The following is a 226,290-nucleotide window of genomic DNA, read 5'->3' on the forward strand; positions in this document are numbered from 1 at the left end:
ATTGCAACGCACAATCCCTTTCAAGGGGTTTTGCTGCACTGCACCAAAATTCTCCTGCTGTGACCTTTCGTCACCCGCGTCCGTTTGCGCCGCCGGCGGTAAAAATGCGAGCAAGGTGAACGCAATGCGAATGATATAAACCGATTGGTAAGCGAAGCCGGCCTACGCTCTCGTCATCAAAAGGGCCCAACCAGGGGTTAGCCCTCCGCTTCATGGCCGAACGAATGCGGAGGGCCCGAAACCTCGCCGTGCCAGCAACACGATCGAAGAGTTTTTGCGTGCCACTCGAACCGACGCATCTGAAAAAAGTCGCCCGGAATTTCGCGAAGCTGGCCGTCGCCGCCGTCGTCGGCACCGGGCTGGCGCTGTCGGCAGTTTCGGCGGCTTCGGCCGCCAATCCGAAATATGCCGGCTTCGTCATCGACGCCAACAACGGCAAGGTCCTTTATCAGGACCGTGCCGACGAATATCGCTTTCCGGCCTCGCTCACCAAGATGATGACGCTCTACCTCACCTTCGAGGCGCTGAAGAGCGGCAAGCTCCACAAGGACGACAAGATGCCGGTGTCGGCCTATGCCGCCGCCCGGCCGCCCTCGAAGCTCGGCCTTCGCCCCGGCACGACGCTGACCGTGGACGAGGCGATCAGCTCGCTCGTCACCCGCTCGGCCAATGATGCCGCCGTGGTGCTCGCCGAATACCAGGCCGGCTCCGAGGCCGCCTTCGCCCGCCGGATGACGGACAAGGCCCATCGTCTCGGCATGAGCCGTACCGAATTTCGCAACGCCAACGGCCTGCCGAATTCCGACCAGCACACCACCGCCCGCGACATGGCGACGCTCGGCATCGCGCTGCGCGAGCATTTCCCGCAATATTACGACTACTTCTCGATCCGTTCGTATAATTTCCGCGGCCACCGGATCGGCAATCACAACCGGGTGCTGAACCGCTACAAGGGCGTCGACGGCATCAAGACCGGCTACATCAACGCCTCCGGCTTCAACCTCGTCACCTCGGTGAAGACCGACGGCAAGAGCGTCGTCGCGGTGGTCTTCGGCGGCACCTCCGGGCGCTCGCGCGACGACCACATGGTCGACCTCCTGAAGCGCTACATGCCGAGCGCCAGCCGCCGCGACACCGGCCCGCTGATCGCCGCGCAGCCCAATCCCAACGTCCAGATCGCCTCGGCCGAGGTGGAGCTGCCGAAGCGTGGGCCGATCCCCGACTTCCGGCCGGGAGAGGGCGGCATCTCGATCAACGACCGGATCGCCATGGCCTATGGCAGCGATTCCGGCGATGCGATCGCGGCGCGCATGCCGACGCCGACGGCGCGTCCGCTGATGGGCCGCGATGCGATTCGCGCCGCCCTGGTCGAGGAGCGTCCCGCCGTCTCCAGCGCCGCTGCGGCGATCCTGCCGCTCGCCCGTCCGGCTGCCGATCGCGGCACGCCCCGTCCGGCCGCCTCGCTGATGCGCGAGGCCAGCATCGACGGCTCGGCCACCGGTTCGATCGATCGCGACACCGCCGCCGAGGTCGTCCAGGCGCCGACGCCGAGGTCGCCCTGGGTGGTGCAGATCGCCGCGACCGAAACGGTCTCCCAGGCGATGACCATGCTGAAGAAGGCCAAGGGTGCCGCCGGCTCGCAGCTGGCCGAGGCAGAGCCCTTCACCGAAAGCGTCGCCACCGGCGGCAGCACGCTCTACCGGGCCCGGTTCGCCGGTTTCGGCAGCAAGGACGAGGCGTGGAAAGCCTGCGCCGCGCTGAAGCGCAGCTCCTACAACTGCTACGCCGTCGCCAACTGATGACGGCGCCGCCGGTCGGCGGATGATGCAAGACCTTTGATGAATGGCGCGGGGCATGACGCCCCGCCTGGAGCAGCGCGCATGTCGGCAGGGATGACCTGCCGGCTGAACAAGCGGACTCCGTCGACCGGTCGCACGGCATGACGCCGCAAATCCGGAAAATGCGCGATCTTCACCGGCCGCCGGAACGGCGGACGCCCATGGGGGTGGGCTCAATCGGTAAAGAGGCGTTTGGGTGGCCGATTGCGCCCGACTGTTCCGGCGGCGGTACCGTCACTTGACGGCCGCCACCCTGTATCGAGTTCCGAGGGGAAGTCATGTCGATCGAGAACCAGCATCTCAACGCTGCGACCCGCAACGGCCAGTGGCCGGAGGCGATCCCAGCCGGCGTCCATCCCCTGCAGCAGGCGGCCCTGCGCCTCGGCGAGGCCCGCGACGGCCGTTCGCGGATGAAGGCCAAGGAGCTGGTCGGCCTGCTCCTGTCCTACGGCGCCCGGGCCTGGCGCGCCTCCCAGCCGGTGAGCCATACGCGGCTGCGCACCGTCGCGCCCAATGGCCGGGTCGCCGTGCGCATGCGGTTCAACTGAGGACGGCCTGCCCGATCCGGGCCAGGGCCGGGCTCAGATGACGCCGAGTTCCTGAAGGGCGATCGAGAGTTCCGGCGGCAGACCGTCGCCGGCCTCGCCGAAGGCGCCGAGATCGGCCGGCGCGTCTTCCTGCTTGAGGTAGCGCCAGCCCTGGAACGGCCGTTTCGGCTGCTGCCGGGTGAGAACGAGTTGCCGATCGAGCATGATGCGGCAGCGGCCGATGCCGCCCTCGTCGGTAAACGGCTCGATCCCGGTGATTGCCTGGCGGGCCTGGACGCTGCCGCGAATCACCCAGTAGAGCGAACCGCCGCGCATCAACTCGTCGACGCGCTTCGGCACCATGCGGGTGACGTGCCAGTAGTCCGTCGCGCCGGACATCGCCAGGCGATGGTCGATATGCGCGGCGAGATCCGGCGCGCTCTCGGCACCGACGCAGAGCTTGAGCAGATGAAGAGCCATCGCGGAACTCTGGCGAAGTCCGTCGCTGGAGCCAAGGGGCGATCGCCACGATGCCCCGATGATCCCCATCAACGATCGCGGCGCTGCCCGCGGGACGATCGTCCGCGGGCAACAGCCGACGAGAAGACGGCCCACCGCGAAGAGCACGCCGCTACCATTCGATCGTCAATGAGAAGAAATCGCCCGGGGCAGTGCCGCGGGTCTTTGGTCTTTCCCGTGCCCTCGCCAGGTCAGTTCGCGGCGATCGCGACCTTGTCGGCGTTGGTGCAGAGGAAACCGAGCATCATGCAGGCTGTGAAGATCGCAACCGTCCACACGGTCACGCCCCAGCACGACTTTCGTACGCTGTCATCCATGATCAGAAGATGTCCTGAACCCCGAAATTCCGCCCCCGCGTCCACTCCCCCGGACCACGAGAACGCGCGTTAATTATCGCTTAACACGGACCGCTACAAGCGGGTGCCGCATTAATTTTCCAAAGGTGTCGCATGGCTGCCTTGCATCGAGCTTAACCGTCTCGAAGCCAACGCCGTCCAGCCTCCCTCCCCTGCTGCCAACGCCCGCAGACCGCCGTCGTGCCCGCGCGTCTCGCCGCCGGGCGAAGGATGCGGACCGGCCGGATTTCCACGGCAGCCGCTTCGATGCCACACTGCCCGAGACCCCGATCCGCCTCGACGCAGAAAGGGCCGAAGCCGCAACCGGACGATCAGTCATGACCCTTGCCGCCGCAGACATCATCGCCGTCATCGTCTTCGTCTCGGCCTGGGTCGTCTACAATTTCTTCGTCGAACGCCATGCGCGCGGCGGGACCGGCCTTTCCGGCGCCATGAACCTGCAGCGCGCCGCCTGGATGCGGACCATGCTCAGCCGCGACTTCCGGATGATCGACACGGCGATTCTCGCCGGGCTGCAGCAGGGAACGGCCTTCTTCGCCTCCGGCTGCATCTTTGCCATCGGCGGCTGCTTCGCCCTTCTCGGCGCGGCCGAGCGGATCTCGGCGATCGCCGCCGACCTGCCGCTGTCGGGCGGGCTCGACAAGCCGCTGGTCGAACTGAAGCTGCTCGGGCTGGTGGTGATCTTCTCCTACGCCTTCTTCAAGTTCGGCTGGGCCTACCGGCTGTTCAACTATTGCTCGATCGTCATCGGCGCCGTCCCGATGCCGAAGGAGGCGGCGAAGGATCCAGCAGGTGCCGAGCAGGCCATCGAGCGGGCGATCGGGCTCAACCAGATCGCCGGCCACCACTTCAATGCCGGTCTGCGGGCGGTGTTCTTCTCCCTCGCCTATCTCGGCTGGCTGCTCGGGCCCCTCGTCCTGATCGCCTCGACCGCCCTCGTCGTCGCCATTCTCCTGAACCGGCAGTTCCGCTCTCCGGCCCAGCAGATCGTCTCGAACTGACGGGACTGGACCTATGGAGCCGGAAACAGCGCGTCGGTGCGGCCCTGCAGCCGGTAGGCGAGAAGGCCGAGATATTCCCGGATCGCAAAATGCACCTTCTCGACATTGCGGATGCTCGCCGAGGAGGGCTGCCAGACCGTCGCGCCGCCGGGCGTGCGGTAATCGACGGGATAGGGCAGCACGGAAAAGCCGGCCTTGCGGAAGCAGCCGACCGCCCTCGGCAAGTGAAAGGCCGACGTGACGAGCAGCCATGTCTCGCCCGGTCTGGGATCGGCGAGTTCCTTCGAATAGACGGCGTTCTCGAAGGTGTCGCGGGCCCGCGCGTCGAGGATCAGCCGGTCGCGTGGCAGGCCAGCGCCGACGAAGAACGCCTCGGCCGATTCGGTTTCCGGCACGTCCTCGGCGAAAATCGACGCATCGCCGCCGGAGAAGATCACCTTCGCCTGCGGATAGCGCCGCGCGAGGAGCAGCGCCTCGGTCGCGCGGTCAGCCGCCTCGTTGAACTCCGCGCCGCCGCGTGTGCGGGCGATACGCGTGTCGAAGGCGCCGCCGAGAACGACGATGCCGGCGACATTCTCAGGCAGTTCCGTCCGCGGAAAGCGATTTTCCAGCGACGCCATCATCAACAGGCCGAGGGGGCTGAGGCTGACGACGGCAAGCGCGACGATGGCAAGCGCGACGAGGCCCGCGCCGAGCCGCCGCCAGGCGAGCCATCTGAGAGCGAGGCCGAGCAGTATGAGGAGGAGAATGGCGACGAGGGGCTGGACCAGGAGCCAGCCGATCTTGGCGACGTAGAAGAACAGGAAATTCACTCCGGATAGACAGACGCCGCGCCGGCGCGGGTTGAGCGAGCATAGCTTTCCGGCCGCTCGGCCACGAGAGGCACAGGGACATGCCGCCCTTGCCGGCCGATCCGCCTCGCCGCTGTCAGTTCGTCTTTGCAGGAGACTTCATCGGCGCCGGTCCTTCGACGGCAGGCTCGGCCGCCTGGCGGCGCGCCTTTCTCGTCTCGACGCTTTCGGTGCCACCGCCCGGTGCCGTCTCGGCCGCCGGCTCGGCCAGCGTCACTGGCGTCTTCATCAGGATCTCACGATGCGGGAACGGAATGCCGATGCCGTTCGCCTTGAAGGCATCCCACAGCGCCAGGAACACCTCACCCTTGACGTTGGTGAGGCCCGCCGGCGGGTCCTTGATCCAGAAGCGGACGACGAAGTCGAGCGAGGAATCGCCGAAGCCGGTCAGCCAGCAGACCACCGGCTTGTCGGAAACCACCCTTCCGACCGAGGTGGTGGCCTCCTTCGCGATGCGGATCACCTCGTGGGGGTTGGAATCGTAGGAGACGCCGAAGGTGACGTCGATTCTGACGAGGTCGTTGGAGAACGACCAGTTGATCACCTGGTTGGTGATGAAGTCCTCGTTGGGGATCAGATATTCCCGGCCGTCGCGGGTGATAACCGAGACGAATCGCGCCCGCAGCTCGCGGATCCAGCCGAAGGTCTCGCCGAGCGAGATCGTGTCGCCCGGCTTGATCGAGCGGTCTGTGAGAATGATGATCCCCGAGATGAAGTTCGAGACAACCTTCTGCAGGCCGAAGCCGAGGCCGACGCCGAGCGCACCGGACAACACCGTCAGCGCCGTGAGGTCGACGCCGACCGCGGCGAGCCCGACGACGCAGGCGACGAAGACCAGCCCGACCTTGAGGAGCTTGCCGATCAGTACGCGCAGCGCCGGCGTCAGCTCCTCGCTGCGCTTGATCCGCGTGTCGAGAAAATTGCCGGCGATCGAGGCGAGCCAGAGGGTGAGGACGAGAACGACGACGGCCTTGATGACGAGCAGCGCCGAAATCCGCGAGCTGCCGATGTCGATGGCGGTGGCGTCGAGGGCCTTCGAGACGGGCGCCGTGAGATCGAGGATCGACAGGGCCGCGACGATCCAGGCGCAGGCGGCGATGATCCGCGCCGCGAGCTTGTTGCGGACGATCCGCGAGGCGACCGAGATCACCAGATAGGCGAGCGCCAGGTTGAAGACGACGGAGATGATCGAGGAACGCGGCCCGCCGGCGGCGCTGTCGAAGAGGGTGAGCAGCCAGAGGCAGAACACGAAATAGACGAGCTTCATCCGCCGGCGGATCGCGACGATGATGCGCAAGAGGCTGGGCGCCGCGCGGATCCTGCGGGCCTGGGCCTCGATGGCGCCGCGGGTCAGGCGGTCGAGGACGATGGCGAGGAGGGCCGCGACGGCGATCGCCGCAACCTGCGCCAGCGACGAGGGCTGATAGAAGAAGGCGAGCGCCGAGGCCGCCCAATCGGAGGCTTCGCCGCCGATCCGCCGCAGCGTCGCCTCGTCCATCAGGCGCGATCCCAGTTCGGTGCGAAGGAGGGGTCGACGAGCCGCTCGTTGCGGCGGGTGAGAGCGGAGATCGCCGCCTGTTCGTCCTTGGACAGCTCGAAGTCGAAGATCGCCAGATTCTCCTTCAGACGTTCCGGCTTCGACGTGCGGGGGATCGCCCCGACGCCGTCCTGCTCGATCTCCCATCGAAGGACGATCTGCGCCGGCGACTTGCCGTGACGCTCGGCGGCACTGCGGATCACCGGGTGGTTCAGCACCTCGCCGCCGCGGCCGATCGGCGAATAGGCGACGAGACCCATCTCATGGCGCCGGCAGGCCGAAAGCACCTCCGCCTGTGACAGGAAGGGATGATATTCGACCTGATTGCAGACCAGCGGGTGTGAGGCCATCGCCGAGGCCTCGTCGAGGAGCGTAGAGGTGAAATTGGCGACGCCGACATGTCTCGTCAGGCCGTCGTCGACGGTCAGGCGGAGGGCGTCGATCGATTCCTCGAGGGCGATGTCGGGATTGGGCCAGTGGATCAGGATGAGATCGACTGGGCCGATGCCAATCCTCTCCACCGACTGGCGCGCGGCGGCCGCAAGGTCCGCCTCGGCGAGGTCCGTCCACCAGACCTTGGTGGTGACGAAAAGCTCGTCCCTGGCGATGCCGCTCTTGCGGATGCCTTCGCCGACTTCGGTCTCGTTGCCGTACATCCGGGCAGTATCGATATGGCGATAGCCGGCGTCGATGGCCCGCGCCACCATGTCGACGCAGGCGCCGCCCTCCAGCGTGTAGGTGCCGAGACCGATGGCCGGAATGCGCGCCGTGCCGGCTTCGATGAATTTCATGGGTCTGTCTCTCCTGTCCTCGCCGGAGGCCTTTCCGACGCAGCGTGACAAGGAGAAATAGGCACGCGCCGATGCGTTCCATCGGGACGGCGCGGCGAAGGTCGCCGCAGGTCCGCTTCGCGGCCCTCACTCGATCGGCAACGCAGCGTCGCTTTCTTCGGGCGGCGGGACGCTGTAGAGGCTCGCGCACCTTGAAGGGAGTTCGCGTGTCCGAAAGCGTCAACCCGACGGCCCGGGGCCGGGTCGCCATCATCGACATCGCGCGGGCGCTCGCCATCGTCGCGATGGCGATCTACCACTTCACCTGGGATCTGGAACATTTCTCCTATGTCGAGGAGGGGCTGACGGGCCATGGCGGCTGGCGGATCTTCGCCCGCTGCATCGCCTCGAGCTTCCTGTTCCTCGTCGGCTTCTCGCTGGTGCTCGCCCATGGCAGGGAGATCCGCTGGCGAAAATTCCTGGTCCGGCTCGGCCAGATCTGCGCCGGCGCCCTGGCGGTGACCGTCGCGACCCTCTTTGCGACGCCGAACAGCTTCGTCTTCTTCGGCATCCTCCACCATATCGCCCTCGCCAGCCTGCTCGGGCTCGCCTTCCTGCGTCTGCCGGCTCTGCTCACGGCCGCTTGCGGCATCGTCGTCGTCGCCGCACCGAGCTTCGTCACGCTGCCCGGCTTCGACAGCCGCTGGCTCGCCTGGATCGGCTGGTTCAGCGACAAGATGCCGCTGTCCAACGACCTCGTGCCGATCTTTCCCTTCTTCGGTGCCGTGCTGATCGGGATTGCCGCAGGCCGCATCGCCGTCGATCGCGGTTTGATCGCAATAATGCGCGGCTGGAACGACAGGCTGGCGCGGCTGCGGCCGCTGGAATTCGCCGGCCGGCACGCGCTGATCATCTATCTCCTGCACCAGCCGCTGCTCTACGGCCTCGTCGCCTCCTTCGCGCTCATCGCGCCGCCGGACCGCGATGCGATCTTCGCCGGCGACTGCAACAAGGCCTGCCTCGCGAGCCAGGACGCCGCCTTCTGCGCGAAATACTGCGGCTGCGCGGAAAAGCGGCTGAAGGAGGACGGCCTGTTCGACGCGCTGATGAAGAACGACGCAGGGGAGGGCGAGATGACCCGCATCCGGCAGATCACCACGGCCTGCAGCTTCGAGGCGGGGCAGTAACGCCCCGCAAGGGGCCGGCGGTCGCCGCTGCCGTCAGCCGGAGCGCGAGGTCTGGCCGACGCCGAGTTCGGCCATGCGGGTGAGGCAGGCCTCTTCGGCGGCGTCGAGCTCGCCCAGCATGTCCTCGATGTCGCGCCGCTTCTGTTCGAGCTCGGCGCGCCGCTCGGCGACCCTGCGCAGGATCGCCCTCAGCTGTCCCGCCTCGCCGGGAGGCTCGCGATACATCTGGACGATCTCGCGGATCTCCGAGATCGCGAAGCCGAGCCGCTTGCCGCGCAGGATGTTCCTCAGCAGCTGGCGGTCGGAGGGACGGAACAGCCGCGTGCGGCCGCGCCGGATCGGATGGATGAGGCCTTCGTCCTCGTAGAAACGGATGGTCCTCGTCGAGATGCCGAATTCGCGCGTCAGCTCGGTGATGGTGTAGTGTTCCCGCATGGTTCCCCGGCTGCAGTCGTGCCCAACTGCATGCATGGCTCACGCCTTACGTAAAAGTCAATTCGCTGGAGCAATATGAGGCATGCGGTTGCAGCGTGGTGAACAAGGCGCCATCAGATCGAAAACCACCATGACGCCAGGCCGAGAAAGGCGAAGAAGCCGACAACGTCGGTGACCGTGGTGACGAAGGTGCCGGAGGCGATCGCCGGGTCGGCGCCGAAATGGTCGAGCACCAGCGGAATCAGGATGCCCGCCAGCGCCGCCGCCAGCATGTTGAAGATCATCGCGATGGCGATCACCTCGCCGAGCGAGACGCTGGAGAACCATACGGCGGCGACGATGCCGATGACGATGGCAAACAGCGCCCCGTTCAAGAGCCCGATCATCACCTCCCTGCGGACGATCCGGCCGGCATTGTAGATGTCGAGATCGCGGGAGGCGAGCGCCCGCACGGTCACCGTCATCGTCTGGGTGCCGGCATTGCCGCCCATCGACGCAACGATCGGCATCAGCACCGCCAGTGCCACCATCTGCTGGATCGAGGCATCGAACAGGCCGATCACCAGCGAGGCGAGGATCGCCGTCGCGAGATTGACCAGCAGCCAGAGGAAGCGCGAGCGCGCCGCCGTGACGACGGTATCCGAGATCTCCTCGTCGCCGACGCCGCCCATCCGGCGGATGTCCTCTTCGGCCTCCTGCTGGACGATGTCGATGACGTCGTCGATGGTCAGAACGCCGACCAGCCGCTCGGTCTCGTCGACCACCGCCGCCGAGAGAAGGTCGTACTGCTCGATGATCTGCGCCGCTTCTTCCTGGTCGGTCTCGGCCGGGATGGCGTGGCGCGTCTCGTGCATGATCTCTTCGATCTTGGCAGGACGGCGGGTGCGCAGGATGCGGTCGAGATCGACCGCACCGAGCAGCTTGAAGGTCGGATCGACGACGAAGATCTGGGCGAAGGATTCCGGCAGGTCCTCCTCGTCGCGCATGTAGTCGATGGTCTGGCCGACGGTCCAATAGGGCGGCACGGCGACGAATTCCGTCTGCATGCGCCGGCCGGCCGATTCCTCGGGATATTCCAGCGAGCGGCGCAGCCGCAGCCTCTCGCGGAACGGCAGCTTGGCGAGGATCTCCTTGCGGTCCTCCTCCTCCATGTCTTCGAGGATGTAGACGGCATCGTCGGAATCGAGCTCGCGCAGCGCTTCGGCCACCTGCTCGTTCGGCATGGCGTCGACGATCGACAGGCGGATCGCCTCGTCGACCTCGGTCAGCGCGGTGTAGTCGAACTCCTCGCCCATGAGCCGGACGAGGGCCTGGCGCTCGTCATGGCCGAGATTGCGCAGGACGTCGCCGAGCTCGGATTCGTGCAGCGGGCCGATCGTCTCGCGCAGGAAGGCGGCATCCTCGGCGGCGATCGCTTCCTTGACGCGGTCGAGAAAGTCTTCGGCGAGATAGCCGTCCTCGTCATAGATGCCGACCCTCGGTTCGGGAGGCGCGTCCAAGACATGCTGCGTGTCAGCCATGGTGCCCTCCCTTCGAAAGCTGGAATCGGATCCGCGCCTGGCGCGGCATCCCGCGTCTAACGCAAGCGCAGGCAAACAAAAATGGGTCGGGCGGCGAATTCGCCAGCGCCGGGGCGAAGCTTCGCATTCAATGTTACAAAAGGTAAAAGGCCGGCGCCCCGAAGCCCCTCGCCTTCCTTCAGTCGCAATGGCCGCAAATAAGCATTTCTGACGATCGCGCCCGATGGCGGGATCGCGAGCGGGCGACGGCGATCGCCCGGCCATCGGCCGCGACCGAGACCCTGCGCCATGATCAACCGTTCCGCCGCCTTCGCAGCATCGCGCTTCGGGCTTGGCCTGCGCCCGCAGGACGCCGCGTCTTTTGCCGGCGATCCCGCCGGAGCGCTCCTCGAAGAGGCGGTCCGCCAGTCGAAGCGCCCGCTCGATGGCGACGGCCTTCGCCCGACGCCCGAAATCCTGCTCACGTTCAAGACCTACCAGGTTCGCCAGAAGCAGCTCGAAACCGCCATGCAGACCCGGGCTACGGCCGATGGCGCGTCGATGGCGATGGACGAGGCCGGGAAGAACTCCGCCATGATGGCGGAGGCCAAGCCGCAGATCGTGGCCTATGAGGCGGAGCTCGCCGCCAAGGTCGCCCGCCAGCTCGCCGCGCCGATCGGCGTCTGCGAACGGCTGGTCGATTTCTGGTCGAACCACTTCGCCGTCGAGGTCACCAAGTCCTTCATCACCCGCGCCGATGTCGGCGCCTATGAGCGCGAGGCGATCCGCCCGCATGTCCTCGGCCGCTTCGAGGACATGTTGCTCGCCGTCGCCCGCCACCCGGCGATGCTCGCCTATCTCGACAACTGGCAGTCGGTGGGCGTCAACAGCCTTGCCGCAAAACGGCAGCAGGGGCGCGGGCTGAACGAGAATTTCGGCCGCGAGCTGATGGAGCTGCATACGCTCGGGGTCGACGGCGGCTACCGGCAGGCGGATGTCAGGGCGCTTGCCAATGCGCTTTCCGGCTGGAGCTTCGGGATGAATCTCGATCGGCGGAACGAGGTGGGGCGCTTCGTCTTCAGGCCGGGCATGCACGAACCCGGCCCGATCACCATTCTCGGCAAGACCTACCGGCAGAAGGGCGAAAGACAGGGCGCCGCGATCATCGCCGATCTCGCCCGCCATCCGGCGACGGCTCGCCACCTGTCCCGCAAGCTTGTCCAGTCCTTCGTCGCCGACGATCCCCCCGAGGCTCTGGTCGCCCGGCTCGCGGACGTCTTCACAAAGTCCGACGGAAATCTCCTCGAAGTCACCAGGGCGCTTCTCACGGCGCCCGCGAGCTGGGAAGCGCCGCGCAACAAGCTGCGCAGCCCGCAGGAATTCGTCGTCGCCTCCGCCCGCGCTCTCGATGTCAGGCTGCAGCCGAAGGAGGCGCGGCGAGGCCTGACGACCCTCGGCCACATGTACTGGCAGCCGGTCTCGCCGGCCGGCTATCCCGGCGATTCCCGCAACTGGCTGGCGGCCGATGCGATGACCAACCGGCTCGATCTTGCCGAATACATCGCCGCGCGCGCCAGGCCCGTCGATCCGCAGGCGCTGGCGAAGACAGTCCTCGGCGACCTTCTTTCGGCCCCGACGCTGGAGGCGATCAGGCGCGCCGAGAGCCCGCGCCAGGCCTATGCCCTGATGCTGATGAGCCCGGAATTTCAGCGGAGATAGCGTGATGGAAAGCTGCAACTACACCGCTCTCACACGGCGCAAGCTGCTCATCGGCGCGGGGACCGTCGCCGCCTGGTCGATGATGCCGAAGGCGGGGTTTGCCGGCACCCGAGATCCGCGCTTCGTCGTCGTCCTGTTGCGCGGCGCGCTGGACGGCCTCGCCGCCGTCGCGCCGGTCGGCGATCCGAACTACCGCCCGCTGCGCGGCGCCCTGGCGCTCGGCGAGGGCGGCAAGGACGTCCTGCCTCTGGCCGGCAGCTTCTTTGCCCTCAACGACGCCATGCCGAAGCTGCACGGACGCTTTGCCAAGGGCGAGGCGCTGGTCGTCCATGCCGCGGCGACGCCCTATCGCAGCCGCTCGCATTTCGACGGCCAGAACGTCCTCGAAAGCGGCCTCGAAGGCCCGTCGGGCACCCAGGACGGCTGGCTGAACCGGGTCGCCGTGGCTCTGCCCGCCGGCGAGCGGGTCGGGACGCAGCCGGGCCTTGCCATCGGCCCGACGATCCCGCTCATCCTCGCCGGCCCTGCGGGGACCCTCACCTGGTCGCCGCAGACCTTCCAGCCGGCCGTCGAGGACACCGCGCTGCGGCTCGCCTCGCTCTATGGCGAGAGCGACCAGGAACTCGCCAAGCTTCTGACCGAGGGTCTCGAGACCGACCGGATGATGGCGAATTCCGCCTTCGACATCGAGAAGGGGCCGGCCAGAGCCTTCCGCATCCTCGCCAACGGCGCCGCCAAGCTGCTCGCCGAGGAGGACGGCCCGCGCCTTGCGGCGATCAGCTACGAGGGCTGGGACACCCATGTCCAGGAGGGCGCCGACAACGGCCGCCTCGCCAAGAACCTTTCCGCCCTCGACCTTGCCCTCGACGATCTCGCCGAAACCCTCGGCCCGGCCTGGAAGGACACGGTGGTGGCGGTGGTCACCGAATTCGGCCGCACCGCCTGGGGCAATGGCGGCGGCGGCACCGACCACGGCACGGCGACGACGGCCTTCCTGGTGGGCGGCCCGGTGAAGGGCGGGCGGGTGATCGCCGACTGGCCGGGACTGCGCGAGGCCGACCTCTTCGAAGGCCGCGACCTGAAGCCGACGACGGATCTTCGCGCTGTGCTGAAGGGCGTTTTGAAGGACCATCTCGGCCTGTCAGACCGCACCCTTGCCACCGACATCTTCCCCGGCAGCCTCGGCGTCAGACCGATGGCCGGCCTCGTCGCCTGACTGTCGAAACCCTGAAGAGACCTTTCAAAACGAAGTTCTTTCCACCCAAACGCGGCTGCGATATTGATGATTTCGTGGCAGGCATGCCGCTCACCGGCCGGGGCCGGGCGGGCCGAGAGGGGTGGGTGAAAATGAGCGACACGTCGAAGGGTCTCGAAGGGGCGATCGATTCGATCGGCGACCGCGTCAGCGAGATCTGCGAGTTCCTGCACGAGCTGGAAAGCGGCGAGCCTGTCGACCCCGAGGCGCTCGCCGAAGCCCAGCACGATTGCCGAAACGTCACCCAGTCGATGACCTCGCTGAAGCGGGTGGTCAATCGCATGGAGACCGCCAAGCGCTGACGCGCTTCCAAGGCTCGGGTCTGTGGCGGCCCTGGTGGGTGCAATTCCGACCATCCCCTGCCGGCGAACGGCAAAAGCGCCTGGCCCCCAGGCCGGATCTTTTGCCGTTGCTTGACGCGGCCCCATCTCCCCTTCCATGAACGGATTTCGGCAGCCGGGCCGTTCATCCGGCGGGCTGCCACGCGTCGCATCGATCGAGCGGGATAAACCGATGAACGGAATGGTCGCCACGGACATCGCCACGAGGGTCTGGAACCACACCTTCAAGCTCGACCCGATCGTCCGCAGCCTGCTCGACACGGACTTCTACAAGCTTTTGATGCTGCAGATGGTCCGCGGGCTGCACCCGGACGTCTCGGTGACCTTCTCGCTGATCAACCGGTCGAAAGGCGTGCGCCTCGCCGACATCGTCGACGAGGCCGAATTGCGCGAGCAGCTCGACCATGCCCGCTCGCTGACCTTCTCCAAGCGCGAGATGATCTGGCTTGCCGGCAACAGCTTCTACGGCACCAAGCAGATCTTCCGGCCGGACTTCCTCGAATGGCTCGCCGGCTTCCAGCTGCCGGAATACGAGCTGAGGCGCGTCGACGGTCAGTTCGAGCTCGATTTTCACGGCCCCTGGACCCACACGATGATGTGGGAGATCCCGGCGCTGGCGATCATCAACGAGCTGCGCTCGCGGGCCGTGCTCAAGCAGTTCAAGCGCTTCGAGCTCGATGTCCTTTACGCGAGGGCGAAGGCGAAGATGTGGGAGAAGGTCGAGCGGCTGCAGGCCCTGCCCAATCTCAAGCTCACCGATTTCGGCACGCGGCGGCGGCATTCCTTCCTCTGGCAGCGCTGGTGCGTCGAGGCACTGAAGGAGGGCCTCGGCGACCGCTTCATCGGCTCGTCCAACGTCCTCCTCGCCATGGAGACCGATCTCGAGGCGATCGGCACCAACGCCCACGAGCTGCCGATGGTCCTCGCGGCGCTCGCCGACAGCGACGAGGAACTGCGGGGCGCACCTTACCGGGTGCTCGAACAGTGGCAGAGCTATTATGGCGGCAACCTGCTGATCGTCCTGCCCGACACCTTCGGCACCGGCTCCTTCCTCGCCAACGCCCCTGCCTGGCTCGCCGGCTGGACCGGCTTCAGGCCGGATTCCGCCCCGGCGATCCAAGGCGGCGAGGAGATCATCGCCTGGTGGCGGATGATGGGCGAAAATCCCCGCGAGAAGCTGCTGGTCTTCTCCGACGGGATGGACGCCGACACCATCGAGAAGACCTATCGCCATTTCGACGGCCGGGTGCGGATGAGCTTTGGCTGGGGCACCAACCTCACCAACGACTTCCGCGGCGTCTCGCCGGAGCCGATGGGCGGGCTCGACCCAATCTCGCTGGTCTGCAAGGTGGCGAAGGTCAACGGCCGCCCGGCGGTCAAGCTCTCCGACAATCCCGCCAAGGCGACCGGTGAGCCCGAAGCGGTGGAACGCTACAAGCGGATTTTCGGCGAAACGCCCTACGAGGCCCGCGCCCTCGCCGTCTGACCGGCGGCGACGGCACCCGGCCTGTCCGGAGCGCGTCGGGTTGGGATCGCGGCCTGTCCGCCCGTCTACCCGGGCCCGGAAAGCCCCTCGCCGGCGGCATATGCAGACAATCCGTCGGCAGAAACCAGCCGACGCTTAACCGTCTCGCGCATCGCGCCATCACCCAGCGCATAATCTACTTGTCTATCATAACCCTGATTACTATAATCGCGGAATGAAGGACGATCCCCACCCCATTTCCAGCCTCGGCTTCCTCCTCGCCGATGCGTCGCGGCTGATGCGCCGGCGCTTCGACCAGAAGAGCCGCGACATCGAGATGACCTCGGCGCAGATGCGCATCATCGCGAGGCTCTGCCGCAACGAAGGGACCAGCCAGGCAGCGCTGGCCGCCCTCGTCGAGGTCGAACCGATGACCCTGTGCCGGCACATCGACCGCATGGAGAGCGCCGGCCTGGTGGTGCGCGAGCAGGACCCCCACGACCGCCGCGCCCGCATGCTGTTCACCACGGCGAAGGCTCGCCAGCTGATCGAGCCGTTGCGGCAACGCGCCGACGCAATCTTCGAGGAAGCCCAGGCAGGACTGTCGCCGGAGGCCCGGCGTCAGCTGCTGGAATCCCTCGCCCACATCGTCAGGAATCTCTCCGAATCCGAAGCGAGCGATCCGGAATCCGCGGCAGAGGCGACGAGCCCCCGCAGCAGGCATGAGACCGAGGAGGCATCCGCATGAACGCCCAGGCCAGGAAGCAGGATTTGGCCGAGGCGCAGCCGATCTCCCGCAAGAAGTCCCCTTCCGTCCCCAAGCCCGGCGAAGGCGAGCCGACGCCAGCCAACGACAGCGCCGTCACGGCGGAGCCTCAGCCGTTGCGCAAGCGGCGGCGTCCGCTCCGCAAGCTCTTGATGATCGCAGTGCCGCTGCTGCTCGTCATCGGCGGCGGCTACTTCTGGGTGACCGGCGGGCGCTTCGTCGAGACCGACGACGCCTATGTCCACCAGGACCGCGTCACCGTAATGCCGCAGGTCTCCGGCCAGATCGCCAAGGTCGATGTCGCCGAAAACCAGACGGTCGATGCCGGGGCGGTGCTCTTCATCATCGACGACAGCTCCTATCGCGCCGCCGTCGAGCAGGCGAAGGCCAATCTCGAAAGCGCCCGGCTGACGGTGGAAAAGCTCAAGGCCGCCTATCAGCAGGCCGTCGTCGACGCCGCCACGAACAAGGATTCGGTCGCAACCGCCAAGGCGACCTTCGACCGCCAGCAGGCGCTGGTGAAACACGGCTTTGCCTCCCAGAGCACCTACGACGACGCGCAGCTCGCTCTGCAGAAGGCGCGCGGCGACGAAGCCAGCGCCGAACAGGCGGTGCTTTCGGCAAAAGCCGCACTCGCAGGCGATCCGGAGATCGCCACCGACGACCATCCGACGGTGCTGCAGGCGCTCGCCGCCCTGCACTCCGCCCAGCTCGACCTCGACCACACGGTGGTTCGCGCCAGCGAGCCGGGCGTCGTCAGCCAGACGACGCTGCTGCAGGTCGGCCAGTATGTCACGCCGTCGACGTCGGTGATGGCGATCGTCGAAGCCGGCGAGAGCTGGGTCGATGCGAACTACAAGGAAACCGATCTCACCCACATGCTGCCCGGCCAGCCGGTCACCGTCAGCTTCGACGCCTATCCGGACGTCTCGATCGACGGCACCGTCGGCTCGATCGGCGCAGGCACCGGCTCGGAATTCGCCCTTCTGCCGGCGCAGAACGCCACCGGCAACTGGGTGAAGGTCGTCCAGCGCGTCCCCGTGCGCATCCACATCGACCGGCGGGACGACCTGCCGCCGCTGCGCGCCGGCATGAGCGCCGACGTCACCGTCGACACCGGCAAGGTCCGAGGCTTTCCCGATTTCCTCAGCCCGGTGACGGCGGCGCTCGGCCTCGACGACTGGATCCGCAGCGAAAATGCCGTCGCCGCGACCCCGGGCGCAGGCGCTTCGACGGTCTCGCACACGGCCGAGGCCGGCGTGGCAGAGGGAGGGGCCGCCGGCGCGACCCTTTCGCGGTGAGCGCGGCGACATCGGGCGGGGCGATCGACCCGGCCCGCGTCCCCAACAAGGGCCTAATCACCATCTCGATCATGCTCGCGACGATCATGCAGGTGCTCGACACGACGATCGCCAACGTCGCGCTGCCGAACATGCAGGGCTCGCTGCAGGCCTCGCAGGACCAGATCAACTGGGTTCTGACCTCCTATATCGTGGCGGCGGCGATCATGACGCCGGTGACCGGCTGGCTCTCCGACAAGTTCGGCCTGAGGCAGGTGTTCATCGCCTCGGCCGCCGGCTTCGTCGCCACCTCGATGGCCTGCGGGCTTGCCACCAGCCTCGAGGAGATGATCTTCTTCCGGCTGCTGCAGGGCCTTTGTGGCGCGGCGCTGGTGCCTCTGTCGCAGACCGTGCTCCTGACCATCAACACCAAGGAGCAGCACGGCAGCGCCATGGCGATCTGGGGCGCCGGCATCATGGTCGGCCCGATCATCGGCCCGACCCTCGGCGGCTGGCTGACCGAGACCTTCAACTGGCGCTACGTCTTCTTCGTCAACCTGCCGATCGGCGCCCTGGCGCTCGCCGGCATGATCTTCTTCCTGCCGAACACCCCGAAGCGCCAGCGCGGCTTCGACTTCTTCGGCTTCGCCATGCTGTCGCTGTTCATCGGCGCGCTGCAGCTGTTTCTCGATCGCGGCGAGCAAGCGGACTGGTTCGCCTCGCCGGAGATCTGGATCGAGCTGGGGCTGGCGATCACCGGCCTGTGGGTGTTCGTCCTCCATGTCACCGGCCGCGAACATGCCTTCATCGACCCAAAGATCTTCACCGACCGCAATCTGGTGGTCGCGCTCGTCATGATCTTCGTCGTCGGTATGATCCTGCTTGCAGGCCTGGCGCTGCTACCGCCGATGCTGCAGAACATCCTTGGCTATCCGGTGGTGACCACCGGCATCGTGCTCGCGCCGCGCGGCGTCGGGACGATGATCTCGATGCTGGTGGTCGGCCGCCTCGTCGGCAAGGTCGACACTCGCATCCTGATCTTCACCGGCCTCGTGCTGACGGCCATCTCGCTGTGGCAGATGTCGGGATTTTCGGTGACCATGAATGACATGCCGATCATCGTCTCCGGCGTCGTCCAAGGGCTCGGCCTGGGGCTCGTCTTCGTGCCGCTCTCGACGCTGGCCTTCGCAACGCTCGAGCCGCGCTTTCGGGCCGACGCCGCCTCGCTGTTCAGCCTGATGCGCAATATCGGCTCGTCGGTCGGCATCTCGATCGTCTCGGTCGAGCTCGCCCAGAACATGGTGATCTCGAAGGCCGGCCTCGTCTCCCACATCACCGCATTCAATCCCAACTTCACCGGCGTCGCCAGCCGGATCCCCCTCGACCACACGACGATGATGGCCCTCCTCAACCAGCAGGCCTCGGCCCAGGCGGCGATGATCGCCTATGTCGACGACTTCAAGCTGATGATGATCATCACGCTTCTTGCGATTCCGCTTCTGGCGCTGATGAGCCCGCCGAAGAAGCAGGCGGCGAGCGGCGGCGACAGCCATGCGGCGGTGATGGAGTGAGACTGCGCGGCCGATGAACCAAGCGATTGGGGGATCGTTCGAGAGCAGGGAGAGCGGCCGGCTCCAAGAGAAAGATCCAGCCGACTTTGGCCGGGTTGAGCCTCGGCTGCAGGCCGGCGCGGCGCCCCTCGCCCGAACCATGCATCCCGCGCCGTGATTGGCTCAAACGCTCGACAGCATGACCGACCGCCGCAGCCCGCAAGCGATCGGACCTCGCCGTCAGCGCGCGCGCATCATGAAGGGCGTGTCGATGCCGAGCGACTTCATGATCGAGTGCGGCGGACGACGCATGCCCTCGCCATTGGCGGTGGCCCGGCCGGTAAGCCGCGAGGTCACGACATGGTCCATGGCAAGGGCCGTGAGGCGCGAGCGGTGCATCTTCCAGAACTCCAGACGATTTTCTTCTTTTGATGCACCGCACATAAAGCGGAAATCCGCCGCGAAACAGCGCCAGATGATCAGGACAGCCATGCACTTTCCGCATGCCGTCATGCAGGTGTCATGCAAGCTTGAGCGCGGCGTGCAGTGTGGCTCATGCGCCCGCACAGGTGCCTGTTGCGACGGGCGCATTGCAAAGCCTCGTTCGGCCCGATCGATACCGGCTTCTTGCTGAGCCAGGGAGAACAGGACGGACCGGCTCGTCAGCCTGGCGCAGCACGGCGCGGGTCGATACTTTGCCTCGGCCAGCTTTTACCAGGCGCAGATCTTGGTGTTGGTCTCGGGGTTCGACCAGCAGGCCGGCTGGTCGCGCTCGCGCAGATAGACTCCTGGCATCGGCACGCAGCGGCCAGTACCGAAATCACCGCATGCTCCGGCGAGACCTGGCTCGCGGATAACAAGCGAGAAGGTCGGCTTGCCGGGTGCGGATATCTCGAAGCTGCCGCTGCCGTCGGTGCCGCGGAAGTCGCACGGATAAGAGCCGTCGTCGGTGGTGAAGCAGCGCGCGGACTTCGCCGAGGCGGATCCGGCCCAAACGAAAAGCGTTGACAGGGCCACGGCGGCGATCCCGGCCGCCGCGGCGAATTTCATCCGATCGATGCGCATCCGATCCTCCTCACCACCCCGGCGGGGAGCTTACCCCGTCGCTGCCGGCAAGTGGAGCGGAAAACGGCGCGCCGTGCCTAGCGCGTCAGGCGCTTGTAGGTCGGGCGCTTGGGATTGACCGATTCCGGGCCGAGCCGGCGGATCTTGTCCTGCTCGTAATCCTCGAAGTTGCCCTCGAACCACTCGACATGGCTGTCGCCTTCGAAGGCGAGGATATGCGTCGCCAACCGGTCGAGGAACATGCGGTCATGGCTGATCACCACGGCGCAGCCGGCATATTCCTCCAGCGCGTCCTCGAGCGCGGTCAGCGTCTCGGTGTCGAGATCGTTGGTCGGCTCGTCGAGCAGGATGACGTTGGCGCCGGACTTCAGCATCTTGGCGAGGTGCACGCGGTTGCGCTGGCCGCCGGAGAGCGTGCCGACCTTCTGCTGCTGGTTCGGGCCTTTGAAGTTGAAGTTGCCGACATAGGCTCGACTGTTCATCTCGTATTTGCCGAGCTTCATGATGTCGACGCCGCCGGAGATCTCCTCCCAGACGTTGTGGTTCGGGTCGAGATCGTCGCGGCTCTGGTCGACATAGCCGAGATCGACCGTCTCGCCGACGGTGATCTCGCCGGAATCCGGCTTCTCCTGGCCGGTGATCATCTTGAACAGCGTCGACTTGCCGGCGCCGTTCGGCCCGATGATGCCGACGATGCCGCCGGCCGGCAGCTTGAAGGAGAGGTTCTCGATCAGCACCCGGTCGCCGAAGCTCTTCGTCAGGTTTTCGACCTCGATCACCCGATTGCCGAGCCGCTCGCCGGTCGGGATGACGATCTTGCCATCGGCGGGCTTGCGGTTCTCGGCCGCCTCGACCAGCTCGTGATAAGCCTTGATGCGGGCCTTCGACTTGGTCTGGCGGGCCTTGGCGCCCTGGCTGATCCACTCGCGCTCGCGGTTGATCGCCCGCATGCGGGCGTCGTCCTCGCGGCCCTCCTGGGCCATGCGCTTGGCCTTCTTCTCCAGATAGATCGAGTAGTTGCCCTCATAGGGCACGCCATGGCCGCGATCGAGCTCGAGGATCCAGCCGGTGACGTTGTCGAGGAAGTAGCGGTCGTGGGTGACCATCAGCACCGAGCCCTCATACTCGCGCAGGTGCTTTTCGAGCCACAGGATGGTCTCGGCGTCGAGATGGTTGGTCGGCTCGTCGAGGAGCAGGATGTCGGGCTTCGACAGGAGCAGCTTGCAGAGCGCCACGCGGCGCTTCTCGCCGCCGGACAGCGGCTCGATGTCGGCATCGGCCGGCGGACAGCGCAGGGCGTCCATCGCCATCTCGACCTGGTTTTCCAGGTCCCAGAGATTCTGCGCGTCGATGATGTCCTGGAGCTTCGCCCCCTCCTCCGCGGTCTCGTCGGAGTAGTTCATCATCAGTTCGTTGTAGCGGTCGAGGATCGCCTGCTTGTCCGCGACGCCCTCCATGACGTTCTCGAACACCGTCTTGTTCGGATCGAGCTTCGGCTCCTGCGGCAGATAGCCGACGGTGGCGCCCTCGGCCGCCCAGGCCTCGCCGGTGAATTCGGTGTCCTCGCCGGCCATGATCTTCAGAAGCGTCGACTTGCCGGCGCCGTTCGGTCCGAGAATGCCGATCTTGGCGTCCGGGTAGAAGGAGAGGTGGATGTTGTCGAGAACCTTCTTGTTCCCATAGGCCTTCGAGAGGCCGGACATGTGATAGATGAACTGGCGAGCCATGGCGCGCGGCGTCTCCATAGAATGGCGGATGTGAGAAGTTGTGCCGTGTCTAAGCCATTGCGCCTGTCGGGGCAACGGCGCGAGGCAGGGTTTCGGGCCGGGTGGGTTTCCATATGGGAAACTGCGATGCTGCTTTCGAGACGGCAGCCACACTTCCCCCGCCGGCAACGCGGAGCGGCAGGCGACAGCGCTTCCTTAACCACGACGGCACCCGAAAACGGCGAAAAACCCTCCAATACCGCCGCAAATCCCGCCGAAATTAACCATGCAAGGGACCGGGAGGGACACGGGGCTTGCCGGACAGGCCCGGATTTTGGGGCCGAGCCGGGCGAAGGACCGCCGTTCACCGCCTGACACGCCGGATCCGGCGGAAGCGACACGACGGCTCGCTTCAGTCGCCTTATCTCCATGAAACAAAATCGTTTTTTTGAATCGGCCGAGACCTTGTCGGCGGCCAGCCGGCGCCTCTGCGGGATCGCCGCCGGCGACGTGGTTGCCGATCGATGAACGTCCACGCAGCAATTTTCCGGACGGCGTCCATCTCTCCGCAAGTATATCTCCGGGTCAAAACCTTCCAATTTGAATAGAATTGCGCTTCTGCATTTTCGGCTGAAGTAAAATCCGCCTGTCAATCTCCTCCCAACGACGGGGAGAATGACAATGAAGAACATCAAGAAGCATTTCGGACTGGCCCTGGCGGCGATCGGGCTGATCGCATCGGCCTCGATGGCCGAGGCCGCGGCTTCCTCGCCGATGCCGACGACGGGCTATACGTCGCAGCCGATCGGCCATTACGAATTCTGCAAGCGCTATCCCTCGACCTGCCAGGCCAACCCGACCAGCGCCGCGCTGAAGCTGACGCCGCAGGTGTGGAAGCGCATCGTCGCCGTCAACTCCGCCGTCAACAGCAATATCTTCCCGCGGACCGACGAAGAGATCTACGGCGTTCCGGAATACTGGGCCTATCCGACGACGCAGGGCGACTGCGAGGATTTCGCGCTTCTGAAGCAGTACATGCTGGAGCGCGAGGGCGTGCCGGCTTCGGCGCTGCTGGTCACCGTGGTCAAGCAGACCAATGGCGACGGCCACGCCGTTCTGACTCTTCGCACCGACCAGGGTGACTTCGTCCTCGACAATCTCGACAACAAGATCCTCGCCTGGCAGGCGACCGACTACACCTATCTGAAGCGCCAGGCCGCCGACAATTCCGGCAAGTGGGTGGGCATCGTCGACGACCGCAACCTCCTGGTCGGCAGCGTCCGCTGATCTGAAACGGCGCCGGCCAGGCCGGCGTCCTTCCACCGATGCAGATCCCGATCGCCCGGGGCGTCCCGTCCCGCTCCGGGCCTTCCGGGGGCTGGCCCGCCTCATGAGGTTGGCCGGTCCCCGGTTTTTTCGTGCCTCGAGCGCCGTGCCTCCATTCGGATACGCAAGCGACGCTCTGACTGACGGATCACCGCATCGCGCCTTTGGCAAATCGATGCCGATTCTCTGGCCGATTCTGCAGCCTATTCGAGGTCGATGTCGAGGATCGTCATGGTGAGGTGGTAGGACAGTTCGCCCTCGTCGGTGTCCTTGGCGATCAGCCCGACGAACTCGTCATTGATGTAGACCTCGGCAGAATCCGTCTTTCTGGGCAAACCGCGCACAGCCAGATCGACGCCCTTGAACGTGTTCTTCAGATAGGCTTCGAGTTTTCTGATTTCGGCAGGGCTCACGGGTTTCTCCTGGCTGTTTCGGGTGTTCGTTAGCTAGAGCGCGTTCCGGAAAATGCGATGGATCGCTGCGCGAGCAGGGAGCAGAACCGAAGGCGGCCGATCTCGGCCGGAGAAACCGGCGAGGCATCGGTCGCGGACGCACTCAGGGGTTTGTGTGACCGTATTGTGCCGGCGCGGTAATGCTTCGAACGAGGGCACGCCGGGGCTATGGCGCCCGACGCTCCCCGGTCAGCCGCTGGTTCGATCGCCGGACGGCGTCGATGCGCGGGGTCAGCGTGTCACGCGCCGCGGTCGAGGCTCTGGTCCATCTCCCGGGCGGGCTGGTCGCAATGGGTCTCGCCGATGATCTTGGCGGGCACCCCGGCCACGGTGGTCTTCGGCGGCACCTCCTTCAGCACCACCGAACCGGCCGCGATCTTCGCGCAATTGCCGATCTTGATGTTGCCGAGGATCTTGGCGCCGGCGCCGATCAGGACGCCCGATCCGATCTTCGGGTGACGGTCGCCGAACTCCTTGCCGGTGCCGCCGAGGGTGACGCCCTGCAGGATCGAGACATTGTCGCCGATCACCGAGGTGAAGCCGACGATGATGCCGGTGGCGTGATCGAAGAAGATGCCGCGCCCCATCGCCGCATTGGGATGGATGTCGGTCTGGAACACCGCCGAGGACCGCGACTGCAGATAGAGCGCGAAGTTCTTGCGGCCGGTCTTCCAGAGCCAGTGGGCGAGACGGTGGGTCTGGATCGCGTGGAAGCCCTTGAAGTAGAGCAACGGCTCCAGATAGCGCTCGCAAGCCGGGTCACGGTCGTAGACCGCCTGGATGTCGATGCGCACCGTCTCGGCAAATTCCGGATCGGCGGCGATCATCTCGTGGAACGCCTGGGAAATCAGCACGGCCGGGACGTCCGGATGGTCGAGCCGCTGGGAGATCCGGTGGACCAGCGCCGCCTCGAAGCTCGGCTGGTTGAGAATGGTGGCGTGGATGAAGCTGGCGAGAACCGGCTCGTCCGCTGCGGCCGTTTCGGCTTCGGCACGGATTTCGGCGAAGATCGGATCGACGGCCTGGATCCTGTCCTGGCTTCTGCTTGCAACGCTCATGGCGCTCTCCCGCGGCGTCGTTGTGTCGCCGGGTTGCCGGAGCGGCAGATCACCGGCGGATCGTTGCGGTGATACTTAAACCCTCCGGTCGCCGGCGTGAAGGGTCGGGCCCTTCAACTCTCGATGCCGCGCCCGTGCCGCGCCTGCGGGAACCACCGCGCCCGAGCCTGCCAGACGCGGCAAGAACGGTCAGCCCTTGAGGAATTCGAGGACTTTCTGCTTGAACCGCCGGTCGCCGACGGAGAGCATGTGGTCGCGGCCCTCGATCGCGAAGACCTCGGCATTCGGCAGCATTGCCGCCAGCGGCTCCGGCGCGCCGGCGATGTCGTCCTCGGTGCCGACGCCGATCAGGACCGGCTGGGCGATCCGGCCGACTTCGGCCTCCGTCAGCTCGTCGCGCGAAGTCTCGATGCAGGCGGCGAGCGCCAGCCGGTCGCTCCTGGTGCGGTCGGCAAAGGCCCGGAACATCCGCCCCCGCGGATGGCTGACGTCCTCCAGCGACGGCGCCCGCAGGGCATCGGCGATCGGGTCCCAGTCGCCGACGCCCTCGACGAGGCCGATGCCGAGGCCGCCGATGATGAGCCGCTCGACACGCTCCGGCGCGGCGAGCGCTGCGAAGGCCGAGACCCGCGCTCCCATCGAATAGCCGAAGAAGACGGCCGAGCCGATCGCCAGGTGATCGAGCAGCGCGAAGCAGTCCGAGACCATTTTCTGCGGCGTATAGGCCTCCGGATCCTGCGGCTTGTCGCTGTCGCCATGGCCGCGATGATCAAAGGCGACGACCCGGAACCCCGCCCCTGTCAGCGTCTGCACCCAGCCCGGCTCGATCCAGTTGACCCGCATAGACGAGGCAAATCCGTGCACGAGCAGCACCGCCGGCACGCCCTTTTCGCCCTCGTCGATATAGGCAAGGGTCAGCCCGTCATGGGTAAAGGTCGGCATGGTGGCGTTTTCCTGTCGATCGGTCGCAGATTGTCTGGCCTGAGTGGATAGCGCGCGACGCCGGCTCTGACACCCCTGTTCAATTGAAACACGGGACACTATGGTCCGGCCCAATCGAGGCAGACAGTTTCCCAAGGTTCTCACATCATGGCCGGTCATCCGATCCCGCATTTTACGAACGACGCCGGACACCCCACCATTTCGGTCGGAGTCAAGGAGTTCATGTGCTGCGGCGCCAATCCGCCCCATGACCATCCGCATGTGTTTCTCGACATGGGCGACGAGCCGGAGATCGTCTGCAGCTACTGCTCGACGCTCTATCGCTACGACGCTTCGCTGAGGGCGGGCGAAACCCGGCCCGAAGGCTGCCTCTACGAAGCCGCCGCCTGACGAAGCCTTCGATGCCGCGGCGCCTTGCCGCCGGTCCGTCATGACGCCAAAAGACAGCCCCCGCATCGCCATCGTCGGCGCCGGCATCGCCGGGCTGACCGCCGCGCTCTGCCTTGCGCGGCTCGGCCTTGGCACAACGATTTTCGAGCGGGCCGAGCGGCTGGAAGAAGTGGGCGCCGGGCTGCAGCTCTCGCCGAACGCCCTGTCGGTGATGGAGCGGCTTGGCCTCCTGCCGGCCCTGCGCAAGGTCGGCGTCGAGGCCGACCGCATCGAGCTCCTCAACTATCGCAGCGGCCGGCGGATCGCCGAAGTGCCGGTCCATTCCGCCGACGGCACGCCCTATCTTTCGATCCACCGCGCCGACCTCCAAGCGGTGCTTGTCGATGCCGTGAAGGCCGAGCCGTCGATCGGCCTCAAACTCGGCGCCGAGCTCAAAGCCGTCTCGGCCGACGAAGGGGGCGTCGACCTCAGCTTCTCAAGCTGCGAGGCGCTCCGGGCGGAGCTGGTGGTCGCCGCCGACGGCGTCAACTCTACCATCGTGCGGCAATTCGGCCTGGAAGGCCCTGTTGCGACCGGCACCACCGCCTGGCGCTCCACCATCGAGACCGGCGGGGCGGGCCAGGGCGCCCCGCTCGGCCTCGCGGAAGAGAGGGCTTGCCGGGTGAGCGCCTGGCTCGGTCCGCGCCGCCACGCCGTCGCCTATCCGATCCGCGGCGGGCAGGCCGTCAATCTGGTGCTGATCGCGAGAAGCGACGACGCACCGGCCGCGGCGGACCGGCTGCCGGCGGAATTTTCCCGTTGGGACGAAGGCCTGACGGCGCTGATCGCCGCTGCGCCGCCGCCGACGCCCTGGCCGCTCTACGCTGCCCCTGCCGCGCGCCCCTACACTGTCGGGAACGGCCGTGTTGTCCTGATCGGCGATGCCTGCCACGCCATGGCGCCCTACGCAGCGCAGGGCGCCGGCATGGCGATCGAGGACGCCGCTGTGCTCGCGGCGGTGATCGCCGGCACGGACGATCTGGAGGTGGCGGCGAGACGCTTCGAGGCCGAGCGCCGCCCGCGGATCGACAGGTTGCGGGGGCGGGTCGGCTTCCACCGCTTCGTGTACCACCTCCCCTTCCCGTTCTCGATTGGGCGCGACACGGTTCTCGCTTTGCGACCGCGCGACGCGCTGCGGGCCGAACTCGCCTGGCTCTACGACTGGCGCGCCCCGGACTTGACCGCCTCTCGCGGCGGCTGATCCTCCCAATCGTTGCTCCCTTGCGGAACACCTCGCCGTCCCTGGCCGTTCGAGGGGAACCTGAACCGCGCGGGAATCTGCGTGCGGTCCTGCCCGGCACTTGCCGGGCGGCCGACGCCGGGACGCGGAACGGTTAGCGCAAGGGACGAAACGCGAAGGTCACTTCCATATGTCGAAAATCACTCGCGGCAGCCGGTTCATCGGCTTTGCCGCCCTCGCCGCATCGACGGCCCTCACCGGGCCGATCGCCACGCCCGCTTACGCCGCGACGAATGCGCGCGTCATGTCCGCCGAATTCGTGCCGGCCGAGAGCACCGCTCCGGCCGGAGAGCCAGCGACAATCCTGTTGGCGCAGGCCGACGAGGCCCCGGCGGAGCTGAAGCGTCGCCGCAAGCAGGATCAGGAAGCCGGCGGCGAGCGCCAGCCGAAGGCCGAGAAGCGCGCGCCCAAGGCCGAGGCGCCTGAGCCGAAACAGCGGCGCCAGCAGGCAGCCGAACCGGCGCCGCAGCGTGAGCCGCAGGCTGCCGCGGAAAAGCCCGCCGCGCCGGAGCGCAAGCAGCAGGCGGCGCCCGAGCCGGCGGCAGCGGAGGCCGAGCCCCGCAAGGCTCGCGAGGAGCGCAAGAACCGCAAGCAGCCGGCAGCCGAGACGGCAGCCCAGCCCGACGAGGCGCCGCGGCAGAAGAAGGGCCGCGACAAGGCGGCAGAGCCTGACGCCAAGGCCGCGGCCTCGCAGGAAAAGCCGGCCAAGCAGCGCAAAAAACCGGCGGAAGCCGAAAATTCCGCGGCGAAACCCGAGGCAAGACCGGCCAACGAGCCGGTTCCGGAGGAAAAGCCCGGCAAGAGCGCGCCCGATGCGCCTGTCCCGGCTGCCGCGCCGTCGAAGGACGACGCCCGGCAGAAGCGCCGCGACCAGCAGGCAGGCGAGGATCGCCGGCCGTCCAAGGATGCCGCGGGTGACAGTGCGGGCGACCGCGGCCAGGCCGCCGAGGCTCCGGCAAAGCCGAAGCGCCAGGAGCCTTCGGGAGCCGACGCCAATGCCGGTGACGCCCGACAGCAAGATGGACAGAAGCCGCAGCGGGCGGACCAACGCGGCGAGCCCGGCAGACGGCCTGAGGGCAAGCCGGAGCCGGTGCCCGCTGCGACGCAGAACCAGAAGGTCGATCCCGGCCGGATCAATGCCAGCGACGCCCGCGTCCAGAAGCTTCAGGAACCGGTAAAGGTCACGCCGATCACCGAGGAGAAGGGTGAGCGGATCGAGGGCCGCGATCGTGGAGACAGGCGCGGCGACAGGCGTGCCGACCGCGATCGCCGCGACAGTGGCGACAGAGACCGTGACGGGCGCGACCGGCGGCCGGAGGACCGTTTCGACGGCAGGCTTCCGGACAACGTCAAGGTGGTCAAGCGCGACGATGACGGGCGGCAGATCCTGTCGATCATCGGCGCCGCCGCCGCCGGAGCCGTGGCAGGCGGTGCGGCCGCCTATTTCATCAAGGGCGACGATCACGACCGGCTGTCCCGCAATGCTCAGGACACCTATTACGAGCGCCTGCCCCGCGGCCGCACCCGCCAGACGATCGTCCGCGAGAACGGCGTCCAGGTGGTGACCATCACCAACAGCTATGGCGACATCGTCCGCCGCTCGCGCATCATGCCGGACGGCCGCGAGGTCGTGCTGTTCTACGATCCCTATTCGGAGGACGATCGCCGGCCGACCTACGAGCTCGATCCCGGCCGCGACCTGCCACCGCTGCGGGTCGACATTCCGCGCGACGAATATGTCGTCGACGTCGACCGGCCCGACGAGGATCTCTACTACCGGACGCTCGTCGCCCCGCCGGTGGAGACCGTCAGCCGGATCTACTCGGTCGACGAGGTGGTGCGGTCCGAGCGCATCCGCGACAAGGTCCGGCGGATCGACCTCAACACCATCAACTTCGACACCGGTTCGGCGGAGATCGGACGCGATCAGGCCGACACGCTGGAAGCCCTCGCCGATGCGATCAAGGAGGTGGTCGACAAGAATCCGGCCGAGACCTTCCTGATCGAAGGTCACACCGACGCCGTCGGCAGCGAGATTTCCAATCTCGATCTCTCCGACCGGCGGGCCGAGTCGGTCGCCTCGGCGCTGACGCAGTATTTCGACGTGCCGCCGGAAAATCTGGTGACCCAGGGTTACGGCGAATCCGACCTGAAGGTCGACACCCAGTCGGCGAATGCCGAAAACCGGCGGGTCACCGTGCGCCGCATCACCGCGCTGGTGAAGCCGGTGGAGACGTCGCAGAACTGACCGATCCCGGGCTCGCGACGCGAGCCTGCGAGTACAGGTGAAAAACCCGCCGGGCCGACGCTTCGAAGGAGGCGCCGGCCCGGCGCTTTTGAGAAGGAGATTTCGCCATGGCTTTGAAAGACCGGACGATCATCGTCACCGGTGCCGCATCCGGAATCGGCCGGGCCATTGCGCTCGAGATGCGAGAGGCGGCCATGTCGTCGCGATGGACAATGACGGCGAGGCGCTCGAAAAGCTCGGCGAAGCGGCGATTGTCGCCGATCGCCTCCTCACGCTGACCGGCGACGTCGCGAGCGAGGCGGACGTCGCCGCCTGCATCGACCGGGCGGTCGGCCGCTTCGGCGGCATCGACGGGATCGTCTGCAATGCCGGCATCATGAAGCGGCTGCCTGCGGCGGAGTTGTCCTACGAGGACTGGCGCCGCGTCCTCGACGTCAACCTCTCCCAGAGCTTCCTCTTCGCCAAGCATGGCGGCGCGGCCCTGCGCAGGAGCCGTGGGGCGATGCTGCTCGTCGCCTCGACGAGAGCCTTCATGTCGGAGCCCGACACCGAATCCTATTCGGCGACCAAGGGCGGGCTCTTCGCCCTCGCCCATTCGCTCGCCGTCAGCCTGTCGCCGGAGGTCCGGGTCAACGCGGTGGCGCCCGGCTGGATCAACGTCTCCGGCGAGGAACTGCGCGAGGTCGACCACGCCCAGCATCTGGTCGGCCGGGTCGGCGAGCCGGAGGATGTAGCGAGGGCCGCAGCCTTCCTTCTCGACGGCGAACAATCGGGCTTCATCACCGGCCAGACGCTGGTCGTCGACGGCGGCATGACCCGGAAGATGATCTACGCGCACTGACGCCGCAAGGCGTCTGCGCGCGTGCTGCGCAGACCGGCTCAATCGTCGTCATCGTCCGGCTGACGGGCCTGTTCGGCCGACAGAAAGTCGCCGAGTGCCGTCAGCGGCTCGACATAAGTGGCGAACACCTTGATGCAGACCATCAGCGGCACGGCGAGGAACATGCCGACCACACCCCAGATCCAGCCCCAGAAGGCCACCGCCAGGAAGATGGCAGCCGCATTCATTTCCAGTCGTCGTCCGACGATCATCGGCGTCAGGAACTGGCCTTCCACGGTGGTGCAGGCAAGGTACAGCAACACCGGCACCGCGGCGCTGGTGAGGTGGCCGAACTCGGCAAGAGCGATCACGCCGACGAGAGCCATTCCCATGATCGAACCGATATAGGGGATGAAATTGAGCAGCGTCGCCAACGCCCCGAAGACGACCGGCGTCGGCATTCCCACCCACCAGAGGCAGGCACCGACGGCGATGCCGAGGCAGATGTTGATCAGCGTGATGGTGAAGAGATAGCGCGAGAGTTCCCGCTCGATGTCGTGGGCGATGTGCAGTGCGCGCTTCTTGTCGGACAGCGTCGGCATCGCCCGCACCAGCTTCTGATAGAACAGGTCGCCGGAGGCCAGAAGAAAGAACAGGAAGATCAGCGAGAAAGCGATCGAAGCGACGATCTGCGGCGCGGTCTGCGTGACGTTGTCGAGGAGACCCGGATTCTTGACGATCACCTCCTGCGGCTTCTGGTCCTGGGGCTTGTCGGACGGGCTTTCCGCAGCGGCCTGACGCACCTCCTGCTGGGCCGCCTGGAACCGGTCGAGCCGATCGCGAACCGCACGCATCTCGTGGTCGACCGCCGCCGCGTAACGCGGGGCGTTGTTGACGAGATTGGTGATCGGGTCGCTGAGCATGTAGAAGCCCAGCATCAGCGTCATCAAGGATCCGACGACCAGGACGAGCGCCGAAAGCGGCTCCCATATTTTCAGACGGCGCCGGAAGAACCGCACGATCGGGCTCATCACCAGCGCAAAGATGATCGCCAGGATCACCGGCAGGACGAAGCTCGCAGTCAGATAGAGCGCGCCGAAGAGCAGGATGAAGAAGATCCCGATCACGGCCCAGCGCGGACCGCTTTCGAAGTTCTGCGTATTGACGAGGCCGATGGTCGGGGAGATCGTCGTCGAGCGCTGGTCGCTCCGCCTGCTCGCTTCTTTTTCCGACGACAATTTTACCCCCAGCCCGGCTTCTCCGATCAACGGAAAATGATGGCGATCGTTCCACCAGATTGTCGCCACAATCGCCTGGAGCGCGTCCGGCTCATGGTCGCCGGGAGTGAAAGCGTTGCACGCCTGTCTATCTGGAAGCGGGAGAACGCACGCGACCTCCCATGACAGCAGGTCAGATGGTCTTGGTGGAGCGAAGTTTGCGCGGTGATCAGCGAACCTCTCCCCAGCGAAAGACCGAGACAATGAACGGAATTTGTCATGTTTGAAGATTTCGACACACGCGTCATTCCCGGCGAGGGTGCTGAGATCTTCTGCCGCATCGGCGGTGAGGGTCCGCCGCTGCTCCTGCTTCACGGCTATCCCGAGACCGGCGCGATGTGGGCGCCGATCGCTGGACGACTCGCCGAGCGGTTCTCCCTCGTCGTTCCGGATCTTCGCGGCTATGGCCGCTCGTCGGTGCCTAAGAACGACCCGGACAATCGCGCCTATTCCAAGCGGCAGATGGGCCGCGACATGGCGGCGGTGATGACGTTGCTCGGCCATGAGCGCTTTGCCGTCGCCGGACACGACCGGGGCGCGCGGGTCGCCTATCGGATGGGCTTCGACATGCCGGAGCGTCTGACGAAGCTCGCGGTCCTCGACATCGTGCCGGTGGCGGAAGTGTGGGAGGCGATGGACGCCGCGGAGGCGATGGCGATCTATCACTGGCCGTTCCTCGCGCAACCCCATCCGCTGCCAGAAACGCTGATCGGGGCGGATCCCGCCTATTATCTGCGGCACACCCTTGCCAGTTGGGCGGGCTCGCGGTCCCTCAACGCCTTTGCGCCGGAGGCTCTCGCCGAATATGCCGAGCATTTTTCCAAGCCCGAGCATGTGCATGGCGCCTGCAACGACTACCGCGCCGGCGCGACGATCGACTGGCGGCTCGACCGCGAGGATCGGAAGGCGGGGCGGAAGATCGCGGTGCCGATGCTGGCGCTGTGGGGCGCCGGCGGCATTCCCGGCAAGGGCGAGAACCCGCTGGAGATCTGGCGCCGATGGGCCGACGAGGTGAGCGGCGGGCCGATCGAGGCGGGGCACTTCCTCGTCGAGGAAGCGCCGGACGCGACGCTGGCGGCGATGCTGGCGTTCTTCGGATAGTCCGGCGTTGAGTTGAGGGGCCGGTCATTCTCGACCTGCGGGCCCGTCTGCCAGATGCCAAAAAGGGAGCACGAACGTGACGTGCTCCCTCTTGATGATGCGACTTGCTTCCGCCCGGCGCCTGGCGCGCCGGCCGGTCCGTCAGCGACGGTTGCCGGTCTGGCCCTGCTCGATCGCCGTATAGGGGATCTTGAAAGCGGAATCCTGGATGTTGCCGCCTTCCTTGACGTTGTAGATCATGACCGTGGTCTCCTTCCCCTGCTTGTCGCGGATGGTCCACTGTTTCAGATCGTAGCTCGTCGGATCGAACATCATGGTGATGCGCGAATTGCCGAAGACCGAGCGATCGCCCATGACGATCGTCGTCAGGTCCGGATCTTCCTTGATGCTCTGGATGTTCGCCTGGGAGAGGTTGATGCGCCGGTCGAGCAGCAGCTTCATCGGCGTCTGCGAGAGCGGATAGGTGTCCCAGGTGTTGAGCTTCTTGTTGTTGATCGCGACGGTCGAGCCGTCGGCGATCACCCGCAGGGGGGCGTTGGCGTAGTCGAAACGGACCTTGCCGGGTCGCTCGATGTAGAACTTGCCTTCCGACTGCCGGCCGTTGGAATCGAACTGCACGAAGTCGCCGTGCATCGAGGGGATGGCGGCGAAGTGATCGGCGATCTTCTGCGCGGCGGCGCTCGCCTGCGCCTGTGCGGCCGGGACAGCGGCGGCAAGGCCGAGGGCTGCGACGGCGCCGGCGATCAGCGCGCGGCGCCCGGCAGTGCGGATGGAATGAAGGATCGTGGCCATCTTGATGCGGCTTCCTCTCTTTTCGAAGTGCGCCCTTCGACGTCTCGCCGGTGGTCCGGCTTGTCGCTCTTTCGCCCGGTCGCTCCGGCCGTCGAGACGGGCCGGTCGGCGGGCTGCTCGCGGGAATGCTCCGCCAAGCTATGTCGTGAAGGTTTCCTCACGCTGCAATGGGGCCTAACCATGGCGCGACACCGCGTCGCCGCCCGGATGAGGCGGCTTTCGCGGTGTTTCGCAGAAGGCCTCTCCGGAAAGTGAGCCCGCAGGGCGAGCGTGGAGCGGCCCGGTCAGCCGCGGGCCGCGGACGCCGCGGCAAAACCGCCCTCGAGGTCGGCCTTGAGGTCCGGAACGTCCTCGAGGCCCACCTGCAGGCGGATGAAGGTGCCGTTCCCCGGTCCCTTGCAGATCGTCCGGTCGCTGAGATCGACGGCGACGGCAAGGCTCTCGTGGCCGCCCCAGGAATAGCCGAGGCCGATCAGCCGCAGAGCGTCGAGAAAGGCCGCCGCCTGGTCGAAGCCGCCCGGCAGCAGGAAGGAGAACAGGCCGGAGGACCCGGAGAACTGCCGATCGTAGAGCTCGTGGTCGAAGAAGGAGAACAGCGCCGGATGGCGCACCTCCGCGACGTCGTCGCGGCTTTCGAGCCAGCCGGCGAGTTCCAGTGCCGAGGCCTGATGCCGCTCCAGCCTTACACCCATGGTCTTGAGGCCGCGCAGGACGAGATAGACGTCGTCCGGCGCGGCGTTGACGCCAATCTGCATCTGCGTGTCGCGCAGCCGCTTGATGGTCGCCTCATTCGCCGAGACCGAGCCCATCATCACGTCGGAATGGCCGCCGGGATATTTGGTGAGGGCGTGGATCGACAGGTCGACGCCATGCTCCAGCGGCCGGAAATAGAGCGGCGTCGCCCAGGTGTTGTCGAGCATGGTGACGGCGCCGCCGGCGTGGGCGGCGTCGCAGACGGCGCGCACGTCCATCACCTCGAAGGTGTTCGATCCCGGTGCCTCGAGAAACACCACCTTGGTGTTCGGCTTCATCAGCTCGGCGATGCCGGCACCGACATGCGGGTCGAAATATTCGATCTCGACGCCCATCCGCTTCAGCGTGCCGTTACAGAACGTCCGGGTCGGCGTGTAGACGGAATCAACCACCAGGAGATGGTCGCCGGCGCCGAGAAAGGCGAGGAGCGGGATGGTGATCGCGGCAAGGCCCGAGGGCACGAGGATCGTGTCATGGGCGCCTTCTAGCTCGCTGAGCGCCTCCTCCAGAGCCTTTGTCGTCGGGGTGCCGCGTAGTCCATAAGTATAAGGCAGCGACTGGCGCTTCTTCATCGCTTCGGTGGATTCGAACAGCACTGTCGATGCATGAACCACCGGAGGATTGACGAATCCGTGCATGGATCGGGGATCGTAAGGACCATGGGCCAGAAGGGTATTCGGGCCGGATTGCCGGGTGTTTGTGCGATCGGTGGTCAATGGTTCGTCCTCATGACTATTTTGTCTGCAGCAACGACGGTTTCGCCCGGTAAATTTGCGGAAGAAAATACCGGCAGCTTGACCTGATTAATTTTTTGTCATGGAATTGCCGCGGTTGGTGAGGGTGCTCGAAGATTTTCAGCGGCGCCGCCGCCGCCGTGCCGCCATAGCAGCGGTGCGGCCAAAGGTACAACGATAACCCAGATGGGGAAGGCTTCCTGATGAATTCCAAGCTTCTGACCGCCGTGCTCGGTCTGACGATCGCAGGGCTCGGCGCCGGTGCGGCTTCTGCACAGACGCTCGGCACCGTGAAGGAGCGCGGCCAGCTTCGTTGCGGCGTCAACACCGGTCTTCCGGGCTTTGCGTCGCAGAACGACAAGGGCGAGTGGCAGGGCCTCGACGTCGACTACTGCAAGGCGGTCGCGGCGGCCGTCTTCGGCGATCCGTCGAAGGTCCAGTATTCGCCGCTCTCGGCTGTCCAGCGCTTCCCGGCGCTGCAGAACAACGAGATCGACATGCTGGCCCGCAACACCACCTGGACGATGGATCGCGACACCACGCTCGGCCTCGCCTTCGCCGGCGTCAACTACTATGACGGCCAGGGCTTCATGGTGAAGAAGGACCTCGGCGTCAATTCGGCTCTGGAGCTTTCCGGCGCCACCGTCTGCGTCCAGTCCGGCACCACCACCGAGCTGAACCTTGCGGACTACTTCCGCACCAACAAGATGGACTACAACCCGGTGGTCATCGAGGCCCAGTCGGACGTCAACTCTGCCTATGACTCGGGCCGCTGCGACGTCCTGACGACGGACGCCTCCGGTCTCGCCGCCTCGCGCCTCGAGCTGAAGAACCCCGACGACAACGTCATCCTGCCGGAGATCATCTCCAAGGAGCCGCTCGGCCCGGCCGTCCGCCAGGGCGACGACCAGTGGTTCAACGTCGTCAAGTGGACGCACTACGCGCTGCTCGACGCCGAGGAGCTGGGCGTCACCAAGGACAATGTCGAGGAGATGAAGAGCTCCGACAATCCGGAGATCCGGCGCCTGCTCGGCCAGGACAAGGACTTCGGTGCCTCGATCGGCCTCTCCAAGGACTGGGCCGTCAACATCATCAAGGCCGTCGGCAATTACGGCGAGATCTTCGAGCGCAACATCGGCGTCGATACGCCTCTGAAGATCCAGCGCGGCCAGAATGCCCTGTGGACCAAGGGCGGCATCCAGTACGGCATGCCGATCCGCTGATCTGACCTCATGTCCGGGCGCCCCCTTTGCGGGGCGCCCGTTTCAATCGTGGCGAAGCCGTCAGACCAAGGTCGTTTGCGCAAGGGACGCGCCGCAGGGCGTGAACCCGAGGGGCCGCGCTTTTGCGGTTTTCCAGCGCTCTACAGGAGTTCGTCGCCATGAGCGTCGAGACACAGGCGGCCCCGCGTGCCGTGCGCGGATCGTCGATCCTCACCAATCCCACGGTGCGCAGCATCGTCATCCAGGCCGGGCTGATCATCGGCCTGGTGATCTTCGTCTGGTGGATCGTCACCAACACCGCGCGCAACCTCGCCGAGGCCAACATCGCCTCCGGCTTCGGTTTTCTTTGGTCGCGCGCCGGCTTCGACATCGCCATCACGCCGATCGCCTATTCGTCGAACGACACCTACGGCCATGCGATCGTCGTCGGCATCATCAACACGCTGATCATCTCGGCGGCCGGCATCACGCTCGCCACCATTCTCGGCTTCGTCGTCGGCATCGGCCGGCTGTCGGGCAACTTCCTCATCCGCATGCTGTCGACGGTCTATGTCGAGACCTTCCGCAACATCCCGCCGCTGCTGGTCATCCTGTTCTGGTATTTCGGCGTCCTGTCGGTGCTGAGCGGCCCGCGCGGGCTCGAAGAAAACGTCTTCGGCGTCTATCTGACCAATCGCGGCCTGCAGGTTCCGAGCCTGGTCTTCAGCCCGGTCGCCTGGGCGACCCTCATCGCCTTCGTCGTCGGCATCGTCGCGACCTTCGCGCTGTCGCGCCGCAACAAGGCGCATCAGCTGGCGACCGGCGAGCGCAAGCCGCTGCTGTGGCCGGCGCTGGGCCTGATCATCGGCCTGCCGATCGTCGTCTTCCTCGTCACCGGTCTTCCGGCGGAGCTCGAATTTCCGAAGGCCAACCGCTTCAATCTTGCCGGCGGCCTGCAGATCCGGCCGGAATTCATCGCGCTGTGGCTGGCGCTGTCGATCTATACCGGCGCCTTCATCGCCGAGATCGTCAGGGCGGGCATCATGTCGGTGTCGAAGGGGCAGAACGAGGCGGCCTCCGCGCTCGGTCTCACCCGCGGCCAGGCGCTGCGCCTCGTCGTCGTGCCACAGGCCTTCCGGGTGATCATTCCGCCGCTCACCAGCCAGTATCTGAACCTCACCAAGAACTCATCGCTCGGCCTTGCCGTCGGTTATCCGGAGCTCGTCGCCGTGGGCTCGACGGTGCTCAACCAGTCTGGTCAGTCGATCGAGGTCGTGTGCATCTGGATGCTGGTCTATCTGACGATCAGCCTGTCCGTGTCGATCTTCATGAATTGGTTCAATTCGAAGATGGCGCTGGTCGAGCGCTGAGGGGACCGATCGATGGAAGAACAGGTTTTCCAATACGTTTCGAAGGAACAGAAGGCGGCGCTGCCGCCGCCCGAGAGCGAGGTCGGCGCCTTCGGCGTCGTGCGCCGCAATCTCTTCGCGACACCGCTCGATTCGGTCCTCTCGATCGCCGCCGGCATCGTCGTCGCCTGGGCCGTCTGGCACATCTTCCAGTGGGCCGTTGTCGATGCGGTGTTTACCGGCTCCGGCCGTGAAGCCTGCCTGGTCGAGGGCGGCGGCCATGGCGGCGCCTGCTGGGCCTTCATCGGCGCGAAGTTCGAGCAGTTCATCTTCGGCACCTATCCGATCGACCAGCGCTGGCGTGTCCTCATCCTGATGGCGGCGCTCGTCGTTCTCGTCGCCGGCCTCGCCATCCCGAAAGTGCCCTACAAGCGGCTCAACGCCGTTCTCCTGTTCGGCGTCTTCCCGGTGGTCACGCTGGTGCTCCTCACGGGCGGGCGCTTTTCCTTCTCCGGTGGCGGCATGGCGGTGCTGTTTCTGATCGCCGCCGGCGTCACCATCGCCGACGTCTCGTCGGAACCGCAGGTCGGCACCCACAGCATGCCGGTGAAGATTGCGATCGGCGCAGCCATCCTGTCACTGATCGCGCTCGTCGTCGCACGGCTGGTCGACGCTCGCACGGTTGTCTTCCTCGATTTCCGCTTTTCCTGGCCGTCGTTGATCTCCTTCCTCGCCTCGCTCGCCGCCCTCGGCGCCGTGCTCTATGCCGGCTTCATGGCCCGACGCGACGGCGGCAACGTCCTGCGGATGTTCTTTCCGGCAGCGGCGGTGGTGCTGTTCCTCTTCCTGATGTCGACGAATTTCGGCCTCACCTATGTGCCGACGCATCTGTGGGGCGGGCTGATGCTCACCCTCGTGGTGGCGCTGTCCGGCATCGGCGCGTCGCTGCCGCTCGGCGTGCTTCTGGCGCTCGGGCGGCGGTCGCAGATGCCGGCGGTGAAGCTGCTGTCGGTGATCTTCATCGAGTTCTGGCGCGGCGTGCCGCTGATCACCGTCCTCTTCATGGCGAACTTCATGCTGCCGCTGTTCATGCCGGAAGGCGTGACCTTCAACCAGCTGCTGCGCGCCTGCGTCGGCGTGGCGCTGTTCTCGGCCGCCTATATGGCAGAGGTGATCCGCGGCGGCCTGCAGGCGATCCCCAAGGGCCAGTACGAGGGCGCCGACGCCATGGCGCTCACCTACTGGCAGAAGATGCGGATGATCATCCTGCCGCAGGCGCTGAAGCTGGTCATCCCCGGCATCGTCAACACCTTCATCGGCCTCTTCAAGGATACGAGCCTGGTCTACATCATCGGCCTTGCCGACCTGCTCGGCACGGTCAGGCGCGGCTTCAACGATCCGGCCTGGATCACCCCATCGACGCCGGCGACGGGCCTGATCTTCGCCGCGTTGCTCTATTGGGTCTTCTGCTTCTCGATGTCGCGCTACTCGATCTATACCGAGCGGCGTCTCGACACCGGTCACAAGAACTAAAAAACCAAGGACCTCCTGACATGAGCCTCGACACCGAAGCCGCCCCGGCCAAAACGCCGAAGAAGATGGAGATTTCCGACGAGATCGCCGTCGAGATGATCGGCGTCAACAAGTGGTACGGCGAGTTCCACGTCTTGCGCGACATCAACCTCACCGTCCGTCGCGGCGAGCGGATCGTCATCTGCGGTCCGTCCGGCTCCGGCAAGTCGACCACCATCCGCTGCATCAACCGGCTGGAGGATCACCAGAAGGGCACGATCGTCGTCGACGGCATCGAATTGACCAACGATCTGAAGAAGATCGACGAGGTGCGCCGCGAGGTCGGCATGGTGTTCCAGCACTTCAATCTCTTCCCGCATCTGACGATCCTGGAAAACTGCACCCTTGCGCCGATCTGGGTCCGCAAGATGCCGAAGAAGCGAGCCGAAGAAATCGCCATGCACTATCTCAGCCGGGTGAAGATCCCCGAGCAGGCGAACAAATATCCCGGCCAGCTCTCCGGCGGCCAGCAGCAGCGCGTCGCCATCGCCCGCTCGCTCTGCATGAATCCGAAGGTCATGCTGTTCGACGAGCCGACCTCGGCCCTCGACCCGGAAATGATCAAGGAAGTGCTCGACGTGATGGTCGGGCTCGCCGAAGAGGGTATGACCATGCTCTGCGTCACCCACGAGATGGGCTTTGCCCGCCAGGTGGCGAACCGGGTGATCTTCATGGATGCCGGCCAGATCGTCGAGCAGAACGAGCCGCACGCCTTCTTCACCAACCCGCAGCATGAGCGCACCAAGCTGTTCCTGTCGCAGATCCTGCACTGATATCGGCAGGCCGGGAGTAGCCCCCTGGCCACCCTGCCCGCAGTCAAGACCGGCGGCCGCAGGCAAGGCCTCGCCAGAGCAAGTCGCTGTTTTCGCAAGTCATCAGGGGGCCGTATGGCCCCCTTCTTATTGGCGGTGAAGCTTCGAATCGCCGGAAATATTGACGATCTGAAAACGATACTCGGTACGCCAAGGTCGATTTCAACTTCTATTGATTCCAGATTCCTGTACCATTCCCGCAGCGGCATCCGAATCGGGGAGGAGGGGGTCATGTCGGGCAGGATCACGGGAGGGCTGCTGGCGCTCGCCATCGGCATTTCGGCTTCGAGCTCTGCGACGGCCGCCTGCAGCGCCCTTCAGGATACGCCACAGGTGCCGACCGATCTCTCGCTCTGCCAGAAGCTCGAGCCGGTGGTGAAGCGGCCGGCGGCGCTGCCGCTGAACGAATATGAGGAAGCCCTCAACCAGTATTTCGGACATTTCTGTCACCGCGACGCCAAGGCCGGCTGGGTGCGCGACAAATATGTCCGCGACACCGGCCCCTATGTCGCCAATCTTGCGGGCGGCACCTGGAGCGGCAAGGACTTCGGCACCCATGCGCCGGTCGTCATCTGGTATTCGCCCGATTTCGTGAAGTGGCTGAAGGTCGCAAGGCCGGCAGACGAGGCCGCCCGCCCCGCCGAGGAACCGCCGGTTCCCGACGGGGCGATGATCGTCAAGGAGATGTATCCGGCCCCCGCGGCGCTGTGCGCCAAGGAGGATCCGCTGATGCTGAAGCCGACCAGCGGCGCCGCCTTCATGGTGCGCGACGCCGAGGCTTCGCATGACGGCTGGTACTGGGGCTGGTACGGCTGGAGCGACGATCCGAAGGCCAATATCGACTGGCCGCCGCGGCCCTCCAACGGCCTTCCCTATCAGGGCTTCGGCCAGTACTGCCTCAACTGCCACGCCTCGGCGGTGAGCAACTCGACCTTTTCCAACCTCTCCAACATCGAGGGCGAGCCCGGCCGGCCGATCAGCTTCCTGTCGCAGGATTTCGCCCTCGATCTTGGCGCCGAGCCCCACCATCTGGCTCTGACCGAGCTGCCCCCGGCGGTCGACGATCCGAAGCCTTCGCCCGGCGAGCTCAATGCCGACGTCGCCAGGCTCTTCGACTACGTCTTCGCCTCGCTGCCGAAGCCGATCGACGCGCTCCAGATGCCGTCGGCGAGCTACGACACCGTCTGGGTGAAGGAGCATCGCGAAACCACCGCCAAGAGCCAATATCTCACCTCGGACCAGTGCGTCGGCTGTCACGACGCCGGCAGCACCGGGTTGCAGTTCGACATGACCAGGCCGGCACCGGTCGATCAGGTGCACAATCCCGACGGCACCAAGCTGATCAACATGTCGCCCTACGGCACCTGGCGGAACTCGCCAATGGGGCTTGCCGGCCGCGACCCGATCTTCTTTTCGCAGCTCGCCAGCGAGACCCAGAGCTTCCATCCGGACGTCTCGCCAGAGGTCCAGTCGATCTGCCTCGGCTGCCACGGCATCCAGGGTCAGCGGCAGTTCCAGCTCGACGACCATCTGAAGACCGGTAGCTGCCCGGATTTCGAGCGCGCCATGGCCGATGCGGTGCCCTATCCGCCCGGCAATCCGTCGGCGAAACTCGCCGATTTCGGCGCGCTCGCCCGCGACGGCATTTCCTGCACCGCCTGCCATCACGCGATCTTCAAGGATGCCGACGTCGCCGAGGCGAATGGCAGCCCGGCCAATCGCTGTGTCCTCGATAGGCAGGACCAGCTCAATCCGAAAAATCTCGCCGAGGGCTTCGCCCGCACCTTCACCGGCAGCTATTTCGTCGGCCCGGCCGACCAGCTGAAGGGCCCGTTCGAGCACCCGAAGCAGGTGCCGATGAAGAACGCCCTCGGCATCACGCCCGGCCACGACGACAGCTTCCTGAAGTCCGACCTTTGCGGCAGCTGCCATACGGTGCATCTGCCGGTGCTCGATCGGGGCAAGCTCCTCGGCTACACCTTCGAGCAGACCACCTATCCCGAATGGGCGTTCAGCGACTATCGCACCGGCGTCACGGCGAATGGCGAACTGCCGCTCGGCGCCGGACCCAAGGCGGAAAGCTGCCAGGGCTGCCACATGAAGTCGAAGGACGACGCCGGCAATCCGCTGGTCTCGAAGATCGCCAGCATCCAGGAGCACAGCAGTTTCCCCGAGGTGGAAAACGGCCTCGGTCCGGATGTCCTGGACCTCGAACGCCGGGCGAATTTCGCCCTCCACACGCTGGTCGGGCTCAATGTCTTCCTGATCGAGATGGCCGACCAGTTTCCGGATTTCCTCGGCATCGCCGTCCAGGATCCGATGCTGGTCTCGAAGGGCATCGACAACATCGTCACCACCCGGAACAAGATGCTCGAAAATGCCGAGGGCCTCTCCGCCTCGATCGCGGTGACCTCCTTGTCCGAAGACGCCGGGCATCTGAAGGCGAAGGTGCAGATCGCCTCGAAGGTGGGTCACAAGTTTCCCTCGGGCGTCGGCTTCCGCCGGGCCTTCGTCGAGTTCCGCGCCCTCGATGCAGAGGGGAAGGCGCTGTGGACCTCCGGCGGGACGAACGGAGCCGGGGTGATCGTCAACGGCAAGGGCGAGCCGCTCCCCGGCGAGCTCTGGTGGACACCCGACTGCTCGGCCCGGATCGCGCCGCTGGAGCGGCGCCACCAGCCGCACTACCAGACGATCAGCTCCGAGGACGAGGCGCAGATCTATCAGGAACTCGTCTCGACGCCGGCGCCTTCCGGCGCGCCCTCCTGCGGCCACGACGCGGCGCCTGCCGGCCAGCTGACGACGAGCTTTTTGTCGATCTGCAGCCATGTGAAGGACAATCGCATCCTGCCCTCGGGCTATCTGCCGTTCGAGCAGCGCGTCCGGATCGCCAATGCCCTCGGCTCGAAGGGCGAGGCGCTGGCCGAGGATACCGGTTCAGTCGGTGTCGGCGACGATCCCGACTATGTCACTGGCGGTGGCGACACGATCACCTACGACATCGAGACGGCGAAGCTGTCCGGGCCGGTCGCGAGCGTCGAGGCGACGCTCTACTACCAGGCGATCCCGCCCTTCTACCTGCAGGACCGCTTCTGCACCGCCAAGGGCACCGACCGCGACCGCCTCGCCTATCTGACCAGCAAGCTCGAACTTGCCGATACGCTGGCGGCCGACTGGAAGCTGAAGATGGTGTCGGCCGCCTGCTCCAAATCGCCGGCGGGGGGCGCTGGCAAGACTGGCGCAGACGCCGCGAAGGGCAGTGCCGTCAACGCCAGCGCCGTCTGCCCTCAGTGACGGATCCGGCCGGAACGGTCGCAGTTTGACAGCTGGCCGCGATAGGCGCTGACCGCTTAGACCGTAGCGCGGTGACCGGCTTCCATGGGGGTGGCGGCGACCGCCGGCAGCGTGGTCTCAACGCGGCCCAACCGGCGGTGACAGTTCCGCGCCGAGCCAGTCCAGACAGTCCCAGAGCATGAAAGCCCCCTATGCTTTAGCGAGACGAGCACGAGCTTGCCCTGGATGCCGCGACGGGCGGGCCGTGCGCACCCTTCTAGAAATGCTGGCCAGCCTCCGCTGAGTTCCGATGGTCGTATAATTGCCGCCCCCGGGTCGCGTGCCCCGATATCCCATGTGAATGAAGCTCCGGCAGCCCTTGCCCGAAAGACCCCTTGCACCGTAAGCCGGACGCAGTGTCCCTCCTTGCGTCCCGGCTCCCATGTCCTTTTCGCTCGCCACCTGGAACATCAATTCCGTCCGCCTCAGGATCGGCCTCGTCGAAGCGTTCCTGAAGGATCACCAGCCGGATGTCCTCTGCCTGCAGGAGACCAAGTGTCCGAACGACCAGTTTCCCGAAAAGGCGTTTCGGGCGCTCGGCTACGCGCATGTCGCGATCCATGGCCAGAAGGGCTATCACGGCGTCGCCACGGTCTCGAAGCTGCCCTTCGAGGACATCGTCCGGCAGGATTTCTGCGCCGTCGGCGACGCCCGGCACCTGTCGACGCGCATCGAGGCGGGCGGCCGGAAGATCCGCATCCACAACCTCTATGTTCCCGCCGGCGGCGACGAGCCGGACCCATCGATCAATCCGAAATTCCGCCACAAGCTCGATTTCGTCGAGGAGCTCCGCCGCACCAATGCCGATGGCGAGCCGGGCGTCTCGGCGCTGCTTTGCGGCGACCTCAACATCGCGCCGCTCGAGACCGACGTCTGGTCGCACAAGCAGCTGTTGAAGATCGTCTCGCACACGCCGGTCGAGACCGAAGGGCTGATCACCGCCCAGAAGGACGGCAACTGGACCGACCTGATGCGGGTGCACTTCCCGCCGGAAGAGGTGCTGTTCACCTGGTGGAGCTACCGGGCGAAGGACTGGGCGGCCTCCAATCGCGGCCGCCGGCTCGATCATGTCTGGGGCTCGTCCGACATGGCGCCGGTGCTCGACAAGGTCGAGATCCTCTCGGAGGCGCGCGGCTGGGAAAAGCCGTCCGACCACGTGCCTGTGATCGCCCGCTTTTCGCTGTGATCGCTGTCACAGCCGTGAATTGCAGGAACCGCGCATCACTCCTACGATAGCGCGTCGCCGTCGGTGGCCTTCACGGCAGGCCGCGGCGACCCGAAGGAGGATCCCGAGATGCGCGAGCAGAAGCGGCTGGTCGTCTGTTTCGACGGCACCTGGAACAATGCCGACACCAGCGGCGAGACCGCGACGAATGTCGAGCGCATCGCCAGGGCGGTGCGCGGCGACAGCGGCGACATTCCGCAGATCACCCTTTATCTGCGCGGCGTCGGCTCGACAGGCTACCGCCTGCAGCGGATCATCGACGGGGCGACGGGCCTCGGCGTCGACGACAACATCCGCTCGGCCTATCAGTTTCTCGCCCAGAACTATCTGCCCGAGCGGGGTGACGGCGATGGCGGCACGATCCCGGCCGACGAGATCTTCCTCTTCGGCTTTTCCCGTGGCGCCTTCTCGGCCCGCTCGCTCGCCGGCTTCATTTCGACGTCCGGCCTGTTGAAGCGCCAGCAGCTCGACGATCTCGCCGACGCCTGGCGCTACTATCGCGAGCGAGGCGACGACAAGAACTCCAAAAGCTTCTGCGAAGCGAGCGGCAGCGACTGCCATCACGACCCCGAGATCAAGTTCGTCGGGGTATGGGATACGGTCGGTGCGCTCGGCATTCCGACCTCGACGATCGACCTGCCGCTGCTCGAGGAAGACTACGCCTTTCACGACACGACGCCGTCGAGGATCGTCAGACATGCCTATCACGGGCTTGCCATCGACGAGCATCGCGACGAATTCGTGCCGACGCTGTGGACCGGCGAGGTGCCGGAAGGCGCGACGATCGAGCAGGTCTGGTTTGCCGGCGCCCATTCCGATGTCGGCGGCGGCTACACCAACCGCGAACTCGCCGACATTCCGCTGAACTGGATGGCCGAAAAGGCCAAGGCATGCGGCCTCGACCTCGACGACAGCCTGCTCCCCTCACCTGCCACGCTGAACGTATTGGCCGCGCAGCACGAGTCGCGGGTCTCATTCGGGCTGAAGGACCGCCTCACCCCGACCATCCGCACGATCAGAAGCCGGGATTTCGACACCAGCTGGCGCGAGCGCGCCTATCGCCCGGTCGACGAAAACGGCAATCCGCTCCGGCCGCTCAACGAAGCGGTGCACGAAAGCGCCAAGAGGCGGTTCGGCAAGACCGCCAGCCTCATCATCGGCGACGACAATTCGACGTCCGAGGACACGATCTACGAACCGAAGAATCTCGGCGCGGCGCTCAGGGCCTGATGGTTCTTCCCCGGCGCTAGTCCCTCGCGCTCAGCTGAAGCGGCCTTCGAGGCTTTCGATATCGGCGAGCATCGCCTCGAGCTCGTCGCGGATGCGCTGGTGCAGCGAGACGGCGAACTCCGGATACTCCTCCAGCATCCGCCGGAACAGGCTGCGCGAAATGCGGATCAGCTCGCAGTCGGTCTCGGTCCTGGCGCTGGTCGGACGGGTGGTCTCGGTGATCAGGCAGAGCTCGCCGAGCAGCGCACCCGCCCCATGGCGCGACAGCACCTTGGCGTCCTCGCCGCGGCCACGGATCAGCGCAACTTCGCCCTTTGCCACCACGAAACCGGCATCGGCCCGGGCGTTCTCGCGAAACACGAACTCGCCGGCCCTCAGCGTCCGGTGCTCGGCGCCGAAGGCGAGAAGCCGGAGCTGATCGGTCTCAAGCTCGTCGAAGAGCCGGACCTGGCGGAGGATCGCGATGTCGCTCTCAAGGCTCATGGTTGCAGCGTACCGATCATCTTCCGCCCCGAGGCGCAAAGTCTTCTTGCAAAAGGGCGCCGTCATCACAGCCGCCCGTTAACCATCGAAATGGCCGCGAAGGCGCAATGACCGGCCGTGGCCGCAAGGCTACGGCGGGATTATCGTGAACGGGATTGGTAGAGGAATGGTGAACAGGCAGGCAAGTGTCGACTGACGCCACGGCGAAAAGAACGCCGGCGCGGACCCCTGAAAATCACCTGGCGTGATTTCGGGCCGCACCGGCGCGGCGTCGGCGGTACCGGCCGGGCGGCCGGTTCACGGCATCAGCTTGTAGCCGCCGGATTCGGTGACGAGCAGCCGCGCATTCGACGGATCCGGCTCGATCTTCTGGCGCAGGCGATAGACATGGGTTTCCAGCGTGTGGGTGGTGACGCCGGAATTGTAGCCCCACACTTCCTCGAGCAGCACGTCGCGGGTGATCACCTTGCGGTCGGCCCTGTAGAGATAGCGGATGATCGCCGTCTCCTTCTCGGTCAGGCGGATCTTGCTGCCCTTGTCGTCGACCAGCACCTTCTGGCTCGGCTTGAAGACATAGGGGCCGACCTGGAAGGTCGCATCCTCGCTCTGCTCGTGCTGGCGCAGCTGCGCCCTGATCCGGGCGAGCAGCACGGCGAAGCGGAACGGCTTGGTGACATAGTCGTTCGCCCCGGCTTCCAGCCCGAGGATGGTGTCGGAATCGGCATCCTGCGCCGTCAGGATGATGATCGGCGCCTTGAAGCCGCCCTTGCGCAGCACCTTGACCGCCTCGCGGCCGTCCATGTCCGGCAGGCCGACATCCATCACGACGAGGTCGATCAGCCCGCCTCTGGCGGCCGCGATGCCCTTTGCCGCCGTCGTCTCCTGCAGGACGTTGAATTCCTCGTGCAGGGACAGCTGCTCGGCCAGCGTCTCTCTCAGGTCATCGTCGTCGTCGACGATCAAAATGCTTCTTGCGCTCATCCCTGCCCGCAGTTCGTCTGTCATCAAGTTGCGGATCCGCCCGCCGGATCGGCGGTAGCCCGATTGTAACATAGGGATTTCACGGATAGGACAACACTGTTCAAGATACGCAAGAGAAATCGTGGCGTTTCACCGGACGATCGACCGCATCACGGTTCGCCGCAAGCCGGGCGACGAACGCCGCGGCATTCTGGCCGCCGGGCCGCTGCGCATGCCCTGTGCGCTGGGGCGTTCCGGCACGACGATCTTCAAGCGCGAGGGCGACGGCGCGACGCCTGTCGCTTCCATGGCCCTCGTCGAACTCTGGCATCGGGGCGGCCGGCTGGATCGGCCGAAGAGCCGGCTGCCGACCCGCAGGGTGCGCCCCGGCGTCGACGGCTGGTGCGACGCGCCGAAACACGCAGCCTATAACCGCCACGTCCGCTTGCCCTTTCCGGCGAGCGCCGAGAGCCTTGCCCGCGACGACCGGCTCTATGACGTCGTCGTCGTCCTCGACTGGAACCTTGCCCGGCGGGCGCGCGGGCGCGGCAGCGCGATCTTCTTCCACATTGCCAAGGAATACTATCGGCCGACGGAAGGCTGCGTCGCGATTTCGCCGGCCGACATGCGCCGGCTGGCGCCGCATCTCTCTTCGCGCACCCGGCTGACCGTCATCCGCTGATGTCTCGGCCGTGCAAGCAAGATTAGCGCCCCTCCCCGCCATGGTGGCAAGGCGTGTCGAGGCCGCTGTCGCCTTGGCACGCCTTGCCACCATGTCGCCTTTGCATCATCGCCGGCGTGGGGCGACAATCGAGCCGTTCCTGCTGCCCACGGAGGAGGAGGCATGGAAGCCAGCGACCCCTCGCCCGTCAGGCTGTATTATCGGCGTGGCGCGCTGCTTGGTCTGCCGCTGGCGTTGCTCTGCGGCACGGCAGTCTTCACGATCGCCTTCGCGACGCTCGTCATCTCGACCGCTCCAGCAGATGGGATGGCGCTGGCCCTCGGGCTGTCGGGCCTCTTCGTCTTCCTCCTCGCCATCGTTGCCGCCCTGACGCTGCCGCTCATCGGCCGCTTCTCCGGCCGGCGGCCGGCTGTCGCCATCGGTCCGGACGGCATTGAGACCTATGACATGGCCGAGCCGCTCGACTGGGGCGCAATCGAGCGTCTCACGACGCCGAGCATTGAGTCCTCCTCCGGCGGATATCGGACAGCCACTCTCTGCCTCGAAATCCATCCAAGCGTTCCCGTCCAAAAGGGGTGCCGGTGGCGCTGGTTGATCGACGGCCATGCCAATCCCCTGCGCGTCGCCATCCCGGCTCTTAAAGAACCCGACAAGCTCGGAGAGGCACTCACACGGTTCGCGCCGCCCATCCTTCTGCAGCGCTCCGAGATCGCCGTGCCGGGCTTTTCGTCCAAGACGTGCAACCGCTGAACCATCGATGAGTTGGAATCATTCAATGGAATTTCCGGGCGCCGAGGCCCGGCCAGATTTGCGAGGGCACGCCATGGATCGCTCCGAAAACACCGACAAGCCCACCATCGAGCCCTATGACGAGCCGACCGGCGGCTGGGGATCGGTGAAGTCGCTGGTCGAGAAGTCCTCCCAGGAAGGGTTGCTCGCCTCGACCGTCTGGGCGACGATGCAGCGCCAGAACAAGCCCGACGGCTATCAGTGCGTTTCCTGCTCCTGGGCGAAGCCGGCCGATCCGAAGCCGTTCGAATATTGCGAGAACGGCGCCAAGGCGACGATGTGGGAGATCACCCCGAAGCGCTGCGACCGGGACTTCTTCGCCAGGCACCGGGTGTCGGAGCTGCTGGAGTGGACCGACCACGATCTGGAGAAACAGGGGCGGCTGACGACCCCGATGAAATACGAGAGGAGCCTCGATCAGTATGTGCCGATCAAGTGGGAGGATGCCTTCCGGGAAATCGGCGAGGAACTGAACCAGCTCGATCCGGCGTCGGTCGTCTTCTACGTCTCCGGCCGCGCGTCGCTCGAAGCCTCCCACATGTGGCAGCTCTTTGCCCGCATCTACGGCTCCAACAATCTGCCGGACTCCTCGAACATGTGTCACGAGTCGACTTCGGTCGGCCTGCCGGAATCGATCGGCTCGCCGGTCGGAACCGTGACGCTGGAGGATTTCGACGCCTGCGACATGATGTTCTTCTTCGGGCACAACACCGGCACCAACGCCCCGCGCCTGCTCCACTGGGTGCAGAAGGCGCGCAAGCGCGGCGCCCCGGTGATCACCTTCAACCCGCTGCACGAGCGCGGGCTGATGCGCTTCAAGAGCCCGCAGAATCCGCTCGAAATGATCTCCCCCGATGCCGGGACGAAGATGTCGAGCGACTACTACCAGCTGAAGGTCGGCGGCGACGTCGCCGCGATGACCGGCATCGCCAAGGCGATCTTCGCCCTCGACGACGCCGCGAAGGAGAGCGGCGGCAAGCGCGTCCTCGACACCCGCTTCATCGAGGAGCACTGCCATGGCTTCGATGAGTTCGAGGCCTTCGTGCGCGCCGCCGACTGGGAGCAGATCGCCCGATGCTCGGGCGTCCCGCGGGACGAACTCGAACATGTCGCCCGCACGTACTCCAAGGCAGAAAGGGTCATCGCCAATTACGGCATGGGGCTGACCCAGCACCGGCACGGCATCGAGAACGTCCAGATGCTGGTGAACCTCCTCCTGATGCGCGGCATGATGGGCAAGGAGGGCGCCGGCATCTCGCCGATCCGCGGCCATTCCAACGTCCAGGGCCAGCGCACCGTCGGCATCACCGAGAAGCTCAAGCTGATCCCGGTCGACAAGTTCGAGGAGTTCTATGGATTCACCGTGCCGAAGGAGGACGGCCTCGACACGGTGAAGGCCTGCGAGGGCATGCTCGACGGGTCGGTCAAGGGTTTCGTCTGCCTCGGCGGCAATTTCGCGAGGGCCATCCCGGATACCGGCCGGATGGAGGAAGCCTGGCGGAAGATGCGGCTCAACGTCCAGATCTCCACCAAGCTCAACCGCAACCATCTTCTGACCTGCGAGAAGACCTACATCCTGCCCTGCCTCGGCCGGCTGGAACGCGACACCCAGAACGGTGTCGACCAGGTGGTGAGCGTCGAGGATTCGACCGCCTGCATCCATGCCTCCTACGGCAAGAGCGAGCCGGCCTCCCGGGAGCTCCTGTCGGAGCCGAAGATCGTCGCCGAGCTCGCCAAGGCGACGGTGCCCGGCAGGTCGACGGTTCCCTGGGACGAATGGATCGCCGACTACGGCTTGGTGCGCGACGCCATCGAGCGGGCCTATCCGGTGGATTTCTGCGACTTCAACCAGCGCATGGGCACGCCTGGCGGCTTCCATCGCGACATCGGGGCCTGCCGCCGCGAGTGGCGGACCGAGACGAAGAAGGCGAACTTCCTCACCCCCGAAAGCTTCGATGTCGACCCGGACATCGACACCACCTCGCAGGACGTCCTGAAGCTGATCACCGTGCGGTCCAACGATCAGTTCAACACCACGGTCTACGGCTATGACGACCGGCTGCGCGGCGTCAAAGGCACCCGCATGGTGATCCTGATGAATGTCGAGGACATGCGCCGCCTCGGCCTGACCGACCAGGACCGGGTGGACATCGAGACCTATGCCGACGACGGGGTGACGCGGCGGGTCGAAGATTACCGGGTGCACGAGTGGCAGCTGCCGAAGGGCAACTGCGCCGGCTATTATCCGGAACTGAACGCCCTGATCCCGCTGTGGCACCATTCGCGCCGGGCGCATGTGCCGGCGGCAAAGTCGGTGCCGGTGCGGATCATCAAGCGCGCGGCAGGGTAGGCTCTCGGTTTCGGCTGGCTGGAGACGCCCCGAACTCGGCAGGTCGTGACTTCCACCCCCCTCTGCCCTGCCGGGCATCTCCCCCGCATGGGGGGGAGATCGGCAGATTCGATGCTCACTCTTTTTCCGGAAAGTCAGCCTTGCTGAAAGGTCGCGCCCCCGAATGCAGGTCGATCCCCCCTCGCGGAAGAGATGCCGGCAGGCAAAGGGGGGTACTTTGTCCCGAAGGTGGGGTGAGCGGCCCCGGCTTCCTCACCGTCGGCCGAGCTTCAGGAGCCGCGAGATGATGAAGACCGGCACGACGATCGCTGCGCCGAGAAGGAAATAGTAGACCGCGCGCTCGGCCGACCCGAACAGCTGGCGCCACGCCCATTCGACGCTGCGGACCACCCAGTCGATGATGTCGCGGGGGTTCCAGTCGAGCCAGGAGAGAATGAATCCGACGAGGATCGAAATCAGGATCAGCCGGACGGCGACGCCGATCGGCGAGCCTCCGAGGAAGCGATGGATGCGCTCGGACATGGGCGGCGGTTTTCCTTCGGGTGAAACGTCGTCCTTCCTCCGGCAGGTAGGCGAGCGGTGGATGGACTGCAAGTTTCACCGGGCTCGACGTCCGGCCGCAACATGGGTGTCGCCCGGGCCGCCGACGCGGCCGCCCCGCTTCGGCGATCCCTCTCGGGGCGGGCATGGCCGCGATACGGCCTATTCTGAAGAAGTCTGGCTGCGGTTTCGATCGTCGCTTCGACCAGCAGGCCTCTCCGCGCCTTTGACACGCGGCAATCTGCGATCAATCGAAACCGGAAATGGTGCCCAGGAAAGGACTCGAACCTTCACGCCTCGCGGCACACGGACCTGAACCGTGCGCGTCTACCAATTCCGCCACCTGGGCTCGGGGCGGACCATTAGAAGCTGCCCCCCGACGTGTCAACGCGGTTTTTCACGTTCCACCATACGTTAAGCTCCGCGCCGCGGATTGCCCTCCCCGCAGGTACAATCCCGTGTTCAGCACCAGCCCGGCATGAAAACCGAGCGCAGATCCCCGTCCCGCTCGTTACCGCGAATCTACGGCACGCCGCCTTGCTCCCTGTCAGACATTCCCCAAGCAATTCCCCCGGCACCGCCATGTATCGGGTTGGCACCTCGGGCCGCTGGGCCCGGCACCTCATTCCGCCGGCTGGGGTCGGCCGCGCATGCTCCCCGCGCGCGAATTCGCGCCTTCACCTCGCGGATCGAAAAGGCTATGAGCCGGTTGGATCAGGATAGGCCGTCGAAGACGGCGCGTGGCGCCTGACGGATCGCCACCCATGCCGCGGGGCTTGGCCTCGCAGCGACAGCGAAGGAGCGCATCAGATGACGATCGGTTTGAACAAGACGGTTGTTCTGTTCGGCGGATCCGGCTTTCTCGGGCGCTATGTCGCGCGCGCGCTCGCCCGCCGCGGCCATCGCATCCGCGTTGCCTGCCGCCGCCCGGATCTCGCCTATCACCTGCAGATCGCTGGAAACATGGGCCAGATCCTGCCGATCCAGGCAAATCTGCGCTATCGCTGGTCGGTCGACCGGGCCGTGGAAGACGCCGACCATGTGGTCAATCTCGTCGGCATTCTGGCCGAGAGCGGCCGCCAGAGCTTCGACGCGGTCCAGAATTTCGGCGCAAAGGCCGTCGCCGAAGCGGCGCGGGGCGTCGGCGCCGGCATGACCCAGATCTCGGCAATCGGCGCCGATGCGAATTCCGAATCAGCCTATGCCCGCTCGAAGGCCGCCGGCGAGGCGGCGGTGCTCCAGACGATCCCCGAGGCGACGATCCTCAGGCCGTCGATCATCTTCGGCGCCGAGGACCAGTTCTTCAACCGGTTCGCCGACATGTCGCGATTCTCGCCGTTCCTGCCGCTGATCGGCGGCGGTACCACCCGCTATCAGCCGGTCTATGTCGGCGATGTCGCCGAGGCGGTGGCCGACACCGTCGAGGGCAAGGTGCCGGGCGGACGGATCTACGAGCTCGGCGGCCCCGAGATCCTGAGCTTCCGCGAGATGATGGAAGAGATGCTGCGCGTCGTCGGCCGCAAGCGCAGCTTCATCAACATCCCCTATGGCGCCGCCTCGACGATGGCACGGCTGATGCGCTTCCTGCCGGGAGCGCCACTCACCGAGGATCAGGTGAAGCAGCTGTCGATCGACAACGTCGTCTCCGAAGAGGCGAGGGCCGAGGGCCGCACGCTCGATGCCTTCGAGCGGATGCCGAGGACACTCGAGGCGATCCTGCCGAGCTACCTCGTCCGCTTCCGGCCGCAGGGCCAGTTCACCAAGCCGAAGCCCCAGGCCGGCGGCCTCGACGCCGAAAATCAGGACGGCATCGCCTAAGTCGAGGCGCAATCGGGCGAAACGGAAGGCGTGGCCATGCATCGCGGCGAAACCGATCACTTCCACCCCTACGACGTCTCGGCGGGCAGCGCCCATGGCGGCCATAACCGTCCCACCGCACAGTGGCAGGTGCCGCACAAGGGCGACCACGAGCCCGGCCACGATCACCCGCATGAGCACGAGGCCGATCTCGACCTCGTCGAACAGGCGTTCATCGAGGGCTTTCAGTCGGCCGCCGACCCGACGAGCTTTTTACGGCTGGCCGGCATTCCCTTCGAAGCGAAGCTGTCCGACGGCACGGAGCTGAAGCTCCTGCGTGTCTCCCAGGAGCGGCGCGTCGACATCGGCTCGCTGTCGCCGCATCTCGGCGGCCAGAGCTTCCGTTACGATCCGCTGCCGGCGCAGATGGTCTCGAAACGCGACCACCTCCTCTTCGTCTATTTCGACGGCGAGAAGGCCCGGCAATATGGCTTCGAGGACGCCCGCGCCCTGGGCGGGCGGTGAAAGACTGGGTCGCTTGAGCGCCAGCCAGCTTCGACTTATCGTTGCTGATGAAGTTTGCTTGGAGCACGGAAAAGAATGTATCGCTGAAGGCTCGTTACGGCCTCGGATTCGAAGACGTATTGACCGCCCTCGACGATGGGCAGTTGCTCCAACGGCGTCAACATCCGAATAAAGTCCGTTACCCACATCAGAAGCAGCTCATCGTCGAGATCGACAACTATGCGTGGGTCGTCCCATATGTGGAGACGGAAACCGGTGTCTTCTTCAAGACGATGTTTCCGAGCCGACGGGCGACACGCGATTTTCTCGGAGGCGCAAAGTGAGCGGTCACGAACCCAAACCGATCCTGACGGACGACGAACGAGATGACTACGATCTCAGCGAGAACGTCGAATGGGTCCCGACCGGCGACATCGGTGAGGACCGCTTGGCTTGGCAGACGGCAGCGAGGCGTGCCTTACAGGACGTCCAGGATCAACGGATCGAAGTCTTAATCTCCAGGCGAGACCTGGAGAGGCTGAAATCCAGGGCGGCAAAAGAGGGCGTGCCCTACCAGGCGCTCATCAAGTCGATCCTGCACGACTATGTGGAAGAGTAAGAAGCCATCAAGGAATTGCCGCCGCTCGGGGACCGTGGCCACACGCGGCCATCTATAGCGCCCTTGCAGTTCCGGAATGAGAGCCGAGCGGCAGCGACGCTTTCTACTCCCCCAATCTGACCAAGCCGGAAGGCGCCACGTGTCGGTTTTCTGCCCTCACCCCTTCCCGTAGTCCGCCTTCACGCTTTTCAGCCCCTCCCGATAGGTCGGGTAGCGGAATGCGTAGCCCGCGCCCTTGATCTTGTCGTTCGAGACGCGCTTGTTCTCGCCGTAGAAGCTGCGGGCCATTGGCGAAAGGTCGGCGGTGGCAAAGTCGGTCTCGGCCGGGGGCTCCGCTCCGACCATCTCGGCAGCATGGGCGACGACGTCCTGCGGCGGCGCCGGCTCGTCGTCGGTGACGTTGTAGACGCCGCCGAGCCGGTGGCCCGCCAGCAACGTCGTCGCACCGGCGATGTCTTCCACATGGATGCGATTGAACACCTGGCCAGGCTTGACGAGGCGCTTGGCCGTGCCGTTCCTGAGATTGACGAAGGCGTTGCGGCCCGGGCCATAAATGCCCGACAGGCGCAGGATGGCGACCGGGACGCCGCGGATCCGGCCGAGCTCCACCCAGGCGTTTTCCGCCTCGACCCGCGCCTTCGAGCGCTGGGAAGCCGGCTTGACCGGGGTGGTCTCGTCGACCCAGGCGCCGTCATGGTCGCCATAGACCCCGACGGTCGAGAGATAGCCGATCCATTCGAGGTTCGGGCTGCCATGGGCGATCTCGTCGAAATACCAGCGCAGCACCGGATCGCCGGCCCTAGCATTGGCGCCGCCGACATGGGCGCCTTCGGGCGCAGCATGGCCGGGCGGCGCCGAGACCAGAATATGCGTCGCCCTGTAGAGCGCGCCGGCAACGCCGTCGGTCGGATGTTCACCGTCAAAGACCAGCGGCGTCAGGCCGTGCGCCGCGACCGACACCGCCTTGTCCCTTGTCCGAACCGTCGCAGCTTCGATGGTCACCGCCTTCCGGTCGAGGCTGTCGACGAAATGCGACGCGGAATAGCCGAGGCCGAAGACGAAGAGATGCATCAGCGCGACCTGCGGCCGGCGGGAACGAAAGCGTCGATCTCCAGCCGGCCGATCCGCAGGACGCCGATCTCGGCCTTGCCGATGCGCGCCTGGCGAACCGACAGCCTGCCGATGGCAAAAGCGCCGATCGCCACCGCGCCGAATGCGCAGGCCCCGATCGCCAGCGAGCCGATGGCCCCTGCCCCGAGCGCCCCGGCGCCGATGGCACCCGCGCCGAGCGCGGCCGAGCCGGCGGCGTGATCCGGCTGCGGCAGCAAGGCGCCGTCGCGCAGCTGCAGCAGCGCCCGCCGCACTTTCGCCTCCGGTCCCTCGTCGCCCGCCGTCAGCGCCGAACCCGGGGTGCTTGTCGCGCCCGCCGGTTGAGCCGGCTCAGACTTTACCTTCTTCCAGGGCATGCCACTCGCTCCGCACCGTCTCGTCCTTCTCGTTATCAAGCGCGGCGGAGGAAAGCCGCAAGGCCTCGCCACGATCGAGACGCCAAAGCGCCCAGACCGCCATCGCCCGCACCAGCGGCGCCGCGTCGCCGAGCCGCGCGACGACCGGGGCCAGAAGCGCGGACAGACCGGAATTGCCGGCGGCGATCAGGCAGTTGGAGACGAACTTGTCCCGCCCGATCCGCTTGATCGGCGATCCGGAAAACAGTGCGCGGAAAGCCGCGTCGTCGAGGCCGAGAAGCTGATCGAGCTTCGGCGCCTTCAGTTCCTCGCGGGCGACGAGCTTGGCCTCGCTGGCGGCCTGCGCGAACTTGTTCCACGGACAGACCGCGAGGCAGTCGTCGCAGCCATAGATGCGATTGCCCATCGCCGTGCGAAATTCGCGTGGAATGACGGCCTTGGTCTCGATGGTGAGATAGGAGATGCAGCGGCGCGCATCGAGCTGGTAGGGGGCGGGAAAGGCGTCCGTCGGGCAAGCGTCGAGGCAGGCCCGGCAGGAGCCGCAGCGGTCGTCGCCCGCCTCGTCCGGCGGCAGGTCGAGGGTGGTGAAGATCGACCCGAGGAACAGCCAGGAGCCGAAGTCGCGGGACAGAAGGTTGGTGTGCTTGCCCTGCCAGCCAAGGCCTGCGAGCTCGCCGAGCGGCTTTTCCATGATCGGGGCGGTGTCGACGAAGACCTTGGCGTCGTGCTCCCCGAGGCCCGACTGCCGGGCACGGGCGACGAGGCGCCCGGCGAGTTCCTTCAGCCGGCCCTTGATGACGTCGTGGTAGTCGCGATGGCGCGCATAGACGGAGATCGCGCCGCGATCGGGCCGCTCCAGGATTTCGAGCGGATCCTCGTCCGGGCCATAGTTCATCGCGAGGACCAGGATCGAGCGGACGCCCGGCCAGAGATCCATTGGCGAGCGGCGCCGGTCGAGGGTCTCGGGCATCCAGCCCATGGTGCCGTGGCGGCCCTTTTCGACGAACTCCTCCAGCCGGCCGCTGGCCAGCAGATTGCCAGACGCATCCGCGACGCCCAACGCGGCAAAGCCGAGCCTTGCGGCATCTTCGCGAGCGAAATCCTTCAGCGTGGCGAGGGCGGCGGCGGTCATCCGGGCGATATGGCGCAGCGGCCGCGAGGTCGGCAAGGCCCGAAGCCGTCACAGCCAGCCCTCGCCCGCGTTGCCGCTGTCGGCCTCAGCCGTCCCAGTCGGCAAACGCCTTCAGCATCGGACCGTATTCCTCCGGGCTCGGAAACTGCGGATAGCTCTTTGCCGCGCCGGTCCCGGCAAAGGCGAGCTTCTCGCTCGTCCAGGTCTCGATGAACGGCGTGATGTCGCTGGTGTCGTCCAGCATCGGCGAACGGAGATTGACGAAGCCGGCGATGCGCTTCGGCTTCGAATAGACCCATGTCAGGCACTCGGCGCAGAAGAAGTGCTGCACCTCCGCGGCCTTCAATCCGCCGATGACCGGTTCGCCGGACGTCACCGTAAACCCCGCCTCCGGCAACATCATCGTCAGGGAATAAGGGCCGGCCGTCATCTTCTGGCAGCCGCGGCAATGGCAGGCTGCCGTCGCGACAGGCGGCGCCGAAACCTCGAAGGTGAGCGCGCCGCAGCGGCAGCTGCCCCTTCGCGGCAGTTTCCAATCCCTCGCCATCGTCCTCTCCTTCCCGGCCGTTCCGAAGCCCTTCGCGACAACCAAGACCCACCGGCACTCGCCATTCCGACAGGCCCCTGGCCCCCGATCCTATCGCCCGGTCATCGCCATTTGGTCCGGACGGTAGCGCGGGCCGGCGACATTGGCGAGCTTCTCGCCGATCTCGGCCTGTTCCGCCTCGGTCAGCGAGATGTCGGCGGCCGCGGCGTTCTCTTCGAGATGCTTGATCTTGCGGGCGCCCGGGATCGGCACGACGAAATCCTTCCGCGACAGGAGCCAGGCGAGCGCCAACTGCGCCGCCGTCACGCCCCGCGCCGCGGCAAGATCCTTCAGCGTCTCCACCAGCGCCGCATTGGCAACCATGGCCTCGGCCGCAAAGCGCGGCAGGCCCTTGCGGAAGTCGCCCTCTGAGAGCTGGTCGGGGCTGGTCAGCCCGCCGGTCAGTTGGCCACGCCCGAGCGGCGAATAGGGCACCAGCGAGATGCCGAGTTCCTCGCAGAGCGGGATGATCTCGGCTTCCGGATCCCGGGTGAACAGAGAATATTCGTTCTGCAGGGCAGCGATCGGATGGGTGGCATGGGCGCGGCGGATGGTCCCGGGCCCGGCTTCCGAAAGGCCGAGCGCCCGCACCTTGCCGGCCTTCACGAGATCGGCCATGGCGCCGACCGTCTCTTCGATCGGCACGTCGGGGTCGACGCGGTGCTGGTAGAAGAGGTCGATCGTCTCGATGCCGAGCCGGCCGAGACACTCGTCGGCGACCTTTTTCACATGGTCCGGACGCGAATTGGTGCCGCCCATCGCCGCGGGGCCATCGGAGCCCTGCGGGATGTGGAAGCCGAACTTGGTGGCGACCGTCACCTGGTCGCGCCGGCCCTTCAGCGCCTTGCCGACGAGCTCCTCGTTCTTGAACGGCCCATAGACTTCGGCCGTATCCCAGAAGGTCACGCCGATCTCGATGGCGCGATGCAGCGTCTTGATCGACTCGGCTTCGTCCTGGCCGCCATAGGCGTGACTCATGCCCATGCAGCCGAGGCCGATGGCCGACACGGTGAGATCGTTTCCGAGCTTGCGCTGATGCATGTCGCTTCTCCTCGTCTTTCGACGAAGGAAATGCGTCAGACTGACGGTTCTGCCAGAGCCTTGCGGTCGAGCGCGGCCGGAATGGTCAGAAATCGAGTTCGGCGTAATTCAGCGAGGGCGGCAGGCCGCGCACCCTTTCGCCGAGGAGGATGCGGAAGGCCGGACGCGACTTCATCCGCATGTACCAGTCCTTGGCATGGGGCTCGGAATCCCAGGGCACCTCGCCGATATAGTCGAGGGTGGAAAGCGCCGCCGCCGCCGCGATGTCGGCATAGGAAAGCCGCGGCCCGGCCAGCCAGTCGCGCTCCTCGACGAGCCAGCCGAGATAGCGCAGATGGTGCTTGAGATTGGCCCGCGCGGCGCGAATCGCCGAAGCGTCGGGCGCGCCGCCGCCATCCTCGGGGCGCATCTCCAGCTTGAACACCCGCTCGCGGATCAGATAGCGGGTGACCTCGGTCTCCATCTTGCGCAGGAACCATTCGGTCAGCCGCCGGGCTTCGGCCCGCTCCAGCGGCTTTTCCGACATCAGCCGCTTGTCGCGTTGGAAGGCGCCACGGGTCTCGTCGAGATATTCGCCGGAGACGATGCCCCCGACGATCGGCGGTCCGTTGTCCTCGATCAGCACCGGCAGGCTCGCCGCCGGATTGAGCATCAGGAACTCGCGGCGCCGCTCCCAGGGCCGCTCCTCCACCAGTTCGCAGCGTTCGCCATATTCGGCCAGCACCAGCCGGACGAAGCGGGAGGCGGCGGACATCGGGTGGTGGTGCAGTTTCAACATGTCTTCTGGGGTCGGGTTCTCTGCGGTGGCGGGAGGAGCATCCACACTGAGGGGTTGAACATGCTCGCCGCATGGCCTGCTCGTGGCTCCGCCGCGGCACTTGGGCAAACTTCGCACAAATTCGTCAACGGATTGGAAAGGCCCGATTTTCCTGCGTCGCGCTTTGCTGCCGAGGCGTCGTCGGGATGAACTGGCCCTCGAATGTGGAAAGAAAAGGTCTGGTTCAGGCCCACCCTGTGGCAGGTCAGCCTCAGGTCAGCGCAAAAGTCCTATGACCTTGGCCGTGGCCCCGGGGCGCCATCCTGCGCGCTCAGCCGCCATGCGGCGCGGCACCGGATTGGCGCCTGCCGCGACCGAAACATGCCGCAATTCACCGGCAGACGCCCCACGGCCAAGCCGTCCCGGCGCGGCCGCGCCGCAGTCCGGCCGATGGCGCCGCGCGAAGACGGCGGAAGGAGACCGAAGGTGGATCTGGGTTCCTATATCGACGCGGCTGTTCTCGGGATCGTCGAGGGCCTGACCGAGTTCATTCCGGTCTCGTCCACCGGCCACATCCTGCTTCTCGGCCACTTCCTCGGCTTCCATTCGACCGCCCACACTTTCGAGGTGGTGATCCAGCTGGGCGCCATCCTGGCGATCCTCCTGGTCTATTTCTCGCGGCTGTGGCAGCTGTTCATCACCCTGCCGACAAGCGCGCGCAGCCGGCATTTCGTCATCGGCATCCTGATCGCCTTCCTGCCAGCGGCGGTGATCGGCGTGATTGCCCACGACTTCATCAAGCGCGTCCTCTTCGAGACACCGATGGTCATCTGCATCGCCCTCGTCGTCGGCGGCATCCTGCTCCTTGTCATCGACAAGGTGCCGCGCAAGGTGCGCTACGACAACGTGATGGACTATCCGCTGTCGCTGTGCCTCGCCATCGGCTTCTTCCAGTGCCTGGCGATGATCCCCGGCACCTCCCGTTCCGGCGCCACCATCGCCGGCTCGCTGCTGATGGGAACCGACAAGCGCTCCGCGGCCGAATTCTCGTTCTTCCTCGCCATGCCGACGATGGTCGGAGCCTTCGCCTACGACCTCTATAAGAACCGCGACGCGCTCTCGATGGACGATCTCGGCCTGATCGCCGTCGGCTTCATCCTCGCCTTCGTCTCGGCGATCTTCGTCGTCCGCAAGCTCCTCGATTTCGTCTCGCAGCACGGCTTTGCGCCCTTCGCCTGGTGGCGCATCGTCGTCGGCGCGGTCGGCATGGTGCTGCTCCTCACCGTGGCGCCCGCCGCCGACCAGGGCCAGGCGCAGTCGATCGACGCGGAAGCAAAGCCCGGCGCCGAACTCAGCGTCGACGACATCCTGCGCGAAAACGGCGAGCCGGCGGACCATCCCGCCGCCGGCAAGAGCGAGCGCGTTACCGGCGGCGAGTGATCCGCCCCGGACGACGGTTCAGAAGGCGACCGGCTTGTCGATGATCGCCTTGTGCTTGCCGAGCGAGCCGTGGGCGACCATCGAGCCCAGCGCCTCGACACAGACCCTGACACCCATCAGCGCGGTGATGTCCGACGTGTCGTAGGGCGGCGAGACCTCGACCACCTCGAGGCCGCAGATCCCCGGGGCGCAAACGAGGCCGAGGATCTTCAGCGCCTCGCGCGGCAGGAAGCCGCCCGGCTCCGGCCAGCCGGTGCCCGGCACGAAACCGCAGTCCAGACTGTCCACGTCGAAGGAGATGTAGACCGCGTCGGCGTCCTTCCAGGCAAGTTCCAGCGCGATCTCGGCGGTCTTTTCGAGACCGTACTGCTCGATATCCTCGATGGTCAGCACATTGGTCTGGCGGCGGAAGGCCTCCTTGGCGCCGGGGCGCGGCACCTGCCAGCCGCCGATGCCGAGCTGCACGAGATTGACCGCCGGCACGTTCGGCAGGTTGGTCGCCCAGTACCAGGGCGTCGTGTGCATGCGCTCGTCGAGATCCTTTTCCTGGATGTCGATATGTCGGTCGAAATGGATGATACCGATGCGCTTGGAGGTGCATTCGGCGATGCCGCGAACGCAGGGAAAGCCGATCGAGTGATCGCCGCCGAGCATGATCGGCACGGCCCCCGACGAGAAGACGTGGGAGACGCCCCTGGAGATCTGGTCGAAGCTCTTTTCCAGATTGCCCGGAATGGTGAAGACGTCGCCGGCGTCGCACAGCGTCATCTGTTCGCGCAGGTCGACGCCGAGCTCGTAGTTGTAGGTGGTGTAGAGCGCCGAGATGCGGCGGATGCCCTGCGGCCCGAAGCGGGTGCCGGGCCGGTAGGTGGTGCCTGAGTCGAAGGGAATGCCGAGGACGGCGGCGTCGTATTTGCCGACGTCGCGGACATTTTCGACATAGGGCGCCTTGAGGAAGGTGTTGATGCCGGCGAAATGCGGCAGTTCCCCGCGAGCAAAGGTCGGGATCGACTTGTCGGTGATCGAATCGGCGCCTGGCAGGCCCATGTCGAGGGCCCATTTGACCTCGCGCTTCCAGCCCTCGCCGGAGAGCTTGTCCTCGGCTTCCAGCGCCTTCCAGCCGCGGGTCTCCTTGGCGTCGAAATTCGGGTGGTGCCGGCGCTCGCGGGTGTCCGGCAGGCGGGTACCGGCGCGGCGGCCCGCGCGGGCCGGCCGGTCGAAACGAATGTCTTCACGCATCAGGCTCGTCTCCTCGTTCGATTTCTGACTGACCGGCAGCCAGCGGCAGGATGCCCGCCGGCGAAGCTGCCGTCATGGGGTCTTCCGGCCCGGGGTCCGGCGCATGCCGGCCCTTCAGCGGAATGTCGTAGGTGATGGTCGCGCCATAGGCGGCGGGAAATTGCGGATCGTGGCGGATCTTGTCGAAGACGAGAAGCCGCGTGCCGAGATGGAAGGCTTCCTGGATGTCGTGGGTGACCATGAAGACGGTCATGCCGGTCTCGCGCCAGAGGTCGAGGAGCATCGCCTGCATGTCGCGGCGCGTGCCGGGGTCGAGGGCGCCGAAGGGCTCGTCGAGCAGGAGGATGCGCGGCCGCTTGAGCAGCGCCTGGCCGATGGCGAGGCGCTGCTGCATTCCGCCGGAGAGCTGGGCAGGATAGCGGTCGCGGGCATGGGCAAGACCGATCTTCTCCATCATTGCCTCGGCTGCCTCGCGAGCGGCCTGACGCCTCGCGCCGAACAGCCGGCCGAGGAACCGCGAGCCCTCGAATTCCGCCGGCAGCATCAGATTGCCGAGGACGGTCAGATGCGGGAACACCGAATATTTCTGAAAGACCACGCCGCGCCCGGCGTCGGGTTCGCCGGCAAGCGGCATGCCGTCGATGCGGATCTCGCCCGCCGTCGGCCGCTCCTGGCCGAGAAGAATGCGCAGGAAGGTCGACTTGCCGCAGCCGGACGCCCCGACCACGGTCACCAGCGCGCCTTCGTCGACCGACAAGTCGACGCGCTCGAGGATCGGCGCGTCGCCATAGGTCACGAAGATGCGTTGTGCCTCGACGAAGCTCACAGCGCGTCTCCCGAAAGATGCGCCCAGCCGAACATCCGCCGCGAGGCAAGCGCCAGCCCCCGGTCGATCAGATAGGCGAGCAGCGTGATCCAGACGACATAGGGAAGGATGACGTCCATCGCGAGATAGCGGCGGACGAGGAAGATGCGGTAGCCGAGGCCGTCGGTGGCGGCGATCGCCTCGGCCGAGATGAGAAAGATCCAGGCCGGCACGAGGCCGAGGCGGATCGCCGTGATCAGCTTCGGCCAAAGCTGCGGGAAGACCACCCGCATGGCGATCTGCCAGGTTGAGGCGCCGAGCGTCTGCGCCTTGACGATCTCCTCGCGGGGAATGTCGAGCACCCCCTGCGCCAGCGCGCGGATCATTAGGGGCGTGGTACCGATGGCGACGAGGCCGACCTTCGCCGCCTCGCCTAGGCCGAGCACGATGAACAGGATCGGCAGGATGGTGATCGGCGGGATCAGCGAGAAGGCCGCCACGAAGGGCGCAAACAACGCGCGGCCGATCGGCAGGATGCCGATCAGCGCGCCGAAGACGACGGCGAGCACCGCCGCGATCGCGATGCCGATGGCGAGCCGCTCGAGGCTCGCCAGCGTATCCGACCACAACAGCAGTTCGCCGCTCCGCCGGTCGGCGACGAAGCCCATCTGCCACATCGCCTCGCCCATCGATGCGAGCGAGGGCAGCAGCTTGTCCTGCGGGTTCTCTGCCCGGCGGATGGCGCTGCCGATCGCATAGGCGCCGATCGCCAGGGCGAAGGGCAGAGCGCCGAGCGCCAGCCGGACGGGCCGCGACGGATGCCGGTTGATGAGGCGCAAGACGGGCGCCCGTCAGAGCTTCTTGCCGGCGGCCATCTCCATATAGGCCGGATCGTAGCGCAGCTGGACGTTGCCGGTGTCGCCGGTGGTCTTGCCGTCGGGATATTCGATGCCGACGAAATCCGCGCTCGGCGCGCCCTGACCGAGGATGCCGTGGTCGAACAGGAAGTTGGCAACGAAGGTCATGGTCTCGGGAAGCTTTTCCGATTTGGTCAGTTCCACCGCCTTGGCGGGATCGTAGAACATCGCCGTCGTCGCGAGCTGCGCCTTGAAGCCGTCGAGATCGGTGCCCGAGGCCTTGGCCATGGATTCCAGCGCCTCCTTGCCTTCCGGCGTGTCCGATTGCATCAGCGCCATCATCTCGTACCAGGCGCCGGTCAGCGCCTTGCCGAAATCCGGGTTGTCCTTCAGCGTCTTCGTATTGACCACCATGAGGTCGAGGATCTCGCCGGGGATCTTCGAGGAATCGAACACCTCGTTGGCGTCGGGCATGGCGGTGATGGTGGACAACAGCGGGTTCCAGGTGACCACCGAGGTGACGTCCGAGGTCTGATAGGCGGCGACCATGTCGGCATCGGAGGTGTTGACGACGGTGACGTCCTTTTCGGCGAGACCCACCGTCTCGAGCCCGCGGGCGAGCAGGTAGTGGGAGACCGACAGCTCGACGAGATTGACGTTCTGGCCGGCGATGTCCTCGAGCTTGTCCTTGCCCTTCAGAACGATGCCGTCATTGCCGTTGGAATAGTCGCCGACGATCAGCGCGGTCGTATCGACACCGCCGCCCGCCGGGATCGACAGCGCGTCCATGTTGGTCATGGCGCAGCCGTCATACTGGCCGGCGGTGTACTGGTTGATCGATTCGACATAGTCGTTGATCTGCACCGCCTCGATGGTCAGGCCGTATTTGTCGGCCCATTTCTTCAGGAGGCCGGAGTCCTGCATGTAGCCCCAGGGCATCCAGCCGGCATAGATCGACCAGCAGACGGAAAAGTCCTTCTTTTCGGCGGCCTCGGCGGTGCCGTGGGCGGGAAGGCTGAGGAGCGAGACGGCGAGCGCCAGAGCGGCGGCAAGATTTCGCATGCGGCTTCTTCCTTCTTCGTCGCGTCGGCCGGTGCGGCCGGTTTGAAAGGGACTTCGCGAGAAGAGGACCGGGAGACGGCCCGCTAGTCACGCGGGTCCGTGCGGCGTTCTCCCGGGATTTTGGCCCGCCGTGTCTCCCCGCAATTCACGGGGAGTGCGTCTCTCGGACCAGCCATGCCAAAGAGGCACCGGAACCCTAGACGCACCGCACGATGCGATCCCAATCAAGAAGCGTGCCAGCCGGCTGGCGACTGGGCGAAGCAGCAATTGCGCCCCCGTGACGCGCCGTCGGCACGTCGCACCGGCATTTGCCGGCGACGGACCGGCGAAACTTGCGCAAGGCTTGCACAGCGAAGCTCGAATTTTGAGCAGCTGGTGGGCGTCCAGACGAGACGGTTGCGGCCCGAAACCCCTGTTGCGCAGCCGCATCGGGAAAGATTTCGTTAACCGAAAGCTGCGGCACGCCGGCAACAGTTGCGGGTCCGCATGGCCTGCGTAACAGAATGTGTCGATTTGCTGCCTCAATCGGCAATCACGGGTTTGTCATGAACACGACATACCGCGTTACCAGATGCCGCCTCGGCCTTTTCGCCGCCCTCGCCCTGCCCCTTGCGGGCTGTGTCGGGGCGCCCGGCGCCGACGATGCCTTGGACGCCCTCGCGGCGAAGGATTTCGGCCCGGCTCAGGAGTGTCTGGCACGGGCGATGTATTTCGAATCGAACCGCTCCAGCGAAGACGGCATGCTCGCCGTCGGCACGGTGGTGATGAACCGGGTCGATTCGCCCGACTATCCGAACGAGGTCTGCGACGTCGTTGGCCAGCCGAACCAGTTCGCGTCGGGGGTGATGACCCGCGAGATGGGTGCCGGCAAGGAACTGGCGATGAAGACCGCCCAGCGCGTGCTCTCGGGCGAGCGGCTGAAGGGCGTCGCCAAGGCGAAATACTTCCACACGGCCGGCCTCAATTTCGGCTACGGCAACATGAGCTACCGGCTGATCGCCGGCGGCAACGCCTTTTACGAAAAGATCTCCCGCCGCCGCAATCCGGACGTCAGGATCGTCTCCCAGGCCGAGGTCCGGCAAAGTGCTGCCGGCGCCATCCAGACGATGCGCACCGCCGCCTACAGCCCGTCAAGACCGTCCGACGCGACAACGGCGATCGGCTATGCCGAGCCCGAGGCCAAGACCGCTTCCGCAGCGGCGGTGCCGAACGAGCGTCCTGCCGCCGGCGAGGCTGCGACCGAGAAGAGCCCGTTCCTAGCCATGGTCAAGCATCAGAAGCCGGTCCCCTCGCCGAGGCCCGGCCGGGGTGGCCGCGTCGCCGAAGCCGCACCACAGACGGCAGACACGGCTGCCGCCAGCGATCTGCCCGGCGTCGGCAGCGGGGAAAGTCTCGCCGATGCCGCGCCCTCCGGCGGCGCTGCGCAGGACGACGCCGCCTGGCTCGCCCGCTGGTAGGCGGCCGCTTCAGCATCGGCCCAAAGATCGGAACCGATTTTCTCAACAGCACGATGCGCAGGTTCAGTAAGATAGAGCGCCCCTGGCGTGTCCAATCGGACGCGCGATACTCCGGGGCCGCCATCGCCGCTCCACATGCAGGCAATCGCCTCCCGCGCACAGGCAATTGCCAGCCTGCGGGTGCAAACGCCCCGGCGCTTCCTATATCCGGCCGCAGTTGCGATCGCCCCGGGGCCGATCGCCACGTACCGGCGGGACGAAGAGCGTATCAATGGCAGTCAGGCAAGGCGAGGCGCCCGATGCGCCGACCGGATCGCAGCCGGCCGTCAGCCGGTCCGGGCCGATCCTCTTCGCACGTGGCGGCGATACTTCCGGCGATCACCTCCGGGCATTGATCGTCCGCCTCGAAGGCGAAGCCCCGCCGTCGGTCACGACCGATTCCGGCCCGGTCGAAACGGTCGAGCTGACTAGCCTCTTCGGCCGGACCGTCCATGCCTGCGACCTGATTTTTCCGAGCGGCACTGGCGGCAGCTACGGCGTCGATGGCGAGACATTCGCCGTCCGTTCGCCGGCGACGCCCGACATGCACATCGCCTATGTCTCCTGCAACGGCCAGGAAGAACACGATCTCGACCGCGACCTTTCGGAGCGCGACGCCGTCTGGCAGCGGCTGGCAAAGGAAAATCTCGACGCGCCCTTCACGCTGCTCTTGCAGGGTGGCGACCAGCTCTATGCCGACGACGTCCTCCACTGCCACCCCGAGGTCGAGCGCTGGCAGAGCCTGCCGAAAGAAGAGCGCGTCGCCGTCGCCCTGACCCCGGAGATCACCGAGGCGCTCAGGCGGTTCTATTTCGAGCGCTATCTGATCGCCTATACCCGCCCGTCCTTCGCCAGCCTCGCCGCGCGGGTTCCCTCGATCATGATGTGGGACGACCACGACATCATCGACGGCTGGGGCAGCCATCCGGCGGCAATGCTCCAGAGCCCCGTCGGCCAGGCGATCTTTTCGGCGGCGCGCGAGATGTTCCTGATCTTCCAGCTCGCCACCCCGCCGGGCGAGATGCCGTCGATCGTCTCCGACAAGACCGGCGGCAGCCTCGGAACGGTGGTCCGCTATCCGGGCCTGTCGATCATTGCGCCGGATCTGCGCAGCGAGCGGCAGCTCGACCGGGTCATGGGCGAGGCCGGTTGGGCGATGCTGGACCAGGCCTTTGCCGAGACGCCCGCGGGCGACCGCATCCTTGTCCTCTCCAGCGTGCCGGCCCTCGGCCCGAGGCTCAGCTGGGCGGAACTGGTCGCCGATCTGATGCCGGGCACGGCCGAATACGAGGACGACCTGCGCGACCAGTGGCAAAGCCGCGCCCACCGGTCGGAGTGGCGGCGCTTCCTCGCGCTCCTCGCCGGCTGGGAGGAGAGCAGCAAAGGCGAGCTGACGGTGCTCTCCGGCGAGATCCACCTCGCCACCCGTGGCGAGATGCGGCTGAAGGGCGGCGGCATCATGCATCAGCTCGTCGCCTCGGGCATCTCGCATCCCGCCCCGCACTCCGCCTATCCGCGCGTGCTGGGCCTCCTGGCAAAGTTCGGCGAAAGCCCGCTGAAAGGCCGCAAGATCCGCATCCTGCCGCTGCCGGACTACCCGACGATCTATGCCGGGGAGCGGAACTATCTGGTGGTGACGCGGAACCACGAAGAATGGGCAGCTTCCTGGGAGCTGGAAGAGACCGGCCGGACGCGGCCGCTCAAGGTCTGAGCGCCGCGGCGGCCCGACTGCTCCTGCCAGAGACCGTCGATGACCGGCCGGGCTGTTTCGACCTCCGCCCGCCATGCGCTATCTCCAGAGACTTGACCAAACACCCTGGCGGCCGGCGGGCGGCCCGGCCCTGACATCAATCGGAACGAAGCGAATGACGGAGCGCCTGTCGCGCGAGGAACTTGCCGCAAGGCTCGCCGATCTGCCGCAGGACCGCCGCAGCATCGTCGCGGTGGCCGGCTCGCCCGGTGCCGGCAAGAGCACGCTGGCGGAATGGCTGGTCGGCGAACTCGATCGCCTGCGGCCAGGCGCGGCGGCCGTCCTGCCGATGGACGGCTTCCATTTCGACGACATCGTCCTCGAAGCCCGCGGCGACCGGCCGCGCAAGGGCGCCCCCCACACCTTCGACACCGGCGGCCTCGCGGCAACGCTGAAACGCCTCGTCGAAACCCTGGATGCCGACATCGCCGTGCCGGTCTTCGACCGGGCGATCGAGATCGCCCGGGCCGGCGCCAGGATCATCGGTCCGAAGGTGCGCACTATCGTCGCCGAGGGCAATTATCTCCTCCTCGACGACCCGGCCTGGGCGCCGCTGCGCGAAAGCTTTGACCGGACGGTGATGATCGACGTGCCGGAGGCCGAGCTCCGCCGCCGGCTCACCGAACGCTGGATCGGCTACGGGCTTTCCGGCGAGGCACTCGAGGCAAAGCTCGAAGGCAACGATTTTCCCAACATGCGGACGGTGCTGACGACAAGCGTCGCCGCCGACTACCTCGTCGCCGACTAGTGGTTCGATTTCGATAGTTGCCTCCGTCCTGCATCGGGCTCGCGGCAAATGTCGAATCTGCTCCGCGAGGCGCCGAACTGGCTCAGGAGGACGGGCAGCCGCGGGCCTCGGCGAGCCGGCCGATGGCGATCAGTTCCGGCCGATATTCGAAATGCATCGTATCGTAGTGATACCACTTGCCGCCCCAGATGAAGCCGTGCCGCTCGAAGAGCTCGACGATCGGCGTCGGAAACTTGTTCTGGTAGCGTGGCACGTTGCCGGGCTTGCCGCCGCTCCACAGCCAGTAGTCGGCGTAGCGGGTGTTGAGGTCGATCGCGGCGCCGAAGCTGTGGGCCGACAGGCGCTTCGTCCCGGCGACCACCCGCCAGTTGAAGGTGCCGGCGGAGGGCGAGAGATAGGTCTTCAGTTCGGGCCGGCGTGACAGCTCGCCGGCGACGGCGCGCAGCGCAGCATCGGCACCGCCGGTCGTGGTGAAGGCGAGGCGCGAGCCGAACCAGTCGACGGCGACAAGCCGCTTCTCGGCCATCGACCTGGTGGCGCCGTAGAGGGAACGGAAGAAGGCGTCGTTGCGGATGCGGCCAGGGTCGAAGTTGCGGGCCGGCGGCGCGCCCTTGTCGCAGGTGCCGACCGGGTAGATCTGCGACAGCATGTCCTCGATGTCGGCATTGGCGAGCTTCTGCTCGTGATTTTTCGCGGCTCCGTCGTCGATCGGGATGCGCGTTCCGTCGGCCATGACGATCCCGTCGATCTCGATCGCCTTGACCGCCTGGGGATAGGCGGCCTTCAGCGCCTCCAGCCGGTCAAACAGCGGCAGGCTCGATGCGGCCCGAGCGGGAAGCGGCGCCAACGCAGCAGCCGCGAGCGCGAGGAGGCCGATCCTCCACGCTCCGCTAAGGGTCGCGGCGCGCGGCGGCGTGCGGAGACTTCCCGGATCAGCAGCCATTTTGCCGCTCCAGCGCCTGGATGCGGCTCACCTCGGCGGCGTCGGCGCCCCGCGGGCTGGCGCCGGTGCAGCCGGCATTGGAGAAATAGCGCTGGGCCTTGCCGGTCTTGAAGCAGTAGCCGGCGAGATCAAAGAGCAGGTTGCGCGCATACCAGAGCTGGCCGCAGGTCGAGGCGGCGAGATCCTTCGGGATCGGATAGCCGCGATAGCTGGCGGTGGCCGGCGGATCATAGGCGGGCGGATTGTAGGCCGGCGGCACGTAGGTCGGCTGATTGCCGGCGGGCGGCGAATATTGCGGCTGGCCCGCCTGGCGGCCATCGTCCTGCGAAGGAGCCGGCGCCTGTTTCTCGGCCGCCTTGGCGCGCTCCTCCTCCTCGCGCTTTTCCTCCTGCCGCTTCATGGTCAGGAAGGCCGAGGCGGTGTCGGCCTGGGGGCAGGCGCGATTGTCGAGAAGGAACCTCTCATAGGCATCGACGCTGTCGAGGCGCCGGGCGTCGCGATAGGCCGTCTCGCAGGCCGAGCTCTTGGCCGCCTGGTCGCGCAGGGCCATCACGACGTCGCGGCCGGGGCAATCGATGTTCTCGTCGAGATAGGTCGAATAGGCCGCGACCGTCCCCTCCGCCCGCGCCCGGGCGAAATTCCTGTCGCAGCGCTCGCGATCGGCCTTCTCGGCCTGGCTTGCCTTCAGCGCAGTGACCAGCCGGTCCGCCTCCGCCGCTTCGGGACATTGCGGAAAGAAGTCGCGGAAGGCTTCCAGCCGCGCCGGGTCGCTGTCGCGCTTGGCCTTGGCGAAAGCCGCAGCGCAGGCGGGATCGGCCTTCTCCGTCGGGATCTCGACGGAAAACGACTGGACGCAGTTGAGGCCGGGATCGGCGCCGCCGGCACCGCGTGCCCACAGGCGGATTTCGGCGTCGACCGAGGCGCCCTTGTCGCGATAGGGCCTGACGAGGACGGTGATGTCGGCGCTGGAGGCGGCCTCGCTCAACCGGTCGAGCTCGCGCGAATCCGCCTCGGAAAAGCCGCTGTAGCTCGAGGCGATCGACTGGAAATTGTCGGCCTTGGTGGTGCGGGCATGGGTGCGCGTCGCGATCACCTCGGAGAGGTCGGAAAGGATCGCGGTCTTTTCCTGCGGGCCGAGCAGCGTGTCGTCGAGGCTGACGCCGAGAATGTGGATGTGCTGCGCGCCGCCGTTCGGAACGCATTGCCGATTGCTCTGCAGGCTCTGCAGATTGGTGAGGATCTCGAGCTCCCAGAGATCGTATTGCGGCGCGGCATGGGCCGGCACCGCAAACGAACCGAAGGTGAGGGCAAGGAGACAAAGGCCGAGCATGCGATCGGCCAAGCGGACAAGCTGCTTTCGCATCAGATCACCGAACATCCTGTCACGGCGGCGACGAGCCCCATCGGCGCACGGCACGTTTAAGCACGAAGTTCGCCCTGGTGTCGATCAGATTGACGTTACGTCGTGCCGGGCCGCCCCTTCCGCCTCGTCACGCATGCCCCTTGCCGCGGCGACCAGTGAGTGCTTTTTGTGCACTGCGATGAAAACCTACGACTCACTGGTGTCGGGCTTTGCCTGGAACCTGCCGGCCCGCTACAATATTGCCGCCGCCTGCGCCGACCGCTGGGCAACAGAGACGCCGGAGCGGATCTGCTTGATCGAGGATCGCGGCGAACGGCCCGCCGTGACGATGACCTGTGGCGAACTCGTCACCGCGTCGCGGAGGCTCGCAGGGGCCATGGCGGCCCATGGCATCGCCCGCGGCGACCGCGTGGCGATCATCCTGCCCCAGAGCTTTGCCACCGTCGTCGCCCATCTTGCCGTCTACCGCCTCGGCGCCATCGCCGTGCCGCTGGCGATGCGCTTCGGCCCCGAAGCGCTCGGCTACCGGCTGAATGCCTCTGGCGCCCGGATGGCGGTTCTCCATCGCGACGGCCTCGAGACCTTCGGCGCGGTTCAGCCGGCACCCGCTGGCCTTCAGAGCGTCATCGTCGTCGATGGGGGCTTCGACCCCAATAATGGCTTCCTGGACTACGACCTGCTGATCGCCGACACGCCGCCTGCCTGCGGCGACGCCGCGACCGGCCCGGACGATCCGGCGCTGATCATCTTCACCTCGGGCACGACCGGCCCGCCGAAGGGCGCGCTGCATGGTCATCGGGTGGTGCTCGGCCACCTCCCGGGGATCATCTTCCACCACGAGGACTATCCACAGCCGGGCGACCGGATCTACACGCCGTCGGACTGGGCCTGGGCGGGCGGGCTGCTCAACGTCCTGCTGCCGTCGCTGCAGCTCGGCGTGCCGGTGGTGTTTTCCGGCGAGCGGTTCCGCGCCGAGGAGGCCTACCGGCTGATGGCAAGGCAAAGGGTCCGCAATGCCTTCCTGCCGGCGACGGCTTTGCGCATGCTGGCGGCGGCGACGGATGCCGAAACCGTGCGCGATCTTCGCCTTCGCACCATCGCCTCGGCCGGCGAGAGCCTGCCGGCGGCGACCTATGACTGGGCCCGCGAGGCCCTCGGCCTGACGGCCAACGAGTTCTACGGCCAGACCGAATGCAACATGGTGCTCGGCTCGTCGGCCGCGGCCGGCGTCTCGAGGGCCGGGGCGATCGGCAAGGCCGTGCCCGGCCATCAGGTGGCGCTGCTCGGCGAGGACGGCCGGCCGGTGCCGCCGGGTGTTCCGGGCACGATCGCGGTGAAGGCGCCGGATCCGGTGATGTTCCTCAACTACTGGCAGGACCCGGCAGCGACCGCCGCGAAGTTTTCGGGCGACTGGCTTTTGACCGGCGACCAAGCGGTGATGGACGACGAAGGCTACGTCGCCTTTGTCGGCCGCGAGGACGACATCATCACCTCGGCCGGGTACCGGATCGGCCCCGGCGAGGTCGAGAACTGCCTGCTCGCCCATCCGGCCGTGAAGCTTGCCGCCGTCGTCGGCAAGCCAGACCCGCTGCGCACCGAGATCGTCAAGGCCTATGTCGTCCTGAAGGACGGCTTCGACGCCGGCGAGACGCTCGCCGCCGAGATCCAGCTCTTCGTGCGCAACCGCCTTTCGGCCCACGAATATCCCCGCGAGATCGGCTTCGTCGCCGAGATGCCGCTGACCACCAGCGGCAAGATCATCCGCCGGGAGTTCCGTGACAGCGCCGCCTCGGAGGCGGCGGACGCCACCGAGCGCTGAGCCCCTCCCTCTGCGTCGTGCGAGCGATGGTCGCGGCGCGCGGCCGGCCCGGCGGCAACGGCGCGGTCCGTCGGCAATCCCCTGCCAGACCTGCCCTTGCAGGAGCGCTCACCCGAAAAACGCGACCGCTGGCGTGGTTAACAAACACGGTTAATGGTGTCTTAACCCTTCCCTGCGACAGTCCCGCTCAAGGTGGCAACGCCAATGTCGGCGCAAACGAAGCCGGCTCGGGCAGGGGAAGCAAAGTCGATGAAAGCCTCGGTATGGATGGGCGCTGCAGCGTCACTGGCGATCGTCTCGGCAAGCGGCGGAGCGCTCGCGGCCGACCTCGCGCCGATCTACGACACGCCCATCTATCAGGATGTTCCCGAGGTGCAGCCGGTGGAGATCGGCACCGGATGGTATCTGCGCGGCGACGTCGGCTACCAGTTCAAGAGCGATCTTGCGACCGACTACGAGGTCACCTCCTTCGACGGCACGACGACGACCAGCCTGTTTCGCGGCGGCTATGACGGGCTCGACCTGGGGCGCGCGCCGGAGGTCAGCATCGGCGCCGGCTACAAGTTCAACGAGTTCCTGCGCGCCGACGCGACGGTCGGCTACTGGAAGGCCGATGTCGACTCGGCAGACTTTCCTGGCGGCCTTTCGGTCGACAGCGAGGTGAAGTCCTTCGAGGTCATGGCCAACGCCTATGTCGATCTCGGCACCTATGCGGGCTTCACGCCCTATGTCGGCGCCGGCGCCGGTACCGTCCACGTCGAATACCAGACCGGCTGCCGCTATGCCGGCGACGACTGCGGCTCCAGCCTCGACACCGACATCGACGACCTGTCGAAATGGCGCTTTGCCTATTCGCTGATGGCCGGCGTCTCCTACGACGTCTCGCAGAATCTGAAACTCGATGTCGGCTACCGCTATCTCGACGTCGACGGCAGCGACACTGCGGATGTCGCCGCGACCGACGTCGCCAACGGCATCGACTACGCCATCCACGGCTCCGACGACGGCTTCGAGCGGCACACGATCAGGGCCGGCCTGCGCTACTCGCTCTGGTAGGAACAGACAGCGCTGCGGGTCTTGCCGGGCGAGACACGCCTTGGTTGACGACAGCGCTCACCAAGGCGGCTCCATCGACAAATGGCCCCTGAGCTGCTAATCACGGCCTCGTGTCCGACGGCTGGCCTACGACGGTCAAGTCCATGCAGCGCAAGCCCTTTTCGACGAAGATGAGGGCTGCCATTTTGGCTAGCCGGCAAACCGTGCATTTTTGAGCGATTTCTTAAAACCTGCTTTAAGTTGTATTCCCTTATTATGATTCGCGAAGGGGGCCTCGCGAACCATGCAGCCGCAACAGATCGAACAGTTGATTGCCGATCGCGGCTACCGGTACGCCTTTCCTCCGGAAATCGAGGCGACCTATCGCGGCTATCGGCTGCACTTCCGCAAGCGGCTGGCGCGGGCCCTGCTGATCCCGACACTCGTCTGCTACAACATCTTCCTGATCGTCGACTTTCTGCTGCTTCCCCAGACCTTCTGGATCAGCGCGGCGCTGCACGTCTTCGTCGTCTCGCCGATCGTCGCCCTGTCGCTGCTCGGGCTGCATGACGGCCCGCATGCGACCCTGCGCAGCTTCTGCGTCGCGCTCGGCCCGCTGGCGATGATCGTGCAGGTGATGGCGGTCTACGCGCTGAACGGCACGCCAGCGGCCGCCCACTACCAGTATCTGGCCATCTTCGTTCTCATCTACATGAATCTCCTGTTCCGGCTGGAATACGACGAGGCGGTCATCGCCAGCTCCTTCGCCGCGACGATCTATGTCGGCACGCTGATCGCCACCGAGGCGTCGCTGCCGGTGCTGGCGATCGGAATCATGGCGGTGGGCGCGGCCTGCTACATGTCGCTGTCCGGAAACCGGCAGATGCAGCGCGATGCCCGGCACGGCTTCCTGCGCCGCATGCAGGACAAGTTCAGGATCGAGCAGGCCCAGACGGCGGCGGAGCGCGATGCCCTCACCGGTCTCTTCAACCGGCGCCGCCTGACCCGGGTGTTCGACGATCTCGCCGGCCGCCCGTCCGGCGTCCAGACCGCGGCGCTGATGATCGACGTCGATCACTTCAAGCGCTTCAACGACGAGAACGGCCATCTCTCCGGCGATCTCTGCCTGAAGCGCATCGCCACCCTCCTGCTGACCCTCGTGCGCAGCGACGAGGATCTCGTCGTGCGCTTCGGCGGCGAGGAGTTTCTGGTGCTGATGACCAGGACCGGCCATCTCGACGCTCTGAGGATCGCCGAGCGCATCCGCGGCGAGGTCGAGGCCCTCGGCATCCTTCATGCCGACGGCGAAACCTGCGTCACCGTCAGCATCGGCGTCACTGCGGGGACGCTCGGCAGCGACATCGAGGACGACCTCATCGCCGGAGCGGACGCGGCGCTCTACGACGCCAAGCAGGCCGGCCGCAACCGCGTCTGGCCGCGGCCCTTGGCGGCCACCCGCAAGGCGCTAGCCAAAGGCCTTGAAGGCAACGAGGGTGAAGGTGTCCGCAACACCGTCGAGAACCTGCAGCCTTTCGGTGACGAAATGGCCGATGTCGCGGTCGTCTGACAAATAGAACTTGGCGATCAGGTCGTAGTGGCCGGAGGTCGAATAGACCTCGGAGATCTCCTCAACCTCCTGGACCAGCGCGTCGGCGACGCCATAGGCCATGCCCGGACTGCATTTGAACTGTACGAAGATCGTCTTCATCGTTTGCTCCTGCCGCCGTGGTCGGCGGCCTTCTCGTCATGGTCGGGTCCGGCCGAGGCTCCGTCAAGGGCGGCCCGGCATCCGGAAGGGGGCCCCTCGACCTTCCTCGGCCGTGACGCATCATACCAGCGCCGCGACGCGGGATTTCAGCTCCGGCAGCAGTTCCGCGGCGAACCACGGATGCCGCTTCAGCCAGGCGTTGTTGCGCCAGGAGGGATGCGGCATCGGCAGCACCGGCGCAAATCGCCCGCCCGTTGCGAGCACGTTGCGCCAGTCGGCCACCGTTTCGGTCAGCGACCGCGTCCCGTTGCCCTCGATGTGGAAGCGCTGGGCGTAGAGGCCGATCGCGAGGATCAGCTCGATCTGCGGCATCGCCGCCATGACGCGCTCATGCCACGTCGCCCGGCATTCCCGGCGCGGCGGCAGGTCGCCGCCCTTGCCGTCATAGCCGGGAAAGCAGAAGCCCATCGGCACGATGGCGACGCGCGACACGTCGTAGAAGATCTCCCGCCCGATCCCCATCCAGTCGCGCAGCCTGACGCCGGAGGGGTCGTTGAACGGCGTGCCCGACCGGTCGGCGAGATTGCCCGGCGCCTGGCTGGCGATGACGATCCGCGCTGTCGACGACAGCACGAGCACCGGATTTGGCTCGATCGGCAGCGGCGCGCCGAACGGCGCCTCGCGGCAGATCCGGCAGCCGCGGATCGTCTGAGAGAGCGTCTCCGGCCGCTCGGGCCGATCTGTGGTCTGCGGAAAATCCACGTCTGACGATCAGGCCCTGGCGCTCGGCCGCGCGGCGACCTCGCCATACCAGCGCGCGACGTTCACGAGCTCTGCCGGCAGTTCGATCCTCGCCGGCTTCATGAAGTCGATCGCCACGAGGCCGGTGATGTCGGCGACGGAGTACTCGTCGCCGGCGGCGAAGCGGTGGTCGGCGAGGTGGGCGTCGAAGATCTTGAGGAAGTCGCCCGCCTTGGCGCGATTGGCCTCGCCCCAGGCCGGCACCTGCGGCACCTCCCACTCGGCCATCGCCGGATGGGTATGGCGGAAGGCGGCAGCGACGGCGCCATAGAGCCCGAGCTCGAGCCGCCGGTTCCACATCTCGATCGTTGCGATCTCCAGCGGTGTCGACCCGAACAGCGGCGGTTCGGGATGAAGCGCCTCGAAATAGCGGCAGATGGCGATCGATTCGGTGATGACCGTGCCGTCGCCGAGTTCCAGCACCGGCAGTCGCCGCAAGGGATTGCGGCTCGCCATTGCGTCGGAGCGGTGTTCGAGCTTGCCCATGTCGACCGGCTCGAGCGGCACCTCGATGCCCTTCTCGGCCAGGAAAATCCGGGTTCGCCGCGGATTGGGCGCACGGCCGCCATCGAACAGGCGCATCAGCTCTCCTCCCTTTCGTCGTCGTCTCGTGAAATCGCCCGATGCCGCCGATGTTCCTCCCGGCGCCGGCTTCGATCAGCCGGGCGGTACAAAATTTCCGGTTCTTTAAGCGATTTTTTTAAGGTTGGGGAAACAGAATGGGGCCTGATCGAAACACGAGCTCAGGCGATCCGACCAGGCTTCATGTCCCTTGCCGCACCGCCCACCGTCGACCACGGCGTCAGCCGCCGTTCGACACCGCGCAATGGCGAGCTCGCAAGGACCTTGCGGGCCGCCCGCGAACGGCTGTCGACACGCGGGCACGCGGCGCCGCGATTCTCGCGCGAGCTGCTCTTCCAGCATGCCGCGGCGCTGAAGGCGGCGGCGTTCATCCTGCCGGTGCCGGTGATGGTGACCGGCTTCGGCATGTCGGTCTATCTCGGACCTTTGCACGCCGCGCTCTGGACCGTCGTCGCGCTCGGCTGCTACCTCGCCCTCGTTGCCACCGCCCGCAAGTTCTCCGCCGGGCCCGTGCCGGCAGAAGGGGTCGACCGCTGGCGCGGGCTGTTCCTCACCGGCCACGCGATGACCGGGCTCTGCTGGGCCTATCTCGCGGCACTCGATCCCGGCCCCAGCCCGCAATTCGGCATCTTCCAGTTCACCGTCCTCTTCGTGGTTGTCGCCTCGACCGCGATGATCTCCTTCACGCTGCAATTCGTCGTTCCGCTCACCTTCGCCCTGACGGGCCTGTTCCTCTGCGTCGGCGCGATCGCCGAACCGGACCCGGCGCATATCGCGATGACAGGGATCCTGATCGCCGCCGTCGCCTTCTTCTCGCTGGTCAGCGAGATCCTCAGGCGCTCGGCGCTGCGCGGTTTCGTCCATCAAGCCGAGAAGGACGAGCTGATCGCCGAACTCGAGACCGCCCGGGTGATCTCCGACCAGGCAAGGCTGAGGGCGGAGGAGGCCAATCTCGCCAAGTCCCGCTTCCTCGCCACGATGAGCCACGAGCTGCGCACGCCGCTCAACGCCATTCTCGGCTTTTCGGAGGTGATGGAAGGCGAGATGCTCGGCCCTCTCGGAACCGAGACCTACAAGGACTATGTCCGCGACATCCATTCCTCGGGCCAGCATCTCCTCGGCCTCATCAACGAGATCCTCGACCTTTCGCGGATCGAGGCCGGCCGCTTCGCGCTGAACGAAGAGGCGATCGAGCTGATCGCCGTCGCCAAGGAATGCCTCGCCACGATCCGCATCCGCGCCGAGGCGAAGGGCCTGTCGGTACGGGCGGATTTCGAGCGGGACCTGCCGGCGCTCTGGGCCGACGAGCGGGCGGCCCGGCAGATCATCCTCAACCTGTTGTCGAATGCGGTGAAGTTCACCCCGCGCGGCGGCGAGATCGTGCTCAGCATCGGCTGGACGGCCGGCGCCGGACAGTATGTCTCGGTCAAGGACAACGGTCCGGGCATCCCGGAGGCCGAGATCCCGATCGTGCTCTCCTCCTTCGGCCAGGGCTCGATCGCGATGAAGAGCGCCGAACAGGGCACCGGCCTTGGCCTGCCCATCGTCCAGGCCCTGGTGAAACTCCACAATGGCGAGTTCAAGCTCCGTTCGCGGCTGCGCGAGGGGACCGAGGCGATCGCCGTCTTTCCGCAGTCGCGCGTCCTCGAAGTGATGCCGGCAATCGACGATCCCAATTGGATCGGCTGAGAGCGACGGGCCGCTACCAAGGCGGCGCAACGCTTGCGGCTCAGGCATTCCGGCGCCATATGCCGGTGATCGAGACCTTCCCCGAAACCGGAGCCCTGATGGCGATCGAAAGCCCCTGCACGCTCGTCTGCACCATCGACCCGGCGACCGGGCTCTGCCTCGGCTGCCGGCGAACGATCGACGAGATCGCCGGCTGGGCCTCCTTCGCGCCGGACAGGCGCCGGGCGATCTTGGCCGACCTTGCCGAGCGTCCGGCCCCGCAGGAACGGCCGGATGCGCGGCCGGGCAAGCCGTCTAAACAGGACCCGCGGCCGAGGAGCGCCGTCAAAGCCGATGCGTCGTGACTTCATCCTCTATTTCGTCCTCGGCGCCGTCGCGCTGACGCTGGCGATCCTGTTCTTCAATCACGACGGCACGATCGCCGGGATGAGCGACGACGCCTTCGCCCATCTCGCCAGCCTCGCCATTCTCGGCGTCGGCATCGGCTCGCTGCTGGTCCTGTCGATGCGCTTTCGCCTTGGCGAGATGCTCCGCAACGTCCTGATCTGGACCGCCGCCTTCGTTTTGCTGATCGGACTCTATGCCTTTCAGCCGGAGTTCTCGGCGCTGAAGAACCGCGTCTTCGCGGTGCTGATGCCGGGCAGCGTCGTGCCGATCGGCGAGGACGAGGGCCACAGCCGCTTCATGGCGACACGGGCTGCCGACGGCCACTTCTATCTCGACGGCAAGATCGACGGCGAGGCCACGACCTTCATCGTCGACACCGGTGCGTCCGTGGTGGCGATGGACAGCGACACGGCCCGTTCGATCGGCGTCGACATGTCCCGGCTGCATTTCACCAATGAAGTCATGACCGCCAACGGCATCGCCAAGGCGGCGCCGATCCGCCTCGCCTCGATCACCATCGGCGGGATCACCCGGAACGACGTCGCTGCCGCGGTCACCGAAGGCACCGGCCTTGGCACCGTCCTCCTCGGCATGAGCTTCCTCGACACGCTGACGTCCTACGATTTTCGCGGCGACCGGCTGGTGATGACCGACTAAGCCTCACGGCCCTCGCGCGTCAGAGCAGGCTCCAAGCGAAGCGGATCGCGACGGTCAGAAGGAAGCAGCCGAAGCCGAGCTCGAGCTGGCGGCGCGACAGCTTGTGGGCCAGCGAAGCCCCCAGAGGCACGGCGAGGATCGAGGCCGGCGCGACGACGGCGACGGCGAAGAGATTGACGAAGCCGAGGCTGTAGGGCGGCAGCGCCGCATCGCCCCAGCCGCCGATGACATAGGCGAGAAGGCCCGGCACGGCGATCAGCGCGCCGACGCCGGCGCTGGTCGCGACCGCCTGGTGGATCGGCCGGCCATAGAGCGTCATGAAGGTGTTGTTGAGAACGCCGCCGCCGATTCCCATCAGCGCCGACAGGACGCCGATGACGAAGCCGGCGAGCGAGCGGCCGATGCCGCCGGGCAGATCCTCGCCGAGCTGGATGGAGAGCCGGCCGATCAGCATCTTCAGCCCGAGCGTGAAGGCAAGGACGGCGAAGATCGCCCGCAGCTCCGCCGAACTCGCGATCGAGGCGAGAAACGCCCCCGCGACGGCCCCGAGCGGAACGGCGATGATCCACTGCCTCAGAAGCGCCGTGTCGACGACGTCGCGCTTCAGATGGGAATGGAGGGACCGCAGCGAGGTCGGCACGATGATGGCGATGGACGAGCCGACGGCGAGATGCATCGAGACGAGATGGCTCACCCCGAGGCTTTCGAAGGTCTGGTAGAGCACCGGCACGAAGATCGCCCCGCCGCCGATGCCGAACAGGCCGGCGAGGAAGCCGGCAGCGGCAGCGGCGGCAAGAAGCGTGACGATGAGGGGGATGAGGCTGACGCCGTCTTGCAAGGTCATGTCCGGCATCTATCGCATTGCAGTGATCACATGCACGAACAATCTTGGCGAGGGAGCGACGTGTTTCCGCTCAGACCCTTGCCACGACGGCCTCGCGCCGCGCCGCCCGGCCCTCAAGGCAGATCTCGAACCGGGTCCCCGGCTGGTCGCGGTCGGCAAGGCTGATCTCGCCGCCATGCGCCTCGACGATCTCCGCGGCGATCGGCAGGCCGAGGCCGGTTCCGCCGGATCGCGCCGAGCCGCGAAACGCCTTGAAGAGATTTTCCCGTGCCACCTCGGGAAGCCCGGGCCCGGTGTCCTCGACGAAGATCGTCAGCCCGCCCCAGCCACCGGCGCCGGCCGAGGCGATCTGCGCCCCGGTGCGGATCTGGCGGACCACCATCGACGGATCGTCGCCCCCGGAAGAGAGCGCCTCGACGGCATTGCGGCAGAGATTGAGGATCACCCGGTGGAACTGGTCCGGATCGACCATCGCGACGAGATCGTCCGGCACCGCGTTGACCAGCCGGATCTGCGACCTCGGATCGAGGGCGAGCGTCTCATAGACGTCCTCGACGAGCATCCGCAGCCGCACCTCGCGACGCACCGGCTCGCTTTCGACCGCGCGGCCATAGGCGAGCACCGACTGGGTGTAGTGCAGCGCCCGGTCGAGGCTGCGCAGCAACAAGGGCGCGAAGCGCTGGACCGTCGGGTCCTCGATCGTCGCCAGCCGGTCCGAGATCATCTGGCTCGAGGCGAGGATGTTGCGCAGGTCGTGATTGATCTTGGAGACGGCAAGGCCGAGATCGGCGAGGTGGCGCTGCTCGCGCAGCGTCTCGGTCAGCCGCCGCTGCATGGCGGCGAGTTCGACCTGCGCGACGCCGATCTCGTCGTCCCTGTCGCTTGGCGCGATGATCCTGTCGGTATCGGTCGGATTGGCGCCGAAGCGCATCATCGAATGGGTCATGTGAAGGATCGGCCGCACGAGATAGCGGCTGATCGCGGTATAGACGAGAAGCGCCGCGAACATCGCGATCGACAGCGAGAGCAGGAAGACATTGCGGGAATAGACCAGCATGGCGGTCCGCAGCGGGCGCTCGGACATCACCACCTCGGCCCGGACGGAGCCGTCGCCGACGGCGCCCTGGACGCGCATCAGCCGATCGCCGCCGAGGATCAGCGTGTCGAAGGCGCCGAGGATCATCGCCATCATCGTCTCGTCGGAGAGATTGATCTGCAGATCCGGCACGCCGACGGTCTCCGCCCTGGCGAGGAGGCGCGAGGCATCCTTGTCGTCGATGGCGATCAGCTGCGCGTCGAGCGCCTTCAAAAGCGCCGATTCCTGGTTCGGGCCGAGAACCGAGCCAGGCCCGGCGTCGACCTCCTCGGAGGCGAGCCCCGCCACCGCAACTGTCTCGGTCTTGGCGGTCAGCCAGTCATAGCGGAATCGCGAGACCGAGGGGACGAAGATCAGGACTTCGGCGAGCATCACGGCAAGCGCCGTGATCACCAGGATGCGCGTCGACAGCCGCCGCCGCAGCTTCGGCATCGGCTTTTCGCCGGCCGCGCCTTCCGATCTCGCTGGATCGTCCAAGAATGTCCCCGCCTCTGACCTTCCGGCGCAATGCACACAGCGCCCGTACCGATGATGATACGGCTGCCGGACGCCTGTGGTTTCAGCCCCCCGACTGAAACCCCTTGCGCAACTCCACCACCCCCTTCAGCCGAACCGGGCGAGCAAGCCGACCAGCCGACGCACGAAGGGCTTCTCAGTATAGGGGCGATAGTAGACCGTCGCGGCGCGTTTTCCAATTTCCGAGAGGGTCGGATAGGGCGACACGAAGTCCCTGAGATCGGCGACGCTCATCTTCTTGCCGACGACGAGCGACAGCATGTTGGTGATCTCGCCGGCCGCCATGCCGACGACCCCGGCGCCGATCACCCGGCCCTTGCGGCCGAGAACGAGCTTGATCAGGCCGCTGGTGTGGCGTTCCGCCTGGGCCCGGTCGTTTTCGCCATAGGGCCAGCGCAGCACGTCGTGAAGGTCGCCGGCAGCCTTCGCCTCGGCCTCGGTTGGGCCGACCTGGCCGAGCTCGGGATCGGTGAAGGTGACATGTGGCAAATGGTCGCGCCGCTCGCGCACCGGCAGGCGGAAGAGGATCGGCCTGAGGACGAGGCCGGCCTGATAGTTGGCGACATGGGTGAATTGCGGCCCGCCGGCAATGTCGCCGACGGCATAGACCCGGCGATTGCTGCTGCGGAGATCCGGTCCGACCTTGATGCCCTTGGCGTCGTAGTCGACACCAGCCGCGTCGAGGCCGAGGCCGGCGACATTCGGCGCCCGGCCGACGGCAACGAGGAGATGGCTGGCGTCGATCGTCTCGGGGGAGCCGCCGGTCTCGATGGTGATCCGAGGGCCATTTTCGCCGCGGGTGACGCCGACGACCTTCGCCTTGTCACGCAGCTGCACGCCTTCCTCGCGCAGCCTGCCGAGGACGATCGCCGTGAGTTCCGGATCGTCCCGGGAGAGGAAGCTGCCGCCCTCGAGCACCGTGACCCTCGAGCCGAGCCGGCGATGGGCCTGCGCCATCTCGATGCCGATCGGGCCGCCGCCGACGACCACCAGATGGTCCGGACGCTCCCTGAGCTCGAAGATCGTCTCGTTGGTGAAATAGGGTGTTTCGGCAAGGCCCTCGATGGGCGGCACCAGCGGCGACGAGCCCACCGCCACCACATAGCGCCGCGCTTCGACGATCCGCCCGCCGGCCGAAACGGTTTTCTCGTCGACGAAGCTCGCATCGGCCTGGATCACCGTGACGCCGAGGCTCTCGAAGCGCTCGACGGAATCGTTCGGCTCGATCGCGGCGATGACGCCCCTGACGTGATCCTTGACTGCGGCGAAATCGATCTCCGGCTCGCCGACCCGGATTCCGAAGCGGCCGGCCTCGCGGATCGCCGCAACGTGCTTGCCGGCGGAGATCAGCGCCTTGGACGGAACACAGCCGTAGTTGAGGCAGTCGCCGCCCATCTTGCCGCGCTCGATCAGCACCACCTTCACGCCGAAGGCGGCGGCAGCGGCCGCGGTCGTCAGGCCGCCCGAACCGCCGCCGATGACGCAAAGATCCGGCTTCAAGATTGGCGCCATCGCCGCCTCCGATATGTCCGTGAAATTCGTCTCAGCCGGCCCGCTTGCGCAGCACCGTCTTCTTCAGCACCACGCCGAGAATGGCGAGGCCGGCGAGCCCGACAAGGGCGATCGTCATCTGCGGTGTGACGAGATCGGCGATCGCCACCTCCCCCTCCCCGACATTCACCAGCGCCTGATCGAGGCCGGAGCCGAGAAACGCATAGACCATCGAGCCTGGAATGATGCCGAGAAAGGTGGTGACGACATAGGTGCCGAGGGAAACCTCGAAGAAGGCCGGCGCCACATTGACCACGAAGAAGGGCAGCACCGGCGTCAGCCTGAGGAGCAAAAGATAGGTGAAGGCGTCGTCGCGAAAGCCTTCCGCGAACCGCGCGATCGCGCCCTTCGATTTCCTGCGCAGGACATCGCCGAAGGCAGTGCGGGCGGCAAGGAACAGCACCGTCGCGCCCAGCGTCGCGCCGATCACGGTCAGCGCGCCGCCGGCGAACCAGCCGAACAGGAAGCCGGAGGCGACTGTCACCAGCGAGGCGGCGGGGAAGGACACCGCGACGAGCACGGCATAAAGGAGAACGAAGCCGGCGGCGGCGAGGACCGCATGGTCCGCCACCCATTCCTTGAGATCCTCGCGGCTGTCGAGAAAGAACTCGAGCGAGATGTAGCGATGGAGGCCGAGGGCATAGGCCAGCGCGAGCGCCGCGATCAGGCCGACGATCGGGAGATAGCGGGAAAGCCGCCGGCCGGCGGGCGGCGCCATCTCGGGCGTCGAAGGGGGCTCGTCGCCCGTCGCCATCGCGTCTACCCGCTGCTTCGTCCTCGCGATCGGCATGTCGGTCCAGTCTCCGGCTATCGAACGCGCGAGGTGGCGGCACGAGACAAGCCGCCCCCTACAATCGGGCCGGCGGAAGATGCACGGCACGGGCATGAATCGACTTCGCCCGGCAACGCCGCGACGTTACCGGCCGGACATCTCAAATTGGAAACACGCTTGCGTCAACCAGGCGCGGCGCCTCGCGACATGCGTCAGGCGGCGCGTCGCATCGGCGAGCGCAGCGCCTCGCCGACCTCGTCGAAGAGCCGCATCGCCTCGGGCCTTGCCGTCAGGCCGATCGTGCTGCCGCGCTCGATCGAGACCTCGCCCGGCAATTTCGCGACGAAGGGCTCGTCGGCCCGGCCGATGTCGACATAGACGAGGGTGACCTCGCCGAGGGACTCGGTCAGGGTCACCGGGCCACGGAACGGCGCGCCGGCGTCGGTGGTGATGGATAGGTCCTCCGGTCGGATGCCGAGATGGGCCGCCCGCCCCTGGGCGGAACCCGGCGTCGCGATCGGCAGATCGACCTTCGAACCGCCCTCGGGAATGACCCGCGTGGTCGCCCCGGCGCTTTCGATCGTCGCCGGCAGGATGTTCATCGACGGCGAGCCGAGAAACTTCGCGACGAAGAGGTTGTCCGGCGAATTGTAGAGATCCATCGGCGAGCCGACCTGCTCGACATGGCCCTTGTTGAGGACGACGATCCGGTCCGCCAGCGTCATCGCCTCGACCTGGTCGTGGGTGACGTAGATCATCGTCGTGCCGGCCATCTTCTCGTGCAGCCGGGCGATCTCGATGCGGGTCTGGACCCGCAGCGCCGCATCGAGATTGGAGAGCGGCTCGTCGAACAGGAACACCGAGGGATTGCGGGTGATCGCCCGGCCGATGGCAACGCGCTGTCTCTGGCCGCCGGACAGCGCCTTGGGCAGCCGGTCGAGATAGGGCTCGATCTGCAGGATGCGGGCCGCCTCGCGCACCCGCCTGTCGATCTGCTCCTTGCCGGCTCCCTTTTCCAGTGTCAGCCCGAAGGCCATGTTGTCGTAGACGGTCATGTGCGGATAGAGCGCGTAGGACTGGAACACCATGGCGATGCCACGCTGCTTGGGGGTGAGCGCGTTCACCACCCTGCCGCCGATCTCGAGCGTCCCGCCGGTAATATCCTCGAGCCCGGCGATGACCCGCAGCAGCGTCGACTTCCCGCAGCCGGAGGGGCCGACGAAGACGACGAATTCGCCGGCATGGATGTCGAGGTCGATGCCGTGCAGCACCTCCACGGTGCCATAGGCCTTGCGGACTTTCGTAAGCTTGAGATTGGCCATCAGATCCTCCCAAATCCGCGACGCCTAAAGGGCGCCGATGAAGCCGTCGTGGTCGTCGAAAAGCAGTGTTTCCCCGTCGATGCGTCCGGCCAGGCCGTGGCCTTCGAGCGGCGCCGGAGCAAAGCCTTCCGGCAGCGCGAAACGCGCCTCTCCGGGCGACAGGTTGAAGACGCAGAGGAGCCGTTCGTCCTCCCCCTCGCGGACGAAGGCGAGGATGTGTTCGGGCGCGTCGAGGAACGAGATCGCCCCCGTCGCGAGGGCCGGATGGGCTTTGCGAAAGGCGACGAGCCGCCGGTAGAAATAAAGAAGCGAGGCGGGCTCGGCCTCCATCCGGTCGACCGCACGCTCGACATGCTCTGCCGGAACCGGCAGCCAGGGCCGGACGGTTGAAAAGCCGGCATTCGGGCTCGCCGCATCCCAGGCCATCGGCGTGCGGCAGCCGTCGCGGCCCTTCACCTCCGGCCAGAAATTGATGCCATAGGGATCGACGAGATCCTCATAGGCAATGTCGGCCTCGGTCAGGCCGAGCTCTTCCCCCTGATACAGGCAGACCGAACCGCGCAGTGTCAAAAGGATGGCGGCGGCGAGCCGCAACGTCCGCTCGGTCTCGCGGGCGCCTGCGGTCCAGCGCGTCGCGTGACGCGGAACGTCGTGGTTGGAAAACGCCCAGCAGGCCCAGCCGTCCGGACCTGCCTCCCCGAAACGCTCGACGATCGAGCGGATCGTCGCGGCCAAGGGCATGTGGCCCGAGAGGAAGTCGAAGGCGTAGCACATCTGCAGCCGATCCGAGCCGGTCGTGTATTCCGCCATCAGTTCGACGCCGCGGATGCGCTCGCCCACCTCGCCGACGGCCATCGCGCCGTATTCGTCGAGGAGCGCCCGCAATTCGGCGAGGAAGATCGTCACCTCCGGCCGGTTCTTGTCGAAGACGTGATCCTGGAAATTGTAGGGCTGGTTGCGCGAGGCCATGACCTCCGATTGGAGATCGTCGCCGAGCGGCGGATTGTCCCGCAGCGCCGCGTCGTGGAAGTAGAAGTTGGCCGTGTCGAGCCGGAAGCCGTCGACGCCGCGCTCCAGCCAGAAGCGCACATCGGCGAGCAGCGCCTGGCGCACCGCCGGATTGTGGAAGTTGAGATCCGGCTGCGAGGCGAGGAAATTGTGCAGGTAATACTGCCGGCGACGGGAATCCCATTCCCAGGACGTGCCGCCGAAGACCGAAAGCCAGTTGTTGGGCGGCGTGCCGTCGGGCCTCGGCTCCGCCCAGACATACCAGTCGGCCCTGTCATTCTCGCGGGCCGAGCGGCTCTGGGCGAACCAGGGATGTTGGTCGGAGGTGTGGGACAGCACCTGGTCGATGATCACCTTCAGGCCCAGCCGGTGCGCCTCGGCGACGACGGCGTCGAAATCGGCGAGGGTCCCGAAGATCGGATCGACTTCCCGATAGTTCGAGACGTCGTAGCCGAAATCCTTCATCGGCGAACTCATGAAGGGCGAGATCCAGATCGCGTCGACGCCGAGGGAGGCGACGTAAGGGAGCCGGCTGGCGATGCCGGCAAGATCGCCGATGCCGTCGGCGTTGGAATCCTGGAAGGAGCGGGGATAGATCTGGTAGATGACGCAGCCGCGCCACCATTCGTGTGCGGCCGCCCTGGCGACGGGATCGCCGCCCGCAACAACCTCCCGCCTGTCGTCGAAGCGGCTCTCCATCAGGCGGCCGCCTCGAATGCCGCGTGATAGGTGATCTCTCCCTTCGGTACCGGCGGCATGAAGACCAGCCGCTGGACGTTGCGGGTGGGCAGGCCGCGATAGGTGAGCTCCGGATCGCTGGCAAAACCGAAGCGCGCATAGAAAGCCGGATCGCCGATGAGGACGCAGCCCCTCGCGCCGATGCCTTCGAGCCGGCGCAGGCCGTCGACGATGAGGGCCGAGCCGATGCCGCGCCGCTGCAGCTGCGGCCAGACCGAGATCGGCCCGAGGCCGTACCAACCCTTCTCGCCGCTTTCGATCGTCACCGGCGAAAAGGCGACATGGCCCATGATGCCGCCGTCTTCGTCGACCGCCACCAGTGACGGGATCATCGTTTCGGATTGCCGCAGCCGCTCGACGATCGCCGCCTCGCTGCCGTCGCTATAGGGCGCATCGCGGAATGCCGCTTCGGTGAGGGCGCCGATCACGGCGCTGTCGGCCGGTGTTTCGGGCCGGATGTGAACCGCCTCCGCCATCTTCAGCCCTTCACGCCGCCGGCGGTGAGGCCGGAGATGATCTTGCGCTGGAAGATCAGGACGAGGACGATCAGCGGCACGGTGACGATCACCGAGGCGGCCATGATCGTTCCCCAGGGGATCTCCTGCTCTGACGCGCCGGACAAGAGCGCGATCGCCACCGGCACGGTGCGGGTCGAATTGTTGGAAACGAAGGTCAGCGCGAAGAGGAACTCGTTCCAGGCGGCGATGAAGGCGAGGAGCCCGGTCGTCACCAGCGCCGGCCACATCAGCGGCAGGAAGACGCGCATGACGATGGTGAAGGGCGAGGCGCCGTCGACGATCGCCGCCTCCTCGATCTCCACCGGCAGGTCGCGCATGAAGGTCGTCAAGACCCACACCGTAAATGGCAGGGTGAAGATCATATAGGCGAAGATCAGCGAGAACAGCGTGTTGTAGACGCCTGCCGCGCGGACCATCTCGAACAGCCCGGCGAGCACCGCGATCTGCGGAAACATCGAGACGGCGAGGATCGTCAGAAGCAGGAGACCCCGCCCGGCGAAGTTGATGCGCGACAGGGCATAGGCGGCCGTTACCGCGAGGAACAGCGAGATGGCGACGACCACCACCGCGACGATCACCGAGTTGAGGATGTTGGTGGGAAAGACGCCGTTGGTGAGAACGCTCGTATAGTTGGCGAGCGAGAAATCCACCGGCAGATAGTTCACCCGGAAGAGCGCCGTGCCGGACTTCAGGCTGGTCAGGATCGCGTAGTAGAACGGGAAGACCGAGAACAGCACGATGAACACCACGAGGGCGTAGAAGCCGGTACGCTTGACGACATAGGGCATGGTCACTTCCCCCTGCCGCCGAGATCGAGCCGGGCGACCTTGATGTAGAACAGGGTGATGAAGGCGATCACCAGGAAGAGCAGCGTCGAGGCCGCCGAGCCATAGGCGAACTTGTCGAACTGAAAGAGATTTTCTTGGGCGAAGACCGACATCGACTTCGTCTGGGTGTTGTTCGGCGTCAGCACGTAGATCAGGTCGAAAACCCGGAGCGCGTCGAGGGCGCGGAAGATGACGGCGACGAGGATCGCCGGCCGGATCAGCGGCAGCGTCACCTTCCAGAACACCTTGACCGGGTGGATGCCGTCGATCTTCGCCGCCTCGTAGACGTCGCCCGGCACCATCTGCAGCCCGGCGAGGATCAGGAGCGCCATGAACGGCGTCGTCTTCCAGACGTCGACGATGATCACAGCCCACATGGCGGTGTCGGGATCGGCGGTCCAGGCGACGGGTGAGGACAGGATGCCGATCGACATCAGCATGTCGTTGAGGATGCCGAACTGGTCGTTCATCATCCAGGCCCACATCTTGGCCGAAACGATGGTGGGGATCGCCCAGGGGATCAGCACGGCGGCGCGCACGACGCTGCGACCTTTGAACTCGGCATTGAGAACGAGGGCGAAGGCGAGGCCGAGGATGGTCTCGATCGTCACCGAGATCACCGAGTAATAGACGGTGTTCCAGACGGCGTTCCACCATTGCGGATCGAAGAGCAGGCCGAAATACTCGCCCTCCCCGTCGCCATAGTCGACATATTCGTAATAGTTGCGAAGCCCGACGAACTTGGCGCCCTCGAGATCCGACAGGCTGGCGTCGGTGAGCGAGAACCAGATCGTCTTGACCAGCGGCCAGCCGGCGACGAGGGTAAGGACCAGGATCATCGGCGCGAGGAACAGCCAGGCCGATCTCAGGCGCTGGCGCGAAAGATCCGAGCGCGGCCGAGCCCCGGCCCGTTCGGCTTCGAGCGCCTTTTCGGTGGGCGGAACGCCCGCCTGAACGTTTGCCATCGTTACCTCCCGTCGGGCGCCCGATGCGCGAAGCCTCGCCGGTTGGCCGGTCTCTCAAGCCTCGACATCGTCCTTTCATCGCCCCGGCAGGGTGCCCGCCCTCTCCCGAAGCATGGCTCGCCGGGCCGCATCGACGGCCCGCCGGCAGCGAGGCGCGACACCCCCTCCCGGGGTCCCGCGCCTCAGATGGCGACTACTCCCACTCTCTGCGCTTGAGCCGGCGAAGCCGCTTCTCGAGCTTGTCGAGATTGTCGGCGGCGCTGCCGCGCCCGGCCAGCGTCTCGTTGACCGCCGTCCAGAACTCCTTGGAGACCTCGTTATACTGGCGCTTGGTGGGCGCCGAGGGCCGCGGTACGGCGTTTTCGACCACCTCGCCCCAGCTGGCGACGATCGGCTGGGCCTTGGCGATCTCGGGATCGTCATAGAGCGCGGTGATGGTCGGCAGGCGCGACTGGTTGAGGGCGCGCTGCTTCTGGGCCTTTTCCGAGCTCAGGAACTTCACGAGCTCGATGGCGGCGTCCTGGTGCTTGGAATATTTCGAGATGGCAAGGTTCCAGCCGCCGAGACAGGCGGCCGACTTGCCGCCCTCGCCGGCCGGCAGCGGCACCACGTCGAACTTGCCCTTCACCGCCGAATCCGCGCCGTTCGACAGCGCATAGGCATAGGGCCAGTTGCGCATGAAGACGGCGTTGCCGGTCTGCCAGACGCCGCGCGATTCCTCTTCCTTGTAGGAAAGGACGCCGTCGGGAGCGATGGTGCCGATCCAGCCCTTGACCATTTCGAGGGCGGCAGCGGCCTTTTCGTTGTTGATGGTGATGTCGCCTTCCGCCGAAACGATCCGGCCGCCATCACTGGAGGCGACCCATTCGAGGCCGTCGCAGGTCAGGCCCTCATATGGCGCGCCCTGGAAGACGAAGCCGGTGAGCTGGCCGTTGCCGGCCTCATGCTCCTTGTCGACGATCTCCTTGGCGGTTTCGGCGAGTTCCGACCAGGTCTTGGGGGGCTCCTTGCCGTATTTTTCCAGAAGATCGGTCCGGTAATACAGAGCCGGTGCATCGGTATACATCGGGAAGGCGACGAGCTTGCCGTCGACCGTCTGGGATTCGATGATCGAGGGATTGTGCCTGGGCGTCTCGTCCTTCATCGCATCCTTGAGGTCGACGAAGCTCCCGGCGAGCTGCGGCGCCCAGATCACGTCGGTGCGATAGACGTCGACATCCTCGTTGCCGGCCGAAAGCCAGAGCCGGTACTGACCGAACTGGTCGGTCGTCGAAGCCGGCATCTCCACGATCTTGACGGTGTGGCCGCTTTCCTTCTCGAACTCGTCGAGCTGCATGCGCAGCTCGGAAATGTCCTTACCGACCGAGCCCGAGACCAGCGCCAGTTCTTCGGCGCTCGCTCCGCCGGCGCAGAACAACGCACTCGCCGCCACGGCGGCGGCCATGTTGCGGAAATTCATCCACCTTCCTCCCTTGGTTGGTCGTCGATGCGACACCTGCCGGGCGCGTCTTGGCGACGTCTGAAGACGGCGGGCCTCCCAACCCGCACCACAGGCGTTTCCGCCCGCGTCTTTCCCGTTACAAAGAATGCTAGACGACCAACCAAGAAAGACAAGTTGTCTTGGCAAATTCGCCGGAGAGACTGACGCAAAGGACCGTGAAGATCACCGCCGACGGGAGATCGGCCCGATCGACGACTTTCAGGTGATCATCGCGGCGTGCAGCGACACTGCCGGCGTCTAGAAACGCCGGAAAACCCGGGAATTGCGCGCGCTCAGACGGTCAGGTGCTTCCTGACCTCGGGGTCGTCGAGACCCTCAGCCGGGCCTTCGAAGACGATCTCGCCACGATCCATCACATACACCTTGTCGGCGAGTTCCCGGCAGAAATCGAGATACTGCTCGACGAGCAGGATGGCGATGCCGGAATTCTCCTTGAGGAACCGGATCGCCCGGCCGATGTCCTTGATGATCGACGGCTGGATGCCCTCGGTCGGCTCGTCCAGCACCAGGAGCCGCGGCCGCGTCACCAGCGCGCGGCCGATGGCGAGCTGCTGTTGCTGCCCGCCGGAAAGGTCGCCGCCGCGGCGCGACAGCATGTCCTTCAGGACCGGGAACAGCTCGTAGACATGATCCGGGATCGAGCGCTCGGAGGCCTTGAGCGGCGCATAGCCGGTCTGCAGGTTTTCGCGGACGGTGAGGAGCGGGAAGATCTCGCGGCCCTGGGGCACGAAGCCGATGCCGCGGCGGGCCCGGTTGTAGGGCGCCTCGCGGCCGAGCGGATCGCCGTCGAGGGCGATCTCGCCGCGGCGGATCGGCTGCTGGCCGACGATCGCCCTCAAAAGCGAGGTCTTGCCGACACCGTTGCGGCCGAGGACGCAGGTGATCTCGCCCTGTTTCGCCCCGATCGAAACGCCACGCAGCGCCTGCGCAGCGCCGTAATAGAGATCGACATTGGAAACGCTCAGCATGGGGTGGTTCTCCCGTCGCGGCGGCCGAAGTCTGCGAGGCACGAAGCCTCGACGGTCGTCACCCCGGCCTTCCGATCGCCGCCGTGAAGTCTCCGGCCCAGCACCCCCATCTTGAGGTGCGAGTGTGCTCGAAGAGCGGGGAAGCCTCGAAGGGCGAGGATGCGATAGTGCCCCATGTCCCCTCGTCCTTCGAGGCTCGCCACGGCTCGCACCTCAGGATGAGGGGACGGATCCCGCCTCGCGACAATACACCGACTGCTGCTCATCGTCCGAGATACACCTCGATCACCTTCGGATCGTTCGACACCTTGTCGAGGGTTCCCTCCGACAGCACCGAGCCCTCGTGCAGGCAGGTGACCTTCACCCCGAGCGCCCGGACGAAATGCATGTCGTGCTCGACGACCACCACCGAATGGTGCTGGGCGATCTCGCGCAGGAGCCGGGCGGTTTCCTCGGTTTCGGCGTCGGTCATGCCGGCGACCGGTTCGTCGACCAGCAGGAGTTCGGGGTCCTGGGCGAGCAGCATGCCGATCTCCAGCCACTGCTTCTGACCGTGGCTGAGGTTCGCCGCATAGGTCTTTCGCCGCGCCGTCAGCCGCGTCGTTTCGAGGATCGTCTCGATCCTGTCGCGCTCCGCCCGGTCCTTGCGATGGACGAGCGCCCCCAGCACCGAGCGCGGCCCGGCCAGAGACAGGCGGATATTGTCCTCCACCGTGTGGCTCTCGAAGACCGTCGGCTTCTGGAACTTGCGGCCGATGCCCATGGAGGCGATCGCCGCCTCGTCGTGATGGGTGAGGTCGACATCGCCGGCGAAGAAGACCTCGCCCTTGTCGGGCCGGGTCTTGCCGGTGATGATGTCCATCATCGTCGTCTTGCCGGCGCCGTTCGGCCCGATGATCGCCCGCATCTCGCCCTTCTGGATGACGAGGGAGAGGTTGTTGATCGCCTTGAAGCCGTCGAAGCTCTTGGTGACGCCGTTGAGATAGAGCAGCGTGTCGCGCCGCGCGAGGCCCTGCGCTTCGGCGGCGAGTCGGCGATCATGGAGGACGGTGGCGTATGGATGCGGCGAGACGAAAGGTTCGCCATGGACGGCGCCGTTGCCGACCGGTTCAGCCGCGGCCGGCGCCGGACCGGCGGGAGGCCTGGCATTGCCCTGTGGCTCGCTCAGCGCCCGGAATTCGTCGGCGACTTTCTGGATGATGCTGTCGGACATCGCCGTCACTCCGCCGGGCCCGGAACGGCTTGCGCGTCTCCGCCGCTCTCGTCCTTTTCGGCATCCTTCGCCCGGCGGATCGAGCGCAGGGCGTCCCAGCCGTGATCGATCGTGCCGACGATACCGCGGGGCAGGACCAGCGTCACGAAGACGAACAGGCCGCCCAGCATGAACAGCCAGAATTCCGGCGCGGCGGCGGTGAAGACGGTCTTGCCGTAATTGACGAGCAATGCCCCGATGACCGGACCGATCAGCGTGCCGCGGCCACCGACGGCCGCCCAGACCACCACTTCGATCGAGTTCACCGGCGCGAATTCGCCGGGATTGATAATGCCGACCTGCGGCACGTAGAGCGCCCCGGCGATCCCCGCCATGATGCCGGAGACGGTGAAGGCGAAGAGCTTCACATATTGCGGTCGCCAGCCGATAAAACGGGTGCGGCTTTCGGCATCGCGCACGGCGATCATCAGCTTGCCGAGCTTGGACCGGGTGATCCAGCCGACGAGGAGGACGGCAATGGCGAGCGCGATGCAGCTTGCCGCAAAGAGCCCCGCACGGGTCGAGGCCGCCTGGATCGGGAAGCCGAGGATGTCCTTGAAGTCGGTCAGGCCGTTATTGCCGCCGAAGCCCATGTCGTTTCTGAAGAAGGCGAGCAGCAGCGCATAGGTCATCGCCTGGGTGATGATCGACAGATAGACGCCGGTGACGCGCGATCGAAAGGCGAAGAAGCCGAAGACGAAGGCGAGCAGCCCCGGCACCAGCACCACCATCAGGCAGGCGAACCAGAACTGGTCGAAGCCCAGCCAGTACCAGGGCAATTCCTTCCAGTTCAAAAACACCATGAAGTCCGGCAGAACGGGATTGCCATAGACGCCGCGCGAGCCGATCTGGCGCATCAGATACATGCCCATGGCATAGCCGCCGAGGGCGAAGAAGGCGCCGTGGCCGAGCGACAGGATGCCGACATAGCCCCAGACGAGATCGAGCGAGAGGGCGAGCAGCGCGTAGCAGACATATTTGCCCCAGAGCGGCACCAGATAGGACGGCACGTGCAGGGCATGATCCGGCGGCAGCGCCAGATTGGCGAGCGGCACGAGAATCGCCGCCGCGAGAATGACCGCAACGAGGATCCAGACCCGTGGGCCGAGGAAGCGGGCTAGCAGCATCGCGCGACCTCCGGGCAGAGCCCCGGAACATGCGACCGCCCTTTGCGACTAGCCTGATCTCCCCCCTCGAGGGGGAGATGCCTGGCAAGGCAGAGGGGGGCGCGCAGGGCGCTTCGTTCTCCGATTTCCAACGGTTGCAGCTGCCGCCTACCCCCCTCTGGGCTGCCGCCCATCTCCCCCTCAAGGGGGGAGATCGGCCAATCGCTGACGCCAACGCTTAAAATCGCGAATATCGACCCGATCCCGCTCATGCCTCGACGAACCTTCCCTTCTGGGCGAACAGGCCGCGGGGGCGCTTCTGGATGAACAGGATGATCAGGACGAGCACGACGATCTTGCCGAGCACCGCACCGGCAAAGGGTTCGAGAAACTTGTTGACGATGCCGAGGGTCATCGCGCCGACCAGCGTGCCCCACAGATTGCCGACCCCACCGAAGACGACGACCATGAATGAGTCGATGATGTAGCCCTGGCCGAGATTGGGCGAGACATTGTCGATCTGGCTGAGCGCGACGCCGGCGATGCCGGCGATCCCCGAGCCCAGGGCAAAGGTCATCGCGTCGACCCAGGGGGTGCGGATGCCCATCGCCGCCGCCATCTTGCGGTTCTGGGTGACGGCCCGCATCTGCAGGCCGAGCGGCGTCTTGTTGAGAACGGCGAGCAGGGCTGCGAACACCACCAGCGCGAAGACGATGATCCACAGCCGGTTCCAGTTCACCGACATCAGGCCGAGATCGAAGGCGCCGGACATGAAGTCCGGATTGCCGACCTCGCGGTTCGACGGCCCGAAGATGGTGCGCACCGCCTGCTGCAGGATCAGCGACACCCCGAAGGTGGCGAGCAGCGTCTCCAGCGGCCGGCCGTAGAGAAAGCGGATCAGCCCGCGCTCCATGACGAGGCCAACGGCGCCGGCGACGAGGAAGGCGAGCGGCAGCGCGATGAACAGCGAGTACTCGAACAGGCCGGGGGCGTTGGTGCGGATGAACTCCTGGACGACATAGGTCGTATAGGCGCCGATCATCACCATCTCGCCATGGGCCATGTTGATCACGCCCATCACCCCGAAGGTGATGGCGAGGCCGATGGCGGCGAGAAGCAGCACCGAGCCGAGCGACAGGCCGTACCAGACGTTCTGCATCTGGTTCCAGAAGGCGATGTTGTTCTGGATGGCGACGATCGCCGCCTCGGCTGCCTGCTTGGCCACCGGATCGTCGGTGGCCCCGGCAAAGCGGGTGAGCATCGTCAGGGATTCGCGGTCGGCCCGGTTGGCGAGGATCTTGGCGGCGGCCGCCTTTTCCTCGGCCGGCCGGTCGGAGACGAGGACGGCGCTCGCCCGCGCCTCCTCCATGCGCGCCTTGACGCCGGCGTCCTCCTCCGACGCGATGGCGGCATCGAGCGGCTCGATCATTTCGGGATCGGCCTCGGAGAACAGCGTCTCGGCAGCGCGCATGCGCTGGGCCGCGCTGTCGGCGCCGAGCGTCAGGGATCCGAGGGCGGTGGTGACGGCGTTGCGGATGGAATTCTTGACGCGGACCTTCTGCATCTCGCCGCGCGGCACGGTGCCGGCGGCCTCGCCGGTCATCGGGTCGAAGATCTCGTAGTCGTCGCCCTTTCGCTTGCCGATGAACACCGCCTCGTCGCTCTCGCGCCAATAGAGGTCGCCGTCGCGCAGTGCCCTGAGCGCCCGAGCAACGTTCGCGTCACCCGTCCTGGCGAGTTCGGAAATGACGGCTTCGGTATCGTCGTAGCTCTGCTTGCCGCCGAATTTCTGGACGATCGCGGCCGGGTCCGCCGCCTGCTGCGCGACGGCAGGGGCAACGAAGAGCACGAAGGCAAGGCCCGCAAGGAGCCAGCGGATCGATCGGTTCATCTGGTCTCGTCATCCTTGGCGGCCTGTGGCCGGCCAGCAGCCCGGCCACTTGCGGTGGACCGGAAGCCTTCAAAGCGGATGCAGGGCGGCTCGCGACAAGCCGCCCCGCCGGCGCTGCTTGGGAGGCAGGCATCGATGCTTTTGTCAGGGCGACGTCGATCGCCCCGACCGGGAGCAGGCTGCGCTTGGGAGAAGACGCGAGCCCCGGCCCGTTTCGCGCAAGCGGGAGGTTGCGGTCGGAAAGCCGGTGCCCAGGCGTTCCGACCGGCTCCCGCCGGCGCGGATCAGTTGGACTTCTCGGCCATGGTGTCGCCGAGGCACTTCTTCGCCTCGGTGTCGTAATTGCCGCATTTCAGGTCGACCCAGTCGGCCTCGAGCTTCTTCGATTCCGGCAGGAAATCCGACCAGGCATCGCCCGGGACGAGATCGTCGGTTTCGGAGACCACGTCGAACTGGCCCTCGTCGTTGATCTCGCCGATCAGCACCGGCTTGGTGATGTGATGGTTCGGCAGCATCTTCGAGGTGCCGCCCGTCAGGTTGGCCTGCTCGATGCCCGGCAGCGCGTCGATCACCTTGTCCGGATCGGTGGTGCCGGCCTTCTCGACCGCCTTCACCCACATGTTGAAGCCGATATAGTGGGCTTCCATCGGATCGTTGGTGACGCGGTCGTCATTGCCGATGAAGGCGTGCCACTTCTTGATGAAGTCCTTGTTCTCCGGCGTATCGACGGATTCGAAGTAGTTCCAGGCGGCGAGATGGCCGACCAGCGGACCGGTGTCGATGCCGGCGAGTTCCTCCTCGCCGACCGAGAAGGCGACGACCGGGATGTCGGTCGCCTTGATGCCCTGGTTGGCGAGCTCCTTGTAGAACGGCACGTTGGCGTCGCCGTTGATCGTCGAGACCACCGCCGTCTTCTTGCCGGCCGAGCCGAATTCCTTGATCTTGGAGACTTCCGTCTGCCAGTCGGAGAAGCCGAAGGGGGTGTAGTTGACGATGATGTCCTCGGCGGCGACGCCCTTGTCCTTCAGATACTGCTCGAGGATCTTGTTGGTCGTGCGCGGATAGACGTAGTCGGTGCCTTCCAGAACCCAGCGCTCGACGCCCTCGCCCATCAGATAGTCGACGGCGGGGATCGCCTGCTGGTTCGGCGCAGCGCCGGTGTAGAAGACGTTGCGCTCGGATTCCTCGCCCTCGTACTGGACCGGATAGAACAGGATCGAGTCGAGCTCCTTGAACACCGGCAGCACCGACTTGCGCGACACCGACGTCCAGCACCCGAAGACCACCGCCACCTTGTCCTGGCTGATCAGCTCGCGGGCCTTTTCGGCAAAGAGCGGCCAGTCCGAAGCCGGATCGACGACCACCGGTTCGAGCGGCCGGCCGAGGACGCCGCCCTTCTTGTTCTGCTCGTCGATGAGCATCAGCATGGCGTCCTTGAGGGTCGTCTCGGAGATCGCCATCGTTCCGGAAAGCGAGTGGAGGATGCCGACCTTGATCGGCTCGCCGCTCGGCTTGGTGTCCTGGGCGTGGGCCCCAGACAGACTGAAGGCGGTAATGGTGGCCGCCGCGGCCGTCTTCTGCATCCAGGTGATGGCTGATCGCATGTCTTACCTCCGGTCGTGCCGGGCTCGATTCCCGGCTTCGCGGAAGCGACGTTGCAAAGCCCGTGCCAGACCTGCCTTTCCGTAAGGTCGCTTGGGGCCTTGGCCGCAGCCCGGTGCCTGCTCGGCTTTTGCCTGCGACAGATCGGGGCTATCGGGACAACTGGCACTTCGCAGGTCGACTAAAAATTAGGCGATCAGATCAACAAAGAGCCAAAAGCGGGCCCAAAGCCCATTCAATGGGCAGATCAGGCGGCCGAGGAAACTACCGGCGCCTCCCGAAGATCATTCGGTCTCGATCGCCTCGATCGCCAGCTTCGCCAGAACCGGGACGCTGCGGCCGTAAAGCTGCGCCTTTTCCGGGTTGGAGGCATTGCCGTCGGCATAGCGCTTGAAGACGCCCTGCAGGATCGCCGCGAGGCGGAAGAAGGAAAAGGCCAGGTAGAAGGTCCAGCCTTCGATGCCGGCAAGCCCGCGACGCTCGCAATATCGCGCGACATATTGCGCCTCGGTCGGAATGCCGCGCTCCGCCCTGTTGATCCCGCCGAGGCCCTTGAAGGCGCCGAGATTGGGCAGGCGCCACTGCATGCACTGATAAGCGAGATCGGCAAGCGGATGGCCGAGGGTCGAAAGCTCCCAGTCGATTACCGCCAGCACCTCCAACTTTTCCGGCGCAATCAGCATGTTGTCGAGCCGGTAGTCGCCATGGACCAGGGTGGCGACGCCGTCGTCCGCCGGCAGGTTCTCCTCAAGCCAGGCGATCAGTCTTTCCATCTCAGGGATGTCGTCGATCTTCGACTGGCGCCACTGGTCCGTCCAGCGCGACAGCTGCCTGGCGAAATAATTGCCGGGCCGGCCAAAATCGGTGAGGCCCGTCGCCGCGAGATCGACGTCGTGGATCGCCGCGAGGGTGGCGTTCATCTGGTCGAAGACGGCGCCGCGCTCGGCCGGATCGTCGAGTTCCGGCAGGGCCGGATCGAAGAAGGTCCGCCCCTTGACGAAGGCCATGACGAAGAAAGCCCGGCCGATCGGCGAGACGTCGTCGGTGGCCAGATGCAGCATTTCGGGGACGGGCACGCCGGTTCCAGCAAGGGCCTTCATCACCCGGTATTCGCGGTCGACCTGATGGGCCGATTTCAGAAGCTTTCCCGGGGGCTTGGCCCGCAGCACATAGGTGCCGCTGTCGGCGTCCAGCCGATAGGTCGGGTTGGACTGACCGGACTGGAACTTGACGATCGCCGACAGCCCGGAAAAGCCCGCGATCTCGCTTTCGAGATAGGCGCCGAGCGCGTCCTGATCGAGCTTGCCGTCCTCGCCGTCGCTCATCTCCCGTCTCCTCCCCGGATCACCTGCATTTCGTCTTGAAGCCCGACGGGCGACGCGGTGCCGCCCGGCGGTCGATCAGCTCTCAGGCGGCGTCATGACCGTGAGCGTGATCCAGTCCGCCACCAGCGCCGGCTTGATCGCCCCCTCGATCTCCACCGCGACATCCCAGCCGGTCTGCAGGCTGACCGCCCGCTCCGTCAGGGCGACCATCCGGAAACGGCCCCGCACTCTTGCGCCCGCCTTCACCGGATTGAGGAAACGGACCTTGTCGAAGCCGTAGTTCATGCCCATCCGCGTTCCCTCGACGCCTGGGATTGCCTCATAGGCGAGGGTCGAGAGCAGCGACAGGGTGAGAAATCCGTGGGCGATCGTCCCGCCGAAGGGCGTCTCGGCCTTGGCCCGCTCGGGATCGACATGGATGAATTGATGATCGTGGGTGGCGAGCGCGAAACGGTCGATCATCGTCTGGTCGACGGTCAGCCACGGCGAGAACAGCGGCTCGCCTTCCAGATGCGCCCGATAGTCGGCGAGCGGCACCATCCGCCCGGCAAGCAGCGCTTCCGTTTCGGCCACCGAATTGAGGGCCATCATGCCTCCCCGAAAAGTTCAGGTCCCGTCATCACGCCGATCCCGCCGTCGATGGGCAGGATCGCGCCGGTGATATATGCGCCGGAGCGGCCGCAAAGAAACAGCGTGGCGCCGGCAATGTCGTCGGGAAGGCCGATCCGCCCGAGCGGCACGCCGCTGCCGACCCGCTGCGCCTGCTCGTTTGTTCCCGTCGCAAAGGCCGTCATCTTCGACTGGAAGGGCCCCGGCGCAAACGCGTTGACGGTGATGCGGCGGGCCGCAAGCTCCTTCGCCAGCGAGCGCGTCAGGTGATGCACCGCGGCCTTGGACGCCGCATAGGAATAGACGTGTTCGGAGAGCGGCTGGGCGCCCATCACCGAGCCGAGATTGAGGACTCTTGCCGGGTCGTCGTCGCTGGCGGAGGCCTCCAGCAACGGCAGCAGCGCCTGGGTCAGGGCGAAGAGGCCGGTGACGTTGACCGAGAGCACCTTGTTCCAGGCGTGATAGGGAAACTCGCCGAGCGGCGCACCCCAGGAAACGCCGGCATTGTTGACGAGGATCTGCAGCCGGTCGGTCCGCTCGCCGATGGCCCTTGCAAGCGCCTCGACGCCCTCCTCGGTGGAAACGTCGCCGGCAAGGGCGAAAACCTCGCCTTCAACCCCCTCGCCGTTGATCTCGGCCGCCGCAGCCTCGCAGGCCTCCAGCTTGCGCGAGGCGATGTAGACCTTCGCGCCGGCGCCGGCGAGCGCCGTCGCGATCATCCGCCCGATGCCCGTCGCCCCGCCGGTCACGAGGGCCGTCTTGCCTTCCAGCGAAAACAGCCGCTGCAAAATCGCCTGGGTCATCGTCGATCCTTTCCTCCCTGAAATCTCGCCGACATCTAGACCACAATCTCGAATTGACACCATACGGCAATGTATGTCCCATCCCCCGAGATCGCCGGCGCCAGGCGGCCCGGCCGAGCGGAGGATCGCCGATGCCGCGAGCGCCAGCATCCGGAAAGCCGCGTGGCAGACCACCGCGGGGGGAGCGCAATTTCGCCGCCATCCGCGGTGCCGAGGACATGGCCTTCCGCCGCCGGATCCTCACGGCGGCCGCCGAGATCTTCGCCGAACGGGGCTTTGCCACGGCCTCGATCGACGAGGTGGCGCGGCGCCTCGGCGCCACCAAGGGCCTCGTCTATCACCGCTATCGATCGAAGGGGGAGCTGTTCGCCGATGTCTGCGAGGACGGGCTGAGGGACATCACGTCCCGGCTCGAGGCGATCGCTGAACGTCGCGACCGGGCGATCACCCGGCTGACGGAGGCCGCGACGCTGCATGCCGGCGACGTCCTTGCCCGCACGGCGCTCCACCGCACGCTCGCCGAGGCCGCCTCGGGCACCGCAGCCGCTGCACTCCCCGAGATGGAGGCGGACGCCCTTTCGGGCCTTGGTGCCCTGCGCGAGCGCTACGAGGCGGTGTTCGTCGAGCTGATCGCCGGCGCCGCCGACCAGCGCGACCTTCCGGCCGGCCGCGACACCGAGATGCTCGGCCGCATCTTCGTCGCGGCTCTCGATGCGCCGCTTGCCTGGTCGCCGGCGACCCTTGCCGGCCTTGCCGGGAAAGGCGGTTTGATCGCGCGGCAACTGGCCTATTTTGCGATACGGGGAGCAGGAGCGTCGGATGCGACGCTGGCGGAGGAGTTTTCACGATGACCAATCCCGGGGCGATGGATCTCGGCCTGTCCGAGCGGCTGCGGCCGATCCATGCGGCGGTGCGCGACATGGTGCGCAACGAGATCGCGCCGGCAAGCGAGGAATTTCTCGCCGACGTGCCGAAGGACGGGCGCTTCGTCTACACGGCGCGGCAGAAGGACATTTTGGAGGGGCTGAAGGCGACGGCGAGGGATCGCGGCCTGTGGAACTTCTGGCTGACCGACTCGGAGCGAGGCTACGGCCTCAACACGGTCGAATACGCCTATCTCGCCGAGGAAATGGGCAAGGCGCATCTCGGCGCCGAGACCTTCAACTGTTCGGCGCCGGACACCGGCAACATGGAGGTGCTGGAGCGCTTCTGCACCGAGGAGCAGAAGGCGCCCTGGCTGCCCCGGCTGCTCGATGGCGAGATCCGCTCGGCCTATCTGATGACCGAGCCGAACGTCGCCTCCTCGGACGCGACGAACATCGCCATGAGCTGCGTTGCCGATGGCTACGACTATGTCCTCAACGGCGAGAAATGGTGGGCGTCGGGCGCCGGCGATCCGCGCTGCGCGATCTACATCGTCATGGTGCGCAGCGGCGGCGAGGACCAGCCGAAGCACAGGCGCCATTCGATGCTGCTGGTTCCGGCGGAAACGCCGGGGATCGAGGTGCTGCGGGCAATGCAGGTCTATGGCGACGACGATGCGCCGCACGGCCACATGCATATCCGCTTCACTGACGTCCGGGTGCCGCGCTCGGCGATGATCCTCGGCGAGGGCCGCGGCTTCGAGATCGCCCAGGGCCGGCTCGGACCTGGCCGGATCCACCATTGCATGCGAGCGATCGGCCATGCCGAGCGGGCACTGGAGCTGCTCTGCGAGCGCGCCCTCTCCCGGGAGGCCTTCGGCAAGCCGCTGGCCGAGCTCGGCGAGAATTACGACATCATCGCCAAGGCGAGGACGGATATCGAGATGGCCCGGCTCCTCTGTCTGAAGGCGGCCTGGATGATGGACGAGGGCGACCCGAAGGCGGCGGCGCCGTGGATTTCTGCGATCAAGGTCGTCGCGCCGAATGTCGCTCTCGATGTCGTCGACCAGGCGGTGCAGATGTATGGCGGCCAGGGGATTTCGCAGGATACGCCGCTCGCCCGGATGTGGACGCATCTGCGCACCCTGCGCCTCGCCGACGGGCCGGACGCGGTGCATCGCCGGCAGGTCGCGCGGTGGGAGCTGAAGAAGCACCGATGATGCCGCCGGCCGGCGCCGACGAGCGTCGGCGCAGATGCCGGGGCTCGTGAAGATCCCCGGGCGGGGCGAGGTCGATCGGTCAGGCGCCGTCGTCCCGGAAGAACAGGAACAGCGCGGCGATGACCGTCAGGCCCATGCTGACGATCGTCGCGAGATAGAGGACCGGTTCGTCGGCCGTGACGTAGCGAAACCGGCCGAACGGCAGATAGGTGCCGAGCCGGCCGTTGAGTATCGCACCCGCCAGGCCGTAGAGGCACGGCAGCGCGACCGCCGGCGCGACCACCGCCGGAAGCAGGGCCGGCGATGAAATCCGCAGGGCTCGCAGTTCGTCACGAAGGCCGAGCGCCTGAAACCATAATTTACCTTTCGTAAACCATCCCTGAGACGACTGCGCATCATGGGACAGAGCCAAATCAATCATTGGATCTTCTTCCATAACAACTATGACCTGCGATGAAACGCCGCAGCCTAGAAAAAGTTCGACGACAGTAACAAGAGATCAATACGTGAAGACAATTTTAACTATATCTGGAGTTGACGATTGAGGGCGATCGTTTGCGAAACCTACGGGGCAATTGCCGATCTGGCCTGGCGGGACTGGCAGAATCCGCAGCCGGAAGGGCGGCAGATCGTCATCGCGGCAGAGGCGATCGGCGTTAACTATCCTGACGGACTCCTGGTGCAGGGGCTCTATCAGGCGCGTCCGGAGCTGCCCTTCATCCCGGGCATGGAGGCGGCCGGCCGCGTCGTCGCCGTCGGGCCGGATGTCTCGCGCCACGCCGTCGGCGACCGGGTGGTCGTCCAGCTTTCCCACGGCGCTTATGCCGAAAGAGTGCTCGCCGACGAAAAGGCGGCGATGCCCCTCCCCGATTCGGTGTCCGACGAGGCGGCCTGCGCCCTCGTCTGCGCCTACGGCACTTCGCACCATGCGCTGAAGCAGCGGGCGAAGCTTGCATCCGGCGAGACGCTGCTGGTCCTCGGCGCCGCGGGCTCGACCGGCATCGCAGCGATCGAGATCGGCAAGATCATCGGCGCCCGGGTGATCGCCGTCGCCTCCAGCGAGGAAAAGCGTGCGCTCGCCAAAGCCAAGGGCGCCGACGAGGCGATCGGCTATGACGACCTTCGCGGCGACATCAAGCGGCTGACCGGCGGCAACGGCATCGACGTCGCCTTCGACCCGGTCGGCGGCGAGGCATTCGAAGCCGTGGCCAGGTCGATGGCCTGGAACGGCCGTCTGCTGGTCATCGGCTTTGCTTCCGGCACCATTCCGAAGCTCGCGGTGAACCTTGCCCTGGTGAAGGGCTTTGCCTGCGTCGGCGTGTTCTGGGGCGCCTTCACGACCAAAGAGCCGGATGTCTTTGCCGCAAACATGGCCGAGCTGATGGGCTGGGCGGCAGCCAGCAAGGTCCGGCCGGAGATCAGCGAGCGGGCGAAACTGAGGGACGCGGCCGACGTCCTCCAGCGGATGCACGAGCGCAAGACCCTCGGCAAGATCGTGCTGATTCCCTGACCGATGCCTGCGGGCCCGGAGAACGGCGAACTGGTCGCGCTCGGCGAACGGCAGGATGACGGCGTGACCGTCGCCGGCCCCGGGCGGCGGCTGTCGGAGACCGATTGCCGGACGGGCTGCATTTCGCCGATCTTCTGTTATAGTGGCAGGCGACGTCCCCGCTCCTGCCGCGCTTTCTTCAGCCGGCCGAGCGTCGACGGCGGCGCGTACGATGCGAGACGCCGGCAGCAATTGCCGGCCCGTCTCGCCGGATCGGGCGTCGATACCCGGGGCCCTGACATTGCATGTTTTGCATTCCGCCACATTTTACGCGGATTGATGACGACGAAGGGGCTCTTCCATGCGACGGCGCGGGTTCGAGACGGCAGATACCGGGGCAAATGCCCTGCAGTGTCGCTCTTCCTGCACCGCGCCTGATCCGGCGGCTTTCCCCGCTCGACAAGACGAGCGGCCGGCGGCCGGATCGAAGACTGGAGAAGATTGACAATGCCGACGATCGCCCTCGTGGATGACGACCGAAACATTCTGACGTCCGTCTCGATTGCACTGGAAAACGAGGGTTACAGGGTCGAAACCTACACCGACGGAGCCTCCGCCCTCGAGGGCCTCCAGTCGAGCCCGCCGCATCTGGCGATCTTCGACATCAAGATGCCCCGCATGGACGGGATGGAGCTGCTGCGGCGGCTGCGCCAGAAGTCCGATCTGCCGGTGATCTTCCTGACCTCCAAGGACGAGGAGATCGACGAGCTCTTCGGCCTGAAGATGGGCGCCGACGACTATATCCGCAAACCCTTCTCGCAGCGGCTGCTGGTCGAAAGGGTGCGGGCGATCCTCCGGCGCGGCGCGCCGCGCGAAGCGGGAGCCAAGGCGCCCGGTCAGACGGTCTCGCCCGAATCGTCGCTGGAGCGCGGCCAGCTGGTGATGGACCAGGAGCGCCACACCTGCACCTGGAAGAGCCGGCCGGTGACCCTGACCGTTACCGAATTCCTCATCCTGCACGCGCTGGCGATGCGGCCAGGCGTCGTGAAGAGCCGCGACGCGCTGATGGACGCCGCCTATGACGAGCAGGTCTATGTCGACGACCGCACCATCGACAGCCACATCAAGCGGCTGCGCAAGAAGTTCAAGGCGATCGACGACGATTTCGACATGATCGAAACTCTCTACGGCGTCGGGTACCGTTTCCGCGAGGTGTAAGCGGAACAGGCCCGAACAGGCGGGGTCCCGGCCGCAGCGCCTCTCATACGGCCGATGCGTCGGCGGCATGACCGGAGAGGCCGGTCGCAAGGGTGCCGTCATCGCCGATCACCCTCTGCCGGGCAGCCGCCGGTCTGCCAGACTTGAAGGTTCATGGTTTCGGTTTCGGAAAGTGACGACAGGCAGAGCCAGGACGACGCCGCAGCGGAGCGCCGGCGGCGCCGCGACGCCATGGTGCGCAAGCGGCTGCGCCGCCTGCCCTTCATCCGCCGCGTCCTCTACCGGCTGCGCTGGCTGCTCGGCCACTCGATCTTCTCCTCGCTGACGCGGCGGATCGTCTTCCTCAACCTCGTCGCGCTGATCGTGCTGGTCTCCGGCATCCTCTATCTCAACCAGTTCCGCGCCGGGCTGATCGACGCTCGCGTGGAGAGCCTTTTGACCCAGGGCGAGATCATCGCGGCGGCCATCGCCTCCTCGGCGACGGTCGAGACCAATTCGATCACCCTCGATCCGGAGCGGCTGCTCGAACTCCAGGCCGGCGACACGCTGGCTCCTTCGGCGGAAGCGACCGACAGCCTCGACTTCCCGATCAATCCAGAGCGCGTCGCCCCGCTTCTCCGGCGGCTGATCTCCCCGACCAGAACCAGGGCGCGGCTCTACGACCGCGACGCGAATCTGATCCTCGATTCGCGCCACCTTTATTCCCGCGGCCAGATCCTGCGCTACGACCTGCCGCCCGTCTCTCCCGACGCGCCGAACCTTGCCAGCCGCACCCTGTCCTATCTGCGCGGCATCTTCACCGGCAACGACCTGCCGATCTACCGCGAGGCGCCCGGCGGATCGGGCACCGCCTATCCGGAGGTGATGAACGCCCTCACCGGCGGCCCGGCCACCGTGGTTCGGGCAACGGAGAACGGCGAGCTGATCGTCTCGGTCGCCGTGCCGATCCAGCGCTTCCGCGCCGTCCTCGGCGTGCTGCTCCTGTCGACCCAGGGCGGCGACATCGACAAGATCGTCCAGGCCGAGCGAATGGCGATCGTGCGGGTCTTCGGCGTCGCTGCGCTGGTGGTCATCGTCCTGTCGACGCTGCTCGCCTCAACCATCGCGACGCCGCTGCGCCGTCTGTCGGCGGCCGCCATCCGGGTGCGGCGCGGCGTCAAGGACCGTGCGGCGATCCCCGACTTCGGCGACCGCACCGACGAGATCGGCAATCTCGCCCGCGCCCTCAGCGACATGACGCAGTCCCTCTATGCGCGGATCGATGCGATCGAATCCTTCGCAGCCGACGTCTCCCACGAACTGAAGAACCCGCTGACCTCGCTGCGCAGCGCCGTCGAGACCCTTCCGCTCGCAAGGAACGAGAATTCCCGCGAGCGGCTGATGGAGATCATCCAGCACGATGTCCGGCGGCTCGACCGGCTGATCACCGACATTTCCGACGCCTCGCGCCTCGATGCCGAACTCGCCCGCCATGTCGCCGCCAAGGTCGATCTCGCCGCGCTGCTGCGCTCCGTCGTCGAGGGCGCCCGCAGCCATGTCGCGCCGGGCCGCAAGGTGACGATGAATTTCGCGGCACAGAAGCTGCCGCCGACGCAGCGGCTCGGCTACGTCGTCGCGGGCCATGACCTGCGCCTCAGCCAGGTGTTCACCAACCTGATCGAGAACGCGCGGTCCTTCGTCCCGGCCGAGGACGGGCGCATCGACGTCTATATCCGCCGGCGCGGCCAGCGGGTGATCGTCACCATCGAGGACAACGGCCCGGGTATCCAGGCCGAGATCATCGACCGGATCTTCGAGCGCTTCTACACCGACCGGCCGGCCGGCGAGGCCTTCGGCCAGAATTCCGGCCTCGGCCTGTCGATCTCGCGGCAGATCGTCGAGGCCCATGACGGGACGATCCGCGCCGAGAACATCGAGGACGACGAGGCACCGAACGGCATCGGCGGCGCCCGCTTCGTCGTCACCCTGCCGGCAGAATGACCGCCCGCGCCAATCTTCACGCCTCCGCCGTCGCGCTCGGTGGCCGCGGCGTCCTCATCCGCGGGCCGGCGCGAAGCGGCAAGTCGGCACTCGTTCTCGCGCTTCTGCGGCGCGGCCCGCTTCCCGGCGCGGCCGCGGAACTTGTTGCCGACGACCGGGTGGACATCGAAGCCGCCGATGGCAGCGTCCGGCTTTCGGCACCCGCGATGCTGAAGGGCATGCTGGAGATTTCCGGCATCGGCATCGTCACCGAGCCGGCGCGTCCCGCCGCGGACCTCTGGCTCGTCGCCGACCTCGAACCAGCCGACGCCCTCCCTCGCCATCCCGGTACCCTGTCCACCGAGATCCTCGGCCTCTCCTTCCCGATGGTGCGGCTGCCGCGACAGGAGGCCGCATTGGCGGCCGACATCCTCCTCACCCTCGCGCTTTCCAGCCGCCTGCCGGACTGATTGTTCGCGACGGGGCGGTGATCGATGCATGCAAAAGCATCACACAAGCCCAAGCAGCGATCATTTGACTTGCGGATTCGGTCAGGGCTGCCAAGATGCCGCACGCTGACGAAGGGTCGGCGGCTACTTTCGGGTCGGCCAGGACCCGCAAGCGGGCCGCAAATGCAAGGCTGTCGGCCGGAACCGGACGAAGGTTTGCGGGTCGGCACGACGGGCGATCGAAGAATTTGGAGCGGCCTTCGCGGATCCTGTTCGGATGCGAGGCACGCGAGAAGGTGATGGAGAAAGCGGCCATGGCAGGCTCCAGCGACGTGCGGATCGGCGAGGCGGCATGATCGGACTGGTACTCGTGACCCATGGCAGGCTGGCCGACGAGTTCCTCAACGCCGTCGAACACGTCGTCGGGCCGCAGGATGCCTTCGAGACCATCTCGATCGGCCCCGAGGACGACATGGAGCAGCGCCGCATCGACATCGTCGAGGCGGTGGCGCGGGCCGATCGCGGCGCGGGCGTCATCATTCTCACCGACATGTTCGGCGGCACGCCGTCGAACCTCGCCATTTCGGTGATGGAGGGCAGCCGGGTCGACGTGCTCGCCGGCGTCAACCTGCCGCTCCTCATCAAGCTCGCCAGCGTGCGCGAGGAAAAGCCGATGAGCGAAGCGCTGCTGGCGGCCCAGGAGGCCGGACGAAAATACATCAACGTGGCAAGCCGCGTCCTCAGCGGGAATTGAGAGCCGGAACCGTGCGAAGCTTCGAGAACAAGGATGGGCGCGGGATGGCACTCGAAGCGGCTACCGCAGACCCCGATTGCGACGGCGCCGCCGCGCCGCAGAAGCCGCGCCGCGCCGACGAGCCCGCCCCGCGCATCCTGCCGATCGTCAACAAGCGCGGGCTGCATGCGAGGGCCTCGGCCCGCTTCGTCGAGACGGTCGAGAATTTCGACGCCGAGGTCACCATCTCGCGAGACGGCATGAGCGTCGGCGGCCTGTCGATCATGGGCCTTCTGATGCTCGCCGCGAGCCAGGGCACTTCCATCGAGGTTAGCGCCAGCGGGCCGGATTCGGTCGCCGTGCTGGACGCCCTCGAACGCCTCGTTGCCAATCGCTTCGGCGAGGATGGCTGAGGCGCGTCAGCCCTCGTGCTGCCGTTCGGCAAGCTTCGTCTTTTCGTCGACTGTGGCAACAGCCCGGGAATCGGCGATCGGTCTTCGGCAAAGACGATGCGCTGACTCAGGACATCGAAGTGGTCTTTGCGCGCTTCGGAGCACACCCTGCTCCGGACGCGAAAAATCCGGCGCAGCCTCCGCCACGCCGGCCTTCCAATATCTTGCTTTTGCGGCTTGCGGCCGGCAGGAGATCCCGCCCAGCCCCTCGGCGAAGATCAGTCCTCGTCGTCCTCGCGCCCGCCGCCGATGATGCCCGACATGTCGTCGTCTTCCTCGTCGTCCTCGAGGAAGGTGTCGTCATTGTCGCCGTCATCGGAATCGTCGTCGATGTCCGGAAGGTTGTCGACGTCGGAATCGTTCTCCTCTTCCGCGACGTCTTCCAGGGAAACGGTGTCGGGAGTGCTCTCGACGGTTTCCGTCTCCTCCTTCTCCTCGGGCTCCTCCTCGATCTTGGAGTTCTCCCCCTCGAAATAGGAGCGTGGATAGCTCTTGCCCGTGAAGGGCGACACGATGGGATCCTTGTTGAGATCGTAGAACTTGCGTCCGGTTTCGGGATCGACCCGTTTGGTTCCGAGCTCGGGCTTCGCCATTACTGCCTCATCATTCCTGTCTCAATTGCTCGCCGCAGGCCGTGGCAGCTGGCGCGACATCTGCCCGACCGAGGCGATTGTCGCCAGAGTCCGGCGCTCGATGGCCGCCGTTCCCCGGCGGGAGCGACGCATGCGTTTCGGCCGGTCCCTGGCCCGGCAAAATCGGCTGGTCCATACGGCCTCGTCCAGCCCTTGTCAAAGCCCCATTGGATCGACAGAAAGGGCACATGGCCGGTGTGCGATCAAGCGATTTCTCGCAACGCCCTCGCGACCACCGACACGCCGCCCGCAAGCGGCGACGACCAGGATTGGGAAACATGCAGCCTACCGACCAGACGCCGCTGCCGCTTGCGGCAAGACGGGCGGGCGCGCTCACCGGCCGGGTGCGCGTGCCCGGCGACAAGTCGATCTCGCACCGGGCCTTCCTGTTCGGCGGCCTCGCCGCCGGAACGACGCGGGTCCGCGGCCTTCTCGAAGGCGAGGACGTGCTGGCGACCGGCCGGGCGATGGCGGCGATGGGCGCCAGGATCAGGAAGGACGGCGACGTCTGGGTGATCGACGGCGTCGGCAACGGGGCCCTTCTCGAGCCGACCGGCGTCCTCGACTTCGGCAATGCGGGCACCGGCGCGCGGCTCACCATGGGCCTCGTCGGCAGCTACGACTTCGGCGCTACCTTCGTCGGCGACGCGTCGCTGTCGCGCCGGCCGATGGGCCGCGTGCTAGATCCGCTGCGGCTGATGGGTGTCCAGGTTGTGGCGCGGTCGGGTGACCGGCTGCCTTTGTCGATCCACGGCCCGCGGGTCGCCGCGCCGATCCGCTACCGGGTGCCGATGGCTTCGGCGCAGGTGAAGTCGGCCGTGCTGCTTGCCGGGCTGAACGCGCCGGGCGTGACGACGGTGGTCGAGCCTGTCGCGACGAGAGACCATACCGAAAAGATGCTGTCCGGCTTCGGCGCATCGCTCGATGTGACGAGCGATGCCGAAGGCAGCCGCCACATCGCCCTCGAGGGCCAGGGCCGGCTTACGGCCGTCGAGGACCTGACGGTGCCGGGCGACCCGTCGTCGGCCGCCTTCCCGCTGGTCGCGGCGCTCATTGTCCCAGGCTCCGACGTCGTCATCGAGAACGTCCTGATGAACCCGACCCGCACCGGTCTGATCGAAACCCTGCTCGAGATGGGCGCATCCATCGAGATCGCCAACCGGCGGAACGAGGGCGGCGAGGACGTCGCCGATCTGCATGTCCGCCACTCCGAACTGAAGGGTGTCGCCGTTCCCCCGGAGCGGGCCCCGTCGATGATAGATGAATATCCGGTGCTCGCCGTCGCGGCAGCCTTTGCCGAGGGAACGACCCTGATGCAGGGCCTCGACGAGTTGCGCGTTAAGGAAAGCGACAGGCTCGCCGCGGTCGCCAAGGGTCTGGCGGCAAACGGCATTTCCCATGAGGAAGGCGCCGACAGCCTGTCGGTCACCGGCATCCCGGACGGAAAGGGCCTTGGCGGCGGACGGGTCGACACCCATCTCGATCACAGGATCGCCATGAGCTTCCTCGTCCTTGGCATGGCGAGCGAGAAACCGGTCGGCATCGACGACGCGCGGATGATCGCGACGAGCTTTCCCGAGTTCCGCGCAATGATGGCGGGTCTCGGCGCAATGCTGGACCCGGTTGCGGGGAGCTGAGACGGCATGGGCCGGAATTGATGACGCTGTTACTCGTCCTCGTGTTCTTCACCCCGCTTGCGGCCGTCTATGGACGGTATCGGGCGCGGGTGCTGCTGTCCGAGGGAACGAATCTTGGCCAGCGGCTTCTCCGCCTCGCGCCCTTGCCGACGGTCGTCCTTGCCGCTCTGATCGTCGCCGTCGAAGCGCGCTCTGTCGGACCGATGGGGACCGCAACCCCTTCCCCGGAGCCGGCGCACGGGAGCTTCGTCAATGCCGCGTTGAGCTTCGTCGGCACGATCCTCCACTGGATCGGCGACCTTTCGCTCATTCTCTTTTTTCTCAGCATCCCTTATGTCATTGGCAGTATGATCGCCGCAGGACTGCTCATTCTCGACGCCAGGGGCGAGATCACCCTCACGCCGCTGGCCGTCGAAGCCGAAGAGGCCGCGCAATGACGGCGCCGCTCACCATCGCCATCGACGGCCCCGCCGCCGCCGGCAAGGGCACGCTCGCCAAGCGTGTCGCCCATCACTATTCGCTGCCCTATCTCGACACCGGCCTGCTCTACCGGGCGGTCGGGCGGCAGATCCTGCTCGCCGGCTCCGATCCTGACGACCCATCCGAGGCCGGCGCCTTCGCCCGCGCCCTCGACGTTGCCCATCTCGACGATCCGACGCTCCGCGGCCACGAAGCCGGCGAGTTCGCCTCGCGGGTCGCGGTGCATGGGGAGGTGCGCGAGGCACTCACCGAATTCCAGCGCAGCTTTGCCGCCCGGCGCGAAGGCGCCGTCCTCGACGGCCGCGACATCGGTACGGTGATCTGCCCGAATGCCCGCGTCAAGATCTTCGTCACCGCCTCCCCCGAGGTCAGGGCCCGCCGGCGCACTGACGAACTCCTCGCCCATGGTCGCGACGACGTCGACTACGAACGTATCCTCGCCGAGGTGAAGGCCCGCGACGAGCGCGATTCCGGCCGCGTGGTGGCACCACTCAGGCCGGCTGACGATGCCCACTTGCTGGACACCAGCGAATTGGATATAGATGCGGCATTCCGGGCTGCCTGCGAGGTCGTTGATCGCGTTCTGGCGGAACCGGACAGGCATTGAGGGGCCGCTTCCGGAAGGAGGCGAGCCCTTTTCGGCTATCAGGGGCGGCGCGTGCCGCCGCCACCCGGCCATGCTGAACCAGTCGTCCGGTCAAGGCTTTTCGAGCGCCGACCATTTCCGCCCGCCGCGAGACGCTGCCGGGCGCCCCTGGAGGTTTCCGCCGTTCATTCGCGGAAACCGGAAGCCCGGAACGGACGATCCGACAACGCTCAACCCGCGCGGGGCGGATACCCCGAGGCGCATGCCCTTCCCGACGAGACGCGTCACGAAGGGTCCCCAAGGAGAAAGAATGTCTAACCTCAACCCCTCGCGCGAAGACTTCGCGTCGCTGCTCGAAGCCTCATTCCATGAGCAGGACGTCGCCGAAGGCATGGTGGTCAAGGGCACCGTCGTCGCGATCGAAAAGGACATGGCCGTCATTGATGCCGGCCTGAAGGTGGAAGGCCGCGTGCCGCTGAAGGAATTCGGCGCCAAGGGCAAGGACGGCGAGCTGAAGGTCGGCGACACCGTCGAGATCTATGTCGAGCGCATCGAGAACGCTCTCGGCGAGGCTGTCCTGTCGCGTGACAAGGCGCGCCGCGAGGAAAGCTGGGTCCGCCTCGAAGAGAAGTTCAACGCCAACGAGAAGGTCGAGGGCCAGATCTTCAACCAGGTCAAGGGCGGCTTCACGGTCGACCTCGACGGTGCCGTGGCCTTCCTGCCGCGTTCGCAGGTCGACATCCGTCCGATCCGCGACGTCACCCCGCTGATGAACACGCCGCAGCCCTTCCAGATCCTCAAGATGGACAAGCGCCGCGGCAACATCGTGGTCTCGCGCCGTACAGTTCTCGAGGAGAGCCGGGCCGAGCAGCGCTCCGAGATCGTCCAGAACCTCGAAGAGGGTCAGGTCGTCGAGGGTATCGTCAAGAACATCACCGACTACGGCGCCTTCGTCGACCTCGGTGGCATCGACGGTCTCCTGCACGTCACCGACATGGCCTGGCGCCGCGTCAACCATCCGACCGAGATCCTGCAGATCGGCCAGACCGTGAAGGTCCAGATCATCCGGATCAACCAGGAAACCCACCGCATCTCGCTCGGCATGAAGCAGCTCGAGGCGGATCCCTGGGACGGCATCGGCGTCAAGTACCCGATGGGCGTCAAGGTCACCGGCCGCGTCACCAACATCACCGACTACGGCGCCTTCGTGGAGCTCGAGCCGGGGATCGAGGGTCTCATCCACGTCTCCGAGATGTCCTGGACGAAGAAGAACGTCCATCCGGGCAAGATCCTCTCCACCTCTCAGGAGGTCGAGGTGGTCGTTCTCGAGGTCGACCCGAACAAGCGCCGCATCTCGCTCGGCCTCAAGCAGACCCTGCAGAACCCGTGGGAAGCCTTCCGCGACAAGTTCCCGGTCGGCACCCAGGTCGAGGGCGAGGTCAAGAACAAGACCGAGTTCGGCCTGTTCATCGGTCTCGAAGGCGATGTGGACGGCATGGTCCATCTCTCCGATCTCGACTGGAACCGTCCGGGCGAGCAGGTGATCGAGGAGTTCAACAAGGGCGACATCGTCAAGGCCCAGGTCCTCGACGTCGACGTCGACAAGGAGCGCATCTCGCTCGGCATGAAGCAGGTTGGCGGTGATCCGTTCGTCGACGCTGCAGAGGCCGGCGAAATCCGCCGCGGCTCGATCGTCACCTGCGAGGTCGCCGAGATCAAGGACGGCGGGCTCGAGGTGAAGATCGTCGATAGCGATCTGACCGCCTTCATCCGCCGCTCCGATCTCGCCCGCGACCGCGACGAGCAGCGCCCCGAGCGCTTCCAGGTCGGCCAGAAGGTCGATGCCCGCGTCACCCAGTTCGACAAGAAGGCCCGCAAGGTCGGCGTGTCGATCAAGGCGCTGCAGATCGCCGAGGAGAAGGAAGCCGTCGCGCAGTACGGCTCGCAGGACTCCGGCGCTTCACTCGGCGACATTCTCGGCGCGGCCCTGAAGAACCGCGGCGACGACGAGTAAACGACCGGCTTGCCGGCGGGGCACCCTCCGCCGGCGGACTGCCAGACATGAAAAAGCCCGCGGCGAGCGATCGCCGCGGGCTTTTGTCTGTTATCTCTCGTTCAGACGGCACTGCCGGATCTGCGACGGCTACCCTCTCGCCGTATGCGCCGGCCGGATCTCGGCGTCGAGCCGCGTCACGGCGACGCCCTTGGCCATCCGCTCCAGCGTCGGCGACAGGCCGGAGAGGCCGATTGCCTGGCTCTTCCTGACCAGAAAGCCCTCGGCCATCGCGGTGCGAATCTGACGCAGCCTGCGCAAGAAGCCGGGACGATCGATCGCCGCCCGGCGGAAGCGCGCGCAGGGCGCCACCGAGCGCCCGGCGCCGACCGTCTCGACATGGTCGATCACCGCGCCGATCCAGCCGGGCATCAGCCGCGCGCCCGGCTCGAGGAACAGCAGCCATTCGCCCTTGGCGGTGCGTATCGCCTCGCGCAGCTCCTCCGCGGCAATCACCCGGCATCCGGCATGATCGGCGACCTTGCGGGCGTCGGCGCCCATCGCGCGATCGACCAGCACGACCTCGCGGACGATCCCCTCCACCGCCCCCGGAACGAGGCTTGCCAGTGTCGACGCCAGTTTCTGGTCGTCCGGACCGCAGTCGATAAAAACGCTCAACATGTTCCCCGGAGTAGCGGAGGTTGCAGGCACTGGCCAGTGCGGTCTCATTTTGTTCTTGTAATGTTCGCTCTTTGGCATTAGCTATCTGTTCACCAACGACTGCCCACCATGGGAGGGCCGAAGATGCAGCAGATCACCGCAGCCGACCGCGCCGCTTTCGCCGGGGCCAACGGCGTCGAAATCGCCAACCATATCGTCGACAAGGCCAATCTCCGGGTTCCGGCCGACAGGCGGCGGGGCCGCGGCGCCGGCATCAATCCATCCGGGCGCTACGAGCCGTTCTCCCGCGCGAGCTTCGACGACGGCTGGGAGACGCTCGACAGCCTGCCGGCTTTCAAGACCGAAGTGCAGGTGGAAAAGCCGAAGATGATCATCACCCGCAATGCCTCGCCCGACATCTCCTTCGACCGCTCGATCAACCCCTATCGCGGCTGCGAGCATGGCTGCGTCTACTGCTTCGCCCGGCCCACCCATGCCTATATGGGTCTTTCTCCGGGGCTGGACTTCGAATCGCGGCTCTTCGTCAAGCCGAACGCCGCCGAGCTTTTGGAGCGCGAACTCGCCAAGCCCGGCTACGAGGTGAAGTCGATCGCCATCGGCACCAACACCGATCCCTATCAACCGATCGAGAAGGATCGGCGGGTGATGCGCGAGATCCTCGAGGTGCTCGAGGCGGCGAACCATCCCGTCGGCATCGTCACCAAGTCGGCGCTGGTGACCCGCGACCTCGACATCCTGTCGCGCATGGCGGCGAAGGGCCTCGTCAAGGTGGCTCTGTCGGTCACCACCCTCGACCGGACGCTGGCAAGGGCGATGGAGCCCCGCGCCGCCACCCCGGCAAAGCGTCTCGATGCGGTGCGCACGCTCTCCGAAGCGAAGATCCCGACCATGGTGATGACCGCGCCGATCATCCCCGGGCTCAACGACTCGGAGATCGAGCGGCTGCTCGAAGCCGCCGTGACCGCCGGCGCGAAGGAGGCGGGCTACGTGCTCCTGCGGCTGCCGCTGGAGGTGGCGCCGCTCTTCAAGGACTGGCTGCTGCGGCACTATCCGGATCGCTACCGCCACGTTCTTTCCCTGCTTCGCTCGATGCGCGACGGCAAGGACTACGACGCCGAATGGGGCAAGCGCATGCGCGGCTCGGGGCCATACGCCTTCCAGATCCGCCGCCGCTTCGAGATGACGGCCCGGCGGCTGAACCTCAATGCCGACCGGACGAAGCTGCGGACCGACCTGTTCACGCCGCCGAAGAGCGCCGGCGTTCAGCTCGCCCTGCTCTGATCGTCGCGGCGGACGTCCTTGAGGGTTGCGGCCTTTTCGGACGGATATCCACAAGGCCTGCGGGTGGTATCGGCGATGCCGCGAGCCCGATCCGCAGGCAAGGCTGGTCGCCGGGGCGCCGCATCGCCCTTTGCGCGGCAGCCCGGCGGCCCTTGCGGCCGGCCGGGCAGGTCTGCCACCGTCCGGCGCCCCCCGGGCGGCGGCGGGCCTTGCATGGGATCGGAGGATGCGCGAGTCTTAGCCGCACGATGACCGCGCATTCCTCCGATTCTCCTGCCGTCCTGTCCACCGCCAGAGCCGCAAAAACGGCAAAGGGCGGCAGCGTGTCCCCATCTGGCGCAGGCAAGGCGGCCGCGAAAGCCAGACCCCGCGGCGGGGCGCGAGACCCGGCCGCATCGGCCAGGCCTAACGAGGAGGCCCGGCTGCCGCGCTCCGGCCCTGATTTTACGCGCGAGCGCCAATTGATCTCCCTTGGCCTGCAGCGCGTGGCAGGCGTCGACGAGGCCGGCCGCGGACCGTTGGCGGGCCCGGTGACGGCCGCCGCCGTCATTCTCGACCCGGGCAACATTCCCGAGGGGCTCGACGATTCAAAGGCGCTTTCGCCAGAGCGGCGCGAGGCGCTGTTTCTTCAGATCGTCGCCACCGCGACCGTGGCGAGCGCCTGCGCCAGCGCCGCCGAGATCGATCGCTTCAACATTCGCGGCGCGACGCTGATCGCCATGCGCCGCGCGGTTGCCGCGCTCGGCCACGAGCCCGACCACATTCTCGTCGACGGCCGCGACATGCCGCCCGGCTGCGGCTGCAACGGCTCTGCCGTCGTCGGCGGCGACGCCGCGTCGCTGTCCATCGCCGCCGCCTCGATTGTGGCCAAGGTTTTGCGCGACCGGATGATGCGCCGGGCCTGCCTTGCATTTCCCGGCTACGGCTTTTCCCAGCATATGGGCTACGGCACGGCGGCGCATCTTGAGGCGATCGAGACCCACGGCCCCTCGCCGCTCCACCGCATGACCTTCAGCCCCCTGAAGCAGCGGCTGCTGCTGGTCTGAGGCCGGCGTCCCGCTGCCATCCCGCAGAAACGCCGCGGGCTGGTTGAGAACCGCCTCGCCGGTTTCGCTTGCATCGTGCTCGCGGCCACCCCTGTGAGGCAGCCGCAAGACGCTGATACGTCGGCGTGACTTCACCGCTCGACGTTCCAATTCTCAACTCAGGCGAAGACGTCGGCGAGATCGGTGAAGCCGACCCCGTCCTTGATCTCGCGCAGCCGCGCATAGGTGACGGCGACGGCGATCGAGACGAAGGAGGCCGCGACGCCGCTCACCACGCCCTGCAGGATCAAAAGCACGATCGGCGAGGCGGTCGAGACCATGACGCCGAGACCCGCCAGCGCCAGGGTGACGATGTAGAAGATCACATAGACGATCACGATGAAGCCGACGATCGGCCAGCGATACCCCTTGGTGAGGTCGGAGCTGCGACTGAGCGAGCCGAAGCCGTTGCCTTCCACCATGATCACCGGCACGAACACCGAGAGCACGCCGAGCAGCCAGAGGCCGGGAACGATCAGCAGGGCAAAGCCCATGCCGATGAGCAGCCAGGCGGCGATGGTCATGACGATGAGCGGCAGGATGCGCCGGAAGGCGGTGGCGACCGCGGCGCCGATATTGGTGCCGCGCCCCGCCTTCGCGTCATAGGCGACCAGCACCAGCACCGCGGTGAGGATCGAATAGACGATCAGCGGCGCGGCGACACTGATGACGACGAAAAGCACCGGGTTCTGTGCGAGCAGCGCTTCGTCGCCGCCCGCCGCGACGTTGGTGCTGTCCGCCCCCAGGACGAGAAAGCTCGGCAGCTCCATCAGGAGACCCGCGACGATGCCGATCACGCCGAAGACGGCGAAGCGTCCGAAGAAGATCGAGACGGTGTCGTTGATCCTGGCACCGACGCCGAAGCTCGGCCTCGGCATTCCTGCGGTGTCGATGGCTGTCATCTGCTGTCCTCTCGGTCCTTATCGATGGGAAACGGGTGTTGTAGACGCTGGCGGGAACGGGCCGCGGAAAGCTGCATCACGGCGGCGGGGCAGGCGCTTCGTCCTCGCGGTGGAACTTGTCGGCCCTGGCGTCGCCCATCAGCTTCTTCTGTTCGAGAAAGGCCCGCTGGGCAACGTAGAAACTCTTCAGGAACGGCTCTTCCTCCGGCGGCGAAACCCGCTCCTCGTAGCCGATCTTGGCGCGGATCCGTTCGCCGATCCGGGCAAGGCCCTTCTGGCGCTCGCGGCTGTCCTTCACCTCCTCGCCGCCGCGCAGAAGCCGCTCCAGCACCTGCAGTTCGTAGGCGCCATAAAGTTCGAGCTGGGCGCTGGTGAAGACGAAGCGCTCGCGCGCCGCCTCGTCCGCGGCGACCGCGACGTCCGGCAGGAGCAGCGGCCGCGGGTCGAGGACGACGGCGGTGTCGGCGATGAGGTCGCCGATGCGTTGGTTGGCCTTGTTGCGGATCGGCACGGCGACGACCACGAGCAGCCAGACGAGCATGAAGCCGTTGAACCAGAGCGATTCCTCGCCGCCGCCGATGAGGAATGCCGCCGGAACGAAGACCTCGACCTCCTTGGTGAGATTGCGGACGACGACCTGGTGGGTGGAAAGGCCAGAGCCGTCCTTCGAGACGACGCGCAGCCCGAGCAGCTTCTTGCCGGGCGTGCGGCCGTTCATCAGCAGCTCGCTGACGATGTAGTAGGGCGTGCCGAAGACGAGGACGAGGAATGTCGCGATGGCGCCGAAGGCCGTCGGGCTGGCAAGATCGGCGTAGAGCAGGGCGAAGATGATCGCGAACATCGCAATGGTGGTGATGATGACGTCGACGAGCTGAGCGCCGAGCCGCGACCCGAGACCCGCGACCTCCAGATGCAGGACGACGCCTTCCGGCGGCGTCAGGCTGAGGCGCTTCGGCTCCCGGCCGACGGGGCGGCGGCGGGCGGCCCTGGCCTTGCGGCGAAACAGCGCCATCAGACCGGCTCCGCGGCGGGTTCGCGCGTCGGGCTCCCGTCACGGCCGGCGAGGGTGAACCAGGCTAGCCAGAGAAGGCCCATCCCCCAGCCGATCGCCATGCGCGCCCAGAAATTCGTGACCAATTGGCGGCCGATGCCTTCGAGAAGGCCGGCGGCGACCAGCATCACCGCCGCCACGACGGCAAGCTTCACCGCGTCGCGGCCGGCGTGGCGCAAGGCGGCCGAGCGGCTCCTGAGGCCCGGAAACAGCATGGCATAGCCGAGCGTCAGCCCGCCGGCGCTGGCGATCGCGATGGCCGAGAGTTCGGTGACGCCATGGATGGTCAGCCAGCCCATGAAGTCGACGCCGAGGCCCTTGTCGACATGGACGCTGACGAAGCTGCCGAGCATCGCGCCGTTATAGAGGAGCAGGATGACGCTCGGGACGCAGAAGACGATGCCGAGGGCGAAGGCGAAGAGGGCCACCCGGGTGTTGTGGGAAAAGAGATAGGTCGCGAAGGCGCCAAGCTCGCCGAGCGGCTGGTAGTCGCTGCCCTCGATGACCTGGCGCAGCGATTCCGCGCTCGCGCCGGGCCCGCGCCCGCTTGCCAGATCGCCGGGGACGAAAGCGTAGAACCAGTTGGGGTCCTCGTCGGTGAGGAGATAGGCGGCGAGCGCACCGACGGCCATCAGCAGGAAGGCGACGAGGATCGGCACGAAAGAGCGGCGCACCGCCTGGGGCGCCGAGCGCGAGAAGAAGCGCGCCAGCAGCCCGGAGAGGTTTTCCCGCGGCGCGTAGACGACGAGATAGGCCCGGGCACAGAGGCTCTCGAGATAGCGCACCACGGCCGAATCGAGGGAGATCTCGCGGGCGACCGAGAGCGAATTGGTCGCCTGCCGGTAGAGCAGCACCAGGTCGCGGGCGTCGTCGAAGCCGAGCCGCGACAGGCCGCGCTTTTCAGCGGCCTCGACGATGGCGGCGAGGCGCTGCCAGTCCGCCTCGCGCTCGTCGCGAAAGCGTGTCGAGCGGATCGTCCGCGCGTTCATATCAGCTCCCGCGCCTTGATGTTGAGATAGGTGGAGACCAGCCGCGCCGTGACGCCGCCGGGATCGGTATCGACGATGAAGACGCCGAGCCTGGCAAGCTTTTCGAGCACCAGCCGGCGCTCCCGGTCGAGCCCTGCCGCCGCGACCGCCGCCGCGATCTCGCCGAGGTCGCCGGCCGCGCGGCGCTGATAGCCGGTGAGCAGCGGATCGCGCATCGAGACGAAGACCACCACATGGTGGCGGTTCAGCACCTCGACGTTCTCGACCAGGAGTTCGGCCGTGGTGGTGTCGACGAAATCGGAAAACACCACGACGAGGCAGCGACGCGACAGACGCTGGCCGAGATGGGTCATGGCGAGGGTGTGGTTGGTCTCGATCGACCGGTAGGAAAGATCGGCGGCCCTCGCCCGCAGCTGGGCGAAGGCGTGGCGCCCGCCATTCGGCGGCAGATAGAGCCGCGGCCGGGCATCGAAGGCGTAGAGGCCGACGAGATCGCCGCCCTGGATGCCGGCCCAGCCGAGCGCCAGGGCGGCATTGATCATGTGGTCGATCTTCGGCAGGCCGGCGATCTCCTCGCGCATCAGATGGCCGTTGTCGAGGGCGAGGACGATGTTGTGGTTCTTCTCCGTCCGCATCTCCCGGGCGACCAGCGCGCCGTGCCGGGCGGAGCGCTTGTAGTCGATGGTGCGGCTGTCCATGCCGGCGACGAAGTCGCGCAGCTGATGGAACTCCGATCCCTCGCCGCGAGAGAGAGCGGCCCGGCTGCCGAAGGCCTCGGTGGCGATCTGCACGTCGATCTCGCCGGAGGTGATCGCCCTGACATTCGGAACGACGACGAGCCGCGTCGGGCAGGGATAGGAGGCTACCAGATCGACGAGGCGGAGCCGGCTCGATCTGAGGACGGCGACCTCGCCAAGCGCGAAATTGCCGCGCCGCCTCGCATGGATGGTGATGGTCGCGCTCGACCTTGCCCCTTGCGGCTGCAGGACGAATTGCGGCGGCCCGTCCAGACCCGCCGGCCAGGCGGCACGCAGCATCGCCGACCCCGGCCCGGCCGCTCCCCTGCCCCGATCGCCTGCCGGCCGCAGCACGAAGGTGAGGTCGCTCGCCTCGCCGACGAACATCTCCCGCGTCGCCGGCGCATCGAGAACGAAGCGCCGCCGGCCGGGGGTGAGGACGACGTCGGCGATGACGGCGAGCGCCAGCAGCCCCCAGATCGCCGGCACCGCATCGGCCGGCGCGCCCGGCACGATCACCAGCGCCAGCGAGGCGAGAGCGATCAGGCTGGCGATCAGAAGGAGGAGGCGCGAGGGCCGCATCAGCGCGGCGCCGGGATCTGTTCGAGAATGGCGGCGAGCACCGCATCGGGGCTGCGCCCTTCGATCTCGGCGGTCGGCGAGAGGACGATGCGATGGCGCATGGTGGGCGTGAAGAGCAGCTTCACGTCGTCGGGGATCGCATAGTCCCGACCGTCGAGCGCCGCCCTCGCCCGCACCGCGCCGCAGAGACCGTCGGCGGCTCTCGTCGAGACGCCATAGGCGATGTCGACGTCGCCGCGCGTCGCCCGCGACAGAGCGAGCACATATTTCAGGATCTCGTCGTCGAGGCGGATCGCATCGATCAGTTCCTGGCCCGCGCGGATCGCCTCGAGGCCCGCGACCGGCTCGATGGCGGCGCGGCGCGCGTCGTGGTCGAGCGGCTGGCCGGCATGGCGCCTGAGGATCGAGAACTCGGCTTCCTCGTCAGGAAAATCGATCTCCAGCTTGAACAGGAAGCGGTCGAGTTGCGCTTCCGGCAGGGGATAGGTGCCCTGCTGCTCGATCGGGTTCTGGGTCGCCACCACGAAGAAGACGTCGCCGACGGCATGGTCGGTGCCGTCGATCGTCACCCGCCGCTCGTTCATCACCTGAAGCAGCGCGGCCTGGGTCTTCGGCGGAGCGCGGTTGATCTCGTCGGACAGGAGGATGTCCGTGAAGATCGGCCCGCGCACCAGCTCGAACTGCCGCGAGCCGAAATCGTAGATGTTCGAGCCGATGACGTCGCCGGGCATCAGGTCCGGGGTGAACTGGATGCGCTTGAAGTTCAGCGACAGCGCCGATGACAGCGACTGGGCGAGCAGCGTCTTGGCGGTGCCGGGCGGCCCTTCGATCAGGCAGTGGCCGCGGGCGAACAGCGAGACGAGCAGCAATTCGACGATCGCCGCCTGCCCCTGCACCGCCTTCTCGATCTCAACGGCGATCCTGTCGCGCAGGGCCCGCAGTTCGTCCAAATTCATGCCATGTCTCCTGGATGACGGTCTCGAATGCGCCGAGCGCCTCGAGGCGTGACCTTTCACCAAGGTCCGGGGCGGTGACCGCCGCATAGGCCTCGGAAAATCTTCTGCCGATCTCCGGCGCGCGCCGCGACAGGAACCTTCCAATCGCGGTTGCATCGTCGCCGGCGCCCCGCGCCCGCCGCGCCGCGCCGAGAAGGCCGCTCGCCAGGGCCTCCAGCCGGTCGCGGACATGCCTGTCGACGAGCGACGCGTCGGAGCGAGCGAGCATCAGGATCCGGCGCGAGGCGTCGATGGTGCGCCGCTTCGAGGCCTCGGCCGGCTCGACGTCCTCCTTCGGCCGTCCGAAGCGCCGGCTGCCGCGCCAGAGCGCCAGCCCGGTGACCAGCGCGACGCCGATCCAGAACAGCGAGAAGGGATAGACGAAGAAGCGGTCGAGATCGGCGAGCGTCCGCTGGCGCGGATCCTTCCCCACCGCCTTGTCGGAAGTCGCCGAAGCCGCCATCGGCTCGGCGCTCGTGTCCTTGTCGACAAAGATCTTGGCATTGCCGGCAAATCCCCGGACGATGGTGAGTGCGAGGGACGCGTTGTCGCCGAGAGCAAGCCCGGCATTGTCGAGGATATCCGGGTCGGCAAGGACGAAAAGCGTGTAGTCCGACCCTTCGAAGAGGACGTCGGTGCAATCGGCGATCAGCGTGCCGAGATCCTTGCCTGCCTTGTCCCTGAGAACGACCACCGGGCGGCATTTGTCGCTGAAGGCCGGGCTCAGCACCTGCGCCGAATAGAGCGTTGCCGCCTCGGCCACCGGCTCGTCATAGTCGATGTCGTAGAGGTCGTATGCGCCGAAGCCGCGCTGCGGCAGCCGCGAAACCGGCCGCTCGTCGAACATCTGGATGGCGTTTTCCGGCACCAGGAGGTCCGGATGCCCCGCGCCGCGCGAAATGATGCCGCCGCGCCATTTCGGCAGCACCGCCAGCATCGGGCCGGCCTTCGCCCGCGTCACGAAATCGAATTGCGACAGTGGCCGCGGCGCCAGCGAGCCGAGTTTCTTCTCCCTGCCGTCGGACTGATCCTGCCCGGCGCCAAGCAGCTTCGGATCGTAGACGGGCATGATGCGGAAGACGTCCCCGGCATTGCCCTCGGTCACCGCAGGCACCGTCTCGATGTCCTTCGTCGTCAGCCATTGTTCGAGCCCGGCAAAGCCGATCGCGCTCGTTTCGAGCGGCTGGCGCCCGCCAAGGAGGACCAGAAGGGCGACCACGCCGACCACCGCCGCGAGAATCGCCGCCATCCTGGCCGTCTCGCCGCGGCCGCTGCCGGCATTCGAACCCGCCGCCGAATCGACCGTGCTCATGCGGCGGTCCTCCGCAGATGCGGCTCGGCGAGATCGAGGCAGCGCTGATAGTCGGCCTCGGCGATCTCCCTGCCGCCGAACAGCACGAGCTCGGTCTGCCGGGCGAGCGTCTCGAGCTCGCTGCGGTGGCGCCAGCTTCCCGGCAGCCGCTGCATCAGTTCGCGCGTCGTCAGCGAGCGCTTGAGAACGATGGCGTTGTCCTCGGCGGCGAGCTTCAGGAAGCGTTCGAGCACCTGGCGAAGCCCGCGCCGCGGATCGCTCTCGCGGCGCAGCCTGGCGATGAGATCGCGGTCGAGCTCGGCTTCCGGCGTGCCGAAGACCGCCGCGCTGCCGCTGTCGAACTGGCGGTTGCGCGGCCCCATCAGGTCCGCGAGCTGGCCCCGGCCGAGCCACAGGAAGAAAGCAAGGAGCAGCGCCAAGGCGACGAGGAAGCCGGTCGCCCCCCATTCGAGCGGCTCCGAGCGCCCGCTGGCCAGATCGTCCTTAGGCGGCGTCTCCGGCTTGGCGTCGAGGTCTGCGTCCGGGGAGAGATAGTCGATCGGCGTCTGCAGCCGCAGGCCCGAGACCGCCTCCAGATAAACTGCACCAGCCTTCGAGCGCTGCGGCTCGGCTGGCGGGCCGCCGGCCTTGCCGCTGGCCGCCAGCGTTGGGGTGGCCGCGAGCGCGAAAAGGACCCCGCCAGCCAGGATGGCCGTCAAGCGCCGAACAGGCGGCAAGCCGAAACGCACGGTCAATGGACACCCCGAAAGCAGGACTCCGAGCGACCGGGAAGATACCGGGACAGGATAGGATGACAACCGGACAAGGCCAACGCGGAACTCGGTGATGCTTTGGAGGCTGTGGACGTGCTGTGAGGGGCTTTAGCGTACTGTGCAGGGCATTGGGGGTTGAGACCTCGGATCGGTCAGGGGCTGTTTCGGCAGGAAGACGCGGCGGTATCTGGCAATCGTTGCCGTCTCGGCCACAACTTTCGGGATCATATTGTTCGGCGAGCGTAAAAATCCTCGAGGGCCGAGGTTGACGCCATCCGCCCCTCCGGTGTCTTCACCGGGCCGAGCAGGCGCCTCGCGCGCTGCCAGAAAGCCGAAGGAAGCCCCATGGATTTCGCCCTTCCGACCAACGCCGCCGGCTGGATGCCGTTCGCAGCGGCCGCCGTCGCCGTCCTGCTCGGCCTTGCCGCGCTGTTTGCCCCGCGTCTCGTCCTCGCCGCCATCGGGCTCGCACCGAGCGCCGGCAGCCGCGACGCCCTCGGCGGCTCGCGCGCCAGCCTTGCCGGCTTCTGGCTCGGCACCGGCCTCGTCGGCGCGGCGCTCTACGACCAACCTTTCGTCCAGCTCGCGCTCGGCGCCGGCTGGCTGTTTTCCGGCTTCGGCCGGCTGGTATCGCTCCTGACCGACGGCGCGACTTTCCGGGCGATCTTCTATCTCGTGGTCGAACTGGTGCTTGCCGCGGCGGCGCTGGCGCCGGCCTTCGGCTTCGTCTCGTCCTGAGCAGACTTGGAATGACTCCAGCCGGGAACCGTCCGAACGGCAATCATCTGGGGAAAGCCGGGTGAACAACCCGAAAAACCAAGCCGATTGCCGCGCCGAAGCGTGTTGTCGCGGTGAAATCCCTATGCTAGACGGACGCTATCTCAAGGAGGAGGGCCGGCATGTCGTTGGCAGTCCGCTTGGCATCCAACCAACGGTTTCAAGGCCTTGCGGCGCGGGAGGCTATCCAGCGCGGCGGGAGTTGAAAAAACGCGAAAGAGAAACGGTCGTCCGTGGCACAATCATCCTCTCCCGTTTCGGGGGTCGCAGACCGCTACGCCCAGTCCCTGTTTGAACTCGCACTCGATGAGAACTCGCTCGGGACTGTCGAACCCGAGCTCGATTCCTTCGACCGGCTGATCAAGGAGAGCGCCGATTTCCGCCGTCTGGTGGAAAGCCCGGCCTTCTCCTCGGACGAGCAGCTTCGTGCCATCGAGGCGATCGTCGCCGAGACCAAGCCGGACCCGCTCACCGGCAATTTCCTGAAAGTCGTCGCGGCCAACCGCCGGCTGTTCGTCCTGCCCGGCATGATTCGCCGGTTCCGCGAACTCGCCGCCGAGCACCGCGGCGAGGTCGAGGTGGACGTCACCAGCGCCCATCCGCTCGACGACGGCCAGCGCAGCGCCCTCTCCGAGGCGCTGTCATCCTACGCCGGAAAGTCGGTGACGATGCGCGAGAAGGTCGATCCCGCGATCCTCGGCGGGCTGATCGTCAAGATCGGTTCGCGGCAGATCGACACCTCGCTCCGCTCCAAACTCAATTCGCTTAAGCTTGCACTGAAAGAGGTCGGCTGATGGACATCCGCGCCGCGGAAATTTCCGCGATCCTGAAGAACCAGATCAAGAACTTCGGCAACGAGGCGGAAGTCTCGGAAGTCGGCCAGGTTCTGTCGGTCGGTGACGGCATCGCCCGCGTCTATGGCCTTGACAACTGCCAGGCCGGCGAGATGGTCGAGTTCCCCGGCGGCATCCAGGGCATGGCGCTCAACCTCGAGGCCGACAATGTCGGCGTCGTGATCTTCGGCTCCGACCGCGAGATCAAGGAAGGCGACACCGTCAAGCGCACCGGCGCGATCGTCGAAGTGCCTGTCGGCAAGGGCCTGCTCGGCCGCGTCGTCGACGGCCTCGGCAATCCGATCGACGGCAAGGGCCCGATCGAGGGCGCCGACCGCCGCCGTGTCGACGTCAAGGCGCCGGGCATCATCCCGCGCAAGTCGGTGCACGAGCCGATGTCGACCGGCCTCAAGGCGATCGACGCGCTGATCCCGATTGGCCGCGGCCAGCGCGAGCTGGTCATCGGCGACCGCCAGACCGGCAAGACCGCGATCCTTCTGGACACCTTCCTCAACCAGAAGCCGGCCCACGACGAGAACCGCGAGAACGACAAGCTCTACTGCATCTACGTCGCCGTCGGCCAGAAGCGCTCCACCGTCGCGCAGTTCGTGCGCACGCTGGAGGAGCGCGGCGCGATGGAATATTCCATCGTCATCGCCGCCACGGCCTCCGATCCGGCGCCGATGCAGTACATCGCGCCCTTCACCGGCTGCGCCATGGGCGAGTTCTTCCGCGACAACGGCATGCATGCGGTGATCGGCTATGACGACCTGTCCAAGCAGGCCGTCTCCTACCGCCAGATGTCGCTGCTGCTGCGCCGCCCGCCGGGCCGCGAAGCCTATCCGGGCGACGTCTTCTACCTGCATTCGCGGCTGCTCGAGCGCGCCGCCAAGATGGGCGACGCCCATGGCGCCGGCTCGCTCACCGCGCTGCCGGTCATCGAGACCCAGGCCGGCGACGTCTCGGCCTATATCCCGACCAACGTGATCTCGATCACCGACGGCCAGATCTTCCTCGAGACGACGCTGTTCTATCAGGGCGTCCGTCCGGCGGTGAACGTCGGCCTGTCGGTCAGCCGCGTCGGTTCCTCGGCGCAGGTCAAGGCGATGAAGCAGGTTGCCGGCTCGATCAAGGGCGAGCTCGCCCAGTATCGCGAGATGGCCGCCTTCGCCCAGTTCGGCTCGGATCTCGACGCTGCGACCCAGCGGCTGCTCAACCGCGGCGCCCGCCTCACCGAGCTCCTGAAGCAGTCGCAGTTCTCGCCGCTGAAGACCGAGGAGCAGGTGGTGGTGATCTTCGCCGGCACGCAGGGCTATCTCGACAAGCTCCGCGTCGACCAGGTCGGCGACTTCGAGGACGGCCTGCTCAGCGCCATGCGCAGCGAGCACAAGGAAGTCCTCGATCAGATCGCCAAGGAGAAGGCGCTGTCGGACGAGCTGCGCGAGAAGCTGAAATCCGCGATCGACTCCTTCGCCAAGACCTTCGCCTGATCTGTAAAAACGAGGCTGAAGGCCCTGCCCGCCCGGGCGGGGTCGAGCCAGCGGGAGACTGCGCCAGACCATGGCATCACTGAAGGACCTTCGAAACCGCATCGCGTCGGTCAAATCCACGCAGAAGATCACCAAGGCCATGCAGATGGTCGCGGCGGCGAAACTGCGTCGGGCCGAGGAAGCTGCGGCCGCTGCGAGGCCCTATGCCGACCGCATGGCCTCGGTTCTCGGCAACATCGCCGGCGCCGTCGAGGGTGACGGCCCGCCGCTGATGGTCGGCACCGGCAAGGACGACGTGCATCTCCTCGTCGTCTTCACCGCCGAGCGCGGCCTTTGCGGCGGCTTCAACGCCTCGATCGTCAAGCTGGCCCGCCAGCACCAGCGCCGCCTCGAGGGCGAGGGCAAGACGGTGAAGTTCCTGGCCGTCGGCAAGAAGGCCTGGGACATCATGCGCCGCGACCTGTCCGGCAAGATCGTCGAGCGGGTGGATTTTCGCGACGTCAAGCAGATCGGCTTCGACGAGGCGGACATGCTCGGCGAGAAGGTGATGGAGCTCTTCGCCAAGGGCGAGTTCGACGTCTGCACGATCTTCTATTCGGCCTTCCAGAACGTCATCACCCAAGTGCCGACCGCCCAGCAGATCATCCCCGCCGACCTGTCCGGTGCGGGCGAGGAGAAGAGCGAGACCGGCGGCGTTGCGGTGTACGAATACGAGCCGGAGCCGGGTGCGATCCTCGACGCTTTGATCCCGCGCAACATCAAGGTCCAGATCCTCCATGCGATGCTCGAAAACGCCGCCTCCGAACAGGGCGCGCGGATGAGCGCCATGGACAATGCGACGCGCAACGCAGGCGACATGATCGACAAGTTGTCGGTCTCCTACAACCGCCAGCGCCAGGCGCAGATCACCACGGAACTGGTCGAAATCATTTCGGGCGCCGAAGCGCTCTGACACCTTTCGAGAGGAGGCCTCATCGATGGCTGACAAGAATATTGGCCGCGTCCATCAGGTGATCGGCGCCGTCGTCGACGTCGAGTTCGACGGGACCCTGCCGCAGATCCTGAACGCGCTGGAATGCGACAACAACGGCATGCGCCTCGTTCTCGAGGTGGCCCAGCATCTTGGCGAGAACACCGTGCGCTGCATCGCCATGGACCTGACCGAAGGTCTCGTCCGCGGCCAGGAAGTGACCGACACCGGCGAGCCGATCATGGTTCCCGTCGGCGACGGCACGCTCGGCCGCATCATGAACGTCATCGGCGAGCCGATCGACGAGGTCGGGCCGATCTCTTATGAATCGAAGCGCGCCATCCACCAGTCGGCACCGCCCTATATCGAGCAGTCGCCGGAGAGCCAGATCCTCGTCACCGGCATCAAGGTCATCGACCTGCTCGCGCCCTATGCCCGCGGCGGCAAGATCGGCCTGTTCGGCGGCGCCGGCGTCGGCAAGACGGTGCTGATCCAGGAGCTGATCAACAACGTCGCAAAAGCCCATGGCGGCTACTCGGTGTTCGCCGGCGTCGGCGAGCGCACCCGCGAGGGCAACGACCTCTATCACGAGATGATCGATTCCGGCGTCAACAAGGACCCGCACGAGCACGACGGCTCGGCCGAGGGCTCCAAGGCCGCGCTCGTCTACGGCCAGATGAACGAGCCTCCCGGAGCCCGTGCCCGCGTCGCGCTGACCGGCCTCACCATCGCCGAGCACTTCCGCGATCAGGGCCAGGACGTCTTGTTCTTCGTCGACAACATCTTCCGCTTCACCCAGGCGGGTTCGGAAGTGTCGGCGCTGCTCGGCCGCATCCCCTCGGCGGTGGGCTATCAGCCGACGCTCGCCACCGACATGGGCCAGATGCAGGAGCGCATCACCACCACGACCAAGGGTTCGATCACCTCGGTGCAGGCCATCTACGTGCCCGCCGACGATCTGACCGACCCGGCGCCCGCGACCTCCTTCGCCCATCTCGATGCGACGACGGTGCTCAACCGCGCCATTTCCGAGAAGGGCATCTATCCGGCGGTGGATCCGCTCGATTCGACCTCGCGCATGCTCTCCCCAATGATCATCGGCGAAGAGCACTACGAGGTGGCGCGGAACGTCCAGCAGGTGCTGCAGAAGTACAAGTCGCTGCAGGACATCATCGCCATTCTCGGCATGGACGAGCTGTCGGAAGAGGACAAGCTGACGGTGGCGCGCGCCCGCAAGATCGAGCGCTTCCTGTCGCAGCCCTTCTTCGTCGCCGAGGTGTTCACCGGTTCGCCGGGCCAGCTGGTGCCGCTCGAAGACACCATCAAGTCCTTCAAGGGCCTCGTCGCAGGCGAATACGACCATCTCCCCGAAGCCGCCTTCTACATGGTCGGCTCGATCGAGATGGCCGTCGAGAAGGCGAAGAAGCTGGCGCAGGACGCCGCCTGATGAGCGGCGATCGCGACCTCCGCCTGGAGGACGCGATCAACGAGACCTGCCCGTGGTCGGGAAAGCCGATCGCGGGCGATTCTCTGACAGTCTACGACGGCGCGGTAGTCGGTTTCTGCAATCCCGGCTGCCGCGACAAGTTCGAGACGGCGGTAAAGCATTTCGAGGTTGCCGCGAAGGAACGAGAGACCCATGGCTGACAGCTTCCAGTTCGAACTCGTCTCGCCGGAAAAGCTTCTGATGTCGGAGGCGGTGACGGCCGTCTCGATCCCCGGCTCGGAAGGCTTCTTCACCGTGATGGCGAAGCACGCGCCGGTGATGACGACCGTCAAGCCCGGCATCGTGCTGGTCAGCAAGGAAGGCGGCTCGGAAGAGCGGATCTTCGTGCGCGGCGGCTTTGCCGACGTCAACGAGAACGGCCTGACGCTTCTCGCCGAACATGCCGAGCCGGCCGACAAGGTCGACCTGCAGGCGCTCGACCAGAGCATCAAGGATGCCGAAGAAGACGTCGCCGATGCCGAGGGCCCGGAGGCCAAGGCCAAGGCGCAGCACCAGCTCGACCAGCTGCGCGAAGCCCGGGAAGGCCTCGCCGGCTGACCTGAGCGTTACAGGCTTGGCGCCAAAGGGCGCCTGCCCTCCAAGGCCTCAGCTCAGGCTGCAGGCGCGACGACGAGGTCGGTCATCCCGCTCTCGTCCAGCGCGCGCCGAACGAAACCATCCGCCTTTCTCGCCTCGACGAATGCCGACAGGTTGTCGGACAGAGCGGCACGATTCGCCGGCAGCGCCATCGCCTGCTCGATCGCTGCGACACGCCCGTCGAGAAGCCGAAACTCCGGATCTTTGCCGAACGCCTTTGCCAGCGACTGCGCGACGCCGGCAACGGCATCGGCCGCCTCGACGTCGGCTTTGAACGCAGCGAAGGACGCGCCCGGCGTCTCTTCCCGCAGAAGCGTCAGCGACTGCACGGCCTTGCTGAGGTACAGGTCGTAGGCCGATCCTCGCGCGACCAGCAGCCGGCGCCCCGGACGATCGAGTTCATCGACATGACGGAGCGGCGAGTTTGCCCGCACCACGACCTTTGCCTCGATCAGAACATAGGCCGAGGAATAGGCGATGACCGAGCGGCGCTGATCGTCGACCGCCAGAAACGCGACGTCCCATTTGTCGCTCTCGGCATCGGCAACGACCTTGCCGGCTCCCGGATAGGTCACGAAGGTGGGCTCGGCACCGAGCCGCGCCGCCAGATCGCGGGCGAGCGCCACGCTGACGCCCGACAAGTCCCCGGTCGCTTCGTCCTGCATGGCGAGGGAGGCATTGCCGAGATTGATGGCGAAACGGATTTTGCCTTCACGAACGAGGCCGGATCGTAGCGCTTCCATCATCCTCGGCCCTCCCTGGCCAGATCCCATGCCAATCTGACGATGACGATACCTACCTCGTCATGCTCACGCTGCCGGCACACGCCACCAGGTCGGAGTCCTGCCCGCGGCCGGCGCCTTGGGTGACCCTACCGCCCGAGATGGCGAAACGCCGCGACCACTTCCTCATAGACGCCGCGCTTGAACGGCACGATCGCCTCCAGCAACTCGTCCATCGTCTTCCAGCCCCAGCGGTCGAACTCGGCTTGGTGGCCGCCCGGCGGCGGGTCGATCGCGATCTCCGTCTCCTCGCCTTCGAAGCGGAAGGCGAACCAGCGCTGCTTCTGGCCGCGATATTTGCCCTTGAAGGCGACGCCGACGAGGTCGGCCGGCAGATCGTAGGTGATCCAGCCGGGGGTTTCGGCGAGATAGGAGACGGTCTTCATGCCGGTCTCCTCGTAGAGCTCGCGCCTTGCGGCCTCGAGCGCGTCCTCGCCTTCGTCGATGCCGCCCTGTGGCATTTGCCAGAGCTTGTCGGCCCCGGTCATCTCGCCCTTTTCCTCGATCAGCCGGCGGCCGGCCCAGGCCAAGCCTCCGGCATTGAGGACCATGATGCCGACGCAGGGCCGGTAGGGCAGCGTCGCGGGATCGACCTTGGGCATGAGCGGCTCGTCTCGTCTCGGGTGGCTTTCGCCCAGCACTACTGCCGGGGCTCGGGCGGGCGCAAGCCGCCATTCCTGTGCTGCCCGGGCGGAAGCACACGGCACGGGTGAGCAAAAACTTGCCAACTCCTTCGCAATTGCGAAATATTTGCGCTCGCCACATCGCGGCCGGTCGATCTATTTTGTTGGGCATGACGAACACGGACTCTGCCATGTCTCTGACGCCGATCGTTTCGCCGAGCAAAGATCCGACGCCGGCCCGCCCGAAGCGGATGGGCGAACTCTCGGTGCTGCCGGTGTTCTTCTCGCTGAAGGGTCGCAGGGCGCTGATGGCTGGCGGGTCCGCCGCGGCTGCGTGGAAGGCGGAGATGCTGGCCGCAGCGGGCGCCGCCGTCGAACTCTACGCCCCCGCCGACACGCTCGACGGCGAGATGACGGCGCTGATCGCCGAAATCGGCACCATGGGCGAGCCGCAGGCCGGCGCGATCCGCCATCACGACCGACCCTGGGCAGTCGATCTCCTTTTGCCGGGACGCTACGCGCTCGCCATTCTCGACACCGAGAGCGAGGCCGAGGGCCAAGCCTTCGCCTGCGCCGCGCGGGCTGCCTCCATCCCTGTCAACGTCATCGACAAGCCGGCCTTCTGCGACTTCGCCTTCGGCTCGATCGTCAACCGGTCGCCGGTCGTCATCGGCATTTCCACCTTCGGTGCCGCGCCGATCCTCGGACAGGCGATCCGCCGGCGCATCGAGACACTGCTGCCCCCTGCCCTGTCCGGCTGGGCGGCGCTGGCTGCGAAGCTTCGCTCCGCGACGATGGAGCGGCTCTCCGCCGGCGCCGAACGGCGCGCCTTCTGGGAGCGCTTTACCGACAAGGCCTTCCTCACCCGGGCGCCGAATGCCGGCGACGAGCGCGAGGCCGCCCGGCTGGTCGAGGAACTCGCCGCAAGGCCGGCGGGCGACGTCTCGGGCGTCAAGACCGGCAAGGTCACGCTGGTCGGCGCCGGCCCGGGCGAAGCCGAGCTTCTGACGCTCAAGGCAGTGCGCGCGCTGCAGGCGGCCGATGTCATCCTGTTCGACGACCTCGTCTCCGATGGCGTCCTCGAGCTTGCTCGCCGCGAGGCCAAGCGCATGCTGGTCGGCAAGCGGGCGGCACGCGAAAGCTGCCGGCAGGAGGACATCAACGCGCTGATGGTGCAGTTCGCCAAGGCCGGCAAGTCGGTGGTGCGGCTGAAGTCCGGCGACGTTTCGGTGTTCGGCCGGGCCGGCGAGGAGCTGAAGGAGCTGAAGGCCGAAGGGATTCCGGTCTCGATCGTGCCGGGCATCACTGCCGCCTCGGCGCTGGCGGCGTGTTTCAACGTCTCGCTCACCCACCGCGACCATGCCCAGGAGCTGCGGTTCGTCACCGGCCATTCCAAGAAGGGCGGCCTGCCGGAGGACATCGACTGGCCGGCCCTCGCCAGGCCCGGCGCGACGACGATCTTCTACATGGGCGGCCGCATGGCGGGGCGGATCGCCGCGAGGCTGATCACCGACGGCCTGTCGCCGGACATGCCGGTCGGCGTCGCCGCCAACCTGTCGCGCGAGGACGAGACCCGCGCCGCGGGACGGCTTGCCGATCTCGAGACGATCGTCGCCGGCATCGGCCTCGACCGGCCGATCCTGATCGGCGTCGGCGCGGTGTTCGGCGCGGCGGCGGACATGGCCGAGCAGGGCGGCGTCGAGGCGACGCAGAGCAGCGACCGCACAGCGCGGGCGGGTTGAGCGCGACGGCCGATCGTCGTCACGCAATCGGCCGCGGATCGGGCGGCGCCTTGCCTAGCAAAACTGGTTTCGGCACCCGGTCGGCAGACGCCACGAGCCGCAGCGCCGCATCGATGACCGGCGCATAGTCGTCGCGAATGGCCTCGCCTTGCTCACGCAGCATGTGCGCCCTGTAGCCGACCGCATCGACGTCATCGGCGAATCTGGCGAAGGGATCCGTCCGCCAACCTGCCGGCGGGACCGCCCCGCTCGCCGGCTTGTACTCCGTCAGGATCCACTGATAGCTGCGCTCCTCGCCATGCGCGTCGGGCAGCGCCTTGCGATAGGCGGTGGAGAAACCATCGAGCGCCCCTTCCAGCGTCGGCAGGTTGATCCGGGCGCGCTGGTAGCGGTGATGGGTCATGTCGAACTGCGTGGACAACAGCGTCCCCGCCTCCGCGCCGAAGCGGATGAGCCGGTCGATCGTCGCCTCTTCCATGTCGAGCTTCATCCCGCCCTCGACGCCGTCGACGAGCCGGATCGTCGCGACGCGTTCGGCATAGCCGGGCAGCCGCGACTGCAGCGTATCCTGCCAGTCCTTGGCGACGTTGACGATGCGGTAGAGAAAGCCGAACAGACCGCCGAATTCCCGCACCGGCAGGGTGTCGCTCTGCCGCCCGGCGCCCGGCAGATCGACGCGGTCGCCGACGATCCCGGACCTGCCGCAGATCTCTTCGAGATCCGGATCGCCGATCCCGCTTTCCGCCCGATGCGCGTGACGCTCGCAATCGAAGCTGTCGAGCGAGATGCCGAAGGTCGGTCGCGACGGTAGCAGCGCGTCGAAGAAATGGATCGGAAAATTCGACGAGATGCCGCCATCGGAGAAAAGGCAGCGGCGCATCGGCTTGCGCTCGCCGGGCAGCGTGTAGTCCACCCGCCAGAGCGGCACGGCCCGGATGAGCACGGGAAAGCTCAGGCTCAGCCTGGCGATCAGCAGGACGGGAAAATCCCGGCCGATCGGCAGGCTGCAGAGATCCGTCGGAAGATCGCGCGGGTCGTCGGGCAGCGCCGGTCTCTTGCCGCCACGCTCGCAGAGATACTCGACGATCCGCTTCGGAAAGAGCTGCTCGAATTCGCCGCGGCTGAAATAATGCGTCTTCGTCCAGAGTGGCAGCTGATAGGGCCGGCCGGAGGAGAGATCCGTCGTCATCGCCGCCACGCCGATCTCCACGTCGGCGAGCTGGCCGATAGTCAGCGGCGCGCCGGGCCTGCCATCCGGGCCGACATTGCCGGCGATGACGTCGATCTGGTCGGCGATCCATTCGCAGAACGCTGGCCTGCCAGACCTCTCGGTCCGCATGCCGGAACAGAGGCCGAAGTCGTTCTGCGGCAGGATCCTGAAGACCAGCCAGGCGAGCTGACCAAGGAGGGCGACGAGGGTGAGGAACAGGACGAGCAGCGCCTCGACGAAGGCCAGCCAGCAGCTGCCTGCGGCGAGACCGTGCCAGATCGCGGCAACCAGGAGGATTGCTGCGCCGATCCATGTCGGCAAGAAAGCGCTGCCGAGCGCCTTCAGCGTCGCCGGGATCTTGCCGAAGCGCGGATGCGGCGTCGCGATCGCCGCTTCGAGCAGCGCGAAGACCGGGCGCAGCGCCGGGCTCGGCTGGAACAGCGACTTCAAGTCCTTGCCGAGCTCACGCCCGGCGGTTTCGATCGCCTCGAATCCGGACCTGCCGCCGCCCTTTTGCCGGCGGTACTCGGCGGCCGCCGCGAGGGTTGCGGCGATGGCGCCAGCGGAGGAGCCACCGATGTCGCGCAGACGGTATTTCTGGGCGATGCGGGCGATCGCGCCGGGATAGACGACGCCCGAGGTGATGCCGCCTTTCATGATGAGATCGCATTCGAGGAGGTCGGCCGCGTCGGCGCCCCCGGTGCCCATGCCAGCGTCCGATGCCATCAAAGAGCCTCCCATTGCCCCGGAGACATCCTAGAATTGAAGCTGCGGCGGGACAACGAGACTCTCGTCACGCGCTAATATTTCGCCGGGCGATGCGCGTCGCCAATTCAGCGGCGCGCTCGGTTTGCAGCTGTTCGCTAGCTCGAAGCCGACGGGGGAAGGCGAAGAGGCGTCTTCTGGCTTCGCCGGTCAGATGTCGAGATTGGCGACCTGCAGGGCGTTGTCCTGGATGAACTCGCGGCGCGGCTCGACCTCGTCGCCCATCAGCCGCGAGAACAGCTGGTCGGCATCGGTGGCGTCGGTCACCCTGACGCGTACCAGCGTGCGGGCTTCGGGATCGAGGGTCGTCTCCCAGAGCTGCTCCGGGTTCATCTCGCCAAGGCCCTTGTAGCGCTGGGTCGAGATACCTTTGCGGCCGACCTCGAACACCGCCATCAGCAATTCGAGCGGGCCGGAGATCGGCCGTTCGGTCTCCTTGCGGCGGAGCACCGGCACGCCGCCGTCATAGACCTCCTTCAGCCGCGGTGCGTGGCGCATCAGCTGAAGCGCGTCGCCGGAATTGAGGAGTGCCGCATCGAGGATGCGCAGCTCGGTGACGCCGCGCACGGTCCGCATGAAGCGATAGCCGCCGTCGACCGCCTCGCCGCTCCAGCCGCGCTCGGTCTCCTCGGCGATGAGGTCGAGGCGCTCGGCGATCCGCCTTGCCGTCGCCGGCCCGTCCTGCGGATGATCGGCGACCTCCGGTGACAGCGCGCCGAGAATCGCCGCCTGCTCGACGACCGAGCGATCGTAGCGCGAATGCAGGCCCGCGAGCACCTGGCGCACCGCCAGCGCGTCGTCGACGACGGCCCGAAGGTCGCGGCCGACACGCACTTCGCCGTTCGGGAGCGTCAGCGATGCATCGTCGAGACCGCCTTCGATCAGGTAGTTCTCGAGCGCCTTCTCGTCCTTCAGATACTGGCTCTGCTTGCCGCGCGTCACCTTGTAGAGCGGCGGCTGGGCGATGAAGACATGGCCGCGCTCGATCAGCTCCGGCATCTGCCGGAAGAAGAAGGTCAGGAGCAGCGTGCGGATATGGGCGCCATCGACATCGGCGTCCGTCATGATGATGATCTTGTGGTAGCGCAGCTTGTCGGCGTTGAACTCGTCCTTGCCGATCGAGGTGCCGAGCGCGGTGATCAGCGTGCCGATCTGGTCGGAGCCGAGCATCCGGTCGAAGCGCGCCCGCTCGACATTGAGGATCTTGCCCCTGAGCGGCAGGATCGCCTGATTCTGCCGCGAGCGCGCGCCCTTGGCCGAACCGCCGGCGGAATCGCCCTCGACGATGAAGATTTCCGACTTGGCCGGATCGCGCTCCTGGCAATCGGCGAGCTTGCCGGGCAGCGAGGTGATGTCGAGGGCGCCCTTGCGCCGCGTCAGCTCGCGCGCCTTCCTCGCCGCCTCTCTCGCCGAGGCCGCCTCGACGACCTTGGAGATCAGCACCTTCGCTTCCTGCGGATGCTCCTCGAACCAGGTCGACAGCGCCTCGTTGATGAGGTTCTCGACCACCGGCCGCACCTCGGAGGAGACCAGCTTGTCCTTGGTCTGGGAGGAGAATTTCGGGTCGGGCACCTTGACCGAGAGAACGCAGGTGAGGCCCTCGCGGCAATCGTCGCCGGTGAGCGCCACCTTTTCCTTCTTCAGGATGCCCGAGGCCTCGGCATAGCCCGTCACCTGCCGGGTCAGCGCACCACGGAAGCCGGCCATGTGGGTGCCGCCGTCGCGCTGCGGGATGTTGTTGGTGAAGCAGAGGACGGTCTCGTTGTATGAATCGTTCCACCACAGCGCCGCCTCGACGGTGATGCCGTCCTTCTCGCCGCTGGTGACGATCGGCTCCGGGATCAGCGGCTTGCGCGCCCGGTCGATGTAGCGGGTGAAGGCCTCGAGGCCGCCCTCGTAGAACAGCTCGACCTTCTTCTCGTCGGCGGGCCGCTTGTCGGTGAGGATGATCCTGACACCGGAATTGAGGAAGGCGAGCTCGCGCAGGCGATGCTCCAGCGTGTTGTAGTCGAAGCTCGTGACGCCCTTGAAAGTGTCGAAGGACGGCATGAAGGTGATCGCCGTGCCGGTCTCCTCGCCGGCATCGCCCGTCACCGCCAACGAGCCGTCCGGCACGCCGTGGGTGAAGGACATCTCGTGGACCTGGCCCTTGCGCTTGATCTTCATCGAGAGCTTCGAGGAAAGCGCGTTGACCACCGACACGCCGACGCCGTGAAGGCCGCCGGAGACCTTGTAAGAATTCTGGTCGAACTTGCCGCCGGCATGGAGCTGGGTCATGATGACCTCGGCCGCCGAAACGCCTTCGCCGGTGTGAACGTCGGTCGGGATGCCGCGGCCGTTGTCGGTGACACTGCAGGAGCCGTCGGCGTTCAAAGTCACGGTCACCCGTGTCGCGTGGCCGGCAAGCGCCTCGTCGATGGCGTTGTCCACCACCTCATAGACCATGTGATGCAGGCCCGAGCCGTCGTCGGTATCGCCGATATACATGCCGGGGCGCTTGCGCACCGCATCCAAACCCTTGAGCACCTTGATCGAATCGGCGCCGTACTCGGCGTTGGCCGCAGGATTTGTCTCGGGTATCGCTGACATGGTGGTCCTTGGTTTCGGGCCGGCGCGACAGGGCTCGCGAATCGGCCGATCTTGACGCTTTTATATAGGAACTCTCGCCCGTTGACGAAAGCGTTGCGGCAGCCTAGCCCGAGCTTCCGACCGCAGTGCGGCAAAGCCCGCCCGTCCCGCTGAAAATCGCTCCCCGAAGGACCCCGATGAGAGAACCGACGCTCGAGGATTTCGCGTTTCGATCCCGCGACAAGCTGCGCTATGGCGACACCGACCGGCAGGGCCACGTCAACAATGCCGTCTATTCGAGCTATTTCGAGACCGGCCGGGTCGAGTTGCTGCATTCCGGCGAGGCGCCGCCGCCGGAAGGCAAAGCCTTCGTCCTCGCCCGGATCGCCATCGACTTTCGCCGCGAGGTGAACTGGCCGGGCGAGGTCGAGATCGGCACCGGCATCGCGGCGATCGGCAACAGCTCGATCCGCATGCGCCAGGCGCTGTTCCAGAGGGGCGAACTCTGCGCTAGCGCCGAGAGCATCATCGTCCTGATGGACGAGACCACTCGCCGCTCGACGCCCTTGCCGCAGGAGATGCGCGACAAACTTTCGCCCCATCTCGTCGACGACGAAGAAGCGGCAAAAGGCTGAGCCTCGCCGCGGCGGCGAGCGATCCGCGTTGTCGCATCGCTTCGCTTGGAACTCGACGCGCTCGCCCGCCACTCCCATATGAGCGGCGGAACGCCGGCCTCGCTCGCGTCATGCCGACAGGGCAGAAGGCCGACGGATAGATCTCCGTGCGAGTCGCAATTTCATGTCGAACACCCTTACCGCCGCGCCGTCCCCGGGCCTCTTCCGCGCCCCTGCCCCGGTGCCGCATTCCAAACCGCTCGGCTTTGCCAGCTTCATCCGCACCGCCACCCGCAATCCGATCGAGATCTGGGGCACCCGCGCCTTCAAGGAGCCCTATATCCGCGGCGCCTGGCTCGGCGTGCCGAACGTCGTCGTCAACGATCCGGCGGGCATCCGCTACTGTCTCGTCGAAAACGCCAAGAACTACGTCATGCAGCCGCTGCGCCAGCGGATCCTGCGGCCGCTGCTCCGCGATGGGCTGCTGACCGCCGAGGGCCAGCTCTGGCGGCGCACCCGCAAGGCGATCGCTCCGGTCTTCACGCCGCGGCACATATCGGGGTTCACCGAGCAGATGCAGGCCCGCTCGGCGCTGTTCGCCAGCGGCCTTGCGGCCCGCGAGGGGATGACTGCCGACATCTCCCACGAGATGACGCTGCTGACCTTCGACATCCTGCAGGAGACGCTGTTTTCCGGTGACATCGCCTCTGAGCCGGAAGGCTTCGCCCGCTCGACCCGGGACTTCCTCGGCTCGATGGGGCGGGTCGACCCGCTGGATCTTCTCAATGCCCCCGCCTTCCTGCCGCGCATCCGGCGCCTCAGGGGGCGAAAGTCGATGACCTATTTCCGCGGGCTGATCGCCGAGACGATCGCCAAGCGCCGCGAGCGGCTCGACCGCGATCCGGACGGCACGCCAAACGACCTCCTCACGCTGCTGATCAAGGCCGACGGTCTTTCCAGCGAGGAGATCGAGGACAACATCATCACCTTCATCGGCGCCGGCCACGAGACCACCGCCCGATCGCTCGCCTGGACGCTCTATCTGCTCTCCCAGGCGCCGGAGGAACGCGCGCTGGTGGAAAATGAGATCGACACGGTACTGCCGACCCTTAGCCATCCGAGCGAGTGGGCCGAGAAGCTTGTCCACACCAAGGCAGCCTTCGAGGAGGCGATGCGGCTCTATCCGCCGGCGCCCTCGCTCAACCGCACGGCGCTGAAGCCCGATCGGGTCGGCGATATCGACATTCCGGCCGGCGCGACGCTGCTCGTCATGCCCTGGCTCGTCCATCGCCACGAGATGCTGTGGGACCGGCCGGACCACTTCATGCCGAGCCGCTTCCTGCCGGAGAACCGCGAGAAGATCGACCGCTACCAGTATCTGCCCTTCGGCGTTGGCCCGCGGGTCTGCATCGGCGCAAGCTTCGCCCTCCAGGAGGGCGTGATCGCGCTGGCGCTGCTGCTCAAGGAGTTGCGCTTCGACTATATTGGCCAGCGGCCGCCGGAGGTCGTCCAGCGCATCACCGTGCAGCCTGACGGCGGCCTGCCGATGCGGATCTCGCGTCGGCACTGAGGTCGCAGCCGGGTAGGTTGTTTTGCGACACGGCCGGGTGAGTGATCTGCTGCCGGCTGCCGCAGATGCGCCGGTGAGCCCACGGCCAGGCGCGCTATTCGATCGCGACGCGGCCGAGGGTCAGAACGGCGCCCTCGCCTGTACCGGTGCTCGGCTCGACGCTGATCACCGCCTCGCTGCGCTCCTTGCAGGCGGCCTCCGGCATGTCGAAGCCGAATTGCTGTGCGGCGACCTTGCCGCCCGCCTCGAAGGCCGCGTCGGGGAAGATGCCGAAGCGGCCGACCTCCTCCTTTTTGCCGGCACAATCGATCGTCACGACGAATTGCACTGGGCCGCTCGAAGAGGGTCGGTAGCCGTCGACCGAGACGACAAGCCGCGGCGCTTCCTCGGCGGCCGTTGCGGCCGCCCGAGGCAGCGGATCGAGCGCGACGCGCGCCGGCGTGCCGGGCTTCACCTGCATGTCTTCTGCCCCATCGCCCGGCGGAGTTCCGGCTTTTGCGCCCTCTGTAGCCTCGTCTGCCGCCGGTGGTTGCGCCGGCTCGGCGCGATCGCCCGTGGGGGACTGATCGGAAGGCGAGTCGGCACTCGTCGGCTCGGCAGTGGGAGGTTCCGCGCCCGCCACGGGCTGATCGTCCGAGGTCTTGGTCTCGGCAGCAGGCCGATCATCGGCAGGTTCGGTCCCAGCGCTCCCCCGATCGGCCGAAGCATCGCCGTCAGCGGCGGGTTTTTCAACCGGGGACGCGGCTCCGCCTCCCGACGCGTCCGGCTTGGCATCGGCGGAGGCGCCATCCTCGGCGGTCGCTGCCGGATCCTGTGGGGTCGCCGGGTCGTCGCAGCCGGCAAGACCGGCGAATAGCAATAGCAGAATGGTCGACAGAGACGGGGCTGCCGTCCTTGCGAGCTTCGCCATGTGACAGTCGCGCTCCCTGCCGGTCCTCGCCAATTCCAACTCCCGTTTCGCTCGCGATCCGCGCCAACGGCGCTGTTCCGCCCTCCGGCCGAGATATCCCCTTCGGCCATGGGCTCTCAGGCGGGGACGAAGACGATCTCCACCCGCTGGGGCGTCACGGTGCCCGCCCCGCCCATCGCGGCATTGGCCGCGACCGGGACGACCTGCAGCGTGATCGACCCCGGCGCCTGCGCTCCTGAACCATAGACCGCGGCGAGCGGGTCGGTGATGTCGAGGAGGATCGAGGGCAGCGCTCGTCCGCCATGACCCGCGTGCCCCCCATGGCCGGCTTCGCCGTGATCGAGCAGCGCGAAGGTGCCGACATAGCGCGGATCGTCCGTCGAAGTCTGCGGGGTAATCGGCGTATCGCCGATATAGATCTCGACGGCGGTCTGCGACGGGTCGGTGACTGCGACGTCGCGCAGGATGGCGAGCGCCTGCATGGACGAGCCGCCGGTCGGCCGCGGCGGCGTCGGCGCGGGTGCAGCGCCGTTGATGGCGTCGTTCGCCGAGGCGGCGGCATCGGGAACCCTTGCCGGCGCGGCCGCCCCCTGGACCATCGCCTCGGGCACGCTGACGCTGAGGACGAGCGGCTTGCCGGGGGCCGCGGCCACGGCGTTCGCGACGCTGGCGACCTCGACGCCGGCCGAGCCCTGTTGCGAGGGCGTTGCGGCGAGCACGCTGCTCAGCTGGTCGTCGAGGGCGAGCGTCGTCTCCGTCGATGCCGCCGCGACGGCCGGCGAAAGACCGTAGGAATAGCCGAGTGCCTCGGGGTTAAGGAGGTCCGAGACCTTCGGCGACCAGTAGCTGCCGTCGGGATTGATGAAGTTCTCGGCGAAGGTCATGCCGGTCCACAGCCTGTTGCTGCTGTTCTTGTGGTTCTGGTTCCAGACCGCCCAGATCCGGTCGATATTGCCGTGATGCATGAAAAAGATCGGATCGCGCGGCGAGGCCGGCGAGGGCATCCAGCCGCCGATATTGTTGTGGACGTTGTTGTGGGGCGTTGCCTCCAGCGTGCCCTGGACGCCGCCGCCGGCGGTCACCCATTGCGGGTCGAGGCTGTTCTGCTGCGGGTTGCGGCTGGTGCCGAAGGTCTCGAAGCTGCGAGCCCTGAGGATCCGCTTGAGGACGGAAGCGCCGACGATGTTCTTCGGCATCGGCTGATTGGCCGGCCAGGTGCGGCGCATGCCCTCCTCGTCGACATAGAGCCAGTTGGGCTTTCCGTCCGGTGTCTTCTTCGGCAGGAAGACCTCCGGCATGCGCGGATTGGTCGTCCAGTCCCAATAGGGCATGGCGAATTCGGCATTGCCCGTGAGGGCCCGCACGACCCGCTCGTACATCACCGTGAAGCCGCGGTGCCAGGGCAGGAAATACCAGTCGCCATGCGGGCAGTAGCGAAAGCCCGTGTCGAGATTGCCGTGGATGTTGGCCATCTGCACCCAGTTGAACGGGTCGTTCGCCGGCTTCTGCTTCATGATGCCGACGGCGTCGCGATAGGTGGCGACGATCGGATCGTTCCAGGCGAGACCCTCGAGTGAGCGCCGCACGGGAGGCGAGTTCTGCGCGGCGATCGCCTCGAGAGCCGAGACCCCGCCGGAAAGGATGCCTGCGCCGATGACGCCGCCTCGAACGAGAACGGCCCGCCGCGACATGGCCATTTTGGGTGTCCTCCCTTGCGCGGCCCGGGGGGGATGGTCCGGCCGCGGCGCCGCCACGAATACTTTCGGCACGCTAGACCGGCCGGATGTCTTTCGCAATAGAACTCCACACATGTTCTTCATGACGAAATCGTGCTTCGCATTCCCTTGCGCAACTTTTGAGAGCAACGGCGAATGATGGCCAGCCCTATCACCGCCCGGCATCGAACCGCCCCACCATGCGACAGGCCCCTCGGCCCCGCCCATCGAGCGCCTCCCTAAGGCGCATCGCGGCGACGTGGTGCGATCGGCATTTGCGGTTGTCGGCCATTTGTCCTATATGAGCCGCCAAGGTCTTGCTTTGATGCGCCGATTGTCCCGCCGTGGCGGGACTTCTGGCGCTTCAGACGTTTGACACACCGGGCGCTCCCCGCCTCCTGGGCCTTCTGGCAACTGCCGGCCCCAGCGAGATGGTTTCACGGAGCGTCGCCCGATCTGCCGGATGGCGGCCGTTGCCGCCGGATGTGCTTGGGCCAGCGGTGCGATCGATCCGCCAGCAATGGCAAGACAGTGCTCCCCTGCACCAGGCAGAGCGAGCCGAGGCATGGGCGTTCGACCGGACGTCCGGGCGATGGGTGTCTGCCAGAGGCCGGCCCGTTGCCGCAACGAGCGTGGCGCGAAGCTGTGCGATGCCGACCGGCATCGGCTTTCGTGTCCAATTTGAACCGGAGCCGACCCGCGGATGATCTCGCGTGGCTCCCGTCGTGGATGAAGAGAGGGAGTCGCTTTGAAAGTCGACGTTCGAGACAACAATGTAGACCAGGCTCTGCGCGCGCTGAAGAAGAAGCTGCAGCGTGAGGGCGTTTTCCGTGAGATGAAGGCGCGCCGCGCCTATGAGAAGCCTTCCGAGCGCCGCGCCCGCGAGAAGCAGCAGGCGATTCGCCGCTCGCGCAAGCTCGCCCGCAAGCAGGCGCAGCGCGAAGGTCTGCTGCCCGGCCCGAAGCGCCGCGCCGCGCACTAAGCGTCGGCCCGAAAATCGGAATCGATTTTCGGAAAGCACGATGCGGTAATTCAACAACTTAGCGCGTCCTTTGCGCGTCCGTTCGGACGCACGGCGCTCTAAGCTTTCCGGCAGCGGAACAATCGCTCCCGAGGCTCATTCGAACAGAGAGAGCGAGGGACAGCGACCGCATCCGACCGGCATTCCGGGCCAGGCGAGACATCGCCGCCCGTCGAGCCAAGAACCCCGCGCCGCCGCGACCGTGAGATCGCCCGACGCGGGGTTTTCTTTTGGGTGGACAGCCGCATCGGCGCCCCTCGCAGATCGACGATCTGACTTGGAGGCCCCCGATGATCCCAGATTGGCTGCACGCACTCGCCATCCTCTCGGTGGCTGCCGGCATCGTTTCGGCGATCCTCATCGCCATCGACGTGAAACACCACCCCCAGCATATGGTAATCATGAACGCCGTCTGGCCGATCAGCGGCCTTTATGGCGGGCCGCTGGCGGTCTGGGGCTACTGGCGTCACGGCCGCAGCGCCGGCGGTCATGGCGGTCATGCGGGTCATGAAGGGCACGCGGGTCATGGCGGTGGAAACCACGACGCCTCCTCTCACCAGAATGGCGGTGGCACGCCGCATTTCGCCAGCATCGGCAAGGGCGCGGCCCATTGCGGCGCCGGCTGCACTCTCGGCGACATCATCGCCGAATGGCTGGTGTTCTTCGTTCCGGCGATCGCCGTCTGGTTCGGCTGGCACTCGGTCTTTTCGGAAAAGATCTTCGCCGTCTGGATCCTCGACTACATTCTCGCCTTCGGCTTCGGCATCGTCTTCCAGTACTACGCCATCAAGCCGATGAACGACGACATGTCCCCGGCACAGGGGATCATTGCGGCGGTGAAGGCCGACACGCTGTCGCTCACGGCCTGGCAGGTCGGCATGTACGGTTTCATGGCGATCGCCCATTTCGGCCTCTTCGGCGCGCTCCTTGGCGTTAGGCTCGAGGTGAACACCGTCGAATTCTGGTTCATGATGCAGATCGCCATGCTCTGCGGCTTTGCCACCGCCTATCCGGTGAATGCCTGGCTGATCGCCAGAGGCATCAAGGAAGCGATGTAGGTGGGGCTGGTTCATGGAGGGCGCGCCGGCCGCTCTCCGGCCTGCTGCCTTGGCCCCGTTACCCCCCTCTGTCCTGCCGGACATCTCCCCCTCAAGGGGGGAGATCAATCCTGCATATGCGCTGCAGATCTTCGTGGATGACACAGTGCCGCGGCAGTCTCAGACGAAGGCGCTGCGATTGAAGCTGCCAATCTCCCCCCTTGAGGGGGAGATGTCCGGCAGGACAGAGGGGGGCGAGCCGCCGCTGCGCCGGCCGAAAACGGTGGGAGAAGATCTTGCACCGATAGTGCCGCGGCCAGGGCCAACCGCTGCCTCAGAACTCCAGGCAGATCTTGCCAAAATGCGCACCGGACTCTTCGTGGCGGAAGGCGTCGGCGATCTCACCAAGGGCGAAGCTCCGGTCGATCACCGGCCGCAATCCGGTTGCCTCGAGGGCGCGGACAAAATCCTGCTGGTGCCGGCGGCTGCCGACGATCAGCCCCTGCAGCCGCTGCTGTCTCGCCATCAGCGCCGCCGTCGGGATCTCCCCGGAGCGCCCGGTCAGGACGCCGATGAGGGCGATGTGGCCGGCAATGCGGCAGGCGGTGATCGACTGGCCGAGGGTCGCCGGGCCGCCGACCTCGACGACCACGTCAGCGCCGCGCCCGCCGGTCAGTTCGCGCACCTTCCTGCCCCACTCTTCCGTGGTCCGGTAGTTGATCACATGGTCGGCGCCGAGGGTCTTCAGCCGCTCGAGCTTTTCATCCGAGGACGAAGTCGAGATAACCGTTGCCCCCATCGCCTTGGCGATCTGCACCGCGAAGATCGAGACGCCGCCGGTGCCGAGGGTGAGAACCACGTCCCCCGCCTTCAGCCGGCCGTCGACGCAGAGTGCCCGCCAGGCGGTCAGACCCGCGGTCGTCAGCGTCGCGGCTTCGGCGTGGCTGTAGCCCTTCGGCGCGTGGGTGAACCAGCTTGCCGGGCGCACCACCGCCTCGCGGGCATAGCCGTCGACGCCGTCGCCGGGGGTCGTCCTGAAATCGGCGACCGCCGCCTCGCCGGCCTGCCAGAGCGGGAAGAAGCCCGAGACGACCCGGTCACCGACAGAAAACTCGGAGACCCCGTCGCCGACGGCCTCGACCTCGCCGGCACCGTCGGACATCGGGATGCGGCCATCTTCGGTCGGCATGCGGCCGGAGACGACGCCATAATCGTGAAAGTTGAGGGAGCTCGCCCGCAGACGAACGCGGATCTCGCCGGGCCCGGGATCGCCGGGATCGTCCATCTCGACGAGGGACAGGTGCTCGAGCCCGCCGGGCTTGTTCAGTCGGATGGCCTTCATCGTCGCGTCTCCTTCTGCAGATTGCGGACTGGCCGGCTATGGCCAGTGTCGTCAGGCAGAACTAGCGACATCGTGCCGGCGGCAAGCGCACGCAGCGTTCACCGCGGTCGGATCGCTCCGACGAAACGCAAAAAGCCGCGGATCGCCTTTCGCGACCCGCGGCCATGCAGCGTCCGGAAGCCCCGCTCCTTCGAGCGGGGCGACCCGGTTCTTACGAGTGGTAGGCGACTTCGCCGTGATAGACGAGGTCGAGACCCTCGCGCTCTTCCTCGATGGTCGGGCGCAGGCCGACGACCGCCTTGGTGATGGCGTAGAGGATCGCCGAGCCGACGCCGCACCACACGATGGTGATAATCACGGCGACGATCTGCGCCCAGACCTGCGCTCCCATCGTCACGCCGTCGGCATAGCCGATGCCGCCGAGCGAGGTCGAGGTGAAGATGCCGGTGCCGATGGCGCCGACGATGCCGCCGATGCCGTGGACGCCGAAGACGTCGAGGCTGTCGTCATATTTCAGCGCGTTCTTCACCACGGAGACGAAGAAGTAGCAGATGGCGCTGGCGATCGCGCCGAGGACGATGGCGCCCACCGGACCGATCGTGCCGCAGGCCGGGGTGACGGCGACGAGGCCGGCGACGATGCCGGAAGCCGCACCCAGCATCGAAGCCTTGCCGCGCATGACCGCCTCGATGATGCACCAGGCGACCATCGCACCCGCCGTGGCGGTGAAGGTGTTGATCATCGCCAGGACGGCCGCCGAGGTCGACTCGAGGTTGGAGCCGGCATTGAAGCCGAACCAGCCGACCCACAGGATCGAGGCGCCGACCATGGTCAGCGTCATCGAGTGCGGCGCCATGATGTCCTTGCCGAGGCCCGTACGCTTGCCGACGAACATACAGCCGACGAGCGCCGCGATACCGGCATTGATGTGGACCACCGTGCCGCCGGCAAAGTCGAGCGCGCCAACGCCGCCGGACAGGACGCCGTTGAAGATCAGGCCAGAGCCGTCCCACACCATGTGGGCGATCGGGAAGTATACGAGGGTGACCCAGAGAATGGTGAACAGCACCACCGCCGAGAACTTGATGCGCTCGGCGAAAGCGCCGACGATCAGCGCCGGGGTGATCACCGCGAAGGTCATCTGGAAGACGATGAAGAGATATTCGGGGATCTCGACGCCGTCGGTGAAGGTCGCCGACTTGGAATCGACGGTCACGCCCGCGAGGAAGAGCTTGCCGAGGCCGCCCCAGAAATAGCTGGTGCCGCCGCCGAAGGCGAAGGAATAACCCCAGAGCGTCCAGACGATCATCACGACGCCGGTGATGATCGAGCACTGCATCAGGACGGAGAGCATGTTCTTGGCACGGACCAGGCCGCCATAGAACAGGGCAAGGCCCGGCATCGTCATGAACAGGACGAGCAGCGTCGCGGTCATCATCCAGGCGACGTCACCCTTGTTGACGGTGTCGGCGGCTGCGGCTGCCGCCTCCGGCGCAGCGGCCGTCGCCTGCGCGTCCTGCGCGAGAGCGGGATAACAGGCGAGCGCCAGCGCTCCGAGCCCCAAGCCCGTGGCGGCAAGCGTTCGTGCGTTGAAGAATGGTCTCATCATCTTTTTTCGTACTTCCGATCGTTGACCGACCCTTGGCGGCTGGTGCCTTGAAACTCCGGGCCCGATGCTCTGTAATCAAAAGTCGTGCCAAGTCGCCCGACCGGCGCGAAACACGCAATCGTCACAGGTTCGGCCGATCAGCGGCCCCTGTCGTTCGCTCATTTTCTGTGCAAAAGACGATTTTTTGTGCGCCATGCCGCCATCTAAGGCAGATCCGGACCGCCTCGCATCCCGACCCGCGGCCTTGCGCCGGCCGGGCTTTGCCGTCAGAACCAGTTGGAGACGAGAAGCGGAAGCGGCTGAAGCGGCAGGATGAGCGACACCTCCAAGAGCGTCGGGACGGGCGAGGCGGCAGGGCAGGCGCCTGCCCCCTACCGCGTCCTCGCACGCAAGTACCGGCCGCGTTCCTTCGACGACCTGATCGGCCAGGAGCCGATGGTCCGCACCCTGACCAACGCCTTCGAGACCGGCCGCATCGCCCAAGCTTGGATGCTGACCGGCGTTCGCGGTGTCGGCAAGACGACGACGGCCCGAATCCTCGCGCGCGCGCTCAACTACGAGACCGACGACATCCACGAGCCGACGATTCACATGAGCGGCCCCGGCGTCCACTGCCAGGCGATCATGGAGGGCCGGCATGTCGACGTCGTCGAGATGGACGCCGCCTCGCATACCGGCATCGACGACGTGCGCGAGATCATCGCCCAGGTGCGCTACCGCCCGGTCTCGGCGCGCTACAAGGTCTACATCATCGACGAAGTCCACATGCTGTCGAACCAGGCCTTCAATGGTCTGCTCAAGACGCTCGAGGAGCCGCCGGAGCATGTGAAGTTCGTCTTCGCGACGACCGAGATCCGCAAGGTGCCGATCACCGTCCTGTCGCGCTGCCAGCGCTTCGACCTGAGACGCGTCGAATCGGCGACGCTGATCCAGCATCTGAAGAAGATCGCCGACGCCGAAGGGGTGTCGATCGAGGACGACGCGCTGCGCCTGATCGCCCGCGCCGCCGAGGGGTCGGTGCGCGATTCCCTCTCCCTCACCGACCAGGCGATTGCCCATGGCGCCGGCACCGTGACGGCGCTCGCCGTGCGCGACATGCTCGGCCTTGCCGACCGAATCCGGATCATCGACCTCTTCGAAATGCTGATGGCGGGGGATGCCGCCGGGGCGCTGAAGGAGCTGCGCGAGCAGTATGCCGCCGGCGCCGATCCGGCGGTAGTGATTTCCGAGCTTGCCGATTTCAGCCATCTCGTCACGACGCTGCGCTACGTGCCGGATGCCGTCGAGGACGCGGCGATCGCGCCGGTCGAGGCCGAGCGCGGGCTCGAACTTTCGCAGAAGCTTTCGATCCGCACCCTCGGCCAGGTCTGGCAGATGCTGCTGAAGGCATCGGAGGAACTGCGCAACACGACGACGCCGCGCCAGGCCGCAGAAATGGCGCTGATCCGCATCGCCCATGCCGCCGACCTGCCTTCGCCGGACGACCTCCTGAGGCTGCTCCGCGAAGGTGGCGGCGACGTGCCCGCCAGCGCAGCCCCGGCGGCTTCGCCCGCTGGTTCGGACGGCGGCGCGACGGCAACCGCCGCTGGCTCCAACGCTCCGATGGTGGGCGGCAGCGGCTCGGCGCCGCGCCTCGTCGCCTCGTCGAGCGGCGCCGGCGGCCCGCGGATGGAGGCGCGCCCGCTCGCAAGGCCCGCCCCCGTCGCCGCCGAACCCGAAGCGCTGGCGATCGGCAATATCGAGGCCCTTGCAAGGCTCGCCGAGGACAAGCGCGATTCCCTGATGCGCGTCTCGATCCGCCGCTATCTGCGGCCGGTCAGGTTCCAGCCGGGACGGATCGAGGTGGGGCTGGCCGAGGGCGCGCCGCAGACGCTGATCGGCGATCTGATGAAGCGGCTGCATCTTTGGACCGGCCAGCGCTGGGTGGTGACCGTCGCCTCTTCCGGCGGCGAGCCGACACTCGACGAGCGCGACGAGACGAGACGCGCGAGCCTCATCGACGATGCCGCCAGCGATCCGGAGGTGGCGGCGATCCTCTCGGCCTTTCCCGGCGCCAGGATCACCAGCGTCACCCTGCGCGACGATAGTGCCGCGAGCGAGGAGGTCGGCATCGCTCCCCCGGAGGACGACTTCCTCGGCGACCCCGACGAGTTCTCCGAGGACGACTGAACCGGCCAGCCGAACGCGGCCATTGGCGTAAGACGCATTGCCTCGGGCCCTCAAAGCCGGCCGCCATCGCCCCTATATCGCCCCGATCGACAAGACCACCCGCCAACGACCAGGAGCCCGCGTGATGAAAGACCTGATGAACATGATGAAGCAGGCCAAGGCCATGCAGGAGAAGATGGCCGGGCTGCAGGACGAGGTCAAAACCATCGAGGCGGCGGGCCAGTCCGGCGGCGGCCTCGTCACGGTGACGCTGCGCGGCACCGGCGAGATGGCCGGCCTCGTCATCGACCCGTCGCTGATGAAGGAAGAGGAAAAGGACATCCTCGAGGACCTGATCGTCGCCGCCCATGCCGACGCCCATGCCAAGCTGCAGCTGGCGATCCAGGAAAAGACCCAGGAGATGACCGCCGGGCTCAACCTGCCGGCCGGCATGAAATTTCCGTTCTGAAGAACCGATAGACCGACGCATCCATGGCAAAATCCGTCGCCGGGCCGGAAATCGAGAAGCTGATCCAGCTTCTCGCCAAGCTTCCGGGCCTTGGCCCCCGCTCGGCCCGAAGGGCGGCGCTACATCTCGTCAAGCGCCGCGAACAGCTGCTTTCGCCGCTCACCGCCGCGATGGCCGAGGCGCGCGACAAGATCGGCGTCTGCTCGACCTGCGGCAACATCGATTCGCGCGACCCCTGCACGATCTGCACCGACCATTCCCGCGACCAGTCGACGGTGGTGGTGGTCGAGGACGTCGCCGATCTCTGGGCACTGGAGCGGGCAAAGGCGCTGAACGCCGCCTATCATGTCCTCGGCGGCGTGCTGTCGCCGCTGGAGGGCGTCGGCCCGGAGGATCTGACCATCCGCCAGCTGATCGACCGGGTCGAGGCGGGGGGCGTCAAGGAACTCGTCATTGCCGTCAACGCCACGGTCGAGGGCCAGACAACCGCCCACTACATCATGGACCGGCTGGAGGGCCTCGACGTCAAGGTGACGCGGCTCGCCCACGGCGTGCCGGTGGGCGGCGAACTCGACTATCTCGACGAGGGAACGCTGGCGGCGGCGATGCGCTCGCGCACCACGCTGTAACCGGCGGCAGCCGTCGATGGCGCAGGGCTCGACCCCATGTCTCGATCCGGCGAATCGCTTTCCGTCGTGCCATGCGATGCTCGCCGTTACGCCGCCGCCCGACGGCCGTTTTCACTGCTGTCATCGAAGCGTCAAACACCAGACGAATGCTGGATTTGCCACCCTCCGGCGCCATCATCCGCCGCGCCGGCAGCCGCTGACGAAAATCTCTTGATCTTCCGTCCGGTGTCGAATAAGTACCCGCCACACGCGACGGACCACCCAGTTCCGACGCAGCCGCCAGTCGGCAAAGTGGGGCCATAGCTCAGCTGGGAGAGCGCTACAATGGCATTGTAGAGGTCAGCGGTTCGATCCCGCTTGGCTCCACCATCTCCTTCAGCAAATCGAAATTGCCAACAGTTTCCGCGGGCGCCCAGTGTTCGAGCGACGCGATAGATCGAGCACGCGGTCGAGGTGGCATGATCCTGCCGGTCGGATGAAGCTTCGGGCAGATCCGCCTTGGCGACGTCACCTGATGACGGCTCGAACCACGTTGCTGTCACCAAGATTGCCACGATGCTGAAATGGCCGCGCCGGCTATCCACCTCGTGAGCATCAGTTCACTTCGGTGAGCGGGTCTCGCTGGCGTCCTCCCTCACCCCTACCTGCAGATCCGCCGCGTGGCCGGGAAGGTCCTCGTCCTCGAAGAGCTCGGGATAGGCCTCCGCCAGCCGCGGCAGGGAGACCAGGATCTCGCGCAGATGGATGCGCACCGCCGCCGCTGCCCGATCGGCATCGCCCGCCCGGATGGCGGCGAGGATGGCGCGGTGCTGGTCGATCAGCAGCGACATCGGCGAGGCTTCCGGCAGCGACAGATAGCGCACCCTGTCCATCTGCGCCTTGCCCATCTCGATCACCCGCCAGGCCTCGCTGCAGCCGATCGCCTCGGCGAGACCTTTGTGGAATGCCTCGTCAAGGGCGAGGAAGCCGGCATGGTCGTCGGCCGCCGCGGCGCTCTCCTGCTCGGCGACGATCCGTTCGAGCGCGTCGATCGCCGGCTTTCCCGCCGACAGGCAGCAATGCCGCGCCACCGCCACCTCGACGGCCTCGCGCACGAAGCGCGCATCGGCCACCTGCTTCGGCGAAACCTTGACGACATAGGTGCCGCGCTGCGGCAGCACCCGGACGAGGCCCGCCTCGGCAAGCTTGATGAAGGCCTCGCGCACCGGCTGCCGGCTCGACCCGAAGGACAGGGCGATCTCCTTTTCCGACAGCGCCTGCCCCGGCTTCAGTGCCATGGTGATGATCGCCTGGCGCAGCGCCGAATAGATCTGCGGCGAGACCGCCCCCCTCTCGTCGATCTTCAGCATGCGCGAAATTTCCCCTTGCCAACTGCGCCTTCATACTACCATACTAGTCAGATCAGACAAGCGGCCGCGGGAGAAGTCAGGTCGCTGTCTCGACAAGGGGAGGTTCATTTTTCGACATGTTACGCAAGGCACTTGCCGCTGCGGCCCTCGTCGGCTGCATGGTCGCTGGCTCCGGGCAGAGCGTTCTCGCCCAGGAGTATCAGCTCAACGTCAACACCGCCCTCACCCAGGAAGACCCGATCTACAAGGGTCTTGAGGCGTTCCGCGACAAGGTGAAGGCGCGCACCGAGGGCAAGGTCGAGATCCGGCTGTTTCCGAGCTCGCAGCTCGGCAAGGACGAGGACGTCCTTGAGCAGGCCCGCGCCGGCGCCAATGTCGCCGTGCTCGTCGATCCGGGCCGGCTGGCGGTCTTCGTCAACGACATCGGCGTTCTCGGCGGGCCTTATCTCGCCGATGGCTTCGACCAGTATCGCAAGATCACCACGTCCGATCTCTTTACCGGATGGGCCGACGACCTCAACAAGACCGCCGGGCTGAAGATCCTGTCCTTCAACTGGTGGCAGGGCGCAAGACACCTGGTGACCCAGAACGCCGTGACGAAGCCGGCCGATCTCGCCGGCGTCAGGATGCGCACGCCCGGCGCGCCGGTATGGATCGAGACGATCAAGGCGATGGGCGCGACGCCGACGCCGATGGGCTGGACGGAGGTCTATCCGGCGCTCCAGCAGAACGCCATCGACGCCGCCGAGGCGCAGGACACCGCGGTCTACGGCGCCAAGCTCTACGAAGTCGCCAAGCATCTGACCAAGACCGGCCATATCGGCCTTCTAACCGGCCTCGTCACCTCCGGCCAGTGGTACGACTCGCTGCCCGCCGATCTCCAGAAGATCGTCTCGGAAGAGGCGCTCGCCGCCGGCGACGTCGCCTCCAAGGGCACCGAGGATGCGATCTCCAGGGTTGACGCGGAGATGGAGAAGGCCGGCATGTCGATCGACGAGATCGACGTCGCCCCCTTCAAGCAGGCGACCGCCGGCGTCTACGACAAGCTCGGCTATGGCGATCTGAAGAAGAAGGTCGACGCCGTCCTTTCCGGCAACTGACAGCCCTCCCAAGGCAGATCACGGCGCCGTCCATTCGGGCGGCGCCGGCCCGTTCCTGAAAAACTCGGCACATCCTGATGTCCGCAGCCATCGCCCGCATCGAAGACGCCGTCGGCCGCCTGCTGCTCGCCGCCGTCGTCCTCCTCGTCTTCGTCGGCGCGCTCTCGCGCTCGCTCAACCATCCGATCATCTGGTCGGTCGACATGGCCCAGGCCGTGTTCGTCTGGCTGTGCTTCTTCGGCGCGCTGAAGGCGATGCGGCTGAAGGCGCATATCGGCGTCGACTATTTCGTCGCCAAGCTGCCCTATCCGGCGCGGCGAGCGATCGAGTTCGTCCTCGCGATTGCCGTCCTCGCCTTTCTCGCCACCATGGGCTGGTTCGGCATCAAGCTGACGCTGCTCAACACCGCACGGATCTTCGGCGACAGCGGCATCTCCTATGCCTGGGTCACCGCGGCGGTGCCGGCCGGCTGCCTGGCGCTGTTCCTGATGGTCGGCGCCCATCTCATTCGCGCGCTGCGCTTCGGCGGCCTCGTCTTCTCGCAGGAGCCGGGCGCGGTCGGCGACGCCGACACCAGCGATGCGCCCGGCCATGGCGACGCCAAGGCGGTCCGCACCGCCGGAGAACTGTGAGCCAAAGCCATGCTGCTGCCGACCATCCTGTTCTTCTCGCTGATGCTCCTCGGCATGCCGATCGCCTTTGCGATCGGGATCGCCGGCTTTTCCTTCTTCCTGACCAGCCAGTTCATCCCGGTTTCGATCGGCATCCAGCAGGTCGCCACGGCCTCCCAGAGCTTTCCGCTGCTGGCGGTGCCGTTGTTCCTGCTCGCCGGCCACATGATGAACAAGACCGGCATCACCCGCCGGCTGATCGACTGCTCCAACGCGCTGGTCTCCTGGATGGCCGGCGGCCTCGCCCAGGTCTGCATCCTCCTGTCGACCTTCATGGGCGGCGTCTCCGGCTCGGCGGTGGCGGACGCGGCGATGGAGGCGCGGGTGCTCGGCCCGGAGATGCTGCGCTCCGGCTATGGCCGCGGCTTCACCGCCGCCACCATGGCCGTCGGATCGCTGATCACCGCGACGATCCCGCCGAGCCTCGGGTTGATCCTCTACGGCTTCGTCGGCAACGTCTCGATCGGCAGGCTGTTTCTCGCCGGCATCATCCCCGGCCTGATGATGATGGTCGCGCTGATGGCGACGGTCTGGATCGTCGCCAAGAAGCGCGGCTATGGCGGCGAGGCCCGCTCGCTGCCGGACATCGGGACGGTCGGCCGGACACTCTGGCATGCGAAATGGGCGCTGATCTTTCCGGTAGCCCTCCTCGTCTCGATCCGCAGCGGCATCTTTACCGCCTCGGAGGTCGGCGCCTTCGCCGTCGTCTATGCCCTCCTCGTCGGCATCTTCGCCCATCGCGAACTGACCTGGGGGGCGCTGCAGGAAGCGCTGTCGGAAAGCGTCGTCGACATCGGCGTCATCACGCTGATCATCCTCTTCTCCGGCATGGTCGGCTACGCCATCGTCTTCGAGCGCGCGCCGCAGACCATCGCCGAGGCGCTGCTCGGGCTTTCCAGCGAGCCGATCATCGTCGTCTTCCTGATCCTTCTCTTCGTCTTCATCTGCGGGCTGTTCATCGAGGCGACGGTGCTCGTCCTCCTGCTGACGCCGATCGTCCTGCCAATCGTCAAGCCGCTGGGCGTCGATCCGGTGCATTTCGGCATCCTGATGATGACCATCGTCACCCTCGGTGGCATGACCCCGCCGGTCGGCGTCGCGATGTATGCCGTCTGCTCGATCCTCGACGTGCCGATCGAGGAATATGTCACGGAATCGCTGCCCTTCGTCGGGGCGATCCTTCTGGTGGTGACGGTGCTGGCGCTGCTTCCCGGGCTCGTGCTGTTCCTGCCGAACCTTCTGATGTAACGCGGGGTCCGTCCCGGCAGCTTCCAATCATGAAAGAGGAATGATGATGCGGCAGACCTGGCGCTGGTTCGGCCCGAACGATCGCGTGAGCGTCGACGACATGCTGCAGGCAGGGGTCGAGGGAGTGGTCTCGGCGCTGCATCACGTTCCGACCGGCGAGGTCTGGACGGCGGAAGCGATTGCCGTGCGCCAAAGCGAGATCGCCACGCGCCGCGACGGCTCGCCTTCGGGCATCGCCTGGGAGGTGGTCGAGAGCCTGCCGGTCTCCGAGGAGATCAAAAAGCAGACAGGCGCCTTCCGCGCGCATGTCGAGAGCTACAAGACCAGCCTGAAGCACCTGAAAGCTGCCGGCATCGAGGTCGTCTGCTACAATTTCATGCCGGTCCTCGACTGGACGCGCACGGACTTGGCCTACAGGGTTCACCATGGCGGCACGGCGATGCGCTTCGACCTTGTCGACTTCGCCGCCTTCGACATCTTCATCCTCGAACGGCCCGGCGCCGGAGAGAGCTTTCTGGAAGACGTCGCGGCCGCGGCGGAAAAGCGCTTTGCCGAGATGCAGGACGCCCGCAAGGCGGAGCTTGCGAAGAACGTCGTCTTCGGCCTTCCTGGAGCGGCGGAGCACTTCACCCTCGCCGACGTCAGAGCCCATCTCGCCGAATATGGCGCGATCGACGAGGACAGGCTGCGCAGCCATTTCGTCGACTTCCTGTCTGAGGTCGCGCCGCTGGCCGAGGAACTCGGCATCCGCCTCTGCTGCCATCCCGACGATCCGCCCTTTCCGCTGCTCGGCCTGCCGCGCATCATGTCGACCGAGGCGCAGTATCGGACCGTCATGGAAGCGGTCGACCTTCCGGCCAACGGCATCACGCTCTGTTCCGGCTCCCTCGGCGTGCGGCCCGACAACGACCTCCCCGGCATGATGGAGCGACTGGGCGACCGGGTGCATTTCCTGCATCTTCGCAACACCAGGCGCGAGGGCGATGGCCTGCCCTGCTCCTTCCACGAGGCCGAACACCTTGCCGGCGACACCGACATGGTGGCGCTCATTGCCGCGGCGCTCAACGAAGAGGCGAGGCGCAAGGCCGCCGGCCGCCCAGACGCTTCGATCCCGTTCCGGCCGGACCATGGCCAGGACATCCTCGACGACCTCTCACGAAAGGCTCAGCCGGGTTATCCGGCGATTGGGCGTCTGAAGGGCTTGGCGGAGCTCAGGGGGGTCATCGCGGGGTTGGGGTATGGGGGACGGCCCTAAAACGTCGTCATTCTCAGGCCCCGTCCCGAGAATCCAAGGGCGGTTGCCGAAACCTTTGCCGCTGCCGACTTCTGCTGCCAAAGCCAATTGCGCCCGACGATTTCTGGATTCTCGGGACGGGGCCCGAGAATGACGCAGCTCTGCAGTCGGCGCCCCTTCCACCCGGCGCGGCAATTGGGATGGATCGCGGGATATAACTTGGACCGCGGATATGGTACGCCCGCTCGCACCCTCGTCCTTCGAGGCTCCCCCGCTCTTCGCGCGGGCTCACACCTCAGGATGAGGGTGCTTTTCCGGCACCCTAACCTCCTCCTCCAGCGCCGACTGGGTCCTCGTCGCGCCGAGTTCGATGACGGCGCGCATGGTCGCCCGCGCCCGCTCCTCGTCCTTCGAGGCGATGGCCTCGACGATGCGGCGGTGATTGTCGGCGCATTCGCGGATCATCTCGGCATCCTCCGCGGGCGAGGACAGCCGCAGAACGATCGCCAGCGCCGTCTCGATCAGGCCGCTGGTCGCCCGCATGAACGGGTTCTGCGAGATGTCGGCGACGGCGAGGTGAAACTTCAGGTCGACCCGCGCGATCGAGGTGCGGTCGTGGCCGAGATCGCCGAGTTCCTCGACGATGGCGGCAAGGCGGGCGATATCCTCCCCCGTCGCCCGGCGGCAGGCGAGCGCGGCGGCTTCGGGTTCGAAGGCGAGGCGCATCGTCGCCAGATCCTCGATGAAGCGAGCGTCGAGCCCGGTCTCGACCCGCCAGCGAAGGACATCGGGATCGAGGAGGTTCCAGCGCTCGCGTTCGAGCACCTTGGTTCCGACGCGCGTCTTCGCCTCGATCAATCGTTTCGCCGCCAGCGTCTTCATCGCCTCGCGCAGGACGGTGCGCGAGACGCCGAAAGTCTCGCCGAGCTCCTTGTCGCCCGGCAGGATCGAGCCCGGCGGGAAGCTGCCGCCGACGATCTGGCGCCCGAGTGTTCCGACCACATGGGCATGGCTCGAGCGGATCCCCTGGACGCCTCCCGCAGAGGCCAACAGCCCGGTCATGCCGGGATCGCGGCCGAAGCGCCGCTGCGGCGCGCGCTCAGCCAGACGAGGCCGCGCTGCAGGGCGATGAAGGCGAACAGGAGCAGTCCGATCACGATCTTTGTCCACCAGCTCGAAAGCGTCCCGTCGAAGACGATGTACGTCTGGATCAGTCCCATGATGAGGATGCCGAGAAGGGTGCCGGCGACATAGCCCGACCCGCCGGTGAGCAGCGTGCCGCCGATGACGACGGCGGCGATGGCGTCGAGCTCGACGCCGACCGCGGCCAGCGAATAGCCTGCCGAGGTATAGAGCGAGAAGGCGATGCCGGCGAGCCCGGCGAGGAAGCTCGACAGGGCGTAGATCATCACCGTGGTCCTCGCGATCGGAACGCCCATCAGCTCGGCCGACTGGCGGTTGCCGCCGATCGCATAGACGTTGCGGCCGAAGGAGGTGAAGTGGGCAATGAGGATGCCGGCGAGGAAGACGGCGAGCATCGCCATGCCGATGAAGGTCAGTCGCCCGCCGCCCGGCATCCTGAAATAGAGCCCGTGCAGCGTGTCGTAGAGGCCGGCCTTGATCGGCACCGAATCGATCGAGATCAGGAAGGCGATACCCCGCGCGAAGAACATGCCAGCCAGCGTCACGATGAAGGGCGGCATGGCGAGATAGTGGATCATTGCCCCCATCACTGCCCCGAAGACGGTGGTGATCGCCAGGAGGAGGACGATGGCGAGAAGCGGCGGCACCCCCCAGTCGCCCATCGCCACCGCCAGGAAGACCCCGGTGAAGGCGATCACCGAGCCGATCGACAGGTCGATGCCGCCGGACAGGATGACGAAGGTCATGCCGACCGCGGCGATGCCGAGAAAGGCGTTGTCGGTGAGGAGATTGCCGATCACCCGGGTCGACAGCATGTTGGGGAACTGCGCGATGCACAGCGCATAGGCGAGGATGAAGATCAGGAAGGTCGTCGCCAGCGAAAACAGTCTCGACGAGGTCATCTTGCGGCCTCCTTGCCGGTCTCGCGGGCGGGCGGCGTCGCCGGCGCGGCATCGGGAGCCCGGCCCGGCCGGTGCTTGAAATAGGCAAACAGCGTGTGGCTCGCCGGCGACTGGACGACGAGAATGACGACGATGATCGCCGCCTTGATGACGAGGTTGAACTCCGGCGGGAAGCCGGCGAGCAGGATGCCGGTATTGACCGACTGGATGATCATCGCGCCGATCAGCGAGCCGGCGATGGAGAAGCGCCCACCCATCAGCGAATTGCCGCCGACGACGACGGCGAGGATCGCGTCGAGCTCGAGCCAGAGGCCGGCATTGTTGGCGTCGGCGCCCCTGATGTCGGCCGCAGCGACGATGCCGGCGACGGCGGCGCAGAGGCCCGAGGCCGCATAGACCGCAAGCAGCAGCGCCGAGGTGCCGATGCCGGCAAGCGACGAGGCCCGACGGTTGATGCCGATCGCCTCGACGAGAAGGCCGAGGGCGGTGGAGCGGAACAGCAGCGAGACGACGATGCCGAGGAAGACCCAGAGGATCACCGGAAACGGCACGCTGGCGAGCGAGCCCGAGCCGATGAAGATCAGGCCGGGATCGTTGAAGGTCAGGATGACGCCCTCGGTGACGAGCTGGGCGATGCCGCGGCCAGCGACCATCAGGATCAGCGTCGCGATGATCGGCTGGATGCCGAGAAAGGCGACCAGCGCACCGTTCCACAGCCCGCAGAGGATGCCGACGCCGAGTGTGGCGAGTACCGTTACCGCCAGCGAATGGTCGCTGGTGATCAGTGCCGCCGCGACGGCCCCGGCGATCGCCATCACCGCGCCGACGGAGAGGTCGATGCCGCGCGTCGCGATCACCAGCGTCATGCCGATCGCGAGCAGCGCCACCGGCGCGCCGCGGTTGAGAATGTCGATCAGGCTGCCATAGAGGCGGCCATTGGCATAGGCGATGTCGAGGAAGCCCGGCGCGATCGCGGTGTTGAGGGCAAGGATCACCACCAGCGCGACGAGCTGCGGCAGGATCCGTCTGAAGGTGGACAGCCCCGGGCCGGTCACGCGACGCTCTCCCTTGTGCCGGCGGCCGCTTGCCCAGCCGCCTCGCCGGCGCCGTGGTTTTCGCTCGCGGCGATCGCCCGCATGATGGCGTCGGCGGTGATCTCGCCGGCCGGCAGTTCGCCGACATGGCGGCGGTCCGCCAGAACCCGCACCCGCGTCGCATAGGCGACGATCTCCTCGAGCTCGGAAGAGATGACGAGCAGTGACATACCGCGTTCCCTGAGTTCTCCGATCAGCCGGATGATCTCGGCATGGGCGCCGACGTCGATGCCGCGGGTCGGCTCGTCGAGAATCAGGAGCCGCGGGTCGGTGGCCAGCCAGCGGGCGAGGATGACCTTCTGCTGGTTGCCGCCGGAGAGGAACTTGATCGGCTTCTCGCGGTCGCTGGTGCGGATGTCGAGGGCCGCGATGTATCGGTCGGCGATCGCCTCCTGCTCCTTGCGGGACAGCGGCTTCGCCCATCCCCGCCGGGCCTGCAGCGCGAGGATGATGTTCTCCCGCACCGAGAGGTCGTCGATGATGCCGTCCTGCTTGCGATCCTCCGGGCAGAAACCGAAACCACGGGAAATCGCGTCGCGGGGCGAGGAGAAGCTCGCAGGCTTGCCGTCGACCTCGATGGTGCCATGGTCTGGCTGGTGGATGCCGAACATCAGCTCGGCGCTCTCGGTGCGGCCGGCGCCGAGGAGACCGGCGACGCCGACCACCTCGCCCGCCCGCATCTCCAGATCGAAGGGCGCGATGCGGCCGCGCTTGGAAAGACCCTTGAAGCTCGCGACGACAGGCTTTGTCGCAAGGTCGGGCGGCTCGGCGCGCTGCTCCTCCTCGGCCTTCAGTTCGCGGCCGAGCATCAGCGACACGAGTTCGAGCCGGTCCAGCCCGGCGAGCGGCCGCGTCGCCACCTTGTGGCCGTTCCTGAGGATCGTGACGCGGTCGGCGATGCGATAGACCTGATCGAAGAAGTGGGTGATGAAGACGACGCCGAGGCCGCGGCCCTTGAGGGACTGAAGGATCGCAAACAGCCGCGAGACCTCCGCCGCGTCGAGGCTGGCGGTCGGCTCGTCGAGGATCAGCACCTTGCCGGAAATGTCGACGGCCCTTGCGATGGCGACGATCTGGCGGACGGCGACCGAATAGGTGCCGAGCAGCGCCGCGACGTCGATGTCGAGCCCGTACTGGTCGAGGATCTCGCGCGAGCGGCGGTTCGCCTCGCGCCGGTCAGTGAGGCCGAAGCGCTTCGGCTCGCGGCCGAGAAAGAGGTTTTCGGCAACCGTCAGATTGGGCAGGAGATTGACCTCCTGATAGACCGTTCCGATGCCGAGCGCCTGGGCATCCTTGACGTCGGCCGGATCGACGGCGACGCCATCGAGGCAGACCCTGCCGCGGTCGCGGCGATAGGCGCCGGTGAGGATCTTGATGAGGGTCGACTTGCCGGCGCCGTTTTCCCCGACAAGGGCGTGGATCTCGCCGGCGAGAAGCTCGAAATCGACATTCGACAGCGCCGTGACGCCGAAGAATTCCTTGCCGACGCCGTCCGCGCGAAGCAGCGGCTCGTTCTTCACCATGACTTCTTCCCCGTGCGGGATCGGATACTCGGCCAATCTCCCCGACGCCGGCGAGTGGCACGCGTCTCCGGCCGAAGGGTCGAACCATCCTCCGGCCGGAAACGCGCAACGAAGAGACCCCGGCCGGCGGTTGCCCAGTCAGACCGCCGGCCGGGAAAACCTACAGCATCGGCCCGAAAATCGGATCGATTTTCGGAAAGCACGATGCGTAGATTGAATAACTTAGAGCGTCCTTTGTGCGTCCATTCGGACGCACGGCGCTCTAAAGGCTCAGTAGCCCTGGTTCTTCTTCTCTTCGTAGATCGACTTCGGATCGTCCGACTGGGTGTAGAGCTTCGATTCGGTCTGGATGAACTTCTCCGGCTTGGTGCCGTCCTTCAGATAGGCGTCCAGCGCGTCGAAGGCCGGGCCGGCCATGTTCGGCGTCAGTTCCACCGTGGCATTCGCCTCGCCGTTCTGCATGGCGAGGAAGATGTCCGGCACCGCGTCGATCGAAACGACGAGAATGTCGGAGCCCGGCTTCAGGCCGGCTTCCTTGATCGCCTGGATCGCGCCGACGGCCATGTCGTCATTGTGGGCGTAGAGGGCGCAGATGTTCTTGCCGCCGTTCTCGGCCTTGAGGAAGCTTTCCATGACTTCCTTGCCCTTGGTGCGGGTGAAATCGCCGGTCTGCGAGCGGACGATCTTCAGGTTGTCGTGGCCCGAGATCGCCTTTTCGAAGCCGGCCTTGCGCTTGATCGCCGGCGACGAGCCGGTCGTGCCCTGCAGCTCGACGATGTTGCAGTCCTTGTCGCCGACCTCCTTGACCAGCCACTCGCCGGCGACCTCGCCCTCATGCTCGAGATCGGAGCCGACGGCAGTCAGATAGAGATCGTCGGACGAATCCACCTGCCGGTCGAGCAGCACCACCGGGATCTCGGCGTCCTTGGCCTCTTCCAGCACCTGGTCCCAGCCGGTCGCGACGACCGGCGCGAGCAGGATCGCATCCACCCCTTGCGCGATGAAGGAGCGGATCGCCTTGATCTGGTTCTCCTGCTTCTGCTGGGCGTCGGCGAATTTCAGGTCGATGCCGCGTTTTTCCGCCTGCTCCTTGGTCAGCGTCGTCTCGGCGGCGCGCCAGCCGGATTCCGAACCGATCTGCGAAAAGCCGACGGTCATGTCGGCGGCAAGGGCTGGGCCTGCCATCAGGCCGGCGAGCGCGACGGCGCCGGCAAGCGTCTTCAAAATCTTCATGAGTTCCTCCCGAACGAACCCGGCCTCCACACCGGATGCGGTCAAGGATAATATTATATGATAAATGATGTCCAGTGGCGTTCCATTGTGCGTTGCAACGTTGCCGTCGTTCTGGAGCCGAGAGGAGCAATGCGAGCATGAACGCCGGCGGCCGATCTTTGGCCCGGAACCCTTCAGCCGGCAGGTCTCGGATGGGTCAGCGGTCCTTGCCGCGGTCGACCACCCGCGGCGTCGAGCGCGCTGCCGATCCGGTCGACAGTTCGAAGCGGACGAGAACCGGCAGGTGATCGGAATCCGTCGCCGGCTGGCGGGTAGCGGAGATCACCCGCAAATCCTTGGAAACAAGCACGTTGTCGATGGGAAGCCCCACCAGCGGCCGAAGTTCGCCGGGGAGCACCGTCGCCAGCCAGGTCGCGCCGATGCCGCCGACCGGCGTCGTGCGGGAGGCCGCGGCATAGCGGCCGACCGTCTCGCTCCAGGGAGTGGCGTTGAAGTCGCCGGCGACGATCAGCGGGGTGGCCAGTCCCGGCAGCACCGTGTCGAGCCGCTCGACCTGCCGCGCCTGGGGGAAGGGCCAGGGCCAGACGAGATGCTCGGCGACGACGCCGAGAGAGGCGCCCTGGCCGAGATCCACCCGGCGCGCCACGAAGCCGTCCTCGGCCCGGCAGATCGCATCATCCGACGCGAACGGAAAGCGCGACAGGATCGCGACGCCGCCGACCACCTCGCCGACACCGCAATAGGCGGTGTAGGGATAGAATTCGCGCAGCGGCTCGAAGGCCTCCACCCAGCGCCGGTTCATCTCCTCGAGCGTCACGACGTCCGGATCGAGCCGGGCGATCGTCGCGATGGCAGGCTCCGGCGCGGCGTTGTGCCTGAGATTCATCTGGAGAAGCGTCAGCGTGCGGGAGGCGCCGGCGGGAGCGTTCGCCCGCGACAGGGCGGTCTCGGTCCCGGCCGGGCGCGGCATGACGAAGCCCGCGACCGACACCGCCCCATAGGCTGCGAGCGCCGCAGCGAGCGTCGCCGCGGCGATGCTCCTCAGCGCGATCAGCACCAGCGCCAGCAGGAACAGCACCGCCGAAAAGTGGGCGCGAAAATGCGCCAATGCATCGAAGAACGGGATCTTCTCGCCGAAGAAGCCGCAGGCGAGCGCCGCCCCGACGATCAAGGCGAGGCCGAGCACGATTGTCTCGACGAAGCGAAGCGGGAAAGTCTTCAACCGGCGTGCCCGTTCCTACTGAAATGCGGTCTCGAAGAAGGAGCGCAGCTTGCGCGAATGGACGCGCTCCGACGGTAGTTCGCTCATCAGCTGGAGCGCCCGCATGCCGATCTCCAGATGCTGGGCAACCTGGCGCTTGTAGAACTCCGTCGCCATGCCCGGCAGCTTCAATTCGCCGTGCAGCGGCTTGTCGGAAACGCAGAGCAGCGTGCCGTAGGGCACCCGGAAGCGGAAGCCGTTGGCGGCAATCGTCGCCGATTCCATGTCGAGGGCGATCGCCCGCGACTGGGAAAGCCGCTGCACCGGCTCGCGCTGGTCGCGGAGCTCCCAGTTGCGGTTGTCGATGGTGGCGACGGTGCCGGTGCGCATGATCCGCTTGAGGTCGTAGCCGGAAAGGCCGGTGACCTCCTCGACGGCCTTCTCCAGCGCCACCTGCACCTCCGCCAGCGCCGGGATCGGCACCCATAACGGCAGGTCGGCATCGAGGACGTGATCCTCGCGCACATAGGCATGGGCAAGGACGTAGTCGCCGAGCGCCTGGCTGTTGCGCAGGCCGGCACAGTGGCCAAGCATCAACCAGGCATGGGGGCGCAGCACCGCGACATGGTCGGTGATCGTCTTGGCGTTGGAGGGCCCGACGCCGATGTTGATCATCGTGACACCGCTGCCGTCGGCGCGTTTCAGATGATAGGCCGGCATCTGCGGCAGGCGGAGCGGCGAGGTTCCGGAGACCGGCTGCTCGAAGCCCGCCGGCGTCACCAGATCGCCCGGCTCGACGAATTCGTCGTAGCCGGCGCCGCCGCTGCGCATCATCTCCCGCGCCCTCAGGCAGAACTCGTCGACATAGAACTGGTAGTTGGTGAAGAGGACGAAGTTCTGGAAATGCGACGGCCGCGTCGCCGTGTAGTGGGCGAGCCGGTGCAGCGAATAATCCACCCGCTGAGCGGTGAAGGGCGCGAGCGGCAGGCGCTCGCCGGGATAGGGCTCGAACGTGCCATTGACGATCCGGTCGTCGGTGGCGCCGAGATCGGGAACGTCGAAGACGTCGCGGAGCGGATGACCGAGCTTTTCGGCGGCAGCGCCGTCGACATAGACGCCTTCGGGCAGCGCGAAGTGCAGCGGGACCGGCGTCGCCGAATCGCCGATCATCACCGGCTGGCCGTGATTTTCGAGGAGAAGCTCCAGCTGTTCGACGAGATAGCGGTCGAAGAGGTCCGGCCGGGTGATCGTCGCGGCATAATCGCCGGGCAGCGGCACATGGCCGAAGGCGAGGCGCGAATCCACCCGCGCATGGGTGCGCGTCGTCAGCGCGACCTGCGGATAGAAGGCCCGGTAGCGCCGGTCGGCCCGGGCCTGGTCGAGCACCTGGTCGAACTTGCCGGTGAGAAAGCCGACCGACCGCTCATAGAGGCGTTTCAGCTCCGCGACTGCCGCTCCCGCATCATTGAACGGGCGGGGCGGCGCGGCCTCGGGCGTCTCGACGGGAAGATGTTCGCTGGCGGTGTCGAAAGCTGTCATGTCCTTCGTCGTATCGCGGGTCGATGGCGGCGTTAAGACGGATCGGCAGGGCGGAGCCCGGCATTTGTGCGCTTCAGGACCCCGCTTCCGTCACCTTCCCGGGGGAGTCTCCGTCGCTCGACCACCCTCGGCGATCCCGTTTCCGGCCCGGCCGGCGACATGGGGCCAGGCCGCCGATGCCGGGCCGCCTGCACCGGTTCAGAACTTCGCCTGTCCGGGCGCGGCGCTGCGGTTGATGCGGCAGAGCTTGCCGGAGGCGTAGTCGCAGGTGCCGCCGGAAATCGATGCGACGAAGCTGGTGGACTGGCCCGGTGTCGAACGCTGGGCCAGGGTGCTCATGGCGATCCCGAACAATGCGATCAGGAGCGTGATGGCGACGAGGCGTGTGTACATCTGGCGATCCGCTTTGCTGTGGCCGCGCCCATAGGCTTCAGCACTGATTCGTAGGCATTAGGCCATTTCCCGCCTGAATGCGACCTGCAAGACACAGTCGCGGGTCTTTTTCGGGCCAAAGGCGGGCTGCGCCGCTTCGCCGCGGCGCCGGCGAGTGGGCGGTCTAACAGCCTCAGTCTTGCGTGGGCGTTGCATCCGACGGCCCGGTCGGTGGAACGTTCGGGCTGTCCGGTCGAAGAAATGGCGAACTGAGCGCACGGACTGGCGCAGCCTGAGGATCACCCGACGCGACCGGTCATTCGAGAGGGTGGAACACGATAGCGAGAGGCGCAACCGTCGTCGGACAGCAATCGGAGACGAGCGCGGTGGCAGATACCAGCCGCGGCAATTGTTCGCAGAACTGCCTTAAGGAGAGGGCCTTCACGCCGGTCAGGGCCGCGATGCGGAGTGCCCGAACGGCCGGCCGCGGCCGACGCCTTGCGGGCGGCGGCGCCTGCGCGCTCGAGCGCTAAGCATCTGCAAGCGCTACGACAGCGGCGGCGACGATCGTGGGAAAAGGGTGGGAGGCTGGCACGGCGACCCGTGCCATAGCTCGTTGGGGCTGCTTCCTTCCGGACCTGACCCGGTTGGCGAGTGGCTCGTCCACCACCAACCTCCCGGCTCTCCATATCGGCGAAATCGCTTCTAGATGCAAGGAGGTGCGACGAATTTCCGGCGTGGCGATCGTGGGGCCGGGCCGAGACGATCTGTGCCGCGCCATTTCGGGAGGACTTCTGCGACCATGCGCCAATTCGAACTCGATCCGCGTCTGGCGGCCGATACCGTCCTCGTCAAAGATCTCGGACTGTGCGCCCTTCTCCTGATGAACGATCGGCGCTGGCCCTGGCTGATCCTCGTCCCGAAGCGCAACGACATCACCGAGATGCACGAGCTGACGCCCCTCGACCAGACTCTCCTCACCTTCGAGACATGCCTCACCGCCAAGGCGCTGAAGACGTTTTCCGGCGCCGAGAAGATCAATGTCGGGGCGCTCGGCAACATGGTGCCGATGCTGCACGTCCACGTCATTGCCCGGCATTCGGGCGACACGAACTGGCCGGGGCCGGTCTGGGGGCACGGCCGCGCCGAGCCCTATGAGGACGACGCCCTCGAGGATCTGCGCGGCGCGCTGGCGCGGGCCGTGCTCAACGAGTGATCCGGCCGGGTCGGCCCCCGCCGCTTCCGCTTCGGGTCGCCGCCTGCCGCTCTGCGTGACCCGTCATTCCGGTTCGCCAAACGGCCGGCCACCCCGACTGTCGCCCTCGCCCGCGCTCGCGCAAAACCTTTCACGGAAGACATTTGCCTGTCGTGGCGATCATGCTCTATCGCTGCGCCAGCCTGCCATCCCCAAGGAGTGCACCGATGAGCGACAGCGAGAAACGGGCGGCGCAGGAAATCAGCGCCCGCACCGGATTTTCCCGCAACGCGCTTCGGCGCGACGGCGAATTGCGGACCGATGCCAGCCTCGCCGCCGCTCTCGATCACCCGCACGCCACCATCTACCTGACCGCCAACGGCAAGTGGCTGGTGAAGACGAATGCAGCGCCGCTCTCCGCCGGTTTCTCGATTGCCGAGGCTAGGGAGCTCGGTGCCGGTCTCGATGAGGCGATCCTGCTCGGCTTTGCGGCGGGCGATGCCCCGGCGCTGGCAGCCGTCGTCGCCCTCGAAGGCGAGGATGTGGGAGACGGCCTCGCCGCCATGGATCTGCGCGGCATCGGCATGGAAGGACGGCTCGATCCGGACAGCGAGGGCCGGCTCGCCCAGGCCTCGCACCTCGTCCAGTGGCACGGCAAGAACCGCTTCTGCGGCCTCTGCGGCGCGCCGACCCGCTCTGCCTCGGCAGGCTACCGGCGCCAGTGCACCGCCTGCGAGACGCCGATCTTTCCGCGCATCGATCCGGTGACGATCATGCTCGTCCATGATGGCGAGGGCCGCTGCGTGCTCGGCCGTCAGCCGCGCTTTCCGGAAAATTTTTGGTCGTGCCTCGCAGGCTTCGTCGAGCCCGGCGAAACGCTGGAGGATGCGGTCAGGCGCGAGACCATGGAGGAAAGCGGCCTCAGCGTCGGCAAGGTGGAAATGGTCGCCTCCCAGCCTTGGCCGTTTCCCGGCAATCTGATGGTGGGCTGCATGGCGCTTGCCGAAAGCCGCGACATCGCCTTCGACGCCACCGAACTCGAGGACTGCCGCTGGTTCTCCCGCAGCGACGTCAGAGCGATGCTGGAGGGGACGCATCGGGACGGGCTGATGGTGCCGAAGCCTTTCGCCATCGCGCATTTCCTCATCAAGGCCTTCGTCGATGACGAGACGTCTGCCGGCCGCTGAAGCCGGCGTGCCTCGGCCAGCGGCACCCCGCTATCGCGGCGGCGCGCGATAGACGTCGTCCGGCCGGGTGGCGTTCTTCCAGTTCGATTCGTCGCGCTTGTAGGCGCAGTCGTGGCCGGTGCTCAGCCAGTGGCGGGTGGCGGACTTCGCATGCAGCGACACGCCGCCGGCGATCTCCGGCTGCTCGGCGAGGAGCTGCGTCACCGCGGTGGCGAGGATCGGCGGCCCGGTGAGCGACCAGACATTGCCCTCCTCCCGCGACAGCACGCGCCGGCAGGCAAGCGACAGCGCACGGCCGATGACGGGATGCCGCGGCTCGGCAGCGAAGAAGCCGTTCCACAGGACACCCGTCGTTTCCTCGATGATCAGCAGGAGCCGGCCGCGCGCCGGGATGATGTCGGCGAGCGGCATGTGGCTCGCCTCGTCGGCATCGGCATAGACGCCGCCGCGGCGAAAGGCATAGGCGAGGCGGAAGAGATCGGCCCGCATTGCCGGATGGGCGGCGCTGTCGAAGGCGTCGAGGGCATCGCGATTGCGGCCGTCGGCCAGAAACGCCCGGGCGCTTTCGTCGTCGAAGCAGCGATAGCGATGGTCGGGGCTGGTCGCCGGCCAGGTCGCCATCAGGGCGGCGACGTCGGCAGGCGGCTTCGCCATGTCCCAGAACTGGAAGATCTCCCGGGGGATCTGCGCGTTCGGCCCGGGCGCATGGCTGGCGAGCCCGCCCGAGGCTCGCAGTTCCCGCAGCAGGGCAAGGCTCGTCGGCACGTGGCCGGGAAAGCGCGAGACCAGCGCCGTCAGCCCCGTTGCACGGTCGGCGCCGTCTCCCTTCAGCAAGGCGAGAAGCCGGTCGCTCGCCCGCGGACCCCGTGCAACCAGCGCCAGAAAGCCGCGAAGATGGGCGTCCTGCATCACCGACTGGCTGGAGCCGCGATTGACCGACAGGATCTCCGCCGCGACCGCCAGATCGTCTTCCGCCGCGGCGAGATCTCCGAGGACGATCCGCACCTCGGCAAGATGCAGGCGGTAGGAGACCGCGCGCGGCGCCAGCCGGACGGCGTCGCGCAGTTCCGCCTCGGCCGCGAGAAACCGGTTGCGATAGCGTAACAGGTGCGAACGCAGGAAGGCCGCCCGGGCCTTCTGCTGCGGGCCGGAAAACCGCACCGATCGCAGCAACTCTTCGGCGCGATCGATCTGACCGGTCCGTAGGGCCAGGCCGATGAGGGAGCTCGCGGTCTCGACGTTCGGCTCGGCCCCATCGGCCTCCGAACGGGTAAGCTCCGCTTCGAGAAGCGAAAGGGCCGCGAGATGCTCGCCCGCCCGCTCGAGGCTGCGGGCCTTCAAAAGCGCTGCCTGGTCGTTGGCGGGATCGATGGCGAGGACCGCTGCGAGATTGCGATCAAACGCTGCCGAGTCGCCGATTTCCAGAAAGGACCGGGCCGCCTCGATATGCGCCACGACATTGTCCGGCATGTCGAGCGCCAGGGCCTCGAACATCTCGCCGGCGCAGCGGTGGTCGCCCTTGGCCCGGGCGATCTGCGCCAGCTGGCGCCTGGCGCCCGGACGTGGCCGGTCGGCCGTCACCAGCGGCTCCAGCCAGGCCGCCGCCTCCGCGAAACGGCCGAGTTCGCGCAGTTCGGTGGCGACGTCGAGCCGGGCGCTTACGTCGTCCGGACAGGTCTCCACTGCGGCCAGGCAGGCGGCAAGGGCTTCCTCGCGTTGGCCTTCGGCCCGGGCCTCCCGCCCGTCCCGCACGACCTCGACGAATTCTTCGGACATCGGTTCTCCCACAAACCGGTCCGCCAATTTCGAGGCCGCCGCGACCCTCCTCCGGTGGCGGAGCGAAAATCAACCCTGCTTGCTTGCATCCTTGGAATCGATCGCCTCGAGCCGCTCCTGCATGCGCTGCAGCTGCTCGCGCATCGACTTCAGATCGTCGTCACGGCTGCCGGCCGAACCGCCGGTGCGAGCGCCGTTCGCCTCTCCCTCGCCGTCCGCCTCTCCCAGGGCGCCGGCGACGAAGGGATTGAACATCGTCATCGCGCGGCGGAACATCTCGGTGTTGCGCCGAACCTGCGCTTCCATGAGCTTCATCGGCGTCTGGGTCATCGCGCCGGTCATCTGCTCGCGGAACGATTCCTGCTCCTTGGCGAAAGCCGACATCGACTGTTCCAGATAGCCGGGAATGACCATCTGCATCTGGTCGCCGTAAAAGCGGATGAGCTGGCGCAGGAAGGCGATCGGCATCAGGTTCTGCCCGCCCTTGTTCTCCTGCTCGAAGATGATCTGCGTCAGCACCGAATGGGTGATGTCCTCGCCGGACTTGGCGTCCTGAACGACGAATTCCTCGTTGTTCTTCACCATCAGAGCCAGGTTTTCGAGCGTCACATAGGTGCTGGTACCGGTGTTGTAGAGGCGCCGATTCGCGTATTTCTTGATGACCGTCACGTCTTCGTTTCTGGCCATGATCAACTCCCTGAACACCACCCACCGTAGCGGGGCGCCACGCATTTGTGCGAACGCTCATGTGCGCCGCATAAATGATAGGCACAAATCGCAGCATATTCCAATGCATTCCGCGGAGTCCGGCGTCGATCAACAAGGAGCATCGAACGGCCCGCCGCCATTCTGACGCAAGGACATGGGCCGGCCGGACCGGCCGCCAGTCATCACCCGGCACTCCACCAGTAAGGCGCTTGCGGTGCGGAAAATCCCGTCGATGCGGCGTTGCACCCCGCCCTCGCCGAGCAGCCCTCTTGCCGCTTCGCACAACGCCCGTGCGTGGTCATGCGCCATTCGCTCGGCCCTGCTATAGGGTCTCTTTGGACGATGGGCCCGCCCCTTTCGGCAGGGCCCCGAAGCACTATCTGAGACACGAACACGCAGAAGGCGGAGGAAATGACGATGAGCAACACCCAATCCGTGGTGATCGTGGGCGCGGCGCGCACGCCAGTCGGTGCCTTCAACGGCGCATTCGGCCAGGTCCCGGCCCATGAACTCGGCGCAGTCGCGATCAAGGAGGCGCTGTCGCGGGCCAAGGTCGATGCGGCCGAGGTCGACGAAGTGATCATGGGCCAGATCCTCACCGCCGCCGAGGGCCAGAACCCGGCACGCCAGGCGGCGATGGCCGCAGGCTGCCCGAAGGAGACCACCGCCTGGGCGCTCAACCAGCTTTGCGGCTCGGGCCTTCGCACAGTCGCCATCGGCATGCAGCAGATCGCCATGGGCGATGCCAAGGTCATCGTCGCCGGCGGCCAGGAATCGATGTCGATGGCGCCACACGCCGCCTATCTCAGGGCCGGCCAGAAGATGGGCGACCTGAAGATGGTCGACACCATGCTGAAGGACGGGCTGATCGACGCCTTCAACGGGTATCACATGGGCAACACCGCCGAGAACGTCGCCCGCCAGTGGCAGCTGACCCGCGAGATGCAGGACGAGTTCGCGGTGAAGAGCCAGAACAAGGCCGAAGCCGCCCAGAAGGAAGGCAAGTTCAAGGACGAGATCGTCCCCTTCACCGTCAAGGGCCGCAAGGGCGACACGGTCGTCGAGGATGACGAATACATCAAGCACGGCGTGACGATGGATTCGGTCGGCAAGCTGCGTCCCGCCTTCGACAAGGAAGGCTCGGTGACCGCGGCCAACGCGTCCGGCATCAACGACGGCGCGGCGGCGACGGTGCTGATGAGCGAGGCCGAGGCCGAGCGCCGCGGGCTCACCCCCATGGTGCGCATCGTTTCCTGGGCAACGGCGGGCGTCGATCCGGCGATCATGGGCACCGGCCCGATCCCGGCCTCGAAGAAGGCGCTGGAAAAAGCCCGCTGGTCGGTCGACGACCTCGACCTCGTCGAGGCCAACGAGGCCTTCGCGGCGCAGGCCTGCGCGGTCAACAAGGACCTCGGCTGGAACCCGGACATCGTCAATGTCAATGGCGGGGCGATCGCCATCGGTCATCCAATCGGCGCGTCGGGCAACCGCATCCTCAACACCCTGCTCTTCGAGATGCAGCGCCGCAACGCGAAGAAGGGTCTCGCCACCCTCTGCATCGGCGGCGGCATGGGTGTCGCCATGTGCTTCGAGAGGATGTGAGCCGAAAACGCCGCCAGTTGGCCGAGAGAGGTCCAAAGGAGATGCCGGTTTGCCCGACGCCCCCTTCGAACAGCTCGTCTTTTCCGGCGGCGGCACCCGCTGCTTCTGGCATGGCGGTTTTCTGGAGACGGTGCGCGGGCCGCTCGGCCTGAAGCCCGAGCGCATCGCCGGCGTTTCCGGCGGCGCGCTCTCCGCCGCCTGTTTCATCGGCGATCGCGACCAGAAGCTGCTCGACGTCATGGGTTCGGCCTTCGACGCGCGGGACCATAATTTCTCGATCGACCGCGCGGAATTCGATCGCAACGGCCTGACCCCGCATCAGCAGATGTATCGGCAGGTCGTGCGCGAGACCCTGGACGCGGAGGCCATCGGGGCGATCTGCGACGGGCCCTCTTTCGAGATCCTCCTCGCCCACCCGCCGCATTCCGGCTTTCCAAGGCTCACCACCTTCCCGATGATGGCGGCCTATCTCGCCGACCTCGCCATCCGTTCGACACCGCATGTCGTCCTGCCCGAAAAGCTCGGCGCCGATCAGGAACTGGTCGATGCCCGCCAGGCCGCGCGCGACGGCATGCTGATCGACCTCATCTGCAACGCCGCGGTCATTCCGCCCGTGTTCAATCTCCAAGGGTGGAACGGCAAGAAGGTGATCGATGGCGGCATGACCTCGAAGGCACCGATGCCGACGAACTATGAAGGCCGCACGCTCGTCCTTCTCACCCGTAAGTTCCGCAACCTGCCGGAGCATCCAGACCGCGTCTATATCGAGCCCTCGAAGGCCGTCCCCGCCGACAAGATCGACTTCACCGATCGCGAAAAGATCATCGCCACCTGGAACGCCGGGATCGAGGATGGCCGGGCTTTCCTCGAGGCCGTGTCCAACGCCGTCCGGCTGATGCGGGACAATTCCTCGGCCATTCCGGCACATCATCCCTAGCCAGCCGTCCACGGCGCCTCTAGTCTCTTTAGGGAAGGCTACCGTCGGCACATCCCAATCGCCCGGCGGATCCGTCGAAAGGGAGGAACACATGGGCAGAACAGCAATCGTGACGGGTGGTTCGCGCGGCATCGGTGCGGCGATCTCGAAGGCTCTGAAGGCTGCCGGGCACAATGTCGCGGCGACCTATGCCGGCAACGACGAGAGGGCGAACGCTTTTCGGGAAGAGACCGGCATTGCCGTCTACAAGTGGGACGTCGCCTCCTACGACGCCTGCGTGGAGGGGATCGGCAAGGTCGAGGCGGAGCTCGGCCCGGTGGACATCCTGGTCAACAATGCCGGCATCACCCGCGACGCGATGTTCCACAAGATGACGCCGGAGAACTGGCAGGCGGTGATCAACACCAATCTCAACGGCCTCTTCAACATGACCCGGCCGGTCTGGGACGGCATGCGGTCGCGCGGCTTCGGCCGGATCGTCAACATCTCGTCGATCAACGGCCAGAAGGGCCAGATGGGCCAGGCGAACTATTCCGCTGCCAAGGCCGGCGACATCGGCTTCACCAAAGCCTTGGCCCAAGAGGGCGCGCGCAAGAACATCACCGTCAACGCGGTCTGCCCCGGCTACATCAACACCGACATGATGGCGACCATTCCGCCGGAGGTGATGGAAAAGCAGATCGTCGCCAACATTCCGGTCGGCCGGCTCGGCGAGCCGGAGGAGATCGCCCGCTGCGTCGTGTTCCTCGTCTCCGACGAGGCGGGCTTCATCACCGGCTCCACCCTCACCGCGAATGGCGGCCAGTACCTCGCCTGATATGTGCAGCGGCGGGGCGCTGCCATCGGCAGCGTTCCGCTCCATGACATCGCGCGGTCGATCCGACCCATGAAATGCAATTCCGGCAGAGTGCTACTGCCGGAACACTTCGCCGCAGGTCGCCCGACGCTGCGGAACCAATTGCAATCATGGAAGTTTTTCCTCCAATCACTCATAGAGCAAACCGGCTTTGACCGGTGGAGGAGAACCATCATGCGCAGAGCATACTGGACCTATGCCATCCTTGCGGCGACCTCGATCGCCGCTGCCACGCCGGCGGTTTCGCAGACGGTGCGGATCGGCCCGGACGGCATCAAGCTCGTACCCCACGAGGACATGCGCCGCGGCGAACGCCACGAGATGCGGCAGGGCGTTTCCGAACGCGAGGCGATCCGCATCGCCAAGCGCCAGGGACTTCGGGACGTCGACGCGGTGACGAAGACCCGCGATACCTACCGCGTCGCGGGCATCGACCGCCGCGGCAGGGATATTCGGGTCGACATCGACCGCGACAGCGGCCAGGTCATCCGCGTGCGCTGACGCGAACAACCATGCCGACATGAGCGGGCGGTGGGCCGAACGGTCTGCCGCCCGTTTTCATTTGGCTACCCAAATGTGCCGGCGACAAATCAGAGATAGCTCGCACCGCTGAGGATCGACAGCGCCGGATTGGACGAGCTGGTGTCGTTGGACAGGTCGTACATCGCCAGGAAGCGATTCACCATGCGCTCGACATATTTCGTGTCGCCGAGCTGATCCATGTCGATCTTCTGCTCGAGATTGCGCGCCTGGACGTCGATGTCGCTCGAGGAGAACTCGTCCGGCAGGCCGAGGGTGGTCTTGACGAATTCCAACAGCGCGTCGTCGGCGAGGAAGGTGTAGACGCTGGTGATGTCCGAGGCCATGCGCTTGAAGTAGAGCGCCAGGCGCACGCCGTTGTTCTCGTCGCCGGCCTCCTCCTCCATGCGCTGGCGCAGATAGAGATCCTGCGTCGACAGCATGTCGGACACCGACTGCACCCGGGAGACGTCGCGCTCGATCGTGCCGCCGGTGGTGAAGTTGAAGGCCGCGGCAAATTCCAGATAGCGGTCGTCGCCATATTTTGCGGCGGCGCTGTCGGAATCGGAAAGATCGCTGGTCAGGATCGCCTCGATCTCGTCGCCCGTCAGCTTCTCGCCGTCGAGGCCGAAGGCCTTGAGAGCGAAGTCGAGGACGTTGGAGTTCGCCAGAAAATCGTCCATCGTGGCGATCTTCGGCACACCGGCATTGTAGGCAAGGATGCCCTCGGCGACGTCGACGAGTTCGGGGTTGGTGCGGCCAATCTCGCGGTCGAGATAGGCCGAGACGATCGTCGGCGTGCCGTCGGCGCCCTTGGCGAGCGACAGGTTGCCATAGGCGTCGATGTCGAAGGCGGAGCGGAGCGTCTTGTAGGCGTCGACGCCGAGCTTGTTCACGAAGCTGTTCGGATCGTCCGGGTCGCTCGCCAGCACCTTCTGGATGAGGTCGGTGTCCTGATAGTCCGGATCGAAGCCGATCGCCTTCATCGCATAGTCGAAGACGGTCGAATCCTCCAGAAACTCGTCGATCGTCGAGATCGACGTCATGGCCGATTTGAAGCTCTGGGAATCCTGCACCGCGGTGGTGACGGCCGCCTTGTCATCGTCCTCGTCGAGAAGGTTGAGGTAGCGATCGATCGTATCGCCCTGGGCGCTCTCGGTCTGCACTCGTCTGACATCGGCGACCTTGCCGTCGGAGCCGAAGTTGAAGGCGCTGGCGAGGCGGATGTAGCGGTCGTCGCCAAGGCTTGCGGCATAGCCCTTCGGATCCGACGGATCGCTGCGCAGGACACGCATGATCGTCGAGCGGCTCTCGGTCGTCGGATCGAGGCCGACGGCCTTCAGCGCGTAGTCGTAGACGGTCGAATTCGACATGAAGTCGGTGACCGAACCGATGCTGGCGATGTTGGCGGCATAGAAGGAAGACGACAGGCGGTCGTCCTGGGAGGCCGCGTCGCCGAAGTTTTCCAGATAGGAGTCGGTGAGGGCCTGAACATTCGCCGACGTCTGCGCCGGCACGCCGCTGTCGAGGCTGCCGTCGGTGTTGAACTGGAACATCTCCGCCAGCGCCGTGTACTGCTGCTTACGGGTCTTTTCCGCCGTCGTCGTCTCCGGCATCTTGTTGAGGACGCTGTTCGGATTGGAGCGGTCGGAGGTCAGGATGTTCCAGACATAGGCGGGTGACTCGATCGAGGAGTCGAGGCCGACGCCGGTCAGCGCGACCTCCAGAAGCCGGGTGTTCTCGATCAGGGCGTCGGCGCTGGTGATGCCGCCGATCTTCGATTCGTAATAGGAGACCTGCAGCGCGGCGGCCTGCGGCGAGGCTTCGAGCCCCTTCTGCTTGTAATAAAGATAGGCGGTGCTGTTGGCGTGCTCGGCGTCCTGCAACCCGCCGGCAGGCACGCTGCCGTCGGTCTCGAAGGGCAGCATCGAGGCGAGCAGGAGATAGCGGTCGTCGCCCTTGGCCGACATCTCGTCGGCCTTGGTGCCGGTCAGAACCTCGCGGATGAAGCTCTTCGAGGCGATCGATGCGTCGATGCCGGCCGCCTCCAACGCGACGGTGAACAGCTTGTCGTCATCGAGGAAGTCGTCGACGCTGGTGACGCCGGCGATGTTGGCGGTGAAGTAGTTGGCGTTGGCGGCGATCGCCCCGGCGGCCTTGGTCCGGTGCTCGGAGTAGCCCTCGACCATCACCTGTAGCTGGGCGTTGGACTGGGCCGTCAGATCCGGCTCTTCTGCCGCCGCGGTGAAGTTGAACGCTGCGGCGAAATCGCGATAGCGCTCGTCCGAGAGCTGATTGGCAAAGCTCGACGTGTCCGTGAGATCGCTCTGAAGAACCTTCTTGATCAGCGCGCGGGAATCGATCTGGTCTTCCAGGCCATAGGCCGTCATCGCGTAGGAATACAGCCGGTAATCGCCCATGAAGTCTTCGACGGACGTCACCTTGCCGATGTTCTCGCGGTAATAGTCGGCGAGCCGCTTGTTGACCGGATCGGCCGCAAGCCTGTCGAGCACGCGGGACTGGTCCCGCGTATAGAGCTGATAGGTCGTGAAGGTCGAAAGCATGGCCGGTCCGCAATTCGTGGACGCGCGGCGCCGGGGGCGAGATGCGAGGCGCAGGTCGTCGGATCGACCTTGGCCGATCATGCTTAACGCGCCGTTAAGCCTCTGCCGCCAAGTGCCGGAATGCTTGCCGAAAGGTGCACGGGCAGCCTTGCGGGCCAGACGATCAGCGTGACTTGGCGACGCTCCGGCAGGTTCAGACCGGCGGCAGAACCACGGGCAGCATGCGCCGCTCCTCGTCGGAAACGAAGCAGAGGTCGAGCAGCTTCTGCACTTCCGCGGCATGGCGGAAATCCGGTTCGCCGTTCACGCCAGACAAGAGCGCCAGCACGAAGCGGTCGGCATTGCGCGGCGTCGGCGGGCACTCGATACGCTTCCATGTCTGGGTATGGATGTCCTCGCCGAGACAGACGTCGAGGCTGGAATCGGTGGTGTTCGACCAGATCTTCAGCGCGCCGGTGGTGCCGTGGATGGTCAGGTCGAGATCGTTGGCCTTGCCTGTCGCATAGCGGCTCATATGGACAACGCCGAGGGCGCCGTTGTCGAACTCGACGGTCATGGCACAGGAATCGTTGGCATCGAGCCGATAGGTGCCGATCATCCCGCCTTCCGCCTTGTCGAAGGTCTTGAGGCGCGCCTGCAGTGCCGCGATGGACAGGCCGGTGCCGAAGGTGACGAAGTCGAGAATGTGAATACCGATGTCGCCGAGCACGCCCTTCGAGCCGTGGCCGGAGGAGAGCCGCCAGAGCCAGCGCTCGTCGGTCTGCCAGTTGCCCCAGTGGTTGCCGGTGAGCCAGCTCTGCAGGTAGCTCGCCTCGACGTGCCGGACGGTGCCGATCTCGCCGGCCTCGACCATGCGTCGGGCGAGCTGGATCGCATGGGCGTTGCGATAGGTGAGGTTGACCATGTTGATCAGCCCGGCCCGCTCGGCAGCACCGACCATCTCGAAGGCGTCCTCGGCATTCAGCGCCAGCGGCTTCTCGCAGAAGATCGCCTTGCCGGCCGCGACCACCTGAAGCGTCGTCGCCTTGTGGACGGCGTCCGGCGTGGCGTTCACCACCGCGTCGAACTCGCCCCATGCCAGTGCCTCGGCAAGATCCGGAAAGGCGTGCGGAATGTTGTGCAGCGTCGCGAAGGCCTGCGCCCGCTCGGCATTGACGTCGCAGGCCGCGACCACCCGGCAGCCGGGGATCGAGATGAAATGCTCGGCATGGCGATGGGCGATGGCGCCGGTGCCGAGGATCATGATGCGCTTTTCGCCGCTCGTCGCGGCGGCAGCCGAAAGCGCCGAAGGTCTCTCGCTCATTGCCCTTCCCCTCAGCGGTAGCCTTCTTCGCCCGGCTTGTGCAGCGAGCCGCCCTTCTGCTGGATCTTCTCCGGCGCCTTTTCGACCGGCACGTTCGGCGCGGCGGAAACGTCGCTCCAGGCGGCAACGGGATTGTAGGCCCAGCGCACGGCATTGACGAGGACGCGCTGGATCTCGGGGTTGTGGTAGATCGGATAGGTCTCGTGGCCCGGCCGGAAATAGAAGATCTTTCCGGCGCCGCGCTGATAGGTCAGCCCCGAACGGAACACCTCGCCGCCCTCGAACCAGGAGATGAACACCGTCTCCATCGGCTCGGGGACGAGGAACGGCTCGCCATACATCTCGGCATTCGGCAGCTCGATCGAATGGCCGACGCCCTGCACGATCGGATGCGAGCGGTTGACCGCCCAGAGCCGCTCGCGCTCGCCCGCCTCGCGCCATCTCAGCGAACAGGGCGTTCCCATCAGCCGCTTGAAGGGTTTCGAGAAGTGGCCGGAGTGAAGGACGATCAGCCCCATGCCCTGGTGGACGCGCTCGGCCACCCGGTCGACGATCGCATCCTCGACGTCGCCATGCATCTTGTGGCCCCACCACAGAAGCACGTCGGTCGCGTCGAGCCGCGCCTGGGGGAGCCCGTGCTCTGCCTCGGGCAGCGTCGCGGTTTCTGCCGAAATGCCCTCCTCGCGGTTGAGGAAGCCGGCGATCGCCGCGTGGATGCCGTCCGGATAGAGGTTCCTGACGACGTCGTTGTGCTGCTCATGGAAGAACTCGTTCCAGACGAGCGTGCGGATGGTCATGCTGCCCTCCCCGGGAAATCCTGTTGTCGCGGCCGCCCGACGCTGACCCCGGCCAGGCCAGCCCGCCGTTGCCGCCGAGGGTCTTTGAACAAGAGCCTCAGAGCGTCGCGAGGATCGCCACCGGCAGATCCTTGAAGGCCTCGCCGAGGTCGAGCTCCTCGCGGACGTCCAGCGTTTCGCCGGTGAAGATATTGCGCCAGCCACGCATCGCCAGCCCCTCGGGGAGCGGCAGTGCGGTGCCCTGCCAGCCCCTGGTGGCGGCAACCGGCTCGGCGCCGCCGTCGAGCAGCGACAGGGTCAGTCGCGGCGCGAGCACCATCACCGCCCGCCTGTCCTCGCTTTGCCGGACGAAGGCGACGAGATTGTCCGCCCGCGGCCCGGAGGCTGTCAGCGGCAGATAGGCGGCTTCGGCGAAGAACTCCGGCATCGCCGCGCGCAATGTGAGGCCGGCCGAGGTGATGCGGGCCTTCAGCGCGCCGGAGCGCCAGTTCGCGAGATCGCCGGCAAGCTCGGTATCCTCACCGATCACCTTGCTTCGAGCATCGAAATCCACCCGCCGGCGATTGTCGGGATCGACCAGCGAGAAGTCGTAGAACTCCGTGCCCTGATAGATGTCCGGCACGCCCGGCGCGCCGAGCTTGACGGTCGTCTGCGAGAGCGAGTTCAGCGCCCCCGCCGCGACGAAGGGCTGCGCCGCCTGCCAGAACTTGGCGATGAACGAGCCCTCGCCGCCATCCTCCAGCATCGCCGCGACGAAGCTGGCAAGCGCCGTCTCATAGGCTTCGGCGGGCGCGGTCCAGCTGGTCCAGCGTTTCGCCTCGCGCACCGCCTTTTCGGCATAGGCGGCAAGCCGCCCGGCGACGTCGTCGCGCAAAGTCCGGTTGGCCGGGTCGAAATCGGCTGGAAGAACGCCGAGAAGCGACTGGTAAAGGCCCCATTCGGTTTCGGGATCGGGCGAATTCAGCCCCGGCTCGACCTCGATCCGCCTGTCGGCCATCGACGTCGCAAAGGCTTCGACGAGATCGGCCCAGCGCTCCGGCGCCTCTGACAGAGCATAGAGCCGCGCCCGGGCGTCCTCGCCACGCTTGGTGTCGTGGGTCGAGGTGGCGAGAAGACCCTCCGGCTGATCCTTCAGCCGGATCTGCATCGCCTCGTGGAAGGCCGAGACGTCGGCGCCGTAATGGTCCGGCTCGCCGCCGACCTCGTTCAGCGCGATCAACCGGTTGTAGCGATAGAAGACGGTGTCCTCGACGGCCTTCGCCATCACCGCGCCGGTGGTCTGCTGGAACCGCCGGGTGAAATCGAGCGCGCCGGCAATGTCGGCGCCGTCCTCGAAGTCGAGCTTCAGAAGCCGGCCGATGAACTGGATCGGCTCGTCCGCCTCGACCTCCCGGGAGGTCATGGCGAGATCGACCGCCTCGTCGATGATCGCGATGTCGCGGCGCGGCACGCCGTCCACCGAGACATAGGTGCGGTAGACCGGCAGCGCGGCGGCCACCTCGACGATCGCCCGGGCCATGGTGTCGGGGCCGAGGTCGCGGGTGGCGAGCCCGCGAGACGCGACTGAGAGCGCGAGATTGGTCAGCGCCGTCAGTTCGCCGGCAAGGTTGCGCTGGAAGATCGAGCGCTTCTGGCGAAGGATCATGCCGCGCAGATCCTGCTCCTCGCCGACGAATGCATGATAGGCATCGGTCATCGCCGCTTCCTGCGACGGATCGACATAAAGGCCGGCAAGCGCGGTGATGAACTCGTAGCCGGTGGTGCCCTCGATCTCCCAGGTGGTGCGCAGCCGCTCGTCGCCGGTGAGGATCTTCTCGACATGGATCGAGGGCGAGCGGCGGACCGACTGGAAGGCCTGGCGCAGCTGTTCCAGATAGCCGCGCGGATCGGCAAGGCCGTCGACATGGTCGATGCGGATGCCGTCGAGGCGCCGCTCGCGGGCGAGCCGGATGATCGTCTGGTGGGATTCCCGGAAGACCCGGCGCGATTCCTGCCGTACGCCGATCAGGTCGGCGATCTCGAAGAAGCGGCGATAGGTCAGCTTCTCCCGGGCCGTCCGCCACCAGGCGAGCCGCCAGGCCTGCGCCTCGTGAAGGGCATGGAGGGCGTCGATGTCGCCATTGATCGCCGAAAGCGCGTGGTCGAGCGCGGCACCGAAGCTCTCGTCCTGGAGATGTTCCAGCACCCGCTCGGTCAGCTCGTCCGCCTCGGCGGGCGTTGCCACCGAGAAGCGGCGCACCAGCCGGTCCTTTTCCGGATGGTCGAGAAGGCCAAAGACATGGCCGTAGCTGCGCGGATCGACCGGCAGGCCATAGCCGGAGGCGTCGAAGCGCAGCGCGCCAGCCTTGGCGTCGAAGCGCACCGACAGGTCGCCCGCCTCGAGCGCCTCCCCATAGGGCTTGGCGAGCACCGGAACGAGAATCTTCTCGGCTTCCCAGGCGATGTCGAAGGTCCGGGCGTAGCGGCTCTCCGACCCCCAGCGCAAGACGTCCTCCCACCAGTGATTGGCCGGCGAGACGCCCATATGGTTGGGCACGAAATCAAGGACGAGGCCAAGGTCGGCCGAGGACAGGGCGTCGCTCATCCGGGTGAAGCCGGCGATGCCGCCGAGGCTCTCGTCGAGGGCGTTGTAGTCGGTGACGTCGTAGCCGTGGGTCGAGCCCTCTGCCGCGGCGAAGATCGGCGCGGCGTAGAGATGGCTGACGCCGAGCTTCTTCAGATAGAGGGCAAGGCCGGCGGCGGTCTCGAAATCCATCCCCTCGCGAAACTGCAGGCGGTAGGTTGCGACGAGCGAGCGGCTCATGTGGATTTCGGCCTTTCTTCGCGCATGGCCGCGGCCAGCTCGCGGAACCGGCCGTTCGCGGCGAGTTCCTCGAGCGGCACCTCGGTGACGATGCGCCAGTTGGGATATTGATCGGTGGTGCCGGGAAGGTTCGCCTGCCGCTCGCCGGCGACCATGTCGTCGAGCTGGACGGCGAAGAGCAGCGCGGCGCTTCTCGCCAGATGCCGATGCACGGCGACGGCGAGCGCATCGGGAAGCTCTTCCGGCATCGGCGCCTCGCCGCGCAGAACCGGCGCAAGATCGCCGGGCAGGACGCCGGACTGATTCAGCGCCTGAACGAGCATGCGCTTTTCCTGCTCGCGGGATTTCGTGTCACGGTCCGTCGCCGCCTCGTCCTGGGTGCCCGCCTCGAAGCGCAGGCGGATGTCGCCACCCGTCCACCAGCCGGCGAGGGTCGCAAGATCGTGGGTGGAGATGCAGGCGAGCGACAGCCGCGGATAGGCGGAGGGATCGATGAAGCTGCCGTCCTGATGGCGCTCGAAATAAAGGACGCGATAGGAGAAGACATTGGCCGTCGCCATGATCTCGCGAAAACCCGGCGGCACGGTGCCGAGATCCTCGCCGATGACGAGGCAGCGGTTTTCCGTCGCCGCCGCAGCGACGGCATCGACCATCGCGCCGAGATGATAGCGGACATAGCCGCCGCCGGCCGAGCGGGCCTCGTTCGGGATCCACCACAACCGGGCAAGGCCCATGGCGTGGTCGATGCGCACCGCGCCGGCATGGCGGGTCAGCGCCGAGAAGGCGTCGTGCAGCGGCTTGTGCTCGCGTTCTGCCAGAGCCTTGGGAGACAGCGGCGCAAGGCCCCAGTCCTGGCCCTGGCTGTTGAACATGTCGGGCGGCGAGCCGACCCGTGCGGAATTGACGGTCAGCGCCGGGTCTGCCCAGGTTTCCGCACCGTCGGGGGCGACGCCGACGGCGAGATCGAGATAAAGGCCGATCGCCATGCCGGCGGCCTTCGCCCGCGCCTGGGCGCTGGCGAGCTGTTCCTCCGCCTCGAACTGCAGCCAGAGATGAAAGAGGACGCGCTCGCGCTGCTCTTCCGCGAACCGGGTCACATCTTCGGACAAGCGGTCTCTCAGAGGCTCCGGCCAGTGGTGCCAGCCGGCATGACCGCCATCCGCCACCTGAGCCTCCGAAAGCGCCTCGAACAGCGCAAACCCCTTCAGCGCCTCGCCGCCATCGGCAAGGAAGCGCTGGAACGCCTGTTCGTCCTCGATCTCGGACTTGCGCTGATCGAAGACCCGTTCGAACAAAGCCCGCTTCAGCCGGCCCATGGCCGGATAGTCGACGAGATCGCCGTCGCCTCTGGCAAAGAGGTCCGGTGCCTCCGCCCGCAGCCGCTCGATCGCCTCGCGCCCGCCTTCCATGTGGTCGACCGCGAGATAATACGGATTGAGAAAGCGCCGGGTCGATGGCGAATAGGGGCTGTAGCGGCCGGGCTCTGACAGAAACAGCGCATGCAGCGGATTGACCCCGACGAAGTCGGCGCCCTCGCCCGCGGCAACGATCGCCAGCCGCGCCAGATCCTCGAAGTCGCCGATGCCGAGATTGCGGCCAGAGCGCAGCGCATAGAGCTGGCAGGCAACGCCCCAGTGGCGGGCTCCGGCGACCGATGCGGGCAGCGGGCAGGCAGTCTGCGGCGCCGCCTCACGGTCGTGGAAGTCGCCGAATGGACCAGTCTCGGGATCGACGCCGAGGGCCAGGAGCAGCGCCCGCTTGGCATCGTCGTCGATGACCTTCTCCTCGCCGAGTTCGGAGACATAGGCGAGCTGGATGCCATGGCTTGCGGCCAGCCGGTCGAGATGCTCGGTCATCCGTTCTTCCCGGCGATGAGTTTCTGACTTTCGAGGCGGAAGACGGCCGACGGCCCGGGAAGGACGCCGGTCCTCAGCGTCTCGTCCGCACCCTTCGGATAGGCGTGCAGGACCTCGCCGCAGGTCAGGTCGCCGCTGACGACATCGGACGGGATCGCCCAGGGTTCGTCGTCGAGATTGGCGAAGAGATGCAGAGCCGAGCCATCCTTCAGGTGCCAGCAGACCACGAAGGCCAGCGTGTCGTCGGACACATGATATTCGCCGCATCCCCCGGTCAGGCCGTCCGACAGCAGGGGAACGACGAGCCTCTGACGCTTTTCCAGGAGCCGCTTCACCATTTCGAGGCGGCGGCGATAGGTCGGCCGATCGAGCATCGTCCAGTCGAGCTTGGACGCTTCGAATGTCGACTGGGCATTCGGATCGGGGATCAGGGCGCGCGCGTCCTCGTCGTGAAAGGCGGCAAACTTCTTGAATTCCGCCCGCCGCCCCTCGCGCACGGCTTCACCGAGTTCGCCGTCGAAATCGGTGAAGAAGCAGAACGGGTGGGTATCGCCATATTCCTCGCCCATGAAGAGCAGCGGGATCTGTGGCGAGAGCAGCAGGATCGCCTGCAGGCATTCGACGACGCGGCGCGCCGCGAGGTCGGTCAGCCGGTCGCCGAAGGCGCGGTTGCCGATCTGGTCGTGGTTCTGCAGGAAGTTGACGAAGGCCGTCGGCGGCAGATGGGCGGACGAGACGCCGACATCTTTGCCGCGATGCTCGGAATGATCGCCCTGATAGACGAAGCCGGTGGCGAGCGCCTTGGCCATCTGGGCGACGGAGCGGCGCGAATAATCCGCATAGTAGCCTTCGTCCTCATGGGTCGCGAGGACATGGGCGGTGTGATGGAAGTCGTCGTTCCACTCGCCCGAGACGAGAGCCGGCCGGCCGTTCTCGCGCTCGATGTGCCAGGTAATGTTGCGGTCGTCCTCGGTCGTCAGATGGACGTGGCGATCCGGGAAGGTCTCGCGCACCCTTGCGGCGAGTTCCTTCACCAGCGGCGTGTCGGTGGTGTCCTTGATGGAATCGATGGCGTCGAGCCGCAGCCCGTCGATACGGTATTCCTCCAGCCAGTAGAGGGCGTTGTCGATCATGAAATCGCGCACCGGCTGTTCGTCATAGGCGATAGCCGCGCCCCAGGGCGTATGGATCTCCTGATGGAAGAACTCCGGCGCATAGGAGCCGATATAGTTCCCATCCGGGCCGAAATGGTTGTAGACGACATCGAGGAAAACCATCAGCCCGCGCTGGTGGGCGGCGTCGACGAACTGCTTCAGCGCCTCCTCGCCGCCATAGGCCTCGTGCGGACAGTAGAGCAACACGCCGTCATAGCCCCAGCCCCGGCGCCCGCCGAACTGGGCGACCGGAAGAAGCTCGATGGCGGTGACACCGGTCTCCTTCAGGTAGTCGAGCTTGTCGCAAATGCCGGCAAAGTCGCCGGTCGCGGAAAACGTGCCGGTGTGGAGTTCGTAGAAGACCGTCTCCTCCCACGGCCGGCCGTTCCAGTCGGCGCTCCGCCACTCGTATGCCTCAGGGTCGACGAGGACGGAGAGGGAATGGACGTCACCGACCTGCCGGCGGGAGGCGGGGTCGGGAACGATAAGGCCGCTTTCGACCCGGAAACCGTAGGCGCCGCCCGGGCGGACCCGGTCGGTCGTCGCATGCCACCAGCCCGCGCCATCCCGCTCCATCGTCAGGAAGTCGGCCGGCTTGCCGGCCTCGTCACCGATGGCGAGTTCGATAGAGGGAGCCGACGGCGCCCAGAGACGGAACTCGCTCCCATCCCCGGAAAAGCGCGGTCCCCAGTTCGTCTCGAACGCAAAGCGATCGGCGGTTCGTGCCATTTCGTCAGTCCCCGTCCCTGAAAGCTGATGATGGAAAAATGAGCGAGGTCGCGCGACCATTCGCATCGCGTTCTAACTAAAGCGGTATGGCCGACTGCCAGCCCCCGAGGTCGCGAGAATTTCTTTGCCCGGCTCCACCCTAAGACGCGACGGCGCTCATGGCTGGAAGAATGCAGGCGAAGATCGTGACGGCGATCGGAAATCTGGAGGTGGTGTCGTGAGGACCCGCCTTCCATGCGCAATTCGATCAGGCCGCCGCTTTGCAAGAGTCGTGGTCGCACGGCCCGGATGAACGCCCTGCAGCAAAGTGCCGGCGTGCTCATGGTGACGTCGGGCTGGCTCCTGCCCTTTCACCGCCTTGATCCTGTCGGCCGGCGCGTGGCCCTTAACCTTGCCCCGCCCGTCCGCGGACCAGATCGTGGATGAAGCCGAGCTTCTCCTTCACCGTCGCCGAGATAACAAAGGGATAGAGATCCTGGTGGCCCATCGAGCGGTTGAAGGAGTTGAGCGCCGCCGAGAGCGCCAGCCAGGCGTCGGCGATCTCGTCGATCGTCACCTCGTCCTTATAGACGTCGAAGTCGATCGTCGTCGTCAGAAGCCCCGAATCGCGCACCCGCGGATCGACCGAGACGCCCCACCAGTGACCCGTCTCCAGGCTGTCGACGATGTGGAGATAGTGCGCCCAGGTTTCGGCGAAGTCCTCCCAAGCGTGAGCGCCGGCATAGGAGGAGACGTATTCGTTCTGCCAGTTCGGCTTCGGGCCGTTCTGGTAGTGCCGCTGCAGCGCCTCGCCATAGTCCTCGGTGTCGTCGCCGAAGATCGCCCGGCAAGCGGAAAGCGCGCCCGGATTGCCGTCGCGCACCAGCCGGTCCCAGTACCAGTGGCCGACCTCGTGGCGGAAATGGCCGAGCAGCGTGCGGTAGGGCTCGCCCATCGATGTCCGGCGCTTCTCGCGCTCGGCATCGTCGGCCTCGACAAGCGCGATGGTGATCAGGCCGTTGTCGTGGCCGGTCATCACCTTCTGCTCGCCTGGCACCTCGGCGAGAAAGTCGAAGCCAAGGCCCTCTTCGGCCTCGTCCCGGGTCACCAGCGGCAGGCGCAGTTGCAGCAGCGTGTAGAACATCCGCCGCTTGGCGATCTCCATCTTCTGCCAGCGCCCGAGATTCCCCGGGTCCGACATGTCCGGGACCGTCACATTGTGGCGGCAGGCCTTGCAGTAGAGGTCCGGGCTGTCCGCCGCCACCAGCCAGTTGCACACGCCCTGCTGATAGTTGGCGCAGTATTTCCAGCGGGAGCCGCCCGAATGGGTGCCAGCCTCAACGAAGAGACCGTCATCCGGATCCAGCGCCAGCATACGGTTCGACACCGGCTCGTAGCCGAGAGCATGGTTGCAGCGCTCGCAGACGACGTTCTCGAAAAAAACCACCTGCGAGCAGGCAGGACAGGAAAACAGTTTCATCGACGGTCCCCGATGCGCGTCTTGCGCGAAAACGATTGCGCGCATCAATGTTTAGGTGGATGACTGGTTCCGTGAAGGAAGGCCGAGGCCAGGAATTTTTGCCGCTGTTTCTCTCGCTTCACAGGGCGTCGCCAGAGGACGTCAGGACGCCGGCCCGCTTGCCGCACCGCGATAGGGCGATAAGCTTCACGCGCAGACGAAACGGGACGAACGAAAGCGACCATGTCGATTCTTGCCGCGCTCAACCATTTGACGCACTACAAATACGACCGCCCCGTCACTCTTGCCCCCCAGATCATCCGGCTGCGTCCGGCCCCCCATTCGCGCACCAGGGTTCCGTCCTACTCGTTGCGGGTGACGCCGGACAATCATTTCGTCAACTGGCAGCAGGACCCGTTCGGCAACTACCTGGCCCGCTTCGTCTTTCCCGAGAAGACCACGGAGTTCAAGATCGAGGTCGATCTTCTCGCCGACATGACGGTCTACAATCCCTTCGACTTCTTCGTGGAGGAGGCCGCCCAGGCCTGGCCGTTCCAGTACGATGCGATTCTGAAGAGCGACCTTGCCGCCTATCTGGTGCCAGAGGCGCCTGGTGCGTTGGTCGAGGCATTCCTGAGAGATCTCGATCGCTCCGAGACCCACACGGTCGACTTTCTCGTCGGGCTGAACCGGACGATCGCCAATCACGTCGAATATCTGGTCCGCATGGAGCCCGGCGTGCAGACGCCGGAGGAGACGCTCGAGAAGGGCTCCGGCTCTTGCCGCGATTCCTCCTGGCTGCTGGTCAACATCCTCCGGCATCTCGGTTTTGCGGCCCGTTTCGTCTCCGGCTATCTGATTCAGTTGAAGCCCGACAAGGTCGCCCTCGACGGCCCGGCCGGCACCACCCACGACTTCACCGACCTCCACGCCTGGGCCGAGGTCTATCTGCCCGGCGCCGGCTGGATCGGCCTTGATCCGACCTCCGGGCTTCTCACCGGCGAGAGCCACGTGCCGCTGGCCGCAACGCCGCATTTTCGCTCGGCCGCGCCGATCTCCGGCGCCGTCGACTATGCCGAGGTGGAATTCGACTTCTCGATGTCGGTGACCCGTGTCGAGGAGCGGCCCCGGGTCTCGCACCCGTTTTCCGACGACAGCTGGGAGGAGCTCGACGACCTCGGCAAGCGCGTCGACGCCGAGCTGAAGGCCGCCGACGTGCGCCTCACCATGGGCGGCGAGCCGACCTTCGTCTCGATCGACGATTTCGAAGCGCCGGAATGGAACGCGGATGCCACCGGACCGACCAAGCGCGGCCTCGCAGACGATCTGATCCGCCGGCTCAGGGATCGCTTCGCGCCCGGCGGCTTCCTGCATTACGGCCAGGGCAAGTGGTATCCCGGCGAGACCCTGCCGCGCTGGACCTTCTCGCTCTACTGGCGCAAGGACGGTGTTCCCGTCTGGAAAAACGCCGAGACGATCGCCCGGGAGACCACCGGACAGTCTGTCGGTCCGGCCGAGTCCGAGCGCTTCACCAGGGCCGTCGCCGAGGCGATCGGCATCGCCGCCGACAACGTCATGCCCGCCTTCGAGGATGCGGCCTACTGGCTGCTGCGCGAATCCCAGCTGCCGGAAAATGTCGAGCCGACCGACTCCAAGCTGGAAGACCGCGAAGAGCGCGCCCGGCTTGCCAAGGTGTTCGAACGCGGCCTGCCGAAGCCGACCGGCCACGTCCTGCCGGTCCAGGCCTGGCAGGCGCGGGCCCGCGGCGTGCGCTGGTTTTCCGAGCGCTGGTCGACGCGGCGCCGGCATCTGTTCCTGGTGCCCGGCGATTCCGCCATGGGCTACCGCCTGCCGCTGGCGGCGCTGCCGCATCTCGGCCCGGCGGATTTCCCCTTCATCCATCCGGACGACCCGACCCAGCCGTTTCCGCCCCTGCCACCGCAGAACCGCCAGCAATGGGGGCGGATCGAGATGCAGCAGCATCTCGGCGGCACAGGCGACGGCGGCGGAATGAGCCAATCGATGGGCAGGCCGGGCGGCATACGCCAGGAGATGACGCCGTTGCCGCCCCTGCCCGGGGGCTCCTTGACCGGCGGTGGCGCTGCCGGCGGGCTGATGCCGACCTATGGCAGCTTCTCGCCCGTCGCCGGCGAGATCGTCGGACATGTCCGCACCGCGCTCTCCATCGAGCCGCGCGACGGCAAGCTCTGCGTCTTCATGCCGCCGCTGGAATTCACCGAGGCCTATCTCGACCTCCTCGGCGTCATCGAGGAAATTGCCGAAGCACAGGGCCTGCCGGTGCAGATCGAGGGCTACGCCCCGCCGCCAGACCCGCGGCTCAACGTCATCCGCGTCGCCCCTGATCCGGGTGTCATCGAGGTCAACGTCCATCCCTCGTCGTCATGGGAGGAATCGAAGGCGATCACCACCGGCGTCTACGAGGATGCCCGCCAGTCGCGCCTCGGCACCGACAAGTTCATGATCGACGGCAAACATGCCGGCACCGGCGGCGGCAACCATGTCGTCGTCGGCGGCGCGACGCCGCTCGATAGCCCCTTCCTGCGGCGACCGGACCTGTTGAAGTCGCTGGTCCTCTACTGGCAGCGCCATCCCTCGCTCTCCTATCTGTTCTCGGGCCTGTTCATCGGCCCGACCAGCCAGGCGCCGCGGATCGACGAGGGCCGCCACGACCAGCTCTACGAGCTCGAAATCGCCATGGCCCAGGTGACGCGGGACAGTTTCTCGACCCCGCCATGGCTTGTCGACCGGCTGTTTCGCAACCTCCTCATCGACGTCACCGGCAACACCCACCGGGCGGAGATCTGCATCGACAAGCTCTATTCGCCGGACGGCCCCACCGGCCGTCTCGGCCTCGTCGAATTCCGCGGCTTCGAGATGCCGCCGGACGCCAGGATGAGCCTTGCCCAGCAGCTTCTGATCCGGGCGCTGATCATGAAGTTCTGGAAGGAGCCCGAAGAAGGCCGCTTCGTGCGCTGGGGGACGGAGCTGCACGATCGCTTCATGCTGCCGGAATTCGTCTGGGCGGACTTCCTCGACGTTCTCGAGGATCTCACCCGCTCCGGCTATCCGCTGAAGCCGGAATGGTTCGAGGCGCAGGCCGAGTTCCGCTTCCCCTTCTGCGGCAGGATCGAGCGCGAGGGCATCACGCTGGAGCTGCGCCAGGCGCTGGAGCCTTGGAACGTCATGGGCGAGACCGGCGCGATCGGCGGCACGGTGCGCTTCGTCGATTCCTCGGTCGAGCGGCTGCAGGTGAAGCTCTCTGACTTCGTGCCCACCCGCCACATCGTCACCTGCAACGGCCGCGAGGTGCCGATGATGGCGACCGGCAAGGGCAAGGAGGCCGTCGCGGGCGTCCGCTTCAAGGCCTGGCAGCCGGCCTCGGGCCTCCATCCGACGATCCCGGTCCACGCGCCGCTCACCTTCGACATCTATGATCGCTGGTCGAAGCGCTCGATCGGCGGCTGCGTCTATCACGTCGCCCATCCCGGCGGGCGGAACTACGACACCTTCCCGGTGAATTCCTACGAGGCCGAGGCGCGGCGGCTTGCGCGGTTCGAGGATATCGGCCACACGCCCGGAGGCTTCGAGCCGGTGCGCGAGCGCCCCGATGCGTCCTTCCCGGCGACCCTCGATCTCAGAAGGCCGGCCGGGATCGCGGTGATGTAATAGGGAGCCGTCTGCAACCGGCGGGAAATCGGCGAACGCGGTCGCAATGCCGTCAAGGTCTTTGTGCAACACGCCGAAGAGACTTGCAAATTGCGGCGGCTTCGCTTCACCTCGCGACGACATGGGCACCCGCCGCCCGCTCGCGGCACGCTGCCCCGTTCCCTGCGCGCTGCAGGGGCACACGGACCGGCGATGCCGGATGAAAGGATCGACCGTGACGCTTTCGCGCCTCTTCAAAACCCTCTCGGTCTCGGCCCTGATCGCGCTGACGAGCGCCGGCACGACGCTGGCCGCCGGAAACGACACCGAGAAGCCGCAGCGGGCGGCCATCCCGTCCGCCGGCTCGCTGTCTGGCGCCTATCTCGCGGCCAAGACCGCTCAGGCGAGCGGCGACCTGAAGACCGCGACCGACTTCTACAGCCAGGCCCTGTCGATCGATCCGACGTCCGAGACGCTGCAGCAGGACGCGATGTTCGCCTATCTCGCCGACGGCCGCTTCGCCGACGGCGTCGACATCGCCGCCAAGCTGCGTGACGACGCGACGGTCGCGAAGGTCGCGCGGATCACCCTCGGTGTCGACGCGCTGCGCAAGGGCGATTTCGACGCCGCGACCGCCGAATTCGACATCGTCAATCCGAGCGATCTCGACGCGCTGCTGCTTGCCCATCTCACCGCCTGGGCCGAGGTCGGCGCCGGGCGTGTCGACGAGGGCCTGTCGCGGATCGACCAGACCAAGGGCGCGCCCTGGTACCAGATCTTCAACGCCTATCAGAAGGGCCTGCTCGCCGCGGTCAGCGACCGGCCGGACGTCGCGCGCGGTGCTTTCGAGAGCGTCGTCAAGGACCAGACGCTCGCCCGCACCTCCCCCGACGCCTTTCTCGGCTCGGCCGACGCGCTGGCAAGGGTCGAGGCCCGCCAGGGCAACAAGGACGCCGCGCTGAAGGCGGTCGATGCCGGCCTCGCCGTCGCGCCGAATTACACGCCGCTGCAGTTCCTGCGCGACAGGATCGATCGCGGCGAGACCATCGAGCCGGCGGTCGCCTCGGTGCAGGAGGGCGCCGCCGAGACGCTCTACGTCCTCGGCCAGGCGATCAACCGCGGCGACGGCCGCGACGTCGCGCTCCTCTACTTCCAGCTCGCCCGCGCGCTCTCGCCCCGCAGCCCGGCGCTCCTGACCGCGCTCGCCGGCATCGCCGAACAGGCCGAGCAGCTCGATCTCGCCATTTCCTACTATCGCGAAGTGCCGGAGAACTCCGCCTTCCGCCGCACCGCCGACCTGCAGATCGGCCTCGACCTTTGGTATGCGGAAAAGAAGGACGAATCGAAGAAGCATCTCGAGCGGGCCGTCCGCGACTATCCCGACGACGTGCGCGCCTATACCGCGCTCGCCGACGTGCTGTCGGCCGACAAGCAATATGCCGAGGCCGCCGACGCGCTGAACAAGGCGATCGAACTCGCCAAGGCCGACGATGCCGAAAAGTGGAATCTCTACTACCAGCGCGGCATCGCCTATGAACGCCAGAAGATGTGGGACAAGGCAGAGCCGGACTTCAAGAAGGCCCTCGAACTGTCGCCCGAACAGCCGCAGGTGCTGAACTATCTCGGCTATTCCTGGGTCGACATGAACCGGCATCTCGACGAAGGCCTCGACATGATCAAGCGGGCGGTCGACCTGCGGCCGAATGACGGCTACATCATCGACAGCCTCGGCTGGGCGCTCTACCGCCTCGGCCGCTACGACGACGCCGTCGAGCAGCTCGAGCGGGCGGTGCTGATCACGCCGATGGACCCCACCATCAACGACCATCTCGGCGACGCCTACTGGCATGTCGGGCGCCGGCGCGAGGCGAAGTTCCAGTGGGAGCGCGCCCTCGTCGGCAAGCCGGAGGCCGATCCCGAGCAGCGCGAGAAGATCCAGGCGAAGCTCAAGGACGGCCTCGACGACGCCTCCGCCGCGACCATCAAGGCCGAGGCCGACGGCGAGACGGCGACGCCCCCGGCAGCGCCGGCGGAAAAGACCCCCGACGCACCGCTGACCCCCGACGAAGACACCCCGGGCGAAGACATGCCGGCAGCAAGCCCGGACGCTGCGCCCGCGACGACGAACTGACGGCCGCGGGATCCTGCAGGGCGCGGGGCGCGGCACCGCCCCCAGCATGGATGGCGAAGGGGGAGCGCCGGTCGCATGGATGAGGTGATCGTTCCGGCGAGCGCGCGCTTTGCCCCCGCCAAAGTCAATCTCGCGCTGCATGTCGTCGGACGGCGCGACGACGGCTACCATCTCCTCGAAAGCCTCGTCACCTTCGACCAAGCCGCCGGGGACATGGTCGCTGCCGCGCCCCGCGCCGACCTGTCCGGTCTTGCCGCCGGTGACCTCTCCGATCGGCTGACCATCGACGGCCGGTTCGCCGCGGGCCTGCCGACGGGCCCTGCCAATATCCTCGTCCAGGCGGCGGCGCTTGCCCGAAAGGAGTTCCGCCGCTTTGGCCTCGATCTGCCGCCGCTCGACATCCGTCTGACGAAGACGCTGCCGGTCGCCGCCGGCATCGGCGGCGGCTCGGCGGACGCGGCCGCCCTTCTGACGCTCCTCTGCCAGGACATCCCGGGCGAGGCGCGCAACGCCGTCTTCGAGGCCGCGATCAGGCTCGGCGCCGACGTGCCGATGTGCCTCGACGGCCGGCCGGCGCTGGTTTCCGGCATCGGCGAGACGATCCGGCCGCTTGCGGGCCTGCCGGAGCTTCCCCTGCTTTTGGTCAATCCCGGCATCGCGGTCGAGACGGCGACCGTCTTCCGCATGCTCGCCCGCAGAGACAACCCGCCGATGCCGGAATTTCCGAGCCCCGGCCTTGCGAGCATCGACGATCTCGTCGCCTATCTTGCCGAGACGCGTAACGACCTTGCCCTTGCGGCCGGCTCGCTGGCGCCCGAAATCGAGGACGTGCGGGGCCGGTTGCTGGCCGCAGGCGCGTTGTTTGCCCGGATGTCCGGCTCGGGCGCGACGGTCTACGGGCTGTTTGCCGATCGAGAAACATGCGCTGCCGCAGCCCGGATGATCGCCGGCGAGCGGCCCGGCTGGTGGCTGTCGCTCGCGCAAGCGGATGCCGAGAAGGGAACGACGCCATGAGCGAACGGGAATTCGTGCCGCTGAAGATCGCCGTCCTGACGGTCTCCGACAGCCGCAGCCTCGCCGAGGACCGCTCCGGCGAAACCCTCGTCGGCCGGCTGACCGAGGCCGGCCACCAGCTTGCCTACCGGCGCATCGTCACCGACGACGTCGCCGCCATCCGCGAGGTCGTCGCCGCCTGGTGCGCCGATCCCGGCGTCGATGTGGTGATCACCACCGGCGGCACCGGCTTTACCGGCCGCGACGTGACGCCCGAAGCGCTGGAGCCGCTGTTCGAGAAGCGGATGGACGGGTTTTCGGCGATCTTCCACCGGATCTCCTTCGAAAAGATCGGCGTCTCGACCATCCAGTCCCGGGCGACCGGCGGGGTGATCGACGCGACCTTCGTCTTCGTCCTGCCCGGCTCCCCCGGTGCCTGCCGCGACGGCTGGGACCACATCCTCAAGGACCAACTGGACTACCGGCACCGGCCCTGCAATTTCGTCGAGATCATGCCCCGTCTCGACGAGCATCTGCGCCGCGGCGCCGGCCGCGGCGCCTGATCCGGGAAGATCGGCCTCCATTCACTGACAGCCGAGCCGTCATGCGACGGATCGTTGGGGCCCCGCGATCTGTACCATCCCCAGCCGTCATGATATCTGCTTCCATCAAAGGTTGACGATTGTTTCGGCACGGGCAAGGGCGGCGCGATGCAGCAGGCAGTCACCTCGGCGAGCGCTTTCAGCAAGGATACCACCCTGGCGAAAGGGCGCGGACGACAGCGCTCAGGCGCGCCGTCGCGCTCTTGGCTCGCGACTGCGCTCGCTGCAGTTCTCGGTCTGTCGGCGGTGTCTGCGGGTCTTGCGCAGGACGCCGATGGCAAGGCGGCAAGGCCCGGCGATGGCCCCGACGCTGCCGGGCTCAGCCTCGAGCTCAACAACGCCGTCGACGAGGCGGGTGTCTGCCGCCTTTCCTATGTGGTGGTGAACCGCACCGGCGAGCCGCTCGAAAAGATCTCCTACGACGTCGTCGTCTTCGATCAGGACCAACGGGTCTCGCGATTCCTGGTGCTGCAGTTCGGGCAGCTGCCCGCCGGCAAGACCAAGGTCGTGCAGTTCGACCTCGCCGACCAGCCCTGCTCCGGCATCTCGCGCATCCTCGTCAACGACGTCTCGGAATGCCAGACGGCGAGCGGCACCGCGTCGATCTGCATGGACGCGCTGCGCCCGGCCTCGCGCACCGACATCGTCTTCGACACCTGACGGAGAAACCGCCATGTGGGAGTTCGCCGCCAGCCAGCTTCGATCGAGCGCCGGGCCGGTGCTGGTCGTCCTCCTCGCCCTGTCCATCGCCGGCCTCGCCGTCGCCATCGTCAAGGCGATGGAATTTCGTGCGGCGGGTGTCGGCCGGGCGAGGCGGGACGGGAGCGGCGGGAACGGCCCGCTCATCGAAGGATCGCTGCGCTCGAAGGTCCAGGCCGCCGCCATCGAGGCCCTCGGCAGCGGGCGCGGCGGGGCGGAAGCCCGCGAGCGGGCGGCAGCGCTCGCCGAGGAAGCGGCGATCGACGGCCTTGCCGGCCTGTCGCGCCACCTCGCCTTTCTCGACGCGATCGTCCAGGCGGCACCGATGCTGGGCCTTCTCGGCACGGTCTTCGGCATGATCGAGGTGTTCTTCACCATGTCGGGAACGCAAGGGGCGATCGATCCGGCGCTGCTCTCCGGCGGCATCTTCGCTGCGCTGATCACCACCGCCGCCGGCCTCGTCGTCGCAATCCCCTTCTTCTTCGCCGCCGCCTTTTTCGATGCGGCGCTCGCCGCCGAGACGCGGGCGATCGAGGGGCTCATCCTCAGGACCGTCCACGGGGCGCCGCTGCGCCGCTCCGAGGTCACGCCGCGGATCCGGGCGAGCGACGGCACTCCCGATGGCGCAACGGCAGGTCTCCTCGACCAGGCCCTCGCGCGGCCGCGCTGAGCCATGATGCGGGCGGCGGCGAGACGGCGGCGGCGCTTCATGCTGACCCCGCTCGTCGACGTGATCTTTCTCCTCGTCATCTTCTTTGCCCTGTCCTCGCGGATCGCGCCCTTCGTCCTGGTCCCGGTCAGCGAAAGCGCCGAGGCCGATACATCCGAGGCCGATGCGTCCGAGGCTAAGTCGCCGGACAACACCGCCGCGGCGCCGACGACGCTCGTCCTCTCCCGCGGCCATGTGAGAACCGGGGGGCGCATCATCTCGCTGGACGTGCTCGCCGCGGAGGCGGCGCTCTGGCCGAGGCAGGAGGCGGAACCGGTCCTGCTGGTCACCAGCCGCAGTGCGCTGACCGAGGACGTCGCGCAGGCGCTCACCGCGCTGAGGCAGGCGAGAATCGGCCATGTTCGGCTCGTCGCCCGGCCACCCACTGACGCAGCTGGGGAATTTCGGCCGTGATCCGCCGGCCGGCAGGGCGGCTTTCGCAGCCCCGACGCCCGCGCACCGACCCTGCGATGCCGACGATCAACGTCGTCTTCCTGCTTCTCCTGTTCTTTCTCCTGGTCGGCACTCTGGCGGCGCCGGAGGAATCCGAGATCGACCCGGCAAGGGTCGCCGAGGCGGCCGGCGGGCGCCTTCCGCGCCCCTTGCTGACGATCGCCAGCGACGGGGCGATCGGCCTCGATGGCCGGGCGCTCGCCCGCCGCGATCTCGCCGAGGCGGTCGGCGGCCTTCGCCGGCCGGAAAGTGCGGGCGCGCCGACGCTCTATGTGCTCGCAGCGCGGGACCTGCCCGCGGAGAGGCTGGTGGCGCTTCTCGCCGAAGCCTCGGCAGCCGGGGCACGCACGACTCTCGTCGCAATGACCGGCGAGGCGGGAAGGGCCCCGCGGTGAGCGGCGGCAGGCTCTGGGTGGGAGCAGGCGTCGCCTCGCTGGCGCTTCACGCGGGCCTCGGCGCGCTGGTGCTGTCGATACTGCCCGCGCCGACGGAGACCGCGCCGGAGGAGACCACCGTCACCGTCGAGCAGGTCGCGCTGGAGACGCCGCGCGCCGTCGCCGTTCCTGCAACGGCACCGGAGCCGGCCTCAGCGGCCGACGCGAATCTCCAACCGGCAGAGGCCGCGATCGTCAAACCAGCCGCCGCGACGCCGGAAGCGCTCGCAGCGGCAGAGTCGGCCAAAACCGTTGCCGGACGGGTGACGCCGGCGGATGCCATCGTGGCAAGTCAGGTCGCCGCGCTCGAGGCGGTGTCGCCGGTCATCGCCACCCGCCAGGAGGCCGCGCAGCCGCCAGCAAAACCGGATCCGGCTGCTCTTTCTGCCGTGCAGCCTGTGCAGGCAAGGCGCGAGCAGCCTGACCTGCCGCAAAGGCCAGCCGGGCGCCTTGCCGCCGTTGCCGAAGCCGCCGTTCCGGCGCGGCCGGAGCCGAAACCCGCCACGGCGGTCCGCCCGGAAATCGCGGTGGCCGAGCCGGCGACGGACCGCAAGGCTCCAACGGCGGCACCAGCGCGGCTCGCCGCCCACAGCCCCGGCGCTTTTGCGGCGGCCTCCACCACGCCTGCGACGGCGCTTGCAGCGGCGTCCCCCTCTCCCGTCGTTGCCGCCGAGCTCACCGCGACGATCGCCCGCCCTGCCGAATCCCCGCAATCCGTCTTGTCGCAGACAGAAAGAGATCGCCTGCAACCACCGCCGCGAATCCGGCAGGACACGGGCCGCGCAGCCAAAACAGCGTCAGTTCAAACCGGCTCGCAAACGCTTGCGCCCCTCAGTCTGAACAAGCCCGAACCTGCTCCGGTGGCGGGCTCACCGGCATTGCGGCAACCAATTCCCGACCCCGCCCAGGTCGACCGGATCGCGGCCGTCACGGCTCGTCCGAGCGATGCCGCAATCGTCGAACGTTCCGCCATCGAGGCCACGGCTGTCGCGGGCAACGCCGTCGACGGCGCTGCCTGGTCGGATCGCCGCGAGTTCCTGTCGACAGCCGTCCGAAACGAGGGAGGGCCGACGCAGGGCGCCGCTGCAGTGGCTCCGCAAGCCGGCCGGCGGCCGCAGGCGGCGATAGCGGCCGTCGAGACCGCCGAGAGACCCGAAATTCCGGCCGCTGCCGCACCCGCTCGCGCCGCACTCCGCGTGGTGCCCGAAGAGCCGGCGGCGCTCGCCCCCGTCAGCGCAAATGTCGCTCCTGCCGGCCGAGGTGACGCGGCGCCCCCATCGTCCCAGGACATCGCCATTGCGGCAGTCGCGCCGCGCCGCGCCGAGGCGCTGGTCGGCACCGAGACGGAGCCAGCTTCCGCCGCCGGCCCAGCGCCCGGGGGACGCCGGCAGACGCTGGCCGAAATCGTCGCGGACTATCCCGGCGGCGAGTGTTTCGCCGCTCTCACCCCCCGGAGCGAAGCGCCAGGGATCGTCCGCGTCACCGCACTGTCCGACCGGCCGGGCGAACTCGACGACTTCGCCGAGGCGCTGTCGCTCGAGACCCCGCAGCCGAGCTATCGCCGCATCGAGATCGACGGAGGAAGGGTCGGGCGGGCGCAATGCCGGGCGCTTGCCTTTCTGAAGGATCTTCCCGGCTATCCGGATTTTTCGCTGCGGCTCAGCCTCGACCGGCGACGGGTGGCGAGCGGCGAGACGCTGTCCGGCAGCATCGAGGGTCTCGCCCCGGACGAGACGCTCGATCTGCTTCTCGTCGACGACGAGGGCCTCGTGCAGTCGCTCTCCGGCTTTCTGAACCGGGACGGCGCGGGCGCGCGGTTCGCCGTGCCGGTCAGCCTGTCCGGCTCCGCGGTCGAGACGGCGCAGCTCGTCGTCGCCCTGTCGCTGCCAAAGGCGCTGATCCACGCCGAGGATACCGAAGGCGAGCCGGCCGGGGCGTTCTTCGAGGCCCTCGCCTCAGCGCTGTCGAAGAACGGCCTTCCCGGCAAATTCGCCGTCGACCATTTCGTCATCCGCGAGCGCCGATAGAGCGCCATGCGTCCGAATGGACGCAGAATGGACGCTCCAACTTATTGAATCACCGCATCGTGCTTTCCGAAAATCGATTCCGGGCCAATGCTGTCGCGGTCAGGCGGCGGCGGGCCGTCCTGGTTTTCGCTCCGGGCTCGAAGATTGCGCTGTCCTCAGTGGCGCGAGGGCTTGTCGCCGGCAACACGGCCCGGCCGTCCGAGCATGCCGCCGAGCCCGCCGACCACCATTCCGAGGAGCAGCGCGACGAAGGCGGCCAGCGATGCCCGCGCCAGAGCCGATGCGGCGGCGCTGCGCTGCGCCTCCATCTCCGACTTTGCCTTGGCGGTGCGCTCGCCGAAGGCTGAAAAGCGGCGCTCGGCCTCGGCACGGTCGACGCCGGCGGCACGGGCGATCGCCTCCACCGCGGCACCGCGCATCGCTTCATCGTCCTTTGCCGCAAGGGCCGCGGCGACTTCCGCCCGCACCGCCTGGCGATCGGTCGCCGAGACCGAAGACTGCGCAGCCGCCCCCGCCTGAGGAGCCGGCTCTGCGCCATCGCCTGAGGCACTCGCCGGCGCCGGCGCGAACAGCAGTTCGGCGCTCGCATCGAGGGCATCGGTCATCGCCGCCGGACGCGCCGTCAGCGCCTCGGCGCTGGCCGTCAGATCGTCAATCGACTGGCCGAGAACGCCGAACGCACCGCCGACGAGGCTCGCCGCGCCGCTGGTCAGGAGATAGAGCGCGAGGAGGCCGGTCACCGCCCAGGTGACGACGCCATGCAGCATGCCGTCGATCCGCGACGGGATGCCGGAGAAGCGGGCCGCCGCATAGGCTCCGGCAAAGACGCCGATCAACACGATCAAAACCGCCCAGAGGCCTGCCAGCGAGACGATCCCGCCTGCGCCGGAGCCGGTCGAGGTGAGCCCCACGCCGAGCCCGAAAAGGCCCAGCATGAACTGCAGCATCAGCGCAAGGATCGCCCCGGCAAGGATGCCGCCCCAGGAGATCCGCCTGAGAGTCGCCGTCGGCGCCAGCGCGCGGTCCGGCCTCAGCTCGGTCATCCGCGTCTCCCCGTAGCGCTTCTCGCGTCCGATGCCCGAAAGATCAGCGATGCCCGCCTCCCGTTGTTGATTGGTCGCCGCAACGGCGATGTCCAGATGTCAGCAAATTGCGAAAAATGAGGATGCCGATGCGCCGGGCTCTGCAATCTGCGATTGGCAGACGCGTTGCCTTCGCGCGATCTGGCATTAATCTTCCTTAGCGTCATCTGACGATGATCTCCAGCGTCGAATCGTCGGTCCGCCCGGCAAGTCCGCCGAAAAATGCAGCGATCATCGCGGCAATAAGCGCGACGAAGGCGGCAAAGCAGCCGCCGGCGACGGCCCCGGAACTGGCCGCCACGGCGCGGCGCTGGCTGCGCAGCGCGCGGTCGTTGGCGATCTGCCAGTCGGTCAGCCGGCGCTCGGCGACCGATCGGGTGAGCCCGGTGGCCGTAACGATGGCATCGACCGCCCTTGACTCAGCGTCTCGGCCGGCGGTCTCGGCGATGCCGGCAAGGATCGCGGCGAGCGCGGCCTGGGTGGTCGTCTCCCCGCCTCGCCCGGCAATGGAGGCGGTTGTCCGGCTGCTGTCCAGAAGACCGAGCACCTCGCCATGCAGCGCGGCGAGCGCGACATTGCCGTCGTGCCGACCGTCCTTGTCGGCTGCCGCGAGAGCCGCCACGGCGCCGCCGACGGGGCCGAGCCCCCGGTCGACGAGCGCCGGCGGATCCTGCGTCAGGGCGATGATGGCGACGAGAAGCGCCGTCGAAAAGGTCAAAAGCCCGTAGAAACCAGCCTCCCGGCGCCGGCGCGCCCCGGCGAAACGCGCTGCGGTAAAGCCGCCGGCGGCAAGCGAAAGCACCGCGCCCGCAACGACGAAAAGGCCGGACGGCGAGGCGAGATGAGCCGCTCCCTCGAGCGCGGCCGTATCGAAGAGGCCGTCGAGGATGCCGAAGCCGGCGAGCGAGGCCATGAACTCGGTGACGACGGCGACGAGGGTTCCGGCGGCGATCGCCTCCCAGGCGACATCGCGCGGCAGACCGACGCCCTCGACACTCACTCTTCGCCTGAACGCCACCTCGAACCCGCAGCTTTCGTGAAAACCGCTCCGTTGCTAGCGACTTGCCGGCAAAAAGGCCAGTGCCGGGTGATTTGCCTGTTGAAAGTCGGCCTTGCTGACCGTTACTTTCCATCTCGACAAGAACCAGGCGATCTGCTACCGGAACGCTTCTTGCGAGGGCCGGCGCCCCGCGAGAGGTTAACGGCTGTCGGAACCCCGCTTACCAAGCGCTACGAACGGAACACCCGGTGCAGGTACTCGTCCGCGACAACAATGTCGATCAGGCGCTTCGCGCGCTGAAGAAGAAGATGCAGCGCGAAGGCATCTTTCGCGAAATGAAGATGCGCAATTTCTACGAAAAACCGTCGGAAAAGCGCGCCCGCGAAAAGGCCGAGGCCGTGCGTCGCGCCCGCAAGCTCGCCCGAAAGCGCGCCCAGCGCGAGGGCCTCGCCGGCGGCGGCCGCGCTCACTGATCCGGCCAGGCTGGGGGCTCGCCATGCCGGGCCTCTCGGAAAAGTCGCAGCGGACGGACGTCGCGGGGTCCCGCCGCTGCGTCGTCCGCGGACCGTCCCCTCGGCCGAACGCTCCAATTGCCGCAACCGCGCGGCCATTTGTCTGGAGCGATTTCAAAATTTGGCCGTTTGTGCGAGACAGAGACCGGTGAAACGAATTTGACGTCGCGTCGGTTTATACCGGCCGGCGTCGGATCTGACGAACGCCAGCCGATCTCACTCGAAACAGCCGGACGAACCATCACCGACATGCCGATCACCGATCGCTTCCCGACAGCCGCCATCCTGCCGCCCCGCGCCATCTCCCCTGCCGCGAGAAGAAGCGCGCTCGCCGTGCTGGTCTCGACGATGACGGCGATCGCCGGATGCCAGACCGGCTCGGACGTCGCTGCGATCCAGGCGATCTCGCTCGACAAGAACCAGGGTACCGAGCAGAACATCTCCTCGCTGACCGCCACGGTGAACGCCAATCCCTCCGATCCCGAGGGCTACAACGTCCGGGGCACGGCCTATGGCCGAGCCGGCGAATACGAAAACGCGCTGGCGGATTTCGGCCGGGCGATCCAGCTCGACCCGAACTTCTACCAGGCCTATGCCAACCGCGCCCTGATCTATCGCCAGATCAGCGATCCGGGCAAGGCGGCCGCCGACTACAACAAGGCGATCCAGATCAATCCGCGCTACGCCTCGGCCTATATCGGCCTCGGCAACGTCTATCGGGTCGCCGGGCGCAACCGCGAGGCGCTCGACTATTTCCAGAAGGCGATCGACATCGGCACGTCCGACCCGCGCGCCTATCACAATCGCGGCCTGCTCTATCAGATCGACGGCCAGCACAAGCTGGCGATCGAGGACTTCTCGCGGGCGATCTCGCTGCAGCCGAACGCTGCCGAGCCCTATTCGGCGCGCGGCGTCTCCTATCTAGCCACCGGCGACGACGACAACGCCTTCGAGGACTTCAACACCGCACTGCGCCTCGACGACACCAAGGCCGAATACTGGACCAACCAGGCGCTGGCCTATGAGCGCAAGGGCGAGAAGAGCAGAGCCTTCCGCTCCTATGCGAGGGCGGCGCAGCTCAATCCGAAATACCAGCCGGCCAAGGACGGCATGACCCGCACCCGCGGCTGATCGCCCGACAGGGGCGTCCCGCCGTCGCTTTGCCGTACTCTCCGTCCTCAAATCGAGCCGGACGGTGTAGCGGCGCTCCGTCGCATCGATGCCCGTGCACGATTCTTCCCCGCCAAGCAGCCTCGCCGCAAATTTGTTCCCCTCGATGGTCGCACAAGGCAATCGCCGGCGGTGATCCTGCGACCAATCCGGCCTATCTAGAACGTCACCAATCTGGCCGGCGTCCCGCTCGATCGCGAAAGGGCCCGGCACCTGACAGACGGAGATGGACGATGGCGAAGGACCACCGGGCAGGATCGAAGGTTCGCGGCGACAAGCTGCCGGCGATCCTGATGGCGAACCTTCTCCTCGAGGGCGACACCGTCTTCCTGACAGACTCCGGCTGGACGCTCGATCCGTCGGCGGCAAAGATCGCCCACGATGCCGAGACGGCCGCCGCGATGGAGGCCGAGGGCAAGGCCGCAGCTGCGGCGAATGTCGTCGTCGACCCCTATCTCGTGCCGGTGGATCTCACGGAGGGCGGCCACGCGATCGCCCGGCACTTCCGCGATGCGATGCGCCAGAAGGGACCGTCGATCCATCCCGACATGGGCAAGCAGGCGGAATTCCCGCCGCTCGACTGAAAACCGCCATCCGCAGCCGCGCGGCAAAGATCTGCTGCGGCGACGACGCCGATTACCGAAGGACCGATCATGTACCGCTACGACGAATTCGACGAACGCTTCGTGCGCGAACGCGTCGCCCAGTTCCGCGGCCAGGTGGAGCGCCGGCTCGACGGCTCGCTCACCGAGGACGAATTCAAGCCGCTGCGCCTGAAGAACGGCCTCTATCTGCAGCTTCATGCTTACATGCTGCGGATCGCCGTGCCCTATGGCACGCTGAATTCACGGCAGCTGCGCCAGCTCGCCCATATCGCCGAGACCTACGACAAGGGCTACGGCCACTTCACCACGCGCCAGAACCTGCAGTTCAACTGGCCGAAGCTGAAGGACGTGCCGGATATTCTCGACCTCCTCGCCGACGTCGAGATGCACTGCATCCAGACCTCCGGCAACTGCATCCGTAACGTCACCAGCGACCAGTTCGCCGGCGTTGCCAGGGACGAAGTCGAGGATCCGCGGCCGACGGCGGAGCTTCTGCGCCAGTGGTCGAGCCTCCATCCGGAATTCGTCTGGCTGCCGAGAAAGTTCAAGATCGCCGTCACCGGTGCCGAACACGACCGCGCGGCGATCAAGGTCCACGACATCGGGCTGAAGCTGAAGACCGACGATACCGGCGAAGTCGGCTACGAGGTCATCGTCGGCGGCGGCCTCGGCCGCACCCCGATGATCGGCAAGGTGATCCGCGAATTCCTGCCGAAGGACGAGCTCCTCGCCTATCTCGAGGCGGTGATGCGCGTCTATAATTCGGAAGGCCGGCGCGACAACAAGTACAAGGCGCGAGTGAAGATCCTCGTCCACGAGACCGGCGAGGACGAGTTCCGCGCCCGGGTGGAAGAGGAATATTCCAAACTCGACGGGCCGACGATCAACGCACCGGAAGAGGAAGTCGAGCGGATCGCCGCCTACTTCGCCTCGCCGGCCTATGAGACGCTGCCAGAGGTGTCGGAAGCGCTCGATGACGCGCGTGCGCGGGACGGCGCGCTCGACCGCTTCGTCGAGCAGAACGGCTTTACCCACAAGCAGCCCGGCTACATCGCGCTGACCATCGCGCTGAAGGAAATCGGCGCGGTGCCGGGCGACATGAGCGCCGACCAGATGCGCGCCTTTGCCGACATCGCCGAGCGCTATTCCTTCGACGAGTTCCGCGTCACCCATTCGCAGAACCTCGTCCTGCCGCATGTGAAGAAGGACGACGTGCCGGCGGTCTTCGCGGCGCTGAAGGCCGTGGGTCTCGCCTCGGCCAATGCCGGGCTGATCACCGACATCATCGCCTGCCCGGGCCTCGACTACTGCGCGCTGGCGACGGCGAAGTCGATCCCGATCGCCCAGGACATCGCCAAGACCTTCGCCGACGAGGCGCGCCAGAAGGCGATCGGCCCGCTGCCGATCAAGATCTCCGGCTGCATCAACGCCTGCGGCCACCACCATGTCGGCGCCATCGGCATTCTCGGACTCGAGAAGGGTGGTCGGGAGAACTACCAGATCACCGTCGGCGGGGACGCTTCCGAGCATGCGGCGCTGGGCGAGCGGCTCGGCCCCGGCATCGACGCCGAGGACGTGCCGGCGGCGATCGAGGCCATCGTCGCGACCTATCTCGGCGAGAAGCGCGGCGAGGAGACCTTCATCGAGACCGTCCGGCGCACCGGGCCCGAGCCCTTCAAGGCGGGCTTCACTGCCTTCATCGAGGCCCGCGCGGCGGCGAGCGAGGCAGCGGAATAATGACGCTCATCACCGAACAGGGCGCGATCGAGGATCGCTTTTTTCGCGCCGACACGATCGAGGCGGCGCTTTCGGCCAACGGGCCGGTGCTTGTCCCGCTGGCACTGGCTGCGGATTTCGTCGAGGCAAAGCCCGGCACCGAATTCGGCGTCTCGGTGCCGGGCTCGACGCCGATCGACGAGGTCGCGCCGCATCTTGGTAGAGCTTCGCTCATCTCCGTCGAATTCCCGGCCTTTTCCGACGGCCGGGGGCTGTCGCTGGCGAAGAAGATCCTGCGGCAGGGGTTTTCCGGAACGCTGAGGGCCTCGGGACCGCTCATCGCCGACCAGTTTCTCGATGCCATCGGCTGCGGCTTCACCGAGGTCGAACTGCCGGAGACCATGGCGAACCGCCAGCCGTTCCAGCAGTGGATGGCGGCGAAGGAAACCATGACCGACCACTACCAGTCGGGCTACGGGCCCGGCCCGAGCATCCTTCAGAAGCGCCTCGCGGCGCGAAAAGGAGCATGACCATGATCCAGGATCCGAAACTCCTCGCCGACACGCTGAACGCCGAATTCGGCGCGATGACCCCGCTCGATCGGCTGAAGAGCCTGCGCGAAAAGGTCAAGGGCCGGATCGTCTTCACGACGAGCCTCGGCCTCGAGGACCAGATGCTGACCCATCTGATCTTTGCCAACAATCTGAAGATCGACGTGGTGACGCTCGATACCGGCCGCCTCTTCCCCGAGACCTACGACGTCTGGCGGGAGACCGAGGAGAAATACGGCAAGCGCATCCATGCCAAATATCCGCAGGCCGAGGCGCTGGAGAATCTCATCGAGGAGCAGGGCATCGACGGATTCTATTATGCCAAGGAGTTCCGGCTGAACTGCTGCGGCGTGCGCAAGATCGAGCCGCTCGGCCGGGCGCTGGAAGGTGCCACCGCCTGGGTGACCGGGCTTCGCGGCGACCAGTCGCAGAACCGGCTCGGCATGGCGTTTGCGAGCTACGAGACGCAGAAGAAGCTGATCAAGGCGAATCCGCTGCTCGATCTTTCCCGCGAGCGGATCGCGCATTTCTGCGACGACCACGGCGTGCCGATCAACGCGCTGCACGCCAAGGGATTTCTCTCCATCGGCTGCGCCCCCTGCACGCGGGCGATCCAGCCGGGTGAGCCTGAACGCGCCGGCCGCTGGTGGTGGGAGGACGACACCAAGCGCGAATGCGGCCTGCACGTGCCGGACAAGACCACGGTCAGCGAGGGCGCGGGCATCTAGATCGACGCCGCGTCATCCTCGGGCTTGTCCCGAGGATCTACCGGGCCGTCCGCTGCAGAAGCGTTGGCGGATGGCCGAGCGCCGACGGTCGGCCCTTCGATAGAAAGGCAATAGATCCTCGGGACGAGCCCGAGGACGACGACATCGATGCCGGCGCCGCTCCCGTCGACGCTGTGACTGGTTGGAAGGCGTCCATTCTGCGTGAGGGACGACGCCTGCGCACGAACGAAAAAGGCTTCCCGATGAAGCACATGACCCATCTGCAGCGGCTCGAGGCCGAGTCGATCTTCATCATCCGCGAGGCGGCGGCGAGCGCCGAGAACCCGGTGATGCTCTATTCGATCGGCAAGGATTCGGCGGTGATGCTGCATCTCGCCCTGAAGGCCTTCCTGCCCGGCAAGCCGCCCTTCCCGCTGCTGCATGTCGACACCACCTGGAAATTCCGGGAGATGATCGAGTTCCGTGACCGCCGCGCCAAGGAGCTCGGCCTTGATCTCATCGTCCATACCAACCAGGAAGGCTTGCGAGCGGGCGTCAATCCCTTCGCCTCGGGCAGCCGCGTCCACACCGACGTGATGAAGACCGAGGCGCTGAAGCAGGCGCTCGACAAGTACCGGTTCGACATGGCGTTCGGCGGCGCAAGGCGCGACGAGGAGAAGAGCCGCGCCAAGGAGCGGGTGTTCTCGCTGCGGACGCCCGAGCACCGATGGGACGCCAAGAACCAGCGGCCGGAGCCCTGGCGGTTGTTCAACACCCGCAAGCGCAAGGGCGAGAGCTTCCGCGTCTTCCCGCTGTCGAACTGGACCGAGCAGGATGTCTGGGACTACATCGCGATCGAGAACATCCCGGTCGTGCCGCTCTATTTCGCCGCGCCGCGCCCGATCGTGAAGCGCGACGGTGCGCTCATCATGCGCGACGACGACCGCATGGAGCTGCGGCCCGGCGAGAGCATCGAGACAATGATGGTGCGCTTCCGCACCCTCGGCTGCTACCCGCTGACCGGCGCCGTTGAATCCTCCGCCGCCTCGATCGAGGACATCATCGCCGAAATGCGCTCCTCGCGCGTTTCCGAGCGTCAGGGCCGGGTGATCGACCAGGATTCCGGCGCATCGATGGAAGAAAAGAAGCAGGAAGGCTACTTCTGATGACGAATTCCCTTCAGGCTCGCCGCCTTCCCGACGAAGCCGACGAGGCGCAGGGCTCGACGCCCGCCGCCATCGAGGACGAGACCTTCGCCGGCCCTGCGCCGGACGAGGGAGCCGACATCGGCATCGTCGATCCGCAGGCGGCCATGCAGCCGCTCGTCTCGCCGGCGGCATCGCTGCTGCGCTTTATCACCTGCGGCTCGGTGGACGACGGCAAGTCGACGCTGATCGGTCGTCTGCTGTTCGAGACCAACTCGGTCTTCGACGATCAGATGGAGGCGCTGAAGCGCGACTCGAAGAAGTTCGGCACCACCGGCGAGGATCTCGACTTCGCGCTTCTCGTCGACGGGCTTTCGGCCGAGCGCGAGCAGGGCATCACCATCGACGTCGCCTATCGCTATTTCTCGACCGCGTCGCGCGCCTTCATCATCGCCGACACGCCAGGCCACGAGCAGTACACCCGCAACATGGCAACCGGCGCCTCCCAGGCCGAACTCGCCATCATCCTTGTCGATGCGAGGAAGGGCATCCTGCCGCAGACGCGGCGGCACTCCTTCATCACCTCGCTGGTCGGCATCAAGTCGGTGATCGTCGCGGTCAACAAGATGGACCTCGTCGATTACAGCCAGGAGCGTTTCGAGGAGATCCGCCGCGGCTATGAGGCGCTGCTGCCGGCGCTCGGCTTTTCCGACGTCACCTTCGTGCCGGTTTCGGCCAAGGCCGGCGACAACATCGTCACCCGCTCGCCGAAGACGCCCTGGTACGAGGGCGAGACGCTGCTGCAGCGCCTCGAATCGGTCGAGCCGGAAACCTTCGACGCGGGCGCCGAGCCGTTCCGCATGCCGGTGCAATGGGTCAACCGGCCCAATCTCGACTTTCGCGGCTTTTCCGGCTCGATCGTCGGCGGCCGGATCGCCAAGGGCGACGCCATCGTCGCGCTGCCGTCCGGCGGTCGCTCGAGCGTCAAGGGCGTCTTCGGACCGAATGGCGAGGTGACACGCGCCGAGGCCGGCGAAGCGGTCACCATCACGCTTGCCGACGAGATCGACATTTCGCGCGGCGACGTCCTCACCGCGGCGAATGCGCCGGCCGGTGTCTCGCGGCAGTTTTCCGGCGACCTCCTCTGGATGGCGAACCGCCCGCTGGTGACCGGCGGCCGGCTGATCCTGAAGATCGGCAGCACCCAGATCCCGGCGAGCCTTTCGGCCCTCGATGGGGCGATCGACATTCATTCCTATGAGGCGAAGCCCGCCGACGCTTTGTCGATGAACGAGATCGGCCGGGTGCGGCTCACCGCCGAGCGACCGGTGGTCGCGCTTCCCTATGCCGAGAACCGCGAACTCGGCGCCTTCATCCTGATCGATCCGGTTTCGAATGAGACCGTGGCACTCGGCGTCGTGCGAGAGGTCGGCGAAGGCGATACTGGCGGGAGCGAGACCTCAGCCGACAAGCGCACCGGGTTCGCCCGTCTCACGGGTCTCTGGCTCGGCGAGGCGGCCCGCGGCGACGCGGCTCACCGGCGGGCGAAGATCCGGGCGCGGATCGCCGGCTCCGTGCTTGTCGGCTTCCTGGCTCTGCTCTTCCAGATGCCGCTTGGCCTGGTGCCGGTTCTTGCGCTCGCGGACTTCCTCCTGCGGCCGTTCCTCGCCGTCGCCTTCGGCGCCGACCAGCTGCCGGAGGGGCGGAGCGTCGATCCGAGCGTCGTCGACGATGGCGGCGGCATATGACGGCCTGCTGCTACGAGACCGCGGGCGAGCGGCGCTGCGACGAAGAAAGCCAGGCATTCCGGCCGATCGGCGGCGAGCGGCGACGCTACCGCCCGCCAATGCCGGTGATCGAGCTCCTGCAGCTTGCTGCCGCGGTCGCCGTCTGCGGCGCGGTGATCGGCGGATTCTTCGGCTGAGGCGCGGCCGTCGAGAGACATCGACAGCCGAGCGCGGGGGCCGGCCGCGGTCCCATCATTGCCCGCTTGGCTTTGGCCGGTGGCCGATCAGGCCTAGTTTCGCCCGATGATCGACATCGTCCTCGTCGGCGGCGGCCATGCCCATCTCTTCGTGCTCGAGGCCTTCGCAAGGGCGCCTCTCGAGGGCGTACGCCTCACCTTGATCGCGAAAGAGGCGTTCGCACCCTATTCGGGCATGCTGCCGGGACGGGTGTCCGGCCAGTACCCCCTCGATGCCGGCGAGATCGACCTCAGGCGACTCGCGGCTAAGGCCGGCGCGCGCTTCCTGCACGCCCCAGCGAGTGCGATCGATCGCACCCACCGCAGGATCCTCATCGACGGCCATTCGCCGGTCTCCTACGATCTCCTTTCCCTCGACGTCGGTATCGTTCCGGACGTTGCGTCGATCGCCGGAGCGGCGACTAACGCCCTCGTCGTCAAGCCGATCTCGACGTTCCGAGAGCGGCTCGAAGGATTGCTTGCGGATATTGGCGAGGGACGCTGCCGCAATCTCGCGGTCGTCGGCGGCGGCCCGGCGGGCTTCGAGCTCGCCCATGCGCTCCGCCGGCGGACCAAGGCTCCTGCGGGCGAAGATTCCGGCCAAGCGAGCGTATCCCTGATCGCCGGGGGCGAACTGCTCTCCGGCCTGCCGGAGCGCGGCCGGCAGTTGGCCCGGCGTTCGCTGGAACGATCAAAGATCGCGCTGGTCGAGTCCGCACGGGTCGTCCGGATCGATCCCGATACCGTCATCCTCGACGATGGCCGGTCGCTGCCCGCCGATGCCGCGCTCGTCGCGACGGCGGCGGCCGCACCGCCCATTCTCGAACGTTCGGGTCTTGCCTGCGACAGGAGGGGTTTCGTCCGGCTGCGCGAGACTTTGCAGGCCGAGGATGACGACCGGATCTTCGCTGCAGGCGATTGCGGCTCACTGATCGGCCAGGAACGGCCGAAGGCCGGCGTCTTCGCGGTGCGTCAGGGACCCGTGCTCGCCGAAAATCTCCGCCGCGCGGCGCTCGGCCGGCCGCTCGTCAGGTACCAGGCCCAGCAAGCCTATCTGATGCTGCTCGCCCTTTCCAACGGCGAGGCGATCGCGGCGAGAGGCCGCCTGGCGCTGCAGTCGCACCTCGCCTTCCGGCTGAAGGATCGGATCGACCGCGGCTTCGTCGCAAGGTTCGGCGGCGGCTGAGAGCCGCCGGCCCTGCTCACTATTTGCTCAGGCGGTCGGCCGCGACGCTGACTGTGCTCACCGTACTGAGGGCCGGCGAGACGACACCGCTCAGGGCATCGAAGACCTGCTTCACCGGCACATAAGGGGCGGTCGCGACATAGATCATGTCGCCGGAATGGATGCGGAAGTCCTGGGCGTAGATCAGCCCGGACGGCTCGCGCAGATTGAACCGGTAGATCACCGGCACGTCGCCGGACAGCCGCGTCGCGCCCGGCTCGCCCGGCGCGGTCCGCTCGAAGGCGGCGCCCTCGTAGCGCGCCAGCATCTCCGGCCCCGGCTCGCGGCGAAGCACGAAGACGCCCATCGGATTGGCAAGGGTCGGGTTGAGGCCGCCGACCTGCGCCAGCGCCTCGGCCAGCGACATCTGGTAGCCCTGCAGCGGCAGCTGATTGTTGCTGCCGGTCGCGCCCAGCGCCACATAGGTGCGCGGCTGGCGGGTCAAAAGCACGACGTCGCCGGGGCGGACATAGACGTCTTCTTCCGGGTTGTTGACGAGTTCGGAGAACGGCATCTGCACCGTCCTGCCCGAGCGGGTCAGCGACACCGCGGTCTCGTAGATCGGCGTCCTCGGGCCGCCGACACGGGCGATCAGGTCGAGCAGCTTCAGCCCCGAGGTCGGGATCGGCACCGAGGCGCCGGCCACCGCGTCGCCGGTCACCGTCACCGCGGTGGAATTGCCCTGCGCCACGGAAACTACCGCCTGGGGCTCGATGGCGCGGTCACGGAGGGCGGCGACGATGCGCTTTTCCACCGTCGAGGCGGTCGACCCGGCGACCTGCACCCGGCCGGCATAGGGAATGGTGATCGAGCCGTCGCGGGCCACCTGCTGCTGCGGCAGCGCCACCGAGGAGGAGCCCTGGCCGCCGGCATTGAGCGAGGAGAACAGGCCGCCGACGCCGGCCTCGAACAGCGTCACCTGAACAACGTCGCCAACGCCGATGCCGGTGTCGGAGGGCAGCGAGCGGCTGGCGATGGCGCGGAAGGTCGGCCGCGGCTCTTCCTGCTGATAGGCGAGCACGGTCGGATCGACGGGGACGAGGAGATAACCGTCGCGCCACTGGACGGCGGTCTCGTCGACATTGCCGACGAAGGCGCCGGCGGTCGGTCCGGCGGCCGGCAAGGCGGCGCAGCCGGACAGAAGCCCGGCCATCAGCGCCGACAAGGCGACGCCGGCAACCCGCCGGCGCTGCGGCTCTTTGCGCGAAGACCCGCTGCAAGCCACCGCCGTCCCGCAGGTCTCGCCTCGAACTCGCTGGGTCCCCGCCATAGACTGATACTCCATGCTGATCCTTCCGGTCCCGGCAGGTGCCGGGGCCAGCGCCCGCATTCCACCCACCCGGTCTCCACAGGGCGTGGAGATCGCAACAGGCGTCTCGCCGGAGGCCGCCGCCATCCGCCCGCTCCCTGAACCGGTCAGAAAGCAGAGGGCGCGGCGCCGCCAGCGAAGCGGGCACATGCCGCATCTTCTGCCACACTGACGAGCCACGAGGGTAAACAGAGCGAACATTCCGGCCCCCTGCGGTCAGAATTCCGCTGCGGATGTTGGGTTTTTGCCACAGCTGCGGCGGGCTTCGATCGGCGGCCTGCCCATCACAAAAACGGCACAAGCCTTGCGTATCCGCCCCCGTGTAAGATGGTCTCGACAGGCACCTGTCGCGCAGCGCTTGCCGAAACCGGCCCGAAACCGGTATCGGAGGACATCGCGTACCGCCCCGGCCTCGTTGGCTTGCGTGGTGTTCCGCAGGGTGCATTGGCGCGACGGGAAGCTTCGAGGTGCATGCCGATGGCAATTGCGACGGGTCGAGACGAGCGAATGCGGCAAGCACTTGGGCTGAGCCGGCGTCGCCCTGATATCCGGACGCTCTATGCCCGCTTCATCACCCAGTGGCGGGTGATCCGGGCGCTGATGATCCGCGACATGATGAGCCGCTATGGCCGCGAAAATATCGGATTTCTCTGGCTGATCGGCGAGCCGGTGCTGCTGATCGGAGGCATCATTGTCCTCTGGTCGATCATGAAGGGCTCTTCGACCCACGGCATTTCGGTGGTGACCTACGCCCTGACCGGCTATTCGATGCTGACACTCTGGCGGCATCTCGCCGGACACGGCAAGTCGCTGTTGCGGGGCAATACGGGACTATTGTTTCACCAGAACGTCCGGGTGATCGATACCATCATCGCCCATGTCCTGATGGAGTCAATCGGAACTTTCATCTCCTTTCTCTTCTGCTATACGCTTCTTTATCTCCTCGGTTACATCGAGACAGTGTATGATCCGCTGCTCATGGTGATCGCCTGGGTGCTGATGACGCTGTTCGGCGGCGGTTTTTCGATGGTTCTCGGAGCGTTATGCGAATATTCGCGACCGATCGAACGGATGGTCCCGCCGCTGATGTATTTCAGCCTGCCGGTGACCGGCGCCTTCACGCTGGTCGCCTGGCTTCCGGATCAGGCGCGCGAGATCATCCTGCTGTTTCCGATGGCGCACTGTTTCGAAATGTTCCGGGCAGGTTTCATCGGCCCCCGCCTGACCTTCTATTACGACACGGGCTATCTTCTCTTCTGGGTGGTCGTGTTCTGCTCCGCCGGCCTCGTCATGGTGAAACAGGCCGAGCGCCACATGCATGTCGGTTAGGATGACGATGTCCTCCTTGCTCAAGCGCCGAAGCCAGAAACAGGGTGCGGTACCGCCTGAAGCGGCCCAGGCGCCGCAGACGCGCCGGCCGACCGAAGCATCGCCCACGCGATCCCAGGGCGTGCCGCAGGTTTCGCCGCCGGACCTTTCCGAACCGGCTTCCGCCAAACGCCCGGCTGCACAGCGGCAGGCAAGCGGCCGCACAGCCTCGAACGCCAGCGAGAGACGCCTGCCGCCGCAAAAGCAGACGGGCGGCGGCAAGATCGCCAGAATCGTGGAGACGCTCGGCAAGCCCCTGCCCCGCGTCGGGAGCGCTCTTGCTGCGATCGAATCCCTCGACTTCCATCGCTTTCGCCGGGGGTCCGAGGCAAAGCAGCTTCAGAACGAGAGGGCGCTGGCAAAACCGGATACCCGACGGGAGAAACGCAGCGATCAGCGTCCCTATGCAGAGCCGGGCTTTGCTGCCGAGGACCGCTCCGTCGGTCTGGCACCGGACGTCTCTGCGCGGTTCCCGACGGCCTTTGCTCCGAACCAGCCGCCGGCGACGCATGGCGAGAGCAATCCGGCCCTGCGCCGGCCGGCCGAGGAAAGCTTCGAGCTCATGCCGGACGGCTCCGGCAGGGTTCGCCGCCTTGACGAGATCGCCACGGCATCCGGTTCCGGCCGCAAGCCGCCCTGGCTCTTCCTTGCGATGGTGGCCCTGCCGGTGCTGGCCACCTTCATCTATCTCATGGTTTTCGCGGCGAGCCAGTACACCTCGGAATCGACCTATGTCATCAGCCGTGGCGGGGCGGCGCTTGCCGGGGGCTCGCTCGGCAGCCTCGGGCGGTCTGACGAATCGAGCGAGGCGATCATCGTCTTCTTCCAATCCCGTGACGCGGCCGATCACCTCGCCAGGAACGCCGACCTGAAGGCCAAACTGATGCATCCGTCGGCGGATTTTCTCTCCGCCTATCCGGGTCTTTTCTACCACGACGGCAATGAAGGCCTTTACCGGGCCATGAAGGACGCCATCGAGATCGAGCTCAATCCCGACACCGGCATTTCCACCCTGCAGGTCACCGCCTTCACGCCGGAAGACGCCCGCGAGATCAACGTGGCGATGCTCAATGAGGCGGAGGAGCTGATCAACCGGATGAACGACCGCGCGACCAAGGACGCGATCGCCTTTGCCGAAAACGTCGTCAGCGAGAACGAAAATCGCATCCGCGAAGTCCAGAAGCGCATGACGGCGTTTCGCAACGACGAAAGCATCCTCGATCCGAACGCCCAGTCGACGACCGAGCTCGAGCTGATGACGCAGCTATCCCAGCAGGTGACCCAGATCGACACCGAAATCGCACAGCTGAGGGCCTCCGCGCCGAAGAACCCGCGGCTGAACAGCCTCGCCGAGCAGCGCAAGGCCGTGAACAATCAGATCGAGAAGATCCGGTCGAACCTCGCCGGTTCCGACACCTCGCTCGCACCGAAGCTCTCTGCCTATGAAAATCTTTCTCTCGAGCGCGACCTGGCGATCCAGGCCCTCACCAGCGCCTATGCATCGCTGGAAGAAGCGCGCCAGGAGGCATTCGGCAACCGGCTCTATCTCCAGACCATCAGCACCCCGAATGTGCCGGATCGGCCATCTTATCCACGGCCGATCTTCTGGACTTTGATCGTTGCCGGCATGAGCTATGCCCTCTACAGGATCGCTCGCATCGCCATCAAGGAAGCGCTGGAGCATTCGGCATGAGCATGCTTCAGGCTGGGCGCGGCGGGAATGCAAGCAAGAAGCGATCGAACGGCGCGGCCACCACGCCGGCGACGCGGCCGCACACGCTCGAGGGCGAACACACCGTCGATGCTGCGCAGCTTCCCGCCCAGGCGCCGGCGCACCAGTCGGTCGTCGTTCACAACCTGATCAAGTCCTATGTCGGCGAGGCCGGCCGTGTGCGGGTTCTCGACGGCATCAGCTTCGACATCGGCCCTGGCGAGAAAATTGCCGTCCTCGGCAAGAACGGCGCCGGCAAGTCGACCCTCGTCAAGCTCATCGGCGGCGTCGAACAGCCTGACAGCGGCTTCGTCCACCGCGGGCTGACGATGTCCTGGCCGCTTTCCTTCGGCGGCGGCGGCGTCCACTCCACCATGAGCGGGCTCGACAACGTCCGCTTCATCGCCCGGATCTACAACCGACCCGTCGAGGAGACGATCGACTTCGTCTCCGACTTCGCCGAACTCGGGAAATATATCCGCTATCCGGTCAACACCTATTCGGCCGGCATGCGCATGCGCCTCGGCTTCGCGCTCACCATGGCGGTGGATTTCGAATGCTATCTGATCGACGAGGTGCTGGGTGTCGGTGATGCGAGGTTCCAGAAGAAGTGTCGCGACGCCCTGTTCGGCAGGCGCGGCCATTGCGCGATGATCCTCGTCAGCCATCACCGCCACACCGTGCTCGAATACTGCTCCAAGGCGCTCGTCCTGAAGCGCGGCCGCGGGCGTCTCTTCGACGACGTGGAATTCGCCCTCGACATCATCTCGACACTCTAGGGCCGGCTCGGCGGGAAATCCGCCACCGCTCTTGCCCTGACCCACGTGAACCTGGCGGCATCGCCCGCCGCGGGAGCAGCCTTCTTGCCGATCTTCCTCGATCTCACCCGGATCTCCTCCCGCCTCCTTCGGGGCGCGCCGACGGGCATTGACCGGGTGGAATTCGCCTATGCGCAGGAACTGGTCTCGGAGGCGAAATACGGCCCGGTCGTCCCGGTCATCACCACACCGGTGGCAACGGGGGCGATCCCCGTCGAAACGATGCGCCGGCATCTCGACAAGATCGAAGCCGGCTGGCTGCGCGACCGCGCGGAGGCCGGCGATGACCCGTTCTATACCGAGCTGAAGGCGGCGATCGATCTGCCGCCCGAACCGAAGCAGAGCGGCGCCAGACGGCTGAAGCGCCAGAGCCGGCGACAGGCCGCCGCCAAGACGCTGCAGTTTCCCTTCCGCAAGATCGCCACAGCCCCCCGGCTGATGCGCCGCAGCCTTGCCGGTACGCGCGGCGAGACGCGCTGCTACTTTCATGCCTCGCACACCCAACTCGACAAGCCGGACCGCTTCGACTGGCTCGGCGAGCATGCGGTGCCGTCGGTCTTCCTGCTCCACGACGCCATCCCGGTGGACTATCCGGAATTCTGCTCGCCCGGCTCGGCCGCACGCCATCACGCCCGTCTCGAGACGGTGTCGCGGCGGGCGAGCCTCGTCATCGTCAATTCCGACGCGACCCGCAGCGCCATATCGCGCTACATCGCCGCGCAGGGATGGCGCGTCCCGGCGATCGAGGTCGTGCATCTCGGGGTCGACCGCTGGTTTCTGGGCAATGGAGCGAATCGCAGCAGCGCCAGCACGAGAACGCATCTGCCCGCCCGCCCCTATTTCGTCTGCGTCGGCACGATCGAGCCGCGCAAGAACCTGATCTTCCTGTTCAATGTCTGGCGCGGCCTTGTCGAAAAGCTCGGCGAGGCGGCCCCGAAGCTGGTGCTCGTCGGGCGACGCGGCTGGGAGAACGAGAACATGGTCGACATCCTGGAGCGTTCCACCGCCATCGGGCCGCACCTCATCGAGGTCGCCGACCTTTCCGACCTCGGGCTGTCCGCGCTTTTGAAAGGCGCTCGCGCGCTGGTCGCGCCCTCTCTCGTCGAAGGCTTCAGCCTGCCCGTGGCAGAAGCTCTTGCCATGGGAACGCCGGTGATCGCCTCCGACATTGACGTCCACCGGGAGATCGCCGGCTCGCGCGCACTCCTCGTCGATCCGATCGACGGTCCCTCCTGGGTCCGGGCGATTGCCGGGATGACGGAGCCGGAGAGCGCCCTGCGGGCCGAATGGGCCGACCGGGCAAAGGGCTACGAGCCGCCGAGCTGGGAGGGCCACGTGGCGCGCAGTATGGCGGCCATCAGGGCCGCCGTCGGCGCTGGCGCGTGACCCGACGGTGCGCCTGTCGCCCTTTCCCGCGTATGACAAAATGCCTTCATCAATCAGGCAGCCAGCGACCCCGCAATGAGAACGCCATCTTGAAACCTTCGGAATCTCCATGACAGCACCGGTTTTGATCGAAGGCCGCAACCTTGCACTCAGCCAGGGCACGGGCATCGCCTCCTATGCCCGCAACCTCACCGACACGCTGAGAAGCCTTGGCTACGAACTCGATCTCCTCTTCGATACCGAATTCCGGCTGAGCCGCGAGCGGGCCGACTGGAACGAGCTGCAGCTCTACGACATGTCGAACCGCCAGAGCGGACGGATCACCCGCCTGCGGCGCTATCGGCGGGCGTTCCGCTATCTCACCGTGCCGCCGATGGCGCTCGAGGCGCGGGAAGTCGCCAATTCCGACCTCATTGCCGATCGCAGCATGTTTCCGGGGTTGCAGGGATTTGCCAGGCGCATGGCGATCGAGATGCTGTTCCTGCGCGCCGACCAGCATCTCCTGCGCTACGGCCGCCGCCTGACGGTGAAGCCGCTGCGCCAGCCGCGGCTGTTCCATGCCACCCATCCGGCGGCCATCGAGGTGAAGGACTGTCCGAACGTCTTCACCGTCCACGATCTCGTGCCGTTGCGCCTGCCGCACATGACGCTCGACAACAAACGCGCCTTCCACAAGACGCTGGGTGCCATCGCCGAGGGCGCCGACCGGATCGTCACCGTCTCGGAAAACTCCCGGCGCGACTTCCTCAATTACTTCAAGGTCGACGAGGACCGCATCGTCAACACCTACCAGGCGGTGTCGCTTCCCGCCGAATATCTCCAGCGAACGGCCGAGGAGAAGGTGCGGGAGGTCAACGCCTTCGGCCTGACGCCGCAGAAATATTTCGTCTTCGTCGGTGCACTCGAGCCGAAGAAGAATCTCGAACGGCTGATCGACGCCTATCTCGCCGCCGGTTCGGACCACCGTCTGGTCATCATCGGCAAGCTCGGCTGGGGTTACGAGCGGATCGTCGAAAAGCTGCAGCGGGTGACCGAACGGCCGCCCGTCGGAGCCGAGGGCGAGGCTTCGCCGCTGACCGACCGGATCATCCATCTCTCCTATCTGCCCTTCACCCAGGTCCTCAGCCTCATCGAGAACGCCCGGGCGCTGCTGTTTCCCTCGCTTTATGAAGGGTTCGGCCTGCCCGCCCTCGAGGCGATGCTGCTCGGAACTCCGGTGATCTCCGCCAATTCGAGCTCGCTGCCGGAGGTCGTCGGCGATGCCGGTCTGCTGGTCGATCCCTATGATCCGGTGGCGATCACCCGGGCGATCCGCACGATCGACCACGATCAGGACATGCGCGAGGATCTGAAACGCCGCGGCCCGCTTCAGGCAGCGCAGTTTTCGCCGGAGCGGTTCACCGAGCGGATGAAGGCGGTCTATGACGGGCTGCTGTGATGCGGACGTTGCCAACGTCCCGAGCGGCATAAGGCAGGGATCAGGTAACTGAACCGCGAGACGTCCTTGCGCGGCTTTCAAGGCAGCCACCAGGCTAGCCGCAATCTTGCCGGAATGGCGCCGCACTGCCGAGAGCGCATCCCGCAGGATCGGACGGCATCGTCACCAAATGGGCGTCGATCGGCTGTTCGCTCAGGGAGCCGAGTGAGGTATAGCTGCTCCTGGCGGATTGGATTGAGAGGCTGACGTGTGTCTGCACTGACGACATTTGACGATCTGAAGGCGAAGATCCCGGGAGGCCGTGCCAAGTCGAAAGGCTCGCTGCTGAAGCAGCTGACCCTTGGCCGGATCATCTTCTTGGTGATCGTCGTCATCCCGGTCGTCGCGTCGGTGATCAGCTACGGCTTCATCATCTCCGACCGCTACGTTTCCGAAAGCCGTTTCCTCGTGCGCAGCGCCTCGAGCCAGGACGTCAGCGGCTTTTCCTCGATCCTTCGCACCTTCGGCATCAGCAAGGCCGACGACGAGAGCTACTCGGTCCAGAGCTACATGGAGTCGCGCGATGCCCTGCGCGACCTGATGAAGATCCTGCCGATGGAGGACTACCTCAATCACGACGGGATCGACCTGATCTCGCGGTGCTACAAGCCGTGGTCCTCGCACAGCTTCGAAACGCTCTACAGCTGCTATCTCGAGCGGATCAGCGCCGTGCGGGAGGAGACCACAGGCATCAGCATGCTGACCGTGCAGCTCTATACGCCGGAGGAGTCAAAGGCCGTCGCGGAGGCGCTGCTGAACCTTGGCGAGCAGCTCGCCAACCGGATGAACAGGCGTGCCGAGGCCGACGCCGTCTCCAATGCCCAGGACTTCATGTCCGAGGCCGAGGCCCGGGTGATGGAAGCCAACAAGCGGCTGACCGAATTTCGCAACGAGCAGAAGTTCCTCGACATCCAGGGCGAGGCGAGCCCGACCTCCACCGTGATCGCCGGGCTTTCCTCGGAACTTGCCCGCACGCGCGCCGAGATCGAACAGCAGACCCGCGTCTCGCCGCACAATCCCGGCCTCGCCTCGCTGAAGACCAAGGCCCTCGTCCTCGAGGACCAGATCGACTCCGAGCGCGCCAAGCTGACGGGCACGGGCGGCGCGCTGTCCAACCAGATCTCCAATTTCGAAGACCTCTCGCTGCGCAAGGAAATCGCCAAGCAGGCGCTCTCCATCGCCTCGAAGACGATCGACCAGGCGCGGCTCGAGGCGAAGCGCCAGCGGATCTACATCGAGACCATCGTCAAGCCCAACCTTGCCGACATGGCGACGGAGCCCGAGCGGCTGCGGATGGTGATCACCGTCCTCGTCCTGTCGCTGATGGTGTTCGTCGTCGTCTGGATGATGATGATCGGCGGCCGCGAGCATCTCCACCAGAACTCGTCCTGAGCCTCTTGCGCGACGGTGCAGTCCCTCGGCCTCGCGGTATTCGGGCCGCGTTTGCATGGGCGGTGTCGGGAAGCGGGGTCAGCCGGAGAGGGAAGGCGTTCACCCCGGCCCCGGGGGCTGCCCCCGACCGGCACGTACCTGTTTACAATCGCTAATGTTCTCCGCATGGGCGCCCAGCGACAGCGAGCAGTCCCTTTCGCCAACGAGACTCGCCTGCGCCGGCAGCAGCGCTGGCGCGGGCCCTGCCGGCTCGCCCTCAGCTCCCCCGAAAACGACGAGGCCGACGCCGGCGACATGCCGGCATCGGCCTCGTTGGATCAAAAGCGGCGTTGCCGCCACAGCATCGTGCCTTCAGCGTCCAATCGCACGCACGGCGCGCCAGGGGTCTTGGCAGGCCGCGGCCATCAGTGACGGCCGTCAGCCCTCATGTCCCGGCAGGGCCGTGAGATCAGCGCTTGGCGAGGCGCTCGTTGCCCTGCTTGACGACGACCTTGGCGCCCATCGGCACGCGATTGTAGAGGTCGATGATATCCTGGTTCATCAGGCGGATGCAGCCCGACGACGCCGCCGTGCCGATGGTCCACCATTCCGGCGTGCCATGCAGGCGGAACAGGGTGTCCTTGCCGTTCTGATAGAGATAGAGCGCGCGGGCGCCGAGCGGATTGGTCAGCCCCGGCTGCATGCCTTCGCGATAGGGCTCGAGTTCGGGCTTGCGGTCGATCATCTCCGACGGCGGAAACCACTTCGGCCAATGCTGCTTGTCGTGGATCTCGGCGTCGCCGGCCCAGGAGAAGCCGCTGCGGCCGACGCCGATGCCATAGCGCATCGCCATGCCGCTCGGCTCGACCACGTAGAGGAAGCGGTTCGACGTATCGACAACCACCGTGCCCGGCTCGTACTGGGAGCCCTCAGGATAGGAGACTTCCTGGCGCAGGAACTGCGGGTCGATCTTGGCGGTCGGGATCGCCGGAAGGGCGAAGCCGTCGTCGGTCACCGCGCCATAGCCGATCTCGCCGGTGGCGGCGAGGCCGCCATTCATCAGGCCGTCCTGCCCGGCATAGGCCGCGACCTGCGTGTCGGCAGGCTGAAGGCTCGCGCGCTGCGGCCCGGTGGCGCAACCGGCCAGCATCAGCGAGGCGATCGCGGTGCCAATGGCGAGTGATGTCTTGATCGTCATGACGGGTGCCAATGCGGTTGAGAATTGTCTGGAGTGCAGCCCGGCTCGAGCTTCGACGCAAGCTTGCACGAACTTCGTTTCGATAGGCTTGATCAGGCTCTCGGGCAATGTCTGCATTGCAGCCTATCGTGGTTAAGAAAGAGTTTGTTGCCCCGTCGTCACAGTTGACCTGTGCCGCAGCCGCGACATCTCGTCGGCCGACGGGGATCGCATCGGACCCATGAGGTTCTGACCATGAACATTGGAGAGGCCTCGCGCCAGTCCGGCTTGCCGGCGAAGACGATCCGCTATTACGAGGAAGTCGGCCTGATCAAGCCGATGCGCGCGAATAACGGCTACCGCGACTATCAGGAGCGCGACGTCCATGTCCTGCGCTTCCTGCAGCGCTCGCGCTCGCTCGGCTTCTCGATCGCGGAGGCGCGCAAGCTGCTGTCGCTCTATGGCGACGAAAACCGCCAGCGCGAGGACGTGTTCCGGCTGGTGAAGCGGCGGATCGCCGAGATCGACCACAAGATCGCCGAGCTGAACTCGCTGAAGCGGGCGCTCGGTACGTTGACCGATCAGTGTGCCGGTGGGGACGGACCCGATTGCCCGATCCTCGAGGAGATCGCTGGCGAGAGAGCCGACTGACGAGACTGCGAGCTGATCGACCCGACCGGCCCCGTGCTGGTATCGGTGACGGCGCGCCCCCCGGCCGGATGCGCCTGAAAAGCCTGCGTTCAACGGCAATCAGTTCCTCCGACGATCATCGATGTTCTCCGTAAGGCGGCCAATCCAATCGCGATTCGTTTGCGTTTTGTTTCAGCCGCGAATATTCCTTCTGCCATGCCTCTCGTCTCGCCCTTCTCGCAGGACCCGCTGATCGATGGCCGCCAGTCGGATCGCGCGATGATGGTGCGCCGCGGGGTGCAGCGGCTGATGCAGTCGCTGCGGGTGGCGATGCTGCCGGAAATGCCGCTGGATTCCGGCCGCAGGGCAGATCTCGTCTGCCTGTCCGACAAAGGCGAGATTGCCATCATCGAGATCAAGACTTCGGTCCAGGATTTCCGCGTCGACCAGAAATGGCCGGTCTACCGGATGCATTGCGACCGGCTCTATTTCGCCACCCATCCGGGCGTCCCGCTCGAGATCTTCCCGGAGGCCTACGGCCTGATCGTCTCGGACGGCTACGGGGCGGAGATGCTGCGGGAGGCGCCGCTGGAGCGGCTAGCCCCGGCGACGCGCAAGGCGATGACGCTGAAATTCGCGCGGCTCTCGGCCAACCGGCTGCTGCAGGCCGAGTGGGCCGCCAATCCGGCGCCGATGGAGTGACGCCGGCAGATCGCCGGATCGGCGCCGGTCTCGGCTGAAGATCGGCGGACCGGCCGCAGGACGGCCGGACCGGGCGCTTGGGGCAGATCATCCGCGCAGCGTGGCGCCGGTGGCCTTCTGAACGCCGGCGACGATCTTCGCCGATACCGCCTCCAGCTCGTCCTCGGTCAGCGTGCGCTCGCTCGGCGCCAGGGTCACCTCGATGGCGACCGACTTCTTCGCCTCGCCGAGTGCCGAGCCGGCGAAGACGTCGAAGACCCGCACTTCCCTGACCAGCGCCTTGTCGGCGCCTTCTGCCGCCTTGACGATCCGCCCTGCCTCGACCGCCTCGTCGACGACGAAGGCAAAGTCGCGCCGCACCGGCTGGAACGGCGACAGGGTCAGAACCGGTTTCGTCCGCGTCGGCTTCTTCTTCGGCTCCGGAACCCGGTCGAGGAAAACCTCGAAGCCGCAAAGCGGCCCGGAAACATCGAGCGTCTTCAGGACACGCGGATGGAACTCGCCGAATTCGGCGATAACCACCTTCGGACCGAGCTTGATGCGGCCGGACCGGCCGGGATGGTACCAGTCGCTCGCCGGTGCTTCGATCATCAGTTTCTCGGCCGGGAAACCGACCGCCTCGAGCACGGCGAAGGCGTCGGCCTTGGCATCGAAGACGCTCACTGCCGCGGCGTTGCCTGACCAGAAGCGGCCGGGCCCCTCCATGCCGGCGGTGCCGCGACGAATGCCGCCAGCGACGCGCTTCTGGCCCTCGGGCGTATCGGACAGGTAGACCCCCGCTACCTCGAACAGCGCCGTGTCGCCATAGCCGCGCGCAGTGTTGCGGCGGGCGGCGGCGATCAGGCCCGGCAGCAGCGAGGGGCGCATGTCGGAAAGATCGGCGGAGATCGGATTGGCGAGCTTCAGGGCCGCGTCGCCGCCGCCGAAGGCCTTGGCCTCGCTCTCGGAGACGAAGCTGTAGGACACGCATTCGACCATGCCCCTGGCGGCCAGTGCCCGCCGTGCCGCCCGGTCGCGGATCTGCGCCGTGGTGAGGATGCGTGCATTGACCGAGGCGTGCGAAGGCAGCGGCGCCGGCGCGATTTCGTCGACGCCGTGGAGCCGCATCACCTCCTCGACGAGATCGGCCTTGCCGTCGGCATCCGGGCGCCAGCTCGGCACGGTGCAGGCGAGCGCTTCCCCCTGGCGCTGCGGCGAAAAGCCGAGGACCGAGAGAATGCGCTCCTGCTCCGCCGGATCGATCGCAAGGCCGGTCAGGCGCTCGAACTCGCTGACAGGAAGCACGATCTCCTTCGGCTCGAACGGCCTGACGCCCTCGACGACGCGCTTCGAGGCAGTGCCACCGCAAAGATCGAGGATCATCTGCGTGGCGAGATCGAGCCCGGGCTCCATGAAGGCGGGGTCGACCCCGCGCTCGAACCGGTAACGCGCATCGGTGATGATGCCGAGGGAGCGGCCGGTACGGGCGATGTCGAGCGGCTCCCAGAGCGCCGATTCGATCAGCACCTCGGTGGTCGTCTCGTCACAGCCGGAATGCTCGCCGCCCATGATGCCGGCGATCGATTTAACGCCGTTGTCGTCGGCAATGACGCAGGTTCCGGCCGCAAGCGTGTATTCGCGCTGGTCGAGGGCGAGGATCGTCTCGCCTTCAACGGCATCGCGCACCCGCAGGGCGCCGGCGACCTTGGCGGCATCGAAGACATGCAGCGGCCGGCCACGATCGAAGGTGACGTAGTTGGTGACGTCGACGAGGGCGTTGATCGGGCGAAGGCCGATCGCCTTCAGCCGCTTCTGCAGCCATTCCGGCGACGCGCCGTTGCTGACGCCGGAGATACGGCGGAGCGCGAAGCCGAGGCAGGTGGCGCTCGTCACGTCCAGCGCCACACCGACATCGCCCGCGCCTTCGATGCGCGACACTTCCGGCGTCTTCAGCCTGCCGAGGCCGGACGCCGCGAGGTCGCGGGCAATGCCGGAGACGCCCGTCGCGTCCGGGTGGTTGGGCGTCAGATTGATCTCGATCACCGGGTCGATCAGATCCGCATAGTCGGCATAGCGCGTCCCGACCGGGGCGTCGGCCGGCAGATCGATGATCCCGTCATGCTCCTCGGAAAGCTCGAGCTCGCGCTCCGAACACATCATGCCGAAGGATTTGACGCCGCGGATCTTGCCGACGGCGAGTGTCGTATCGATGCCCGGGACATAGGTCCCCGGCAGTGCGAGCACGCCGACGAGGCCCTCGCGGGCGTTCGGCGCGCCGCAGACGATCTGCAGCGGCTTGCCGTCATTGACGTCGGGGCCGGCATCGACGGAGAGCAACCTCAGACGATCGGCGTCCGGATGCTGGACCGCCGACAGGACGCGGGCGATGCGGAACGGCTCGAACACCGCCCGATCATCGACGGCTTCGACCTCGAGGCCGATCATCGTCAGCCTTTCGCAGATTTCGGCAAGGTTCGCCTCGGTCTCGAGATGATCCTTCAGCCAGGAGAGTGTGAACTTCATCTTGTCCCGCGTCGTCTCGTTGGATGCGGCCGGATGGGCCGCGAAGAGTTGGTCTTGCGCGCTTTCGGATCCCGGCTCGTCGGGACGGGCAGGAAGCGCATGTGGTGGCTGTCAGGGCCTCGGCACGGCGCCACCCTCGCTGGCGGGCAGGTCGACCGAGATGCAGGCGAAAGGCAGCGCCTCGCCGGCAAAGGCCTGAAGCGTCGGTTCGAAGCGATGCGGCTCGTCCATGGCGCCAAGGACGACATAGATCTTGTCCGGCAGCCGCTCGTCATAATAGGCGACCGGCGCGCCGCAGGTCGCGCAGAAGGATCTTGCCACCGGGGCCCTGCCATAGCGCCAACCCTCCTCGCCCTCGAAGACGACCTCGCTGCGATCGAACCCGACAAAGGCCAGGAACGGCGCCCCGGACGCCCGGCGGCAATCCTCGCAATGGCAGATCGTCGAGACATGCGGATCCGCCGCAGCCGTGAACCGCACGGCGCCGCAACGGCAGCCGCCGCTATGAAGAGGGGAGTTGCCATGGCTCATGGGCTCGTTCCGATTTGCGCCGCTCTGTCGCATGCGAAGC

At 66.5% G+C, this 226,290-nt stretch carries 203 protein-coding genes, 2 tRNA genes, 1 other RNA gene and 1 riboswitch (1 of these 207 cut by a window edge); of the genes, 109 read left to right on the forward strand and 97 right to left on the reverse strand.

Annotated features, from left to right (window positions below):
• Positions 1–224 precede the first annotated feature (224 nt).
• Both E3C22_RS07715 and E3C22_RS07720 read left to right on the forward strand, forming a co-directional pair.
• Positions 225–1,799 (forward strand): D-alanyl-D-alanine carboxypeptidase, encoded by a 1,575-nt coding sequence (locus tag E3C22_RS07715; protein WP_134761423.1) that lies wholly within the window; start codon positions 225–227, stop codon positions 1,797–1,799.
• A 317-nt stretch (positions 1,800–2,116) separates the two neighbouring features.
• Entirely contained in the window at positions 2,117–2,386 is a 270-nt protein-coding gene (locus E3C22_RS07720) for a hypothetical protein (RefSeq protein WP_134761424.1), read from the forward strand.
• Between the two features lie 33 nt (positions 2,387–2,419).
• Here E3C22_RS07720 and E3C22_RS07725 read toward each other — a convergent pair whose 3' ends face one another.
• Together E3C22_RS07725 and E3C22_RS24885 are read right to left on the reverse strand one after the other, a co-directional pair.
• Positions 2,420–2,845: a DUF1489 family protein gene (locus E3C22_RS07725; protein WP_134761425.1), complete on the reverse strand. Its 426-nt coding sequence runs from the start codon at positions 2,843–2,845 to the stop codon at positions 2,420–2,422.
• Between the two features lie 230 nt (positions 2,846–3,075).
• Complete coding sequence (locus E3C22_RS24885) at positions 3,076–3,201, reverse strand: hypothetical protein (RefSeq protein WP_280987581.1); 126 nt, start codon at positions 3,199–3,201, stop codon at positions 3,076–3,078.
• 356 nt (positions 3,202–3,557) lie between these two features.
• On the opposite strand from E3C22_RS24885, the gene E3C22_RS07730 reads away from it, so the two are divergent.
• Entirely contained in the window at positions 3,558–4,241 is a 684-nt protein-coding gene (locus tag E3C22_RS07730) for a DUF599 domain-containing protein (RefSeq protein WP_134761426.1), read from the forward strand.
• Positions 4,242–4,252: 11 nt separating this feature from the next.
• On the opposite strand, the gene E3C22_RS07735 is transcribed toward E3C22_RS07730, so the two are convergent.
• The 3 genes from E3C22_RS07735 to E3C22_RS07745 form a co-directional block, all read right to left on the reverse strand.
• Positions 4,253–5,053, reverse strand: a complete 801-nt coding sequence (locus E3C22_RS07735; RefSeq protein ID WP_245514839.1) for a YdcF family protein — start codon at positions 5,051–5,053, stop codon at positions 4,253–4,255.
• 115 nt (positions 5,054–5,168) lie between these two features.
• Complete coding sequence (locus E3C22_RS07740; RefSeq protein WP_134761427.1) at positions 5,169–6,590, reverse strand: mechanosensitive ion channel family protein; 1,422 nt, start codon at positions 6,588–6,590, stop codon at positions 5,169–5,171.
• Complete coding sequence (locus E3C22_RS07745; RefSeq protein ID WP_134761428.1) at positions 6,590–7,420, reverse strand: aldo/keto reductase; 831 nt, start codon at positions 7,418–7,420, stop codon at positions 6,590–6,592. Before E3C22_RS07745 ends, E3C22_RS07740 begins: the two co-directional genes overlap by 1 nt.
• A 206-nt stretch (positions 7,421–7,626) precedes the next feature.
• Here E3C22_RS07745 and E3C22_RS07750 point away from each other — a divergent pair, with 206 nt between their 5' ends.
• Positions 7,627–8,586, forward strand: a complete 960-nt coding sequence (locus E3C22_RS07750; RefSeq protein WP_245514840.1) for a heparan-alpha-glucosaminide N-acetyltransferase — start codon at positions 7,627–7,629, stop codon at positions 8,584–8,586.
• 33 nt (positions 8,587–8,619) lie between these two features.
• Here the strand turns inward: E3C22_RS07750 and E3C22_RS07755 are convergent, their stop codons facing one another.
• Both E3C22_RS07755 and mgtE read right to left on the reverse strand, forming a co-directional pair.
• Positions 8,620–9,021: a MerR family transcriptional regulator gene (locus E3C22_RS07755; RefSeq protein ID WP_134761430.1), complete on the reverse strand. Its 402-nt coding sequence runs from the start codon at positions 9,019–9,021 to the stop codon at positions 8,620–8,622.
• 113 nt (positions 9,022–9,134) lie between these two features.
• Positions 9,135–10,541 (reverse strand): magnesium transporter, encoded by a 1,407-nt coding sequence (gene mgtE / locus E3C22_RS07760; protein ID WP_134761431.1) that lies wholly within the window; start codon positions 10,539–10,541, stop codon positions 9,135–9,137.
• 288 nt (positions 10,542–10,829) lie between these two features.
• Between mgtE and E3C22_RS07765 the strand changes: the two genes are divergently transcribed.
• From E3C22_RS07765 to E3C22_RS07795, 7 genes are all read left to right on the forward strand, one after another.
• Entirely contained in the window at positions 10,830–12,239 is a 1,410-nt protein-coding gene (locus tag E3C22_RS07765; RefSeq protein WP_134761432.1) for a DUF1800 domain-containing protein, read from the forward strand.
• A gap of 4 nt (positions 12,240–12,243) precedes the next feature.
• Positions 12,244–13,455, forward strand: a complete 1,212-nt coding sequence (locus E3C22_RS07770; RefSeq protein WP_134761433.1) for a DUF1501 domain-containing protein — start codon at positions 12,244–12,246, stop codon at positions 13,453–13,455.
• Positions 13,456–13,586: 131 nt separating this feature from the next.
• Positions 13,587–13,796 (forward strand): hypothetical protein, encoded by a 210-nt coding sequence (locus tag E3C22_RS07775; RefSeq protein ID WP_134761434.1) that lies wholly within the window; start codon positions 13,587–13,589, stop codon positions 13,794–13,796.
• A 220-nt stretch (positions 13,797–14,016) separates the two neighbouring features.
• Positions 14,017–15,321 carry a nicotinate phosphoribosyltransferase gene (gene pncB, locus E3C22_RS07780; protein WP_134761435.1) on the forward strand — a complete coding sequence of 435 codons (1,305 nt, stop codon included), beginning with the start codon at positions 14,017–14,019 and terminating at the stop codon, positions 15,319–15,321.
• A 214-nt stretch (positions 15,322–15,535) separates the two neighbouring features.
• On the forward strand, positions 15,536–16,048 hold the full coding sequence (locus E3C22_RS07785) for a MarR family winged helix-turn-helix transcriptional regulator (RefSeq protein WP_134761436.1): 513 nt from the start codon (positions 15,536–15,538) through the stop codon (positions 16,046–16,048).
• Complete coding sequence (locus E3C22_RS07790; protein ID WP_134761437.1) at positions 16,045–17,367, forward strand: HlyD family secretion protein; 1,323 nt, start codon at positions 16,045–16,047, stop codon at positions 17,365–17,367. Before E3C22_RS07785 ends, E3C22_RS07790 begins: the two co-directional genes overlap by 4 nt.
• Complete coding sequence (locus E3C22_RS07795; protein ID WP_280987587.1) at positions 17,364–18,917, forward strand: DHA2 family efflux MFS transporter permease subunit; 1,554 nt, start codon at positions 17,364–17,366, stop codon at positions 18,915–18,917. Before E3C22_RS07790 ends, E3C22_RS07795 begins: the two co-directional genes overlap by 4 nt.
• 219 nt (positions 18,918–19,136) lie before the next feature.
• Here E3C22_RS07795 and E3C22_RS07800 read toward each other — a convergent pair whose 3' ends face one another.
• The 3 genes from E3C22_RS07800 to ettA form a co-directional block, all read right to left on the reverse strand.
• Positions 19,137–19,487 carry a hypothetical protein gene (locus E3C22_RS07800; RefSeq protein WP_167591684.1) on the reverse strand — a complete coding sequence of 117 codons (351 nt, stop codon included), beginning with the start codon at positions 19,485–19,487 and terminating at the stop codon, positions 19,137–19,139.
• A gap of 120 nt (positions 19,488–19,607) precedes the next feature.
• Positions 19,608–19,946 carry a hypothetical protein gene (locus tag E3C22_RS07805; RefSeq protein WP_134761439.1) on the reverse strand — a complete coding sequence of 113 codons (339 nt, stop codon included), beginning with the start codon at positions 19,944–19,946 and terminating at the stop codon, positions 19,608–19,610.
• Positions 19,947–20,038: 92 nt separating this feature from the next.
• Complete coding sequence (gene ettA / locus E3C22_RS07810) at positions 20,039–21,688, reverse strand: energy-dependent translational throttle protein EttA (protein ID WP_134761440.1); 1,650 nt, start codon at positions 21,686–21,688, stop codon at positions 20,039–20,041.
• 660 nt (positions 21,689–22,348) lie between these two features.
• On the opposite strand from ettA, the gene E3C22_RS07815 reads away from it, so the two are divergent.
• Entirely contained in the window at positions 22,349–22,954 is a 606-nt protein-coding gene (locus tag E3C22_RS07815; RefSeq protein WP_134761441.1) for a transglutaminase-like cysteine peptidase, read from the forward strand.
• Positions 22,955–23,196: 242 nt separating this feature from the next.
• On the opposite strand, the gene E3C22_RS07820 is transcribed toward E3C22_RS07815, so the two are convergent.
• The 3 genes from E3C22_RS07820 to E3C22_RS07830 all read right to left on the reverse strand — a co-directional run bounded on the left by E3C22_RS07820 (position 23,197) and on the right by E3C22_RS07830 (position 25,445).
• Positions 23,197–23,406, reverse strand: a complete 210-nt coding sequence (locus E3C22_RS07820; RefSeq protein ID WP_134761442.1) for a DUF3126 family protein — start codon at positions 23,404–23,406, stop codon at positions 23,197–23,199.
• Between the two features lie 278 nt (positions 23,407–23,684).
• Complete coding sequence (cysE, locus tag E3C22_RS07825) at positions 23,685–24,503, reverse strand: serine O-acetyltransferase (RefSeq protein ID WP_134761443.1); 819 nt, start codon at positions 24,501–24,503, stop codon at positions 23,685–23,687.
• A gap of 189 nt (positions 24,504–24,692) precedes the next feature.
• Positions 24,693–25,445 (reverse strand): alpha/beta fold hydrolase, encoded by a 753-nt coding sequence (locus tag E3C22_RS07830; protein WP_134761444.1) that lies wholly within the window; start codon positions 25,443–25,445, stop codon positions 24,693–24,695.
• A 147-nt stretch (positions 25,446–25,592) separates the two neighbouring features.
• Between E3C22_RS07830 and E3C22_RS07835 the strand changes: the two genes are divergently transcribed.
• The 4 genes from E3C22_RS07835 to E3C22_RS07850 all read left to right on the forward strand — a co-directional run bounded on the left by E3C22_RS07835 (position 25,593) and on the right by E3C22_RS07850 (position 30,203).
• A complete protein-coding gene (locus tag E3C22_RS07835) occupies positions 25,593–25,835 on the forward strand; it encodes a zinc-finger domain-containing protein (protein ID WP_134761445.1) in 243 nt (80 codons plus the stop codon).
• 40 nt (positions 25,836–25,875) lie between these two features.
• Positions 25,876–27,075, forward strand: coding sequence for an FAD-dependent monooxygenase (locus E3C22_RS07840; protein WP_134761446.1), 1,200 nt, complete (start codon positions 25,876–25,878; stop codon positions 27,073–27,075).
• A gap of 169 nt (positions 27,076–27,244) precedes the next feature.
• Positions 27,245–29,362, forward strand: coding sequence for an OmpA family protein (locus tag E3C22_RS07845; protein WP_245514841.1), 2,118 nt, complete (start codon positions 27,245–27,247; stop codon positions 29,360–29,362).
• A gap of 205 nt (positions 29,363–29,567) precedes the next feature.
• Positions 29,568–30,203, forward strand: coding sequence for an SDR family oxidoreductase (locus E3C22_RS07850; protein WP_206026920.1), 636 nt, complete (start codon positions 29,568–29,570; stop codon positions 30,201–30,203).
• A 38-nt stretch (positions 30,204–30,241) separates the two neighbouring features.
• On the opposite strand, the gene E3C22_RS07855 is transcribed toward E3C22_RS07850, so the two are convergent.
• The gene (locus tag E3C22_RS07855) at positions 30,242–31,774 is read right to left on the reverse strand and encodes an AI-2E family transporter (protein ID WP_245514842.1); all 1,533 of its coding nucleotides are present in this window, start codon (positions 31,772–31,774) and stop codon (positions 30,242–30,244) included.
• Positions 31,775–31,795: 21 nt separating this feature from the next.
• Here E3C22_RS07855 and E3C22_RS07860 point away from each other — a divergent pair, with 21 nt between their 5' ends.
• Positions 31,796–32,560: an alpha/beta fold hydrolase gene (locus E3C22_RS07860; protein WP_245514843.1), complete on the forward strand. Its 765-nt coding sequence runs from the start codon at positions 31,796–31,798 to the stop codon at positions 32,558–32,560.
• A gap of 141 nt (positions 32,561–32,701) precedes the next feature.
• Here the strand turns inward: E3C22_RS07860 and E3C22_RS07865 are convergent, their stop codons facing one another.
• Complete coding sequence (locus tag E3C22_RS07865; protein ID WP_134761448.1) at positions 32,702–33,352, reverse strand: outer-membrane lipoprotein carrier protein LolA; 651 nt, start codon at positions 33,350–33,352, stop codon at positions 32,702–32,704.
• Between the two features lie 284 nt (positions 33,353–33,636).
• Positions 33,637–34,743, reverse strand: coding sequence for a cystathionine beta-lyase (metC, locus tag E3C22_RS07870; RefSeq protein WP_134761449.1), 1,107 nt, complete (start codon positions 34,741–34,743; stop codon positions 33,637–33,639).
• Positions 34,744–34,764: 21 nt separating this feature from the next.
• Between metC and E3C22_RS24445 the strand changes: the two genes are divergently transcribed.
• The 8 genes from E3C22_RS24445 (at position 34,765) to E3C22_RS07905 (ending at position 45,559) form a co-directional block, all read left to right on the forward strand.
• On the forward strand, positions 34,765–34,908 hold the full coding sequence (locus E3C22_RS24445) for a hypothetical protein (RefSeq protein WP_167591685.1): 144 nt from the start codon (positions 34,765–34,767) through the stop codon (positions 34,906–34,908).
• Positions 34,909–35,042: 134 nt separating this feature from the next.
• The gene (locus E3C22_RS07875) at positions 35,043–36,062 is read left to right on the forward strand and encodes an amino acid ABC transporter substrate-binding protein (RefSeq protein ID WP_134761450.1); all 1,020 of its coding nucleotides are present in this window, start codon (positions 35,043–35,045) and stop codon (positions 36,060–36,062) included.
• Between the two features lie 158 nt (positions 36,063–36,220).
• The gene (locus E3C22_RS07880; protein WP_134761451.1) at positions 36,221–37,411 is read left to right on the forward strand and encodes an amino acid ABC transporter permease; all 1,191 of its coding nucleotides are present in this window, start codon (positions 36,221–36,223) and stop codon (positions 37,409–37,411) included.
• A gap of 12 nt (positions 37,412–37,423) precedes the next feature.
• Positions 37,424–38,923, forward strand: coding sequence for an amino acid ABC transporter permease (locus E3C22_RS07885; protein ID WP_134761452.1), 1,500 nt, complete (start codon positions 37,424–37,426; stop codon positions 38,921–38,923).
• A 20-nt stretch (positions 38,924–38,943) separates the two neighbouring features.
• Entirely contained in the window at positions 38,944–39,735 is a 792-nt protein-coding gene (locus E3C22_RS07890) for an amino acid ABC transporter ATP-binding protein (protein WP_134761453.1), read from the forward strand.
• 270 nt (positions 39,736–40,005) lie between these two features.
• Positions 40,006–43,065: a cytochrome P460 family protein gene (locus E3C22_RS07895; RefSeq protein WP_134761454.1), complete on the forward strand. Its 3,060-nt coding sequence runs from the start codon at positions 40,006–40,008 to the stop codon at positions 43,063–43,065.
• Positions 43,066–43,486: 421 nt separating this feature from the next.
• Positions 43,487–44,290, forward strand: a complete 804-nt coding sequence (locus E3C22_RS07900) for an exodeoxyribonuclease III (protein ID WP_134761455.1) — start codon at positions 43,487–43,489, stop codon at positions 44,288–44,290.
• A 108-nt stretch (positions 44,291–44,398) separates the two neighbouring features.
• Positions 44,399–45,559, forward strand: a complete 1,161-nt coding sequence (locus tag E3C22_RS07905; RefSeq protein WP_134761456.1) for a DUF2235 domain-containing protein — start codon at positions 44,399–44,401, stop codon at positions 45,557–45,559.
• Between the two features lie 30 nt (positions 45,560–45,589).
• Here E3C22_RS07905 and E3C22_RS07910 read toward each other — a convergent pair whose 3' ends face one another.
• Both E3C22_RS07910 and E3C22_RS07915 read right to left on the reverse strand, forming a co-directional pair.
• Complete coding sequence (locus E3C22_RS07910) at positions 45,590–46,042, reverse strand: cyclic nucleotide-binding domain-containing protein (protein WP_134761457.1); 453 nt, start codon at positions 46,040–46,042, stop codon at positions 45,590–45,592.
• A 297-nt stretch (positions 46,043–46,339) separates the two neighbouring features.
• Positions 46,340–47,023: a response regulator transcription factor gene (locus E3C22_RS07915; RefSeq protein ID WP_134761853.1), complete on the reverse strand. Its 684-nt coding sequence runs from the start codon at positions 47,021–47,023 to the stop codon at positions 46,340–46,342.
• Positions 47,024–47,234: 211 nt separating this feature from the next.
• Between E3C22_RS07915 and E3C22_RS07920 the strand changes: the two genes are divergently transcribed.
• From E3C22_RS07920 to E3C22_RS07930, 3 genes are all read left to right on the forward strand, one after another.
• Positions 47,235–47,684 carry a L,D-transpeptidase family protein gene (locus tag E3C22_RS07920; RefSeq protein ID WP_245514884.1) on the forward strand — a complete coding sequence of 150 codons (450 nt, stop codon included), beginning with the start codon at positions 47,235–47,237 and terminating at the stop codon, positions 47,682–47,684.
• A 162-nt stretch (positions 47,685–47,846) separates the two neighbouring features.
• The gene (locus E3C22_RS07925; protein WP_134761459.1) at positions 47,847–48,434 is read left to right on the forward strand and encodes a hypothetical protein; all 588 of its coding nucleotides are present in this window, start codon (positions 47,847–47,849) and stop codon (positions 48,432–48,434) included.
• A gap of 73 nt (positions 48,435–48,507) precedes the next feature.
• The gene (locus tag E3C22_RS07930; protein ID WP_134761460.1) at positions 48,508–50,823 is read left to right on the forward strand and encodes an FdhF/YdeP family oxidoreductase; all 2,316 of its coding nucleotides are present in this window, start codon (positions 48,508–48,510) and stop codon (positions 50,821–50,823) included.
• 252 nt (positions 50,824–51,075) lie between these two features.
• On the opposite strand, the gene E3C22_RS07935 is transcribed toward E3C22_RS07930, so the two are convergent.
• Together E3C22_RS07935 and E3C22_RS07940 are read right to left on the reverse strand one after the other, a co-directional pair.
• Complete coding sequence (locus tag E3C22_RS07935; protein WP_134761461.1) at positions 51,076–51,345, reverse strand: DUF6460 domain-containing protein; 270 nt, start codon at positions 51,343–51,345, stop codon at positions 51,076–51,078.
• A 282-nt stretch (positions 51,346–51,627) separates the two neighbouring features.
• A tRNA-Leu gene (locus E3C22_RS07940) sits at positions 51,628–51,712 on the reverse strand.
• A gap of 461 nt (positions 51,713–52,173) precedes the next feature.
• On the opposite strand from E3C22_RS07940, the gene E3C22_RS07945 reads away from it, so the two are divergent.
• Genes E3C22_RS07945 through E3C22_RS07960 form a run of 4 tightly spaced genes read left to right on the forward strand, consistent with a single transcriptional unit; the run spans position 52,174 to position 54,283 of the window.
• Complete coding sequence (locus E3C22_RS07945) at positions 52,174–53,181, forward strand: complex I NDUFA9 subunit family protein (RefSeq protein ID WP_134761462.1); 1,008 nt, start codon at positions 52,174–52,176, stop codon at positions 53,179–53,181.
• Positions 53,182–53,217: 36 nt separating this feature from the next.
• A complete protein-coding gene (locus E3C22_RS07950) occupies positions 53,218–53,685 on the forward strand; it encodes a hypothetical protein (protein ID WP_245514844.1) in 468 nt (155 codons plus the stop codon).
• 47 nt (positions 53,686–53,732) lie between these two features.
• Positions 53,733–54,008, forward strand: coding sequence for a toxin (locus E3C22_RS07955; protein WP_134761855.1), 276 nt, complete (start codon positions 53,733–53,735; stop codon positions 54,006–54,008).
• Positions 54,005–54,283 carry a DNA-binding protein gene (locus E3C22_RS07960; RefSeq protein ID WP_134761463.1) on the forward strand — a complete coding sequence of 93 codons (279 nt, stop codon included), beginning with the start codon at positions 54,005–54,007 and terminating at the stop codon, positions 54,281–54,283. The genes E3C22_RS07955 and E3C22_RS07960 overlap by 4 nt, the downstream gene beginning before the upstream one ends.
• 156 nt (positions 54,284–54,439) lie before the next feature.
• Here the strand turns inward: E3C22_RS07960 and E3C22_RS07965 are convergent, their stop codons facing one another.
• From E3C22_RS07965 to E3C22_RS07990, 6 genes are all read right to left on the reverse strand, one after another.
• Positions 54,440–55,354, reverse strand: a complete 915-nt coding sequence (locus tag E3C22_RS07965) for an SDR family oxidoreductase (protein ID WP_134761464.1) — start codon at positions 55,352–55,354, stop codon at positions 54,440–54,442.
• The gene (locus E3C22_RS07970) at positions 55,354–55,749 is read right to left on the reverse strand and encodes a hypothetical protein (RefSeq protein ID WP_245514845.1); all 396 of its coding nucleotides are present in this window, start codon (positions 55,747–55,749) and stop codon (positions 55,354–55,356) included. The genes E3C22_RS07965 and E3C22_RS07970 overlap by 1 nt, the downstream gene beginning before the upstream one ends.
• Positions 55,724–56,881 carry a tRNA epoxyqueuosine(34) reductase QueG gene (gene queG / locus E3C22_RS07975; protein ID WP_134761857.1) on the reverse strand — a complete coding sequence of 386 codons (1,158 nt, stop codon included), beginning with the start codon at positions 56,879–56,881 and terminating at the stop codon, positions 55,724–55,726. The genes E3C22_RS07970 and queG overlap by 26 nt, the downstream gene beginning before the upstream one ends.
• Positions 56,882–56,966: 85 nt before the next feature.
• A complete protein-coding gene (locus E3C22_RS07980) occupies positions 56,967–57,428 on the reverse strand; it encodes a GFA family protein (protein ID WP_134761465.1) in 462 nt (153 codons plus the stop codon).
• 90 nt (positions 57,429–57,518) lie between these two features.
• Positions 57,519–58,508: an aldo/keto reductase gene (locus E3C22_RS07985; RefSeq protein ID WP_134761466.1), complete on the reverse strand. Its 990-nt coding sequence runs from the start codon at positions 58,506–58,508 to the stop codon at positions 57,519–57,521.
• Positions 58,509–58,593: 85 nt separating this feature from the next.
• Positions 58,594–59,286 carry a glutathione S-transferase family protein gene (locus E3C22_RS07990; protein WP_134761467.1) on the reverse strand — a complete coding sequence of 231 codons (693 nt, stop codon included), beginning with the start codon at positions 59,284–59,286 and terminating at the stop codon, positions 58,594–58,596.
• Between the two features lie 429 nt (positions 59,287–59,715).
• Between E3C22_RS07990 and E3C22_RS07995 the strand changes: the two genes are divergently transcribed.
• Complete coding sequence (locus E3C22_RS07995) at positions 59,716–60,705, forward strand: undecaprenyl-diphosphate phosphatase (protein WP_425364957.1); 990 nt, start codon at positions 59,716–59,718, stop codon at positions 60,703–60,705.
• Positions 60,706–60,723: 18 nt separating this feature from the next.
• On the opposite strand, the gene E3C22_RS08000 is transcribed toward E3C22_RS07995, so the two are convergent.
• From E3C22_RS08000 to E3C22_RS08015, 4 genes are read right to left on the reverse strand one after another with little or no spacing between them, the layout of a single operon-like run.
• Positions 60,724–61,944 carry an agmatinase family protein gene (locus E3C22_RS08000; protein ID WP_134761468.1) on the reverse strand — a complete coding sequence of 407 codons (1,221 nt, stop codon included), beginning with the start codon at positions 61,942–61,944 and terminating at the stop codon, positions 60,724–60,726.
• Positions 61,937–62,770: an ATP-binding cassette domain-containing protein gene (locus E3C22_RS08005; RefSeq protein ID WP_134761469.1), complete on the reverse strand. Its 834-nt coding sequence runs from the start codon at positions 62,768–62,770 to the stop codon at positions 61,937–61,939. Before E3C22_RS08005 ends, E3C22_RS08000 begins: the two co-directional genes overlap by 8 nt.
• Positions 62,767–63,588, reverse strand: a complete 822-nt coding sequence (locus E3C22_RS08010; protein ID WP_134761470.1) for an ABC transporter permease — start codon at positions 63,586–63,588, stop codon at positions 62,767–62,769. The genes E3C22_RS08005 and E3C22_RS08010 overlap by 4 nt, the downstream gene beginning before the upstream one ends.
• 12 nt (positions 63,589–63,600) lie before the next feature.
• On the reverse strand, positions 63,601–64,668 hold the full coding sequence (locus E3C22_RS08015; protein WP_134761471.1) for a putative urea ABC transporter substrate-binding protein: 1,068 nt from the start codon (positions 64,666–64,668) through the stop codon (positions 63,601–63,603).
• Between the two features lie 107 nt (positions 64,669–64,775).
• Positions 64,776–64,879: riboswitch (guanidine-I (ykkC/yxkD leader) on the reverse strand.
• Between the two features lie 334 nt (positions 64,880–65,213).
• On the opposite strand from E3C22_RS08015, the gene E3C22_RS08020 reads away from it, so the two are divergent.
• From E3C22_RS08020 to E3C22_RS08030, 3 genes are all read left to right on the forward strand, one after another.
• Positions 65,214–66,125 (forward strand): cell wall hydrolase, encoded by a 912-nt coding sequence (locus E3C22_RS08020; RefSeq protein WP_134761472.1) that lies wholly within the window; start codon positions 65,214–65,216, stop codon positions 66,123–66,125.
• A gap of 271 nt (positions 66,126–66,396) precedes the next feature.
• Positions 66,397–67,875, forward strand: coding sequence for an alkaline phosphatase D family protein (locus tag E3C22_RS08025; RefSeq protein WP_206026921.1), 1,479 nt, complete (start codon positions 66,397–66,399; stop codon positions 67,873–67,875).
• Positions 67,876–68,029: 154 nt separating this feature from the next.
• The gene (locus E3C22_RS08030; RefSeq protein WP_134761473.1) at positions 68,030–68,662 is read left to right on the forward strand and encodes a nucleoside/nucleotide kinase family protein; all 633 of its coding nucleotides are present in this window, start codon (positions 68,030–68,032) and stop codon (positions 68,660–68,662) included.
• Positions 68,663–68,744: 82 nt separating this feature from the next.
• Here E3C22_RS08030 and E3C22_RS08035 read toward each other — a convergent pair whose 3' ends face one another.
• On the reverse strand, positions 68,745–69,509 hold the full coding sequence (locus E3C22_RS08035; protein WP_245514846.1) for a M15 family metallopeptidase: 765 nt from the start codon (positions 69,507–69,509) through the stop codon (positions 68,745–68,747).
• An 85-nt stretch (positions 69,510–69,594) separates the two neighbouring features.
• A complete protein-coding gene (locus E3C22_RS08040) occupies positions 69,595–70,935 on the reverse strand; it encodes a YARHG domain-containing protein (protein ID WP_167591686.1) in 1,341 nt (446 codons plus the stop codon).
• A 211-nt stretch (positions 70,936–71,146) separates the two neighbouring features.
• Between E3C22_RS08040 and E3C22_RS08045 the strand changes: the two genes are divergently transcribed.
• From E3C22_RS08045 to E3C22_RS08055, 3 genes are all read left to right on the forward strand, one after another.
• Positions 71,147–72,787, forward strand: coding sequence for an AMP-binding protein (locus tag E3C22_RS08045; RefSeq protein ID WP_134761476.1), 1,641 nt, complete (start codon positions 71,147–71,149; stop codon positions 72,785–72,787).
• A gap of 249 nt (positions 72,788–73,036) precedes the next feature.
• Complete coding sequence (locus E3C22_RS08050) at positions 73,037–73,843, forward strand: outer membrane protein (RefSeq protein WP_245514847.1); 807 nt, start codon at positions 73,037–73,039, stop codon at positions 73,841–73,843.
• 283 nt (positions 73,844–74,126) lie between these two features.
• Positions 74,127–75,389, forward strand: a complete 1,263-nt coding sequence (locus E3C22_RS08055) for a GGDEF domain-containing protein (RefSeq protein WP_134761477.1) — start codon at positions 74,127–74,129, stop codon at positions 75,387–75,389.
• Here the strand turns inward: E3C22_RS08055 and E3C22_RS08060 are convergent.
• The 3 genes from E3C22_RS08060 to E3C22_RS08070 all read right to left on the reverse strand — a co-directional run bounded on the left by E3C22_RS08060 (position 75,288) and on the right by E3C22_RS08070 (position 76,913).
• Positions 75,288–75,530, reverse strand: a complete 243-nt coding sequence (locus E3C22_RS08060) for an Lrp/AsnC family transcriptional regulator (protein WP_134761478.1) — start codon at positions 75,528–75,530, stop codon at positions 75,288–75,290. The two genes, E3C22_RS08055 and E3C22_RS08060, sit on opposite strands and share 102 nt — an antisense overlap.
• A 120-nt stretch (positions 75,531–75,650) precedes the next feature.
• Entirely contained in the window at positions 75,651–76,292 is a 642-nt protein-coding gene (locus E3C22_RS08065) for a uracil-DNA glycosylase family protein (RefSeq protein WP_134761479.1), read from the reverse strand.
• Positions 76,293–76,301: 9 nt separating this feature from the next.
• Positions 76,302–76,913, reverse strand: coding sequence for a glutathione S-transferase (locus tag E3C22_RS08070; protein ID WP_134761480.1), 612 nt, complete (start codon positions 76,911–76,913; stop codon positions 76,302–76,304).
• Between the two features lie 183 nt (positions 76,914–77,096).
• Between E3C22_RS08070 and E3C22_RS08075 the strand changes: the two genes are divergently transcribed.
• The 3 genes from E3C22_RS08075 to E3C22_RS08085 all read left to right on the forward strand — a co-directional run bounded on the left by E3C22_RS08075 (position 77,097) and on the right by E3C22_RS08085 (position 79,646).
• The gene (locus tag E3C22_RS08075; protein ID WP_134761481.1) at positions 77,097–78,602 is read left to right on the forward strand and encodes a sensor histidine kinase; all 1,506 of its coding nucleotides are present in this window, start codon (positions 77,097–77,099) and stop codon (positions 78,600–78,602) included.
• A 98-nt stretch (positions 78,603–78,700) separates the two neighbouring features.
• On the forward strand, positions 78,701–78,946 hold the full coding sequence (locus E3C22_RS08080) for a DUF1289 domain-containing protein (protein WP_134761861.1): 246 nt from the start codon (positions 78,701–78,703) through the stop codon (positions 78,944–78,946).
• The gene (locus tag E3C22_RS08085) at positions 78,936–79,646 is read left to right on the forward strand and encodes a TIGR02281 family clan AA aspartic protease (protein ID WP_134761482.1); all 711 of its coding nucleotides are present in this window, start codon (positions 78,936–78,938) and stop codon (positions 79,644–79,646) included. Before E3C22_RS08080 ends, E3C22_RS08085 begins: the two co-directional genes overlap by 11 nt.
• Positions 79,647–79,665: 19 nt before the next feature.
• Here the strand turns inward: E3C22_RS08085 and E3C22_RS08090 are convergent, their stop codons facing one another.
• The 18 genes from E3C22_RS08090 to E3C22_RS08175 form a co-directional block, all read right to left on the reverse strand.
• The gene (locus E3C22_RS08090; protein WP_134761483.1) at positions 79,666–80,490 is read right to left on the reverse strand and encodes a sulfite exporter TauE/SafE family protein; all 825 of its coding nucleotides are present in this window, start codon (positions 80,488–80,490) and stop codon (positions 79,666–79,668) included.
• Positions 80,491–80,560: 70 nt separating this feature from the next.
• Positions 80,561–82,018, reverse strand: coding sequence for a sensor histidine kinase (locus tag E3C22_RS08095; protein WP_134761484.1), 1,458 nt, complete (start codon positions 82,016–82,018; stop codon positions 80,561–80,563).
• A 171-nt stretch (positions 82,019–82,189) separates the two neighbouring features.
• Entirely contained in the window at positions 82,190–83,614 is a 1,425-nt protein-coding gene (locus tag E3C22_RS08100) for a dihydrolipoyl dehydrogenase family protein (protein ID WP_134761485.1), read from the reverse strand.
• Positions 83,615–83,645: 31 nt separating this feature from the next.
• On the reverse strand, positions 83,646–84,443 hold the full coding sequence (locus E3C22_RS08105; RefSeq protein ID WP_245514848.1) for a TVP38/TMEM64 family protein: 798 nt from the start codon (positions 84,441–84,443) through the stop codon (positions 83,646–83,648).
• 194 nt (positions 84,444–84,637) lie between these two features.
• Positions 84,638–85,747, reverse strand: coding sequence for an ABC transporter ATP-binding protein (locus E3C22_RS08110; RefSeq protein WP_134761486.1), 1,110 nt, complete (start codon positions 85,745–85,747; stop codon positions 84,638–84,640).
• Between the two features lie 24 nt (positions 85,748–85,771).
• The gene (locus E3C22_RS08115; RefSeq protein WP_134761487.1) at positions 85,772–87,454 is read right to left on the reverse strand and encodes an alpha-glucosidase family protein; all 1,683 of its coding nucleotides are present in this window, start codon (positions 87,452–87,454) and stop codon (positions 85,772–85,774) included.
• A complete protein-coding gene (locus tag E3C22_RS08120) occupies positions 87,454–87,969 on the reverse strand; it encodes a GNAT family N-acetyltransferase (RefSeq protein WP_134761488.1) in 516 nt (171 codons plus the stop codon). The genes E3C22_RS08115 and E3C22_RS08120 overlap by 1 nt, the downstream gene beginning before the upstream one ends.
• 2 nt (positions 87,970–87,971) lie before the next feature.
• Entirely contained in the window at positions 87,972–88,799 is an 828-nt protein-coding gene (locus tag E3C22_RS08125) for a carbohydrate ABC transporter permease (RefSeq protein ID WP_134761489.1), read from the reverse strand.
• 2 nt (positions 88,800–88,801) lie between these two features.
• Positions 88,802–89,803, reverse strand: coding sequence for a carbohydrate ABC transporter permease (locus tag E3C22_RS08130; protein WP_134761490.1), 1,002 nt, complete (start codon positions 89,801–89,803; stop codon positions 88,802–88,804).
• A 193-nt stretch (positions 89,804–89,996) separates the two neighbouring features.
• A complete protein-coding gene (locus E3C22_RS08135) occupies positions 89,997–91,262 on the reverse strand; it encodes an ABC transporter substrate-binding protein (protein ID WP_134761491.1) in 1,266 nt (421 codons plus the stop codon).
• Between the two features lie 314 nt (positions 91,263–91,576).
• Positions 91,577–92,272 carry an urea ABC transporter ATP-binding subunit UrtE gene (urtE, locus tag E3C22_RS08140; protein WP_134761492.1) on the reverse strand — a complete coding sequence of 232 codons (696 nt, stop codon included), beginning with the start codon at positions 92,270–92,272 and terminating at the stop codon, positions 91,577–91,579.
• 262 nt (positions 92,273–92,534) lie between these two features.
• Entirely contained in the window at positions 92,535–93,263 is a 729-nt protein-coding gene (urtD, locus tag E3C22_RS08145; RefSeq protein WP_134761863.1) for an urea ABC transporter ATP-binding protein UrtD, read from the reverse strand.
• A gap of 227 nt (positions 93,264–93,490) precedes the next feature.
• On the reverse strand, positions 93,491–94,651 hold the full coding sequence (gene urtC / locus E3C22_RS08150; RefSeq protein ID WP_134761493.1) for an urea ABC transporter permease subunit UrtC: 1,161 nt from the start codon (positions 94,649–94,651) through the stop codon (positions 93,491–93,493).
• Positions 94,652–94,898: 247 nt separating this feature from the next.
• Positions 94,899–96,521 (reverse strand): urea ABC transporter permease subunit UrtB, encoded by a 1,623-nt coding sequence (gene urtB, locus E3C22_RS08155; RefSeq protein WP_134761494.1) that lies wholly within the window; start codon positions 96,519–96,521, stop codon positions 94,899–94,901.
• Between the two features lie 284 nt (positions 96,522–96,805).
• Positions 96,806–98,125 (reverse strand): urea ABC transporter substrate-binding protein, encoded by a 1,320-nt coding sequence (urtA, locus tag E3C22_RS08160; RefSeq protein WP_245514849.1) that lies wholly within the window; start codon positions 98,123–98,125, stop codon positions 96,806–96,808.
• Between the two features lie 282 nt (positions 98,126–98,407).
• Positions 98,408–99,448, reverse strand: a complete 1,041-nt coding sequence (locus E3C22_RS08165) for a phosphotransferase family protein (protein WP_134761495.1) — start codon at positions 99,446–99,448, stop codon at positions 98,408–98,410.
• Positions 99,449–99,523: 75 nt separating this feature from the next.
• Positions 99,524–100,036, reverse strand: coding sequence for a MaoC family dehydratase (locus tag E3C22_RS08170; RefSeq protein ID WP_134761496.1), 513 nt, complete (start codon positions 100,034–100,036; stop codon positions 99,524–99,526).
• Positions 100,036–100,860 carry an SDR family oxidoreductase gene (locus tag E3C22_RS08175; protein ID WP_134761497.1) on the reverse strand — a complete coding sequence of 275 codons (825 nt, stop codon included), beginning with the start codon at positions 100,858–100,860 and terminating at the stop codon, positions 100,036–100,038. Before E3C22_RS08175 ends, E3C22_RS08170 begins: the two co-directional genes overlap by 1 nt.
• 131 nt (positions 100,861–100,991) lie before the next feature.
• Between E3C22_RS08175 and E3C22_RS08180 the strand changes: the two genes are divergently transcribed.
• Complete coding sequence (locus E3C22_RS08180) at positions 100,992–101,711, forward strand: TetR/AcrR family transcriptional regulator (protein ID WP_134761498.1); 720 nt, start codon at positions 100,992–100,994, stop codon at positions 101,709–101,711.
• A 14-nt stretch (positions 101,712–101,725) separates the two neighbouring features.
• Complete coding sequence (locus E3C22_RS08185) at positions 101,726–102,943, forward strand: acyl-CoA dehydrogenase family protein (RefSeq protein ID WP_425364964.1); 1,218 nt, start codon at positions 101,726–101,728, stop codon at positions 102,941–102,943.
• 79 nt (positions 102,944–103,022) lie between these two features.
• Here E3C22_RS08185 and E3C22_RS08190 read toward each other — a convergent pair whose 3' ends face one another.
• On the reverse strand, positions 103,023–103,379 hold the full coding sequence (locus E3C22_RS08190; RefSeq protein WP_134761500.1) for a hypothetical protein: 357 nt from the start codon (positions 103,377–103,379) through the stop codon (positions 103,023–103,025).
• A gap of 105 nt (positions 103,380–103,484) precedes the next feature.
• On the opposite strand from E3C22_RS08190, the gene E3C22_RS08195 reads away from it, so the two are divergent.
• From E3C22_RS08195 to E3C22_RS08220, 6 genes are all read left to right on the forward strand, one after another.
• A complete protein-coding gene (locus tag E3C22_RS08195) occupies positions 103,485–104,453 on the forward strand; it encodes an NADPH:quinone oxidoreductase family protein (RefSeq protein WP_134761501.1) in 969 nt (322 codons plus the stop codon).
• Positions 104,454–104,939: 486 nt separating this feature from the next.
• Positions 104,940–105,650, forward strand: a complete 711-nt coding sequence (locus E3C22_RS08200) for a response regulator transcription factor (protein ID WP_134761502.1) — start codon at positions 104,940–104,942, stop codon at positions 105,648–105,650.
• Positions 105,651–105,803: 153 nt separating this feature from the next.
• Positions 105,804–107,630 carry a sensor histidine kinase gene (locus tag E3C22_RS08205; RefSeq protein WP_134761503.1) on the forward strand — a complete coding sequence of 609 codons (1,827 nt, stop codon included), beginning with the start codon at positions 105,804–105,806 and terminating at the stop codon, positions 107,628–107,630.
• The gene (locus E3C22_RS08210; RefSeq protein ID WP_134761504.1) at positions 107,627–108,079 is read left to right on the forward strand and encodes an HPr kinase/phosphorylase; all 453 of its coding nucleotides are present in this window, start codon (positions 107,627–107,629) and stop codon (positions 108,077–108,079) included. Before E3C22_RS08205 ends, E3C22_RS08210 begins: the two co-directional genes overlap by 4 nt.
• 331 nt (positions 108,080–108,410) lie before the next feature.
• Positions 108,411–108,812: a PTS sugar transporter subunit IIA gene (locus tag E3C22_RS08215; RefSeq protein WP_134761505.1), complete on the forward strand. Its 402-nt coding sequence runs from the start codon at positions 108,411–108,413 to the stop codon at positions 108,810–108,812.
• A gap of 44 nt (positions 108,813–108,856) precedes the next feature.
• A complete protein-coding gene (locus E3C22_RS08220) occupies positions 108,857–109,204 on the forward strand; it encodes an HPr family phosphocarrier protein (RefSeq protein WP_134761506.1) in 348 nt (115 codons plus the stop codon).
• A gap of 257 nt (positions 109,205–109,461) precedes the next feature.
• Here the strand turns inward: E3C22_RS08220 and E3C22_RS08225 are convergent, their stop codons facing one another.
• On the reverse strand, positions 109,462–109,836 hold the full coding sequence (locus E3C22_RS08225; protein WP_134761507.1) for a TIGR02300 family protein: 375 nt from the start codon (positions 109,834–109,836) through the stop codon (positions 109,462–109,464).
• Positions 109,837–110,153: 317 nt separating this feature from the next.
• Here E3C22_RS08225 and aroA point away from each other — a divergent pair, with 317 nt between their 5' ends.
• The 4 genes from aroA (at position 110,154) to rpsA (ending at position 114,592) form a co-directional block, all read left to right on the forward strand.
• On the forward strand, positions 110,154–111,512 hold the full coding sequence (gene aroA / locus E3C22_RS08230; RefSeq protein ID WP_134761508.1) for a 3-phosphoshikimate 1-carboxyvinyltransferase: 1,359 nt from the start codon (positions 110,154–110,156) through the stop codon (positions 111,510–111,512).
• Positions 111,513–111,532: 20 nt separating this feature from the next.
• The gene (locus E3C22_RS08235) at positions 111,533–111,949 is read left to right on the forward strand and encodes a hypothetical protein (RefSeq protein WP_134761509.1); all 417 of its coding nucleotides are present in this window, start codon (positions 111,533–111,535) and stop codon (positions 111,947–111,949) included.
• Entirely contained in the window at positions 111,946–112,599 is a 654-nt protein-coding gene (gene cmk, locus E3C22_RS08240) for a (d)CMP kinase (protein ID WP_134761510.1), read from the forward strand. Before E3C22_RS08235 ends, cmk begins: the two co-directional genes overlap by 4 nt.
• A gap of 289 nt (positions 112,600–112,888) precedes the next feature.
• The gene (gene rpsA, locus E3C22_RS08245) at positions 112,889–114,592 is read left to right on the forward strand and encodes a 30S ribosomal protein S1 (RefSeq protein ID WP_134761511.1); all 1,704 of its coding nucleotides are present in this window, start codon (positions 112,889–112,891) and stop codon (positions 114,590–114,592) included.
• A gap of 129 nt (positions 114,593–114,721) precedes the next feature.
• Here the strand turns inward: rpsA and E3C22_RS08250 are convergent, their stop codons facing one another.
• Positions 114,722–115,252 carry a glycosyltransferase family protein gene (locus tag E3C22_RS08250; protein WP_134761512.1) on the reverse strand — a complete coding sequence of 177 codons (531 nt, stop codon included), beginning with the start codon at positions 115,250–115,252 and terminating at the stop codon, positions 114,722–114,724.
• 123 nt (positions 115,253–115,375) lie between these two features.
• Between E3C22_RS08250 and E3C22_RS08255 the strand changes: the two genes are divergently transcribed.
• Both E3C22_RS08255 and E3C22_RS08260 read left to right on the forward strand, forming a co-directional pair.
• Positions 115,376–116,533: a PA0069 family radical SAM protein gene (locus E3C22_RS08255; protein ID WP_134761513.1), complete on the forward strand. Its 1,158-nt coding sequence runs from the start codon at positions 115,376–115,378 to the stop codon at positions 116,531–116,533.
• Positions 116,534–116,994: 461 nt separating this feature from the next.
• Positions 116,995–117,579: a ribonuclease HII gene (locus E3C22_RS08260; protein WP_245514851.1), complete on the forward strand. Its 585-nt coding sequence runs from the start codon at positions 116,995–116,997 to the stop codon at positions 117,577–117,579.
• 158 nt (positions 117,580–117,737) lie between these two features.
• Here E3C22_RS08260 and E3C22_RS08265 read toward each other — a convergent pair whose 3' ends face one another.
• The 7 genes from E3C22_RS08265 to E3C22_RS08295 form a co-directional block, all read right to left on the reverse strand.
• Positions 117,738–118,520 carry a hypothetical protein gene (locus E3C22_RS08265; protein ID WP_134761514.1) on the reverse strand — a complete coding sequence of 261 codons (783 nt, stop codon included), beginning with the start codon at positions 118,518–118,520 and terminating at the stop codon, positions 117,738–117,740.
• A 76-nt stretch (positions 118,521–118,596) separates the two neighbouring features.
• On the reverse strand, positions 118,597–119,532 hold the full coding sequence (locus E3C22_RS08270) for an RDD family protein (protein WP_134761515.1): 936 nt from the start codon (positions 119,530–119,532) through the stop codon (positions 118,597–118,599).
• Complete coding sequence (locus E3C22_RS08275) at positions 119,532–120,560, reverse strand: stage II sporulation protein M (protein WP_134761516.1); 1,029 nt, start codon at positions 120,558–120,560, stop codon at positions 119,532–119,534. The genes E3C22_RS08270 and E3C22_RS08275 overlap by 1 nt, the downstream gene beginning before the upstream one ends.
• Positions 120,557–121,879 carry a DUF58 domain-containing protein gene (locus E3C22_RS08280; protein ID WP_134761517.1) on the reverse strand — a complete coding sequence of 441 codons (1,323 nt, stop codon included), beginning with the start codon at positions 121,877–121,879 and terminating at the stop codon, positions 120,557–120,559. Before E3C22_RS08280 ends, E3C22_RS08275 begins: the two co-directional genes overlap by 4 nt.
• Positions 121,879–122,835 carry an AAA family ATPase gene (locus tag E3C22_RS08285; RefSeq protein ID WP_134761518.1) on the reverse strand — a complete coding sequence of 319 codons (957 nt, stop codon included), beginning with the start codon at positions 122,833–122,835 and terminating at the stop codon, positions 121,879–121,881. The genes E3C22_RS08280 and E3C22_RS08285 overlap by 1 nt, the downstream gene beginning before the upstream one ends.
• Positions 122,789–124,186, reverse strand: coding sequence for a hypothetical protein (locus E3C22_RS08290; protein ID WP_134761519.1), 1,398 nt, complete (start codon positions 124,184–124,186; stop codon positions 122,789–122,791). The genes E3C22_RS08285 and E3C22_RS08290 overlap by 47 nt, the downstream gene beginning before the upstream one ends.
• Positions 124,183–124,884: a DUF4129 domain-containing protein gene (locus E3C22_RS08295; RefSeq protein ID WP_134761520.1), complete on the reverse strand. Its 702-nt coding sequence runs from the start codon at positions 124,882–124,884 to the stop codon at positions 124,183–124,185. The genes E3C22_RS08290 and E3C22_RS08295 overlap by 4 nt, the downstream gene beginning before the upstream one ends.
• 399 nt (positions 124,885–125,283) lie before the next feature.
• On the opposite strand from E3C22_RS08295, the gene E3C22_RS08300 reads away from it, so the two are divergent.
• The 7 genes from E3C22_RS08300 to E3C22_RS08330 all read left to right on the forward strand — a co-directional run bounded on the left by E3C22_RS08300 (position 125,284) and on the right by E3C22_RS08330 (position 131,052).
• Positions 125,284–125,676, forward strand: coding sequence for an AGROH133_08824 family phage infection protein (locus E3C22_RS08300; RefSeq protein WP_134761521.1), 393 nt, complete (start codon positions 125,284–125,286; stop codon positions 125,674–125,676).
• A gap of 272 nt (positions 125,677–125,948) precedes the next feature.
• Positions 125,949–126,509 (forward strand): F0F1 ATP synthase subunit delta, encoded by a 561-nt coding sequence (locus E3C22_RS08305; protein ID WP_134761522.1) that lies wholly within the window; start codon positions 125,949–125,951, stop codon positions 126,507–126,509.
• Positions 126,509–128,038 (forward strand): F0F1 ATP synthase subunit alpha, encoded by a 1,530-nt coding sequence (atpA, locus tag E3C22_RS08310; RefSeq protein ID WP_134761523.1) that lies wholly within the window; start codon positions 126,509–126,511, stop codon positions 128,036–128,038. The genes E3C22_RS08305 and atpA overlap by 1 nt, the downstream gene beginning before the upstream one ends.
• Before the next feature lie 70 nt (positions 128,039–128,108).
• Entirely contained in the window at positions 128,109–128,990 is an 882-nt protein-coding gene (locus tag E3C22_RS08315; protein WP_134761524.1) for a F0F1 ATP synthase subunit gamma, read from the forward strand.
• A gap of 25 nt (positions 128,991–129,015) precedes the next feature.
• On the forward strand, positions 129,016–130,455 hold the full coding sequence (gene atpD / locus E3C22_RS08320; RefSeq protein ID WP_134761525.1) for a F0F1 ATP synthase subunit beta: 1,440 nt from the start codon (positions 129,016–129,018) through the stop codon (positions 130,453–130,455).
• Positions 130,455–130,655, forward strand: coding sequence for an eL24 family ribosomal protein (locus E3C22_RS08325; RefSeq protein ID WP_134761526.1), 201 nt, complete (start codon positions 130,455–130,457; stop codon positions 130,653–130,655). Before atpD ends, E3C22_RS08325 begins: the two co-directional genes overlap by 1 nt.
• The gene (locus E3C22_RS08330) at positions 130,648–131,052 is read left to right on the forward strand and encodes a F0F1 ATP synthase subunit epsilon (protein ID WP_134761527.1); all 405 of its coding nucleotides are present in this window, start codon (positions 130,648–130,650) and stop codon (positions 131,050–131,052) included. The genes E3C22_RS08325 and E3C22_RS08330 overlap by 8 nt, the downstream gene beginning before the upstream one ends.
• Before the next feature lie 53 nt (positions 131,053–131,105).
• On the opposite strand, the gene E3C22_RS08335 is transcribed toward E3C22_RS08330, so the two are convergent.
• Positions 131,106–131,837, reverse strand: coding sequence for a transporter substrate-binding domain-containing protein (locus E3C22_RS08335; RefSeq protein WP_167591688.1), 732 nt, complete (start codon positions 131,835–131,837; stop codon positions 131,106–131,108).
• A 125-nt stretch (positions 131,838–131,962) separates the two neighbouring features.
• Positions 131,963–132,475, reverse strand: coding sequence for an RNA pyrophosphohydrolase (locus E3C22_RS08340; protein ID WP_134761529.1), 513 nt, complete (start codon positions 132,473–132,475; stop codon positions 131,963–131,965).
• A 212-nt stretch (positions 132,476–132,687) separates the two neighbouring features.
• Between E3C22_RS08340 and cysG the strand changes: the two genes are divergently transcribed.
• Positions 132,688–134,238 carry a siroheme synthase CysG gene (gene cysG, locus E3C22_RS08345; RefSeq protein ID WP_425364958.1) on the forward strand — a complete coding sequence of 517 codons (1,551 nt, stop codon included), beginning with the start codon at positions 132,688–132,690 and terminating at the stop codon, positions 134,236–134,238.
• 19 nt (positions 134,239–134,257) lie between these two features.
• Here the strand turns inward: cysG and E3C22_RS08350 are convergent, their stop codons facing one another.
• Positions 134,258–136,174, reverse strand: coding sequence for a patatin-like phospholipase domain-containing protein (locus E3C22_RS08350; protein ID WP_167591689.1), 1,917 nt, complete (start codon positions 136,172–136,174; stop codon positions 134,258–134,260).
• 189 nt (positions 136,175–136,363) lie between these two features.
• Complete coding sequence (gene gyrB / locus E3C22_RS08355) at positions 136,364–138,802, reverse strand: DNA topoisomerase (ATP-hydrolyzing) subunit B (protein ID WP_134761531.1); 2,439 nt, start codon at positions 138,800–138,802, stop codon at positions 136,364–136,366.
• Positions 138,803–138,978: 176 nt separating this feature from the next.
• Between gyrB and E3C22_RS08360 the strand changes: the two genes are divergently transcribed.
• A complete protein-coding gene (locus tag E3C22_RS08360; protein ID WP_134761532.1) occupies positions 138,979–139,416 on the forward strand; it encodes an acyl-CoA thioesterase in 438 nt (145 codons plus the stop codon).
• 163 nt (positions 139,417–139,579) lie between these two features.
• Positions 139,580–140,965 (forward strand): cytochrome P450, encoded by a 1,386-nt coding sequence (locus E3C22_RS08365; protein WP_134761533.1) that lies wholly within the window; start codon positions 139,580–139,582, stop codon positions 140,963–140,965.
• A gap of 94 nt (positions 140,966–141,059) precedes the next feature.
• On the opposite strand, the gene E3C22_RS08370 is transcribed toward E3C22_RS08365, so the two are convergent.
• Positions 141,060–141,875 (reverse strand): hypothetical protein, encoded by an 816-nt coding sequence (locus E3C22_RS08370; protein WP_134761534.1) that lies wholly within the window; start codon positions 141,873–141,875, stop codon positions 141,060–141,062.
• A 116-nt stretch (positions 141,876–141,991) separates the two neighbouring features.
• Positions 141,992–143,572, reverse strand: coding sequence for a tyrosinase family protein (locus E3C22_RS08375; protein WP_134761535.1), 1,581 nt, complete (start codon positions 143,570–143,572; stop codon positions 141,992–141,994).
• A 766-nt stretch (positions 143,573–144,338) separates the two neighbouring features.
• Between E3C22_RS08375 and rpsU (E3C22_RS08380) the strand changes: the two genes are divergently transcribed.
• The gene (gene rpsU, locus E3C22_RS08380; protein ID WP_134761536.1) at positions 144,339–144,572 is read left to right on the forward strand and encodes a 30S ribosomal protein S21; all 234 of its coding nucleotides are present in this window, start codon (positions 144,339–144,341) and stop codon (positions 144,570–144,572) included.
• Positions 144,573–144,901: 329 nt separating this feature from the next.
• Positions 144,902–145,669, forward strand: a complete 768-nt coding sequence (locus tag E3C22_RS08385; RefSeq protein WP_134761537.1) for a DUF4396 domain-containing protein — start codon at positions 144,902–144,904, stop codon at positions 145,667–145,669.
• Between the two features lie 313 nt (positions 145,670–145,982).
• Here the strand turns inward: E3C22_RS08385 and E3C22_RS08395 are convergent, their stop codons facing one another.
• Both E3C22_RS08395 and E3C22_RS08400 read right to left on the reverse strand, forming a co-directional pair.
• Positions 145,983–146,990 carry a zinc-dependent alcohol dehydrogenase family protein gene (locus E3C22_RS08395; protein ID WP_134761538.1) on the reverse strand — a complete coding sequence of 336 codons (1,008 nt, stop codon included), beginning with the start codon at positions 146,988–146,990 and terminating at the stop codon, positions 145,983–145,985.
• Positions 146,991–147,201: 211 nt separating this feature from the next.
• Positions 147,202–148,599 (reverse strand): ammonium transporter, encoded by a 1,398-nt coding sequence (locus E3C22_RS08400; protein WP_425364959.1) that lies wholly within the window; start codon positions 148,597–148,599, stop codon positions 147,202–147,204.
• Between the two features lie 312 nt (positions 148,600–148,911).
• Here E3C22_RS08400 and E3C22_RS08405 point away from each other — a divergent pair, with 312 nt between their 5' ends.
• From E3C22_RS08405 to E3C22_RS08420, 4 genes are all read left to right on the forward strand, one after another.
• Entirely contained in the window at positions 148,912–150,768 is a 1,857-nt protein-coding gene (locus E3C22_RS08405; RefSeq protein WP_134761539.1) for a DNA polymerase III subunit gamma/tau, read from the forward strand.
• Positions 150,769–150,892: 124 nt separating this feature from the next.
• The gene (locus E3C22_RS08410) at positions 150,893–151,216 is read left to right on the forward strand and encodes a YbaB/EbfC family nucleoid-associated protein (protein ID WP_134761540.1); all 324 of its coding nucleotides are present in this window, start codon (positions 150,893–150,895) and stop codon (positions 151,214–151,216) included.
• A 23-nt stretch (positions 151,217–151,239) separates the two neighbouring features.
• Positions 151,240–151,845, forward strand: coding sequence for a recombination mediator RecR (gene recR / locus E3C22_RS08415; protein WP_134761541.1), 606 nt, complete (start codon positions 151,240–151,242; stop codon positions 151,843–151,845).
• Between the two features lie 293 nt (positions 151,846–152,138).
• Positions 152,139–152,214, forward strand: a tRNA-Ala gene (locus E3C22_RS08420).
• Positions 152,215–152,444: 230 nt separating this feature from the next.
• On the opposite strand, the gene E3C22_RS08425 is transcribed toward E3C22_RS08420, so the two are convergent.
• Positions 152,445–153,194, reverse strand: a complete 750-nt coding sequence (locus tag E3C22_RS08425) for a GntR family transcriptional regulator (protein WP_134761542.1) — start codon at positions 153,192–153,194, stop codon at positions 152,445–152,447.
• A gap of 116 nt (positions 153,195–153,310) precedes the next feature.
• Here E3C22_RS08425 and E3C22_RS08430 point away from each other — a divergent pair, with 116 nt between their 5' ends.
• The 4 genes from E3C22_RS08430 to uxuA all read left to right on the forward strand — a co-directional run bounded on the left by E3C22_RS08430 (position 153,311) and on the right by uxuA (position 157,468).
• The gene (locus E3C22_RS08430) at positions 153,311–154,294 is read left to right on the forward strand and encodes a C4-dicarboxylate TRAP transporter substrate-binding protein (protein ID WP_134761543.1); all 984 of its coding nucleotides are present in this window, start codon (positions 153,311–153,313) and stop codon (positions 154,292–154,294) included.
• Positions 154,295–154,371: 77 nt separating this feature from the next.
• Positions 154,372–154,926 (forward strand): TRAP transporter small permease, encoded by a 555-nt coding sequence (locus E3C22_RS08435; protein ID WP_134761544.1) that lies wholly within the window; start codon positions 154,372–154,374, stop codon positions 154,924–154,926.
• Positions 154,927–154,935: 9 nt separating this feature from the next.
• Positions 154,936–156,213 (forward strand): TRAP transporter large permease, encoded by a 1,278-nt coding sequence (locus E3C22_RS08440; protein WP_134761545.1) that lies wholly within the window; start codon positions 154,936–154,938, stop codon positions 156,211–156,213.
• A gap of 46 nt (positions 156,214–156,259) precedes the next feature.
• Positions 156,260–157,468, forward strand: a complete 1,209-nt coding sequence (uxuA, locus tag E3C22_RS08445) for a mannonate dehydratase (RefSeq protein ID WP_134761868.1) — start codon at positions 156,260–156,262, stop codon at positions 157,466–157,468.
• Between the two features lie 267 nt (positions 157,469–157,735).
• Here the strand turns inward: uxuA and E3C22_RS08450 are convergent, their stop codons facing one another.
• The 9 genes from E3C22_RS08450 to ffs form a co-directional block, all read right to left on the reverse strand.
• Positions 157,736–158,509, reverse strand: a complete 774-nt coding sequence (locus E3C22_RS08450; protein ID WP_134761546.1) for a FadR/GntR family transcriptional regulator — start codon at positions 158,507–158,509, stop codon at positions 157,736–157,738.
• Positions 158,506–159,492 (reverse strand): galactofuranose ABC transporter, permease protein YjfF, encoded by a 987-nt coding sequence (yjfF, locus tag E3C22_RS08455; RefSeq protein WP_134761547.1) that lies wholly within the window; start codon positions 159,490–159,492, stop codon positions 158,506–158,508. The genes E3C22_RS08450 and yjfF overlap by 4 nt, the downstream gene beginning before the upstream one ends.
• Positions 159,489–160,547 (reverse strand): ABC transporter permease, encoded by a 1,059-nt coding sequence (locus E3C22_RS08460; RefSeq protein WP_134761548.1) that lies wholly within the window; start codon positions 160,545–160,547, stop codon positions 159,489–159,491. The genes yjfF and E3C22_RS08460 overlap by 4 nt, the downstream gene beginning before the upstream one ends.
• A complete protein-coding gene (locus E3C22_RS08465) occupies positions 160,544–162,109 on the reverse strand; it encodes a sugar ABC transporter ATP-binding protein (RefSeq protein WP_134761549.1) in 1,566 nt (521 codons plus the stop codon). The genes E3C22_RS08460 and E3C22_RS08465 overlap by 4 nt, the downstream gene beginning before the upstream one ends.
• Before the next feature lie 270 nt (positions 162,110–162,379).
• Complete coding sequence (gene ytfQ, locus E3C22_RS08470) at positions 162,380–163,342, reverse strand: galactofuranose ABC transporter, galactofuranose-binding protein YtfQ (RefSeq protein WP_134761550.1); 963 nt, start codon at positions 163,340–163,342, stop codon at positions 162,380–162,382.
• 196 nt (positions 163,343–163,538) lie between these two features.
• Positions 163,539–164,564 carry an endonuclease/exonuclease/phosphatase family protein gene (locus E3C22_RS08475; RefSeq protein WP_134761551.1) on the reverse strand — a complete coding sequence of 342 codons (1,026 nt, stop codon included), beginning with the start codon at positions 164,562–164,564 and terminating at the stop codon, positions 163,539–163,541.
• A gap of 15 nt (positions 164,565–164,579) precedes the next feature.
• Positions 164,580–166,082, reverse strand: coding sequence for an AMP nucleosidase (locus tag E3C22_RS08480; protein ID WP_134761552.1), 1,503 nt, complete (start codon positions 166,080–166,082; stop codon positions 164,580–164,582).
• A gap of 198 nt (positions 166,083–166,280) precedes the next feature.
• Entirely contained in the window at positions 166,281–166,475 is a 195-nt protein-coding gene (locus tag E3C22_RS08485) for a hypothetical protein (RefSeq protein WP_134761553.1), read from the reverse strand.
• A gap of 559 nt (positions 166,476–167,034) precedes the next feature.
• Positions 167,035–167,132: signal recognition particle sRNA small type (ffs, locus tag E3C22_RS08490), an RNA gene on the reverse strand.
• Positions 167,133–167,256: 124 nt separating this feature from the next.
• On the opposite strand from ffs, the gene E3C22_RS08495 reads away from it, so the two are divergent.
• Positions 167,257–167,670 carry an HIT domain-containing protein gene (locus E3C22_RS08495; protein WP_134761554.1) on the forward strand — a complete coding sequence of 138 codons (414 nt, stop codon included), beginning with the start codon at positions 167,257–167,259 and terminating at the stop codon, positions 167,668–167,670.
• Between the two features lie 206 nt (positions 167,671–167,876).
• Entirely contained in the window at positions 167,877–168,836 is a 960-nt protein-coding gene (gene nudC / locus E3C22_RS08500; RefSeq protein WP_134761555.1) for an NAD(+) diphosphatase, read from the forward strand.
• A 30-nt stretch (positions 168,837–168,866) separates the two neighbouring features.
• On the opposite strand, the gene E3C22_RS08505 is transcribed toward nudC, so the two are convergent.
• Both E3C22_RS08505 and phaR read right to left on the reverse strand, forming a co-directional pair.
• Positions 168,867–170,612, reverse strand: coding sequence for a tetratricopeptide repeat protein (locus E3C22_RS08505; protein ID WP_134761556.1), 1,746 nt, complete (start codon positions 170,610–170,612; stop codon positions 168,867–168,869).
• Between the two features lie 69 nt (positions 170,613–170,681).
• Positions 170,682–171,299, reverse strand: a complete 618-nt coding sequence (phaR, locus tag E3C22_RS08510; protein ID WP_134761557.1) for a polyhydroxyalkanoate synthesis repressor PhaR — start codon at positions 171,297–171,299, stop codon at positions 170,682–170,684.
• Between the two features lie 438 nt (positions 171,300–171,737).
• Between phaR and E3C22_RS08515 the strand changes: the two genes are divergently transcribed.
• The 4 genes from E3C22_RS08515 to E3C22_RS08530 all read left to right on the forward strand — a co-directional run bounded on the left by E3C22_RS08515 (position 171,738) and on the right by E3C22_RS08530 (position 175,216).
• Positions 171,738–172,922, forward strand: coding sequence for an acetyl-CoA C-acetyltransferase (locus tag E3C22_RS08515; protein ID WP_134761558.1), 1,185 nt, complete (start codon positions 171,738–171,740; stop codon positions 172,920–172,922).
• Positions 172,923–172,971: 49 nt separating this feature from the next.
• On the forward strand, positions 172,972–173,859 hold the full coding sequence (locus E3C22_RS08520; protein ID WP_134761559.1) for a patatin-like phospholipase family protein: 888 nt from the start codon (positions 172,972–172,974) through the stop codon (positions 173,857–173,859).
• A gap of 91 nt (positions 173,860–173,950) precedes the next feature.
• Positions 173,951–174,676, forward strand: a complete 726-nt coding sequence (gene phbB / locus E3C22_RS08525; RefSeq protein ID WP_134761560.1) for an acetoacetyl-CoA reductase — start codon at positions 173,951–173,953, stop codon at positions 174,674–174,676.
• Positions 174,677–174,889: 213 nt separating this feature from the next.
• A complete protein-coding gene (locus E3C22_RS08530) occupies positions 174,890–175,216 on the forward strand; it encodes a PepSY domain-containing protein (RefSeq protein WP_167591690.1) in 327 nt (108 codons plus the stop codon).
• A gap of 89 nt (positions 175,217–175,305) precedes the next feature.
• Here E3C22_RS08530 and E3C22_RS08535 read toward each other — a convergent pair whose 3' ends face one another.
• The 7 genes from E3C22_RS08535 to E3C22_RS08565 form a co-directional block, all read right to left on the reverse strand.
• Positions 175,306–177,798, reverse strand: coding sequence for a DUF1217 domain-containing protein (locus E3C22_RS08535; RefSeq protein WP_167591691.1), 2,493 nt, complete (start codon positions 177,796–177,798; stop codon positions 175,306–175,308).
• Positions 177,799–177,991: 193 nt separating this feature from the next.
• Entirely contained in the window at positions 177,992–179,101 is a 1,110-nt protein-coding gene (locus E3C22_RS08540) for a Gfo/Idh/MocA family protein (RefSeq protein WP_134761563.1), read from the reverse strand.
• Positions 179,102–179,112: 11 nt separating this feature from the next.
• Positions 179,113–179,898: a ThuA domain-containing protein gene (locus E3C22_RS08545; protein ID WP_134761564.1), complete on the reverse strand. Its 786-nt coding sequence runs from the start codon at positions 179,896–179,898 to the stop codon at positions 179,113–179,115.
• Between the two features lie 97 nt (positions 179,899–179,995).
• Complete coding sequence (treY, locus tag E3C22_RS08550; RefSeq protein WP_134761565.1) at positions 179,996–182,701, reverse strand: malto-oligosyltrehalose synthase; 2,706 nt, start codon at positions 182,699–182,701, stop codon at positions 179,996–179,998.
• The gene (gene malQ, locus E3C22_RS08555) at positions 182,698–184,557 is read right to left on the reverse strand and encodes a 4-alpha-glucanotransferase (protein WP_134761566.1); all 1,860 of its coding nucleotides are present in this window, start codon (positions 184,555–184,557) and stop codon (positions 182,698–182,700) included. Before malQ ends, treY begins: the two co-directional genes overlap by 4 nt.
• Positions 184,554–186,440, reverse strand: a complete 1,887-nt coding sequence (treZ, locus tag E3C22_RS08560; protein ID WP_134761567.1) for a malto-oligosyltrehalose trehalohydrolase — start codon at positions 186,438–186,440, stop codon at positions 184,554–184,556. Before treZ ends, malQ begins: the two co-directional genes overlap by 4 nt.
• 385 nt (positions 186,441–186,825) lie before the next feature.
• Positions 186,826–187,899, reverse strand: coding sequence for a zinc-binding metallopeptidase family protein (locus E3C22_RS08565; protein ID WP_134761568.1), 1,074 nt, complete (start codon positions 187,897–187,899; stop codon positions 186,826–186,828).
• A gap of 222 nt (positions 187,900–188,121) precedes the next feature.
• Between E3C22_RS08565 and E3C22_RS08570 the strand changes: the two genes are divergently transcribed.
• From E3C22_RS08570 to E3C22_RS08610, 9 genes are all read left to right on the forward strand, one after another.
• On the forward strand, positions 188,122–191,565 hold the full coding sequence (locus tag E3C22_RS08570; RefSeq protein ID WP_134761569.1) for a transglutaminase family protein: 3,444 nt from the start codon (positions 188,122–188,124) through the stop codon (positions 191,563–191,565).
• 199 nt (positions 191,566–191,764) lie between these two features.
• Positions 191,765–193,675 (forward strand): tetratricopeptide repeat protein, encoded by a 1,911-nt coding sequence (locus E3C22_RS08575; protein WP_245514853.1) that lies wholly within the window; start codon positions 191,765–191,767, stop codon positions 193,673–193,675.
• Between the two features lie 75 nt (positions 193,676–193,750).
• Positions 193,751–194,689 (forward strand): 4-(cytidine 5'-diphospho)-2-C-methyl-D-erythritol kinase, encoded by a 939-nt coding sequence (locus E3C22_RS08580; RefSeq protein ID WP_134761571.1) that lies wholly within the window; start codon positions 193,751–193,753, stop codon positions 194,687–194,689.
• Positions 194,686–195,231 (forward strand): molybdenum cofactor biosynthesis protein B, encoded by a 546-nt coding sequence (gene moaB, locus E3C22_RS08585; protein WP_134761572.1) that lies wholly within the window; start codon positions 194,686–194,688, stop codon positions 195,229–195,231. The genes E3C22_RS08580 and moaB overlap by 4 nt, the downstream gene beginning before the upstream one ends.
• A 147-nt stretch (positions 195,232–195,378) precedes the next feature.
• A complete protein-coding gene (locus E3C22_RS08590; RefSeq protein ID WP_134761573.1) occupies positions 195,379–195,930 on the forward strand; it encodes a hypothetical protein in 552 nt (183 codons plus the stop codon).
• Positions 195,931–195,943: 13 nt separating this feature from the next.
• A complete protein-coding gene (locus E3C22_RS08595; RefSeq protein ID WP_134761574.1) occupies positions 195,944–196,639 on the forward strand; it encodes a MotA/TolQ/ExbB proton channel family protein in 696 nt (231 codons plus the stop codon).
• Positions 196,640–196,678: 39 nt separating this feature from the next.
• Positions 196,679–197,092: an ExbD/TolR family protein gene (locus E3C22_RS08600; RefSeq protein ID WP_167591692.1), complete on the forward strand. Its 414-nt coding sequence runs from the start codon at positions 196,679–196,681 to the stop codon at positions 197,090–197,092.
• A gap of 56 nt (positions 197,093–197,148) precedes the next feature.
• Positions 197,149–197,526: a biopolymer transporter ExbD gene (locus E3C22_RS08605; RefSeq protein ID WP_134761576.1), complete on the forward strand. Its 378-nt coding sequence runs from the start codon at positions 197,149–197,151 to the stop codon at positions 197,524–197,526.
• Positions 197,523–199,592: a hypothetical protein gene (locus tag E3C22_RS08610; protein ID WP_134761577.1), complete on the forward strand. Its 2,070-nt coding sequence runs from the start codon at positions 197,523–197,525 to the stop codon at positions 199,590–199,592. Before E3C22_RS08605 ends, E3C22_RS08610 begins: the two co-directional genes overlap by 4 nt.
• A 155-nt stretch (positions 199,593–199,747) precedes the next feature.
• On the opposite strand, the gene E3C22_RS08615 is transcribed toward E3C22_RS08610, so the two are convergent.
• Together E3C22_RS08615 and E3C22_RS08620 are read right to left on the reverse strand one after the other, a co-directional pair.
• Entirely contained in the window at positions 199,748–200,635 is an 888-nt protein-coding gene (locus tag E3C22_RS08615; RefSeq protein ID WP_134761578.1) for a hypothetical protein, read from the reverse strand.
• A gap of 202 nt (positions 200,636–200,837) precedes the next feature.
• Positions 200,838–201,674 carry a hypothetical protein gene (locus E3C22_RS08620; RefSeq protein ID WP_134761579.1) on the reverse strand — a complete coding sequence of 279 codons (837 nt, stop codon included), beginning with the start codon at positions 201,672–201,674 and terminating at the stop codon, positions 200,838–200,840.
• A gap of 248 nt (positions 201,675–201,922) precedes the next feature.
• Here E3C22_RS08620 and rpsU (E3C22_RS08625) point away from each other — a divergent pair, with 248 nt between their 5' ends.
• The 10 genes from rpsU (E3C22_RS08625) (at position 201,923) to E3C22_RS08670 (ending at position 211,229) form a co-directional block, all read left to right on the forward strand.
• Positions 201,923–202,147 carry a 30S ribosomal protein S21 gene (gene rpsU / locus E3C22_RS08625; protein WP_134761580.1) on the forward strand — a complete coding sequence of 75 codons (225 nt, stop codon included), beginning with the start codon at positions 201,923–201,925 and terminating at the stop codon, positions 202,145–202,147.
• 288 nt (positions 202,148–202,435) lie between these two features.
• Complete coding sequence (locus E3C22_RS08630; RefSeq protein WP_425364960.1) at positions 202,436–203,317, forward strand: tetratricopeptide repeat protein; 882 nt, start codon at positions 202,436–202,438, stop codon at positions 203,315–203,317.
• A 272-nt stretch (positions 203,318–203,589) separates the two neighbouring features.
• Positions 203,590–203,940, forward strand: coding sequence for a DUF2849 domain-containing protein (locus E3C22_RS08635; protein WP_134761581.1), 351 nt, complete (start codon positions 203,590–203,592; stop codon positions 203,938–203,940).
• Positions 203,941–204,009: 69 nt separating this feature from the next.
• Positions 204,010–205,698 (forward strand): nitrite/sulfite reductase, encoded by a 1,689-nt coding sequence (locus E3C22_RS08640; RefSeq protein ID WP_134761582.1) that lies wholly within the window; start codon positions 204,010–204,012, stop codon positions 205,696–205,698.
• On the forward strand, positions 205,698–206,207 hold the full coding sequence (locus E3C22_RS08645; RefSeq protein WP_134761583.1) for a DUF934 domain-containing protein: 510 nt from the start codon (positions 205,698–205,700) through the stop codon (positions 206,205–206,207). Before E3C22_RS08640 ends, E3C22_RS08645 begins: the two co-directional genes overlap by 1 nt.
• Positions 206,204–206,956, forward strand: a complete 753-nt coding sequence (locus E3C22_RS08650) for a phosphoadenylyl-sulfate reductase (protein ID WP_134761584.1) — start codon at positions 206,204–206,206, stop codon at positions 206,954–206,956. Before E3C22_RS08645 ends, E3C22_RS08650 begins: the two co-directional genes overlap by 4 nt.
• A gap of 242 nt (positions 206,957–207,198) precedes the next feature.
• Positions 207,199–208,101, forward strand: a complete 903-nt coding sequence (cysD, locus tag E3C22_RS08655; RefSeq protein WP_134761585.1) for a sulfate adenylyltransferase subunit CysD — start codon at positions 207,199–207,201, stop codon at positions 208,099–208,101.
• A complete protein-coding gene (cysN, locus tag E3C22_RS08660) occupies positions 208,101–209,828 on the forward strand; it encodes a sulfate adenylyltransferase subunit CysN (protein ID WP_134761586.1) in 1,728 nt (575 codons plus the stop codon). Before cysD ends, cysN begins: the two co-directional genes overlap by 1 nt.
• On the forward strand, positions 209,825–210,004 hold the full coding sequence (locus E3C22_RS08665) for a hypothetical protein (protein ID WP_134761587.1): 180 nt from the start codon (positions 209,825–209,827) through the stop codon (positions 210,002–210,004). The genes cysN and E3C22_RS08665 overlap by 4 nt, the downstream gene beginning before the upstream one ends.
• 106 nt (positions 210,005–210,110) lie before the next feature.
• Positions 210,111–211,229 (forward strand): FAD-dependent oxidoreductase, encoded by a 1,119-nt coding sequence (locus E3C22_RS08670; RefSeq protein WP_134761588.1) that lies wholly within the window; start codon positions 210,111–210,113, stop codon positions 211,227–211,229.
• Between the two features lie 19 nt (positions 211,230–211,248).
• On the opposite strand, the gene E3C22_RS08675 is transcribed toward E3C22_RS08670, so the two are convergent.
• Positions 211,249–212,553, reverse strand: a complete 1,305-nt coding sequence (locus E3C22_RS08675; protein ID WP_167591693.1) for a polysaccharide biosynthesis/export family protein — start codon at positions 212,551–212,553, stop codon at positions 211,249–211,251.
• Positions 212,554–213,084: 531 nt separating this feature from the next.
• Here E3C22_RS08675 and E3C22_RS08680 point away from each other — a divergent pair.
• From E3C22_RS08680 to E3C22_RS08710, 6 genes are all read left to right on the forward strand, one after another.
• The gene (locus E3C22_RS08680; protein WP_167591694.1) at positions 213,085–213,906 is read left to right on the forward strand and encodes an ABC transporter permease; all 822 of its coding nucleotides are present in this window, start codon (positions 213,085–213,087) and stop codon (positions 213,904–213,906) included.
• A 274-nt stretch (positions 213,907–214,180) separates the two neighbouring features.
• Positions 214,181–215,638 carry a KpsE/RkpR family capsule polysaccharide export protein gene (locus tag E3C22_RS08690; RefSeq protein ID WP_134761591.1) on the forward strand — a complete coding sequence of 486 codons (1,458 nt, stop codon included), beginning with the start codon at positions 214,181–214,183 and terminating at the stop codon, positions 215,636–215,638.
• Positions 215,635–216,435 (forward strand): ABC transporter ATP-binding protein, encoded by an 801-nt coding sequence (locus E3C22_RS08695; protein ID WP_245514854.1) that lies wholly within the window; start codon positions 215,635–215,637, stop codon positions 216,433–216,435. Before E3C22_RS08690 ends, E3C22_RS08695 begins: the two co-directional genes overlap by 4 nt.
• 84 nt (positions 216,436–216,519) lie before the next feature.
• On the forward strand, positions 216,520–217,860 hold the full coding sequence (locus E3C22_RS08700; RefSeq protein WP_134761592.1) for a glycosyltransferase family 4 protein: 1,341 nt from the start codon (positions 216,520–216,522) through the stop codon (positions 217,858–217,860).
• Between the two features lie 109 nt (positions 217,861–217,969).
• Positions 217,970–219,298: a glycosyltransferase family 4 protein gene (locus E3C22_RS08705; RefSeq protein ID WP_134761593.1), complete on the forward strand. Its 1,329-nt coding sequence runs from the start codon at positions 217,970–217,972 to the stop codon at positions 219,296–219,298.
• A 249-nt stretch (positions 219,299–219,547) separates the two neighbouring features.
• Positions 219,548–220,729 (forward strand): KpsE/RkpR family capsule polysaccharide export protein, encoded by a 1,182-nt coding sequence (locus E3C22_RS08710; RefSeq protein ID WP_134761594.1) that lies wholly within the window; start codon positions 219,548–219,550, stop codon positions 220,727–220,729.
• Between the two features lie 448 nt (positions 220,730–221,177).
• On the opposite strand, the gene E3C22_RS08715 is transcribed toward E3C22_RS08710, so the two are convergent.
• Positions 221,178–221,906 (reverse strand): L,D-transpeptidase, encoded by a 729-nt coding sequence (locus E3C22_RS08715; RefSeq protein ID WP_134761595.1) that lies wholly within the window; start codon positions 221,904–221,906, stop codon positions 221,178–221,180.
• Positions 221,907–222,140: 234 nt separating this feature from the next.
• Here E3C22_RS08715 and E3C22_RS08720 point away from each other — a divergent pair, with 234 nt between their 5' ends.
• The gene (locus tag E3C22_RS08720) at positions 222,141–222,536 is read left to right on the forward strand and encodes a MerR family transcriptional regulator (protein WP_134761596.1); all 396 of its coding nucleotides are present in this window, start codon (positions 222,141–222,143) and stop codon (positions 222,534–222,536) included.
• A 195-nt stretch (positions 222,537–222,731) separates the two neighbouring features.
• Positions 222,732–223,217, forward strand: a complete 486-nt coding sequence (locus tag E3C22_RS08725) for an MmcB family DNA repair protein (RefSeq protein ID WP_134761597.1) — start codon at positions 222,732–222,734, stop codon at positions 223,215–223,217.
• An 87-nt stretch (positions 223,218–223,304) separates the two neighbouring features.
• Here E3C22_RS08725 and pheT read toward each other — a convergent pair whose 3' ends face one another.
• The 3 genes from pheT to E3C22_RS08740 form a co-directional block, all read right to left on the reverse strand.
• Entirely contained in the window at positions 223,305–225,719 is a 2,415-nt protein-coding gene (gene pheT, locus E3C22_RS08730; protein WP_134761598.1) for a phenylalanine--tRNA ligase subunit beta, read from the reverse strand.
• A gap of 111 nt (positions 225,720–225,830) precedes the next feature.
• The gene (locus E3C22_RS08735; RefSeq protein ID WP_134761599.1) at positions 225,831–226,250 is read right to left on the reverse strand and encodes a GFA family protein; all 420 of its coding nucleotides are present in this window, start codon (positions 226,248–226,250) and stop codon (positions 225,831–225,833) included.
• Positions 226,251–226,289: 39 nt separating this feature from the next.
• On the reverse strand, position 226,290 holds a 1-nt sliver of the coding sequence (locus E3C22_RS08740; RefSeq protein WP_134761600.1) for a hypothetical protein. 455 nt of this gene lie beyond the right edge of the window; only 1 of the gene's 456 nt is visible here; the start codon falls outside the window, past its right edge; only part of the stop codon is in view: it crosses the right edge, with 1 base visible at position 226,290.

This window comes from Jiella endophytica, from assembly GCF_004519335.1.
Lineage (GTDB): Bacteria > Pseudomonadota > Alphaproteobacteria > Rhizobiales > Rhizobiaceae > Jiella > Jiella endophytica.

Excerpts from the sequence above, each read along its gene's own strand:
- aroA (WP_134761508.1), top strand. The coding sequence starts at position 110,154 with ATGCAGCCTACCGACCAGACGCCGCTGCCGCTTGCGGCAAGACGGGCG.
- E3C22_RS08425 (WP_134761542.1), bottom strand. The coding sequence starts at position 153,194 with ATGCTGAAGATCGACGAGAGGGGGGCGGTCTCGCCGCAGATCTATTCG.
- E3C22_RS07895 (WP_134761454.1), top strand. The coding sequence starts at position 40,006 with ATGTCGGGCAGGATCACGGGAGGGCTGCTGGCGCTCGCCATCGGCATT.
- E3C22_RS07840 (WP_134761446.1), top strand. The coding sequence starts at position 25,876 with ATGACGCCAAAAGACAGCCCCCGCATCGCCATCGTCGGCGCCGGCATC.
- E3C22_RS08290 (WP_134761519.1), bottom strand. The coding sequence starts at position 124,186 with ATGAGCACGGTCGATTCGGCGGCGGGTTCGAATGCCGGCAGCGGCCGC.
- E3C22_RS08015 (WP_134761471.1), bottom strand. The coding sequence starts at position 64,668 with ATGCGAAATCTTGCCGCCGCTCTGGCGCTCGCCGTCTCGCTCCTCAGC.
- E3C22_RS08135 (WP_134761491.1), bottom strand. The coding sequence starts at position 91,262 with ATGAATTTCCGCAACATGGCCGCCGCCGTGGCGGCGAGTGCGTTGTTC.
- E3C22_RS08570 (WP_134761569.1), top strand. The coding sequence starts at position 188,122 with ATGTCGATTCTTGCCGCGCTCAACCATTTGACGCACTACAAATACGAC.
- E3C22_RS07865 (WP_134761448.1), bottom strand. The coding sequence starts at position 33,352 with ATGGCCACGATCCTTCATTCCATCCGCACTGCCGGGCGCCGCGCGCTG.
- E3C22_RS07930 (WP_134761460.1), top strand. The coding sequence starts at position 48,508 with ATGGATCGCTCCGAAAACACCGACAAGCCCACCATCGAGCCCTATGAC.
- E3C22_RS08180 (WP_134761498.1), top strand. The coding sequence starts at position 100,992 with ATGCCGCGAGCGCCAGCATCCGGAAAGCCGCGTGGCAGACCACCGCGG.
- E3C22_RS07885 (WP_134761452.1), top strand. The coding sequence starts at position 37,424 with ATGGAAGAACAGGTTTTCCAATACGTTTCGAAGGAACAGAAGGCGGCG.
- E3C22_RS08540 (WP_134761563.1), bottom strand. The coding sequence starts at position 179,101 with ATGAGCGAGAGACCTTCGGCGCTTTCGGCTGCCGCCGCGACGAGCGGC.
- E3C22_RS08235 (WP_134761509.1), top strand. The coding sequence starts at position 111,533 with ATGACGCTGTTACTCGTCCTCGTGTTCTTCACCCCGCTTGCGGCCGTC.
- E3C22_RS07815 (WP_134761441.1), top strand. The coding sequence starts at position 22,349 with ATGAAGAACATCAAGAAGCATTTCGGACTGGCCCTGGCGGCGATCGGG.
- E3C22_RS08110 (WP_134761486.1), bottom strand. The coding sequence starts at position 85,747 with ATGGCCAATCTCAAGCTTACGAAAGTCCGCAAGGCCTATGGCACCGTG.
- E3C22_RS07755 (WP_134761430.1), bottom strand. The coding sequence starts at position 9,021 with ATGCGGGAACACTACACCATCACCGAGCTGACGCGCGAATTCGGCATC.
- E3C22_RS08680 (WP_167591694.1), top strand. The coding sequence starts at position 213,085 with ATGCGGCAAGCACTTGGGCTGAGCCGGCGTCGCCCTGATATCCGGACG.
- E3C22_RS08045 (WP_134761476.1), top strand. The coding sequence starts at position 71,147 with ATGAAAACCTACGACTCACTGGTGTCGGGCTTTGCCTGGAACCTGCCG.
- E3C22_RS08265 (WP_134761514.1), bottom strand. The coding sequence starts at position 118,520 with ATGACAGCCATCGACACCGCAGGAATGCCGAGGCCGAGCTTCGGCGTC.
- ettA (WP_134761440.1), bottom strand. The coding sequence starts at position 21,688 with ATGGCTCGCCAGTTCATCTATCACATGTCCGGCCTCTCGAAGGCCTAT.
- E3C22_RS08650 (WP_134761584.1), top strand. The coding sequence starts at position 206,204 with ATGACCATGATCCAGGATCCGAAACTCCTCGCCGACACGCTGAACGCC.
- E3C22_RS08600 (WP_167591692.1), top strand. The coding sequence starts at position 196,679 with ATGCTGACCCCGCTCGTCGACGTGATCTTTCTCCTCGTCATCTTCTTT.
- E3C22_RS07985 (WP_134761466.1), bottom strand. The coding sequence starts at position 58,508 with ATGCATCAGCGCAAGCTCGGAAACGATCTCACCGTGTCGGCCATCGGC.
- metC (WP_134761449.1), bottom strand. The coding sequence starts at position 34,743 with ATGCACGGATTCGTCAATCCTCCGGTGGTTCATGCATCGACAGTGCTG.
- E3C22_RS08335 (WP_167591688.1), bottom strand. The coding sequence starts at position 131,837 with ATGATGGAAGCGCTACGATCCGGCCTCGTTCGTGAAGGCAAAATCCGT.
- cysE (WP_134761443.1), bottom strand. The coding sequence starts at position 24,503 with ATGAGCGTTGCAAGCAGAAGCCAGGACAGGATCCAGGCCGTCGATCCG.
- E3C22_RS08350 (WP_167591689.1), bottom strand. The coding sequence starts at position 136,174 with ATGGCATCGGACGCTGGCATGGGCACCGGGGGCGCCGACGCGGCCGAC.
- E3C22_RS08640 (WP_134761582.1), top strand. The coding sequence starts at position 204,010 with ATGTACCGCTACGACGAATTCGACGAACGCTTCGTGCGCGAACGCGTC.
- cysD (WP_134761585.1), top strand. The coding sequence starts at position 207,199 with ATGAAGCACATGACCCATCTGCAGCGGCTCGAGGCCGAGTCGATCTTC.
- atpA (WP_134761523.1), top strand. The coding sequence starts at position 126,509 with ATGGACATCCGCGCCGCGGAAATTTCCGCGATCCTGAAGAACCAGATC.
- E3C22_RS07720 (WP_134761424.1), top strand. The coding sequence starts at position 2,117 with ATGTCGATCGAGAACCAGCATCTCAACGCTGCGACCCGCAACGGCCAG.
- atpD (WP_134761525.1), top strand. The coding sequence starts at position 129,016 with ATGGCTGACAAGAATATTGGCCGCGTCCATCAGGTGATCGGCGCCGTC.
- urtE (WP_134761492.1), bottom strand. The coding sequence starts at position 92,272 with ATGCTGAGCGTTTCCAATGTCGATCTCTATTACGGCGCTGCGCAGGCG.
- E3C22_RS07850 (WP_206026920.1), top strand. The coding sequence starts at position 29,568 with ATGGACAATGACGGCGAGGCGCTCGAAAAGCTCGGCGAAGCGGCGATT.
- cysG (WP_425364958.1), top strand. The coding sequence starts at position 132,688 with ATGTCTCTGACGCCGATCGTTTCGCCGAGCAAAGATCCGACGCCGGCC.
- E3C22_RS08030 (WP_134761473.1), top strand. The coding sequence starts at position 68,030 with ATGACGGAGCGCCTGTCGCGCGAGGAACTTGCCGCAAGGCTCGCCGAT.
- E3C22_RS08125 (WP_134761489.1), bottom strand. The coding sequence starts at position 88,799 with ATGCCCTATGTCGTCAAGCGTACCGGCTTCTACGCCCTCGTGGTGTTC.
- E3C22_RS24445 (WP_167591685.1), top strand. The coding sequence starts at position 34,765 with ATGGGCCAGAAGGGTATTCGGGCCGGATTGCCGGGTGTTTGTGCGATC.
- E3C22_RS08645 (WP_134761583.1), top strand. The coding sequence starts at position 205,698 with ATGACGCTCATCACCGAACAGGGCGCGATCGAGGATCGCTTTTTTCGC.
- E3C22_RS08120 (WP_134761488.1), bottom strand. The coding sequence starts at position 87,969 with ATGGCGGAGGCGGTTCACATCCGGCCCGAAACACCGGCCGACAGCGCC.
- E3C22_RS08630 (WP_425364960.1), top strand. The coding sequence starts at position 202,436 with ATGCCGATCACCGATCGCTTCCCGACAGCCGCCATCCTGCCGCCCCGC.
- E3C22_RS08450 (WP_134761546.1), bottom strand. The coding sequence starts at position 158,509 with ATGACCGGGCTGTTGGCCTCTGCGGGAGGCGTCCAGGGGATCCGCTCG.
- E3C22_RS07915 (WP_134761853.1), bottom strand. The coding sequence starts at position 47,023 with ATGAGCGCAAGAAGCATTTTGATCGTCGACGACGACGATGACCTGAGA.
- E3C22_RS08270 (WP_134761515.1), bottom strand. The coding sequence starts at position 119,532 with ATGGCGCTGTTTCGCCGCAAGGCCAGGGCCGCCCGCCGCCGCCCCGTC.
- E3C22_RS08545 (WP_134761564.1), bottom strand. The coding sequence starts at position 179,898 with ATGACCATCCGCACGCTCGTCTGGAACGAGTTCTTCCATGAGCAGCAC.
- E3C22_RS08115 (WP_134761487.1), bottom strand. The coding sequence starts at position 87,454 with ATGGAGAGCCGCTTCGACGACAGGCGGGAGGTTGTTGCGGGCGGCGAT.
- E3C22_RS08485 (WP_134761553.1), bottom strand. The coding sequence starts at position 166,475 with ATGTACACACGCCTCGTCGCCATCACGCTCCTGATCGCATTGTTCGGG.
- E3C22_RS08300 (WP_134761521.1), top strand. The coding sequence starts at position 125,284 with ATGGATTTCGCCCTTCCGACCAACGCCGCCGGCTGGATGCCGTTCGCA.
- E3C22_RS08535 (WP_167591691.1), bottom strand. The coding sequence starts at position 177,798 with ATGCTTTCGACCTTCACGACCTATCAGCTCTATACGCGGGACCAGTCC.
- E3C22_RS08200 (WP_134761502.1), top strand. The coding sequence starts at position 104,940 with ATGCCGACGATCGCCCTCGTGGATGACGACCGAAACATTCTGACGTCC.
- E3C22_RS08410 (WP_134761540.1), top strand. The coding sequence starts at position 150,893 with ATGAAAGACCTGATGAACATGATGAAGCAGGCCAAGGCCATGCAGGAG.
- E3C22_RS08285 (WP_134761518.1), bottom strand. The coding sequence starts at position 122,835 with ATGAATTTGGACGAACTGCGGGCCCTGCGCGACAGGATCGCCGTTGAG.
- pncB (WP_134761435.1), top strand. The coding sequence starts at position 14,017 with ATGGTCGCCACGGACATCGCCACGAGGGTCTGGAACCACACCTTCAAG.
- E3C22_RS07980 (WP_134761465.1), bottom strand. The coding sequence starts at position 57,428 with ATGGCGAGGGATTGGAAACTGCCGCGAAGGGGCAGCTGCCGCTGCGGC.
- urtA (WP_245514849.1), bottom strand. The coding sequence starts at position 98,125 with ATGCGATCAGCCATCACCTGGATGCAGAAGACGGCCGCGGCGGCCACC.
- E3C22_RS08315 (WP_134761524.1), top strand. The coding sequence starts at position 128,109 with ATGGCATCACTGAAGGACCTTCGAAACCGCATCGCGTCGGTCAAATCC.
- E3C22_RS07900 (WP_134761455.1), top strand. The coding sequence starts at position 43,487 with ATGTCCTTTTCGCTCGCCACCTGGAACATCAATTCCGTCCGCCTCAGG.
- E3C22_RS08100 (WP_134761485.1), bottom strand. The coding sequence starts at position 83,614 with ATGGCGCCAATCTTGAAGCCGGATCTTTGCGTCATCGGCGGCGGTTCG.
- E3C22_RS08025 (WP_206026921.1), top strand. The coding sequence starts at position 66,397 with ATGGCAGTCAGGCAAGGCGAGGCGCCCGATGCGCCGACCGGATCGCAG.
- E3C22_RS08530 (WP_167591690.1), top strand. The coding sequence starts at position 174,890 with ATGCGCAGAGCATACTGGACCTATGCCATCCTTGCGGCGACCTCGATC.
- rpsA (WP_134761511.1), top strand. The coding sequence starts at position 112,889 with ATGTCTAACCTCAACCCCTCGCGCGAAGACTTCGCGTCGCTGCTCGAA.
- gyrB (WP_134761531.1), bottom strand. The coding sequence starts at position 138,802 with ATGTCAGCGATACCCGAGACAAATCCTGCGGCCAACGCCGAGTACGGC.
- E3C22_RS08050 (WP_245514847.1), top strand. The coding sequence starts at position 73,037 with ATGAAAGCCTCGGTATGGATGGGCGCTGCAGCGTCACTGGCGATCGTC.
- E3C22_RS08205 (WP_134761503.1), top strand. The coding sequence starts at position 105,804 with ATGGTTTCGGTTTCGGAAAGTGACGACAGGCAGAGCCAGGACGACGCC.
- uxuA (WP_134761868.1), top strand. The coding sequence starts at position 156,260 with ATGCGGCAGACCTGGCGCTGGTTCGGCCCGAACGATCGCGTGAGCGTC.
- E3C22_RS07955 (WP_134761855.1), top strand. The coding sequence starts at position 53,733 with ATGAAGTTTGCTTGGAGCACGGAAAAGAATGTATCGCTGAAGGCTCGT.
- queG (WP_134761857.1), bottom strand. The coding sequence starts at position 56,881 with ATGACCGCCGCCGCCCTCGCCACGCTGAAGGATTTCGCTCGCGAAGAT.
- E3C22_RS08085 (WP_134761482.1), top strand. The coding sequence starts at position 78,936 with ATGCGTCGTGACTTCATCCTCTATTTCGTCCTCGGCGCCGTCGCGCTG.
- E3C22_RS07905 (WP_134761456.1), top strand. The coding sequence starts at position 44,399 with ATGCGCGAGCAGAAGCGGCTGGTCGTCTGTTTCGACGGCACCTGGAAC.
- E3C22_RS08165 (WP_134761495.1), bottom strand. The coding sequence starts at position 99,448 with ATGAGCGACGGCGAGGACGGCAAGCTCGATCAGGACGCGCTCGGCGCC.
- urtB (WP_134761494.1), bottom strand. The coding sequence starts at position 96,521 with ATGAACCGATCGATCCGCTGGCTCCTTGCGGGCCTTGCCTTCGTGCTC.
- E3C22_RS08280 (WP_134761517.1), bottom strand. The coding sequence starts at position 121,879 with ATGCGGCCCTCGCGCCTCCTCCTTCTGATCGCCAGCCTGATCGCTCTC.
- E3C22_RS08250 (WP_134761512.1), bottom strand. The coding sequence starts at position 115,252 with ATGTTGAGCGTTTTTATCGACTGCGGTCCGGACGACCAGAAACTGGCG.
- treY (WP_134761565.1), bottom strand. The coding sequence starts at position 182,701 with ATGAGCCGCTCGCTCGTCGCAACCTACCGCCTGCAGTTTCGCGAGGGG.
- E3C22_RS08095 (WP_134761484.1), bottom strand. The coding sequence starts at position 82,018 with ATGCCGAAGCTGCGGCGGCGGCTGTCGACGCGCATCCTGGTGATCACG.
- E3C22_RS08190 (WP_134761500.1), bottom strand. The coding sequence starts at position 103,379 with ATGGAAGAAGATCCAATGATTGATTTGGCTCTGTCCCATGATGCGCAG.
- E3C22_RS08735 (WP_134761599.1), bottom strand. The coding sequence starts at position 226,250 with ATGAGCCATGGCAACTCCCCTCTTCATAGCGGCGGCTGCCGTTGCGGC.
- E3C22_RS07950 (WP_245514844.1), top strand. The coding sequence starts at position 53,218 with ATGCATCGCGGCGAAACCGATCACTTCCACCCCTACGACGTCTCGGCG.
- E3C22_RS07745 (WP_134761428.1), bottom strand. The coding sequence starts at position 7,420 with ATGAAATTCATCGAAGCCGGCACGGCGCGCATTCCGGCCATCGGTCTC.
- E3C22_RS08225 (WP_134761507.1), bottom strand. The coding sequence starts at position 109,836 with ATGGCGAAGCCCGAGCTCGGAACCAAACGGGTCGATCCCGAAACCGGA.
- malQ (WP_134761566.1), bottom strand. The coding sequence starts at position 184,557 with ATGACCGAGCATCTCGACCGGCTGGCCGCAAGCCATGGCATCCAGCTC.
- E3C22_RS08575 (WP_245514853.1), top strand. The coding sequence starts at position 191,765 with ATGAAAGGATCGACCGTGACGCTTTCGCGCCTCTTCAAAACCCTCTCG.
- phbB (WP_134761560.1), top strand. The coding sequence starts at position 173,951 with ATGGGCAGAACAGCAATCGTGACGGGTGGTTCGCGCGGCATCGGTGCG.
- urtC (WP_134761493.1), bottom strand. The coding sequence starts at position 94,651 with ATGCTGCTAGCCCGCTTCCTCGGCCCACGGGTCTGGATCCTCGTTGCG.
- E3C22_RS08400 (WP_425364959.1), bottom strand. The coding sequence starts at position 148,599 with ATGATGAGACCATTCTTCAACGCACGAACGCTTGCCGCCACGGGCTTG.
- E3C22_RS08105 (WP_245514848.1), bottom strand. The coding sequence starts at position 84,443 with ATGCCGATCGCGAGGACGAAGCAGCGGGTAGACGCGATGGCGACGGGC.
- E3C22_RS07935 (WP_134761461.1), bottom strand. The coding sequence starts at position 51,345 with ATGTCCGAGCGCATCCATCGCTTCCTCGGAGGCTCGCCGATCGGCGTC.
- E3C22_RS08365 (WP_134761533.1), top strand. The coding sequence starts at position 139,580 with ATGTCGAACACCCTTACCGCCGCGCCGTCCCCGGGCCTCTTCCGCGCC.
- E3C22_RS08430 (WP_134761543.1), top strand. The coding sequence starts at position 153,311 with ATGTTACGCAAGGCACTTGCCGCTGCGGCCCTCGTCGGCTGCATGGTC.
- E3C22_RS08565 (WP_134761568.1), bottom strand. The coding sequence starts at position 187,899 with ATGAAACTGTTTTCCTGTCCTGCCTGCTCGCAGGTGGTTTTTTTCGAG.
- E3C22_RS07910 (WP_134761457.1), bottom strand. The coding sequence starts at position 46,042 with ATGAGCCTTGAGAGCGACATCGCGATCCTCCGCCAGGTCCGGCTCTTC.
- E3C22_RS08705 (WP_134761593.1), top strand. The coding sequence starts at position 217,970 with ATGACAGCACCGGTTTTGATCGAAGGCCGCAACCTTGCACTCAGCCAG.
- E3C22_RS07920 (WP_245514884.1), top strand. The coding sequence starts at position 47,235 with ATGCCCTGTGCGCTGGGGCGTTCCGGCACGACGATCTTCAAGCGCGAG.
- E3C22_RS08330 (WP_134761527.1), top strand. The coding sequence starts at position 130,648 with ATGGCTGACAGCTTCCAGTTCGAACTCGTCTCGCCGGAAAAGCTTCTG.
- E3C22_RS08385 (WP_134761537.1), top strand. The coding sequence starts at position 144,902 with ATGATCCCAGATTGGCTGCACGCACTCGCCATCCTCTCGGTGGCTGCC.
- E3C22_RS08435 (WP_134761544.1), top strand. The coding sequence starts at position 154,372 with ATGTCCGCAGCCATCGCCCGCATCGAAGACGCCGTCGGCCGCCTGCTG.
- E3C22_RS08440 (WP_134761545.1), top strand. The coding sequence starts at position 154,936 with ATGCTGCTGCCGACCATCCTGTTCTTCTCGCTGATGCTCCTCGGCATG.
- E3C22_RS07785 (WP_134761436.1), top strand. The coding sequence starts at position 15,536 with ATGAAGGACGATCCCCACCCCATTTCCAGCCTCGGCTTCCTCCTCGCC.
- E3C22_RS08075 (WP_134761481.1), top strand. The coding sequence starts at position 77,097 with ATGTCCCTTGCCGCACCGCCCACCGTCGACCACGGCGTCAGCCGCCGT.
- E3C22_RS08465 (WP_134761549.1), bottom strand. The coding sequence starts at position 162,109 with ATGGTGAAGAACGAGCCGCTGCTTCGCGCGGACGGCGTCGGCAAGGAA.
- E3C22_RS08340 (WP_134761529.1), bottom strand. The coding sequence starts at position 132,475 with ATGCCCAAGGTCGATCCCGCGACGCTGCCCTACCGGCCCTGCGTCGGC.
- cmk (WP_134761510.1), top strand. The coding sequence starts at position 111,946 with ATGACGGCGCCGCTCACCATCGCCATCGACGGCCCCGCCGCCGCCGGC.
- E3C22_RS08070 (WP_134761480.1), bottom strand. The coding sequence starts at position 76,913 with ATGCGCCTGTTCGATGGCGGCCGTGCGCCCAATCCGCGGCGAACCCGG.
- nudC (WP_134761555.1), top strand. The coding sequence starts at position 167,877 with ATGAGCGACAGCGAGAAACGGGCGGCGCAGGAAATCAGCGCCCGCACC.
- E3C22_RS08055 (WP_134761477.1), top strand. The coding sequence starts at position 74,127 with ATGCAGCCGCAACAGATCGAACAGTTGATTGCCGATCGCGGCTACCGG.
- E3C22_RS08695 (WP_245514854.1), top strand. The coding sequence starts at position 215,635 with ATGAGCATGCTTCAGGCTGGGCGCGGCGGGAATGCAAGCAAGAAGCGA.
- E3C22_RS08060 (WP_134761478.1), bottom strand. The coding sequence starts at position 75,530 with ATGAAGACGATCTTCGTACAGTTCAAATGCAGTCCGGGCATGGCCTAT.
- E3C22_RS08090 (WP_134761483.1), bottom strand. The coding sequence starts at position 80,490 with ATGACCTTGCAAGACGGCGTCAGCCTCATCCCCCTCATCGTCACGCTT.
- E3C22_RS07775 (WP_134761434.1), top strand. The coding sequence starts at position 13,587 with ATGAGCGACACGTCGAAGGGTCTCGAAGGGGCGATCGATTCGATCGGC.
- cysN (WP_134761586.1), top strand. The coding sequence starts at position 208,101 with ATGACGAATTCCCTTCAGGCTCGCCGCCTTCCCGACGAAGCCGACGAG.
- E3C22_RS08375 (WP_134761535.1), bottom strand. The coding sequence starts at position 143,572 with ATGGCCATGTCGCGGCGGGCCGTTCTCGTTCGAGGCGGCGTCATCGGC.
- E3C22_RS08040 (WP_167591686.1), bottom strand. The coding sequence starts at position 70,935 with ATGCTCGGCCTTTGTCTCCTTGCCCTCACCTTCGGTTCGTTTGCGGTG.
- E3C22_RS07830 (WP_134761444.1), bottom strand. The coding sequence starts at position 25,445 with ATGCCGACCTTTACCCATGACGGGCTGACCCTTGCCTATATCGACGAG.
- E3C22_RS08720 (WP_134761596.1), top strand. The coding sequence starts at position 222,141 with ATGAACATTGGAGAGGCCTCGCGCCAGTCCGGCTTGCCGGCGAAGACG.
- E3C22_RS07880 (WP_134761451.1), top strand. The coding sequence starts at position 36,221 with ATGAGCGTCGAGACACAGGCGGCCCCGCGTGCCGTGCGCGGATCGTCG.
- phaR (WP_134761557.1), bottom strand. The coding sequence starts at position 171,299 with ATGGCCAGAAACGAAGACGTGACGGTCATCAAGAAATACGCGAATCGG.
- E3C22_RS07770 (WP_134761433.1), top strand. The coding sequence starts at position 12,244 with ATGGAAAGCTGCAACTACACCGCTCTCACACGGCGCAAGCTGCTCATC.
- E3C22_RS08675 (WP_167591693.1), bottom strand. The coding sequence starts at position 212,553 with ATGGAGTATCAGTCTATGGCGGGGACCCAGCGAGTTCGAGGCGAGACC.
- E3C22_RS08220 (WP_134761506.1), top strand. The coding sequence starts at position 108,857 with ATGGCACTCGAAGCGGCTACCGCAGACCCCGATTGCGACGGCGCCGCC.
- E3C22_RS08595 (WP_134761574.1), top strand. The coding sequence starts at position 195,944 with ATGTGGGAGTTCGCCGCCAGCCAGCTTCGATCGAGCGCCGGGCCGGTG.
- pheT (WP_134761598.1), bottom strand. The coding sequence starts at position 225,719 with ATGAAGTTCACACTCTCCTGGCTGAAGGATCATCTCGAGACCGAGGCG.
- E3C22_RS08395 (WP_134761538.1), bottom strand. The coding sequence starts at position 146,990 with ATGAAGGCCATCCGACTGAACAAGCCCGGCGGGCTCGAGCACCTGTCC.
- E3C22_RS08405 (WP_134761539.1), top strand. The coding sequence starts at position 148,912 with ATGAGCGACACCTCCAAGAGCGTCGGGACGGGCGAGGCGGCAGGGCAG.
- E3C22_RS07995 (WP_425364957.1), top strand. The coding sequence starts at position 59,716 with ATGGCGCCGCGCGAAGACGGCGGAAGGAGACCGAAGGTGGATCTGGGT.
- yjfF (WP_134761547.1), bottom strand. The coding sequence starts at position 159,492 with ATGACCTCGTCGAGACTGTTTTCGCTGGCGACGACCTTCCTGATCTTC.
- moaB (WP_134761572.1), top strand. The coding sequence starts at position 194,686 with ATGAGCGAACGGGAATTCGTGCCGCTGAAGATCGCCGTCCTGACGGTC.
- E3C22_RS08170 (WP_134761496.1), bottom strand. The coding sequence starts at position 100,036 with ATGGCCCTCAATTCGGTGGCCGAAACGGAAGCGCTGCTTGCCGGGCGG.
- E3C22_RS08615 (WP_134761578.1), bottom strand. The coding sequence starts at position 200,635 with ATGACCGAGCTGAGGCCGGACCGCGCGCTGGCGCCGACGGCGACTCTC.
- E3C22_RS07970 (WP_245514845.1), bottom strand. The coding sequence starts at position 55,749 with ATGCCCTGGAAGAAGGTAAAGTCTGAGCCGGCTCAACCGGCGGGCGCG.
- E3C22_RS08635 (WP_134761581.1), top strand. The coding sequence starts at position 203,590 with ATGGCGAAGGACCACCGGGCAGGATCGAAGGTTCGCGGCGACAAGCTG.
- E3C22_RS08505 (WP_134761556.1), bottom strand. The coding sequence starts at position 170,612 with ATGTCCGAAGAATTCGTCGAGGTCGTGCGGGACGGGCGGGAGGCCCGG.
- recR (WP_134761541.1), top strand. The coding sequence starts at position 151,240 with ATGGCAAAATCCGTCGCCGGGCCGGAAATCGAGAAGCTGATCCAGCTT.
- E3C22_RS08080 (WP_134761861.1), top strand. The coding sequence starts at position 78,701 with ATGGCGATCGAAAGCCCCTGCACGCTCGTCTGCACCATCGACCCGGCG.
- E3C22_RS07845 (WP_245514841.1), top strand. The coding sequence starts at position 27,245 with ATGTCGAAAATCACTCGCGGCAGCCGGTTCATCGGCTTTGCCGCCCTC.
- E3C22_RS08590 (WP_134761573.1), top strand. The coding sequence starts at position 195,379 with ATGCAGCAGGCAGTCACCTCGGCGAGCGCTTTCAGCAAGGATACCACC.
- E3C22_RS08255 (WP_134761513.1), top strand. The coding sequence starts at position 115,376 with ATGCAGCAGATCACCGCAGCCGACCGCGCCGCTTTCGCCGGGGCCAAC.
- mgtE (WP_134761431.1), bottom strand. The coding sequence starts at position 10,541 with ATGGCTGACACGCAGCATGTCTTGGACGCGCCTCCCGAACCGAGGGTC.
- E3C22_RS07875 (WP_134761450.1), top strand. The coding sequence starts at position 35,043 with ATGAATTCCAAGCTTCTGACCGCCGTGCTCGGTCTGACGATCGCAGGG.
- E3C22_RS08000 (WP_134761468.1), bottom strand. The coding sequence starts at position 61,944 with ATGCGTGAAGACATTCGTTTCGACCGGCCGGCCCGCGCGGGCCGCCGC.
- E3C22_RS08325 (WP_134761526.1), top strand. The coding sequence starts at position 130,455 with ATGAGCGGCGATCGCGACCTCCGCCTGGAGGACGCGATCAACGAGACC.
- E3C22_RS08715 (WP_134761595.1), bottom strand. The coding sequence starts at position 221,906 with ATGACGATCAAGACATCACTCGCCATTGGCACCGCGATCGCCTCGCTG.
- E3C22_RS08360 (WP_134761532.1), top strand. The coding sequence starts at position 138,979 with ATGAGAGAACCGACGCTCGAGGATTTCGCGTTTCGATCCCGCGACAAG.
- E3C22_RS08480 (WP_134761552.1), bottom strand. The coding sequence starts at position 166,082 with ATGACAGCTTTCGACACCGCCAGCGAACATCTTCCCGTCGAGACGCCC.
- E3C22_RS08210 (WP_134761504.1), top strand. The coding sequence starts at position 107,627 with ATGACCGCCCGCGCCAATCTTCACGCCTCCGCCGTCGCGCTCGGTGGC.
- E3C22_RS07725 (WP_134761425.1), bottom strand. The coding sequence starts at position 2,845 with ATGGCTCTTCATCTGCTCAAGCTCTGCGTCGGTGCCGAGAGCGCGCCG.
- E3C22_RS07835 (WP_134761445.1), top strand. The coding sequence starts at position 25,593 with ATGGCCGGTCATCCGATCCCGCATTTTACGAACGACGCCGGACACCCC.
- E3C22_RS08275 (WP_134761516.1), bottom strand. The coding sequence starts at position 120,560 with ATGAACGCGCGGACGATCCGCTCGACACGCTTTCGCGACGAGCGCGAG.
- E3C22_RS08580 (WP_134761571.1), top strand. The coding sequence starts at position 193,751 with ATGGATGAGGTGATCGTTCCGGCGAGCGCGCGCTTTGCCCCCGCCAAA.
- E3C22_RS08020 (WP_134761472.1), top strand. The coding sequence starts at position 65,214 with ATGAACACGACATACCGCGTTACCAGATGCCGCCTCGGCCTTTTCGCC.
- E3C22_RS08175 (WP_134761497.1), bottom strand. The coding sequence starts at position 100,860 with ATGACCCAGGCGATTTTGCAGCGGCTGTTTTCGCTGGAAGGCAAGACG.
- E3C22_RS07740 (WP_134761427.1), bottom strand. The coding sequence starts at position 6,590 with ATGGACGAGGCGACGCTGCGGCGGATCGGCGGCGAAGCCTCCGATTGG.
- E3C22_RS07715 (WP_134761423.1), top strand. The coding sequence starts at position 225 with ATGCGGAGGGCCCGAAACCTCGCCGTGCCAGCAACACGATCGAAGAGT.
- E3C22_RS08515 (WP_134761558.1), top strand. The coding sequence starts at position 171,738 with ATGAGCAACACCCAATCCGTGGTGATCGTGGGCGCGGCGCGCACGCCA.
- E3C22_RS08215 (WP_134761505.1), top strand. The coding sequence starts at position 108,411 with ATGATCGGACTGGTACTCGTGACCCATGGCAGGCTGGCCGACGAGTTC.
- E3C22_RS07860 (WP_245514843.1), top strand. The coding sequence starts at position 31,796 with ATGTGGGCGCCGATCGCTGGACGACTCGCCGAGCGGTTCTCCCTCGTC.
- E3C22_RS07765 (WP_134761432.1), top strand. The coding sequence starts at position 10,830 with ATGATCAACCGTTCCGCCGCCTTCGCAGCATCGCGCTTCGGGCTTGGC.
- ytfQ (WP_134761550.1), bottom strand. The coding sequence starts at position 163,342 with ATGAAGATTTTGAAGACGCTTGCCGGCGCCGTCGCGCTCGCCGGCCTG.
- E3C22_RS07990 (WP_134761467.1), bottom strand. The coding sequence starts at position 59,286 with ATGTTGAAACTGCACCACCACCCGATGTCCGCCGCCTCCCGCTTCGTC.
- E3C22_RS07805 (WP_134761439.1), bottom strand. The coding sequence starts at position 19,946 with ATGAAATTCGCCGCGGCGGCCGGGATCGCCGCCGTGGCCCTGTCAACG.
- E3C22_RS07730 (WP_134761426.1), top strand. The coding sequence starts at position 3,558 with ATGACCCTTGCCGCCGCAGACATCATCGCCGTCATCGTCTTCGTCTCG.
- E3C22_RS07790 (WP_134761437.1), top strand. The coding sequence starts at position 16,045 with ATGAACGCCCAGGCCAGGAAGCAGGATTTGGCCGAGGCGCAGCCGATC.
- E3C22_RS08605 (WP_134761576.1), top strand. The coding sequence starts at position 197,149 with ATGCCGACGATCAACGTCGTCTTCCTGCTTCTCCTGTTCTTTCTCCTG.
- E3C22_RS07890 (WP_134761453.1), top strand. The coding sequence starts at position 38,944 with ATGAGCCTCGACACCGAAGCCGCCCCGGCCAAAACGCCGAAGAAGATG.
- E3C22_RS08370 (WP_134761534.1), bottom strand. The coding sequence starts at position 141,875 with ATGGCGAAGCTCGCAAGGACGGCAGCCCCGTCTCTGTCGACCATTCTG.
- E3C22_RS07800 (WP_167591684.1), bottom strand. The coding sequence starts at position 19,487 with ATGCGCCCGTCGCAACAGGCACCTGTGCGGGCGCATGAGCCACACTGC.
- E3C22_RS07965 (WP_134761464.1), bottom strand. The coding sequence starts at position 55,354 with ATGCATCTCTTCGTCTTCGGCCTCGGCTATTCCGCGTCGCATTTCGTC.
- E3C22_RS08725 (WP_134761597.1), top strand. The coding sequence starts at position 222,732 with ATGCCTCTCGTCTCGCCCTTCTCGCAGGACCCGCTGATCGATGGCCGC.
- E3C22_RS07925 (WP_134761459.1), top strand. The coding sequence starts at position 47,847 with ATGGAAGCCAGCGACCCCTCGCCCGTCAGGCTGTATTATCGGCGTGGC.
- E3C22_RS08670 (WP_134761588.1), top strand. The coding sequence starts at position 210,111 with ATGATCGACATCGTCCTCGTCGGCGGCGGCCATGCCCATCTCTTCGTG.
- E3C22_RS08130 (WP_134761490.1), bottom strand. The coding sequence starts at position 89,803 with ATGGCAAACGTTCAGGCGGGCGTTCCGCCCACCGAAAAGGCGCTCGAA.
- treZ (WP_134761567.1), bottom strand. The coding sequence starts at position 186,440 with ATGGCACGAACCGCCGATCGCTTTGCGTTCGAGACGAACTGGGGACCG.
- E3C22_RS24885 (WP_280987581.1), bottom strand. The coding sequence starts at position 3,201 with ATGGATGACAGCGTACGAAAGTCGTGCTGGGGCGTGACCGTGTGGACG.
- E3C22_RS08495 (WP_134761554.1), top strand. The coding sequence starts at position 167,257 with ATGCGCCAATTCGAACTCGATCCGCGTCTGGCGGCCGATACCGTCCTC.
- E3C22_RS07945 (WP_134761462.1), top strand. The coding sequence starts at position 52,174 with ATGACGATCGGTTTGAACAAGACGGTTGTTCTGTTCGGCGGATCCGGC.
- E3C22_RS08665 (WP_134761587.1), top strand. The coding sequence starts at position 209,825 with ATGACGGCCTGCTGCTACGAGACCGCGGGCGAGCGGCGCTGCGACGAA.
- E3C22_RS08185 (WP_425364964.1), top strand. The coding sequence starts at position 101,726 with ATGGATCTCGGCCTGTCCGAGCGGCTGCGGCCGATCCATGCGGCGGTG.